214 protein-coding genes, 2 tRNA genes, 1 pseudogene and 1 riboswitch (2 of these 218 running past the window's edge) are annotated in these 230,066 nt (G+C 68.0%); of the genes and pseudogenes, 118 read left to right on the plus strand and 99 right to left on the minus strand.

What is annotated here, in order from left to right:
• Window positions 1–832, plus strand: the 3' portion of a protein-coding gene (locus BW971_RS03880) for a GGDEF domain-containing protein (RefSeq protein WP_076476754.1). The gene continues 167 nt to the left of window position 1, outside the view; the window shows 832 of its 999 coding nt (coding positions 168–999); its start codon lies beyond the left edge, outside the window; it ends in the stop codon at window positions 830–832.
• Window positions 833–875: 43 nt separating this feature from the next.
• The gene (locus BW971_RS03885) at window positions 876–1,874 is read left to right on the plus strand and encodes an enoyl-CoA hydratase/isomerase family protein (RefSeq protein ID WP_076476756.1); all 999 of its coding nucleotides are present in this window, start codon (window positions 876–878) and stop codon (window positions 1,872–1,874) included.
• Window positions 1,875–1,893: 19 nt separating this feature from the next.
• Here the strand turns inward: BW971_RS03885 and BW971_RS03890 are convergent, their stop codons facing one another.
• From BW971_RS03890 to BW971_RS03905, 4 genes are all read right to left on the minus strand, one after another.
• On the minus strand, window positions 1,894–3,516 hold the full coding sequence (locus tag BW971_RS03890; RefSeq protein ID WP_076476758.1) for a peptide chain release factor 3: 1,623 nt from the start codon (window positions 3,514–3,516) through the stop codon (window positions 1,894–1,896).
• Between the two features lie 52 nt (window positions 3,517–3,568).
• A complete protein-coding gene (locus tag BW971_RS03895; RefSeq protein ID WP_076476760.1) occupies window positions 3,569–4,585 on the minus strand; it encodes a beta-ketoacyl-ACP synthase III in 1,017 nt (338 codons plus the stop codon).
• A 183-nt stretch (window positions 4,586–4,768) separates the two neighbouring features.
• The gene (gene pth / locus BW971_RS03900) at window positions 4,769–5,335 is read right to left on the minus strand and encodes an aminoacyl-tRNA hydrolase (protein WP_076476762.1); all 567 of its coding nucleotides are present in this window, start codon (window positions 5,333–5,335) and stop codon (window positions 4,769–4,771) included.
• Window positions 5,336–5,419: 84 nt separating this feature from the next.
• Window positions 5,420–6,070 carry a 50S ribosomal protein L25/general stress protein Ctc gene (locus BW971_RS03905; RefSeq protein WP_076476764.1) on the minus strand — a complete coding sequence of 217 codons (651 nt, stop codon included), beginning with the start codon at window positions 6,068–6,070 and terminating at the stop codon, window positions 5,420–5,422.
• Between the two features lie 205 nt (window positions 6,071–6,275).
• On the opposite strand from BW971_RS03905, the gene BW971_RS03910 reads away from it, so the two are divergent.
• Both BW971_RS03910 and BW971_RS03915 read left to right on the plus strand, forming a co-directional pair.
• Window positions 6,276–6,743, plus strand: a complete 468-nt coding sequence (locus BW971_RS03910; RefSeq protein ID WP_076476766.1) for a limonene-1,2-epoxide hydrolase family protein — start codon at window positions 6,276–6,278, stop codon at window positions 6,741–6,743.
• Window positions 6,712–7,191 carry a limonene-1,2-epoxide hydrolase family protein gene (locus tag BW971_RS03915; protein ID WP_083709254.1) on the plus strand — a complete coding sequence of 160 codons (480 nt, stop codon included), beginning with the start codon at window positions 6,712–6,714 and terminating at the stop codon, window positions 7,189–7,191. The genes BW971_RS03910 and BW971_RS03915 overlap by 32 nt, the downstream gene beginning before the upstream one ends.
• Window positions 7,192–7,213: 22 nt before the next feature.
• Here the strand turns inward: BW971_RS03915 and arsC are convergent, their stop codons facing one another.
• Genes arsC through glmU form a run of 3 tightly spaced genes read right to left on the minus strand, consistent with a single transcriptional unit; the run spans window position 7,214 to window position 10,019 of the window.
• Window positions 7,214–7,558 carry an arsenate reductase (glutaredoxin) gene (arsC, locus tag BW971_RS03920; RefSeq protein ID WP_076476768.1) on the minus strand — a complete coding sequence of 115 codons (345 nt, stop codon included), beginning with the start codon at window positions 7,556–7,558 and terminating at the stop codon, window positions 7,214–7,216.
• A gap of 5 nt (window positions 7,559–7,563) precedes the next feature.
• A complete protein-coding gene (locus BW971_RS03925; RefSeq protein ID WP_076476770.1) occupies window positions 7,564–8,541 on the minus strand; it encodes a ribose-phosphate diphosphokinase in 978 nt (325 codons plus the stop codon).
• Entirely contained in the window at window positions 8,538–10,019 is a 1,482-nt protein-coding gene (glmU, locus tag BW971_RS03930; RefSeq protein ID WP_076476772.1) for a bifunctional UDP-N-acetylglucosamine diphosphorylase/glucosamine-1-phosphate N-acetyltransferase GlmU, read from the minus strand. The genes BW971_RS03925 and glmU overlap by 4 nt, the downstream gene beginning before the upstream one ends.
• A gap of 130 nt (window positions 10,020–10,149) precedes the next feature.
• Between glmU and BW971_RS03935 the strand changes: the two genes are divergently transcribed.
• Complete coding sequence (locus BW971_RS03935; RefSeq protein ID WP_076476774.1) at window positions 10,150–10,905, plus strand: SDR family oxidoreductase; 756 nt, start codon at window positions 10,150–10,152, stop codon at window positions 10,903–10,905.
• Window positions 10,906–10,955: 50 nt separating this feature from the next.
• Here BW971_RS03935 and BW971_RS03940 read toward each other — a convergent pair.
• Window positions 10,956–11,027: transfer RNA gene (locus BW971_RS03940), tRNA-Gln, on the minus strand.
• Between the two features lie 101 nt (window positions 11,028–11,128).
• Here BW971_RS03940 and BW971_RS03945 point away from each other — a divergent pair.
• The gene (locus BW971_RS03945) at window positions 11,129–12,061 is read left to right on the plus strand and encodes a MerR family transcriptional regulator (RefSeq protein ID WP_083709255.1); all 933 of its coding nucleotides are present in this window, start codon (window positions 11,129–11,131) and stop codon (window positions 12,059–12,061) included.
• Between the two features lie 53 nt (window positions 12,062–12,114).
• On the opposite strand, the gene BW971_RS03950 is transcribed toward BW971_RS03945, so the two are convergent.
• The 8 genes from BW971_RS03950 to BW971_RS03985 form a co-directional block, all read right to left on the minus strand.
• Window positions 12,115–13,515, minus strand: a complete 1,401-nt coding sequence (locus tag BW971_RS03950; RefSeq protein WP_083709256.1) for an FAD-binding oxidoreductase — start codon at window positions 13,513–13,515, stop codon at window positions 12,115–12,117.
• A complete protein-coding gene (locus BW971_RS03955) occupies window positions 13,512–13,994 on the minus strand; it encodes a MaoC/PaaZ C-terminal domain-containing protein (RefSeq protein WP_076476776.1) in 483 nt (160 codons plus the stop codon). The genes BW971_RS03950 and BW971_RS03955 overlap by 4 nt, the downstream gene beginning before the upstream one ends.
• Window positions 13,991–14,242, minus strand: a complete 252-nt coding sequence (locus tag BW971_RS03960) for an acyl carrier protein (RefSeq protein WP_076476778.1) — start codon at window positions 14,240–14,242, stop codon at window positions 13,991–13,993. Before BW971_RS03960 ends, BW971_RS03955 begins: the two co-directional genes overlap by 4 nt.
• 63 nt (window positions 14,243–14,305) lie before the next feature.
• Window positions 14,306–15,499 (minus strand): beta-ketoacyl-[acyl-carrier-protein] synthase family protein, encoded by a 1,194-nt coding sequence (locus BW971_RS03965; protein ID WP_083709299.1) that lies wholly within the window; start codon window positions 15,497–15,499, stop codon window positions 14,306–14,308.
• Window positions 15,500–15,578: 79 nt separating this feature from the next.
• Complete coding sequence (locus BW971_RS03970; protein WP_076476782.1) at window positions 15,579–15,818, minus strand: phosphopantetheine-binding protein; 240 nt, start codon at window positions 15,816–15,818, stop codon at window positions 15,579–15,581.
• Window positions 15,819–15,822: 4 nt separating this feature from the next.
• On the minus strand, window positions 15,823–17,442 hold the full coding sequence (locus BW971_RS03975; RefSeq protein WP_076477362.1) for an AMP-binding protein: 1,620 nt from the start codon (window positions 17,440–17,442) through the stop codon (window positions 15,823–15,825).
• A gap of 2 nt (window positions 17,443–17,444) precedes the next feature.
• Window positions 17,445–18,395 (minus strand): ACP S-malonyltransferase, encoded by a 951-nt coding sequence (locus tag BW971_RS03980; protein WP_076476784.1) that lies wholly within the window; start codon window positions 18,393–18,395, stop codon window positions 17,445–17,447.
• A 259-nt stretch (window positions 18,396–18,654) separates the two neighbouring features.
• Entirely contained in the window at window positions 18,655–19,743 is a 1,089-nt protein-coding gene (locus BW971_RS03985) for an ABC transporter permease (protein WP_143690191.1), read from the minus strand.
• A 106-nt stretch (window positions 19,744–19,849) separates the two neighbouring features.
• On the opposite strand from BW971_RS03985, the gene BW971_RS03990 reads away from it, so the two are divergent.
• Window positions 19,850–20,467, plus strand: coding sequence for a TetR/AcrR family transcriptional regulator (locus BW971_RS03990; RefSeq protein WP_076477364.1), 618 nt, complete (start codon window positions 19,850–19,852; stop codon window positions 20,465–20,467).
• Window positions 20,468–20,473: 6 nt separating this feature from the next.
• On the opposite strand, the gene BW971_RS03995 is transcribed toward BW971_RS03990, so the two are convergent.
• Window positions 20,474–21,505 (minus strand): ArsR/SmtB family transcription factor, encoded by a 1,032-nt coding sequence (locus tag BW971_RS03995; protein ID WP_159441827.1) that lies wholly within the window; start codon window positions 21,503–21,505, stop codon window positions 20,474–20,476.
• Between the two features lie 142 nt (window positions 21,506–21,647).
• Here BW971_RS03995 and BW971_RS04000 point away from each other — a divergent pair, with 142 nt between their 5' ends.
• Window positions 21,648–22,253: a TetR/AcrR family transcriptional regulator gene (locus BW971_RS04000; RefSeq protein WP_076477366.1), complete on the plus strand. Its 606-nt coding sequence runs from the start codon at window positions 21,648–21,650 to the stop codon at window positions 22,251–22,253.
• Between the two features lie 36 nt (window positions 22,254–22,289).
• On the opposite strand, the gene BW971_RS04005 is transcribed toward BW971_RS04000, so the two are convergent.
• Window positions 22,290–22,823, minus strand: a complete 534-nt coding sequence (locus tag BW971_RS04005; RefSeq protein ID WP_076477368.1) for a GNAT family N-acetyltransferase — start codon at window positions 22,821–22,823, stop codon at window positions 22,290–22,292.
• A gap of 99 nt (window positions 22,824–22,922) precedes the next feature.
• Here BW971_RS04005 and mfd point away from each other — a divergent pair, with 99 nt between their 5' ends.
• Together mfd and BW971_RS04015 are read left to right on the plus strand one after the other, a co-directional pair.
• Complete coding sequence (gene mfd / locus BW971_RS04010; protein ID WP_234974224.1) at window positions 22,923–26,570, plus strand: transcription-repair coupling factor; 3,648 nt, start codon at window positions 22,923–22,925, stop codon at window positions 26,568–26,570.
• Entirely contained in the window at window positions 26,567–27,241 is a 675-nt protein-coding gene (locus BW971_RS04015) for a nucleoside triphosphate pyrophosphohydrolase (protein ID WP_407701190.1), read from the plus strand. The genes mfd and BW971_RS04015 overlap by 4 nt, the downstream gene beginning before the upstream one ends.
• 26 nt (window positions 27,242–27,267) lie before the next feature.
• On the opposite strand, the gene efeB is transcribed toward BW971_RS04015, so the two are convergent.
• Genes efeB through efeU form a run of 3 tightly spaced genes read right to left on the minus strand, consistent with a single transcriptional unit; the run spans window position 27,268 to window position 31,472 of the window.
• A complete protein-coding gene (gene efeB / locus BW971_RS04020; protein WP_083709260.1) occupies window positions 27,268–28,587 on the minus strand; it encodes an iron uptake transporter deferrochelatase/peroxidase subunit in 1,320 nt (439 codons plus the stop codon).
• Between the two features lie 39 nt (window positions 28,588–28,626).
• The gene (efeO, locus tag BW971_RS04025) at window positions 28,627–29,820 is read right to left on the minus strand and encodes an iron uptake system protein EfeO (RefSeq protein ID WP_076476792.1); all 1,194 of its coding nucleotides are present in this window, start codon (window positions 29,818–29,820) and stop codon (window positions 28,627–28,629) included.
• Window positions 29,817–31,472 carry an iron uptake transporter permease EfeU gene (efeU, locus tag BW971_RS04030; protein ID WP_076476794.1) on the minus strand — a complete coding sequence of 552 codons (1,656 nt, stop codon included), beginning with the start codon at window positions 31,470–31,472 and terminating at the stop codon, window positions 29,817–29,819. The genes efeO and efeU overlap by 4 nt, the downstream gene beginning before the upstream one ends.
• A gap of 161 nt (window positions 31,473–31,633) precedes the next feature.
• Here efeU and BW971_RS04035 point away from each other — a divergent pair, with 161 nt between their 5' ends.
• From BW971_RS04035 to BW971_RS04055, 5 genes are all read left to right on the plus strand, one after another.
• Entirely contained in the window at window positions 31,634–32,380 is a 747-nt protein-coding gene (locus BW971_RS04035) for a lytic transglycosylase domain-containing protein (protein ID WP_076477374.1), read from the plus strand.
• Between the two features lie 167 nt (window positions 32,381–32,547).
• On the plus strand, window positions 32,548–33,834 hold the full coding sequence (gene eno, locus BW971_RS04040) for a phosphopyruvate hydratase (RefSeq protein ID WP_076476796.1): 1,287 nt from the start codon (window positions 32,548–32,550) through the stop codon (window positions 33,832–33,834).
• A gap of 7 nt (window positions 33,835–33,841) precedes the next feature.
• Window positions 33,842–34,270 carry an FtsB family cell division protein gene (locus tag BW971_RS04045; RefSeq protein ID WP_076476798.1) on the plus strand — a complete coding sequence of 143 codons (429 nt, stop codon included), beginning with the start codon at window positions 33,842–33,844 and terminating at the stop codon, window positions 34,268–34,270.
• A gap of 10 nt (window positions 34,271–34,280) precedes the next feature.
• On the plus strand, window positions 34,281–34,802 hold the full coding sequence (locus tag BW971_RS04050; RefSeq protein ID WP_076476800.1) for a DUF501 domain-containing protein: 522 nt from the start codon (window positions 34,281–34,283) through the stop codon (window positions 34,800–34,802).
• The gene (locus tag BW971_RS04055) at window positions 34,799–35,743 is read left to right on the plus strand and encodes a Ppx/GppA phosphatase family protein (RefSeq protein ID WP_076476801.1); all 945 of its coding nucleotides are present in this window, start codon (window positions 34,799–34,801) and stop codon (window positions 35,741–35,743) included. The genes BW971_RS04050 and BW971_RS04055 overlap by 4 nt, the downstream gene beginning before the upstream one ends.
• Before the next feature lie 43 nt (window positions 35,744–35,786).
• Here BW971_RS04055 and BW971_RS04060 read toward each other — a convergent pair whose 3' ends face one another.
• From BW971_RS04060 to BW971_RS04075, 4 genes are all read right to left on the minus strand, one after another.
• Window positions 35,787–36,278, minus strand: a complete 492-nt coding sequence (locus BW971_RS04060; protein ID WP_076476803.1) for a DUF4395 domain-containing protein — start codon at window positions 36,276–36,278, stop codon at window positions 35,787–35,789.
• Between the two features lie 91 nt (window positions 36,279–36,369).
• Window positions 36,370–36,732 (minus strand): hypothetical protein, encoded by a 363-nt coding sequence (locus tag BW971_RS21630; RefSeq protein WP_076476805.1) that lies wholly within the window; start codon window positions 36,730–36,732, stop codon window positions 36,370–36,372.
• Window positions 36,733–36,745: 13 nt separating this feature from the next.
• Window positions 36,746–37,891, minus strand: coding sequence for a fatty acid desaturase family protein (locus BW971_RS04070; protein WP_076477376.1), 1,146 nt, complete (start codon window positions 37,889–37,891; stop codon window positions 36,746–36,748).
• Between the two features lie 165 nt (window positions 37,892–38,056).
• Window positions 38,057–39,151: a ferredoxin reductase gene (locus BW971_RS04075; RefSeq protein WP_076476807.1), complete on the minus strand. Its 1,095-nt coding sequence runs from the start codon at window positions 39,149–39,151 to the stop codon at window positions 38,057–38,059.
• 177 nt (window positions 39,152–39,328) lie between these two features.
• On the opposite strand from BW971_RS04075, the gene BW971_RS04080 reads away from it, so the two are divergent.
• From BW971_RS04080 to BW971_RS04090, 3 genes are read left to right on the plus strand one after another with little or no spacing between them, the layout of a single operon-like run.
• Complete coding sequence (locus BW971_RS04080) at window positions 39,329–40,021, plus strand: TetR family transcriptional regulator (RefSeq protein WP_407701191.1); 693 nt, start codon at window positions 39,329–39,331, stop codon at window positions 40,019–40,021.
• A 7-nt stretch (window positions 40,022–40,028) separates the two neighbouring features.
• A complete protein-coding gene (locus BW971_RS04085; protein ID WP_076476811.1) occupies window positions 40,029–41,663 on the plus strand; it encodes a serine/threonine-protein kinase in 1,635 nt (544 codons plus the stop codon).
• Between the two features lie 12 nt (window positions 41,664–41,675).
• Window positions 41,676–42,587: a serine hydrolase gene (locus BW971_RS04090; RefSeq protein ID WP_076476813.1), complete on the plus strand. Its 912-nt coding sequence runs from the start codon at window positions 41,676–41,678 to the stop codon at window positions 42,585–42,587.
• A gap of 10 nt (window positions 42,588–42,597) precedes the next feature.
• Here the strand turns inward: BW971_RS04090 and BW971_RS04095 are convergent, their stop codons facing one another.
• Complete coding sequence (locus tag BW971_RS04095; RefSeq protein WP_076476815.1) at window positions 42,598–42,807, minus strand: DUF3072 domain-containing protein; 210 nt, start codon at window positions 42,805–42,807, stop codon at window positions 42,598–42,600.
• 119 nt (window positions 42,808–42,926) lie between these two features.
• On the opposite strand from BW971_RS04095, the gene BW971_RS04100 reads away from it, so the two are divergent.
• From BW971_RS04100 to BW971_RS04120, 5 genes are all read left to right on the plus strand, one after another.
• The gene (locus BW971_RS04100; protein ID WP_076476817.1) at window positions 42,927–43,208 is read left to right on the plus strand and encodes a DUF7218 family protein; all 282 of its coding nucleotides are present in this window, start codon (window positions 42,927–42,929) and stop codon (window positions 43,206–43,208) included.
• A 114-nt stretch (window positions 43,209–43,322) separates the two neighbouring features.
• On the plus strand, window positions 43,323–44,126 hold the full coding sequence (stf0, locus tag BW971_RS04105) for a trehalose 2-sulfotransferase (protein WP_076477378.1): 804 nt from the start codon (window positions 43,323–43,325) through the stop codon (window positions 44,124–44,126).
• A gap of 22 nt (window positions 44,127–44,148) precedes the next feature.
• Window positions 44,149–45,099 (plus strand): sulfate adenylyltransferase subunit CysD, encoded by a 951-nt coding sequence (gene cysD / locus BW971_RS04110; protein ID WP_076476819.1) that lies wholly within the window; start codon window positions 44,149–44,151, stop codon window positions 45,097–45,099.
• Window positions 45,099–46,991, plus strand: a complete 1,893-nt coding sequence (gene cysC, locus BW971_RS04115; RefSeq protein ID WP_076476820.1) for an adenylyl-sulfate kinase — start codon at window positions 45,099–45,101, stop codon at window positions 46,989–46,991. Before cysD ends, cysC begins: the two co-directional genes overlap by 1 nt.
• A gap of 38 nt (window positions 46,992–47,029) precedes the next feature.
• On the plus strand, window positions 47,030–48,019 hold the full coding sequence (locus BW971_RS04120; protein ID WP_076476822.1) for a formylglycine-generating enzyme family protein: 990 nt from the start codon (window positions 47,030–47,032) through the stop codon (window positions 48,017–48,019).
• On the opposite strand, the gene BW971_RS04125 is transcribed toward BW971_RS04120, so the two are convergent.
• A complete protein-coding gene (locus BW971_RS04125; RefSeq protein ID WP_083709263.1) occupies window positions 47,993–49,438 on the minus strand; it encodes a sulfatase family protein in 1,446 nt (481 codons plus the stop codon). The two genes, BW971_RS04120 and BW971_RS04125, sit on opposite strands and share 27 nt — an antisense overlap.
• Window positions 49,439–49,628: 190 nt before the next feature.
• Here BW971_RS04125 and BW971_RS04130 point away from each other — a divergent pair, with 190 nt between their 5' ends.
• Together BW971_RS04130 and BW971_RS04135 are read left to right on the plus strand one after the other, a co-directional pair.
• The gene (locus BW971_RS04130) at window positions 49,629–52,070 is read left to right on the plus strand and encodes an EAL domain-containing protein (RefSeq protein ID WP_076476824.1); all 2,442 of its coding nucleotides are present in this window, start codon (window positions 49,629–49,631) and stop codon (window positions 52,068–52,070) included.
• Between the two features lie 39 nt (window positions 52,071–52,109).
• Complete coding sequence (locus tag BW971_RS04135) at window positions 52,110–52,595, plus strand: GAF domain-containing protein (RefSeq protein WP_076476825.1); 486 nt, start codon at window positions 52,110–52,112, stop codon at window positions 52,593–52,595.
• Window positions 52,596–52,662: 67 nt separating this feature from the next.
• Here the strand turns inward: BW971_RS04135 and BW971_RS04140 are convergent, their stop codons facing one another.
• Window positions 52,663–54,021, minus strand: coding sequence for a styrene monooxygenase/indole monooxygenase family protein (locus BW971_RS04140; protein ID WP_076477382.1), 1,359 nt, complete (start codon window positions 54,019–54,021; stop codon window positions 52,663–52,665).
• 110 nt (window positions 54,022–54,131) lie between these two features.
• Between BW971_RS04140 and BW971_RS04145 the strand changes: the two genes are divergently transcribed.
• The 3 genes from BW971_RS04145 to BW971_RS04155 all read left to right on the plus strand — a co-directional run bounded on the left by BW971_RS04145 (window position 54,132) and on the right by BW971_RS04155 (window position 58,013).
• Window positions 54,132–55,370, plus strand: coding sequence for a kynureninase (locus BW971_RS04145; protein ID WP_076476827.1), 1,239 nt, complete (start codon window positions 54,132–54,134; stop codon window positions 55,368–55,370).
• Window positions 55,371–55,402: 32 nt separating this feature from the next.
• Window positions 55,403–56,143, plus strand: coding sequence for an alpha/beta fold hydrolase (locus BW971_RS04150; protein ID WP_234974225.1), 741 nt, complete (start codon window positions 55,403–55,405; stop codon window positions 56,141–56,143).
• Window positions 56,144–56,519: 376 nt separating this feature from the next.
• Window positions 56,520–58,013 carry a DUF222 domain-containing protein gene (locus tag BW971_RS04155; protein ID WP_076476830.1) on the plus strand — a complete coding sequence of 498 codons (1,494 nt, stop codon included), beginning with the start codon at window positions 56,520–56,522 and terminating at the stop codon, window positions 58,011–58,013.
• 28 nt (window positions 58,014–58,041) lie between these two features.
• Here BW971_RS04155 and BW971_RS04160 read toward each other — a convergent pair.
• Window positions 58,042–58,115, minus strand: a tRNA-Leu gene (locus tag BW971_RS04160).
• 203 nt (window positions 58,116–58,318) lie between these two features.
• Between BW971_RS04160 and BW971_RS04165 the strand changes: the two genes are divergently transcribed.
• Window positions 58,319–59,158 carry a Bax inhibitor-1/YccA family protein gene (locus BW971_RS04165; RefSeq protein WP_076476832.1) on the plus strand — a complete coding sequence of 280 codons (840 nt, stop codon included), beginning with the start codon at window positions 58,319–58,321 and terminating at the stop codon, window positions 59,156–59,158.
• A 67-nt stretch (window positions 59,159–59,225) separates the two neighbouring features.
• On the opposite strand, the gene BW971_RS04170 is transcribed toward BW971_RS04165, so the two are convergent.
• Window positions 59,226–60,446, minus strand: a complete 1,221-nt coding sequence (locus BW971_RS04170; RefSeq protein ID WP_076476833.1) for an acetyl-CoA C-acetyltransferase — start codon at window positions 60,444–60,446, stop codon at window positions 59,226–59,228.
• Complete coding sequence (locus tag BW971_RS04175; protein ID WP_083709264.1) at window positions 60,443–61,465, minus strand: SGNH/GDSL hydrolase family protein; 1,023 nt, start codon at window positions 61,463–61,465, stop codon at window positions 60,443–60,445. The genes BW971_RS04170 and BW971_RS04175 overlap by 4 nt, the downstream gene beginning before the upstream one ends.
• A 19-nt stretch (window positions 61,466–61,484) precedes the next feature.
• On the opposite strand from BW971_RS04175, the gene BW971_RS04180 reads away from it, so the two are divergent.
• From BW971_RS04180 to ilvA, 3 genes are read left to right on the plus strand one after another with little or no spacing between them, the layout of a single operon-like run.
• Window positions 61,485–62,873: a cystathionine beta-synthase gene (locus BW971_RS04180; protein ID WP_076476836.1), complete on the plus strand. Its 1,389-nt coding sequence runs from the start codon at window positions 61,485–61,487 to the stop codon at window positions 62,871–62,873.
• A gap of 9 nt (window positions 62,874–62,882) precedes the next feature.
• Entirely contained in the window at window positions 62,883–64,040 is a 1,158-nt protein-coding gene (locus BW971_RS04185) for a cystathionine gamma-synthase (protein ID WP_076476838.1), read from the plus strand.
• Between the two features lie 60 nt (window positions 64,041–64,100).
• A complete protein-coding gene (gene ilvA / locus BW971_RS04190; RefSeq protein WP_076476840.1) occupies window positions 64,101–65,306 on the plus strand; it encodes a threonine ammonia-lyase in 1,206 nt (401 codons plus the stop codon).
• A gap of 25 nt (window positions 65,307–65,331) precedes the next feature.
• On the opposite strand, the gene BW971_RS04195 is transcribed toward ilvA, so the two are convergent.
• The 4 genes from BW971_RS04195 to BW971_RS04210 all read right to left on the minus strand — a co-directional run bounded on the left by BW971_RS04195 (window position 65,332) and on the right by BW971_RS04210 (window position 67,771).
• Window positions 65,332–65,628, minus strand: a complete 297-nt coding sequence (locus BW971_RS04195; protein ID WP_076476842.1) for a Rossmann-fold NAD(P)-binding domain-containing protein — start codon at window positions 65,626–65,628, stop codon at window positions 65,332–65,334.
• Between the two features lie 151 nt (window positions 65,629–65,779).
• On the minus strand, window positions 65,780–66,274 hold the full coding sequence (gene greA, locus BW971_RS04200) for a transcription elongation factor GreA (RefSeq protein ID WP_076476844.1): 495 nt from the start codon (window positions 66,272–66,274) through the stop codon (window positions 65,780–65,782).
• A 167-nt stretch (window positions 66,275–66,441) separates the two neighbouring features.
• Window positions 66,442–67,113, minus strand: a complete 672-nt coding sequence (locus tag BW971_RS04205; protein WP_234974252.1) for a queuosine precursor transporter — start codon at window positions 67,111–67,113, stop codon at window positions 66,442–66,444.
• Window positions 67,114–67,333: 220 nt separating this feature from the next.
• The gene (locus BW971_RS04210) at window positions 67,334–67,771 is read right to left on the minus strand and encodes a DUF4307 domain-containing protein (protein WP_076476846.1); all 438 of its coding nucleotides are present in this window, start codon (window positions 67,769–67,771) and stop codon (window positions 67,334–67,336) included.
• A 68-nt stretch (window positions 67,772–67,839) separates the two neighbouring features.
• Between BW971_RS04210 and mca the strand changes: the two genes are divergently transcribed.
• The 3 genes from mca (at window position 67,840) to BW971_RS04225 (ending at window position 71,102) form a co-directional block, all read left to right on the plus strand.
• Window positions 67,840–68,691 carry a mycothiol conjugate amidase Mca gene (gene mca, locus BW971_RS04215; protein WP_076476866.1) on the plus strand — a complete coding sequence of 284 codons (852 nt, stop codon included), beginning with the start codon at window positions 67,840–67,842 and terminating at the stop codon, window positions 68,689–68,691.
• Window positions 68,688–69,020: a hypothetical protein gene (locus BW971_RS04220; protein ID WP_076476868.1), complete on the plus strand. Its 333-nt coding sequence runs from the start codon at window positions 68,688–68,690 to the stop codon at window positions 69,018–69,020. The genes mca and BW971_RS04220 overlap by 4 nt, the downstream gene beginning before the upstream one ends.
• 66 nt (window positions 69,021–69,086) lie before the next feature.
• Window positions 69,087–71,102: a thioredoxin domain-containing protein gene (locus tag BW971_RS04225; protein ID WP_076476873.1), complete on the plus strand. Its 2,016-nt coding sequence runs from the start codon at window positions 69,087–69,089 to the stop codon at window positions 71,100–71,102.
• Here BW971_RS04225 and rocD read toward each other — a convergent pair.
• On the minus strand, window positions 71,089–73,146 hold the full coding sequence (rocD, locus tag BW971_RS04230; RefSeq protein ID WP_076476875.1) for an ornithine--oxo-acid transaminase: 2,058 nt from the start codon (window positions 73,144–73,146) through the stop codon (window positions 71,089–71,091). The genes BW971_RS04225 and rocD overlap by 14 nt on opposite strands.
• Before the next feature lie 110 nt (window positions 73,147–73,256).
• Between rocD and BW971_RS04235 the strand changes: the two genes are divergently transcribed.
• Window positions 73,257–73,703 (plus strand): Lrp/AsnC family transcriptional regulator, encoded by a 447-nt coding sequence (locus tag BW971_RS04235; protein ID WP_076476877.1) that lies wholly within the window; start codon window positions 73,257–73,259, stop codon window positions 73,701–73,703.
• A 9-nt stretch (window positions 73,704–73,712) separates the two neighbouring features.
• Here BW971_RS04235 and BW971_RS04240 read toward each other — a convergent pair whose 3' ends face one another.
• Complete coding sequence (locus BW971_RS04240) at window positions 73,713–74,042, minus strand: YnfA family protein (RefSeq protein WP_076477386.1); 330 nt, start codon at window positions 74,040–74,042, stop codon at window positions 73,713–73,715.
• Window positions 74,043–74,281: 239 nt separating this feature from the next.
• Between BW971_RS04240 and BW971_RS04245 the strand changes: the two genes are divergently transcribed.
• Window positions 74,282–75,352: a 3-deoxy-7-phosphoheptulonate synthase gene (locus BW971_RS04245; RefSeq protein WP_076476879.1), complete on the plus strand. Its 1,071-nt coding sequence runs from the start codon at window positions 74,282–74,284 to the stop codon at window positions 75,350–75,352.
• Between the two features lie 70 nt (window positions 75,353–75,422).
• On the plus strand, window positions 75,423–75,785 hold the full coding sequence (locus BW971_RS04250) for a helix-turn-helix domain-containing protein (RefSeq protein ID WP_076476881.1): 363 nt from the start codon (window positions 75,423–75,425) through the stop codon (window positions 75,783–75,785).
• A 10-nt stretch (window positions 75,786–75,795) separates the two neighbouring features.
• Here the strand turns inward: BW971_RS04250 and BW971_RS04255 are convergent, their stop codons facing one another.
• The 3 genes from BW971_RS04255 to BW971_RS04265 form a co-directional block, all read right to left on the minus strand.
• Window positions 75,796–76,401: a ClpP family protease gene (locus BW971_RS04255; protein ID WP_076476882.1), complete on the minus strand. Its 606-nt coding sequence runs from the start codon at window positions 76,399–76,401 to the stop codon at window positions 75,796–75,798.
• Window positions 76,398–77,012 carry a ClpP family protease gene (locus tag BW971_RS04260; RefSeq protein WP_076476884.1) on the minus strand — a complete coding sequence of 205 codons (615 nt, stop codon included), beginning with the start codon at window positions 77,010–77,012 and terminating at the stop codon, window positions 76,398–76,400. Before BW971_RS04260 ends, BW971_RS04255 begins: the two co-directional genes overlap by 4 nt.
• A gap of 82 nt (window positions 77,013–77,094) precedes the next feature.
• Window positions 77,095–78,297: a citrate synthase gene (locus BW971_RS04265; RefSeq protein WP_076477388.1), complete on the minus strand. Its 1,203-nt coding sequence runs from the start codon at window positions 78,295–78,297 to the stop codon at window positions 77,095–77,097.
• A 66-nt stretch (window positions 78,298–78,363) separates the two neighbouring features.
• Between BW971_RS04265 and BW971_RS04270 the strand changes: the two genes are divergently transcribed.
• Window positions 78,364–79,557 (plus strand): citrate/2-methylcitrate synthase, encoded by a 1,194-nt coding sequence (locus BW971_RS04270; RefSeq protein WP_076476885.1) that lies wholly within the window; start codon window positions 78,364–78,366, stop codon window positions 79,555–79,557.
• Window positions 79,558–79,708: 151 nt separating this feature from the next.
• On the opposite strand, the gene BW971_RS04275 is transcribed toward BW971_RS04270, so the two are convergent.
• Together BW971_RS04275 and trhA are read right to left on the minus strand one after the other, a co-directional pair.
• Window positions 79,709–81,337, minus strand: a complete 1,629-nt coding sequence (locus tag BW971_RS04275; RefSeq protein WP_076476887.1) for an alkaline phosphatase D family protein — start codon at window positions 81,335–81,337, stop codon at window positions 79,709–79,711.
• Window positions 81,338–81,421: 84 nt separating this feature from the next.
• Entirely contained in the window at window positions 81,422–82,048 is a 627-nt protein-coding gene (trhA, locus tag BW971_RS04280) for a PAQR family membrane homeostasis protein TrhA (RefSeq protein WP_076477391.1), read from the minus strand.
• 172 nt (window positions 82,049–82,220) lie between these two features.
• Between trhA and BW971_RS04285 the strand changes: the two genes are divergently transcribed.
• Window positions 82,221–83,003, plus strand: a complete 783-nt coding sequence (locus BW971_RS04285) for an isoprenyl transferase (protein WP_076476888.1) — start codon at window positions 82,221–82,223, stop codon at window positions 83,001–83,003.
• 137 nt (window positions 83,004–83,140) lie between these two features.
• Here BW971_RS04285 and coaA read toward each other — a convergent pair whose 3' ends face one another.
• A complete protein-coding gene (gene coaA / locus BW971_RS04290) occupies window positions 83,141–84,073 on the minus strand; it encodes a type I pantothenate kinase (protein ID WP_076476890.1) in 933 nt (310 codons plus the stop codon).
• 118 nt (window positions 84,074–84,191) lie between these two features.
• Here coaA and BW971_RS04295 point away from each other — a divergent pair, with 118 nt between their 5' ends.
• From BW971_RS04295 to BW971_RS04315, 5 genes are all read left to right on the plus strand, one after another.
• Window positions 84,192–85,397 carry a DUF2268 domain-containing putative Zn-dependent protease gene (locus BW971_RS04295; protein ID WP_076476891.1) on the plus strand — a complete coding sequence of 402 codons (1,206 nt, stop codon included), beginning with the start codon at window positions 84,192–84,194 and terminating at the stop codon, window positions 85,395–85,397.
• A 10-nt stretch (window positions 85,398–85,407) separates the two neighbouring features.
• A complete protein-coding gene (gene glyA / locus BW971_RS04300) occupies window positions 85,408–86,715 on the plus strand; it encodes a serine hydroxymethyltransferase (RefSeq protein ID WP_076476893.1) in 1,308 nt (435 codons plus the stop codon).
• Between the two features lie 41 nt (window positions 86,716–86,756).
• On the plus strand, window positions 86,757–87,662 hold the full coding sequence (locus tag BW971_RS04305) for an acyl-ACP desaturase (protein WP_234974227.1): 906 nt from the start codon (window positions 86,757–86,759) through the stop codon (window positions 87,660–87,662).
• A gap of 240 nt (window positions 87,663–87,902) precedes the next feature.
• Complete coding sequence (locus tag BW971_RS04310) at window positions 87,903–89,201, plus strand: PhoH family protein (RefSeq protein WP_076476894.1); 1,299 nt, start codon at window positions 87,903–87,905, stop codon at window positions 89,199–89,201.
• A 243-nt stretch (window positions 89,202–89,444) separates the two neighbouring features.
• On the plus strand, window positions 89,445–90,185 hold the full coding sequence (locus BW971_RS04315; protein WP_083709304.1) for a L,D-transpeptidase family protein: 741 nt from the start codon (window positions 89,445–89,447) through the stop codon (window positions 90,183–90,185).
• Window positions 90,186–90,189: 4 nt separating this feature from the next.
• Here BW971_RS04315 and BW971_RS04320 read toward each other — a convergent pair whose 3' ends face one another.
• Window positions 90,190–91,581, minus strand: a complete 1,392-nt coding sequence (locus BW971_RS04320; protein ID WP_076476896.1) for an NAD(P)/FAD-dependent oxidoreductase — start codon at window positions 91,579–91,581, stop codon at window positions 90,190–90,192.
• Window positions 91,582–91,774: 193 nt separating this feature from the next.
• Between BW971_RS04320 and BW971_RS04325 the strand changes: the two genes are divergently transcribed.
• Window positions 91,775–92,812 (plus strand): cellulase family glycosylhydrolase, encoded by a 1,038-nt coding sequence (locus BW971_RS04325; protein ID WP_076477397.1) that lies wholly within the window; start codon window positions 91,775–91,777, stop codon window positions 92,810–92,812.
• A gap of 107 nt (window positions 92,813–92,919) precedes the next feature.
• On the opposite strand, the gene BW971_RS04330 is transcribed toward BW971_RS04325, so the two are convergent.
• A complete protein-coding gene (locus tag BW971_RS04330; protein WP_076477398.1) occupies window positions 92,920–94,320 on the minus strand; it encodes a class II fumarate hydratase in 1,401 nt (466 codons plus the stop codon).
• Window positions 94,321–94,378: 58 nt separating this feature from the next.
• Window positions 94,379–95,386, minus strand: coding sequence for a class II fructose-bisphosphatase (gene glpX, locus BW971_RS04335; RefSeq protein WP_076476897.1), 1,008 nt, complete (start codon window positions 95,384–95,386; stop codon window positions 94,379–94,381).
• 103 nt (window positions 95,387–95,489) lie between these two features.
• Between glpX and BW971_RS04340 the strand changes: the two genes are divergently transcribed.
• Window positions 95,490–96,074: a DUF4245 domain-containing protein gene (locus BW971_RS04340; RefSeq protein ID WP_076476899.1), complete on the plus strand. Its 585-nt coding sequence runs from the start codon at window positions 95,490–95,492 to the stop codon at window positions 96,072–96,074.
• Window positions 96,075–96,092: 18 nt separating this feature from the next.
• Here the strand turns inward: BW971_RS04340 and BW971_RS04345 are convergent, their stop codons facing one another.
• From BW971_RS04345 to BW971_RS04355, 3 genes are all read right to left on the minus strand, one after another.
• Window positions 96,093–96,359, minus strand: a complete 267-nt coding sequence (locus BW971_RS04345; protein WP_076476901.1) for an exodeoxyribonuclease VII small subunit — start codon at window positions 96,357–96,359, stop codon at window positions 96,093–96,095.
• Window positions 96,360–96,369: 10 nt separating this feature from the next.
• Window positions 96,370–97,557, minus strand: a complete 1,188-nt coding sequence (xseA, locus tag BW971_RS04350) for an exodeoxyribonuclease VII large subunit (protein ID WP_407701195.1) — start codon at window positions 97,555–97,557, stop codon at window positions 96,370–96,372.
• Window positions 97,558–97,663: 106 nt separating this feature from the next.
• Window positions 97,664–98,365 (minus strand): lipid droplet-associated protein, encoded by a 702-nt coding sequence (locus BW971_RS04355; RefSeq protein ID WP_076477400.1) that lies wholly within the window; start codon window positions 98,363–98,365, stop codon window positions 97,664–97,666.
• 111 nt (window positions 98,366–98,476) lie between these two features.
• Between BW971_RS04355 and BW971_RS04360 the strand changes: the two genes are divergently transcribed.
• From BW971_RS04360 to BW971_RS04370, 3 genes are all read left to right on the plus strand, one after another.
• Complete coding sequence (locus tag BW971_RS04360) at window positions 98,477–99,427, plus strand: 4-hydroxy-3-methylbut-2-enyl diphosphate reductase (RefSeq protein ID WP_076476905.1); 951 nt, start codon at window positions 98,477–98,479, stop codon at window positions 99,425–99,427.
• A gap of 211 nt (window positions 99,428–99,638) precedes the next feature.
• Complete coding sequence (locus tag BW971_RS04365; RefSeq protein WP_076476907.1) at window positions 99,639–100,550, plus strand: esterase/lipase family protein; 912 nt, start codon at window positions 99,639–99,641, stop codon at window positions 100,548–100,550.
• A gap of 5 nt (window positions 100,551–100,555) precedes the next feature.
• Window positions 100,556–101,572 carry an alpha/beta hydrolase gene (locus BW971_RS04370; protein ID WP_076476909.1) on the plus strand — a complete coding sequence of 339 codons (1,017 nt, stop codon included), beginning with the start codon at window positions 100,556–100,558 and terminating at the stop codon, window positions 101,570–101,572.
• Here the strand turns inward: BW971_RS04370 and BW971_RS04375 are convergent.
• The 3 genes from BW971_RS04375 to eccD are packed head-to-tail and all read right to left on the minus strand — an operon-like array spanning window position 101,562 to window position 105,068.
• On the minus strand, window positions 101,562–102,176 hold the full coding sequence (locus BW971_RS04375) for a class I SAM-dependent methyltransferase (protein ID WP_076476911.1): 615 nt from the start codon (window positions 102,174–102,176) through the stop codon (window positions 101,562–101,564). The two genes, BW971_RS04370 and BW971_RS04375, sit on opposite strands and share 11 nt — an antisense overlap.
• Before the next feature lie 8 nt (window positions 102,177–102,184).
• Entirely contained in the window at window positions 102,185–103,531 is a 1,347-nt protein-coding gene (gene mycP / locus BW971_RS04380; RefSeq protein ID WP_083709306.1) for a type VII secretion-associated serine protease mycosin, read from the minus strand.
• 58 nt (window positions 103,532–103,589) lie between these two features.
• Window positions 103,590–105,068 (minus strand): type VII secretion integral membrane protein EccD, encoded by a 1,479-nt coding sequence (gene eccD, locus BW971_RS04385; RefSeq protein ID WP_076476912.1) that lies wholly within the window; start codon window positions 105,066–105,068, stop codon window positions 103,590–103,592.
• Between the two features lie 178 nt (window positions 105,069–105,246).
• On the opposite strand from eccD, the gene eccCa reads away from it, so the two are divergent.
• Entirely contained in the window at window positions 105,247–109,272 is a 4,026-nt protein-coding gene (gene eccCa / locus BW971_RS04390; protein ID WP_076477403.1) for a type VII secretion protein EccCa, read from the plus strand.
• 8 nt (window positions 109,273–109,280) lie between these two features.
• Window positions 109,281–110,510, plus strand: a complete 1,230-nt coding sequence (locus tag BW971_RS04395) for a type VII secretion-associated protein (RefSeq protein WP_076476914.1) — start codon at window positions 109,281–109,283, stop codon at window positions 110,508–110,510.
• Here the strand turns inward: BW971_RS04395 and BW971_RS04400 are convergent.
• Genes BW971_RS04400 through BW971_RS21835 form a run of 4 tightly spaced genes read right to left on the minus strand, consistent with a single transcriptional unit; the run spans window position 110,432 to window position 115,030 of the window.
• Window positions 110,432–111,862: a condensation domain-containing protein gene (locus BW971_RS04400; RefSeq protein WP_076476916.1), complete on the minus strand. Its 1,431-nt coding sequence runs from the start codon at window positions 111,860–111,862 to the stop codon at window positions 110,432–110,434. The two genes, BW971_RS04395 and BW971_RS04400, sit on opposite strands and share 79 nt — an antisense overlap.
• Entirely contained in the window at window positions 111,853–113,325 is a 1,473-nt protein-coding gene (locus tag BW971_RS04405) for a condensation domain-containing protein (RefSeq protein WP_076476917.1), read from the minus strand. Before BW971_RS04405 ends, BW971_RS04400 begins: the two co-directional genes overlap by 10 nt.
• Entirely contained in the window at window positions 113,322–114,818 is a 1,497-nt protein-coding gene (locus tag BW971_RS04410; RefSeq protein ID WP_076476919.1) for a condensation domain-containing protein, read from the minus strand. Before BW971_RS04410 ends, BW971_RS04405 begins: the two co-directional genes overlap by 4 nt.
• 26 nt (window positions 114,819–114,844) lie before the next feature.
• Window positions 114,845–115,030 (minus strand): hypothetical protein, encoded by a 186-nt coding sequence (locus BW971_RS21835; protein WP_234974229.1) that lies wholly within the window; start codon window positions 115,028–115,030, stop codon window positions 114,845–114,847.
• Between the two features lie 349 nt (window positions 115,031–115,379).
• Here BW971_RS21835 and BW971_RS04415 point away from each other — a divergent pair, with 349 nt between their 5' ends.
• Genes BW971_RS04415 through BW971_RS04425 form a run of 3 tightly spaced genes read left to right on the plus strand, consistent with a single transcriptional unit; the run spans window position 115,380 to window position 118,118 of the window.
• Window positions 115,380–116,339, plus strand: coding sequence for an ATP-binding cassette domain-containing protein (locus BW971_RS04415; protein WP_076477404.1), 960 nt, complete (start codon window positions 115,380–115,382; stop codon window positions 116,337–116,339).
• Window positions 116,336–117,166 (plus strand): ABC transporter permease, encoded by an 831-nt coding sequence (locus BW971_RS04420; protein WP_076476920.1) that lies wholly within the window; start codon window positions 116,336–116,338, stop codon window positions 117,164–117,166. Before BW971_RS04415 ends, BW971_RS04420 begins: the two co-directional genes overlap by 4 nt.
• A gap of 37 nt (window positions 117,167–117,203) precedes the next feature.
• Window positions 117,204–118,118, plus strand: a complete 915-nt coding sequence (locus tag BW971_RS04425) for a glycosyltransferase family 2 protein (RefSeq protein WP_076477406.1) — start codon at window positions 117,204–117,206, stop codon at window positions 118,116–118,118.
• Here the strand turns inward: BW971_RS04425 and BW971_RS04430 are convergent.
• On the minus strand, window positions 118,098–119,381 hold the full coding sequence (locus BW971_RS04430; protein WP_076477408.1) for a glycosyltransferase: 1,284 nt from the start codon (window positions 119,379–119,381) through the stop codon (window positions 118,098–118,100). The two genes, BW971_RS04425 and BW971_RS04430, sit on opposite strands and share 21 nt — an antisense overlap.
• Before the next feature lie 77 nt (window positions 119,382–119,458).
• Between BW971_RS04430 and BW971_RS04435 the strand changes: the two genes are divergently transcribed.
• From BW971_RS04435 to BW971_RS04480, 10 genes are all read left to right on the plus strand, one after another.
• Window positions 119,459–120,847 (plus strand): hypothetical protein, encoded by a 1,389-nt coding sequence (locus tag BW971_RS04435; protein WP_076477410.1) that lies wholly within the window; start codon window positions 119,459–119,461, stop codon window positions 120,845–120,847.
• 19 nt (window positions 120,848–120,866) lie between these two features.
• Window positions 120,867–122,255 (plus strand): hypothetical protein, encoded by a 1,389-nt coding sequence (locus BW971_RS04440; protein ID WP_076476922.1) that lies wholly within the window; start codon window positions 120,867–120,869, stop codon window positions 122,253–122,255.
• 5 nt (window positions 122,256–122,260) lie between these two features.
• Window positions 122,261–123,613 carry a glycosyltransferase gene (locus BW971_RS04445; RefSeq protein WP_076476923.1) on the plus strand — a complete coding sequence of 451 codons (1,353 nt, stop codon included), beginning with the start codon at window positions 122,261–122,263 and terminating at the stop codon, window positions 123,611–123,613.
• Window positions 123,614–123,830: 217 nt separating this feature from the next.
• Window positions 123,831–124,274, plus strand: coding sequence for a 50S ribosomal protein L13 (gene rplM, locus BW971_RS04450; RefSeq protein ID WP_076476925.1), 444 nt, complete (start codon window positions 123,831–123,833; stop codon window positions 124,272–124,274).
• Entirely contained in the window at window positions 124,271–124,795 is a 525-nt protein-coding gene (rpsI, locus tag BW971_RS04455; protein ID WP_076476926.1) for a 30S ribosomal protein S9, read from the plus strand. Before rplM ends, rpsI begins: the two co-directional genes overlap by 4 nt.
• A 98-nt stretch (window positions 124,796–124,893) precedes the next feature.
• Window positions 124,894–126,237 carry a phosphoglucosamine mutase gene (glmM, locus tag BW971_RS04460; protein WP_076476928.1) on the plus strand — a complete coding sequence of 448 codons (1,344 nt, stop codon included), beginning with the start codon at window positions 124,894–124,896 and terminating at the stop codon, window positions 126,235–126,237.
• Window positions 126,234–126,938, plus strand: a complete 705-nt coding sequence (locus BW971_RS04465; RefSeq protein ID WP_076476929.1) for an HAD family hydrolase — start codon at window positions 126,234–126,236, stop codon at window positions 126,936–126,938. Before glmM ends, BW971_RS04465 begins: the two co-directional genes overlap by 4 nt.
• Before the next feature lie 152 nt (window positions 126,939–127,090).
• On the plus strand, window positions 127,091–127,405 hold the full coding sequence (locus tag BW971_RS04470) for a hypothetical protein (protein WP_076476931.1): 315 nt from the start codon (window positions 127,091–127,093) through the stop codon (window positions 127,403–127,405).
• A complete protein-coding gene (locus tag BW971_RS04475) occupies window positions 127,402–128,346 on the plus strand; it encodes a hypothetical protein (RefSeq protein ID WP_076476932.1) in 945 nt (314 codons plus the stop codon). Before BW971_RS04470 ends, BW971_RS04475 begins: the two co-directional genes overlap by 4 nt.
• Window positions 128,343–128,597, plus strand: a complete 255-nt coding sequence (locus BW971_RS04480; protein WP_076476934.1) for a hypothetical protein — start codon at window positions 128,343–128,345, stop codon at window positions 128,595–128,597. The genes BW971_RS04475 and BW971_RS04480 overlap by 4 nt, the downstream gene beginning before the upstream one ends.
• Here BW971_RS04480 and BW971_RS04485 read toward each other — a convergent pair whose 3' ends face one another.
• Complete coding sequence (locus BW971_RS04485; protein WP_076476935.1) at window positions 128,598–129,485, minus strand: dienelactone hydrolase family protein; 888 nt, start codon at window positions 129,483–129,485, stop codon at window positions 128,598–128,600.
• 47 nt (window positions 129,486–129,532) lie between these two features.
• On the opposite strand from BW971_RS04485, the gene BW971_RS04490 reads away from it, so the two are divergent.
• From BW971_RS04490 to tsaD, 9 genes are all read left to right on the plus strand, one after another.
• On the plus strand, window positions 129,533–131,482 hold the full coding sequence (locus tag BW971_RS04490) for an APC family permease (protein ID WP_076476937.1): 1,950 nt from the start codon (window positions 129,533–129,535) through the stop codon (window positions 131,480–131,482).
• Window positions 131,483–131,578: 96 nt separating this feature from the next.
• The gene (gene glmS, locus BW971_RS04495) at window positions 131,579–133,441 is read left to right on the plus strand and encodes a glutamine--fructose-6-phosphate transaminase (isomerizing) (RefSeq protein WP_076476938.1); all 1,863 of its coding nucleotides are present in this window, start codon (window positions 131,579–131,581) and stop codon (window positions 133,439–133,441) included.
• An 89-nt stretch (window positions 133,442–133,530) separates the two neighbouring features.
• On the plus strand, window positions 133,531–134,868 hold the full coding sequence (locus BW971_RS04500) for an NAD(P)H-hydrate dehydratase (RefSeq protein WP_083709308.1): 1,338 nt from the start codon (window positions 133,531–133,533) through the stop codon (window positions 134,866–134,868).
• Window positions 134,869–134,926: 58 nt separating this feature from the next.
• The gene (gene alr / locus BW971_RS04505; protein ID WP_076476942.1) at window positions 134,927–136,123 is read left to right on the plus strand and encodes an alanine racemase; all 1,197 of its coding nucleotides are present in this window, start codon (window positions 134,927–134,929) and stop codon (window positions 136,121–136,123) included.
• A complete protein-coding gene (locus BW971_RS04510; protein WP_076476943.1) occupies window positions 136,120–137,181 on the plus strand; it encodes an alpha/beta fold hydrolase in 1,062 nt (353 codons plus the stop codon). The genes alr and BW971_RS04510 overlap by 4 nt, the downstream gene beginning before the upstream one ends.
• An 83-nt stretch (window positions 137,182–137,264) precedes the next feature.
• Entirely contained in the window at window positions 137,265–137,714 is a 450-nt protein-coding gene (gene tsaE / locus BW971_RS04515) for a tRNA (adenosine(37)-N6)-threonylcarbamoyltransferase complex ATPase subunit type 1 TsaE (RefSeq protein WP_407701192.1), read from the plus strand.
• A gap of 27 nt (window positions 137,715–137,741) precedes the next feature.
• A complete protein-coding gene (gene tsaB, locus BW971_RS04520) occupies window positions 137,742–138,404 on the plus strand; it encodes a tRNA (adenosine(37)-N6)-threonylcarbamoyltransferase complex dimerization subunit type 1 TsaB (RefSeq protein ID WP_076476945.1) in 663 nt (220 codons plus the stop codon).
• Window positions 138,401–138,877, plus strand: a complete 477-nt coding sequence (rimI, locus tag BW971_RS04525; protein WP_076476946.1) for a ribosomal protein S18-alanine N-acetyltransferase — start codon at window positions 138,401–138,403, stop codon at window positions 138,875–138,877. The genes tsaB and rimI overlap by 4 nt, the downstream gene beginning before the upstream one ends.
• Entirely contained in the window at window positions 138,874–139,905 is a 1,032-nt protein-coding gene (gene tsaD / locus BW971_RS04530) for a tRNA (adenosine(37)-N6)-threonylcarbamoyltransferase complex transferase subunit TsaD (RefSeq protein ID WP_076476948.1), read from the plus strand. The genes rimI and tsaD overlap by 4 nt, the downstream gene beginning before the upstream one ends.
• Here the strand turns inward: tsaD and BW971_RS04535 are convergent.
• Window positions 139,892–140,386: a MarR family winged helix-turn-helix transcriptional regulator gene (locus BW971_RS04535; protein ID WP_076477414.1), complete on the minus strand. Its 495-nt coding sequence runs from the start codon at window positions 140,384–140,386 to the stop codon at window positions 139,892–139,894. The genes tsaD and BW971_RS04535 overlap by 14 nt on opposite strands.
• Before the next feature lie 85 nt (window positions 140,387–140,471).
• Between BW971_RS04535 and BW971_RS04540 the strand changes: the two genes are divergently transcribed.
• The 3 genes from BW971_RS04540 (at window position 140,472) to groL (ending at window position 144,235) form a co-directional block, all read left to right on the plus strand.
• Window positions 140,472–141,953, plus strand: coding sequence for an MFS transporter (locus BW971_RS04540; protein ID WP_200799352.1), 1,482 nt, complete (start codon window positions 140,472–140,474; stop codon window positions 141,951–141,953).
• A 171-nt stretch (window positions 141,954–142,124) separates the two neighbouring features.
• Window positions 142,125–142,421: a co-chaperone GroES gene (groES, locus tag BW971_RS04545; protein ID WP_076477416.1), complete on the plus strand. Its 297-nt coding sequence runs from the start codon at window positions 142,125–142,127 to the stop codon at window positions 142,419–142,421.
• 194 nt (window positions 142,422–142,615) lie between these two features.
• On the plus strand, window positions 142,616–144,235 hold the full coding sequence (gene groL, locus BW971_RS04550) for a chaperonin GroEL (protein WP_076476951.1): 1,620 nt from the start codon (window positions 142,616–142,618) through the stop codon (window positions 144,233–144,235).
• Between the two features lie 82 nt (window positions 144,236–144,317).
• Here the strand turns inward: groL and BW971_RS04555 are convergent, their stop codons facing one another.
• Window positions 144,318–144,614, minus strand: a complete 297-nt coding sequence (locus BW971_RS04555) for a WhiB family transcriptional regulator (RefSeq protein WP_076476952.1) — start codon at window positions 144,612–144,614, stop codon at window positions 144,318–144,320.
• A gap of 455 nt (window positions 144,615–145,069) precedes the next feature.
• On the opposite strand from BW971_RS04555, the gene BW971_RS21050 reads away from it, so the two are divergent.
• From BW971_RS21050 to BW971_RS04570, 3 genes are all read left to right on the plus strand, one after another.
• Window positions 145,070–145,855 carry a hypothetical protein gene (locus BW971_RS21050; protein WP_143690194.1) on the plus strand — a complete coding sequence of 262 codons (786 nt, stop codon included), beginning with the start codon at window positions 145,070–145,072 and terminating at the stop codon, window positions 145,853–145,855.
• Window positions 145,856–145,944: 89 nt separating this feature from the next.
• On the plus strand, window positions 145,945–146,520 hold the full coding sequence (locus BW971_RS04565; protein ID WP_076476955.1) for a sigma-70 family RNA polymerase sigma factor: 576 nt from the start codon (window positions 145,945–145,947) through the stop codon (window positions 146,518–146,520).
• Window positions 146,517–147,431, plus strand: coding sequence for an anti-sigma-D factor RsdA (locus tag BW971_RS04570; RefSeq protein WP_159441828.1), 915 nt, complete (start codon window positions 146,517–146,519; stop codon window positions 147,429–147,431). Before BW971_RS04565 ends, BW971_RS04570 begins: the two co-directional genes overlap by 4 nt.
• Before the next feature lie 78 nt (window positions 147,432–147,509).
• On the opposite strand, the gene BW971_RS04575 is transcribed toward BW971_RS04570, so the two are convergent.
• Window positions 147,510–147,899, minus strand: coding sequence for a DUF5319 domain-containing protein (locus BW971_RS04575; RefSeq protein ID WP_076476958.1), 390 nt, complete (start codon window positions 147,897–147,899; stop codon window positions 147,510–147,512).
• A gap of 164 nt (window positions 147,900–148,063) precedes the next feature.
• On the opposite strand from BW971_RS04575, the gene guaB reads away from it, so the two are divergent.
• The 4 genes from guaB (at window position 148,064) to guaA (ending at window position 154,358) form a co-directional block, all read left to right on the plus strand.
• Complete coding sequence (guaB, locus tag BW971_RS04580; RefSeq protein ID WP_076476960.1) at window positions 148,064–149,590, plus strand: IMP dehydrogenase; 1,527 nt, start codon at window positions 148,064–148,066, stop codon at window positions 149,588–149,590.
• Between the two features lie 64 nt (window positions 149,591–149,654).
• Window positions 149,655–150,803, plus strand: coding sequence for a GuaB3 family IMP dehydrogenase-related protein (locus BW971_RS04585; RefSeq protein ID WP_076476962.1), 1,149 nt, complete (start codon window positions 149,655–149,657; stop codon window positions 150,801–150,803).
• Window positions 150,804–150,989: 186 nt separating this feature from the next.
• Entirely contained in the window at window positions 150,990–152,678 is a 1,689-nt protein-coding gene (locus tag BW971_RS04590) for an FAD-dependent oxidoreductase (protein WP_234974253.1), read from the plus strand.
• A gap of 72 nt (window positions 152,679–152,750) precedes the next feature.
• Window positions 152,751–154,358 (plus strand): glutamine-hydrolyzing GMP synthase, encoded by a 1,608-nt coding sequence (gene guaA, locus BW971_RS04595; protein WP_083709310.1) that lies wholly within the window; start codon window positions 152,751–152,753, stop codon window positions 154,356–154,358.
• A gap of 4 nt (window positions 154,359–154,362) precedes the next feature.
• Here the strand turns inward: guaA and BW971_RS04600 are convergent, their stop codons facing one another.
• Complete coding sequence (locus BW971_RS04600; RefSeq protein WP_076476965.1) at window positions 154,363–154,566, minus strand: hypothetical protein; 204 nt, start codon at window positions 154,564–154,566, stop codon at window positions 154,363–154,365.
• Complete coding sequence (locus BW971_RS04605) at window positions 154,563–155,906, minus strand: PspC domain-containing protein (RefSeq protein ID WP_234974230.1); 1,344 nt, start codon at window positions 155,904–155,906, stop codon at window positions 154,563–154,565. The genes BW971_RS04600 and BW971_RS04605 overlap by 4 nt, the downstream gene beginning before the upstream one ends.
• A 111-nt stretch (window positions 155,907–156,017) precedes the next feature.
• Between BW971_RS04605 and BW971_RS04610 the strand changes: the two genes are divergently transcribed.
• Genes BW971_RS04610 through BW971_RS04620 form a run of 3 tightly spaced genes read left to right on the plus strand, consistent with a single transcriptional unit; the run spans window position 156,018 to window position 158,549 of the window.
• Complete coding sequence (locus BW971_RS04610; RefSeq protein WP_076476968.1) at window positions 156,018–157,247, plus strand: ATP-binding protein; 1,230 nt, start codon at window positions 156,018–156,020, stop codon at window positions 157,245–157,247.
• The gene (locus tag BW971_RS04615; RefSeq protein ID WP_076476969.1) at window positions 157,240–157,953 is read left to right on the plus strand and encodes a response regulator; all 714 of its coding nucleotides are present in this window, start codon (window positions 157,240–157,242) and stop codon (window positions 157,951–157,953) included. Before BW971_RS04610 ends, BW971_RS04615 begins: the two co-directional genes overlap by 8 nt.
• A gap of 35 nt (window positions 157,954–157,988) precedes the next feature.
• Window positions 157,989–158,549, plus strand: coding sequence for a hypothetical protein (locus BW971_RS04620; protein WP_076476971.1), 561 nt, complete (start codon window positions 157,989–157,991; stop codon window positions 158,547–158,549).
• Between the two features lie 3 nt (window positions 158,550–158,552).
• Here BW971_RS04620 and BW971_RS04625 read toward each other — a convergent pair whose 3' ends face one another.
• On the minus strand, window positions 158,553–159,710 hold the full coding sequence (locus tag BW971_RS04625) for a serine/threonine-protein kinase (RefSeq protein ID WP_076476973.1): 1,158 nt from the start codon (window positions 159,708–159,710) through the stop codon (window positions 158,553–158,555).
• A 318-nt stretch (window positions 159,711–160,028) separates the two neighbouring features.
• On the opposite strand from BW971_RS04625, the gene BW971_RS04630 reads away from it, so the two are divergent.
• Window positions 160,029–160,697 carry a hypothetical protein gene (locus BW971_RS04630; RefSeq protein WP_143690195.1) on the plus strand — a complete coding sequence of 223 codons (669 nt, stop codon included), beginning with the start codon at window positions 160,029–160,031 and terminating at the stop codon, window positions 160,695–160,697.
• Window positions 160,697–162,265 (plus strand): DNA polymerase Y family protein, encoded by a 1,569-nt coding sequence (locus BW971_RS04635; protein WP_076476975.1) that lies wholly within the window; start codon window positions 160,697–160,699, stop codon window positions 162,263–162,265. The genes BW971_RS04630 and BW971_RS04635 overlap by 1 nt, the downstream gene beginning before the upstream one ends.
• A gap of 5 nt (window positions 162,266–162,270) precedes the next feature.
• On the opposite strand, the gene BW971_RS04640 is transcribed toward BW971_RS04635, so the two are convergent.
• Both BW971_RS04640 and BW971_RS04645 read right to left on the minus strand, forming a co-directional pair.
• Window positions 162,271–163,602, minus strand: a complete 1,332-nt coding sequence (locus BW971_RS04640; protein WP_083709274.1) for a serpin family protein — start codon at window positions 163,600–163,602, stop codon at window positions 162,271–162,273.
• 37 nt (window positions 163,603–163,639) lie between these two features.
• Window positions 163,640–164,722 carry an alanine racemase gene (locus BW971_RS04645; RefSeq protein WP_076476976.1) on the minus strand — a complete coding sequence of 361 codons (1,083 nt, stop codon included), beginning with the start codon at window positions 164,720–164,722 and terminating at the stop codon, window positions 163,640–163,642.
• A 65-nt stretch (window positions 164,723–164,787) separates the two neighbouring features.
• Here BW971_RS04645 and BW971_RS04650 point away from each other — a divergent pair, with 65 nt between their 5' ends.
• Window positions 164,788–165,792 carry an ABC transporter substrate-binding protein gene (locus tag BW971_RS04650; protein WP_083709275.1) on the plus strand — a complete coding sequence of 335 codons (1,005 nt, stop codon included), beginning with the start codon at window positions 164,788–164,790 and terminating at the stop codon, window positions 165,790–165,792.
• 167 nt (window positions 165,793–165,959) lie between these two features.
• On the plus strand, window positions 165,960–166,358 hold the full coding sequence (locus tag BW971_RS04655) for an isochorismatase family protein (protein WP_234974231.1): 399 nt from the start codon (window positions 165,960–165,962) through the stop codon (window positions 166,356–166,358).
• Between the two features lie 5 nt (window positions 166,359–166,363).
• Here BW971_RS04655 and BW971_RS21840 read toward each other — a convergent pair.
• A pseudogene (locus BW971_RS21840) lies at window positions 166,364–167,844 on the minus strand (DUF222 domain-containing protein).
• 253 nt (window positions 167,845–168,097) lie between these two features.
• On the opposite strand from BW971_RS21840, the gene BW971_RS04670 reads away from it, so the two are divergent.
• Complete coding sequence (locus BW971_RS04670) at window positions 168,098–168,799, plus strand: hypothetical protein (protein WP_076476982.1); 702 nt, start codon at window positions 168,098–168,100, stop codon at window positions 168,797–168,799.
• Here the strand turns inward: BW971_RS04670 and BW971_RS04675 are convergent.
• Window positions 168,758–169,375 (minus strand): GNAT family N-acetyltransferase, encoded by a 618-nt coding sequence (locus tag BW971_RS04675; RefSeq protein ID WP_076476984.1) that lies wholly within the window; start codon window positions 169,373–169,375, stop codon window positions 168,758–168,760. The two genes, BW971_RS04670 and BW971_RS04675, sit on opposite strands and share 42 nt — an antisense overlap.
• A gap of 86 nt (window positions 169,376–169,461) precedes the next feature.
• Between BW971_RS04675 and BW971_RS04680 the strand changes: the two genes are divergently transcribed.
• Entirely contained in the window at window positions 169,462–169,851 is a 390-nt protein-coding gene (locus tag BW971_RS04680) for a hypothetical protein (RefSeq protein ID WP_143690196.1), read from the plus strand.
• A gap of 10 nt (window positions 169,852–169,861) precedes the next feature.
• Complete coding sequence (locus tag BW971_RS04685) at window positions 169,862–170,482, plus strand: TetR/AcrR family transcriptional regulator (protein WP_076476988.1); 621 nt, start codon at window positions 169,862–169,864, stop codon at window positions 170,480–170,482.
• 33 nt (window positions 170,483–170,515) lie between these two features.
• Here the strand turns inward: BW971_RS04685 and helR are convergent, their stop codons facing one another.
• From helR to BW971_RS04700, 3 genes are all read right to left on the minus strand, one after another.
• Window positions 170,516–172,660, minus strand: a complete 2,145-nt coding sequence (helR, locus tag BW971_RS04690; RefSeq protein ID WP_234974232.1) for an RNA polymerase recycling motor ATPase HelR — start codon at window positions 172,658–172,660, stop codon at window positions 170,516–170,518.
• A gap of 153 nt (window positions 172,661–172,813) precedes the next feature.
• The gene (locus BW971_RS04695) at window positions 172,814–173,629 is read right to left on the minus strand and encodes an NAD-dependent epimerase/dehydratase family protein (RefSeq protein WP_076476991.1); all 816 of its coding nucleotides are present in this window, start codon (window positions 173,627–173,629) and stop codon (window positions 172,814–172,816) included.
• On the minus strand, window positions 173,626–174,087 hold the full coding sequence (locus tag BW971_RS04700; RefSeq protein ID WP_076476992.1) for a MarR family winged helix-turn-helix transcriptional regulator: 462 nt from the start codon (window positions 174,085–174,087) through the stop codon (window positions 173,626–173,628). The genes BW971_RS04695 and BW971_RS04700 overlap by 4 nt, the downstream gene beginning before the upstream one ends.
• Before the next feature lie 191 nt (window positions 174,088–174,278).
• Here BW971_RS04700 and BW971_RS04705 point away from each other — a divergent pair, with 191 nt between their 5' ends.
• The 3 genes from BW971_RS04705 (at window position 174,279) to BW971_RS04715 (ending at window position 179,625) form a co-directional block, all read left to right on the plus strand.
• Entirely contained in the window at window positions 174,279–174,794 is a 516-nt protein-coding gene (locus BW971_RS04705; RefSeq protein WP_143690197.1) for an LppP/LprE family lipoprotein, read from the plus strand.
• 53 nt (window positions 174,795–174,847) lie between these two features.
• A complete protein-coding gene (locus BW971_RS04710; RefSeq protein WP_076476993.1) occupies window positions 174,848–178,144 on the plus strand; it encodes an error-prone DNA polymerase in 3,297 nt (1,098 codons plus the stop codon).
• A 206-nt stretch (window positions 178,145–178,350) separates the two neighbouring features.
• Window positions 178,351–179,625 (plus strand): reverse transcriptase family protein, encoded by a 1,275-nt coding sequence (locus BW971_RS04715; protein ID WP_076476995.1) that lies wholly within the window; start codon window positions 178,351–178,353, stop codon window positions 179,623–179,625.
• 6 nt (window positions 179,626–179,631) lie between these two features.
• Here the strand turns inward: BW971_RS04715 and BW971_RS04720 are convergent, their stop codons facing one another.
• Both BW971_RS04720 and BW971_RS04725 read right to left on the minus strand, forming a co-directional pair.
• The gene (locus tag BW971_RS04720) at window positions 179,632–180,096 is read right to left on the minus strand and encodes a tRNA (cytidine(34)-2'-O)-methyltransferase (protein WP_076476997.1); all 465 of its coding nucleotides are present in this window, start codon (window positions 180,094–180,096) and stop codon (window positions 179,632–179,634) included.
• Between the two features lie 37 nt (window positions 180,097–180,133).
• Entirely contained in the window at window positions 180,134–181,069 is a 936-nt protein-coding gene (locus BW971_RS04725) for a serine/threonine dehydratase (RefSeq protein ID WP_076476999.1), read from the minus strand.
• A gap of 57 nt (window positions 181,070–181,126) precedes the next feature.
• On the opposite strand from BW971_RS04725, the gene BW971_RS04730 reads away from it, so the two are divergent.
• The 4 genes from BW971_RS04730 to BW971_RS04745 all read left to right on the plus strand — a co-directional run bounded on the left by BW971_RS04730 (window position 181,127) and on the right by BW971_RS04745 (window position 184,751).
• Window positions 181,127–181,738, plus strand: coding sequence for a pentapeptide repeat-containing protein (locus tag BW971_RS04730; RefSeq protein WP_076477424.1), 612 nt, complete (start codon window positions 181,127–181,129; stop codon window positions 181,736–181,738).
• A 46-nt stretch (window positions 181,739–181,784) separates the two neighbouring features.
• Window positions 181,785–182,657 (plus strand): bifunctional methylenetetrahydrofolate dehydrogenase/methenyltetrahydrofolate cyclohydrolase, encoded by an 873-nt coding sequence (locus tag BW971_RS04735; RefSeq protein WP_200799353.1) that lies wholly within the window; start codon window positions 181,785–181,787, stop codon window positions 182,655–182,657.
• The gene (locus tag BW971_RS04740; RefSeq protein WP_407701193.1) at window positions 182,654–182,995 is read left to right on the plus strand and encodes a DUF3017 domain-containing protein; all 342 of its coding nucleotides are present in this window, start codon (window positions 182,654–182,656) and stop codon (window positions 182,993–182,995) included. Before BW971_RS04735 ends, BW971_RS04740 begins: the two co-directional genes overlap by 4 nt.
• A gap of 184 nt (window positions 182,996–183,179) precedes the next feature.
• On the plus strand, window positions 183,180–184,751 hold the full coding sequence (locus BW971_RS04745; RefSeq protein ID WP_143690198.1) for a hypothetical protein: 1,572 nt from the start codon (window positions 183,180–183,182) through the stop codon (window positions 184,749–184,751).
• Here the strand turns inward: BW971_RS04745 and metX are convergent, their stop codons facing one another.
• From metX to BW971_RS04765, 4 genes are all read right to left on the minus strand, one after another.
• Window positions 184,752–185,906, minus strand: coding sequence for a homoserine O-acetyltransferase MetX (metX, locus tag BW971_RS04750; RefSeq protein ID WP_076477001.1), 1,155 nt, complete (start codon window positions 185,904–185,906; stop codon window positions 184,752–184,754).
• A gap of 13 nt (window positions 185,907–185,919) precedes the next feature.
• Window positions 185,920–187,263, minus strand: coding sequence for a bifunctional o-acetylhomoserine/o-acetylserine sulfhydrylase (locus BW971_RS04755; RefSeq protein ID WP_076477003.1), 1,344 nt, complete (start codon window positions 187,261–187,263; stop codon window positions 185,920–185,922).
• Between the two features lie 63 nt (window positions 187,264–187,326).
• Window positions 187,327–187,441: riboswitch (SAM riboswitch) on the minus strand.
• Between the two features lie 128 nt (window positions 187,442–187,569).
• Complete coding sequence (locus BW971_RS04760; protein WP_076477005.1) at window positions 187,570–188,016, minus strand: MarR family winged helix-turn-helix transcriptional regulator; 447 nt, start codon at window positions 188,014–188,016, stop codon at window positions 187,570–187,572.
• Complete coding sequence (locus tag BW971_RS04765; RefSeq protein WP_076477007.1) at window positions 188,009–189,454, minus strand: DHA2 family efflux MFS transporter permease subunit; 1,446 nt, start codon at window positions 189,452–189,454, stop codon at window positions 188,009–188,011. Before BW971_RS04765 ends, BW971_RS04760 begins: the two co-directional genes overlap by 8 nt.
• Before the next feature lie 272 nt (window positions 189,455–189,726).
• On the opposite strand from BW971_RS04765, the gene BW971_RS04770 reads away from it, so the two are divergent.
• Window positions 189,727–190,950: an NADP-dependent isocitrate dehydrogenase gene (locus tag BW971_RS04770; protein WP_076477009.1), complete on the plus strand. Its 1,224-nt coding sequence runs from the start codon at window positions 189,727–189,729 to the stop codon at window positions 190,948–190,950.
• A gap of 148 nt (window positions 190,951–191,098) precedes the next feature.
• Complete coding sequence (locus BW971_RS04775; RefSeq protein ID WP_076477431.1) at window positions 191,099–192,340, plus strand: MFS transporter; 1,242 nt, start codon at window positions 191,099–191,101, stop codon at window positions 192,338–192,340.
• On the opposite strand, the gene bfr is transcribed toward BW971_RS04775, so the two are convergent.
• A complete protein-coding gene (gene bfr, locus BW971_RS04780) occupies window positions 192,333–192,818 on the minus strand; it encodes a bacterioferritin (protein ID WP_076477010.1) in 486 nt (161 codons plus the stop codon). The two genes, BW971_RS04775 and bfr, sit on opposite strands and share 8 nt — an antisense overlap.
• 94 nt (window positions 192,819–192,912) lie before the next feature.
• The gene (locus BW971_RS04785; protein ID WP_076477012.1) at window positions 192,913–193,092 is read right to left on the minus strand and encodes a (2Fe-2S)-binding protein; all 180 of its coding nucleotides are present in this window, start codon (window positions 193,090–193,092) and stop codon (window positions 192,913–192,915) included.
• A gap of 112 nt (window positions 193,093–193,204) precedes the next feature.
• Here BW971_RS04785 and BW971_RS04790 point away from each other — a divergent pair, with 112 nt between their 5' ends.
• The 3 genes from BW971_RS04790 to yhjD are packed head-to-tail and all read left to right on the plus strand — an operon-like array spanning window position 193,205 to window position 196,181.
• Window positions 193,205–194,047, plus strand: a complete 843-nt coding sequence (locus BW971_RS04790) for an exodeoxyribonuclease III (RefSeq protein WP_234974233.1) — start codon at window positions 193,205–193,207, stop codon at window positions 194,045–194,047.
• A 19-nt stretch (window positions 194,048–194,066) separates the two neighbouring features.
• Window positions 194,067–195,098: a tryptophan--tRNA ligase gene (gene trpS / locus BW971_RS04795; RefSeq protein ID WP_076477013.1), complete on the plus strand. Its 1,032-nt coding sequence runs from the start codon at window positions 194,067–194,069 to the stop codon at window positions 195,096–195,098.
• Between the two features lie 36 nt (window positions 195,099–195,134).
• A complete protein-coding gene (gene yhjD / locus BW971_RS04800) occupies window positions 195,135–196,181 on the plus strand; it encodes an inner membrane protein YhjD (RefSeq protein ID WP_076477015.1) in 1,047 nt (348 codons plus the stop codon).
• A 16-nt stretch (window positions 196,182–196,197) separates the two neighbouring features.
• Here yhjD and BW971_RS04805 read toward each other — a convergent pair whose 3' ends face one another.
• The 4 genes from BW971_RS04805 to BW971_RS04820 all read right to left on the minus strand — a co-directional run bounded on the left by BW971_RS04805 (window position 196,198) and on the right by BW971_RS04820 (window position 200,700).
• Window positions 196,198–197,442 carry a D-alanyl-D-alanine carboxypeptidase family protein gene (locus tag BW971_RS04805; RefSeq protein WP_076477017.1) on the minus strand — a complete coding sequence of 415 codons (1,245 nt, stop codon included), beginning with the start codon at window positions 197,440–197,442 and terminating at the stop codon, window positions 196,198–196,200.
• 6 nt (window positions 197,443–197,448) lie between these two features.
• Window positions 197,449–198,777 (minus strand): aspartate aminotransferase family protein, encoded by a 1,329-nt coding sequence (locus BW971_RS04810; RefSeq protein ID WP_076477019.1) that lies wholly within the window; start codon window positions 198,775–198,777, stop codon window positions 197,449–197,451.
• Between the two features lie 82 nt (window positions 198,778–198,859).
• Window positions 198,860–200,242 (minus strand): aspartate aminotransferase family protein, encoded by a 1,383-nt coding sequence (locus BW971_RS04815; protein ID WP_076477021.1) that lies wholly within the window; start codon window positions 200,240–200,242, stop codon window positions 198,860–198,862.
• Window positions 200,239–200,700, minus strand: coding sequence for an Lrp/AsnC family transcriptional regulator (locus BW971_RS04820; RefSeq protein ID WP_076477434.1), 462 nt, complete (start codon window positions 200,698–200,700; stop codon window positions 200,239–200,241). The genes BW971_RS04815 and BW971_RS04820 overlap by 4 nt, the downstream gene beginning before the upstream one ends.
• Window positions 200,701–200,885: 185 nt before the next feature.
• On the opposite strand from BW971_RS04820, the gene BW971_RS04825 reads away from it, so the two are divergent.
• Window positions 200,886–202,388, plus strand: coding sequence for a gamma-aminobutyraldehyde dehydrogenase (locus BW971_RS04825; RefSeq protein ID WP_076477023.1), 1,503 nt, complete (start codon window positions 200,886–200,888; stop codon window positions 202,386–202,388).
• Window positions 202,385–203,806 carry an NAD(P)/FAD-dependent oxidoreductase gene (locus BW971_RS04830; RefSeq protein WP_076477025.1) on the plus strand — a complete coding sequence of 474 codons (1,422 nt, stop codon included), beginning with the start codon at window positions 202,385–202,387 and terminating at the stop codon, window positions 203,804–203,806. The genes BW971_RS04825 and BW971_RS04830 overlap by 4 nt, the downstream gene beginning before the upstream one ends.
• A 16-nt stretch (window positions 203,807–203,822) precedes the next feature.
• Here BW971_RS04830 and BW971_RS04835 read toward each other — a convergent pair whose 3' ends face one another.
• Entirely contained in the window at window positions 203,823–204,719 is an 897-nt protein-coding gene (locus BW971_RS04835) for a universal stress protein (RefSeq protein ID WP_076477027.1), read from the minus strand.
• On the minus strand, window positions 204,709–206,274 hold the full coding sequence (locus tag BW971_RS04840) for an APC family permease (protein ID WP_083709279.1): 1,566 nt from the start codon (window positions 206,272–206,274) through the stop codon (window positions 204,709–204,711). The genes BW971_RS04835 and BW971_RS04840 overlap by 11 nt, the downstream gene beginning before the upstream one ends.
• 185 nt (window positions 206,275–206,459) lie before the next feature.
• Between BW971_RS04840 and BW971_RS04845 the strand changes: the two genes are divergently transcribed.
• On the plus strand, window positions 206,460–207,383 hold the full coding sequence (locus BW971_RS04845; RefSeq protein ID WP_076477029.1) for an HpcH/HpaI aldolase/citrate lyase family protein: 924 nt from the start codon (window positions 206,460–206,462) through the stop codon (window positions 207,381–207,383).
• A 20-nt stretch (window positions 207,384–207,403) separates the two neighbouring features.
• Here the strand turns inward: BW971_RS04845 and BW971_RS04850 are convergent, their stop codons facing one another.
• The gene (locus BW971_RS04850; RefSeq protein ID WP_076477031.1) at window positions 207,404–208,639 is read right to left on the minus strand and encodes a glycoside hydrolase family 27 protein; all 1,236 of its coding nucleotides are present in this window, start codon (window positions 208,637–208,639) and stop codon (window positions 207,404–207,406) included.
• 78 nt (window positions 208,640–208,717) lie between these two features.
• Window positions 208,718–209,566 carry a LuxR C-terminal-related transcriptional regulator gene (locus BW971_RS04855; protein WP_076477033.1) on the minus strand — a complete coding sequence of 283 codons (849 nt, stop codon included), beginning with the start codon at window positions 209,564–209,566 and terminating at the stop codon, window positions 208,718–208,720.
• Between the two features lie 125 nt (window positions 209,567–209,691).
• On the opposite strand from BW971_RS04855, the gene BW971_RS04860 reads away from it, so the two are divergent.
• Window positions 209,692–211,224: an AMP-binding protein gene (locus BW971_RS04860; RefSeq protein ID WP_076477035.1), complete on the plus strand. Its 1,533-nt coding sequence runs from the start codon at window positions 209,692–209,694 to the stop codon at window positions 211,222–211,224.
• 9 nt (window positions 211,225–211,233) lie between these two features.
• Here the strand turns inward: BW971_RS04860 and BW971_RS04865 are convergent, their stop codons facing one another.
• Genes BW971_RS04865 through sdhC form a run of 4 tightly spaced genes read right to left on the minus strand, consistent with a single transcriptional unit; the run spans window position 211,234 to window position 214,721 of the window.
• Window positions 211,234–212,037, minus strand: a complete 804-nt coding sequence (locus BW971_RS04865) for a succinate dehydrogenase iron-sulfur subunit (protein WP_076477037.1) — start codon at window positions 212,035–212,037, stop codon at window positions 211,234–211,236.
• Window positions 212,037–213,797, minus strand: coding sequence for a succinate dehydrogenase flavoprotein subunit (gene sdhA, locus BW971_RS04870; RefSeq protein WP_076477039.1), 1,761 nt, complete (start codon window positions 213,795–213,797; stop codon window positions 212,037–212,039). Before sdhA ends, BW971_RS04865 begins: the two co-directional genes overlap by 1 nt.
• Before the next feature lie 50 nt (window positions 213,798–213,847).
• Window positions 213,848–214,306, minus strand: a complete 459-nt coding sequence (locus BW971_RS04875) for a succinate dehydrogenase hydrophobic membrane anchor subunit (protein WP_076477042.1) — start codon at window positions 214,304–214,306, stop codon at window positions 213,848–213,850.
• A 10-nt stretch (window positions 214,307–214,316) separates the two neighbouring features.
• On the minus strand, window positions 214,317–214,721 hold the full coding sequence (sdhC, locus tag BW971_RS04880; RefSeq protein WP_076477438.1) for a succinate dehydrogenase, cytochrome b556 subunit: 405 nt from the start codon (window positions 214,719–214,721) through the stop codon (window positions 214,317–214,319).
• 224 nt (window positions 214,722–214,945) lie between these two features.
• On the opposite strand from sdhC, the gene BW971_RS04885 reads away from it, so the two are divergent.
• The 3 genes from BW971_RS04885 to BW971_RS04895 are packed head-to-tail and all read left to right on the plus strand — an operon-like array spanning window position 214,946 to window position 217,848.
• A complete protein-coding gene (locus BW971_RS04885) occupies window positions 214,946–215,350 on the plus strand; it encodes a cytidine deaminase (protein ID WP_076477044.1) in 405 nt (134 codons plus the stop codon).
• A 60-nt stretch (window positions 215,351–215,410) separates the two neighbouring features.
• Window positions 215,411–216,733: a thymidine phosphorylase gene (locus BW971_RS04890; RefSeq protein ID WP_076477440.1), complete on the plus strand. Its 1,323-nt coding sequence runs from the start codon at window positions 215,411–215,413 to the stop codon at window positions 216,731–216,733.
• Window positions 216,730–217,848 carry an adenosine deaminase gene (locus BW971_RS04895; RefSeq protein ID WP_076477046.1) on the plus strand — a complete coding sequence of 373 codons (1,119 nt, stop codon included), beginning with the start codon at window positions 216,730–216,732 and terminating at the stop codon, window positions 217,846–217,848. The genes BW971_RS04890 and BW971_RS04895 overlap by 4 nt, the downstream gene beginning before the upstream one ends.
• Before the next feature lie 21 nt (window positions 217,849–217,869).
• Here BW971_RS04895 and BW971_RS04900 read toward each other — a convergent pair whose 3' ends face one another.
• From BW971_RS04900 to BW971_RS04910, 3 genes are all read right to left on the minus strand, one after another.
• The gene (locus BW971_RS04900; protein ID WP_076477048.1) at window positions 217,870–219,183 is read right to left on the minus strand and encodes a primosomal protein; all 1,314 of its coding nucleotides are present in this window, start codon (window positions 219,181–219,183) and stop codon (window positions 217,870–217,872) included.
• A gap of 66 nt (window positions 219,184–219,249) precedes the next feature.
• Window positions 219,250–220,356 (minus strand): C40 family peptidase, encoded by a 1,107-nt coding sequence (locus BW971_RS04905; protein WP_076477050.1) that lies wholly within the window; start codon window positions 220,354–220,356, stop codon window positions 219,250–219,252.
• Window position 220,357: 1 nt separating this feature from the next.
• A complete protein-coding gene (locus BW971_RS04910) occupies window positions 220,358–220,669 on the minus strand; it encodes a type VII secretion target (protein ID WP_076477052.1) in 312 nt (103 codons plus the stop codon).
• 610 nt (window positions 220,670–221,279) lie between these two features.
• Here BW971_RS04910 and upp point away from each other — a divergent pair.
• Window positions 221,280–221,903: a uracil phosphoribosyltransferase gene (gene upp / locus BW971_RS04920; RefSeq protein WP_076477055.1), complete on the plus strand. Its 624-nt coding sequence runs from the start codon at window positions 221,280–221,282 to the stop codon at window positions 221,901–221,903.
• 28 nt (window positions 221,904–221,931) lie between these two features.
• On the opposite strand, the gene BW971_RS04925 is transcribed toward upp, so the two are convergent.
• Genes BW971_RS04925 through BW971_RS04940 form a run of 4 tightly spaced genes read right to left on the minus strand, consistent with a single transcriptional unit; the run spans window position 221,932 to window position 225,848 of the window.
• The gene (locus tag BW971_RS04925; RefSeq protein ID WP_076477057.1) at window positions 221,932–222,714 is read right to left on the minus strand and encodes an ABC transporter ATP-binding protein; all 783 of its coding nucleotides are present in this window, start codon (window positions 222,712–222,714) and stop codon (window positions 221,932–221,934) included.
• On the minus strand, window positions 222,711–223,313 hold the full coding sequence (locus BW971_RS04930; RefSeq protein WP_083709281.1) for a hypothetical protein: 603 nt from the start codon (window positions 223,311–223,313) through the stop codon (window positions 222,711–222,713). The genes BW971_RS04925 and BW971_RS04930 overlap by 4 nt, the downstream gene beginning before the upstream one ends.
• Window positions 223,310–224,995 carry a phospho-sugar mutase gene (locus BW971_RS04935; protein ID WP_076477059.1) on the minus strand — a complete coding sequence of 562 codons (1,686 nt, stop codon included), beginning with the start codon at window positions 224,993–224,995 and terminating at the stop codon, window positions 223,310–223,312. The genes BW971_RS04930 and BW971_RS04935 overlap by 4 nt, the downstream gene beginning before the upstream one ends.
• Window positions 224,996–224,999: 4 nt before the next feature.
• Window positions 225,000–225,848: a purine-nucleoside phosphorylase gene (locus tag BW971_RS04940; protein ID WP_076477061.1), complete on the minus strand. Its 849-nt coding sequence runs from the start codon at window positions 225,846–225,848 to the stop codon at window positions 225,000–225,002.
• A 43-nt stretch (window positions 225,849–225,891) separates the two neighbouring features.
• Between BW971_RS04940 and BW971_RS04945 the strand changes: the two genes are divergently transcribed.
• Together BW971_RS04945 and BW971_RS04950 are read left to right on the plus strand one after the other, a co-directional pair.
• Window positions 225,892–226,590: an enoyl-CoA hydratase/isomerase family protein gene (locus BW971_RS04945; protein WP_076477063.1), complete on the plus strand. Its 699-nt coding sequence runs from the start codon at window positions 225,892–225,894 to the stop codon at window positions 226,588–226,590.
• Window positions 226,590–227,753 carry a M20 family metallopeptidase gene (locus BW971_RS04950; protein WP_076477065.1) on the plus strand — a complete coding sequence of 388 codons (1,164 nt, stop codon included), beginning with the start codon at window positions 226,590–226,592 and terminating at the stop codon, window positions 227,751–227,753. The genes BW971_RS04945 and BW971_RS04950 overlap by 1 nt, the downstream gene beginning before the upstream one ends.
• A gap of 6 nt (window positions 227,754–227,759) precedes the next feature.
• Here the strand turns inward: BW971_RS04950 and BW971_RS04955 are convergent, their stop codons facing one another.
• Window positions 227,760–228,242, minus strand: a complete 483-nt coding sequence (locus BW971_RS04955) for a gamma-glutamylcyclotransferase family protein (RefSeq protein WP_076477067.1) — start codon at window positions 228,240–228,242, stop codon at window positions 227,760–227,762.
• 153 nt (window positions 228,243–228,395) lie between these two features.
• On the opposite strand from BW971_RS04955, the gene BW971_RS04960 reads away from it, so the two are divergent.
• Both BW971_RS04960 and BW971_RS04965 read left to right on the plus strand, forming a co-directional pair.
• Window positions 228,396–229,796: an NAD(P)H-quinone dehydrogenase gene (locus BW971_RS04960; RefSeq protein ID WP_076477069.1), complete on the plus strand. Its 1,401-nt coding sequence runs from the start codon at window positions 228,396–228,398 to the stop codon at window positions 229,794–229,796.
• A gap of 175 nt (window positions 229,797–229,971) precedes the next feature.
• A protein-coding gene (locus BW971_RS04965) for an aminotransferase-like domain-containing protein (RefSeq protein ID WP_076477443.1) crosses the window boundary here: on the plus strand, window positions 229,972–230,066 show its 5' portion. 1,075 nt of this gene lie beyond the right edge of the window; only the first 95 of its 1,170 coding nucleotides appear in the window; it begins with the start codon at window positions 229,972–229,974; its stop codon lies beyond the right edge, outside the window.

Consider the following 230,066-nt stretch of genomic DNA (forward strand, 5'->3'; position numbering starts at 1 on the left):
CTGGCCACAGTTGTTCGCCATCTGGGCGGACGTGGGTACCGCGACCAACATACTCACCCTCGCCGCCTTCTCCGACATGCTCAGCGCCTCGGTACTGTTCGTGGTCACCGGGTCGTTCTTCACCTTCTTCCTGTCCCGTCGGTGGTTACTCGTCCACCTGGTCTTCTCGGCGGTGTTCATCGCCGGGGTGACCGCCGCCGCCGGAATCGTCGGGGAGCAGGGATGGATCGTGCTCATCGGGCAGGCCGACGTGGTACTCGCCGCGGTGGTCGCGCTTCCGCTCACCGTGCAGGTGTACTGGGGACAGCAGACGCGCGCCGCGCAGCTCGCCGAGATCGACGACCTCACCGACGTCCTGAACCGTCGCGGCATCAATGCGCAGAGCGACCTGTTGATGCGGCGGGCTCGCACCGCACGACACCGGATCGCGGTGGCGGTCATCGACCTCGACCGGTTCAAATCGGTCAACGACGACCACGGACATCAGGTCGGCGATCGTGTGCTGGTCGAGGTGGCCGCACGGCTGAACGCCCACCTGTCGCCGTACGGGCCGTTCGGTCGGACGGGCGGTGAGGAGTTCGCGGCCGTGCTCGCGGTCACGGCATCCCACCTGGAACGGATCGTCGCCGACATGCCCACTCGCGTACAGGTCGACGATCTGCCCGCGGTGACGGTGAGCGTGGGTGTCGCCGCCATGGTCTGGCCCGGCTCGGGTCACGTCGAGCGGGAGATGCGCGCGCTGTGGGTGATTGCCGACCAGGCGATGTACCGGGCAAAACGGGCGGGTGGTGAACGCGTGGTGACCCAACTGAACGGGCTCGACGCGCAGTGACCGACCTCGCAAGGCCGAGACGGCACCCGCTACGGTTTGTCGCATGTCCTACATTCGAACCTCCGTGGGCAACGGGGTCGGCGAGATCGTGTTGGATCGGCCCAAGGCGCTCAACGCCCTCGATCAATCGATGATCGACGACATGTACGCGGTGTTGCTGCGGTGGGCCGACGACGCCGAGGTGGAGACCGTGTTGGTCACCTCGGCGGGTGACCGGGCCTTCTGCGCGGGCGGAGACATCCGCGCCATCCGTGACCATGCCCTGGCCGGTGAGACGGACGAGATCACCGGCTATTTCTCCTCGGAGTACACCCTCGACCAACTGGTCGCCGAATACCCCAAGCCTTACGTCGCGCTCGTCGACGGAGCCGCGATGGGCGGTGGTCTGGGCATCAGTGTGCACGGCGAGATCCGGGTGGTCACCGAGCGGTCCGTCATCGCCATGCCGGAGACCGCCATCGGATTCTTCCCCGACATCGGGGCCACCTACTTCCTCCCTCGGCTACCGGTCGGGGTGGGAACGTGGCTCGGTCTGACCGGATCGCGAATCCGGGGAGCGGACGCGCTGGCGGTCGGGTTGGCCACGCATTTCGTGTCGTCGACGGGGATGGATGACCTGGCAGGCGCCATCCGCTCCGGGGTGTCGCTGCGGGATGCCCTGTCCGAACACACCGAACAACCCGAATCGACGGTGCCGCTGGACAAGATCGCCGAGTACTTCGCCGATGCGAACGTGACCGCGATCCTCGGTGGTCTGCGCGGGGCCATCGGTGACGAATGGTGCGCGTCGATGGTGACGGCGCTGGAGGCGGCGTCACCGACCAGTCTGGTGGTCACCGCGGCACTGCTCGAGCTCGGCGCACACACCCCCCTCGACGAGTGCTTCGAGCGGGAACTGCATGCCGCGGAGCGGATCACCCTCACCCCGGACTTCGCGGAGGGGGTGCGTGCGGTGCTGGTCGACAAGGACCGCACGCCGTCGTTCTCACCGGGGCGACTCGACGAGGTCGACATCGACAGGGTCTCGTCGATCATCGCCTGAGATCGGATGGTGAACGGGCTCAGTCCGCCGCCGCGACAAGCGGTTCCAGCGTCAGGGTGGGGTGTTCCTTCTCGATGTACTGCAACCGCCACTTGTCGGAGACCAGGGCGAGCAGTGCGCCGTCGGTGCGGGTGAACACCTCCACGCCACGTTGGCGCCCGAGTTCGTCGGCGCTGTCGGGATCGGTGCGTCGGGCCACCGAGTAGCCGAGTCGCTCGACGGAGGTGTCCACGCCGAACTCGGTCTTCATCCGGGCGGTCACCACCTCGAACTGCATGGGGCCCACCGCAGCGAGCACCGGCGACGCGTCACCACGGAGATCGTTGCGCAACACCTGCACCACGCCCTCGGACACCAACTGGTCCATCGCCTTGCGGAACTGCTTGTACTTGCCGGCGCTGACGGCCCGCAGCACCGAGAAATGTTCGGGCGCGAAGGACGGGATGGGCGGGAACTCCACCGTCGGGTCGACGCAGAGGGTGTCACCGGGGGCGAGCGTCATCGCGTTGACCAAACCCACCACATCGCCGGGATACGCCGTGTCGACGGTCGACCGGTCGCGACCGAACACGGCCTGGGCGTACTTCGTGGCGAACGGTTTTCCGCTCTGGGCGTGCGTGACCACCATGCCGCGCTCGAACTCACCGGACACGATCCGCATGAACGCCAGGCGATCGCGATGTGCGGCGTCCATCCCGGCCTGCACCTTGAACACCACCGCGGAGAAGGGATCGACGACCTCGCGCACGGTGCCGTCGACCGCCTCGCGCGGCCCGGGTGGGGGAGCGAACTCCACCAGGGCCTCCAGCAGTTGTCGCACACCGAAGTTCAGCATCGCGGAGGCGAAGATCATGGGCGAGGTCTGGCCGGCGAGGAACAATTCCTCATCGTGATCCTGGCCCATCTCGGAGAGCAGGTCGCTCTCCTCGACGGACTCGGTCCACGCGTCCCCTTCGGTGGCCTGCGCATCCGACGCCGACAACAACTCCTCGGGGGCGACCGTGGCACCACCGGCGGTCCGGGTGAAACGGATGTAGTCGCCTGTGCGCCGATCGAGCAGCCCGCGGAAGTCACCGGCGATCCCGACCGGGGAGTACAGCGGCGTGGGGGTCAGGCCGATCCGTTCAGTGATCTCATCGATCAGCTCCAACGGGGTCCGACCCGGCCGGTCCCATTTGTTGATCACCGTGATCACCGGGATGCCGCGGTGTCTGCAGACCTGGAACAACTTGAGGGTCTGCGGTTCGAGACCCTTGGCGGCGTCGATGAGCATCACGGCGGCGTCCACCGCGGTCAGCACCCGGTAGGTGTCCTCGGAGAAATCGGCGTGGCCGGGTGTGTCGACGAGGTTGATCACGTTGATCTCGTCGGAACCCTCGGTCACCGCGGCGGCCGAACGGTAATTGAACTGCAGCGCTGTGGAACTGACCGAGATACCGCGGGCCTTCTCCATCTCCATCCAGTCGGAGACCGTCGACTTGCGACCGGCCTTGCCGTGGATCGCCCCCGCCTCGCTGATCATCCGGGCGTGCAGGGCGAGCGCCTCGGTCATCGTCGACTTACCGGCGTCCGGGTGCGAGATGATGGCGAAGGTGCGTCGCCGGTGGACTTCTCGCCGGATGGTGGCAGGGTCGGAACTCACCCGTCGAGGCTACTCAATCCGCAGGTCGCCGGGCAAAAGCGTGACGGGCCGGTCACTCGAAGGGGACGGGTGGCATCTTGACCACCTGTGCCGCGTAGCTCAGTCCCGCGCCGTAGCCGAGGAGCAGGGCGGTGTCGCCCGGCTTCGCCTTGCCGGTGGACAGCAGGTCTTCCATGGCCAGCGGGATCGAGGCCGCCGAGGTGTTGCCGGTGTACTCGATGTCGTTGGCCACCGGGGTTCCCTCACGGAACTTCAGGCTCTTGGCCAGCAGCTCGTTGATACGTGAGTTGGCCTGATGCGGGACGAAGACGTCGATGTCCTCCGCACCGACCTTGGCGGCCTCGAGGGCACGCTGCGCGGCCTTGGTCATCTCGAAAGCGGCCCAGCGGAACACCGATGTGCCCTCCATCCGCAGGTACGGACGTTGCGTGCGATCGCTGTCGAGGAACGTGATCCAGTCGATGTCCTGGCGGATGGCCTTGTACTGCGAGCCGTCGCTGCCCCAGATCACCGGGCCGACCCCTTGGTCGTCGGACGGACCCACAACGACCGCGCCGGCCCCGTCGCCGAAGATGAAACAGTTGCCGCGGTCGGTCATGTCCATGGTCACCGACAGCTGTTCGGCGCCGATGACCAACACGTTGGTCGCACTGCCCGCGCGGATCATGTCTGCGGCCAGCCCCATCGCGTAACCGAAGCCGGCGCAGCCGACGTTCACGTCGAAGGCGGGGATGCCGTTGGCGCCGAGCTGGGTGGCGACCTGGGTGGCGGCGGGCGGCGTGAACAGCAGGTGGGTGCTGGTGGCGACGAGCAGTGCGTCGATGTCGGAACCGGAGAGCAGCGCGTTGGCGATGGCCTTGCGCCCGCTGTCCACCGACAGCGACACGACATCCTCGTCACGCCGGGCGAAACGACGGGTCTTGATGCCGGTGCGGGTGTAGATCCACTCGTCCGAGGAGTCGATCTTCTCGCAGATCTCGTCGTTGGTGACGACCCGCTCGGGGCGATAGGCGCCGATCCCGAGGATCCCCAGGGTGTTCGTCCCGGTACGTTCTGCGAGCTCCGTCATGTTCTTCCCTTCAGCGCGGCGGTGCGCGGGCGACCCGGTCGCCCGGTTCGGCGTCCCGTGGTGTCGGTCATCCGATCACGCGGGCCCCGTCGGGGTGCCCACGTCTCGTGGCCTCACCTTACTGTCGCGCAGATCACCGCCGGCGTTAACCCCGCTCCGGAGAACGCGCGGTCACGATGTCGGTCACCAGGCGTGGACTCGATTCTGAGCGGACTCCAGCCCGTCGGTGACCAGCAGGCTGGTCGCATCCCGTCCGTTCTCGATGAGCAGCGGCAACTCACCGCGCTCGGCGGAGGAGAACGGTTTGAGGACGAACGACGCGGGGTCCTGGCGTCCAGGTGGTCGACCGATGCCCAGCCGGACGCGGTCATAGTCACGGGACCCGACGGCAGTCGTGGTGGACCGCAGCCCGTTGTGCCCGCCCTCGCCGCCACCGCGTTTGAGTCGCACCGCACCGAAGTCGACGTCGAGCTCGTCGTGCAGGACGATCAGGTCGCCGACGGGAACCGAGAAGAACTTCAGCAGCGGTCCGATCTGTCTGCCCGCCTCGTTCATGTAGGTGCGCGGTTTGGCCAGCACCACCGATTCGGTGCCGATCCGCAGGTCGGCGATCTCGGCCCCGGACTTCTTGTGCACCTTCCACCTGCCATCACCGCCTGCGAGCAGGGCGTCGACCACCATCGCGCCCACGTTGTGACGTGTGGTGGCGTACTGCAGACCCGGATTGCCCAGGCCGACGACGAGCTTCACGGATTCACCAGACCTGATCGGCGGGAGTGGCAGACGCAGTCCGGGACCACACCGTCAGGGTGCGGTCCCGGTCGGCGTGGTGGGTCACTCCTCGGTGGCAGCCTCGTCGTCGTCGGCGGCCTTCGTCTCCTCGGCGACGGCTTCTGCGTCCTCCTCGGCCTCGTCCTCCGTCTCCACGGCCTGTGGCTCGAGGATCGACACGACGAGGGTCTCCGGGTCGGAGATCAGGGTGACGCCCTCGGGCAGCGTGACGTCGGCGGCGGTGATGGTGTGGCCGACCTCTGCGCCCTCGACCGACACCACGAACTCCTCGGGGATCGACAGCGCATCCGCCTCGATCTCCAGCGTGCTGGCGTCCTGGGTCGTCAGCGTGCCGGGCGCGGACTCGCCCTCGAGGGTGACGGGCACCTCGACGGTGACCTTCTCGCCGCGGCGGATGACGAGCAGGTCCGCGTGCTCGATGTAGTCGCGGATCGGGTGCACGTCGACCTGCTTGGTCAGCACGAGCTGGGTGTCGCCGCCGATCTGCAGGTCGATGACCGCGTTGAGGCCGCTGTTTCGCAGGATCGCGGCGAACTCGAGTGCCGGGAGGCTGAGATGGCGGGGATCGCTGCCGTGGCCGTAGACGACGGCGGGAACCTTGCCGTCGCGACGGAGGCGACGAGCGGCACCCTTGCCCCGTCCGGTGCGCTCCTCGACGACGAGCTTGTTTGCTGAGTTCTTGGTGGCGGCCATGTTTCTGCTCCTGTGTGTGCTGGTGATCCGTCACGGACGGAGACACCGCACAACCGCAGACCACAGGGGGTGGTGGACCACCTCGCCGTGACAACCGGCCGCGCCGATGACGGTGAACGTTCACCCTCGCCGTGACAACGCCGACCAGCGTAGCGAACGCCCAGGTCCGATGTCACATCCCCACCGACGGTGGCAGGGTGGGACCATGACCGATCCCGCGGTGCGAGTGGTGGAAGAGTTCTTCGCGCAGATGGAGTCCGGGGACTCCGCTGCAGCAGCCGATCTCCTCGCCGACGACGTGGTGTTCACCAACGTCGGGTTCCCGACCATCCGCGGCAAGGCGCGGACCGCTGCGGCGCTGCGAGCACTGGACCGGTCACCGGCGTCGTTCCACATGACGCCGATCACCATCGCCGGTGCCGGCGGTGTGGTGCTGTTCGAACGCGCCGACCTACTGCGGGTCGGTCCCCTCGAGATCGAGTTCTGGGTGTGGGGACGGTTCGAGGTCCGTGACGAGCTGATCACCGTCTGGCGCGACCATTTCGACCTGTTCGACGTCACCAAGGGGCTCGGGCGGGCCATCGGCGTGCTGGCCGCCCGAGGACTACCGAGGTCGCTGCGGCGGCGGCATACTGGTGGACATGACGTCGCAGCCGCCGATCCCCGCCCATGACCCCCCCGCCCCGATCATCGACTCGCAGCACGTCGTATCGCACTTCCTGACGTCGATGGCTGTGGGTGACGTGACTGCGGCGGTGGCGCTGGTCGACGACCACATCGACTACACCAACGTCTCGCTGCCTACACTGCACGGCAAGAAATCCACCGCGGCCGTGCTGGGACTGCTAGCCAAGCCGTGGGCAGGGTTCGGGGTGGTGGTGCACAACATCGTCGGCGAGGGGGATGTGGTGCTGACCGAGCGTACCGACGAGCTGAAGGTCGGTCCGCTCGTCGCGCAATTCTGGGTGTGCGGTCGTTTCGAGGTGCGCGAGGGTCGGATCACCGTCTGGCGGGACTACTTCGACTGGTTCGACGTGACCAAGGGTCTGGTGCGCGGCCTGGTCGCGATCGTGGTGCCACCGCTGCGTCGACGGTTGCCCGCGCCGGAGATCACCGGCTGACTCCACCCACTGCGTCGACCGACTAGAGGATCTCGTCGATGGCCTCGACCGGACGCGCGAGCCGTGTGCCGTTCTCGGTGATCACGAAGGGCCGCTCGATGAGGATCGGGTGGTCGGCCATCGCGTCCAGCAGAGCGTCGTCGTCGGCATCGGCCAGTCCCAGCTCCGCGTACACCGACTCCCGGCGACGCACCGCCTGACGGACGGGTATCCCGGCCGCCGCGATCAGTTCGACGAGTTCGGCGCGGCACGGTGGCGCGTCCAGATACCGGATCACCGTCGGTTCTATCCCGGCGTCCCTGATGCGCTGCAACGCCTTCCGTGACGTGGAGCATCGTGGGTTGTGGAGGATGGTCGCGGTGCTCACGGCGGCTACGCGCTGCCGTCGAACAGGCTCGTGACCGACCCGTTCTCGAACACCTGCTGGATGGTCTGCGCGAGCATGGGTGCGATGGACAGCACGGTGAGGTTGTCGAACTGCTTCTCCGGGCCGATCGGCAGTGTGTTGGTCGCGATGACCTCCTTGGCGCCGCAGCCGGCGAGGCGCTCGGGGGCCGGATCGGAGAACACTCCGTGGGTGGTCGCGATCACGACGTCGGCGGCACCGGCGTCCTTGAGCACGCGGACAGCGCCCGCGATGGTGCCACCGGTGTCGATCATGTCGTCGATCAGCACACAGGTGCGGCCGTCGACGCCGCCGACGACGCGGTTGGACTTGACCTGGTTGGGCACCAACGGGTCGCGGGTCTTGTGGATGAACGCCAGCGGGGCACCGTCAAGAGCGTCGGCCCACTTCTCGGCCACCCGGACACGTCCGGAATCCGGGGAGACCACGGTCACGTGCTCGGTGCCGTAACGCCCACGCACGTAGTCCGCGAGCTGGCCCTGGGCATGCATGTGATCGACCGGCCCGTCGAAGAATCCCTGGATCTGGTCGGTGTGCAGATCGACGGTGATGATCCGATCGGCACCCGCGGTCTTGAGCAGGTCGGCAACGAGCCGCGCCGAGATCGGCTCGCGACCACGGTGCTTCTTGTCCTGCCGCGCGTAGGGGTAGAAGGGCAGGACCGCGGTGATCCGCTTGGCCGAACCGCGCTTGAGCGCGTCGATCATGATCAGCGATTCCATCAGCCACTTGTTCAACGGGGCCGGGCAGCTCTGCAGCACGAAGGCGTCCGAGCCACGGACCGAGTCCTCGAACCGGACGAAGATCTCACCGTTGGCGAAGTCGCGGGCGGTCTGCGGTGTCACCGAGATCGACAGCTCGCGGGCGACCTCCTCGGCGAGTTCCGGATGCGCGCGGCCGGAGAACAACATCAGGTTCTTCTGGTTATCGGTCGTCCAAGTCACTGCGTGTTCGTTCCGTTCTGCTCGCCGGTGCTGCCCGTTGCCCTGGGGTCTGCTGATCTCGCCGCCTCGGCGGACGGCGTGTCGGGGCGCTTGGACTCTACCCAGCCCTCGATGTTCCGCTGCTGCCCGCCCGACACCGCCAGCGCCCCCGGGGGTACATCGTGCCTGATCACGGTACCGGCCCCGGTGTAGGCCCCGTCTCCGACCCGGACCGGGGCGACGAACATGTTGTCCGAACCGGTCCGGCAGTGACTGCCGATGACGGTGTGGTTCTTGTGCACACCGTCGTAGTTCACGAACACGCTGGAGGCGCCGATGTTGGAGTGCTCACCGATGGTCGCGTCCCCGACGTAGGTGAGATGGGGGATCTTCGATCCGGCGCCGATGTCGGCGTTCTTCGTCTCCACGAAGGTGCCGATCTTCGCGTCGACGCCCAACCGGGTACCGGGTCGAAGGTAGGCGAACGGTCCCACCTGGGCGTCGTCGGCGATGGTCGCGTCGCTGCCGTGCGTACGGACGATCTGCGCACCGGTGCCCACGGTCACGTCCGTGAGGGTGGTGTCGGGGCCGATGATCGCGCCGGTCGCGATGGCCGTGGCCCCGTGTAGCTGCGTGTTCGGCTTGATCACCACGTCGGCGTCGAGGGCGACGTCGACATCGATCCAGGTGGTGGCCGGATCGACGATGGTGACGCCGGCCAGCAGGTGGCGACGCAGAGTACGCCGGTTCATCTCGGCGCCGAGATCGGCCAGTTGCACCTTGTCGTTGCACCCCGCGACCAGCGCGGCGTCATCGATGTGGTTGGCCACGACGGACTTTCCCATCGTGCGGGCGATGGCGACCACATCGGTGAGATACATCTCGTGTTGTGCGTTGTCGGTGGACAGTTGACCGAGGGCGGCGGCGAGCACCGCCGCGTCGAAGGCGTACACCCCGGAGTTCACCTCGGTGATGCGCCGCTGCTCGTCGGTGGCGTCCTTCTGTTCCACGATCTCGGTGACGGCGCCGTCCTGGGTCCGCAGCACGCGCCCGTACCCGGTCGGATCGTCGGCGGTGAACGTCATCAGGGTGACCGCGGCGCCGGTGTCGCGGTGTCGATCGACCAGGGCGGACAGTGCCTCACCGGTCAGCAGGGGGATGTCGGCCGCGGTCACCACCACGACCCCGGCGAAGTCGTCGGGTAGCACGGTGAGTCCCGCCTTCACCGCACCACCGGTGCCGTCCTGGACTTCCTGCACAGCGACCGACACGTCGCGCCGCAACCGTTCGGCCTCCCCGGCGCAGGCCTGCGCGACGCGTTCCCGCTGGTGACCGACCACCGCGACGAGGTGCTCAGGGTCGATCTGGGCACCCGCGGCCAGCGAGTGAGCCAAGAGGGTTCGCCCGCCCAACTCGTGGAGGACCTTGGGCGTCGACGACCTCATGCGAGTGCCTGCACCGGCGGCGAGCACGAGAACTGCGGTCGACGCGATCGTCATAGAACGAACTCCTCGGATGGATGATGCGGTTCCGATCGGGGCTGATCCTACGCACTGATAGAACGGACGTGATCGAGGCGTCGAGGGCGCCGGGCGTGGATGTGCTGGACGACGACGAAGGGGTGTGTGCGTGAACGACACGAGGACCGCGATAGTGACCGGTGCGGCACGGGGAATCGGTGCGGCAGTTGCCAAGCGGCTCGCGGCGGATGGGCTGGCCGTCGCGGTGCTGGACCTCGACGAGACCGCCTGCACCGAGGCGGTGACGGCCATCACCGATGCGGGAGGTTCCGCGATCGCCGTCGGTGCCGACGTATCCGACGAGGCGGCCGTGGCCGCGGCGGTGGATCGGGTGGCCACCGAGCTGGGTGCGCCGACCGTGCTGATCAACAACGCGGGCATCCTCCGCGACAATCTGCTGTTCAAGATGTCCGTCGACGACTGGGACAAGGTGCTCGGCGTTCACCTGCGCGGGGCGTTCCTGATGAGCCGTGCCACACAGAAGCACATGGTCGACGCCAGGTGGGGTCGGATCGTGAACCTGTCGAGCACCTCGGCGCTGGGCAACCGCGGGCAGGCCAACTATTCCGCGGCCAAAGCGGGTATGCAGGGTTTCACCAAGACGTTGGCCATCGAACTGGGACCGTTCGGGGTCACCGCCAACGCCATCGCACCCGGGTTCATCGAGACCGATATGACCGCGGCCACCGCGGCGCGGATCGGCGTGCCGTTCGAGGAGTTCATCGCCGCGCGCGCGGCGGAGACGCCGGTGCGCCGTGGCGGCACACCCGCCGACATCGCCAACGCCGCGTCGTTCTTCGTGGGCGAGGCGGCGGGCTTCGTGTCCGGCCAGGTGCTGTACGTGGCCGGGGGGCCCACGGACTAGGGATCAGCGGTGGCGCGGCAACCATCGGCACCGCTGGACTCGAACGCCTGCTCCGCCACCAGGACTCGAACCTAGAATGCCTGAACCAAAATCAGGAGTGTTGCCGATTACACCATGGCGGATGGTGGCCGCGAGTGGCCTGCCGCCGGTGATTCTGCCATATCCCGGTGCAAGGGAAACGATGCAGCTTGGCCCAGTGGCCGGCAAGGGTGATACTGGTCCGATGCCTGCAGACAGCGACCCGCAGACGTCGGTGCCCGGTTCTGGTCACCATCCGCGGGACGCCCAGTCGCACGGTGCGCGCGCGGTCGCCGCGACGATCGACAACCTGCTGCACCAACCCGGCAAGCGGATGGGGCGGCAGACTCGCGAGATCGAGGTCGCCATCACCCAGCTCGTCGACTCGGCGGTGCGGCAAGCACGTTCCGGCAGCGTTGGCACGCCGGTGGAATACCGCATCGACGAACTCGCCCACCGCGCCGGGATGACGACCCGCAACGTACGCTCCTATCGGGAGCGGGGTCTGTTGCCGCGGGCCCGGCGCGTCGGTCGGGTCAGTCTCTACAACGACACCCATCTCGCCCGACTGCGACTGATCGGTTCGATGTTGGAGCGCGGTTACACCACCGCGCACATCGACGAGATGGTCTCCGCGTGGGAGTCCGGGCGTCAACTCGGCGACATCCTGGGGCTCGAGACGGCACTGGCCGAGCCCGGTGGGCCGATCACCGAGAACGTCGCCGACCTGATGGCGACGGTGGGCGACCGCTCGGCGCTCGAACGGTTGGTGGCGTTGGGTGTGGTGAGCGTCGACGGCACCACCGCCACCGTGATCAAGCCCCAGCTCCTGGACGCGGTGATGGCGCTCTCGGAGGGCGGTGTCTCCGTGCACCAGGCGCTGGACGTGACCGAACAGCTCGCCCCGGCCATCGACGACATCGGGCACACGGTGGTCAGCACAGCGACCACCGTCGCCAGCGTCGTCCCGGTGGACGGTGATCAGACACAGGTCGGCGATCACACGCAGGTCGCGGCGCAGGCGGCCGCGGTGGCGCGGATGCGCGCCTTGTCCCTGGCGATGCTGAACGCCACGGTGCAGTCGTCCATCGAGTCGCTTCTCGACGAGCATCTGCGGACACTGTTCGACGATCGGTAGGACGCGCCGAGGGCCGGCCGTCGTGTCTCCGGCCCGCGACGGATGTGCGGGGATCAGTCGGGTTCGATGTTCTGATTGAGATGAAAGCGGTTGTGCGGGTCGAACTGTCGCTTCACGGCGCGCAGCCGCTGGTAGGTCTCCTCACCGAAGCTCGCACGGATGCGATCCTGACCCTCGTCGCCGATGAAGTTCAGATAGGCGCCCTCCGCGGCGAAGGGTTCGAGCCGGTCGTAGGCCTCTCGCGTCCATCGCACGCATCCCGCTGTCGCCTCGGGATCCTCCCACGACGTGATGAGGTGCACCACGTAGGGATGGTGCCGCGCGGTGAACGCCGTCGCACCGGGTTCGCATCGGCTGGCGAACCCGCCCATCCGGATCAGGTGCATCCGACTGACTGCCGACGGCAACGTCGCCGCGATGTCGACGAGGGTGTCGACGACGGCATCCGACACCTCGTCCAGGAACACTGTCTTCCAATAGTTGAGCCGTCCGTGCGGAGCGGTGTGGTCGAGCATGGTCTGCCACATGGCATAAGGGAATTCACGGTGAACGAGTTTGCCCACGGGCGTCACGTCGGGAACGGATTGCAGCTCCCGGGTCGACTGCCCACCCTCGTCCGAGACGTCCGAGTCACATGAGATGAGCGAGACCTGCGTCCGCGTCTCGTCGTCGACGGCGGGGGCGAAGTCGAGGATCGCACCGAGTTGGTCGGGCGCGGAGTCCATGACGTCGCGGTAATGGCGGACCACGGCCACACCATCGGTCAGGTCGAAGGCGGCCACGCCACCGATCACCGTGGACACGTCGTGCAGTTGCAGGGTGATCTCGCTGACGACACCGAAGTTGCCACCGCCACCGCGGATGGCCCAGAACAGTTCCGGGTTCTCGTCCGCCGACGCGGTCAGCACACCGTGGTCCGGAGTGACCACTCGCGCACCGACGACGTTGTCGCAGGTCATCCCGAAACGACGTGACAGCCAGCCGACCCCGCCACCCACGGTGAATCCTGCGACCCCCGTGGTGGATATGACCCCGCCGGGTGTCGCCAGACCCGCGCGCCCGGCCACGAGGTCGAAGTCCTGCCACAACGCGCCGCCCTGGGCGGTCGCGGTGCGCCGCGCCGGATCGACCGAGACCGAGCGCATCTCGGTCAGGTCGATGACGACACCGTCGTCACACACGGAGTGACCCGCCACGCTGTGTCCGCCGCATCGCACGGCGATGTCCACGTCGATCCCGTGGACGCAGGCCACCGCGGCGACGATGTCCTGTTCGGTGCGGCACCGGATGATGACCGCTGGGCGCCTGTCGATCATTCCGTTGAACAGTGCACGCGCGGTGTCGTAATCGCTGTCGGACGGGGTGATGACGCGTCCGTCGAGACGGCCGTCGAGTGCGTCGGTCACCGCTGCGACGACGTCACCGACCGATTGATGCGAGAGGGTGTGGGTCATGGTAGATCCTTCCTGGTCTCGAGCCGCCAGAGCATGTCGAAGTAGCCCACCACAACGGTCACGCCGTCCTGGTTGACCGAACTGACCCGTGTCTGGACCGAGCCGAACTCGTCGAGCCTGCGCAGGTCGGTGATCTCGCCCTCGGCGTGGACGGTGTCGCCGAGAAACGTCGGTCGTTTGAACGTCACACTGTTCATCCGTCGCAGTGCGAGGGCGTGCTCGTGGTCGATGGGCAACAGACCCAGGGTGTAGGAGAGCACCAGCAGCCCGTTCGCGACCCGCCGGCCGTGCAGACTGTGCTCGGCCGCCCAGTGTCGGTCGATGTGCGACGGCAGCATGTCTCCCGTCCAGACCGAGAAATTCACGACGTCGGTCTCGGTGATGGTCCGTCCGCCGGTCCGAAAGGAGTCACCGACCCGCAACTCGTCGAATCCGCGAGAGAAGTGCTCCTGTGGCCGCGCGATCGCCGGCGCGCTCATCCGCGCTTGTCCACGACGATATCGGCCACCTCGCCTGCCGTGCCCGCATGGATGACATCGAACGCGGTCAGGGCGATGTCGAACTTGAACTTGACCGTGTGCACGAGTTCGACGACGTCGAGCGAGTCGAGGTCGAGCTCGGAGAGTTTGCTGTCGGCGGTCACCTCGGCGGCCGCCTGCTCGGCGATGAGTCCGAGGACGATCTCACGGAACTCCTGGTCGGTGGTGTCGATGGTGGTTTCGGTCATGACGGTCTCCTTGCTGATGGGCTGACGAGTGGTGATGGAGGAACGATGTTGCAGAGCAGTCGATCACGCGGCCTGGAGGAGCAGGGTCGCGTTGTGTCCGCCGAGGCCGAAGGAATTGCTGAGTCCGGCGAACGACGTACATCCGGGGTCGAGTGGGGTGGCCACCGAGGGCAGGCAGTGCAGGGACAGTTCCGGGTCGGGTGTCCGCAGTCCCACAGTGGGTGCGACGACACCGCGCCGCAACACCTCGAGGGTCGCGATGGCCTCGATGGCTCCCGCAGCACCCTGTAGGTGTCCGATCGCCGACTTCACCGACGACATCGGGATGTCGTCACCGGACTTGCCGAGCACCGCAGCGAGAGCCGCCGTCTCGATGACGTCGTTGTGTCGGGTTCCGGTGCCGTGTGCGTTGATGTATGCGATGTCCTCGGGTTCGAGTCCGGCGTCGGCCAGTGCGGACGAGACCGTCCGCTCCTGGCCCGACTGGTCCGGCATGGTGAGATGGGTTGCGTCGCTGGCTGATCCGTAACCCAGCACCGAACCCAATACCGGTGCCTGACGTGCCCGGGCCAGTTCGGCATTCTCCAGCACCATGATCGCGGCCCCCTCACCGGGAAGAAAACCGTCCCGGTCGACATCGAACGGCCGGCACCGGCCGGTGGGGGACATCGCGCCCAGATTGCGGTACATGGCACGCACCAGTCGCGCGGAACCGGCGTCCGCCCCGCCGACGACCACCGCATCGGCGTGGCCGGAGCGGATCATCCGCACACCTTGGCCGATCGCCATCGCGCCACCCGCACAGGCGCCCGACATGCCGTAGCACTCACCCTGCAGGCCGAGTGACATGGAGATGAGGACGGCCGTCGAGTCCGGTGCGGACAGCATCACCCGCAGCGCGGCGACGGCCTTCTCACCCTTGTCGTTCAGCATGCTCAGCTCGGTGGCCACGGTGTCGGCGCCGGAGGCGGTGGTCGCCACCACGCATCCGATGCGGTCGCCCGCATACGGCAGCCCCTGTTTCCAACCCGCCTGCGCGGTGGCCTCGTCGCACGCGACCAGGGCCATCTGCGCATATCTGTCGGTGCGACGTATCTGAGACCTGCTGATGACGGCAGCGGGATCGAAGTCGTCGTAGCTGCCACCGGTCTCGCTCAATGCACTCTGACCGGCTGTCCAGGCGTCGACCAGCGTGCCCACACCGCAGCCGAAGGCGGACACCGCCCCGACACCGGTGATGCTGACAGGTGTGTTCATCATGAGAGTCCTTTCCTGCTCGTCCGAGTCGTCTGAACCGTTGGGGCCGTCTGGGCCGTCGGAATCCTTCGGGGTGAGGTCACAGCGGTCGCAGAGACATCAGGTCACCGACGCGGATGAGGCGACTGGCCGAGTCCGGATCGAGGCGGGCGCCGGCGGAGTCCTCCAGCGCCATGAACAACTCGGCGTAATCGACACTGTCGAGTCCGATGTCGGCGAACGCGGAGTCGACGGTGACCCCATCGGTGTCGCGGTTCTTCTCCACCAGTAGTTCGACCACCACGTCGACCACCTGATCCTGGGTGAACACGGTTGCCATCGCCTCAGCCCACCGCGACCCGAGCGAGCAGATTGCCGTCGTCGCCACCGGCGATCGCTCGGCACTTGAAGCGCTGGATCTTGCCGCTCGGACTCTTCGGCAACTGTCCCCGTGGTACGAAGACGCACTCGCTGATCCCGATCCCGGCTTCGGTGGCCGCGGCGGCACGGACCGATCGGGCGGTCGCCGCGAAGTCGATGTCGGCGGCGGCGGGTTCGAGCACGACGATCAACGAGCGGTCCTCGTCGCGCTGTACGTCGACGAGAGCGCAACTACCGGAACGAACTCGCGGATCCGAACCCAGCCGGTTCTCCAGAATCGACGTGTACACGTTGCGCCCGCCGACCGACACCATGTCGTCGTCACGGCCGATCACGTACAGTTCGCCGTCGCGGATGAACCCGCGATCCCCGGTTCGCAACACGCCGGGTGACGGGAACGTCCTGGCCGTGCGCTCCGGGTCGTCGAGATATCCCGTGGCCATGCTGGGGGACCGAACCATGATCTCGCCGATCTCCTCGTCGCCGTCGATCCAGACGTCGGTGCCGGCCATCGGCGGACCGCAGGAGACGATGGCGGCCGCGCGGTCGTTCGTCGCGGCTTCGGCCAGCTCACCCCGGTACAGGGCGTCGAGATCCACCCGGTACGGCCGTGGATCACTGCCGGACACCGTCATCGAGACGGCGAGGGTGGTCTCGGCCATCCCGTAGGCGGGTTGGAACACCGACGATCGCAGGCCGATGTCACCGAGGACGTCCACCGCCTCGTTGATCAATCCGTACTCGATCGGATCGGATCCGATGATCCAGTCGCGCAGCGAGAGCCTTCCCTTCGGTGTGGATCTTCGGGCCGCGCGGAGCGCGATGGACAAACCGAAGCTGGGTCCCACGGTCGTGGTGACACTGCGTTCGACGCACTCCTCCAGCCAGGTGTACGGCGCTCGCAGGAAGCGCGTGGGACTGCTCTGCACCAGCGACTGGCCGCTCGCCCACGGCCACAACAATCCCCCGAACAGGCCCATGTCGTGGGACAGGGGGAGCCACGAGTACACCGCACCGGTGGCCGGGTCGGGCTCGAGTCGTGCGCTGATCAGGTCGAGCTGATTGCCGATGGCGGCCGGGGTGAGACTGCATCCCTTCGGCGCGCTGGTGCTGCCCGACGAGTACTGAACGAAGGCGATCTCGTCGTCACCGGGGAAGTTCTGGGGTACCCGGCGCTGCCTGGGCAGCGACCGGTACCCGATCACGGGAGTATTGCCCGCGTCGACCATGCCGGCGAATTCCTCGTCCAGCACCAGCAATTCGGCCCTGGTGCGACCACACAGCATGCGTAGCTGCGCCAGATAGTCGACGGGGTCGACGCCTCGCGCCGGTGTGGGGAAGGACATCAGAGTGGCGCCGGTCCACCACACGCCGAGCAGGAACGCGGTGGAATCCAGATCGTTGCCCAGCACGCAGCCGACCCGCGAACCTGTGCCGATACCACGGTCGGACAGCCCTGCGGCATAGGTCTCCGCGACATGGACGACGTCCGACCACGGGCGATCGACCAGCCGGTTGCCCTCCGCCGAACTGTAGGTCGAATGTGCGGATGCGGGTTCGGTGAGAGCTTCGAAAAGTTGCATGGTCACGCGCCTTTCTGCAGCGGGGGCATGACGAGCTGCCCGTCATGGAGGTCGTAGATGGATGTGGCGTCGGTGCCGAGAGTGCGCCGGACCAGGCGCGCCAGTACATGTCCGGGACCGCAATCGACGAAGTCGGTGAATCCGCGCTGACGGAGGGCCAGCAGGGACTGTCGGAAGTTGACCGCGCCGACGAGGCTGTCACCGAGTTGAGACGGCACGTCGGTGAACTCCCGCCCGGTGTGGCTCGAGATGACCGGAACCCCGGGGGTGTGCGGGGTGGCGGCATGCACCGCGGAGATGAATTCGTCTTTGATGCAATTCATCTCGGGTGAGTGGAACGCTCCTTCGATGGGAAGAAGCACTGCCTTGTGTCCGTCGGCGAACAACGCGTGTTCCGCGCGTTCCAGGTCGTCGCGTCGACCGGCGAGGACGGTCTGCCCGGGTGCGTTGTCGGTCGCGACGATCAACGAGAGATCGGCGGCGAGGTTCTGGACCGTCTCCGCGGGCGCACCGAGCGCGGCCATCATGCCGCCACCGGGCTGCGCCGCTGCGGCCTCGGCCATCAACTCGCCGCGACGGACCACGATGTGCAGACCGTCGAGGGCGGAGAACGCACCTCCCACGGCGAGCGCCGCCACCTCGCCGAGCGAGTGTCCGAGGATCACATCGGCGGCCGGGATCGCCGGGATCGACGGCGGCGGGTTGCCGGAGTCCCGCAGATCGGCTGCGCAGAGCCAACCGGCGATGCTGGCCAGGTAGATTGCCGGCTGCAGCAACCGGGTGTCGTCGGTGGGGCGCACCATCAGTGGTTCGCCGACGAGTCGGTCGGCGACGTCCAGCAACTCCGGGCACCAAGACGCGACAACCTGTCGCATTCCGGGCACCTGGCTTCCCTGCCCGGGGAACATGTACACCGTTGTGCCGGTGTATGAATCGGGATTCGGTGTGTGCATGCCTGCACGTTATGAGCGGCAGGCGCCAGAACAACACAGATCAGATCTTCGATTGCGCATCAAAGCAATCGGAAACACGAGAGACACCCTACGGTCACCGAAGGATCGTGGGAACGTAACCAATCATGACCATCGTGTGGTCAAAAGTCAAGAGATGCTTAAGAATAACTATCGAGAATGAGTTCTGCAGAAGAACGGACTCCGCATCCCGGCGAAGGGATGCGGAGTCCGGATCTGGTGAGGCGGATCGTCGCCGGTGTCAGGTCGACGGCGCCGCCAGTGCTCGGTCGGGCTGTGCGGCGTCGTGATCGGCCGGTGGATTGCCTCGAGTCGATGATCGGTACGAGACGACGAGGGTGATCAGGACGCCCACGGTGATGTAGGCCACGAGCGTCCAGATGTTCGGGCCGATGGCCGTGCCGGCGAAATAAACCGATTTGCGCACGGCATCCGTTCCGGCTCCATTGGGGATCGCCGAGCTGATCGCGCGCCAGAACGGGGGGAGGAGAGACGCCTGATACGCGCCGCCGGCACTGGGGTTTCCGAGGATCACGAAGATCACGATGGTGATGGCGATCCCGACGATGCCGAAGATCGTCTGCAGTGCGATCGTGGTGGCCGCCGATGCCATCACCGTCAGAGCGCCGATCGCGGTGAGCAGGAGTAGATCACCGTGCAGTGCGCCGAGCACCGGCCCCACCACGACCGCTCCGAGTATCCCCGAGGCGAGTGCGTAGGGCACGAAGACGAGTAGGCGACGGGCCGCAGCTGCCGGCCCGGCGGGTTTGGCACCCTGGAGAACTCCGAGTACCGCGGCAAGTAGGTAGCCTCCGATGATCCAACCCACGACGAGATAGAAACCCGTGAGTCCGTTGCCGTCACCGGATTGCAGCGGAACGGCATCGGTGACACTGACGGTGCGGCCGCGTGCCCGGTCGACGGCGCCGATGGTCTTGGTCAGCGCCGTTCCCACCGAAGTGCCTCCGGCACTGGCGATGAGAAGGGTGTCGGAGTCGGACGTCTGATCGGGCACCAGGACGCCTGACGTTCGCCCGTGACCCAGATCGTCGCGCGCGGCACCGAGATCGGTGGCCGCGACCGCACGGACGGGTGCTCCGTCGAGTCGGTTGAGGTCGCCGGCGATCTTCTGGGCGACGGGTGGTGATCCCACCACCGTCACCGGGATTCTGTGCGGGTGGGGGGCATGGAACGCACCCACGAAGGACAGGATGAAGCCGAGTTGCAGCAGGAGTACGACGACGCACACCAGCCATGTGGGGAGTTTCGGCCGCGGGGGAGTCGAACTGGATGTCTGTGCTGTGTCGGCCTGCGCGTTGTGGGATGGCATCGCGTCACCCGCCTCTCTCGATACCGATGAGTATTGGATACCAGAGAGTATCCGATACTCGCTGGTATTGTCCATGGGGCCGTGACGTGATCGAGAGGTGTACACGATGAGACAGGGCGAGACACGGAAGCGCACTCGCCGTGCTGATGTCCGCGAGGCCATACTCGCTTCGGCGCGTGTGGTTTTCGCTGAGCGCGGTTACGATGGCGCGTCCCTCGACCGGGTGGCACAGCAGGCGGGATTCACCAAGGGTGCCGTCTACTCCAACTTCTCCACCAAGGATGAGCTCTTTCAGGCGTTGATCGAGGCCGAGATCGCGGATCGGGTGACGTCGGTGACCGCGGAGCTGGCCAAGGGCGACGACGACCCGTCGATCCACAAGGACGACTTCCCTCGGATGGTGGGGGATCGGCTGTCGGCTGCCGTTCGAGCCGACCCCCATTGGCAGTTGCTGTTTCTCGAGTTCTGGATCCGAACGGTTCGCCAACCCGACAACGGGAGCGGATTCATCGAGTTCCGTCGGCGACTGCGCCGACGTGTCGAGGACGCGGTGAGTGAGTTCTGGCCCGAGGAGTTGCGTGCGGGTGTCTCGGTATCGGATCTCGCGTTGGCGGCGTTGGCGTTGTCCAACGGTCTGGCCATCGAGCACATGGTGGATCCGGACGCGGTGTCGGACGGGTTGCTCGGCCGGCTTCTCGCGAACATCGTCCGGCAGCCGGCGTGAGCGCGGTCAGGCCGAGGCGACCTTGGCGGAGGACAGGCTCTCGCACATCGTCTGGGCCACCTCACGATTGATGCGCTCGGCGAGTCTGGAGATGTCGTTGCCGAGCATCTGACAGGCTTCGATGGTCGTCGAGTAGACGACGAAACGCCCACTCCGCTCGCCGTGGACCAGGCCGGCGTTCTCCAGTCGCTTCAGCTGCCGCGACACCGGGGCTGCCGTCACGTGCAGCAGCGGGCACAGTTCGGAGGTCGTCCGTGGGCGCTCCAGGCACAGCAGCACTATCTGTAGCCCGTGGTCGCTGCCGAGCGCGCGCAACATCTGCTCGATCCGCTCGATCCGCACCGAGTCGTCGAGGACATCGGGTCCGCAACTGACCGCGAGGCCGATACGGCCGGGGACGTGCGCGGTGGCTGCCGTGCGGCTGACCCAGTACGTCGGCATGATGTCGACGCCGTCGATGTCGCGGCACGACACCATCTCCACACCGCTGCCGCGGGCGACGACCAAGCGGTCGTAGTCCTCGTCGAAGAAGATGCGTGCGGCAACCGATGCGATGGCGCGGACCGAGTTGAAACGCACCCACCGTTCCAGCCGCTGATTGGTCCGCTCGATGTGATCGAGGTCGCCGTTCCAGTGATCGGCGAACCCGGCGTCCAGGAATCCCTTGATGGTCAGCCGCACCAGGTCGGCCAGTGCCGCCGGTTGCAGCGAACTCGACGACTGGTCGAGGGCCAGATCCTCGGCCAGCAGTTCCGGGTCCTGGGTGACCAGGGCCTCCTGAAGCGATCGTGGGTTGGGTGAATCCAACCGGTACATGGTCTGGATCAGCGCCAACGGCCAGCGCGGCAGGTCTCGGTCGAGGCGTTGTCGGGCGGTCTGAGCCCACGACGGCAACGCCTCGCGCAGCGCCACCGCTGCTCGCGACATCTGCTCGTTGTTACCGCGCGATGCCGCCCAGAGGGCGAGGCAGCACTCGACACCGGGGAGTGTTCGTACACGGACTTCGGGTACGGCCGAGACATCCTCGAGAATCAGCATGATTGCTCCGATGTTCAGATGGTTCGCCGAGCGTAACATTCCGATACCAGTTGGTATCGGCAATGCGACGCAGGTTACAGCGCATATCATCGGTGCCGTGGACGACAGGGCGGACAAGATCCGCGGGGCGCCACGCGCCCGGATGACCGGCCCGCAACGACGCCTGCAGCTCATTGATGTGGCACGCGGTCTGTTTGCCGAACGCGGCTTCGACGCGACGTCGGTGGAGGAGATCGCGCAGCGGGCGGCGGTCTCGAAACCCGTTGTTTACGAGCATTTCGGCGGCAAAGAGGGCTTGTACGCGGTGGTTGTCGACCGGGAGATGGAGACATTGCTCGACGTCATCACCTCGTCGCTCACGGAGAACCGTTCCCGGTATCGCGTGCAGCAGGTGGCGCTGGCGTTGCTCACCTACATGGAGGAGCGCACCGACGGGTTCCAGATCCTGATGCGCGGGGTGTCGAGCGGGGGGGAGACCACCTACTCGAGTCTGCTCAACGACGCGGTCAGTCAGGTGGAACACATCCTCGGCGGTGACTTCGAACGCCGTGGTCGTGACCCCGCCTTGGCCCCGCTGTACGCGCAGGCGCTGGTGGGGGCGGTGACCGGTGCGGCGCAATGGTGGCTCGACGTCCGCGAACCGTCCAAGGAGGTGGTCGCGGCCCACCTGGTCAACCTGTGTTGGAACGGGCTGGAGAACCTCGAGATCGCGCCGGACCTGGTCGAGCCGGCGCCCCATCAGGAGTGAAGCCGCGGTGACTGCCGCGCCATGCCGAGTCGTCGCTCAGCCGGGTGCGATGTCCGGGTCGTCGCCGGGGTCGAGATCGAGTTGCATGAAGACACAGTCGACCCAGGTGTCGTGTTTGAATCCGACTCGACGCAGCGTGCCCACCTCGGTGAAACCCGCGCGAGCGTGCAGACGGACCGAGGCGTCGTTGTCGATCACCGCGATCACGGCGATCACCCGGCGCACCGTCTCCGGGCGGGCCGCGGCGATCAGCTCGGTGAGCAGTCGTCGCCCGGTCCCGTGCCCCACGTGGCGAGGATGAAGGTAGATGGTGTCCTCGACGGTCCAGTCGTACGCCTGCTTGGGTCGGAAGTCGTTCAGGTAGGCGAAGCCAACCACCGTGCCGTCGTGCTCGACACCGACCAGGAACGGACGCCCGGCGGTGTCGATGGCCGCGCGCTTGGTCTGCCACTCCCCGACCGAGGGGGATTCGTAGTCGAAGGTGATGACCGAGTGGTCGACGTAGTGCCGGTAGATCTCGGCGATCTGAGCGCAGTCGTCGGGTGCGGCAGGACGGATGGTGACCGACATGGCCACCCACTGTAGCCATCCGATCCGTCGCCTCGGTGATCCGCACGCAGGCCGAGGCGGCGTCACCGACCGATGACCCCGGCGCTTAGACTCCACAGAGTGGATTCAGCTCAATCGGGGCTCGCTCTGGAAGGGCTGGCCCGTGTCGTCTGCGGTGATCGGTCGTTGGCCGGGATCGTGGAGCGGCTCGGGGAGCCGCATCTGTCGATCACCGCGCCCGACGCCGCCCGACCGTTCGTCGCGGCAACCCTCGGCAGCACCGAGACCGGTGGACCTTTGCTGCTGGTCACCGCGAACGGCCGGGAGGCCGACGACCTGACCGTGGAACTCAGGTCGATGATCGGCGACGCGGTGGTGCAGTTTCCGTCCTGGGAGACCCTGCCGCACGAGCGGCTGTCGCCCAGTGCGGACACCGTCGGTCAACGTCTGGCGGTCTTGCATCGACTGCGGCATCCTCTGGACCCGGTTTTCGGTCCGCCACCCGCGGTGGTGGTGACCACCGTCCGCTCGTTGGTGCAGCCGATGGCCCCGGGTCTCGGGGACGTGGAGGCCATCACCCTCCGTGAGGGTCTGGAGACCGATTTCGACCGGTTGATCGAGACGCTCGCCGAGATGGCATACGAGCGGGTGGACATGGTCGGCAAGCGCGGTGAGTTCGCCGTGCGCGGCGGCATCCTCGACCTGTTTCCGACCACCGCCGATCATCCGGTCCGCCTGGAGTTCTGGGGTGACGAGATCACCGAGATGCGCGCCTTCGCGGTGGCCGATCAGCGCAGTCACGACGATCTCGACGTACCGGTGGTACACGTGCACCCGTGCCGCGAGTTGCTGCTGACCCCGCAGGTGCGGGAGCGGGCCGCCGAACTGCTCGCGGAGCAGTCAGCGACCGGGCCGGTCACCGAGATGCTGGCGAAGCTGGCCGAGGGTATCGCGGTGGAGGGTATGGAGGCATTGATCCCGGCTCTGGTTCCCGGGCCGATGCAACTGCTCACCGAGGTGCTGCCGTCGGGAACCCATGTGCTGGTGCTGGACCCCGAGAAGGTACGTACCCGCGCGGCGGACCTGGCCAAGACCGGGGCGGAGTTCCTCGAGGCGTCCTGGACCGCCGCGGCGGTGGGGTCGGACGCACCCATCGACGGTGAGGCCGCCGGGATCGATCTGGCGGCGGGGGCATACCGATCACTCGACGAGGTGCGTGCGGCGACGTCGGACGCGAAGCATCCGTGGTGGACGTTGAGTCCGTTGGAGTCCGGTGATCTCGACGACGACTCCATCGTGCATCTGGATCTGCAACCGGGACCGGCGCCGCGGGGATCAGAGGATGACGTCGGAAAGACCTTCGCGAGTCTGCGGGCCCACGCGGCCGCGGGTGGTCGTGCGGCAATGGTGTTGGCGGGTAAGGGAACGGCCGAGCGCATGGTCGAACGACTGGGTGAGGCGGAGGTCCCCGGGACCATCGCCGAGGCCGGGGCGCAACCGGAACCCGGGGTGGTGACCGTCCTGTGCGGCACCTTGCGCGGGGGACTGATCTGTCCCGACGCCGGACTGGTCGTGGTCACCGAGTCGGACCTCACCGGTATGCGGGTCGCGGGTGGCAACGACGGCAAACGCATGCCTGCCAAACGCCGTAATCAGGTGGACCCGCTGGCGCTGAGCGCCGGTGACATGGTGGTGCACGATCAACACGGCATCGGCCGGTTCGTCGAGATGATCGAGCGCACCGTCGGTGGTGCCCGCCGTGAATACCTGGTCATCGAGTACGCACCCAGCAAGCGTGGTCATCCCGGTGACCGACTCTTCGTACCCATGGACTCGCTGGATCAATTGTCGCGGTACGTGGGTGGTGAACAACCGTCGCTGTCGAAGCTGGGTGGTTCGGATTGGCAGAACACCAAACGTAAGGCGCGCAAAGCGGTTCGTGAGATCGCCGGTGAGTTGGTGCAGTTGTACGCGGCGCGGCACGCCGCCCCCGGACACGCCTTCGCCGCGGACACCCCCTGGCAGCGCGAGATGGAGGACGCGTTCGGCTTCACCGAGACCGTCGATCAGATGACGGTCATCGGCGAGGTGAAGTCCGACATGGAACGCGCGGTACCGATGGATCGCGTCATCGTTGGCGACGTGGGATACGGCAAGACCGAGATCGCCGTGCGAGCGGCGTTCAAGGCCGTGCAGGACGGCAAACAGGTCGCGGTCCTGGTGCCCACAACCATTCTGGCGCAACAACACCTGCAGACGTTCACCGAGCGGATGGCGGGGTTCCCGGTCCGCATCAAGGGTCTCTCCCGATTCACCGACGCCACCGAGTCCCGGGAGACCATCGATGCGATCGCCGCGGGTGAAGCCGACATCGTGGTCGGCACCCACCGCCTGCTGCAGACCGGTGTGCGTTGGAAGGATCTCGGATTGGTGATCGTCGACGAGGAACAGCGATTCGGCGTGGAACACAAGGAGCACATCAAGTCGTTGCGCACCCACGTCGATGTGTTGACCATGTCGGCGACACCGATCCCGCGCACGCTGGAGATGTCGATGGCGGGCATCCGCGAGATGTCGACAATCCTCACCCCGCCCGAGGAACGCCATCCCGTGTTGACCTATGTGGGTGCTTATCAGCCCAAACAGGTCGGCGCGGCCATCCGCCGCGAACTGCTTCGCGACGGCCAGGTGTTCTACGTGCACAACCGAGTGTCGACGATCGATAAGACCGCCAAGCAGATCCAGGACATGGTCCCGGAGGCGCGGGTGGTGGTCGCCCACGGCCAGATGAACGAGGATCAGCTCGAACGCACGGTCGCCGGGTTCTGGAACCGTGAGTACGACGTCTTGGTGTGCACCACCATCATCGAGACCGGCCTCGACATCTCCAACGCCAACACCCTGATCGTGGACCGCGCGGAGGCGCTGGGCCTCTCGCAGTTGCACCAGTTGCGCGGGCGGGTGGGGCGCTCACGCGAGCGCGGTTACGCCTACCTGCTCTACAACTCGGAGAAGCCGCTCACCGAGACCGCCTACGACCGCTTGTCCACCATCGCGCAGAACAACGAACTGGGCGCGGGTATGGCCGTCGCGCTGAAGGACTTGGAGCTCCGCGGTGCCGGAAACGTTCTGGGAGCAGAGCAATCCGGCCACGTCGCCGGAGTGGGCTTCGACCTCTACGTGCGTCTGGTGGGGGAGGCGGTGGAGGCCTACCGCGCAGCCGCCGACGGCACCCCCATCGCGAACGAGGAGAGCAGGGAGGTGCGGATCGACCTCCCCGTCGATGCGCACATCCCCGCCGACTACGTCGACTCCGATCGACTCCGCCTGGAGGCGTACCGCAAGTTGGCGTCGGCGAACGACGACGCCGACGTCCAGTCGGCGGTCGACGAGTTGATCGATCGGTACGGGCCGATCCCGCCGGAGGTGGCCCGGCTGGTGTCCATCGCCAAGCTTCGTCTGCTGTGCCGCGAGTACGGGGTCACCGAGGTCGGTGCCACCGGCACCCAGGTGAAAGTGGCCCCGCTCCATCTGCCCGACAGCAAGCAGGTGCGGCTGGCCCGGTTGTTCCCCGGGTCGAACTACCGTGCTTCGACATCGGTGGTGACCATCCCGATCCCGCGCACCGGCGGCGTGGGCAGCGACCGGGTACGCGACGTCGCACTGGTGCAGGTGGTCGCCGACCTGTTGCTCGCGGTACACGGTGAGAACCCGGGGTCGCGGGACATGCGTGTCCACGTCGCCGAGGCGCCGGGGCGATCGGCGTGACCGACGGCGAACCGACCGCGGCGGATGTGCGCACCGGTGCGGCGCTGCTGGAGGCGGTCGCCCTGATGGACCGGTTGCGACGTACCGGACCGTGGGAGGGGCAGCAGACCCACGACTCGCTGCGGCGCTATCTGCTCGAGGAGACCTACGAACTGCTCGACGCCATCGACTCCGGAGACCCCGACGACGTGCTGGAGGAACTGGCGGATCTGTTGCTCCAGGTGCTCTTCCACGCCAGGATCGCCGCCGACCACCCGGATGCACCCTTCGACATCGACGATGTGGCCACGGCGTTCACCACGAAGATCTCGAGTCGATCCGCGGGCGTGCTCTCCGGTGAGACCGATATCGAAGCACAGATCCGGCAGTGGGAGGATCGCAAGGCCGCCGAGAAGCAGCGGACTTCGGTGCTCGACGGTGTGGCCACCTCGCAACCGGCGCTGGCGCTGGCCCAGAAGGTGTTCGAACGGTTGCTCGCGGCGGGATTCCCCGCCGACCTGTTTCCCGACGATCTCACCACCATCAGGGTCATCCCGGGCGACCGCAGCGTGGAAGACGATGCCAGGCAGCGGGTCTTGGTGTTCATGGCCGCCATCGCCGACGCCGAGGCGCGGGCTCGCGTCGACGGCAGGCGGCTCACCGCACCGGCTGACTGGCGCGACTACCTCTGAGCCGCCCGTCGGTACCCAGCGACCTGTCAGCTCTGATAGCCGAACATCGTCTTGCCGTACCAGTCACCGATCTTCGACAGTCCGGGTGGAATCGCGAAGAGGGAACTGGAGATCGGGGTGATGTACTCGTTCAGTCGGTCCTGGGCCAGGCTGTTCTGGATCCGCGCGAACTGTTCGTGCGCGTTCTTCTGGAACGCGATGAAGAACAGGCCGGCGGCGAGCGTTCCGGTGCGGGTGTCGATGCCGTCGGTGTAGTTGTACCCGCGCCGTAGGATCTGGGCGCCACCGTTGTTGTCGGGGTGGGCGAGGCGGATGTGGGAGAACCGGTTGATCACGGTCGCGCCGTCGCCGGCCTTCTTGGCGAAGTCCAGGGTGTCGAACTCCGCCTCGCCGGTCAGCGGGGCGCCCGAGTCCTTGTAGCGTCCGAAGATCTGCTGTTGGTCGGTGATGTCGTCGGAGTCCCACGCCTCGATGTGCATGCGGATCTTGCGGGTGACCAGGTAGCTGCCGCCCTTCATCCACGCCTGGTCGGTCTCGTCACCGACCCACACCTGCGCGTCGGCGACCTTGGGGTCCTCGGCTTTGATGTTGGCCGTTCCGTCTTTGAAACCCATCAGGTTCCGCGGGGTGGTCTGGGAGTTGGTGGTGGCCGAAGCCCGACCGAAACCCTCCTGCAGCCAGCGCAACGTCACCACGTTGCGACCGATGCGGGCGAAGTTGCGGATGGCGTGGAAGGCGACCTGGGGATCCTCCGAGCATGCCTGCACGCAGAGATCGCCACCGCTGATGGTCGGATCGATCGAGGTGTCGACGGCCAACTGACCGAGCGGTCGCAGGGCCGCAGGCATCTTGTCGGACAACCCGAAACGGTCGTCGAACAGGGTGGTGCCGAAACCGACCGTGACGGTGAGGCGGTGCGCGCCGAGGTCGAAGGCCTCACCGGTGTCCGCGGGTGGTGCACCGCTGCGAGTGGTGACGGGACCGACCGGCTTGCCGACGGCGAGCAGGCTGGCCGCCGCGGCCCAGCGTGCGAGCAGTGCCTGCAGTTGGGCGGTGGTCACCGCGTCCTTCACATCGAATGCGGCGAACACCAGTGAATTCTGCTGGTAGGTGACGATGCCCGCCTGATGCGTTCCATAGAACGGCTCGGTGGCGTGTGCCGTGTCCGGGGACTCGGACGACGCGGCCGAGTAACCGGCGGCGCCGCCGGCGGCGCCGCCGGCGGCGCCGCCGACCACCAGGCCCGCGCCGGCGACGCCCGCGACACCGAGGAAGCCGCGCCTGCCGAACGACGGCATACGTCGTCCGGTCGCAGTGTCCTCGGAGTGCGGGTCGTCGCCGGTCATCAGTTCTTTCTACCTCGTGTCGTCGCTGTGACCGACGCCTCAGCTGGCCGCCGCGATCTTGCCACCCGCCTGGGCGAGCGGGTCCTTCACCGCGACGATGGCCTCGGCCATGTTCTTCTTGTCCTGATCGGACACGCTCGTGAACACCTTGAAGCCGCCCGGCTGGGAGGCGTCACGGAACGAGTCGATGAGACTGTCGACCTTGGCGAATGCGGCGGTGATGGTGCCGGTCAGCTGCGGGTCGATCTCGTTGAGGGCAGGCTTGACGACGGCGAAGGCCTGTTCGGAGCCCTCGATGTTGGCCTGCATGTCCAGGATGTCGATGTGCGAGTACGCCTCTTCCTCACCTGTGAGCTTGGTGGTGGACACCTCGTCGAGGAGGTCACCGGCGCCGTTGACGATGTCGGCCGGGGCGAAACCGAACTTCGGCTCGTTGACCACGGACTTCAGCTGCTGCACGTTCTTCAGCAGCTCGTCTGCAACCGCCTTCATGTTGTCGAGGTTGTTCGCCTGGTAGATCTGCTTCTCCAGAACGTGGAAACCCGCCCACTTGTCACCGGGTCCCACCGCGTCGGGGCGCGCGTCGACGGCGAAGTCGAGGCTGACGGAGGCCTTGTCAGAGCAGTCGGTGGAACCATCGGTGCAGAATGCGCCGGCCACCGGCTCGATGCGCTCGTAGTACGGACGGGCCTTGGGATATGCGTCTTTCGCGGCGGCGAGATTGTTCTGGTCGACCGCCGTGACGAGCGTCTGGGTGTAATCGGCCAGGCTGTTCACCTGGGTGACCACATACTGCTTGTACTCGCTTGACGCCTGTTTGAGCTGGTCGGCGACCGAGCCGGTGGCCTCGGCGGCCTGACCGGAGACGGTGAACGTGGTCTTCTCGTTGGTTGCGCCCGGGCAGTAGAGCTGGTAGCTGCCGCCGTCGAGCTTCTGGGAGAACGAGACCGACGCCATACCCGGTGCGATGTTCTCGCGCTCGGCCAGGATGCGGTTGTCCTTGATGAGTTCGACCTCGCTGACTGCGGCCGCGTTGGTGTTGGTGATCGCGAACGTCACGGGTCCGGCATCCACCTTGTCCGGGGTCGCCTTGCACCCGTCGTTGGTCATCTCGACCTTCACCGTCTTGGTGCCGTTCGACGAGGACGACGAATCCCCGCTGTCGGAACAACCCGCGAGTGCGACCACCGTGATCGCTGCCGCCCCCACGGCAAGCACTGGTCCAGCCCTCATTGACGTATCTCCTTCTTTTCCTCTACCCCAGCACGTTCAGCCCGGTGCTGATCGTCGCGTGAAGACCTGTCCGGCCGCCTGCGCAACGCGGCGACGGCGATCACGATGAACACGGCGCCCAGCACGGTGAGGGTCACCGGTATGTGGAACGCGCGCTGCTCATGTCGCTGCCGCGCGGAATCGGCGGCACGCACCGCATCCGCCTCGGGCTGTGAGGCGGGATGGGTGAGGGTGATGTCTGCGACCTTGCCGAGCACGGTGGCCGCACCTCGACGCGGGGTCGCGGTGGCGGTGACGACGTAACCGATCCGAATGCTCAGCGGACGGTGGAAGTACGGGTCGACCGACGCCGTGACATTGGCGGTGACCGAGTAGACAACCGGCGCCTGATCACCGAAGGTGCTGGTGTTCAAGCCCACCGGGGTGCGCCCGGCGTTCGCGTCGATGATCTGTCGGAGGGTGACCGAGGTCGGGGCCCCGCCGATGAGAGCGGAGACGTCGATGTCTGGACTGGTCGTTCCGCTGTACGTCGGCGCCGACAGCCCCGCCACGGTGACCGGATCGACGGCGGCGAGGCGTGTCAGCGGGGTCGTCACGCCGTCGGTCTGCAGGGTGCCGGTCATCGTGTCGTCACCGGCCTCGCCGATCGTGACCGCGGCGTCACGGGGTGTGACGATCGCGCGGCCGGTGAGGATGCCCGTGGTGGTTCCGGACTCCAGCGTGGACGCGGCCAACCGGCCCGACGGCGGGGAGGGGGAATCCGGTGCGGTGACGTACACCGCCGCGGCTGCGACCAACAGCGCGGCGGCGGCGGTGGCCGACACCCATCCGAGGGCACGTCGCGGCAGCGGTGTCGCGTTGGGCCAGAGGACCAACGCGCCGACCACCACCACGTAGACGAGCCACCCGATCACCTCGATCAGCACCGGCCGCGGTTGGATGCCCAGCACACCGGTCAGCAGCGAGGATTGCAGCGAGCCGGGCCGTACCAGCCAGCTCAGATCGACCACCTGCTGCTGACCGAACTGCACCCAGCCCGCCTCGTGCGCGGTGTGGAACGCGGTCATCACCAGACCCGCGGCCACCAACACCAGCAGCAGACCGGTGGCCCGGAAGAACCGGGCCAGGTTGATGCGCACGCCCCCGCGATAGATGCCGTAACCGAGGGCCACCGCGATGCCGATGCCGAGCAGCGCGCCGAACGTCGCAGGGGCCGGGTTGTTGCTGGCGTTGAACGCGGCGATGAGGAAGACGGCGGTCTCGAGGCCCTCACGCAGCACCGCGAGGAAGGCCATCGAGGCCAGCGCCAGTGCCGAGCCGTTGTGCACGGCCCCCTGTGCCGCGCTCTCGATCTCGCGCTTCAGGCCCGCGGCGTGGGTGCGCATCCACACGATCATGTAGGTGACCATCGCGACCGCGACCACACCGATGACGGTTTCCAGGGCCTCTTGCTCGCGCTGCGGCAGGTCTTTGGCGAAGATCTCCAGGCCGATGGCGACCGCGACGCAGATCGCGACCGCGACCACGACGCCGATCCACATCCACACCAGGGCGTCGCGGCGACCCTGCTTACGCAGGAAGGCAGCGATGATGCCCACGATGAGCGCCGCCTCCAAGCCCTCACGTAGGCCGATGACGAGGGTGGCGAACATGAGGACTCCAAGAACTCTGATCGCGGGGCGGCTAATGGCAGCCTCGCCTTATTCGGCTATCAAACGAGGCAAGGCTACGCTGCGCCGCCGGTCTGCACAAAAAGAACATTCCTCCGGTGCCCGGTGGGTGATCGGACCGTCTCGGGCACCATGGGGTGGTGATGAGACGGTCCGGCGGTGTTGCCGCGTCGGCAGCAGCGGTGGTGTTGTCGTCGGTGGTGATGCTCGCCGGGGGGTGTCTCGACCTACCGTCACGCCCCGAGGTCGACATCCCCCAGGGCATACCGCCGGGTGCCGGTGCCGCGGTACCGTTCTTCGACGTCAACGCGCCCGGCCGCACCGCGGATCTCCTGGATCGTTGGGCGCGACCGCTGGCGTCGAAGACCGGGATCCCCGCCGTGTCCCTCGAGGCGTACGGCAACGCGGCGGAGATCGAACGTCAACAACACCCGGAGTGCGGTCTCGCCTGGACGACCTTGGCCGGCGTCGGTGGGGTGGAGAGCAAACACGGCACGTACCGAGGTGCGCGGGTGGCAGCCAACGGTGACGTCCGGCCACCGATTCGGGGCGTGGTCCTCGACGGGACCGCCGGCAACGCCCGCATCCCCGACTCCGACGGCGGTGCCCTCGACGGCGACGACACACTCGACCGCGCCATGGGTCCGTTCCAGTTCATCCCGGAGACCTGGCGTCGTTACGGGGTCGATGCCAACGGTGACGGGGTGGCCAGCCCGGACAACATCGACGACGCGGCCCTGTCCGCCGCGCGGTATCTGTGTGTCTCCGGTGGGGATCTGACCACCGCGCAGGGGTGGCAGAAGGCGGTGCGCGTCTACAACAACTCGACGCAATACGTTCTGGACGTGCGGGATCACGCGAACGCGTACTCGGTCGGCGAGCCGTATTAGGACCGGATCGTGGGGCGGTGCCGTCAACCGCCGGCGCCCTCCCGGTGAGTCCCGAGGGTCTGGCGTCGGCATTGGCATTAGGCTCTGGAGGCGAGCGCGCCGGTCCGTGCGTGCTACGAGACCGTACGGGCGCACTGCTGGTTCGCCGACGACGTGAGGGGTTAGCCGTGGCCATCATCGAACAGGTCGGAGCACGCGAGATTCTGGACTCTCGGGGAAATCCGACCGTCGAGGTGGAAGTCGTCCTCGACGACGGGACGTTCACCAGGGCCGCGGTGCCGTCGGGCGCCTCGACCGGTGAGCACGAGGCCGTCGAGTTGCGTGACGGCGGCGACCGCTACGGCGGCAAGGGCGTCACCAAGGCCGTCGAGGCGGTGCTGGGCGAGATCGCCCCCGCGGTGATCGGCATAGAGGCCGACGATCAGCGGGTGGTCGACCAGGCGTTGCTCGATCTCGACGGCACCGCGGACAAGTCGCGCCTCGGTGCGAACGCACTGCTGGGAGTGTCGTTGGCCGTGGCCAAGGGCGCGGCCGAGTCGGCAGGCCTGCCGCTGTTCCGTTACGTCGGCGGCCCCAACGCCCACATCCTCCCCGTACCGATGATGAACATCCTCAACGGCGGCGCACATGCCGACACCGGCGTGGACGTGCAGGAGTTCATGGTCGCGCCGATCGGCGCGCCCACCTTCTCCGAGGCGTTGCGCTGGGGTGCCGAGGTGTACCACTCGCTGAAGTCGGTCATCAAGGCGAAGGGGTTGGCCACCGGACTCGGTGACGAAGGTGGATTCGCTCCCGACGCCGCCAACACCACCGCCGCGCTGGAGATGATCGTCGAGGCGGTGAACAAGACCGGCCTGCGTCTCGGCGCCGACGTCGCACTCGCCCTCGACGTCGCCGCGACGGAGTTCTACACCGACGGAACCGGATACGCCTTCGAGGGTTCCACTCAGAGCGTGGACCAGATGGCCGCCTTCTACGAGAAGCTGGTCACCGACTTCCCGCTGGTGTCCATCGAGGACCCGCTGTCGGAGGACGACTGGGACGGTTGGGTCGCGCTCACCGACGCCATCGGCGACAAGGTGCAGTTGGTCGGCGACGACCTCTTCGTCACCAACCCGGAGCGGCTCGAGGACGGCATCAACCGAGGTGCGGCCAACGCCCTGCTGGTCAAGGTGAACCAGATCGGCACGCTGACCGAGACCCTGGATGCGGTCGCGCTGGCCCACAACAACGGCTACAAGACGATGATGAGCCATCGGTCGGGCGAGACCGAGGACACCACCATCGCCGACCTGTCGGTCGCCTGCAGCTGCGGCCAGATCAAGACCGGCGCCCCCGCGCGCAGCGAGCGGGTTGCCAAATACAACCAATTGCTACGTATCGAGGAGGGACTCGGTGACGCCGCGCGGTACGCGGGCGAGCTGGCCTTCCCGCGATTCTCGTACGGGGAGTGACGACTCGGTGAGTGGTGGCGAGACGAACGACCGCAGGCGTGGCTCCGGCCTGGCGCGGCGCTGGGAGGGGTTGAACCCGACCCGTGCGATCGTGCTGGCCGTCGTCGTCAGCGTCATCGCTCTCACCCTCGCCGTCCCGTTGCGCACGTACTTCTCCCAGCGTTCGCAGTTCGAGCAGGTCGAGGCCTCCAACTCACAACTGGAGGAGCAGGTCGCGGATTACCAGCGCAAGGTCCAGAACCAGGACGACCCCGCCTACGTCAAAGCGCAGGCGCGATCTCGGCTGAACTTCGTGATGCCGGGTGACAAGCCGCTGGTGCTCGAGCATCCGCAGCCGCCGACGCCGAGTCCGGACCAGCAGAAGGCCATGCGTGAGGCCGCGAACCCGTGGTACAGCAATCTGTTGCAGTCGATCGCCACGCCCGCGGGCAGCTGACCCGCGCGCGATGGAACCCTCGGTCTCCGAGCACGACCTGGAGGTCGTCGCCGAACAGTTGGGTCGTGTGCCGCGTGGTGTGCTCGCCATCAGTTATCGCACTCCCGACGGGCGTCCCGCGGTGGTGAAGACGGCTCCGCGACTGCCGGACGGTACGCCGTTCCCGACGCTCTACTACCTCACCGACCCGCGACTCACCGCGATGGCCAGTCGGCTGGAGTCGGCGGGCGTGATGCGGCAGATGACGGAGCGATTGGACACCGACCCGGGACTCGCAGCCGCGTACCGCCGTGCACACGAGTCCTATCTGGCCGAACGGGACGCGATCGAGCCGCTGGGCACCGACTTCTCGGGCGGTGGCATGCCGGACCGGGTGAAGTGTCTGCACGTGTTGATCGCGCACTCGTTGGCCGCGGGGCCCGGGGCGAACCCGCTCGGTGACGAGGCCGTCGCGCTTGCGGCGCGGGAGGGATTGCGTGGCATCGCGATCCCTGCCGACTGGCCCGACGTGACCGCCGGGGTGGACGGATGACGAAGGTCGGGGCGGTGGACTGCGGGACCAACTCGATCCGATTGCTGATCGGTGAGGTCGGCGCCAACGGTACGCTGACCGACCTGCACCGGCAGATGCGGATCGTCCGACTGGGACAGGGGGTCGACGCGACGGGGGTGTTTGCCGACGAGGCCATCGAGCGCACCCGGGCGGTGTTGGCCGACTACGTGACGCTGATGAAGATGCTCGGCGTCGACGCGGTGCGGATGGTCGCCACCTCCGCGGCCCGTGACGTCGCCAACCGCGACCAGTTCTTCGCGATGACCGCGGACCTGCTCGGCCAGGTGGTCCCCGGATCCGTCGCCGAGGTGATCGACGGCGACGAGGAGGCCCGGTTGTCCTTCGCAGGCGCCATCGGTGAACTCGACCCGACGGCGGGGCCGTTCGTCGTCACCGACCTCGGTGGCGGGTCGACCGAGGTCGTGCTGGGTGACGAGAGCGGGGTCTCGGCCGCCTATTCCGCCGACATCGGATGCGTCCGGCTGACCGAGCGCGCCCTGCCGTCCGATCCGCCGGGGTCGGCGGAGATCGACGCCGCCACCGCGATCGCAGGCGGGGTGCTGGCCGATGCCTTCGCGGCGGTCCCGGTGGCGCAGGCCAGGACCTGGGTGGGGGTGGCGGGCACGATGACGACACTGTCGGCGATTGCGCAGGGACTCGGTGAGTACGACCCGGAGCGGATCCACCTGTCTCGTATCCCGCTGACGGAACTACGTGAGGTCTGTCGACGGCTGGTGCACATGCCGCGGGCGCGACGCGCGGAACTCGGGCCGATGCATCCCGGTCGTGTCGACGTGATCGGCGGCGGCGCCATCGTGTGCCTGGAGCTGGCCCGGTTCATCTCGTCGGCGTCGGGTGTCGACAGGCTGGTGGTCAGCGAACACGACATCCTCGACGGCATCGCGATGAGCATCGCCTGACGCCCACCCGCATTCGACGGGTCGGCATCGAGTGGGCCGACGTTCAGCTCGCGGCGGGCTGACGCAGGCTGATGTTGTTGCAGGCTTCGCAGACGGAATCGGGGATCACGCCGCGTCGTTGTAGGAAGCCGAAGATCGCACAGCCGAGACAGAAGCCGACGACCGATTCGAGCAGCGCTGCGACCACCACCAGTGCGGCGACGATCTGCGCAGCGAGGCCGAAGCCGAGGACCGACAGGATGAACGCGGCCGTGGTGATGGTCAGCCCGATGGTCTGCGCAAAGCGTTTGGGCGGCCCCGGGACGAGCTTCGCCGGTCCGAACCGCGGTGCGATGACCCGCACCGAGAGTTGTCCGAACGGCGACAGCGTGGGCCCCGACAGCACCCGCAGGGCGAACCCGATGGCCAACACCAGGTACAACGCCCAGTGGTTGACGACGATCGCCACGATCGCGAGCACCACGACCAGGCCGGCGGTGGATCGCGCCGCGTATTCGTTCACGGGATTGGGGAAAGAGAACACCTCAGCCGACACGGCTTCTCACGCTACCCGCAGACGCAGGAACGTCCACGCCTTGTGTTCATGCTGATCACAAGGCGTGGACGTTCCTCGGTGCGGATCCGACCTATGGCCTGGACGGCAGGGCTGTGTCGGGCGACTTGGGCAATGCGGGACGGTCGGCCGACTCCAACTCCTCCCGATCGTCCCGACGCGCGGCGATCTCGTCGTCGGGATCATCGGAGTCGTCGTCGGGTTCGGGCAGGTCGTCGTCCAACTCGTCGCGATGGTGGGTGAACCGGCCGCCGTCGGCCTCGGCCTTCTTCGACGCCTCACGCATCTCGATGCCGTCGGTGATCATCTCGCCGATCTCTCGGGTGATGTCGACGATGGCTGTGGTGATGATCGTCGCGATCCGTCCCACGTGGTTGGCGGTCGACTCGACGGCGTCTTGTACCGAGTCCTTGTTTCGTTCAAATCTGGAGATCATCACCGGATTCCGATCAGGCTGCGTCGGCTTTCTTGCGTTCGACCTTAACACTGAACTCCGGTTCATCCTTGACCAGGAAATTGGGCAGCGACAGCTTGGCGATCTTCTTCCAGGTCGAACCGATCTGATGGAAGAACCCTCCCGTGTTGTAGGGCAGTCCGTGCTTCTCGCAGATCGCGCGAACCTCGGGGGCCATCTCCGGGTACCGGCTGGCGGGTAGGTCGGGGTACAGGTGGTGTTCGATCTGATGTGACAGGTTGCCGCTCATGATGTGGAACAGGCGGCCGCCCTCGATGTTGGCCGAGCCCAGCATCTGGCGCAGGTACCACTGACCCTTGGTCTCGTTCTCGCATTCCTCGGCGGTGAAGGTCTGGCACCCGGACGGGAAGTGCCCGCAGAAGATGATGGAGAAGGTCCACAGGTTGCGGACGATGTTCGCGCTCGTGTTGCCGATCAGAGTGGTGACGAAGAACGGACCGCTCAGCAGCGGGAAGACCACGTAGTCCTTCAGGACCTGGCGGGATGCCTTGCGCCACATCCCCTTGACCAGTCCCTTGATGTCGCTCCACTTGCGCTTGCCCTGGATGACGTTCTCGACCTCGAGATCGTGCAGCATCACACCCCACTCGAAGAACACCATCAGCAGGCTCGCCCACACCAGGTTGCCCAGGTAGTACGGATTCCAGTTCTGGTCGCGGTCCATCCGGAGGATGCCGTAGCCGATGTCGCGGTCCATACCCAGGATGTTGGTGTAGGTGTGGTGCAGGTAGTTGTGGCTGTGACGCCACTGGTCGGCCGGACACACGGTGTCCCACTCGAATTCGCGCGAGTTGATGCTCTGCTCGCGCATCCAGTCGTACTGGCCGTGCATGACGTTGTGCCCGATCTCCATGTTGTCGAGGATCTTGGAGACGCTCAGGGCGGCGACACCACCGATCCACACCGGCGGGATGAAGGGCACGTACATCATGGCTCGCCCGGCGATCTCGAAACCGCGCTGGGCGCGGACGATCTTGTAGAGGTACTCACGGTCGCGGGTGCCGAGGTCGGCGACGACGCGGTTGCGCAGTTCCTCGAGTTCGCGGCCCAGTTCCTCGACCTCCTCGTAGGACAGCACGAGCTCCCGCGTCGCGGAGGCGGACTTGCGGTTGCGCGCCATGCGGTGGTCGTCATCGGGGAGGATGACCTCGGCGTCGAGGGCGCTGGTGTCCCAGTCGTGGTCGCGGTCGTCGTCGGGCGGGGTGATGGGCAGATCGGTGATGGTCATGGTGACTCCTCGGGGTGTCGTGTCGCCTGGTTGTCGGGCAGCGGGTGACGGGGCGTGTCAGATGGCCACGTCGACGTCGCCGACGGGCGCGGAGATGCAGAGCTGGATGTGTTGGTCGTCGTCGGCGTCGAGCTCGCCGGTCAGCACGTTGCGGGTGCAACCGCGGGTCTTGACCGCGGTGCACGAGAAACAGATGCCCATCCGGCACCCGAACTCGGGGGTCAGCCCCGCCGACTCGGCCTGGTCCAGGATCGAACGGCCGTCGTTGTCGACCGCGGTGCCCGCCTGCGAGAAGCTGAGCTGCCCTTCGGCGGCGTCGGGATCGACGGGGGCCGGCGACGGGGCGGTGAACGCCTCCCAGTGCAGGCGGGTGGCCGCACCCGCCGACTCCCAGTGGTCGCGAACGGATTCCATCAGGCTGTTCGGACCGCACAGGAAGGTCTCGTGGTCGGCGTGGTCGGGGACCAAGGCGGTGATCTGCTCGGGACCGAAGTGGTCGCCGTCGGCATCGCGGGTGTACACGTGGTGCACCTCCAGCGACGGGTGCGTAGCGGCGAGCCGGTTCAGCTCCGCGGCGTATGGGGCGTCGGCGCGGGTCGGGCTGTAGTGGATCAACGTCATCGCACCACGGTGTCCGCGGGCGACGAGTGTGCGCACCATTGAGAGAACAGGTGTGATCCCACTTCCACCGCTGATGAACAGCAGCCGGTCCGGCGGTTGTGCGGGCAGGGTGAACTCACCTGCCGCCGGTTCGAGATCCACCACGTCGCCGACCGCGGTGTGGTCACGCAGATGCCGGGAGACGAAACCGCCGTCGTGGGCGGTGATCGTCAGCTCGACCACACCCTCGGGTCCGGTCTCGGCGTTGGCGGGTGAGAAGCATCGGGTGTGCCGCACGCCGTTGATGACGACCCCCACCTGTACGAACTGACCTGCACAAAAGCCTTTCCACTGGCGGGTGGGCTGCAGCGTCAGGGTGACCGTGCGTGGTGAGCGATGCTCGACCTCGATCACCTGGGCGCGCAGTCGTGACCAGGTTGCCATCGGGTCGACGAATTCGAGATAGGTGTCGACCGGATGGGGCGTCAGTGCGGCCTCGACCAGTGACCCGACGAAGGTGTTGATTCTGTCGCCGAGAAGTCGGGATGCCATGGGTGTCCTCCTTGCCGCCGCTGCGGGCCCTGCAATTGAGTGAACATGTGTACACCAGAAAGTGTGGCAGTGAATTCGCAAACCCTCAAGTGTTCCGCGCGGTGACCGCCACCACACGCGGTGCGGCGTGCCGACCGAGCCGGCGCCCGGTGGTCGCGCCCCGCATACACTCGACGGGTGTCCAGGTCGAGACCCCCCGGTTCGGTGCCGCATCGCGGCACCCGCGTTCCGGCGTCCGACGCAGGGGAGTCTCGTTCCGAGCGCAAGAACCGGACTCGCCAGGCGTTGCTCGACGAGACGTTGGGGCTGATGTCGGACCGCAGCTTCGCGAGTCTGAGCCTCCGCGAGGTGGCGAAGGCAGCGGGGATCGTGCCCACCGCCTTCTATCGTCACTTTGCGTCGATGGAGGATCTGGGGGTCACCCTCGTCGAGGAGTCGATGCGGGTGCTGCGACGGATGTTGCGCGAGGGCAGACGAGACCTCGCCGCGCGCCAGGCCCTCCCGACCGCGAAGAACTCGTTGGACACATTGCTGCGGCAGGCCCGTGAGAACGAGGCCAGGTTCCGGTTCCTGATCCGGGAGCAGTACGGCGGAGTCGCCGAGGTCCGGCGCGCCATCGACACCGAGCTCCGGTTGTTCGCCAAGGAACTCGCGATCGACCTGTCACGATTGCCCGAGCTGGTGGAGTGGGATGCCGCCGACCTGGAGATGGCGGCGGATCTGATCGTCACCATCATGCTGCACACGCTGGGTGAGTGGTTCGACTTCGACCGCCGAGATCCCTACGACGAGCGGGAGCTGATCAGGCGGACCGAGCACCAACTGGTGATGGTCTTTTTGGGCATGCGTGCATGGCAACCCCGCTTATGATCCCTGCATGAACGCAGGTGGTCGGCTTGGTGCCCGGTTCGGGCCCTACCGTCTCGACCATCTCATCGGCCGTGGGGGCATGGGTGAGGTCTATCGCGCGCTCGACACGGTCAAGGACCGCGTCGTCGCGCTCAAGTTGCTCACACCCGAGTTCGCTGCCGACCCCGGTTATCAAGAACGGTTCCGTCGAGAATCGCAACTGGCCGCGAGACTGTCCGAACCGCATGTGATCCCGATCCACGACTGGGGTGAGATCGACGGGGTGTTGTTCATCGACATGCGCTTGGTCGAGGGACAGGATCTGCGGGCGGTTCTCCGCGAGAACGGAGCCCTCGAGCCTGCCCGCGCGGTCCGGATCGTCGAACAGGTGGCGGCAGCACTCGATGCCGCCCACCGAGACGGACTCGTCCACCGCGACGTCAAACCGGAGAACATCCTGCTCGACCGCAACGACTTCGCCTACCTCGTCGACTTCGGTATCGCGCAGGCCGACAGCACGGGCCATCTCACGCAGATGGGATTGGCGATCGGGTCGTATGCGTACATGGCCCCCGAACGCTTCGGCGATGGTGACGTGGGGGCGCGGTCGGACGTGTACTCACTGGCCTGTGTGCTGTACGAGGCGCTGACCGGCTCGGCCCCGCATCGCGCCGACACCGTGGGCAGCGCCGTCCGCGCCGTGCTGCTGGACACACCGACGGCGCCCAGCGCTGTCAATCCCGTTCTGCCGCGGCCGCTCGATGCGGTGATCGACACCGGACTGGCCAAGGATCCGGCCCATCGGTACCCGTCGGCGTCGGCATTCATCGGTGCGGCAGCAGCAGCTCTCGGTACCGGGGCGACGGGGAACTCGGCACCTGCGGTGTCGTTGACCAAGCCGGGTTCGGAGATCCCGACGACTGCCGACCCGCTCGCGCGCAACGAATCCCAGCAGTCCGCGGCGAACAAGGCCTGGGGCGACATGCCGCGTGATCCGCACTACTCGCCGACCGTCATCTCCGGGCCGGTCGGCGCCGGTGCGCCCGGATCGGGGGGGTATGGATCCGGACCGTACGTATCCGGCCCGCCTCCGCCGCCGGGTTCGGGACCGGTGCCCTACGGCCCGGCCGCGTCGGGACCCGTAGGGTACGGTCCCTCGCCACAGCCGTATCAGCCGATGTCACCGCCGCCGGGACGTTCCGGCAACCGGACGGTCGTCGGCATTCTGGTGGGGTTGATCGTGGTGTTCGTCGTCGGTCTCGGTGTTCTGGCCGCGGTCCTGTTCATGCGTGATCGCGGCGGAGGCGACACCGCACGACAGGAGGCGGTGACCGTCACTGCCGACGCGCCCGTGACGACGACCCCGGCACCGACCACCACCTCGATGCGGCGGACACCGCCTGCGGGGTCCACCCCGTGCGCGCAGGTGTACGGACAGACCGGTGCGTTCTCGGGGTCTGCCGTCGGCAATGCGATCACCAGCTGTGCATTCGCCGAGGAGGTGCGGTTGGCGTATTCACGCAGCGGTCCGCCCGCGCAACTGCCCCGGTCGATCCCCGTCTACAGCCCGGTCACCGGCTCCACGTATTCGATGTCCTGCATCGACACGGGTGCGGTCACGACGTGCACCGGCGGCAACGACGCCGTCGTCTACGTCTACTGAGAGTCGAAGGGTATGAACACCCCACGTGGGATGGCGACGGCAATCGTTCTCGCGATGATGGCGTTGGTGGTGAGCACCGCCTGCGGGGCCGGCGCACCGCCCCCGGCACCCACCACCGTGACGGTGACCAGGAGCACGGCGGCGCGGATCGAACCATCCGTCACATCGTCGTCCTCGATCCCCGCGCCGGGCACCACGGTGCTGGCCAATCGGTACGCATCACTGGCCAAAGGACTGCCGGGAAAGGTGGGTGTCGCGATCGCGGCCGTGGGCGCAGGCGGGGAGCCGGTGGTCTTGGGTGATCTGACGACGGGGGTCGCGTGGTCGACGATCAAGGTGCCGCTGGCGATCGCGGCGTCACGCCGGGCGGGAACCCGGGTCGCCTCGGCGGTACGTCGAGCGATCGTCGAATCCGACAACGACGCCGCTTATCAATTGTGGAATTCGCTGGGGGCGTCCACGGCGGCGGCCCAGGCAACCCAGGCGGTACTGCGCGAAGCCGGCGACACCGTCACCGTCGTCCAGTCGCAGCAGGTGCGGGGTCCGGATTTCACGCCGTTCGGACAGACCCAGTGGTCATTGGTTCAGCAGGCGCGGTTCGCCGCCGGTCTGCCGTGCATACCCGACAGCGGGATCGTGGTCGGTCTGATGGGCAGAGTGGCCGGTAACCAGCAGTGGGGAGTGGAGACCGCATCGTCACCGGCTCTGGTCGCGACCGCGGTCAAGGGTGGCTGGGGCCCCGGTCCCGACGGTGGTTACCTGGTTCGACAACTGGGCCTGGTCACCACGTCCCGCGGGCTGACAGCGGTCGCCCTGGCCACTCTGCCGGACGCGGGCAGCTTCGAGGCGGGGACCGCGGTGTTGGACACCGTCGGCGGTTGGCTGGCGAAGAACGTCGACGCCCTCCCCGCCGGTAGGTGCTGACGAGCCGGTGTCAGCCCGCTGACCCCCGTCCGGTCTCGGTCTGCAGGCGGTCGATCATCTCCGACGCCTGCGCCTTGGTGAGGTCGTCGGGAATCTGCTCTCCGGCCTCCTGCGCCAGTGTCTCCAGGTAACTGCGCTGCGGACCGGTGGGTGGCTCGTCACCGGTCACCCAGTCCTCGGGGTCCTTCTCGGGGTTCTGGCCGACGTGTTCTTCGCTCATGTGTTCGATGCTACCCGTACGTGTCCGCCGCGTCTACGATTCAGTGATCAGCACGCGGCCATCCGCCGCCATCGGACTGGTCCGCGCCGACGGTGTGGGTGGGTGACAGAGGAGGTTCGATGCCCGAGAACGAGAAGTCACGGGACCCGGGCCCGTCGGTCAAGGACGACGAACTGTACGAGAAATTGCGCGACGAGGGGAACTCGAAGGAGAAGTCTGCGCGTATCGCCAACGCGGCCGCGAACAAGGGTCGCAGTGAAGTGGGCCGCGAGGGCGGGAGGTCGGGATCGTACGAGGACTGGACGGTCGACGAATTGAAGGGTCGCGCAAAGGACATCGGTGTCACCGGATATTCGGATCTGAACAAGGACGAGCTGATCGAGAAACTGCGCGACCACTGACGATCCGTCCACGACGACCGTCGGCCGACGGGGTCGTGTCAAGAAAAAATTCTGGCTGGTTCTGACTTCGTCGGAGTCCGTGTCACCGACGGTCGCCACCGTATGGTCCCCATCATGGACACCCGGCCACGCGCGTATCTCGTCTGTGCGTCGCAACGCAGCGGCAGCACGCTGTTGGTCGAGTCCCTGCGGGCCACCGGTGTCGCGGGCGAGCCCGCCGAGTTCTTCCAATACCTACCGACCACCTCGCTCGCGCCGCAGCCGCGCGAATGGTTCGCCGACCTCGACGACCCGTCCGTACACGAATTGTTGGCGCCGTTGGTGGTGGGTGACCCCGACTCGGAGACGGCCGACGACTGGCGGGTACGCGTGGTCGCATCCGGCAGGACTCCCAACGGTGTCTGGGGCGGAAAGCTGATGTGGAATCAGGTGCCGTTGCTCGTCGGCCGTGCGGTCGCTCTGAGTGACCGTACCGGTACCGATCTGCGGTCGGCCGTTGCCGATCTGCTGGGTGAGGAACCTCTGTACGTCAAGGTGAATCGCGACGAGGTGGTCTCGCAGGCGGTGTCGTTCTGGCGCGCGCTGCAGACGCAGGTCTGGCGAGGGGCCACGCCTCCCGAACTGGACGCGAACGCCGTCTACCACGCCGGAGCGATCGCGTATCTGGTCTCGCTGCTGAGGGCCCAGGATGCCGGATGGCGCGCATGGTTCACCGAATCCGGGGTGGTCCCACTGGAAATCGACTACCGAGACCTGGCCGCGGACAGTGCCGAACAGACCGGTCGGGTGCTCGCCGCGCTCGGTCTCGACCCCGAGCTCGCTCCGCCACCGGCGTTGGAACGGCAGGCCAACGCGCGGTCGCGGGAGTGGGCCGAGCGGTACCGACACGACGCCGAGACCGAGGGCTACCCGCTGTGACGACCAGAGTGAGGAGGAACCGGTGAACGCTGGTCAACGTTCGGATCCGGGCACCACCGACACGATCGACGTGAAGCACGTCGACGAGTTGCGTGCGCTGGAGGCCGAAGCAGTGCACATCATCCGCGAGGTGGTCGCCGAACTGGAACGACCCGTTCTGCTGTTCTCCGCGGGTAAGGACTCGATCGTCCTGCTCCGGTTGGCGGAGAAGGCGTTCCGTCCATCGCCGCTGCCGTTCCCGGTCATGCACGTCGACACCGGACACAACTTTCCCGAGGTGATCGAGTTCCGCGACCGCCGGTTGTCCGAGGAGGGGCACGATCTCATCGTCGCCTCGGTGCAGGAGTCGATCGACAACGGTCGCGCGCAGGAGGTCGGTGGTCCCAACGCCTCGCGTAACCGATTGCAGACCATCACCCTGCTCGACGCCCTCGAGGCGGGCGGATTCGACGCCGCATTCGGTGGCGCGCGGCGCGACGAGGAACGCGCGCGGGCCAAGGAACGCATCCTCAGCTTCCGCGACGAATTCGGGCAATGGGATCCACGGGCCCAGCGTCCGGAACCGTGGTCGCTCTACAACGGTCGGATCCGTCGCGGCGAACAGGTCCGGGTGTTCCCCCTCAGCAACTGGACGGAGGTCGACGTCTGGCGCTACCTCGAACTCGAAGATCTGGCGCTGCCGTCGATCTATTTCGCGCACGAGCGGGAGGTGTTCGAACGCGACGGCATCCTACTGGCGACGTCGGAGTTCACCGCGCCGGCCGAGGGCGAGTCCGCCCGGGTGCGCACCGTGCGGTATCGCACCGTCGGCGACCTGACCATCACCGGTGCCGTCGAATCGACCGCGGCGACCATTCCCGCTGTTGTCGAGGAGATCTCGGCCGCGACGGTCTCCGAACGCGGACAGACCCGTGCCGACGACCGAACCAGCGCCGCAGCCATGGAGGACCGCAAGCGAGAGGGTTATTTCTGATGACCGCGACCCAGCAGCAGCCGCGGCAACTGTTGAGGCTGGCCACCGCGGGATCGGTGGACGACGGCAAGAGCACGCTCATCGGCCGACTGCTCTACGACACCGACAGCTTGCCGTCCGACCACCTCGACGCGGTCACCGACGCCGACGGCCTGCCCGACCTCGCCGCTCTCTCCGATGGTCTGCGCGCGGAACGTGAACAGGGCATCACCATCGACGTCGCCTACCGCTACTTCTCCACGCCCACCCGCAACTACATCTTGGCCGATACTCCTGGTCACGAGCGCTACACCCGCAACATGTTCACCGGAGCGTCCAACGCGCATGTCGGGGTACTCCTCATCGACGCCCGTTCCGGGGTCATCCGGCAGACCCGCAGGCATGCCCGGATCGCGACCCTACTCGGGGTTCCGCACCTGGTCGCCGCCGTCAACAAGATCGACCTGGTCGACTTCGACGAGGGTCGATTCACCGAGGTGCAGGACGAGCTGCGGGTGCTCGCCGACCGATTGGCCATCCCGGAGATCGCCGTGGTGCCGTTGGCCGCGCGGTTCGGCGACAACGTGGTGCATCGGTCCGAGCGGACGCCCTGGTACGCCGGCCCGACCTTGTTGGAGTACCTCCAGGACATCGACCTGGTGGCGCCGCACGCCGAGCGCACCGAACTGCGGCTGCCCGTGCAGTGGGTGTCACGACCCACCAGTGGGCAGCGACGGCGATACACCGGGCGCCTCGCATCGGGGACGCTCGCGGTGGGCGATGAGGTGACCGTGCTGCCGTCCGGGTCGTCGAGTACCGTGACCGCACTCGACACCCTCGACGATCATCGCGACAAAGCCGTTGCGCCGCTGTCGGTCTCTGTGGAACTAGCCGACGACATCGACGTCGGTCGCGGTGATGTGATCGTCAGCAGTGACCGGGATCCGGTGACACCGGTCATCGCCCGAGAGTTGCTGGCCACCGTCTGCTGGTTCTCCGACACACCGTTGGTCGTGGGTGAACGGTTGTCGCTCAAGGCCGGGACCACCACGACCCGGGCGACGGTCCAGCAATTCCACAGCAAGATCGACCCGGAGACCCTGAACGACGAGGCCAATCCGGTGGCGTTGGCTCTCAACGACATCGGGTCGTTGACCCTGCGGACGAGTTCGACCGTGGTGGCCGATCGGTATCTGGACAGTCGCGATCTGGGCTCCTTCATCCTCATCGACGAGAACTCCAACGACACGGTGGGTGCGGGCACCATCACCGAGGCCAGAACGGTCGAACCCGGCAAGCGCACCCGCAACGACATCAAGTGGCATCCGTCGGCGCTCGAACGTACACACCGATGGTCCAAGGTCGGGCAGCGCGGTGCCGTGGTGTGGCTGACCGGCTTGCCTGCGTCGGGGAAGTCGACCGTCGCGGTGGCGTTGGAACGGGCGTTGGTGGAGTCCGGTCGGGTCGCGTACCTGCTGGACGGCGACAACGTCCGGCACGGGTTGTCCGACGACCTCGGGTTCTCGCCGGGCGATCGGGCCGAGAACATCCGTCGCGTGGGACATCTGACCCGGTTATTCGCCGACGCGGGGGTGGTGGCGATCGCATCGTTGGTGTCACCGTTGCGGTCCGATCGTGAGATCCCCCGTGCGCTCGCGGCCGCGGCCGATCTCGCCTTCGTGGAGGTCTACGTGTCGACCCCTATCGAGGAGTGCGAGCGCCGTGATCCCAAGGGGCTGTACGCACGAGCGCGATCGGGGGAGCTTCGCGGACTGACCGGGGTGGACACCCCGTACGAGCCCCCCGAGGACGCCGACCTGGTCATCGACACCACCGGCGCGGACCTCGACGGCCTGGTGTCGCGGGTCCTCGATGCGTTGTCCGTTCAGGAGCACGCCCACGGCGGCGAGTGACCCGCGGACGACCGGTACGCGGGCGTAGCCTGGCCTCGATGACCGATGCACCCGGTGACGCGCACAGCGGCCACTGTTGTACGCCTGCAGCCGCGTCGACGCCACCGCCGCCGATCGTCGAGGTCGTGACGGGACCTCATCGCGTGGAGCAGGTGAAGGTACCCGCCGGAGAGTTCGCGATGGGCGATCACCACGGCGACGGATATCCCGCCGACGGTGAAAAACCTGTTCATCCGGTTCGCCTGTCCGCCTTCCAGATCGATGCGGTGACCGTGACCAACGCGGCGTTCGCCGAATTCGTCGACTCGACGGGATACCGCACCACCGCGGAAGAGGCGGGTGCCTCGGCGGTGTTCCAAGGCCTGGTCGCGGATGACGCGGACGTGGTGGGGCGGTCGTCGGGGGCCTCGTGGTGGGTGGCAGTGCGGGGTGCCGATTGGGCGCATCCCTTCGGTGGGACAGCGAGTCTGGAGGGCCTCGAGGATCATCCGGTGGTCCACGTCAGTTGGTACGACGCGTCCGCGTACTGTCGGTGGGCGAACCGCACGCTACCCACGGAGGCACAATGGGAACGGGCCGCGCGGGGGTCGCTGACGGGAGCCCGCTACCCGTGGGGTGACACGCTTCTCGATCCGGAGGGTCGATGGCGGTGCAACATCTGGCAGGGTGACTTCCCGACCGTCAACACCGTCGACGACGGTTACGCCGGCACCGCACCGGTACGCACCTACGCCCCCAACGACGTGGGGCTCTGGCAACCGACCGGCAACGTGTGGGAATGGTGCGCCGACTTCTTCGACGCTCGCTGGTATCGGAACGCCGACCAGCTGGACCCGATTGGTCCCGTCCGAGGTCGGAGACGGGTTCTGCGCGGCGGGTCGTATCTGTGCCACGACTCGTACTGCAACCGGTACCGGGTGGCCGCGCGGTCGGCCAACACCCCCGAATCCTCCATGGGCAACGCCGGATTCCGTACGGTTGCGGTGTCGCCGACCGGACGGTCAGTGACCGACGGCGCGGGGGTGTAGTTCGCGCTCGTCGCCGCGGGGTCGCCGTGAGGGCAGCGACCGTCCGGCCTCCCTGGCGGCGGCGGAGTTCAACTGCTCACGATGGCGGCGCATGAAATCCCTGGCCACCGCGTTGCCGTGGGCTTCGGACGGAAGAGTGTCGTTCGTCGTCGACCGCCAGCTGTGCAGGCGGTTCGCGAGATCTGCCACCACCTCCGCGTAGGCCGGGTCGTCGACGACGTTGTCGCGTTCGAACGGATCGCGAGTCAGATCGTACAGCTCTCGGGGCGCGCGCGGCAGGTCCTCGGTGCCGTCGAGGGCCTGAGCCGAGAGGCTGTCCCGGATGTCCAACGGCATGCTCAACGCCGGTCGATCGGCGTAGTTCTCGATGTAGCTGTGGGTTCGGGTCCGCACGGCCCGGATGGGATCGAAGTTGTCGTGATAGGTCTTCTCGGTGAAGACCTCTCCGCGTACGGTCGCTGCGTCCACACCCGCGAGGAGTGCCTCGGCGTGTGAATAGCCCTCGATGTCATCGGGTATCGGCGCTCCCAACAGGTCGAGCACGGTGGGGGCGAGGTCCACGCCGCTGAACAGGTCGTCGTACACGTAGGGTGCGACACCGCGTCGGGCGGGCGGGCGGATGATCAACGCCACTCCGGTCCCGGGCGCGTACAGCGTGGATTTCGCGCGGGGAAAGGCGAGCCCGTGGTCGGTGATGAACACGACCCACGTGGTCTCCGCCAGACCCAGTTCTCCCACTGTGTGCAACAGTCGGCCGACCGCCGCGTCGGCTTTCTCGATCGACCCGTGCAAGCCGGCGACGTCCTCGCGGACCGGGCGACTGTCCTCGAGGAAGTCGGGCACGACGACGCGGTCGGGATCGGCATGGTGGTACTGGTCGGCCGGGTAGGGCCGATGCGTCTCGAAGAAGCCCGCCGTCAGGAAGAAGGGCCGGTCGTCCGCCCGTTCGGCGCGATCCCGTAGCCACTGTTGTGACAATGCGACCACGTGGTCGCATTGGGAGTCCGAGACATCCACCTCGTCGAAGCCGATGCTGGTCGGGTCGCTGGACTCGTGCTGCATGCCGAACAACGCGGTCTGATAACCGCGATCTCGCAGCCTCTCGGGCAGCGTGGCGACGTCGTCGTGGTACTCGAACCCGTGGTGTGCCAGACCGGTCAGTCCGTTGCTGTGCGGGTAGCGACCGGTGAACAACGAGCCGCGGGCCGGTGAGCAGAGCGGGGCGGTGGAGTGGGCGTCGGCGCAGCGGATACCCGACGCCGCCAGCGCGTCCATCACCGGACTCGACACGCCGGCCGCACCGTAGCAACCGAGGTGTCGACCCAGATCGTGCCAGTGGATGAACAGGACGTTCTCGGACATCGATCTCCTCGTGGTGTGGACGGCGGCGGCGTCGGGACCCGGCACCAAAGGCTCCATGGTTCACGATCTCCACGACACCGACCACTTTGCGGTCATCGTGGGCGAAAAGGGGTGACGCTCGGCGGGGCGACCGCGACGACTCTGCTCAACACTGCCGCCCGCCGTTGGTTGGGTACTCTGTCACGGACTCGTTCGCACAGGTGTTTACCCGGTATGTTCAGGTGACCGATAACACGGGGAGAGTTCGATGGGAGATGACCGCCGCGCGCCGTACACCGGTACGGATGTCCCACCGGTCGCCCCGGAGGCGGACGCCGCGGCCCTCGCAGAGCGCTACCGACTGCTGCTGGAGTTCAGTCTGGATGCGATCGCCATCCATCAGATGGGCACGATCGTCTACGTCAACGCGGCCGCGGTGCGGTTCGCCGGTGTCGCTGACCAGGCGTCGCTGGTGGGCCGCAAGATCGTGGATTTCGTCCACCCCGACTCCTTACCGGCGATGACCGAGCGTCTCGCGACCCTCGGTCGCGCGGTCAATGCGTCGATCGGGCCTCACGAGGTCACGATGCTCGACGGCCACGGCGTCGCCATCGACATGGACGTCACCTCGGTACGCACGGTATGGGACGGCCGCCCGGCTCATCAGGTGATCCTGCGCGACCTCGCACCGCAGAAGGCCGCGGCCGTACTCCATCAGGCGGCGCTGGTGGACCATGTCAGCGACGCCGTGATCGGGGTGAATTCCGGCAACGTGATCCGGGTCTGGAACTCGGCGGCCCATCGTATGTACGGCATCGCGAGCGCTGACGCCATCGGTCGACCCATCACGGAGGTCGTGGGCGCGGACACCGACGCCGATGCGGTGATCGCTCTCGGCGGGACGTTGGACACCGTGCACCACCGGGCCGACGGCACCCCTCTCACGGTACGGCTGGCGGCCACGGAGATGCCCGACGGCTATCTGTTGGTGGCCAAGAAGGACACCTCGCAGCGACCGTTGTACGAGCGACTGGGGACCATCCTCGCCTCGCTGCAGGAGGCAGTGGTGCTGATCGCCGACTCGGGCACCATAGAGTTGGCCAATCCAGCCGCGTTGCGCATCCTGGACCTGCCGCCGTCGTCGGTGCCGGGGGTCGACATCAGATCATTGTCGCTGAGGTTTCGAACCGCCGGGAGACTCGACGAGGGTGTGGACGACACCGCGACGGATGTCCGCCCGATCCTCGAGGCGCTGGCCAAGGGCGGCGGGTTCAGCGACCGTACGGTCTCACTCCGTCGCGGGGGCGGTACGACCGCCTGGTTGTCCTGCAGTTGTCAGGTAGCAGATCTGGACGGCCCCTCTGCCGCGGCGATCGTGTCGTTCGTCGACATCACCGAGCGTCACCTGACGGCGGCCCGACACGAGTGGGATGCGACCCACGACGCGTTGACCGGACTGATCAACCGGGCGGGAATTCTCGCCCACCTGGATGCTCTGCTCGGCAGCGATACGTCGGAGGGTCGCAGCGCCGTCTACTTCCTCGATCTGGACAACTTCAAGATCGTGAACGACTCGCTCGGGCACAGTGTCGGTGACGTCATGCTGCAGATCGTCGGTGACCGGCTACGGCGAAGCGTCCCCGAGGGCGGGGTGGTCGGCAGGCTGGGTGGCGACGAGTTCGTGGTGGTGGCACCACTGCCCGACGTCGAACCCCAGGCCATCGATGACGAGGTGCGACGCCTCCACGACGCCTTGACACCACCCATCGAGGTCGCGGGCCGCGCCGAGCGCATCTCGGCCAGTATCGGTGTCGCCGCTGTCGAACCCGACGACATCCGGAGCAGCGTGGACCTGCTGCGTGACGCGGACATCGCACTGCTGCAGGCCAAGTCGTCCGACCGGATCTCATACGCGCGTTTCACCGTCGAACTGCGTCAGCACCTACAACGTCGGCAGATCCTCGAGCAGGACATGCGTGCGGCGCTGGCGGACAACAGCGACGAACTGCAGCTGGCCTATCAACCCATCTATGACCTGTCGACCATGCGGCCGGTGGCCGCCGAGGTTCTGATCCGTTGGCAGCACCGCACCCTCGGCGCGGTGTCGCCCGCGGAGTTCATCCCGCTGAGCGAACAGACGGACCTGGTGGATCGCGTCGGTGAGTTCGTGATGCGCAACGCCCTGACCGATCTGGTACGTGACGACTGGATGTACGGACTGCTCTGTGTGAACGTGTCCCGTCGGGAGTTGTCCGACACCGCCGTGTTGACGAGAATTCTGGATCTGCTCGACACCACGGGTTTTCCCGCCGACAGGCTGTGCATCGAGGTCACCGAGAGTGCGGTGACCGATGCGCCGACGACAACCCGCACCGTGCTGAACACTCTGCGTGAGCACGGGATAAAGATCGCGATCGACGACTTCGGGATCGGTTCGTCGTCCCTCAACCAGCTGTACCGGTTGCCGCTGGACATCATCAAGGTGGCACAGCCGTTCGTCGCCGACCTCGGCGAGTCCGATCACGCACGGGCCATCATGTCGGGAATCGTCGGCATGGCGCACGCCACCGGACTGACCGTCATCGCGGAGGGAGTGGAGACCACCGATCAGCTCGCCACCGTGGTGGACCTCGGATGCGATCAAGCGCAGGGTTACTACTTCTGCAGGCCCAGTCCCATCGAGACCCTCACCGAGATCTACCGAGGCTGAACGCTGGATCGCCGATATGCGCCTGGGTAGGCTGGGCTCATGTCGTTCAGCGTCCCCGAACTCGACGGAACCGTTGCCGAGCAATATGCGCAACTGGCGACCTATGCCAAGGCTGTGGTCGACGGTGAACACGACCGAATTGCCAACGCCGCGAACATCTCAGCGATGGTGTACCACTCCCTGCCGAACCTCAATTGGGTCGGCTTCTACTTCTACGATGGTGTCGAGTTGGTTGTCGGACCGTTCCAGGGGCGGCCGGCGTGCGTGCGGATCGCACTGGGGCGCGGCGTATGTGGCACGGCGGCTCGAACAGGGGAGACGCAGCGCGTACCCGACGTGCATGCGGTCGCCGACCACATCGCCTGTGATGCCGAGACCCGGTCGGAGTTGGTGGTGCCGTTGTTCGACGGGGAGGCACTCATCGGGGTGTTCGACCTCGACAGTCCGTTGGCCGATCGATTCACCGCAGATGATCAGAGCGGGTTGGAACAGATCGCCCAGATCTTCCTCGCCTCGTCGAACTGACGAGCAACCGCCGTCACGACATCCCCGCCGACCATCCGGTGTCGGTCGGCGGGGATGTCGAGCGCTGTCAGCCCGCGAGTGCGGTTGACTTGGTCGAGAACTCGCCCGCGGGGACGAACCTGGCCAGCACGTCGTCGGCGGGCTCGCCCGCGACAGCGGTGATGAAGCCGAGCACATCGTCACGGGTCTTCAAGGTGAGCAACGGATTCGGTTCGGACAGCAGCCCGAACAATGCGGACGCGACATCGGTGTTGACCGCGGCGGCGGGGAACGCGAGCTCGAGGTGATCGGCGTAATCCGGGTCACCGAGGAACAGGCGGGTCACCTCAGTGGCTGCGTGTCCTCGTCGCTCCCAGTGCTTCTCGAACTCATCACGCAGCCAGTCTGCGGTGAAGTCTCCATCGTGGGCCGAAGCGGCCTTGACGAGTTCGGCCACCTGGATGAGCGCGTTCTGTGCGCCCTGTCCTGCGACCGGGTCGACGGCGATCGCGGTGTCGCCGATGGCCGCGACGACATGCCCGTTCTCGGTCACACCCACGGCCTCGCGAACGGCAGGGGTCACCGCCCCCTTGATCCAGGAGTGCGGGTCCGACTCGATCGTCTGCAGCTTCTCGACCTCGGCCACGTCGTGCGGGAAGTAGGTGCGGTACAGGTCGAGAAAGGTCTCCCGGGCCGATGCGGCGTCGGTCACCGCTCGGAACTTGTCCGCCCACTCACCGTCTGTCTTCGCGAAGCCGATGAACGACCAGGTCAGTCCCTCGTCCTTGTGCTGGAACGGGCCCAGCCACGCCTCACCGTTCTGCGCGTCGAGGTTGAACAGATCTTGCCGACCGCCGAGTCGATTGCGGTAGTCGAACACGTCGTCGCCCTGGTCGAGTCCCTTGAGGGTGACCTGCAACAACTGGCGCTGTGGGCGGTCGTAGTGGCTGCGTGCGGGGTCGATCGGGAACAGCGAGGAGAGACCGCCCTTTCCGGTGGCGACCAGGGTCAGGTCGTGGTCTGCGGCGATGGCGTCGAGTGCTTGAGCGTCCACCGTGCGGACCTCGAACTTTCCGCCACGATCGAGGAAGCGCCCGATACGGTCGTCGGAGCGCAACCGGACGTCCACCGCCTGGGCCTCGTACCCGAAGTCGGGGTTGAACTGCAGGACGTCGGCACGTTCGTCGCCGTCACCGGAATAGAGGCGGGCGCTGATGCCGGTGGTGTTGCCGTATTGGTAGATGTCCTCGATGATCTGGGCGTCCCATTCGCGTGACTTGCCGAAGAGGACGGCCACCCCGGTGGGGGGCACGTCGTTGCGCAGACTCGCCCGCTCCCGGTCGCTGTAGAGCGTGACGTCGAACCCGGCGTCGAGCAGACCGAGTGCGGCGCTGCTGCCTGCGATTCCGGCGCCGATGACGGCCGCCGAGCGCTGAGATTCGGACATGGTGGTGTTCCTCTCGTTCGAACGCTGGTCGACTGAAGACTGCCGTCGGTCCGCCGGCAGCAGAAGGGTTTGCGGCACGGTGATTCGGACTGCCCGAGTAGCCTGATGCGATGACCGAGGCGGGGAGTGACCGGGCGCGGGTACTCGATGCGGAGGATCCGTTGCACCACCTCGTCGACGAGTTCGTCGCCGGTGGTGATGTGATCGCGTACCTGGACGGCAACTCACTGGGGCGGCCCACGCGGAACACAGCTGGACGGGTACGGGATTTCATCGACGGCGAGTGGGGCGGCCGCCTCATCCGCGGATGGGACGAGTCGTGGTTCGAGCTGCCGCTCACCCTCGGCGACCGGATCGGTGAGGCCGTGGTGGGTGCGGCGCCCGGGCAGACGGTGGTCGGAGACTCCACGACCGTTCTGCTCTACAAGTTGGCGCGGGCCGCATGGGATCTGAACCAGGGACGTACCGAGATCGTCATCGACCGCGACAACTTCCCGACCGATCGCTACCTGATCGAGGGCATCGCCGCGGAGACCGGTGCGACGGTCCGCTGGATCGATGCGGAACCTAGAGGTGGTGTGACCGCCGACGACCTCGACGCCGTGGTGGGGGAGCAGACGGCGTTGGTGGTGCTCAGTCAGGTCGCCTATCGCTCGGGCCATCTGCTGGACGTGCCCGCGGTGGTCGAGGTCTGCCGGCGACACGGTGCGCTGCTGCTCCTCGACATCTGCCACTCCGCCGGGGCGGTGGAGGTGGGTCTGGACGCGTGGGGTGTGGACCTCGCGGTGGGGTGCAGTTACAAGTACCTGAACGGTGGGCCGGGCTCGCCCGCGGTGGCCTACGTGGCCCGGCGTCACCTCGAGCGGATCCGCCCACCGATCTGGGGTTGGATGGGCGCGGCCGCGTCGTTCGAGATGGTGCAGGGCTATACGCCCGCGGCCGGGATTCGTCGCATCCTCAGCGGCACGCCGCCGATCTACGCGATGCTGCCGATGATGGACATGCTCGACCTGATCGAGTCCGCGACGGTGCCGGCGATCCGGGCGAAGTCGGTAACACTGACCGAGTTCGCGATCGATCTGGTCGACGGTCAGCTGGCCGACCTCGGGGTGACGGTGGCGTCGCCGCGGGATCCACGGCGTAGAGGGGGTCACATCACCATCGACCACCCGGCGGCGCAGGCAGCGACCGGTCGGCTGTGGGAGCGAGGGGTGATCCCCGACTTCCGACATCCCAACGGGATCCGCTTGGGGTTCAGCCCGTTGAGTACAACGTTCGGGGAAGTCGCGGTGGGGATCGCCGCGGTGGGTGACGAGTTACGGCGGGCGGCCGAGAGAACGGGAATGTGATGATCAGAGTCACGGTGACCGGCGGTGGGGCGATGACGCTGCGTTCGGTCGTGGTCGGGCATGGCGATCCGACGCGAGTGTGGGTGCACGGCCTGGGTGCTATGGGTGCACCGTATTACTTTGCGGTGCTGCATGAACCACAACTGCGTCACGGTCGGAACATCGTGGTGGATCTCCCGGGCCACGGACTCAGTGACCGGCCCGAGACGTTCGGGTACGAGATCGAGGACCAGGCGGATGCGCTCGCCGAGGTCATCGCCGATGTCGCCGATGGGCCCGTCGAGTTGGTGGCGCACAGCATGGGCGGATCGGTCGCCATCGTGGTCAGCCATCGGCATCCGCACCTCGTACGGTCATTGGTTCTCATCGACCCCAACCTGGACCCGCTCGTCGCGACACGGGGGCACCCCGGCAGCCGTGGTATCGCCGCCTGGACGGAGCGCGATTTCGTCGAGGCATCGGACGGCGAGATCGAGGATCTGGTGGGATCGGCGTGGTGGGCGACGATGCGGCTGGCCTCGAGGGCCGCGTTGCACCGGGCAGCGACGTCGCTCATCCGAGAGCGGGATACATCCTTCCGGTTGCTGCTCGAATGCGTTTCGTGCCCACGGTTACTGGTGTATCCACAGGCCGACGGCGACTACCCGGGAGGTGCGACGCTGACCGACGCCGGCGTCTCGCTGGTCGCGATCCCCGACTGCGGGCATAACGTGATGCTCGACAACCCGTCGGCGCTCGCAGAGGCAGTCGGGGGAGCGCGGTCGTTGGCCTGACACATCACACCGCTGACCGGGTGGGGAGCCAACGGCGCAGCTGAGTGATCGGCGATGAACTGCACGCTCAGCCATCGTCTGTGAGCTGATGTGATTGCTCAACGATGAGGGCTCGACGTCGGGCGGCAAGTGCGGGTTCGAGCACAGCCGAGGGCCCTCCGCCCCGGTGCGTTTGCGCTACTTGTAGAAAGACTTTCGTGGGATGACGTGTTGGCCGCAGATGGTCGAGACGGTTCCACGGGGTCCATCATCAGGTAAGTGGGAGATCACCAGACGCACAACGGGATCAATGGTGGTGTCCTTTGTGTAGAACTGTCACCGATGTCCGGACACATCACACCGGGAATTGTCAGACCCCGTCTCTACGATCGACCTCATGATCGAGAGTCGTTGGGCGGGTGGGTCACCGGCAGCATTCGGGCTGCTCGGTGACGTGTCCGGCGCCCCGGTCAATGATCTGCTTGCGGAGATGGTGCACGCCACGGCGGGGCAGTCGTTTCTGGAGTGGCAGCGGTATCGGGTCGCTGCGGAGTTGGATTCCCAACTGGTGGGCGACGAGGTGCTCACCGACTATCGGATGATTGACTCGACCGCGTTGTGCGCGACTCGTATCGCGACGGTGTTGTCGATCGGTCAGATCGCTGCGGAAGGGTTGTTGGCACGCGCGGTCGCACTCCGGGATCGGTTGCCGCACGTCGCGTTGTGCCTACGCGACGGGAACGTCGCCCCACAGCACATCCGGACGATCGTGTCCCGCACCGACCTGGTTCTCGACGAGGGTGTGGCCGCGACGGTGGACGCCGAGATCGCCGAGTGTCTGCGTCGGAAGGGCTCGTGGTCGGCGAACCGGTTACGCGACATGGTCGACCGGATCGTGTACACCCACGACCCGGATGGTGTGCGCCGACGCCGTGAGGTCGCGAAGGATGCGCGCGCCTTCTGGACGGAGAACGACGCCGACGGCATGGGTGTAGTGGGTGCGTCGATGACTGCGGAGAACACGTTGTTGTTGGCGCAACGGGTGCACGCCGCCGCCGACCACGTCTGCAAGGAAGATCCGCGGACCAAGGCGGCACGCAGGTCGGATGCATTGGTCGCGTTGACCACCGGTATTCCCTGGGAATGTTTGTGTGGTGACCCCGACTGCACCGCCGCCACCGGGTGGGACACCGTCCCCACGGGGCCGGCCACCACGGCGGTGATTCATGTGGTCACCGACCAGTCCACACTCACCTCGGACAAGGATGATCAGCCGGGATTCATGCCCGGGTACGGGGTCATCTCACCCGACCACATCCGTGAATTGACGAAGCGCCCGGACACGATCATCCGACCCGTCCCCACGTGTGCACCGGCGGCCCAGCCCGCAGACCCGTACCGGCCGTCGGCCGCACTCTCACGGTTTCTGTGGATGCGCGATCAGTACTGTGTGTGGCCCGGCTGCGACCAACCCGCCATGCGGTGCGACGCCGATCATGTCACCGAATACGACCATGACAATCCCGAGCAGGGCGGTCAAACCACTCCAGCAGACATGAATTCCAAGTGCCCGTTCCATCATGGGGTGAAAACGTTCACCGAGTTCCTCGACGACCAGACCGTCGCCGAGCACGGGCGCCCGCACACCACGATCACCACCCCCGAAGGGCTCACCGTCGACGGACCCGCCCACACCGGGCACGATCTCCACCCGCAACTCGACCACATCGAGTTCACCGCCCCACCGAACGGGCCACCACCACCGTCACCTGAGGAACCGACCAGACGCCGACCCCGCCTGGCAGACAAACACGCCCGTCGGCGCCACGAACGCGACCGCAACCGTTGCGCACGGGAACATGACGACACGACCGACCCGCCACCGTTCTGATCAGCGCGCTCTACCTGCGCAAACACAGTGCCCCCAGTCGGGCTCGAACCGACACTGGGCGGATTTTAAGTCCGCTGCCTCTGCCAATTGGGCTATGGGGGCCGTACGGGCCCGACCAGAATCTCACGGCACGTCACCGTGCACGACGCCACCTGGGTTGACTCCGCTGTGACGGCCACGCGAGCGCGAAAAGTCAAGAATGGGTAAAGTCGGAACTCGACACGGCCCGCACGCGTTGATGGGTCAGAAGTCCACCACACTGAGTTGAAGGAGCCAACGTGGCCGAGGAGAGAAGTAACCCGGTGATGCGCGGCGTTGTCCGCAGCAACAAGCCGGCCGGTGGCTACGCCGGGTTCGGGAGCGGGATGAACGCTGCCAACCAGGGCGCCGTGTTCAACCAGGCGAATCAGGCCGATCAGTACACCAAGCCGGGTCAGCAGGTCGGCACCCGCCAGCTGACCGTCGACGACGTCGTCGTCAAGACCGCGAGCACCCTGGGTGTGCTCATCGTCTCGGCGATCGTCTCCTACTTCCTGTGCCACCAGAATCTGGCGCTGGCCACCCCGCTGATGATCGTCGGCGCACTGGTCGGCTTCGTGCTGGTGATGGTCGCGTCGTTCGGCCGCAAGCAGGACAACCCGGCCATCGTCCTCGCCTACGCCGTCTTCGAAGGGCTGTTCGTCGGCTCCATCTCGTTCGTGTTCGCGAACCTGATGGTCAAGGACATCTCGGCAGGCATGCTCATCGGCCAGGCGGTACTGGGCACGATCGGTGTGTTCGTGGGCATGCTCGTCGTCTACAAGACCGGCGCCATCCGCGTGACCCCGCGCTTCACCCGCATGATCGTCGCCGGCATCTTCGGCGTCGTGATCCTGGCGCTGGGCAACCTCGTCGTCGGGTTCTTCAACGGCGGTGCGGGCCTGGGCCTGTACAACGGTGGCCCCATCGCGATCATCTTCTCGCTGGTCTGCATCGCGCTGGCGGCGTTCAGCTTCCTGATCGACTTCGACTCGGCGGACCAGCTGATCCGTGCGGGCGCCCCGGCCAAGGCGGCCTGGGGTATCGCCCTCGGCCTGACCGTCACCCTGGTCTGGCTGTACGTGGAGATCCTGCGACTGCTGAGCTACTTCAACAGCAACAACTAGTCCCCGACACACAGCAGCCCCGCACCGGACCGGTGCGGGGCTGCTGTCGTGTCAGGGTCGTATCGACTCAGCTGAGACGTTCGACCACCATCGCCATGCCCTGTCCGCCGCCGACGCACATCGTCTCCAGACCGAACGTCTTGTCGTGGGTCTGCAGATTGTTGAGCAGAGTGGTGGTGATGCGGGCGCCGGTCATGCCGAACGGGTGGCCCAGGGCGATGGCGCCGCCGGACACGTTCAGCTTTTCCTCATCGATGCCGAGTTCGCGGGCCGAGCCCAGGACCTGCACCGCAAACGCCTCGTTGATCTCCACCAGGTCGATGTCCGACAGGCCCAGACCGGTCACGCGCAGCACCTTGCGCACCGCCTCGATCGGACCGAGACCCATGATCTCCGGGGACAATCCGGTCGCCGCGGTCCCGACGATCCGGGCCAGCGGTTGCACACCCAACTCCTTGGCTTTGGTGTCACTCATGATCACCAACGCGGCAGCGCCGTCGTTCAGCGGACAGGCGTTGCCGGCGGTCACGGTGCCGTCGGGGCGGAACACCGGCTTGAGTTGTGACACCTTCTCGTAGGTGGTGCCTGGACGCGGTCCATCGTCGGTGCTGACCTTGGTGCCGTCGGGCAGGGTGATGGGATCGATCTCGCGCTCGTAGAAGCCGGCCTTGATCGCGTCCTCGGCGCGGTTCTGCGACCGCACCGCCCAGTGGTCCTGGTCCTCGCGCGAGATTCCGGTCAGCGAGGCCACGTTCTCCGCGGTCTGACCCATCGGGATGTAGGCGTCGGGCATCAGGTCCCGTTCACGCGGATCGGTCCACGGCGGGGCGCCACCCTCGGTGGCCGCGGCGGTCCGCGCCTGCGCCTCGTCGAACACGGGGTTGTTGGTGCCCGGCCAACCGTCGGCGCTACCGCGGGCGAAGCTGGACACGCTCTCCACACCCGCCGAGATGAACACATCACCCTCGCCGGCCTTGATCGCGTGCAGCGCCATCCGTGTGGTCTGCAGCGACGAGGAGCAGTAGCGGTTCACCGTCACCCCGGGAACGTGGTCGAGCCCGAGCTCGACGGCCACGACGCGCGCGATGTTGAAACCGCCCTCACCTGCGGGCTGGCCGCATCCCAGATGGATGTCCTCGATGTCGCGGACGTCGAGCGCGGGAACCTTGCCCAGCGCGGTCGCGACCATCTGCCGGGCGAGCTCGTCGGGGCGGACGTCGCGCAGCGAGCCCTTCCCGGCTCGGCCGATGGGGGATCGTGCGGTCGCGACGATGACTGCCTCTGTCATGGCTGGGTACTCCTTGCTGGTGCGGATTCGCGGTCGTTGTGGGCGGGGGCGCGGGTGAACCGTTTACGCAGTCGCGTCACCCAGCGGCTGTCGTCGATGAGATCCGAGGTGATCGGAGGCTGGGGTAGTGGTTGCTCTCCCCACGCGCCGATCGCAGCCAGCGTGTCCGGCAACAGGGTGTCGGCCGCGGCCTCGTATCCCACCGCGGAGGGGTGATAATTGTCGGCGCTGAACATCCGCTCGGGAGCGGCCCGGAACTGGTCGGCGAGCAGTTCGGCCAGCGGAACCGGTCGCCCGCCGTGGGTCCGCACCTGCTGTGACTGCGCCGCGGCCAGTCGCAGGCTGTACTGCCGGATCACCGCGCGCAGGGGTTGCGGGATCGCGGTGACCACGCCCAGGTCGGGGCAGGTGCCCACGACCACCGCGCATCCGGCCTCGTGCAGACGGGCGACAGCGTCACCGAGCCTGCGCGCCGACGGGCGGATGTGGTGCAGGGCGGTGACGTCGTTGGCTCCGACCAGGATCAGCGCGACGTCGGGTCGGGGTCCGGCGACGAGCATCGCGTCGACCTGGCCCTCCAGACCGCGGGAGGTTGCTCCGACGATCGCCTTGGTGCTCAGGCGCACCCGCTGCTCGAGGTGGTCGGCGAGCTTGCGTGCCAGCTGAGCTCCGGGCGTGAGCGTGGGGAGATCGACGCCGAGTCCGGCCGCGGTCGAATCGCCGAACACCATGAGGTGGATGTCGGCGGACGTCGTGCGCGAGACCGGTGACGGACCGATACCACCGGGTTCGTAGAGGCCGTCGCCGTTGGGGGCGTTGTCGGTGCGGTGCGGGATGACCGAGCGGGCCGCACGAGCCTGTCCGGTGAGAAAATTCCAGGCAGCCCAGCCCGCTCCGGCCGACCCCGCCGCAGCGGCTGCTCCGGCCACGGCGCCCTGGGCCAGCCGACGACGGGATGCACGCACGACACCAACACTAGTCAACGACCAAACCTGCCCGCGGGAGGTCGCCGACGCCATCGTCTGTGATCATGGAGGTATGCGCATCGCTAATCACGTCGTCGACCTCGTGGGAGACACCCCGCTGGTCAAGATCAACTCCGTGGTGAAGCCGAACAGTGGGTTGCTCGCCGCCAAGATCGAGTACCTCAACCCCGGCGGGAGTTCCAAGGACCGTATCGCGGTGAAGATGGTCGACGCCGCGGAGGCGTCCGGGGCGCTGAAGCCCGGCGGGACCATCGTCGAGCCCACGTCCGGCAACACCGGGGTCGGATTGGCCCTGGTCGCGCAGCAGCGTGGTTACAAGTGCATCTTCGTCTGTCCCGACAAGGTGGGTGAGGAAAAGCGCAACGTACTGCGGGCCTACGGCGCCGAGGTGGTGGTGTGCCCGACGTCGGTCGAACCGGAGAATCCGGCGAGCTATTACAACGTCTCCGATCGTCTGGTCGAGGAGATCGACGGCGGCTGGAAACCCGACCAGTATTCGAACCCCGCCGGTCCGGAGAGTCACTACGAGACCACCGGACCGGAGATCTGGCGCGACACCGAGGGCAAGATCACCCACTTCGTCGCAGGAGTGGGTACCGGCGGCACCATCAGCGGCACCGGCCGCTACCTCAAGGAGGTGTCCGGTGGGCGGGTCAAGGTGATCGGCGCCGACCCCGAGGGTTCGGTCTACTCCGGTGGCACCGGTCGGCCCTACCTGGTGGAAGGCGTGGGTGAGGACTTCTGGCCCACCGCGTACGACCCCGAGGTCGCCGACGAGATCATCGCGGTCTCCGACGCCGACTCCTTCGAGATGACTCGTCGGCTGGCCCGCGAGGAGGGACTACTGGTCGGCGGCTCCTGCGGTATGGCGATGGTGGCCGCGTTGCAGGTCGCCGAACGCGAGGGTCCGGACGCGGTGGTCGTGGTGTTGTTACCCGACGGTGGGCGCGGATACATGGCCAAGATCTTCAACGACGACTGGATGCGGTCGTACGGATTCCTGCGCAGCCCGCTGGACGGCAAGGCGCGGGATGAGCCGTTGGTGGGGGAGGTGCTCCGCGGCAAGTCCGGCGCGCTGCCCGACCTCGTGCACACGCACCCGCAGGAGACGTTGCGCGACGCGATCGAGATCCTGCGTGAGTACGGGGTATCGCAGATGCCGGTGGTCAATGCCGAACCGCCGATCGTGGCCGGTGAGGTAGCGGGTGCGGTCTCCGAACGCGAACTGCTCAGTGCGGTCTTCGAGGGTCGCGCCAACCTCGCCGACCCGGTGTCGGCGCACATGGGTGAACCGTTCCCACTCATCGGATCTCAGGAGCCCATCGATGCGGCCACCAAGGCGCTGGCCGAGACCGACGCGCTGATGGTGGTCGAGGACGGCAAACCCATCGGCGTCATCACCCGCCCCGACCTGCTGGCATTCGTCAGCTCCACATCCTGAGGAGGTCCGATGACCGACGACAGCGACACCACACTCGGATTCGCCACCCGGGCCATCCACGCCGGATATGAGCCCGACCCGCAGACCGGTGCGGTCAACGTCCCGATCTACGCCAGTTCCACCTTTGCCCAGGACGGCGTGGGTGGAATGCGTGACGGATTCGAATACGCCCGCACCGGCAATCCCACCCGCCGGGCGCTCGAGGCCAACCTCGCCGCGATCGAGGGCGGCCGCCATGGGCGTGCCTTCGCCTCGGGTATGGCCGCCACCGATGCGATCCTGCGGGCCGCACTGCGACCGGGTGATCACCTGGTCATCCCCGACGACGCGTACGGCGGCACGTTCCGACTGATCGACAAGGTGTTCACCGCCTGGGGAATCGACTACTCCGTTGCCCCGGTCTCCGACGTCGACGCCGTCCGTGCGGCGATCACCCCGAAGACCAAGCTCCTCTGGGTGGAGACCCCCACCAATCCGCTGCTGAACATCGGTGACATCGCCGCGCTGGCCGAGGTCGCTCACGAGGCGGGGACGAAGCTGTTGGTGGACAACACCTTCGCGTCGCCATATCTGCAACAGCCGTTGGCCCTGGGTGCCGACATCGTGCTGCATTCCACCACCAAGTATCTCGGTGGGCACTCCGACGTCGTCGGCGGCGCATTGATCGTCGACGACGAACAACTCGATGCCGACATCGCCTTCCTGCAGAATGGTGCCGGTGCGGTACCCGGGACCTTCGACGGGTTCCTGACCCTGCGGGGGATCAAGACGCTGGGCGTGCGCATGGACAAGCACAGCGACAACGCCGAGGCGCTGGTCGAGATGCTCACCTCGCACCCGAAAATCGAGTCGGTGCTGTACCCGGGGTTGGCGGGCCATCCGAACCACGAGGTGGCCGCCAGGCAGATGTCCCGATTCGGCGGCATGGTGTCGGTGCTGGTGGCGGGTGGCTTCGAAGCTGCCCGTGACTTCTGCGCACGGACCGAGATCTTCACCCTCGCAGAGTCATTGGGTGGGGTGGAGTCGTTGATCGAGTTGCCCGGCGCGATGACGCACGCCTCCACGGCGGGATCGCTGTTGGAGGTCCCGGCCAACATGGTCCGGTTGTCGGTGGGCATCGAGGACGCCGACGATCTGATCGCCGATCTGAAGAACGCACTCGGCTGAACCATCGGACCGCGTGTCGGTCCTCTGCACCGTGTCCCGTGTTCGGATTACAGTTCGCCCATGGTGATCACCGAGGAGCGCATCGAGCAGGCCCTGCGGACACTGGCTCCGGTGATGCGCCGCACCCCGATGGTCGCGTCGCGGGCGCTGTCCGACAGCTGTGGCCACGACGTGTGGCTGAAATGCGAGAATCTGCAACGCACCGGGTCGTTCAAGCCGCGTGGCGCGTATCTGCGGATCGCGGGCCTGTCCGACGAGCAGCGTGCCCGCGGGGTGGTGGCGGCGAGCGCAGGTAATCACGCGCAGGGCGTGGCCTGGTCGGCCACGACACTCGGTATCGCGTCCCGGGTCTACATGCCCATCGGCGCGTCGTTACCCAAGATCGCGGCGACGCGCGCCTACGGGGCCGAGGTGGTACTCGAGGGTGAGTACATCGACGAAAGCCTCACTGCGGCACATGTATACGCGGAAGAGACCGGCGCCGAGCTGATTCACCCATTCGACCACGAGGACATCGTGACCGGGCAGGCGACGGTGGGAGTGGAGATCTGCGACCAGATGCCCGCCGTGGGGACGGTGCTGGTCCCGCTCGGAGGCGGTGGACTTCTCGCGGGGGTGGCGACCGCGATCAAGCTGCGGCGACCGGAGGTTCGGGTGATCGGTGTGCAGGCGGCGGAGGCAGCAGCCTGGCCGGCCTCGCTGGATGCCGGTGCGCCGGTCAAACTCGCCACGATGAACACGATGGCCGACGGTATCGCGGTCGCGATGCCGGGAGCCGTGCCGTTCGCGCAGGTGAGCGAACTCGTCGACGAGGTGGTCACGGTCAGCGAGGACGCCATCAGCCGAGCCCTGCTGTTGCTGCTCGAACGGGCCAAACTGATCGTCGAACCCGCCGGTGCGACCGCGGTGGCCGCGTTGATGGAGCACACCGATCTACGCCTCGACGGCCAGGTGTGTGCGGTGCTGTCCGGCGGTAACGTCGATCCGTTGTTGTTGACCCACATCACCACTCACGGTCTGCAGGCCGCGGGGCGGTATCTGACGGTGTCGGTGAACGTGCCCGACCGACCGGGTGGACTGTCGGCACTGCTGGAACTGTTGCGTGACCAGGGGGCCAGCGTGGTGGACGTCATCCACTCGCGGGTGGCCGGTGAGCTGCGTCTCGGTGAGGTGCAGGTGACGGTGAGTCTGGAGACCCGTGGCCCCGAACACCAGGTGGCGCTGCGCAGAGCCTTGGTCGACGCCGGTTACCTCGCCGGCGAGTGAGACGCGCTGAGCCTGACGGCGTCCGTCAGGCGGCGGCGAGCGCGGCCGTTGCCCGCAGCAGATTGCCCGGGTCGACGATCATGGCCACGGGTCCGAGGTGATCGCCGACGCGCTCGATGGCCTCGTCGATCTGGGCGTCGTCGGTGGGGTCGACGACGGCAACCCACGTCCGGTGTCGGTGGTGGGCCAACATGGGCACCACGGTCTTCACACTCCTGCCGATCAGGGCAACCGGATGCCCTGCCGCCCAGTACTTCTCGGCTACCCGCCGGGAACGTTCGGTGTCGTCCATCACCACGAGGATCACATCTGTGTTGTTCATGAACCCATCTCACCGTGACGGTCTGTGTCGGCAGTGGACGGTGGCTGTGAGCTTGGTGTGGGTGGTTGCGTCGCAAGCACCGCGCAGAGATGCACCGGCCGCGGACGACGTGATGTCGTCCGCGGCCGGTGCGTGAAACCGTTCGACCGGGTCAGCTGTGATACGGCTCGGCGCTGACCAGCGTGACCTTGATCAGGGCGCCGGACGGCACCGTGTACTCACGGGTGTCGCCGACCTTGGCGTCGATGAGGGCGCTGCCCAGCGGTGAACTCGGGGAGTACACCTCGAGCGTCTCCTCCGACGCGCCCTCTTCTCGGGTCGCGATCAGGAAGGTCTCGGTGTCGCTCTCGTCGCCGTCGTAGTAGACCTTGACCACGGAGCCGGGCAGTGCGACGCCCGACTGGGTGGGTGCCTCGCCGACCTTCGCGTTGTTGAGCAGTTCCTGCAGCTGGCGGATTCGCGCCTCCTGCTGACCCTGTTCTTCGCGGGCCGCGTGATAGCCGCCGTTCTCCTTGAGGTCGCCCTCTTCGCGACGTTCGTTGATCTCGGCGGCGATGACCGGTCGATTGGCGATGAGGGAGTCGAGTTCCCCCTTCAGGCGATCATGAGACTCCTGGGTAAGCCAGGTAACCTGCGTGTCGGTCATCGCGTCACTCCTTCTGGTCGTCCGCGCGTGGGTGAACGGACGGACTGCTAAATACAGCAACACGGCCCCTCGCGGAACCGTGCGTTGGTCCAGAGTAGCAGCACCGGTGAGATCCGGACCACTGAATACATCGGGTACGTCCGTGCCGCATGGTTGGTCGCTGCAGGTCAGGACCGTGCTTCCAGGGCCTCACGATAGGTCGGTTCGGCTCGCTTGAGCCAACCGCAGACGAGATACGTCAACGGCATCACCGCGATCTCCACCAGGCACTTCCAGACGAATCCCACCACCACGTAGTTGGTGAAGTCGCTCGCGGTGCTGATGCCGAGCGCGCTCGCCGCGATGGAGCAGAACACCAGGGTGTCGAAGAACTCGCCGACGACCGTCGAGCCCAGTAGTCGGGCCCAGAGTCGGCGCTCACCGGACCGCGCCTTCATCTTCACCAGGACGAACGAATTGAGGAATTCACCGACGACGTAACCGCCCAGACCTGCGGCCAGGAACTGCGGCACCACACCCGCGACGGCCTTGAAGGCGTCCTGGTTCTCGTAGAAGTCGGCGGCGGGCAGGTGGATGGTCGCCCAGAAGCACAACGAGGCGATCACCAGCACCGCGAACCCGCTGACGATGGTTCGGCGCATCGCTCGGAATCCGTAGACCTCGCTGATCACGTCGCCGAGCACGTAGGCCAATGGGAAGAGATAGAAGGCACCGTCGGTGACCAGACCGTGCACGGAGATCGGACCCAGGTCGAGATCGAGGCTGGGGAACAGCAGGACCCCCTTGGTGCCGGTGATGTTGCTGATCATCATCACGCCGACGAAGAGGGCCACGAGCATGCCGAAGTAGGGGGTGGCGATGGTGGCGAAGGCGGGGCCGCGTACCGCGGCGGGGGAAGGAGTGGATGTCGGGGCCGCTGTGGAGGTCTGCGCCGATCCCGCGGGAGCAACTCCCTGCTGCGAGACCGGCTGCCCAGACCCTGTCGGATCGTTCCGGGTGTTGTTTGTCATGGATGCCCACCCTAGAACCCGATGTGACCGGCGCCGAGGTCAGTGCAGCTCAGGAGCCCTTCAGATAGTCCGGGACGTTCACCGTGCAACCGAACACCTCGCCGACGGCGGGCGGGGCGGACGTGTACACACGCGAACGTGCACCCACCTGCTGGTCGGTGCCCGCGGGGATCAGCACCTCTCGTCGACCGGTTTCCGATCCGTCCTTCGATCGCGCCCGCACGATGCAGGACACCGCCTGATGCGGGTCGTTGCGGGTCACGGTGAACTGCACGTCGACCGTGGAGGAGTCGATGATGTCGTATCCGGTGGCCGAGCCGGACACATCCGGATCCGCGAATTTGGTGTAGCCGACATAGGCGATCAGCACACCGGCGACGAGCACCACCACCGAGGCCAGCAGGAACCATCGGCGGCGGCTCTGCGGCGGACGCTCGTCGGGATAGCGCCCAGCGGGTAGCGAGGCCTCCCGTTTCGCGCTGGTCATGACTTCATACCTACCATGAGGTGGAACACCGGAAAGAAAGCGAGCTATACGTGAGCCGATTGCGCCTCATGGCTGTGCATGCGCACCCCGATGACGAATCGAGCAAGGGCGCGGCCACCATGGCGAAGTACGCGGCCGAGGGCAACGACGTGCTGGTGGTCACGCTGACCGGCGGCGAACGTGGCGACATCCTCAACCCGGCCATGGACCTGCCCGGCATCAAGGAACGGATGCCGGAGGTCCGCGAGGAGGAGATGGCGAAGGCAGCGGCAGCGCTGGGGGTGCAGCAGACGTGGCTCGGCTTCGTCGACTCCGGTCTGCCGGAGGGCGATCCGTTGCCGCCGCTGCCCGCGGGATCGTTTGCGACGGTCCCCCTCGACGAGGCGGTCGAGGCGCTCGTGCGGGTGGTTCGATCGTTTCGGCCGCACGTCATGATCACCTACGACGAGCACGGTGGTTATCCGCATCCCGACCACATCCGCGACCACGAGGTGTCGATGGCCGCTTTCGACGCGGCAGGGGATCCGGAGCGGTTCCCCGACGCCGGCGACCCGTGGACCCCGCTGAAGATCTACTACGTACATGGATTCGTACGCGCCCGCATGCAGTTGCTGGCCGACGAGTTCACCAAGCAGGGGATCGAGAACCCCTACAAGGAGTGGCTGGATCGTTGGAAGGACCGTGATGATCTCATGGCCCGCGTCACCACGCAGATCAGCTGCGGTGAATACTTCCCGCAACGGGACGAGGCGCTACGGGCGCATGCCACCCAGATCGATCCCAACGGTGTGTTCTTCGCGGTACCGATGGAGTGGCAGCAGCGTCTCTGGCCGACCGAGGAGTACGAGTTGGCGAAGACCCGGGTGAAGACGACGTTGCCGGAGCACGATCTGTTCGCCGGTATCGACGGCGACGAATGACGGCCGTGTCCACCGTGACCCTCGCGGCAGGTGAGGTGCTGGCCAAGGACCCGCAGGGGCCCGAGTTCGGCAAGGCGTCGCCACTGGGCCTGCTCATCGTGCTGGTGTTGCTGGCAGGCACCGTGTTCCTCATCTGGTCCATGAACCGGCAGCTGCGCAAACTGCCGAAGACCTTCGATCCGGATCACCCCGGGCCCGACCAGCAGGCCGACGAGGGGACGGACCAGGGTGGGACCGGCGCGGAACCGCACGCATCCGACGATCCCCCCGCATCGGATGCCCGCACACCGGGTGCGCACAAGGCGGGTCCGTCCACACCGGCCGACTGAGCGCGCCCTCCGGGGCGCCGTACGCCGAGCGACCATGCCGCGCCCAGCCCGTGCCACCATGGAGAGATGAGTCGAGTGGGCGCGAACCGACTGGCCGACTCCCGGTCCCCGTACCTGCGCCAGCACGCCGAGAACCCGGTGCACTGGCAGGAATGGAGCCCCGAGGCACTGGCCGAGGCCGTTGATCGGGACGTCCCGATCCTGTTGTCGGTCGGGTACGCCGCCTGTCATTGGTGTCATGTGATGGCGCACGAGTCGTTCGAGGATCCGGCCATCGCCGAGATCATGAACCGCGACTTCGTCTGCATCAAGGTCGACCGTGAGGAACGGCCCGACATCGACGCGATCTACATGACCGCCACCGTCGCCATGACCGGTCAGGGTGGCTGGCCGATGACGTGCCTCCTCACTCCCGCGGGCGAGCCGTTCTACTGCGGCACCTATTTCCCGCCGACTCCGCACGGTGGTATGCCGTCGTTCGGCCAGCTGCTGGCGGCCATCACCGAGACCTGGGCCACCCGCCGCGACGAGGTCGACGAGGTCGGCGCCGCGCTGCGCGACCAGCTCGCCGCCAACGCCAAGGCCCTGCCCGACAGCGGGGTCACCGTCGACGCCGACCTGCTCGACCACGCGGACACGGCGATCCTGGCCGACGAGGACCGCACCGCAGGCGGTTTCGGCGGTGCGCCCAAGTTCCCGCCGTCGGCACTGCTCGAAGGCCTGCTCCGTGGATGGGAGCGCACCGGCGCCGGCGCCGTGCTCGACGCGGTACGCCGCACCTGTTCGGCAATGTCCCGCGGCGGGATCCACGATCAGCTCGGCGGCGGCTTCGCCCGGTACGCCGTGGACAACCGCTGGGTGGTACCGCATTTCGAGAAAATGCTGTACGACAACGCGCAGCTGCTGCGTACGTACGCGCACCTCGCACGAGTCACGGACGACGCCGACGCACTGCGGGTGACCGAGGGGATCGTCGATTTTCTGGTGCGCGACCTACGGGTAGGCGGCGGGTTCGCGTCGTCGTTGGACGCCGACACCGACGGGGTGGAGGGGCTGACCTACGTCTGGACCCCGGATCAGCTCGTCGAGGTGCTGGGGGCCGACGACGGACGCTGGGCTGCCCAGGTGTTCACCGTGACCGAGGACGGGACGTTCGAGCACGGCGCGTCGGTCCTGCAGGTGCTCGCCGACCCCGACGACGCTGAACGCCTGCGATCGGTGACCGAACGACTGTTCACCGCGCGCATGCGGCGGCCGCAACCCGGTCGCGACGACAAGGTGGTCACCGCGTGGAATGCCATGACCATCACCGCGCTCGCCGAGGCGGGCGCCGGGCTGTCCCGACCGGAGTGGATCGAGCTCGCCGCCTGGTGCGCCACCGCCATCCTGGACACCCACCTGGTCGACGGGGTCCTCCGGCGGTCGTCGTTGGGCGGGGTGGTCGGCGAACCGGCCGCGGCCCTCGACGACCACGCCGCCCTGGTCACCGCACTGCTCACCCTGCATCAGGTGACCGGTGCGACCATCTGGCGCCACACCGCACTCGAACTGCTCGACGCCACCGTCGACACATTCGCCGACCCGGACGCGCCCGGGTCCTGGTACGACAGCCCCGTGTCCGATCTCATCGCCCGGCCCCGGGATCCCGTCGACAACGCCACCCCGTCCGGGGCGTCGCTGCTGGCCGAGGCGTTGCTCGTGGCCTCGACGCTCGCGCCCGTGTCCGACGCGGAACGTTACGCCGAACTCGCCGACCTCACGCTGAACCGGTCGGCGGTGGTGTTGGCCCGGTTGGCGCGGTCGGCGGGGCACTGGCTGGCGGTCGCGGAGGCGCGGGTCGCCGGTCCGCTGCAGATCGCGGTGTCGGAGACCGTCGACAGCGACGGCAGCCTTGCCCGGGCGGCTCGCAGGAGCGCACCGGGCGGCACGGTCATCGTCGACGGCGCCGCCGACTCGGTGCCGCTGCTCGACGGCCGCGGAACCGTCGACGGGATGGACGCCGCCTACGTCTGCCGGGGTGCGGTATGCGGGTTGCCGGTCACCGACGACCGCGCGCTCACGTCTACACTCACCTCTCGCTGACGGACGGGCCGCGGCTCACCACGGTCGCCAATCGGTCCACGGCCCAGTCGATCTCGTCGTGGGTGATCACCAGTGGTGGTGCGAATCGCAGCGTGGAGCCGTGGGTGTCCTTCGCCAACACGCCTTCCGCGGCCAACCGTAGGCAGATCTCCTTGCCGGTACCCGCCGACGGGTCCACGTCCACACCGGCCCACAGCCCGAGTCCGCGGACCGCGGTGACCCCGTGGCCGATCAGGCCGCCGAGCCGTTCGTGCAGATGCGCCCCGAGGTCGGCGGCGCGGCGCTGCCACGACCCGTCGGCGAGCATCCCGACCACGGTCTGGCCCACGGCCGCGGCCAACGGGTTCCCGCCGAAGGTGGAGCCGTGTTGACCCGGTTGCAGCACCCCGAGCACCGAGCGGTCGGCCACCACCGCCGACACGGGGATCACTCCGCCACCCAGCGCCTTGCCCAGGGTGATCATGTCGGGCATCACATCCCAGTGCTGTACGGCAAGCGTGTGTCCGGTGCGGCCGAGACCCGACTGGATCTCGTCGCAGATCATCAGTGCACTGTGCGCGTCACAGAGCCGTCGGATCCCGGGCAGGTAACCGTCCGTCGGGACCACGACACCGGCCTCACCCTGGACGGGTTCGACGAGGACGGCGACCACGGTGTCGTCCATGGCGGCGGCGATCGCGTCCACGTCGCCGTAGGGGACCGACCGAAATCCCGGTGTGAACGGGCCGAAACCGTCGCGCGCCTCGGGATCGTCGGAGAAGCTGACGATGCTGATGGTGCGGCCGTGGAAGTTCCCGCCCGCCACGATGATGGTGGCCGCACCGTCGGGAACACCTTTGCGTTCGTACCCCCACTTGCGCGCCACCTTCAGTGCGGACTCCACCGCCTCGGCACCGGTGTTCATCGGCAGCACCATCTGCTTGCCGCACAGCGCGGCGAGATCCGCGCAGAACGGTCTGAGGCGATCGGAGTGGAAGGCGCGACTGGTCAGCGTGAGACGGGACAATTGGTCGGTGACCGCGGCGAGCACGGTCGGGTTCCGGTGACCGAAGTTGACCGCCGAGTACGCGGCGAGGCAGTCGAGGTACCGGTCACCGTCGACGTCGGTGATCCACGCTCCCTCCGCGCTGTGCGCCACCACCGGCAGCGGGGAGTAGTTGTGCGCCACCGGGTCATGGTCCGACCGATCGGTGACGGGTGGAGCGTGTCGCAGTTCGAGCGTGCAGCACTTCACGCCGCCACCACCCTTGAGCAGCTCCGACAGGTCCACCGTGATCGGCCGGAATCCGGCCGCGGCGAGGGACAGTGCGAGATCCGGTGCGGCGTCGGTCATCACCACGTGCAGACCGTCGGAGACGAAGTTCAGTCCCAGCACCGCGGCGTCCTCGGCGCCGACCAGCACCGCATCCGGGAACAGCGCGGCGAGGGCATCCTGCGACGCGGGGGAGAAGGCGGCCGGGTGGTAGGCGATGGTGTCGTCGTCGAGCACGCCGAGGGCGGTGTCGAGATGGTAGAAGACCGGATCGACCAACTCGAGGGTGATCACCTCCATCCCGGTGAGGTGGGCGATCTCGGCGTGGGTGTCGCGGTGTGTCCGGAAACCGGTGCCCGCCAGGATCCGGTCACCCACCACCAGCAGGTCGCCTTCACCTTCGTTGGGCAGCGTGGTGTGCCCCACATCGCGATACCCCTGACCGGTGAACCAGTCGGCGTAGGCCGGACCCTCGGCGGCTCGCTGGGGGTGGGTGAACTGCGCCGCGACCACCGTGTTCTCGGTGACGAGGCCGCCGTTGGCGGCGTAGACCATGTCGGGCAGACCGGGCTGGGGGTCGACGGTCAGCACGGCGTGACCCAGCGAGAGATAGATGTCGCGCAGCGTGTTCCATTGCGCCAGAGCGCGATCGGTGTCCACCGGGACGCCGGGGTGCATCCACGGATTGATCGCGTAGGTCACCGCGAAGTGGGTCGGCGGGGTCATCGCGTACCGGCGTGAGCGTGCGGTCCGGATGGTGTGCGGGGCGGGAGCGGCGTCTGTGATCGTCACGACTCGACGCTAGAGGCGCCTATGCTCGCAATCAATCTCCGGATGTTGCGCATATGATGACGATATGTTGTGCATATATCCGTCAAACCACGAATCGTTGCGTCTTTCCCGTGCGTGACCTCGACGACATCGATCGCGCCGTGGTCGCCGCGCTGACCCGTGACGCGCGACAGACGTACGCCCAGATCGGTGAGCAGGTGGGACTGTCCGCACCGGCGGTCAAGCGCCGGGTGGATCGGTTGATCGCCGAGGGGGTGATCCGTGGTTTCACCACGATCGTCGATCCGACCGCGCTGCAGTGGACGACCGAGGCCTACGTGCAGGTGTTCTGCCGGGGCACCATCGCACCCGCCGAACTGAAACGGTCGTGGGAGGGAATCCCGGAGGTGGTCAGCGCGGCCACCATCACCGGCCAGGCGGATGCCATCCTGCGGGTGATGGCCCGCGACGTACAGCATCTCGAACGGGCGCTCGAACGGGTCCGCGAGGCCGACAACGTCGACCACTCGGAGTCGATCATCGTGTTGTCCCAGCTCATCGACCGTGGGCACCCCTGAGGGCTGCGATCAGCGGGGCGCGTACATGATGACCACGATGCCGACGAGTGCGAGCAGGGCGCCGGCGATGTCGTAACGGTCGGGTCGGAAACCGTCGAACACCATGCCCCACGCCAGCGAACCGACGATGAACACCCCGCCGTACGCCGCCAACACCCGCCCGAAAGTCGCGTCCGGCTGCAGGGTGGCGACGAATCCGTAGACACCCAAGGCGATCACGCCGAAACCGGCCCAGATCCAGCCGCGGTTCTCGCGGACACCCTGCCACACCAACCAGGCACCGCCGATCTCGAACACCGCGGCCAGTACGAACAGCAGCACCGATTTCGTGACCGTCATGCAGGTCATGCTAATGTCGGCGACGTGAGCAGCACCGTCCGCGCCTATTGGCGCTTTATCTCGGCTCCGGGTGGAGCCGGTGATGGAGCGTCGACCTAGGCGACCCGCAGCCACACACCCGGAGCCCGAGCAGTGACCATCCCGGTCGCTGCTTTTTTGTTGTCAGGGCATCGGGAATCAGTGGGCGTGCCCTGAGAAACCAGGTTCCGTGGGAACCGAATCAGGAAGGCACAGCCGACATGAGCGTCAGCTCCTCGACCACCATCGTCACCACCTCCGACCGACGGATCACCGCGTTCCGGGAGATCCCGTCGCCGAGCATCATTCGCAGCGAACTGCCGTTGACGAGTCGCCGGGCGCTGGCCGTACAGCGGGACCGGGACGAGATCGCGGCCATCCTCGCAGGCACCGACGACCGGCTGTTGGTGGTGGTCGGCCCGTGTTCGGTGCACGACCCGATCGCCGCCCTCGACTACGCACGGCGGTTGGCGGCCCTGACCGCCGAGTACGCCGACCGGCTGAAGATCGTGATGCGGGTGTACTTCGAGAAGCCGCGTACCACGGTCGGGTGGAAGGGTTTGATCAACGACCCGGGGATGGACGGCAGCTTCGACGTGGAGCGGGGATTACGGACCGCGCGTTCGTTGTTGCTCGACGTCATCGACCTCGGTCTACCGGTGGGGTGTGAGTTCCTGGAGCCGACGAGTCCGCAGTACATCGCCGACGCGGTGGCCTGGGGAGCGATCGGTGCGCGCACCACCGAGTCGCAGGTGCATCGGCAGTTGGCGTCCGGGCTGTCGATGCCGGTCGGCTTCAAGAACGGCACCGACGGCACCGTGCAGGTCGCGGTCGACGGGGTGAGAGCCGCTGCGGCTCAGCACGTCTTCTTCGGCATCGACGACTTCGGGCACGGTGCACTGGTGGAGTCGGCCGGTAATCCCGACTGCCATGTGATCCTGCGCGGTGGTACTCCCGGCCCCAACCACGATGATGCCTCGGTGCTCGCCGCCGTGGCGGCACTGGACGAGGCGGGGCTCACCGGGCGGGTGATGGTGGACTGCAGCCACGCCAACTCCGGTAAGGACCACGTACGCCAGGCGGCGGTCGCGGGAGAGGTCGCCGCCTCCATCCGGGCTCGCCGAGCCGCCGGACGAGCAGGCGTGATCAGCGGCGTGATGCTGGAGAGTTTCCTGGAGGCGGGTGCGCAGGATGTGGACGCGCGGCCGCTGGTCTACGGAAAGTCCGTGACCGACAAGTGCATGAGCTGGGACACCACCACCGAGGTACTCGCCGACCTCGCCCGTTGCTGACGGTGTGCCCCCCTTCTGCTGACAGCAGAAGGGGGCACGCGGTGTCGCGGTGTCGCCCTACCATCGGCGCATGGACGATCGGGCGGATGTGATGCGGCGACCCACCGGCACGCCGATGGAGCCGTTGCTGCGGGAGGTGACCGGTCGGGTCCTGCGCCGACACCGTCACGACCGCGATGAGCGACTCGTCGAGACCGCGCGGCGGGCCGGGGTCTCGAGTCAATACCTCTCCGAACTCGAACGCGGCCGCAAGGACGCGTCGAGCGAGGTGCTCGCGGCGGTGGCGGGTTCGTTGGATCTGACCCTGCTGGGGTTGACCACCGAGGTCGCGGCCGAACTCGGCCGTCGCGTCGCGCCGCGGCTGCGTTCCGTGCCGGTGGTGCGCGTGAACCCCGCGGGGAGTTCTCGCGGCCCGGTGGCGCTCGCCGCCTGATCCTCGGGCGTCAGCTGCCCGACGCCACGGCACGGTCGTCGATGATCCGGTCGGCGATGCCGTACTCGACGATCTCGGCGGCCCGCAGCACGCGGTCGCGGTCGGTGTCGCGACGCAGGGTCGCCACATCCTGCCCGGTGTGTCGGCTCAGCGCCTGTTCGATCTCCTCACGGGTGCGCAGGATCTCCTCTGCGGCCAGGATGAGATCGGGGATGGTGCCCCGTCCCTGCCCCGACGGTTGGTGCAGCAACACCCGGGCGTGCGGCAACACGCTGCGCCGCCCCGGTTCACCCGCCGCGAGTAACAGAGCCGTCGACGACAAGGCCTGTCCCACACAGGTGGTGGCGATGGGTGCGTGGCAGTACCGCATGGTGTCGTACAGCGCGAACGTCGCCATCACCGATCCGCCGGGCGAGTTGATGTACAGATCGATGGGCATGTCCGGGTTCTCCGAATCCAGGTGCAGCAGTTGGGCGATGAGCGCGTTGGCCACGCCGTCGTCGATCTCGGTGCCCAGGTAGACGATGCGGTCGTCGAGCAGCCGGCTGTAGACGTCCATCACGCGTTCGCCCTGCGGGGTGCGACTGATGACGTTCGGGATGGTGTAGGTGCTCATCGGGTCGCCCCGAATCCTGCGACCGCCGGTGCCACCGGCCGGATCTGCGAGACCGAGTCCACGATGTGGTCGACGAACCCGTAGTCGCGAGCCTCCTCGGCGGTGAACACGTGGTCGCGGAGGGAGTCGGCGAAGACGCGGTCGGTGCTCTGGCCGGTCTGCTCGGCGATGATGCCGAGCACGGTGTCGCGCACGTGCCGGAGGTCGTCGGCCTGCAACTCGATGTCGGGGGCGTATCCGCCGATGCCTGCCGATCCCTGGTGCAGAAGAACTTTGGCATGCGGCAGGATGAAGCGTTTGCCGCGCGTCCCGCAACAGAGCAGGAACTGTCCCGCGCTGTACGCCATCCCGAGGTTCACGGTCACCACGTCGTTGGGGACCAGTGCGATGGTGTCCATGATGGCCAGCATGGCGGGCACCGACCCGCCCACCGAGTTGATCCACAACCCGATGTCGGTCACCGGGTCCTCCGCCGAGAGCATCACCAGCTGGGCGCAGAGCTGGCTACCGATCTCATCGTCCAGTGCCGAGTCCAGCATCAGGATGCGTTGGCTCAACAGACTTTCTGCGGTGCGTCGGGTCAGGGGTGGTGTGCGCGTGTCGTCGCTCATGGCCTCCAGTGTCGGCGCCGACCGGGGGACACCGGCGTCGTGCTGCCGTGAGCAGCGACAATCCGCTGCGGGCAGCGATCAGTCAGGTGCCGGATGGCCGCTTTCCCACGTAGACGCCCTCGGGCCGGAATCGCAACGGGGCCTGTGAGTACTCCTCGAGAGCGTGGGCCACCCAGCCGACGATGCGGGCCAACGCGAAGATGGTCGTCGACGCGTCCGGCACCATCCGGAACCGGGTGGCCACGGCGGCGAGCGCCAGGTCGGAGTTGACGAGACCTCGTCCACGGTCGACGGCCCCGGCCCGAATGGCGTCGATCGCCGCGGGGATGTCGTCGCGCCCACCCTCGGTGGCCAACGCCGACAACAGTGACTCCGCGCGCGGATCGCGTGCGGTGTAGACGATGTGACCGCACCCGGGCAGCCGGTCGCGGCGACCGATGACCGCTGCCGGGTCGGGAGCGCGCAGTACCTCGGAGAGAAATTCCTGCGCGAGGGAGGTGGCACCGCCGTGCAACGGGCCGTCGAACGCCCCGAGTCCTGCCGAGATGACCGCATACGCGCTGCCCCGGGAACTCGCCGCGACCCGTGCCGCGACCGCGCCTGCGGACAGGTCGTGATCGGCCAACAGGACGAGCGCCGCGTTCAGCAGGGCCACCCGCGATGGTGTGGGGGCCATCGGTGACAACCGCGGCCACAGTCGACGTGCCACCGAAGCGTCGGACCGGGTGGAGTCCACACCGATGAGCGGTAAGGAGCCGACGGTCGTCTCGATGACGCGCGCCGCCACCCCGACCACCGCGTCGGGGGTGATGTCGTGACGGTGGGGGTCGCGCGCGCCGAGATGATCGCCGACCGTGCGGATGATGTCGATGCCGCGCCACTGGGCCGGCACCCGCACCGGGGTGGGGTCGACCGTGGGCCAGGGCCGGTCCCAGAGCAGACCGGCGACCTGGCGGAAGTCGCGGCTCCAGGCCAGATCGACCGCCCGTTCACCCCGGTAGTACAACTCGTCGTCGGCGAGCAGGGTCAGCTCGGTCCTGATCCGCTCCACCACCCCGGCGGGCGGGCGGCTCACCGTGCGTCGCGCGAACGCGTCGACCTCGGCGAGTGCGTAGACGCTGCCACGCACACCGGCGATCCGGGTACTGGTGAGCTGTCCCCGACTGACGTAGGCGTACAGGGTCGCGGGGCGGACGCCGAGGACCCGGGCGGTCTGGGCGGTGGTCAGGTAGTCGCGACCGTCGTGGTGGACGGCATCCGGCCATCGTCGCGTGTGGCGTCGCACGGTCACCTCCTGATGTTGATCCGATCAACATTGACGAGTGTGTCGTCCTGGCCGAATCTAGGCCACATGACACTCGTCGACGCAGCTCCCGGCCTATCGGACATCTCCGTCGCGGACACCGAGATCGGTGATGTCCGTGGGAATGAGGGATTCTTCCACTACAACAGGTATTCGGCGATCGACCTCGCACGGTCGTCCTCGTTCGAACGTGTCTGGTTCTTGTTCGTGTACGGCCGACTGCCCGAGCCAGCGGAACTCGACGCCTTCGTCGAGACCGTCCGCCGTCACCGTCACGTCGATCCCGGCCTGCTGGACTTCGCTCGTACGGTGGGTGCGACCGGGCAGACCCATCGGCCGTTGATCGACCTGCGGACGGTGTTGTCGGCGGCTGCGCAGTACACGGGGATGTCGCCGCTGTGGGACACCGACGAGGCGACCCGTCGCGAGAACGGGATCCAGCTGTGCGCGATGGTGCCCACTCTGCTCGCCGCGGTCCATCGTGCGGCGCACGGCCTCGAACCAGTACGACCACGCGACGATCTGGACACCGCCGGCTACTGGCTGCACGCAGTCACCGGGCAGGAGGTCGAGACCGGCGAGATCCGCGCTCTGGAGCAGTATCTCGTCGCGACCGTCGAACACGGTTTCAATGCCTCGACGTTCACCGCCCGTGTCATCGCCTCCACCGGTGCGGATCTGCCGTCAGCGATCTGCGGCGCGATCGGGGCGTTCTCGGGTCCGTTGCACGGTGGCGCGCCGGATCGTGCGTTGGATGCGCTCGACGCCATCGTCGCGCGTGGCGGACCCGAGATGACGGTGGCCACCGTGGGCGAGGTCGCCACCGGGTGGGCCCGCGACGAACTCGCGGCGGGACGACGTCTGATGGGCTTCGGACACGCCGTGTACCGCACCCACGATCCGCGTTCGGAGCTGTTACGCGAGGTGGCACGGGGACTGGGCGGGCGGTTGGCCGAGGTCGCCGTCGAGGTGGAGCGAGCGGTCGTCGCGGTCCTCGCCGAGGCGCGGCCAGACCGTCCTCGGTACGCCAACGTCGAGTTCTACGCCGGGGTGGTGATGGATCGTTGCGGACTGCCCCGCGAGATGTTCACACCCACGTTCACGGTGAGTCGAGTCGTCGGGTGGACCGCCAATGCCCTCGAACAGGCACACGACCGTCACATCATCCGTCCGCGCGCGACCTACGTCGGGCCTGCCGTGACCGATCGGCCCTCGGATGTGGCGCACCCGGAGGTGCGGTAACGGCCCGGTCGACGTGAACGAAGGCACGTTCGATGGGAACAAGGGCACGCTCGACGTGGATGACGGCCCACTCGATGGGTGGGTAGGTCGAGTGGGCCGTTGTCGGCGTCGAGTGGGCCGTCATCCCGCTCGAGTGGGCCGAAGTCACGCCTCAGCTCTGTACCGAGACTTCCGGGCGGCCCTCGGGGATGGTGATCACGGCCCGACGGTGCAGCGGCGCGGTGGGGTCGCCGATGGTGTCGGCGACCCGGAACTCCGACTGCCACTGTTGCGGGCTCAACCGGTTGAGCACGTAGCCGCGCTGGGCGTTGCCGAAGTGCACGTGCGGTGACGCCGCCTTCAGTTGCTGATCGGCGGTGTCACTGTCGGCACCGTCCTTGCCGGATGCGATCGACGTTCCCGCCAGCTCGACGCCGACCACCGGGGAGGGGCGCGTGTAGGTGGACCGCAGATCCGACACCACGTTGCGGTGGATGTCGCCGACGATGGACACCAGGTTGCGCACATTGCGTTGCTGGAGGCCGTCGAGCACGCGGGCTCGCGACGCCTCGTAGCCGCTCCAGCCGTCCATGCTGACCTTGCGCTGACCGTCGACCTGGCGGGCGAGGTCGGCGATGGTCGTCTGGTGGGTCAGCACGTTCCAGCGACGCCCGCTGCCGGCCAGGCTGTCGATGATCCACCGTTCCTGGCGTGCACCGGTGATGGTGCGGCGCGGGTCGGCGGTCTTCGCGTCCTGCGGGTTGTCGGTGTCGCCGTTGACCTGGTCGCTGCGGTACTGCCGGGTGTCGAGCACGGTGAAGCGGGCCAGGTCCCCGAAGTCGAACCGTCGGTAGGCCTGGACGTCGGGGCCGTGCGGACGTTGGGCGGCACGCACGGGGGTGTTCTCCCACCACGCCTTCATCGCCTGTGCCCGGCGGGCCAGGAACTGGGGGATGGGCGCGTTGTCCTCGGAGATCGCGCCCGCCCAGTTGTTCTCCACCTCGTGGTCGTCGAAGACGGTGATGAACGGGCTCACCCGGTGCGCGTGGCGCAGTTGGGGATCGCTCTTGTACAGGGCGTAGCGGTCGCGGTAGGCGTCCAGGGTCGTCATCTCGGTGAATGCCGACTCCGGCAACGCCGTGGTGTGCCTTCGCGCACCGTCTTTAGCGATCCCCTTCTCGTACACGTAGTCGCCGAGGAAGAACACCACGTCCGGCGCATGCGAGGCCAGGTCCTCCCACGCGTTGTAGAAGCCGTCACCCCACGACTGGCACGAGGTGTGGGCGAAGGTGAGCGCGGACGGGCGAGACGATGCCGACGGCGCGGTGCGCGTGCGTCCGACCTCCGACAGATGACCGGCGGTGCGAAACCGGTAGAAGTAGTCGGTGGCCGGAGCCAGACCCCGGACATCGACGTGCACGCTGTGCCCGTTGTCGGCGGTGGCGACTTCCACACCGCGACGGATCACCCGGGTCATCCGCTCGTCGGCGGCCAGCTCCCACTGCACCGGTACCGGCGCGAGACCCATCCCGCCACCCCCGGCCAGCGGGTTGGCCGCCAACCGGGTCCAGAGCACGATGCCGTCGGGTATGGGGTCGCCGGAGGCGACGCCGAGGGTGAACAGATGGTCGCCGCCTGCGGGGGCCGGGGTGGCCTGTGCGTCGGCGGTGAACAGTCCCGGCACCGCGGCGAGGCCGGCGGCGACGCCGGTCCAGGTGACGAACTGCCTACGGGACAGTCCGGAACGCAGGGATTTGTCGGGGCCGACGACGATCTGGGGGGATGTGGTCCGAGGGCTCATGATCGGTCAGCCGATCAGATCGCGCTGGACCGCAGGGGTCGGCCCGGTGACCTGTCGGTGACACCGGTGTGAAGTCCGGACGGCTCATCTCAGAACGAGCAACCAGACCGCGACATAGTGGACGGTGGCGGCGACCACCGTGCAGGCGTGGAACACCTCGTGGTGACCGAAGGTACTCGGCCACGGATTGGGCCACCGGCTGGCGTAGAGGATGCCACCGATGCTGTAGAGCAGCCCGCCGACCGCCAACAGCACCACCACCGCGACCCCACTCGTGGACACCAGCTCTGGTGCGACGACCACGATGGTCCACCCCAGGATCAGGTACAGCGGCACGCCCACCCACCGGGGTGCCGACGGCCACAACATCTTCAGGGTCACCCCTCCGACCGCCCCGACCCAGACGACGCACAAGACGATCCATCGCGCCGGGGCCGGCAGACCCAGCACGCAGAACGGGGTGTAGCTGCCCGCGATGAAGAGAAAGATCATCGAGTGGTCGGCCCGCTTCATCCACACGCGGGCGGCGGGCGTGGCCCAGTTGACCCGGTGGTAGGTCGCACTGACCCCGAACACCCCCACCACGGTCACGGCGTAGAGGGCGCAGGCCGCCGCATCCGCCGCGCCGCGTAACGGCCACACGACCGCGACGAGGACGATGCCGGCGACGATGGCCGCGAAGCCCGAGTAGAGGTGGATCCAGCCGCGCATCCGCGGCTTGAACTCGGCCAGGGTGTCGAGCTCACGCGGTCCGTCGGCGAAGGGTTCATCCAGCAATTCGGACATGAACCTACGGTACCGTAGGTCGTCGTGGTCGTCGCCGCCGTGACGACACGTCCGTGAGGTGTCTTGCCCGTAAGGTGTCTGGGGTGGAGCGACCGTCGTGAAGTTGGTGCCGGATCAGGTCCGGGGACCGATGTACCGGGTGTACGAGAAGCGCCTGGTGCAACTCATGGACCCCGCCCGCAATCCGCGTCACATCGCGTTGATCTGCGACGGCAACCGTCGCTGGGCGCGCGAGGCCGGGTTCGACGACGTCAGCCACGGTCACCGGGTCGGTGCCCGCAAGATCGCCGAGGTGCTGCGCTGGGCCGGCGAGCTGGAGATCGAGACGGTCACCATCTACCTGCTCTCCACCGAGAACCTGAACCGGCCGTCGGACGAACTCGACGCGTTGATGGAGATCGTGCCCGACATCGTCGACGAGATCGCCGGCCCCGACGAACGATCGCGGGTACGGATCGTCGGCAACGTCGACCAGTTGCCCGAGGCGGTCGCGCAGCGGTTGAAGACGGCCGAGGAACGCACGGCGGGACGCAGCGGGATCAACGTCAACGTCGCGGTGGGGTACGGCGGTCGTCAGGAGATCGTGGACGCGGTGCGGTCCCTGTTGTCCGAACGCGCGGCCGCGGGCGCCACGGTCGACGAACTGATCTCCTCGGTCAGCGTCGACGCCATTGATCAGAATCTGTACACCAGAGGTCAGCCCGATCCCGACCTGGTGATCCGGACCTCGGGGGAGCAGCGCCTGTCCGGGTTCTTGCTGTGGCAGAGCGCGTATTCGGAGATCTGGTTCACCGACGCCTACTGGCCGGAGTTCCGGCGGGTGGACTTCCTGCGTGCCATCCGCGACTACGCGGCGCGGTCCCGGCGTTTCGGCGCCTGAGGTTCGGGCGTGGGCGGGGCGGATCTCCCGCAGTTTCGATGATCTCCCGCTGACGCATCAGCAGCGAACCACGAAAACTGCGGGCGAACCGATGTCCCGCAGATTTCGTGCCGGGGCCTGAGCAGGCAGAACGACGCTCAGAGTTTCCGAAGGCGCACCCGGTTGATGGTGTGGTCGGCGTCCTTGCGCAGCACCAGCGTCGCCCGAGGTCGGGTGGGCAGGATGTTCTCCACCAGGTTGGGTCGGTTGATGCCGTTCCAGATGTCGCGGGCGGCCAGCGTGGCCTGTTCGTCGGTGAGCGACGCGTAGTCGTGGAAATGCGACTCGGGATCGGCGAATGCGGTCGACCGCATGGCCAGGAACCGCCGGATGTACCAGTCCTCGATGTCCTCGATGCGGGCGTCGACGTAGATGGAGAAGTCGAAGAGGTCGCTGACCATCAGCCGGGGGCCGGTCTGCAGGACGTTCAAGCCCTCGAGGATGAGGATGTCGGGTTGGCGGACGTGATGTTTGACGTGCCGCACGATGTCATAGGTGAGGTGGGAGTAGACGGGCGCCTCCACGTCGACGGCACCGGACTTGACCTCGGTGACGAACCGCAGCAGGGCGCGACGATCGTAGGACTCGGGGAACCCCTTGCGGTGCATGATGCCGCGGCGCTGCAGTTCTGCGGTGGGGTACAGGAAGCCGTCGGTGGTGACCAGATCGACCGTGGGGTGGGAATCCCAACGGGCGAGCAGCGCACGCAGCACGCGGGCCGTTGTCGACTTGCCGACGGCCACACTCCCGGCGACGCCGATCACGAACGGCACCTGGCGCTGCGGTTGCTGGTCGGACAGGAACGTCGCGGTGGCGGCGAACAGTCGCTGGCGAGCGGCGACCTGTAGATGGATGAGTCGCGACAGCGGTAGGTACACGTCGGCGACCTCGTCGAGGTCGATCTGTTCACCGAGGCCACGGAGTTCGTGTAACTCGCTCTCGGTGAGCACCAACGGCATGGATTGACGCAGGCTGCGCCACTGGGTGCGGTCGAGTTCGATGTACGGGCTCGGCTCGGTCATCCGTGACATGACGTCCCTCTGGCGTTCGCCCGCATATGCCAAGTGTGGCCAATCACCCCGGTTCGCGGGCAGTCGGGGTCGATTAGTGCAGTTCGGGGCGCCGCCGCCTGCGCTACGGTCGGGAGCCATGGCGATCGAACCGGTGGTGGAGGAGTACCTGCGACTGGGTCTGGCCTTCGACCGCATCGAGTCGGGGTTCGTGGACGCCTACACCGGTGATCCGCGACTGCGGCGGGAGGTGGAGAACGCGCCCGCACCCGTTCCGCGGGACCTGGCCGCGCGGGCCGCGGCACTCCGCGCCGAGGTGGCCGCCTCCGGACTCCCCGACGACCGCGCCGGTTTCCTGACCGCCCACGTCACCGCGTTGGAGTGCGCGGCCCGCACCTTCGCCGGTGAGCAGATCGGGTTCGTCGACGAGGTGCACGCCTATTTCGACGTCGACATCGCGATGGGGGACCCCACGCGCTACGAAGAGGCCCACCAGGACCTGGACCAGGTGCTGGCCGGCGACGGACCGTTGGCCGAGCGCTATGCCGGACACCGACGGGGGGACGAGATCCCCGCCGACCGCGTCGACGACTGTGTCCGTGCATTCAGCAGTGCGTTGCGCGAGATCGTCCGGGAACGGTACCCGCTGCCCGACAACGAGATCGTCGACTTCGAGGTGGTCACCGACAAACCGTGGGCCGGCTTCAACTATTACCTCGGCGACCACCGCTCGCGGGTGGCGATCAACGGCGACCTCACCCAGTACATGTCATCGTTGCCCGCGCTGATCGCGCACGAGGCCTACCCGGGTCATCACACCGAACACTGTCGCAAGGAGCGGTTGCTGGTGGCCGACGACGGACGCCACGAGCACGACATCTTCCTGGTCAACACCCCGCAGTGTCTGCTCGCCGAAGGACTGGCCGATCACGCGCTGACCGCTGCGGTGGGTGAGCACTGGGGGTTGTGGGCCCAGGAGATCTACGCCGACCTCGGCCTGCGGTTCGACGGCGCGCGCGCCGAGCGGGTCGGTGCCGCGACCGCGGATCTGCTGTCGGTCCGTCAGGACGCGGCGCTGCTGCTGCACGACCGCGGAGCCGACTCCGACACCGTCGAGCAGTTCCTGCAGACCTGGTTGTTGTCGTCGCCGCAGCGGTCCCGTCAGATGCTGCGGTTGCTGTCGTCGTCGTTGTGGCGCGCCTACGTGTCGACCTATGTCGAGGGTTTCCGGCTGCTGCAGCAGTGGCTGGACGCCGACCCGCACGGGGACCGACTACGGCGGTTCGGCCGGTTGCTGGACGAGCCGCTGACCCCGAGGGCACTGCGGGCGGAAATATCCTCCTAGACTGACCGCCATGACCGGCTTCGACCTCAACTCCGCCAGCCTCGCCGAACTCGACCCGGACATCGCCGCGGCGATGAACGGAGAGTTGAGCCGCCAGCGCGACACGCTCGAGATGATCGCCTCGGAGAACTTCGTGCCGCGGGCGGTGCTGCAGGCCGCGGGGTCGGTGCTGACGAACAAATACGCCGAGGGCTACCCGGGGCGTCGGTACTACGGGGGCTGCGAGTACGTCGACGTCGTCGAGGACATCGCTCGTGACCGCGCGAAGGAGCTGTTCGGCGCCGAGTTCGCCAACGTGCAGCCGCACTCCGGTGCGCAGGCCAACGCCGCGGTGCTGATGGCGCTGCTGAATCCCGGTGACACCATGCTCGGTCTGGATCTGGCCCACGGCGGTCACCTGACCCACGGCATGCGGCTCAACTTCTCCGGCAAGCTCTACGAGGTCGAGTCGTACGGGGTCAGCAAGGAGGACTTCCGCATCGACATGGACGAGGTGCGCCGGGCCGCGCTCGCCGCCCGGCCCAAGGTCATCGTCGCCGGATGGTCCGCCTACCCGCGCACCCTCGACTTCGACGCGTTCCGGTCCATCGCCGACGAGGTCGGTGCCCTGCTGTGGACCGACATGGCCCATTTCGCGGGACTTGTCGCGGCGGGGCTGCACCCGTCACCGGTGCCCGCCTCGGATGTGGTGTCGTCCACGGTGCACAAGACGCTCGGCGGCCCGAGGTCGGGGCTGATCCTGGCCAAGAAGGACTGGGCCAAGAAGCTCAACTCCGCGGTGTTCCCCGGCCAGCAGGGCGGTCCGCTCATGCATGCCGTCGCCGCGAAGGCAGTCGCCTTCAAGATCGCGGCCACCGAGGAGTTCGCAGAGCGGCAACGCCGCACCATCGAGGGCGCGCAGATCCTGGCCGACCGGCTGGGCGGTGAGGACGTCGCCGGTGCCGGGGTGTCGGTGCTGACCGGTGGCACCGATGTGCATCTGGTGCTGGTGGACCTGCGCAACAGCCCCCTCGACGGACAGCAGGCCGAGGATCTGCTGCACGACGTGGGTATCACCGTCAACCGCAATGCGGTGCCGTTCGATCCCCGCCCCCCGATGGTCACCTCCGGCCTGCGTATCGGTACACCTGCGCTGGCCACCCGCGGTTTCGGACCGGAGCAGTTCACCGAGGTGGCCGACATCGTGGCGACCGCGTTGGTCGCGGGCCGAGACGCCGACGTGTCGGCGCTGCGAGGACGTGTGTCGGCCCTGGCTCTCGACTTCCCGCTCTATGAAGGACTCGAGGACTGGGGACTGCTCAGCACGCGTCAGCCCTGAGGGGTTTCCCATCCCGCGGGGGCGTTCTCTAGGATGTGCCGGTGACTTCTTCCGTCAACTCCGAGAGCACCGGTGACACGAGTACGGGTGACCTGAGCGAGGAGGACCTGCTCGCGGCCCTCGACAAGGCGCTGCCCGGCATCGCCGACCAGCACGAGGCGCAGGCGACGGCCTGGAACCCGCACGACTGGGTGCCGTGGGACGAGGGCCGCAACTTCGCCTTCCTCGGCGGTGAGGACTTCGTACCCGACGAGGGGACCGACGACGCCGAACTACGCGCCGCGCTGCTGGCCCTGCTGCTCACCAAGGACAACCTGCCGTCCTTCCACCGCGTCATCGCGCTCTACTTTCCCACGTGGAACGAGTGGAAGAGCCTGGTCGGGGTGTGGACGGCCGAGGACAACCGGCACTCCATCGCATTGCGTGACTACCTGGTGGTGCGTCGCATCATCGACCCGGAGGATGCCGAGCACCGACGTCTGGTGCATGTCACGGCCGGTTACCTGCAGGAGTCGAACGTCAAGAAGACGCTCGGCCCCGTGGACGTGCTGGCCCTGATGGCAGTACACGAACGTCAGTGTGTGCACTTCGTCGATGCGATGATCGGCCACGCGGACGGGCCGCTGACCGAGATCCTGCGCCGCGTCCGCGACGACGACGCGCTGCAGGCCACGACGTTCACCCGGTTCCTCGACGTGGCGTTGAACGTCGACCCGGACGGGACCGTGCGCGCGGTCGAAGGGGCGTTGGCGGCGGCCGAGCCGATCGGCGCCGACATCGTCGATTTCGACGCCGAACGTGCGCTGATCAGCGCCTACGGCGACGAGACGGTGCAGGCGCGGATCGCCGCGGACCTCGCCGCGGCGCTCGCGGTGGAGTCGCTGACCGGTCTCTCCGACCAGGGTGCGGCCGCACGGGATCGGCTGCTGGCACGGGCCGCCGCGTAACCCACTGTTCACCAACACACGGCGCGGCTGACAGGACGACACACCACCGCGGGCGTACGTTGGCGACTGACGGACCGCGGGGAAGTGGTTCGTCCGGGAGGTTCGAATTCGTGGTCTGTTGCAGCAGCGCGAGGGGACCGGCCCCGGTCCCGGTGACGTCGGTCCACACCGTCTGATCATCGAGCCGTCCGGTCGGAGCAACCTCAGTCCGTGCGGGTGCCGCACGGACCTAGGAGCGACGTGACCCATCGCACTTATGTCCTCGACACCTCCGTGTTGCTGTCCGATCCCTGGGCGGTCACCCGATTCGCCGAACACCACGTGGTCCTGCCGTTGGTGGTCATCGGTGAACTCGAGGGCAAGCGTCACCATCACGAGCTCGGCTGGTTCGCCAGGGAGTCGTTGCGAATGCTCGACGATCTGAGACTCGAGTACGGCCGGCTGGATCTGCCGGTTCCGATCGGCGAGTCGGGCGGCACCCTGCAGGTGGAGCTCAACCACACCGATCCCGCGGTCCTGCCGGCGGGCTTCCGTACCGACACCAATGACTCGCGAATTCTGGCCTGCGCGTTGAACCTTCGTGCCGAGGGCAAGGACGTCACGCTGGTGTCCAAGGACACCCCGCTGCGCGTGAAGGCGGGTGCGGTCGGTCTGGCCGCCGACGAGTATCACGCTCAGGACGTGGTCATCTCGGGGTGGAACGGCATGACCGAACTCGACGTGGACTCCGGCGTCATCGACACACTCTTCGCCGAGGGTGCCGTCGACCTCGATGCGGCGCGCGAGCTGCCGTGCCACACCGGCGTGCGGCTGCTGTCGTCGACGTCGAGCGCGTTGGGTCGGGTGAACCCGGACAAGCGGGTGCAACTGGTTCGGGGCGATCGGGAGGCGTTCGGTCTGCACGGACGGTCGGCGGAGCAGCGCGTCGCGCTCGATCTGCTCCTGGACGAGACGGTGGGCATCGTCTCGCTGGGCGGCAAGGCGGGCACCGGGAAGTCGGCGTTGGCACTGTGCGCGGGCCTCGAGGCGGTGCTGGAGCGTCGTACCCACCGCAAGGTGGTGGTTTTCCGGCCGCTGTACGCGGTGGGTGGTCAGCAGTTGGGGTACCTGCCGGGGTCCGAGGCCGACAAGATGGGCCCGTGGGCCCAGGCGGTCTTCGACACCCTCGAGGGGTTGGCCTCCACCGAGGTCATCGAGGAGGTGCTCAGTCGCGGGATGTTGGAAGTGCTGCCGTTGACGCACATCCGCGGTCGGTCGCTGCACGACTCGTTCGTGATCGTCGACGAGGCGCAGTCGTTGGAGCGCAACGTCCTGCTCACCGTGCTGTCGCGGCTCGGCTCCGGGTCGCGGGTGGTACTCACCCACGACGTCGCCCAGCGCGACAACCTGCGTGTCGGCCGACACGACGGCGTCGCCGCGGTGATCGAGAAACTCAAGGGACATCCGCTGTTCGCGCACATCACCCTGACCCGCAGCGAGCGGTCGCCGATCGCCGCCCTGGTCACCGAGATGCTGGAGGAGTTCGCGCCGGGAGCGTAGCGACCGGCCGACAGATGACTCGAGCGCGCCGGGAGCGTAGCGACCGGCCGGCAGATGGCTCGAGCGCGCCGGGTGCGTAGCGACCGGCCGGCAGCGACACCAGACTGTTCCCGCGGTACCGATCGGTGCCGCGGGAACAGTGTTCTGTCGTCTGGGCGAGTGATCGAAGTGTGATGCGGGTGTGATCACCCGGACGTGTGGGTACAGCAGAATGTTGTGGTGCGCATGTTGCTGTTGTGGTCTATGAGGTTTTTCGTGCTGCTCGGGATGGCGGTGTCGTTCGTCGCGTTTCCCGCGATGGCGAACGCCGATCCGGCGTCCACTCAGCTCATCGTCGTCAGTGCCGCCAAGCAGAGCGATCAGACCGCCACGTTGACCGCCTACCAGCGACAGGGCACCACGTGGCGGCCGATCATCGGTCCTGCGCTCGCTCATCTCGGGACGCTGGGCATGGGCGTCCCCGCCGACAACGTCTCCCGCACGCCGATGGGGACGTTCCGGCTCGACCAGGCGTTCGGCAGGCAGGCCAACCCGGGGACCGCGATGCCGTACTTCCGGTCCACCCAGCAGGACTGGTGGGACGAGAACCCGTCCTCGCCGACCTACAACACCCACGTACGGTCGTCGACCAGCCCGGGCGGCGACAGCGAGAACCTCTACGACTCCGGTCCCGTCTACGACTACGCGGTGAACATCGCACACAATCCGACCAGGACACCGGGTCGCGCGTCGGGCATGTTCCTGCACGTGACCGACGGCCAACCGACGCAGGGCTGTGTGGCGACGGACCGCAACACCATGATCGCGCTGTTGCGCTGGCTGGACCCGAAGCAGACACCGACGATCTCGATCGGGGTGAACGTCCCCGCCCCGACGTCCGGGTCGGCCCCGGTGGTGCCCGCCGGTGATCTACCCGGCCGGGATCTGCTCCCGAGTTGGCTGCTGGATCTCATCGCGACCGTGCAGCGGATGCTGCCGGTGTGAGCGGTCACCCCCGTCCGGAGATGCGGTCCGCGATGCGGGCGACGACGTCGGTGCGTGACGACGATCCTCGCAGTTCTCGCCGGTCGGCGGTGCGATAGGCGGCATACATCCCCGCGACCCCGAGGTACCGAAGCGGTTCGGGCTCCCAACGTCGCGGCCGATGACCCACCCAGGGTAGGGAGGTGAGCTCGGTCTCGTGGCCGAGTACCAGGTCGTGCAGGGTCCGGGCGGCCACGTTGGTCGTGGTGAGCCCCGACCCGACGTATCCGGCGGCCGAGCCCATTCCGGTGCGCGGGTCGTAACGGATGCTCGCCGACCAGTCGCGGTGCACGCCGAGGACACCGCACCAGGTGTGGGCTATCGGGACGTCGGCCGCGGCCGGAAAGAGCTCGCGCAGCGCGGTGGTCAGCGCGGTTGCCGTCGGCGGCTGGGTGACACCGTCGTGATCGATCGCGGAGCCGAACCGGTAGGGGATCCCCCGGCCGCCGAGTGCGATGCGTCCATCGGCGGTGCGTTGGGAGTAGGTGTAGGCGTGCGCCATCTCGCCCAGCAACTCACAGTCGCGCCAACCGATCTCGTCCCACACCCGATCGGGGAGAGGCTCGGTGACCACCATGGCCGAGTTCAGCGGCAACAACGATCGGTGCCTCCGGGGCAGCGTGGCGGTGAAACCCTCGACACAGACCAGCACGATCGGCGCCCGCACGGTGCCACGGTCGGTGACCACCCGGCCCGCGTCGACGTCGGCCACCCGCGTTTGTTCGTAGATCTCCACCCCGGACCGTTCCACCGCGTCGGCCACCCCGCGCGACAGCTTGGCGGGCTGCACCCGCGCGCAGTGCGGCGACCAGGCTCCCGCCTGCGCAGCCGACACCCGAAGGCGGGTGTCGAGGTCGGACCGGGAGAGCAGCTGCCAGTCGGTGTCACCCATCTCGGCCTCGTGGTCGAGATGGGCGGCGAGCCGGGATCGTTGGGCGGCACATCGGGCCAGGAACAGCACACCCGAGTGTTCTGCGTCGCAGTCGATGTCCTCGTCGTGGATGCGGGCGAGCACCTCCCGCACACCGGCCTGCATGGTCGCGGTGAGCTGCCGGTTGGCCGCGGCACCGTCCTGACCCCGGCTCCGCGCGATCCGGGCGTACCGGGACCGGTTGCCCGCGACCTCCGCCGACAACCACCCGCCGTTGCGTCCGGATGCGCCGAAACCACAGAACCGCTGTTCGAATACGGCGATGCGCGCGTCGGGTGACGACCGGCGCAGGTAGTACGCCGTCCACAGTCCGGTGAGTCCACCACCCACGATGGCGATGTCGGCGTCCAGGTCGCCGGGCAGCGGCGGTCGCGGCCGCACCGCACCGAGGTCAGCCCACCAGAACGACACGTCACCGTTGCGCATGTCTCGACGGTAATGCCGGATGCGCCGGCGTCGCACCGAGTGATCTTGACCACTAGCGCGCCGCACGAAACCTGTCGGACGCGGGCTGAGCTGCCCGGTCACGACGGGGGGCCGGACCGGTCGGCATCGGAGACCGGTGATGTCCGGCGTGGTTGCGGATGCCGGAACCGCCGCCGGATGTCAAGATCGTCCCATGTCACGAACCCGGCTGATCGCCGTGCTGTTCACCGCAGTCGCGTCCGCGCTCTGCTTCGCGACCCCGGCCGGCGCCGCACCCGCCGCCCCGGCCGCGGGGTACGGCTTCACCGAAGGCTCCGGGATGCTGGACCTCAGCCCCGGCGCCCTGAACCGAGAGCTCGACGCCGTGTCCCGGACCACCGCGACCCGCCTCCGGGTGCTGGTGGACTGGAGCCAGGTGGAACCCACCCGCGGGACGTTCAACTGGTCCGCACCCGACAGGGTGATCAACGCCGCCCGCGCCCACGGGCTCACGGTGCTGGCGGACATCGCCTTCACACCCACCTGGGCGGGTGGCGGAATAGGCCCCGGAAAGACGGCCCCGCCGACGCGAGCAGGCGATTTCGGTGCCTTCGCGGCAACCGTCGCGCAGCGGTACCAGTCCCGGGTGAACGAGTACGAGATCTGGAACGAGCCGAACCTGGCATTCTTCTTCGGTGGTGTGGCGAACAAGCCACAACGGTTCGCCGCGCTGTTGAGAGCCGCCTACCCGGCCATCAAACGCGTGCAACCGAACTCGACGATCGTCAGCGGAGGACTGAGTCGATCGGTCGGGGTGGACTCGCCTCCGTCGTTCCTCGCCGCTGTGTACGCCGCAGGCGGCGGAGGTTCCTTCGACGCGGTCGGGATGCACCCGTACGTGTTTCCGGGCGGCCTGCGCAGCAACCCGGAAAACGCATGGTCCGACGTACGCCGCGTGCACGACCTGATGGCCGCGCACGGTGACGGTGGCAAGAAGATATGGCTCACCGAGTTCGGTGCGCCGACCAACAACCCGCTGCTCGGTGGGGTGTCCCCGCAACAGCAGGCCACCCAGATCGTCGACGTGTTGGCCGCGGCCGCCCGCACCCCCTACGTGGGGCCCGCATACGTCTACAGCATCCGCGACCTGGCCAACGACCCGACGGCACAGGTGAACCGCGAGTTGCAGTTCGGCGCGTTGTTGACCTTCGACTTCAGGCCGAAGCCCGGCGCGGGGTTGCTCGCCCGCTGACCGTCAGGTCGCCGGACGAGTGGACCACCACAGACCGGGGGACGACACGGACCCGATACGCGCAAGGCCCCGCCGACGGCGGGGCCTTGCGCGTGATCGACGCCGTCTCAGCGCTCGCGGTCGAGATTGGCCATCTTGAGCACATCGAGCCGACGGTCGAGTTCGTCCTCGGTCAACGAGCCCGAGATCAACCCCCGATCGACGACCGTCTGCCGGATGGTGGTGCCGTTCTTCAGCGCCTGCTTGGCCACCGCGGCGGCCTCCTCATAGCCGATCGCGCTGTTGAGCGGCGTGACGATGGACGGCGAGCTCTCCGCCAGCGTACGCAACCGTTCCTCGTTGGCCACCAGACCGGAGATGCACCGGTCGGCGAACAGTCGGGACACGTTGGCGAGCAAGGTCAACGACTCCAGCACATTGCGGGCCATCATCGGGATGTAGACATTGAGTTCGAAGGCGCCGTTACCGCCACCCCAGGTGACCGCGGCGTCGTTGCCGATGACCTGCGCCGCCACCTGGGTGACGGCCTCGGGGAGCACCGGGTTGACCTTGCCGGGCATGATCGACGACCCCGGCTGCAGGTCGGGGAGCTGGATCTCGCCGAGCCCGGTCAACGGACCGGACCCCATCCAGCGGACGTCGTTGGCGATCTTGGTCAGCGACACCGCGACCACCTTGAGTGCGCCGGACAGCTCGACGAGCCCGTCGCGCGCGGCCTGGGCCTCGAAGTTGTCGGCGGCCAAGCTGAGTGCGTCGACATTGGTCAGTCGGCGGAGTTCGGCGACGACCTTGGTGCCGAAACCGGAGGGAGCGTTGAGTCCGGTGCCCACGGCGGTGCCGCCGATCGGCAGCTCACCGACCCGCGGCAGGGTCGCGGTCAGTCGCTCGACCCCGGCCTCGATCTGCCTGGTGTATCCGGCGAACTCCTGTCCCAACGTGACCGGCACCGCGTCCATCAGGTGCGTGCGGCCGGACTTGACCACCTCGCGCCACTGATTCGCCTTGTCCAGCAACGCGAGCCGCAGGTGATCCAGAGCCGGGATGAGGCTGGTGACCGTGGCCTCGGTGGCGGCCACGTGGGTGGCCGTGGGGAAGGTGTCGTTCGACGACTGCGACATGTTCACGTCGTCGTTGGGATGTACGTCCACCCCGGCGGCCTTCGCAATGGATGCGATGACCTCGTTGGCGTTCATGTTGGAGCTGGTGCCGGAACCGGTCTGGAACACGTCGATCGGGAACTGGTCGTCGTGTCCGCCGTCGGCGATCTCGGTGGCCGCCGCGATGATCGCGTCGGCCTTGGTCGCGTCGAGCAGGCCGAGGTCCTTGTTGACCTGCGCGCAGGCCGCCTTCAGCAGACCCATGGCGCGAATCTGGGTGCGCTCCAGGGGCCGGTGCGAGATGGGGAAGTTCTCCACCGCACGCTGGGTCTGTGCCCGCCAGAGGGCGTCGCGGGGCACCCGCACCTCACCCATGGTGTCGTGCTCGATGCGGTAGTCCTGCTCGTCGATGCCGGTGGCTTCGTTGCTCATGTGCGTACCCTAACTTTTCGTCCGGATCGCCGAGTTCTCAGCTACCGAAATCGACGGAGGCGAACTCCCGCAGTTTTGCCAGTTGGTGTCGACCCTCGATGTGGCGGATGGTTCCGGACTTGGAGCGCATGACCAGCGACCGGGTGGTCGCGCCGTTACGGCGATAGGTGACCCCACGCAGCATGTCGCCGTTGGTGACACCGGTCGCGCAGAAGAACATGTTCTCGCCACTGACCAGGTCGTCGGTGCTCAGCACCCGCGACAGGTCGTGACCGGCGTCGAGTGCCTTCTGCTTCTCGGCCTCGTCCTTGGGCCACAGCTTGCCCTGGATCTCACCGCCCATGCACTTCATGGCCACCGCGGTGATGATGCCTTCCGGGGTGCCGCCGATACCCATGAGCATGTCCACCGAGCTGTACTCACCGGCCGCGGCGATCGCACCGGCCACGTCACCGTCGGAGATCAGTCGGATCTTGGCACCCGCGGCCCGGATCTGGGCGATCAGGTCGGCGTGCCGGGGACGGTCGAGGACGACCACCGTCATGTCACCGACGTCGATGCTCTTGGCCGCGGCCACCGATTGCACGTTCCATTCCACCGACTTGTCGATGTCGATGGCGCCCGCGGCCTCGGGACCCACGGCGATCTTCTCCATGTAGAACACGGCCGACGGGTCGAACATGGTGCCGCGCTCGGACACCGCGATCACGGCGATGGAGTTGGGGCGACCCTCGGCCATCAGGGTGGTGCCGTCGATCGGGTCGACGGCGACGTCCACCGCGGGGCCCTGCCCGTTGCCCACTTCCTCACCGTTGTAGAGCATCGGCGCCTCGTCCTTCTCGCCTTCGCCGATGACCACCACACCCTGCATCGACACGGTGGAGAGCAGTTCCCGCATCGCGTCGACCGCGGCCTTGTCGCCGCCGTTCTTGTCACCGCGCCCGACCCACCGTCCGGCGGCCAGCGCTGCCGCCTCCGTCACACGTACCAGCTCCATGGCGAGGTTGCGGTCCGGAGCCTGTGGGGTACGTGTGCTGTCGGGCATCGAATCCTCCTGGTAAGGCGATGGTGTCGTTGCCATCTTCCCATGTCGGTTGCGTCCCTCCGGACTCGGACCACCCCGTTGGCGGCGCGATACGCTGGACGCCATGGCCGAGAAACCGCGGATCCTCAACAACAGCCGGGACATGATCTGGTCCCTGGTTCCGCTGTTGTTGATCTGCGGGGTGATCGCGGTGGTGTCGGGCAACTGTTCGGTGGGGCTCTCGGGTACGGCGCGCGACGACAAGACCCCCGCGTACGACGTGAACACCGGTCTGCGTGCGGATGCCCGGACGATGCCGTTTCCGCTGCGTCTGCCCGTCACCCCGGAGGGATGGAAACCGAACTCGGGGAGCACCGATTCGGCGGGTACGGGTACCGCGAGCAACGTCGGGTACGTCACGGCCAGGGGAATCTATCTGCAGCTCACCCAATCCGATGCCGACGAGGGTGATCTGGTCACCAAACTCGGTGGCACCGGGATGACCGGTGCGGGCACCGTGGACGCCGCCGGTCGACAATGGGTCCGCTACAACGAGTCCGAGGGCGACTCCGCCGCGGCGGGCACCGAGAAGGTGTGGATCACGGACCTCGGCGATGTCCGGATCGGTCTGTCGGGCAAGGCGGATGACGACGACTTCACCACCCTGGCGACTGCGGTGCTGGCCGCACAACCGCTCTCGCGCACCTGACGCGCCGGTCGCGTCCGATCAGGCGTCGGGGTCGATGTCGTCGTCGGAGATGTCACCGTCGGCGGAGTCCGCGTTCAGGGTCGCCTCGATACGCGCCCGCGCCCCCTCGAGATGCTCTTCGCACCGTCGGGCCAGCGCCTCGCCCCGCTCCCACAGGTTCAGCGACGAGTCCAGGTCGAGCCCGCCCAGCTCCAACAGACGCACCACCTCGACCAGCTCGTCCCGGGCCTGCTCGTAGCCCAATTCGGCGACCGGTGTCGGTTCGTCGGTGGTGTCCGCGCTCACGTCTGCCCTCTCATTTCTTTCTCACTCCCATCACGGCCGCGTCCACCGCTCCGTCGGCGACCCGTACCCGCAGCTGCGAACCGATCGGCATGTCCGCGACCGAGTCCACGACGTGCGCCTCGGCGCCGGCCACCCGCTGGACGACCGCGTAACCCCTGGCCAGGGTCTGTGCGGGTCCGAGGGTGGCCAGCCGCGCGGCGAGGTGTTCGATCTGGTTGTCGGCCACGTCGACCATCCGCACCGCGTCCCGACGGATGTCCCGCCGCATCCGCTCCACCGCATCGGCCCGATCGTCGAGCATCCGCATCGGGTCAGCCAACACGCGACGTGTGCGCATCGCGGTCAGAGCCGCGCCCTCCCTGGCCACCCAGTTGCGCAGTGCCTGCGCACTACGCGCCCGCAGGTCGTCGAGGAGGGCCAGTTCGGCGACGACGTCGGGCACCACCGCCTTGGCGGCCGCGGTCGGGGTGGGTGCCCGCAGGTCGGCGACGAGATCGAGCAGCGGACTGTCCGGTTCGTGGCCGATCGCGCTGATCACGGGGGTGGTGCAGGCGGCGACGGCCCGACACAGCGCCTCGTCGGAGAAGGGGAGCAGATCCTCCACGCTGCCGCCACCGCGGGCGATGATGATGACATCCACGGCCCGGTCGTGATCCAGTTCGGCCAGCTCCCGCAGGATCTGCGGTACCGCGGTGGGTCCCTGTACAGGGGTGTTGCGGATGTCGAAGCGCACCGCGGGCCACCGGGTGGTCGCCACCGACGTCACGTCGTGTTGGGCGGCGCTGGCCCGCGCGGTGATCAAGCCGACCCGTGCGGGTAGGAACGGCAGCGGCCGTTTCCGGCGCTCGTCGAACAGCCCCTCGGCGGCCAGGAGCCGCCGCAACCGCTCCAGACGGGCCAGCAGTTCCCCGATACCTACGGGTCGGATCTCGGTGACCGCCAACGACAGGGTGCCGCGGCCGGTGTAGAAATTGGGCCGGCCGCACATCACCACCCGGCTGCCCTCCGTCAGCGGGACCTCGCTGCGGTCGAGCACCTCCGGCCGGCAGGTCACCGAGAGCGACATGTCGACCGACGGGTCGCGCAGCACCACGAATGCGGTACGTGGGCGGCGGTTGATCTGGGTGATCTGCCCCTCCACCCACACCTGCCCCAGTCGGTGCAACCAGTCGGCGATCTTGGTGCTGACCGTGCGCACCGGCCATGGGTTCTCCGGACTGGACTTCTCCGGCGCGGACGCGGGACGTCGGTCACCCGGACGGTCGACGGGACCGTTCACCGGGCGCGGTTCGACAGAGGGTCCGTCACTTGTTCGCGGCGGCGGTGATCCGGTTGTCGAGCATCGTCTGGAACGGTGCCCTGCCGCGGTGGGAGCGCTCGTAGTCCGCCAGGTCCTGGAGGTCGTCGATGCCGACCGTGCGGATCTTCGCCCGTAGTTGCGCCAAGGTGAGGGTGTCGTACTCGAGGAATTCCACGATCTCCGGAGCCGGGCCACCGGGGGTCGAGGGGGCCGGGTCGGCTGTCGGGGTGGCACGTCCTGCGCCCACGAGTTCGTCGGGGGCGTTGCTGTAGAGCGCGAACCGGCCGGCGGACGCCGAACCCAACGACACCGGGGTGTCGTCGGCGGGTTGCTCCGCGGGCTCGTCCTGCGGTGTGGTCGCCTCGTCGTGGTTGGGCGAGCTGATGTAGTCGACCGGCTCCGCGTCCGGTGTGTCCCGGACCGGCGGGTGTGCGATCGCGATCTGCGGCGCGTCCTTCGCCTCGTCCTCGTCGAACGTTGCCCATTCGGGCTGTTCCTCGGATCGGTGGAAGATCAGCTCCAACGCACCGTCGCCCTTGATGGCGAGCTCGGCCATGCTCTGCTGCAGCCGCATGGCGGCCTGCAGGGCCTGACTCACCGCGGTCAGGGGGAGGGTCACCGCCGTGCTGGGCAGGCGGCGCGTCTCCTCTATGGCGGTGACGATGAGACCGGTCACAACCCGGGCGGCGAATGGGGGTCGGATCATGCCCTGAGCATGCCTCATCGCACCGACGTCCACCACCAATGGGGCCCGGCGGCAGATGCCGATGCCCCGTCGGGGTCGGAATCGGGCACCGTCGCCCGTACCCTGAGGTGTATGTCTGCCAAACGTGTGCTGCTGGCCGAACCCCGTGGATACTGCGCCGGGGTGGACCGGGCGGTGGAGACGGTCGAACGTGCCCTGGAGACGCAGGGTGCGCCGGTGTACGTGCGCAAGGAGATCGTGCACAACCGGCATGTGGTGCAGACGCTGAGCGAGCGCGGCGCGGTCTTCGTCGACGAGACCGACGAGGTCCCCGAGGGTGAGCTGGTGGTGTTCTCCGCTCACGGCGTGTCACCCGCGGTGCACGCAGGCGCTGCCGAACGACACCTGCGCACCATTGACGCGACGTGTCCGCTGGTCAGCAAGGTGCACCAGGAGGCGAAGCGGTTCGCACGGTCGGATTACGACATCCTGCTCATCGGACACGAGGGCCACGAGGAGGTCGAGGGGACCGCGGGTGAGGCACCCGATCGGATCCAACTCGTCGATGGTCCCGATGCTGTGGACGACGTGCAGGTTCGCGACGAGTCCAAGGTGATCTGGTTGTCGCAGACCACCTTGTCCGTGGACGAGACCATGGCCACCGTCCGCAGGCTGCGTGAGCGCTTTCCGCAGCTGGCGGATCCGCCGAGTGACGACATCTGCTACGCCACCCAGAACCGACAGGTCGCGGTGAAGGCAATGGCACCGCACTGCGACCTGGTGATCGTGGTGGGCTCGCAGAACTCCTCGAATTCGGTCCGGTTGGTCGAGGTGGCGCTGCAGGCCGGCGCCACCGCGTCGCACCTGGTCGACTACGCCCGCGACATCGACCCCGCGTGGCTCGACGGGGTGACCACCGTGGGCGTCACCTCGGGGGCGTCGGTGCCGGAGGTGCTGGTCCGCGGCGTGCTCGACAGGCTCGCGGAACACGAGTTCGAGACCGTCGAGGCGGTCACCACCGCCAACGAGACGATCACCTTCGCGCTGCCCCGTGAGCTTCGGCCCGCGAACACCGCGAGCTGAGGCGTGCGGGCGGCGGTGTCGTCCGATCGAGTGAATGTGGCGGACGAGCCGCTCGCGTCCGTCCCTCGCCGCCCGACTGCCCTAGACTTCGATCCGACGTCCGATCGAGGGCGGTCTGGTTGGCCCGGCTGGGTCGTGAAGCGGGGTTGTCGTGCACATCGTTTGTCGGCCGTGTAGGTGATGGGTGACGGTTCGCCATGCGGTGAGGGCCATGGTCGTGACGCTGGCGGCTGCGGCCGTGTGCGTGGTGGCGAACGCGGTCGTGTACGCGGCACCCGCGCCCGGTGGCGACGACGTCACGTGCCGGCCGGACGCGGCACATCCGCGGCCGGTGGTACTGGTACACGGTGACGGAGCCGGAGTGCAGGCGACGTGGCCCCTACTGCGGGACTCGCTGCGTCGGGACGGTTTCTGTGTGTTCGCCCCCGAATACGGTCGCCACACCGCGGCCGAGACGACGAACCTCCTGGACTTCGCGGGCGGTTCGGACATCCGCACCTCCGCGATCGATGTGGGCACATACCTGCACCGCGTGCGATCGTCGACCGGCGCGCGTCAGATCGATGTGGTCGCCCATTCGATGGGTGCCCTGACGGTTCGGCAGTTCCTACGATTCGACGGCGGTTGGATCGGGGGTGACCCGCCGACGTCGGTGGTGCGCACCCTCGTGAGCGTCGCGGGCCCCAACCACGGCACGACCTTCAACGGCAACCAGGGTCTGCGCGATCGTGCCTCCCGGCTAGGGCTTCCCGCCGACGACGCCATCGCGCTCGGGGTGGGTCCGTCCTACACACAACAGATGGTCGGCTCGTCGCTGCTGACCGAACTCAACGCCGGGGGCGACACCCTGCCGGGAATCCGCTACGTCGCGTTGGCCACTCACGACGACGCGGTGGTCACCCCGCCGGCGTCCGGTTTCCTGGCGGCGGTGCGCGGTGCAGCGGTGCAGAACGTCTGGGTCCAGGACGGCTGTCCGGGCCGGGTCGTGTCGCACAGCCAGATGACCACCGATTCCCGGTCTCGATGGATGATTCGGCAGGCTCTCGACACCGGCGCCGTGAGCATCAGCGCAGGGCCGTGTGCCGCGGACGCGACAGCAACTCCGACGAGAGCAGGACGATGACGCGCATGAACTGGCACGTCCGGGTCCGCACCCTGATCGTGGCCGCGTCCGCGATCGTCGCCATGTCGGTCACGACGGGGCCCGCGAGCGCCGGGCCCGGTGCCGACGCGCCCTCCTCGGACGGGTCCCACCTGGTCAGCCTCACCCGCGGTGAGGGCAGACAGGCGGATGCCATCGTCTACTCGGCAGCCATGGACCGGAACATCGCGCTGAAGTTGCTGATCGCGCCCGGGTCGGCGCCGCGACCCACCATGTACATCCTCGACGGCGTCGGGGGCGGCAAGGGCAACAACCTGATGATGACGTGGGGGCGGGCGCAGCCGTTCCTGTCCGACAAAGACGTCAACGTGGTCGCCACGGTGGGCGGCGACTCGAGTTACTTCACCGACTGGAAGCGCGACGATCCACGACTCGGTCGACAGAAATGGGCCACGTTCCTCACCGAGGAACTGCCACCGATCGTCGACGCCACGCTCAACACGACGCGTCGCAACGCGTTGGTCGGCATATCGATGTCCGGTACGTCCTCCCTGGCGCTGGCCATCCGTAAACCCGGACTGTTCCAGGCTGTCTCATCGATGAGTGGGTGTGCGCAGACCAGTGATCCCCTGGGGCAGGCGTACGTCAACGTCACGGTGTCGGACTTCGGTGGCGATGTCGACAACATGTGGGGAGCGCCCGACGACCCGCTCTGGACCCGGAACGACCCCTACCTGCACGCCGACGCGCTGCGCGGCACCACTCTGTACATCTCCAATGGCAGCGGCCTGCCGGGAAGGTACGACAATTTGCAGGCACCCAACGTGCACGGCGAGGTCGGTCAGCTGATCGCGCAGCTCACCGTCGGCGGCGTGATCGAGGCCGCCACCAACCAGTGCAGTCACAACCTGCAGGCCCGACTGCACTCGCTCGGCATCCCCGCCACCTTCGATCTGCGACCGACCGGCACCCATTCCTGGGATTACTGGGCCGAGGACTTCCGGAAGTCGTACCCGGTTCTCCACGCGGCGATCACCGACTGAGCCGGTCCGGCCTGCGCCACACGATGAGGTACCGCCACATCGGCAGTTGTCGCCACCGAGCGGACGGGAGCTCGGCGTGTACCGCCTGTTCGACCTCGGCGTAGGTGTGGGGTGGCGGCCAGACCATGGGTGCGGTGTGCTCCCAGAAGCCGTGACGCCAGGACAGATAGCGGTGCTGTACCTGACCGCCGAGGTGGAGGAGGACGTCCCGTGGTCGGGAGGTGCGGGCGATGCCGACGATCGCGAGTACCCCGCCGGGTGCCACCAGATCGGCACACCGATGCAGTGCGCCCGTCAGATCGGGAAGGTGATGCAACGTCGCTACCGAGGCGACCACGTCGAACGACCGAGATGCGAGCGGATGGGTGAGCACATCACCCCGGATCCACTCGACCGCGTCCGATTCGAGTCGCGCGGACCGCAGCACAGCGGTGTCGATGTCGATGGCGGTGACCTGGGGGATCGTGCGCGAGAGGTCCGCGGCGAGCAGTCCGTTGCCGGTGCCCACGTCCAGCGCAGTCCGCGCTCCGGGCGGCACCGCGGTCTCGATGAGGCGGTGGTAGTGGATGTTGTGGTTCCAGCGTGTCGAGCCGTCGGGAGCCATCGGACCGCTCAGTACTCGTCGGGACGCAGCTTGCGCAACCTGCGGAACGGGATGCTCAGTGCGATCCCCGCGGCGGTGACCCCCAGGCAGGCGGCCACGGCGATCACCGCGCGATTTCGGGCCCGGTGGTCGGGTGCGGTCTTCGGGGCGGGCGCCGGGATGGCGTGTGCCTGTTGCGGATCCGGGATCGTGCCGGGCAGGGTGGCGGTGAGCGCCGCGACGGGGTCGATGACGCCGTGGCCGATCGCGTTGTCGCGGCCGGTACCGGGCGCGTGTGCGGTGCGGGTGATCCGGTCGATCACCTGCGCGGCGGTGAGCTGTGGGAACCGGGCGCGGATCAAGGCCGCGAGACCGGAGACGTACGGGGCGGCGAAGCTGGTGCCGTCGATACCGATCAGCCCCTTCTGACCCTCCTGTGCATCGACGAGTCGGTCGGAGCCGGCTGTGCTGTCGAGGCTGGTGATGTCGGTGCCCGGCGCGGCGACGCCCAGCCACGGACCGTGCAGGCTGAACGCCGCGGGTGCACCGGTCGCCGAGTCCACGGCCCCGACGGTGAGTACCTGCGGCGCGAACCAGGCCGGTGACGCGATGGTGACCGCGGTGTCCCACCCGTACAACTCCGGTGAGGCCGGCCCGGGGGACGGGTTCTGTGTCTCGCACGACGACCCCTGCGCGAGGTTTCCCGCGGCCACCACGACCACCACGTTGCGGGTGAACGCATAGCGGACCGCGGCGCCGAGGCGGTTGTCGCCCAGCGCACGGTCCGCGGGTCCGCAGGCCACCTCGGAGATGTTGATGACCGTCGCCCCGAGGTCCACCGCATGCACCACGGCGTTGGCCAGGGTCTGCACGGTGCCATAACCGGAGCCGACCTTCGGCGGTCCGTCGCGGTCGCTGCGCTGGTTCTTCGCCTGGTACGCATCACTGGACTGGCGGATCGCGATGATCGTGGAATCCGGCGCGACCCCGGCGAACCCGTCGTCGGGCGACGGCTTGGCGGCGATGAGCCCGGCCACCAACGTTCCGTGGGCGTCGCAGTCGGTGGTGCCGTTCTGGTCGGACACGTAATCGCCGCCGTTGACCACCCTGGCCAACCGCGGGTGCCGGGTGACCCCGGTGTCGATGACCGCCACGCGCTGACCCGCCCCGCGGCTGATACGCCACGCCGCGGGCAGGTCCATCATCCGCTGCGCAGCGGTCGGTTCCGCGTGGTTCACCCCCGGCATCTGCGTCGGCTTTGCGCACAGGGTGCGTTGCTCGGTGGGGTCCGCCGGTGCCACCGGGGCACCGCGGACCAGTGCACCGGGGTCGATCCGGGGCGGGGTGAGCGCCGCAGCGGGCGTCGCCGAGGCCATGGCCAACAGGGCGGACCCGAGCACCGCGATGCCGACGCGCGCACACCGCGCGCAGAGGTCAGAGGTTGCGGAGGACACCGTAGAGATCCATGATCCAGAACCCGAGCGGGACGATGACCGCGATGAGTGCGTACTCGGCGAGTTCAGCGGTCCGGCGCAACACCGGAGAGAATTCCTGATGCGGGGCGACAACCCCGACCAACAGGGCGATCACCGCCGTCGCGGCCAGCACGGCGAAGGCGGCCGGGGCCATGTACGACCGGGTCGCGGCGACCCCGACGAACATCGCCAGCACCGTGACCGCCCCGGCCCCGATCAAAGTGCAGGCCTGGGCCAGGTCGTCGTGGGATCGTCCGCGCAGACACAGGACGATTCCGATGATCAGCGCGAACAGTCCGGCCCGCCAGTCGAACCGCGCACCGGTCAGCACGCAGAGCAACGCACCACCCGACGATGCGACGGCGGCCCCGGCCAGGATGCCGGTGTGGTACTGCGTCGCGGCGTAGGCCCGACGCTCCAGGGCCGCCGCCGACGGCAGGGCCATCGCACCGATGGCGCCGATGCCCTCGATCGCCGGTCGGGGTTCGCGATCGACCGGGTCGATCGGCGCACCTGCCGACGGCACGGGCGGTAGCGGGAGTCGCGCCAACGCGATGGTGAGGCGCGGCGCCAGCGCGATGGTCAGGATGCCCGCGACGGCCAGGCCGGTCCCCACGTCGACCGTTCCCACCGACCAGATCGCCTGCACCAGCGCCGCGACGCCGAACAGCACCATGGTCGTGGCGACGGCCGCGTGTACCAGGGTGCCGGTGGTGGTGATCCGGTACGACAGGACGGCCACCAGCAGCGTGACCGCACATCCGGTGGCCAGATGCGGTGCGCCCAGCGGTCCCGGGGGGATGAGCATGCCGGTGGCGAAGGCCGGCGGCATCGCGCACAACGAGAGGATCGCGGCGGTGACGCGGTCGCGGTACCACCGACTCACGACGGTCGCGGCGGTGACGAAGCCGACGGTCAGTCCGGCCGCGGCGAAGACCGGCCAGACCGCCGAGCCCGGAACCCGACACAGCACCACACCGGCGAGTACGGCGGCGACGACCGCGAACACCAGTCCGACGACACGTGCACCCGCCGCCGTCCAACCGGGGAAGCGGCTGTCGGTGAGTCGGGCGACAGCGTCGATGACGTCGTCGAACAGCACCGGCGACTCCTGCGCGGAGACCGGACGGAGCACCAACAGGTCACCGTCGCGGACCCCGGCCTCGAGCAGTGAACGAGACGGGGCGATCGGCGAACCGCCGATCCGGGCGAGCGTCCAGCGGTCGCGGATCTCCTGCGGTCGGGCGTCCGGATCGGAGTGGTCCGGATCGCGGGACTCGATGAGTGCGACCAGGTCGGGGATCAGTGCGGCAACCGGCACCGACGCGGGCAACCCCACGTCGAGCTGGGTGTGGCCACCCAGGACGGACACCCTGGCCAGCTCCGGCTCCACACCGTCGCCACCGGGGACCTCGTTCAGCAGATCCACTGCGGTCATCGTCCGCCATCCTCGATTCCCTGGTCATTCGATCCCTCGACAACAGGTGCCGTCAAGCCCCGACCAGCCGCTAACATAACGAATCGTTGGCGGGCCTGCGAAGTCGCTGTAGATCGATCGCCTTCCCGGAGCGCAATGACACCGAACACCACTGGATCGAGGAACACCCCGCGTGAGCATCGGAACCACCGAGGGATTCGTCCGCCGTCCGCGGATCAGCCCGCCCCGCACCCCCGGCGGCGAACTGAATGTCCAACCGCCGCCGGAGGTGCCGCGGGTGGTACCCGGCAACATGTTGATGAAGCTGTTGCCGCTGGTCATGGTGGTCGCGGTGGTGGGGATGATCGCGTTGCTGTTCCTCAACGGCGGCCGCAACGTGTTGTCCAATCCGCTGTTCCTGATGTTCCCGTTGATGATGCTCATGTCGATGGTCGGCATGTTCGCGGGCGGTGGGCGTGGCGGAGGTAAGCGGGCAGCGGAACTCAACGAGGAACGAAAAGACTATTTCCGGTATCTCGGACAAATCCGTACCGAGGTCCACGACACCGCAACGGCACAACGCGACGCGCTCAGGTGGAGTCATCCCGAGCCGTCGACCCTGCTCGCGGTGATGGGGACCCGACGGATGTGGGAACGACGGCCCGCGGACAGCGATTTCGGACATGTCCGGGTCGGGGTCGGATCGCAGCGCCTCGCCACCCGGCTCACCCCGCCGGAGACCGGTCCCACCGAGGACATAGAGCCGGTGTCGGCGGTGGCGTTGCGCCGTTTCGTGCGTACCCATTCGGTGGTGCACGGACTGCCCACGGCGATCTCGTTGCGCGGCTTCCCCGCCATCAACGTCGAGGGTGCGCGTCAGGAGACCCGCGACCTCGCTCGGGCGATGGTGATGGAGCTGTGCGCATTCCATGGCCCGGACAACCTGCGGGTCGCCATCGTCACCGCCGATCCCGGTGGTGAGTACTGGGAGTGGGCCAAGTGGTTGCCCAGCGTCGCCCACCCCACGCTGCGCGACGGCATCGGGCCGGCTCGGATGCTGTATCGGTCGCTCGGCGAGCTCGAGGAGTCGCTGAGCTCGGAACTGCTGGACCGGGGACGGTTCTCCCGATCGGCGCCACCCACTCCGGGTCGTCCCCAACTGGTCATCGTCATCGACGACGGTCATGTGGCGGGAGACGAACGGGTCATCGCCGATGCTGGAATGGAAGCGGTTTCGGTGATCGACCTGTCCGCGCCACCCGACGGGCTGGCCGTGCGCCGCGGGTTGCAGCTGGTGGTCCGCGACGGCAAGGTCGGGGCCCGAAGCGCATTCGGGGTGGAGGAGTTCGCCGACATGGACCGGTTGTCGGTGTCCGAGGCCGAGACCATGGCCAGGGTGATGGCGCGGTACCGGCTGGCGACCGGTGCGCAGCTGGCGAATCTCGAGCAGGAGGTCAGCCCGTCCGACCCTGGTCTGATGAGTCTGCTGGGGGTCCGTGACGGTGGTGCGCTCGACCTCGCCACCCTGTGGCGCCCGCGGACACCGCGTGAGCGTCTGCGGGTGCCGATCGGCTATTCGTCCACCGGCGCACCGGTGGAGATCGACATCAAGGAAGCCGCCGAGGGCGGGATGGGTCCGCACGGTTTGTGTATCGGTGCGACGGGGTCCGGCAAGTCGGAGTTCCTGCGCACACTGGTGTCGGCGATGATCACCACCCATTCACCGGAGGCCCTGAACCTCGTCCTGGTGGACTTCAAGGGTGGGGCGACGTTTCTCGGGTTGGAGGCCGCGCCGCACGTGGCCGCGGTGATCACCAACCTCGAGGAAGAGTTGTCGATGGTGGACCGCATGAAAGACGCGTTGTCCGGTGAGATAAACCGTCGCCAGGAGATCCTCCGTGCGGCGGGCAATTTCGCGAACGTGGGTGATTACGAGCGGGCTCGGGCCGCGGGTGCGCCGTTGGATCCGCTGCCCGCGCTGTTCGTGGTGGTCGACGAGTTCTCCGAACTCCTCGCGCAGAAACCGGATTTCGCCGAGCTCTTCGTCGCCATCGGTCGGCTGGGGCGGTCGTTGCACATCCATCTGCTGTTGGCCTCGCAACGCCTCGAAGAGGGCAAACTGCGTGGCCTGGACTCCCACCTCTCGTACCGTATCGGTCTGAAGACATTCTCGGCCAACGAATCCCGTTCGGTGCTCGGTGTTCCCGACGCTTATCACCTGCCCAGTGTCCCGGGGTCGGCGTACCTCAAGTGTGATTCGGCGGACCCGGTGCGGTTCAACACCTGTTACGTCTCCGGGCCGTACGTGCCGCCGGTGGCGGCGAGCTCCGCGGCCACCAGCGAACTCGGACACACCGGGTTGAAGATGTTCACCGCCACCCCGGTCGCGGTGGATCCTCGTCCGGCGAGCCTGCCCGTCGCCCAACCCGAGGTCGACTCGCCCGAACCCGCTCCCAACGCGCCGACGCTGTTGGAGACGGTGGTACGTCAGGTGGTCGGTCAGGGCCCGCCCGCCCACGAGGTGTGGTTGCCGCCGTTGGACGTCTCGCCGACGGTGGACGAGTTGCTTCCGCGCCGCGACTGGCGGATACCCGGTCCGCCCGGAGACCTGCGCCTCCCGGTGGCCGTGGTGGACCGACCCTACGACCAGCGCCGCGATCTGCTGCTCCTCGACGTCGCGGGCGCGGCGGGCAACGTGGCGGTGGTCGGTGGACCGCAGTCCGGCAAGTCGACGACGCTGCGCACGCTGATCATGGCGGCCGCGGCGACCCACACCCCCGAACAGGTGCAGTTCTACTGCCTGGACTTCGGCGGCGGCAGTCTCGCGGGACTGTCCGGACTACCGCACGTCGGGTCGGTGGCCACCCGTGCGGACATGGACGCGGTGCGCCGTACGGTGGCCGAGATCTCCAGCATCGTGCGAGCCCGGGAGAAGCGGTTCGCCGCGTTACGAATCGAGTCCATGCGCGACTTCCGCACCCGGCGGGCGCAACTGGCCGCCGGTACGCTTCCCCCGGATCAGGCTGCTGCGTTGTCCGAAGACGTCTTCGGCGACGTGTTCCTGGTCATCGACGGGTACGGCGTGATGCGCAACGAATTCGACTTCCTCGACGAGCAGATCACCGCGATCGTCGCGCAGGGGCTCTCCTACGGCGTGCACGTGGTGGTCAGTGCGGTGCGCTGGCCGGAGATCCGGCCCGCGGTCAAGGACCTGATCGGTAGTCGGTTGGAATTGCGTCTCGGCGACCCGCTGGATTCGGAGATGAGCCGCAAGGCGGCGGCGCTGGTGCCGATGGGGCGGCCCGGTCGCGGGGTCACCGGCGACGGACTGCACCTGCTGGTCGCGCTGCCGCGGTTGGACTCGGTGCCGGCGTCGGACAGCCTGGCCGAGGGGGTGGTGTGGTCGGTGGACCAACTCGCCATCGCCTACCGCGGTCGGGGTGCGATGCGGGTCCGCAAACTCGACGGTGTGGTGCCTCGTGCCGACGTGATGGCCCAGGTCGCCGCGTCCGGGGTGGCCCTGCGACCGACCGAGGTGGTCATCGGTCTCGGTGAGCGCGAGCTGGCGCCGGTGATCCTGGACTTCGCATCCCAGCCCCACTTCATGGCGTTCGCCGACGTGGAGCACGGGAAGACATCGCTGTTGCGCACCATCATCGCCGGGCTGGTCGAGTCGGGTACCCCCGACCAGACCAAGGTGGTCCTGGTCGACTACCGCCGCACCCTGTTGGGGGTGATCGAGACCGACCACCTCGCGGGGTACGCCACGTCGGAGAAGACGCTGACCCCGATGATGAACGAATTGGCGCGGTACTTCGCGGCCCGGTTGCCACCCGAGGACGTCACCCAGCAACAACTGCGGGACCGCAACTGGTGGAACGGCCCTGAGGTCTACGTGGTGGTCGACGACTACGACATGGTCGCCACCTCCTCCGGCAATCCGCTCAACGCGTTGGTGGACCTGCTCCCGCAGGCCCGCGACATCGGTATGCACCTGATCCTGGTGCGTCGCGCGGGTGGGGCTGGCCGCGCGATGTTCGACTCGGTGATCGGCAGGCTCAAGGACCTGTCCAGCGATGCCCTGTTGATGAGCGGTGACCGTGACGAGGGCTTCCTGCTCGGACGGGTGCGGATGCAGCAACTGGTCCCCGGCCGCGGTGAACTGGTGTCACGCACCCATGGCCAGGAGATGATCCAGGTCTGCTACCTGCCGCCGACGATCTGACCCCGCAGATGTCCGTCGAGCGTCGGATTCCGGAACCGGTGGTGCTCGACATCGCCTATCACACGGTGCAGTCGGACGCCGGGACATGGGATGTCACGGAGTTGATGTCGGCGATCGACGCGCCGTCGGTCCGGGTCGGCGGGGTGGTGCGCGGACCCCGGGAGGCATGGGCTGCGGTGTTCGCCGCGGCGTTGGGCGGCAGCCGGCCGCGTTCGGCGGTGTTGGCCCACCCGACGACGTGGGGAGCGGTGCGATGCGCGGTTCCGCGCGCGGCGGCCGACGCCGCGGTCGACGACCTGCGGATGGTGCCGAGAGCGGTCCTCATCGCCGAGACCCATCTCGAGGTGACCGCGCGTCGGGCCGTGGTGGTCGAAGTGCACTCCGCTCGCGTCGACGCTCACGTCGTGGGCAATGGTCCGGACGGCTGGGACGTGCTGTCCACCACCGTCGTCGACGACGTCCCCGGTCGCCCCGCCCTTGGTGACGACCTCGGCGACGACCCGCCGGATGCGGTGATTGTCGACGGTGCGGACCCCGTGCGGGTAGCGGAGGTGGTCGTCGACACCGAACGCGGGTGTGCGGTGGGGCGGGTGGTTGCCGCCGACCGCACCCTGCTGCACCGATTCGCCGGTGTGCGTCGCCCACCGGTTCCCCAACCGGTGATCCCACAGGCGCCTGCGCCGTCGTCACGGTCCCGGGGACCGCTGGCGCTGCAGGTGGCCGCCGCCGTCGCGGTGGTCGCGGGCATCGCTGCCACCGCCGTTGCCGTGATCGGTGTCGGCGACGGTGGTTCCACCGCGGACACGGAGTACCGGTCGGTGAGCGTGGGGTCGGTATCCATTCAGGTGCCCGCGACCTGGGCGCGGACCGACGCCGAACCCACGCCCGGCCAGGTCCGGACCGTCGTCGCCGACCGCGACCTCGGTCACCGATTGGTGATCGTGACCAACCGGCTGCCCGGTACGGCCACGCAGGCCTCGGTCGCCACCAGCCTGCACAACCGGATCCGGCAGATCGGTGCGGACACCGTCTCCGACTTCGCCGCCGACACCCGCTACGCCGGACGACCGGTGATCGCCTATCGCGAGCTCGCGGGATCCGGCGGCGCCGTCCGATGGCATGTGCTGGTCGAGCGCGCCATCCAGGTCAGCATCGGCTGTCAGGACGCTGCGGGTACCGCGGTGGAACGGGCGTGTCGCCGCGCGGTCGGGTCGGCGACCGTGGTGGTCAACCCCTGAACCGACATCGACAGCGTGTGCTCGATCGACCGCGCCACCGACCCGAGGAAGGTGTCGATGGTCGCACGACCAATGGCGGTGTCGGGGTAACGCGTGCGGATGGCGAGGCCGTGGTCGGTGCGGGAGATCCAGAACTGTGCGTCGTCGGCAGTGGTCACGTTGGAGATGTGGTGCGCGTCGAGTTCGGTGTGCACGTCCCCGCCGGGCAGCACGCGATAGTCGATGTAGGACACCATGAAGATGTCCCGGCGGACCATGTTCATCCCGTTCATCGCGGAGATGACCTGCGGCACCGGCACTTCGGCGAGGCGCATGGCCGATCGCAGGGCCGATCCGGTGCGCCGGACCGAGTCGAGCGCGTCGCGGCCCCCGACCACCTGTAGTGGTGCATTGGTGGTGAACCAGCCGACGGCGTTCTCCCACGGACCGTTGCGCCGGGTGTGCAGCGGGAACAGCAGCGCCAGTTCCGGGCCGCCACCGAGTCGTCGGACGGTGTCGGCCATGGCGGCGAGCACTCCGGCGAGGGGGCTGGCGCCGTTGCGTCGGCACAGGGCGGCAAACCGTTCGGTCGCGGCCTCGTCGAGCAGCGGGCGCACGTCGGTGCGTTGTGGTGCCGTCTGTCCTGGGGCGACACCGAGATCGAGCGGGAACGACGGTGGGGTGCCGTCACGTTCGTCGAAGAATCGCAACCAGGACAGCAGACGGGGATCCGACGGTCGGATCGGTGTCGCCGCGGACTCCTCGGCGCAGTAGTCCACGAAGTTGCCGCTCATCGGCAGCAGTTCGGCGCTGAACGTCTCGAGTGCGTCGCGGTGACCGCGGTACAGCCGGTGCAGGTCGTTGACGATGATCGAGATCGAGTACGCGTCCACATGCGAGTGATCGAAACCGCACACGATGGTCGAGGCGTCCGGACGGTCGATCGCGGCCAGGAAGTAGGCAGGGAAGCCGAACGGGTGGCAGGCCGCGTCCAGGGCCTTCCAGATGGCCTGTCGGGTGGTCTGCGGCGACGTGGCCCTGACACCCGGGTTGGGCCGGAGGGTCAGCGTCCGGGCGTCGTACTCTTCGCGGACGAACACGTCTCCGTCCCGCCGGAAGGCGCTGTGCAGGGTGCCGTGTCGCGTGATCAGCGCGTGGTAGGCGCGGTGCAGGGCGGTCCGGTCGATCGGCCCGTCGACGGTGAACGCCGCGGCCAACCACACACTGTGCTCACCGGCGCTCGCGAGGTGGACGGTCTGGTTGAACGACGGGGGGACCGCAGAGACCCGTGGGGCACTGCGGGACACGTCGACCGCCCACGAGAGGATCTCGCCGCTCGCGGTGTCGAATCTGTCGATGGTGGTCACCCGCATGAGGCAGCTCCGGTCGCGTATGTGGTCAGCGGACGATCGTCGGGTGTGGTGACGAGGTGGTCGCCGGTGGCGGCGACGGCCTGCACCACGGCGCAGAACCGATCGAGGTAGCGGGCCACCTGCTGCTGCGCGTAGGGCGTGTCCGGCGTCTGACTCCCGAGGTAGAGGCTGTCGTGGTCTCGGTTGATCCACAGCGACGCGTTACCCGTTCGCCCCTCCCCGGTGAACAGGATGCCGCGGTCGTACGCACCGGCGGCGTCGGCCGGGAACCAGCGGAAGTCTATGTACGAGAGAAGATTCGGTGCGGTGACCACCGCATCCTGAGAGGCGCCTGCCGCGACCATCGCGGCCAGTGCCGCCTGCACCGGGACCGCCGCCAGCTCTTTGGTCCGCGCGACGGCGGCGTGCGCGATCGCGACGACATCGGTGAAGGCCCGTGCCCCCGCCAGCGGGATCTCCACCGGCGAGAACGCGCAGAACCAGCCCTGGGCGGTGGTGAACTGCGGTGCCGCACCACGACTGTTGAGCACCGTCATCCCGTAGTACTCGTCGGCACCGGTGAGTTCACGGGCGGCGATGGCCAACGCCGCGTAGACGCCGGAGAACACCGAGCCACCCGCCGCCTTGCACGCGATGTCGAAGTCGGTCACCCCGGCCCGGTCCAGAATCGGCATCTCGATCGGGCGGACCGGGGCGGTCTCGCCCGGAGCCAGACCCAGATCGAGGGGAAAACCAGGCATCCGGAGATCGTGACGGGTGAAGGTGTCCTGCCAGGCCCGGAACTGCGGGCTGCCCGCCATGTGGTGCTCGGCGGCCGCGATCTCGAGGGATACGTAGTCGAAGTACCCTCCGCCCTCACCCGTCGGGGGGACCGGCTCATCCGCGCGCGACGCCAGGTAGAGCTCCGCGATCTCGGCCAGGGCCAGGGCTTGTGACGCACCGTCGCTCAATGCGTGATCGCAGCCGAGGTACATCGAGAACCCGCCGGTGCGCCTGATCGCGCCGAAGGCGAGACCGGGGAAGACGTCGGTGGTGGTCTCGGTGCCGAGGCGATGTCGCAACAGCGACTGCAGGCTGTCACTGGACGTGACGGGTCCGTCGGAGTGCACCTCGAACGCGACCGCCGCCGGATCCACCACGTGGGTGGCGACCGCACCGTCTCCGCCGCTCTCGAACCAGCTGCGCAGGATCGGGTGCCTGCCCACGAACGCCTCCAGGGCGCGGGTCAACGCATCGAGGTCGAGATCGCCGTCGAGTTCGGTGGCCGAGCCGAGGTAGGAGGTGTGGGCCAGACACTGAGCGTGTGCGGCGTGTGATCGCCGGATGTCGTTCTCGGTCAGAAAGCTCAGCGGCGCGTCGCGCACCGGTGCGGCCCCCGCGGCGGCGCGGCAGCGTGGCGTCGGCAGCCAGCGGAGGGCTTCACCGGGCGCCGGCTGCCAGGCACCCATGGCGGTGATCCTCACGCGAGCAACCGTTCGACACCGGTGTCGGCATCGTCGATGAGGCCGGCCCCGCGGACGGTCGATGGGACCTCCATCCGGGCACCGTGCAGCACCGCGTCGTCGAGGATGGCACAGGCGGTGGCCACCAGCCGGCGGACATTCGTGTCGGCCACCGCGGTGTCGGGGTAGCGGCTGGAGACGGTGACGCCGGCGGGCGTCCGCGCGACCCAGAGGTACACCTCGTTGTCGGAGCGTGCCTCGCTGCGCAGCGTGCGCGCCTCCCACTCGGGCCAGTCCGCGGCCCCCGGGACGAATCGGAGGTCGAGGTAGGACAACACGAAACGCGGTTCGGAGTCCGAACCGAGCAGCTGGGCGATCGGCGGATAGGGGAGCCGGGACAGTCGCTTGGCCTCGACGATCCCGGCCGAGGTGGCGGCCAGGGCGTCGGTGAAGGTCTCGGTGAGGGTGAGGTCGATGTCGAGCGGACCGATACCGACGTACCAACCGACCGACTCGAGGAAGCGCGGTTCGGTGCGGGTGTGCATCGGCATCGTCGCGCGCATCCGCGGTCGGCCGGTGAGCTGGGCCAGCGCGAGGGCGATCGACGCGATGACGGCCGTCTGGGTGGTGTGGCCCTCGGCCCGGCACAGGTCGGTGAGTGCGTTCATCTGCTCGCTGGTCGCCACGAAGTCCGCCCGCCCGCGCTGTGGTCGACCGTGGTCGGCCGTCCCATGGTCGTCGACGAGAGGTAACCCGAGAGCAGGGAAGTCCCCGTCGGATTCGGCCAGGAAGCGGGACCACCGATCGACGGCGGGATGATCGACGGTGAGGTCGGCGCCGACACCGCGGTGCACGGCACTGAAGTCCGCGTGGCTGCCGATCTCGGCCAAGCCGGCCTCGGTACCGTCCACCGCGGCCAGGTAGAGTTGGCGGATCTCGTTGATGGACAGCAGCATCGAGTATGCATCCATCACCGAGTGATCGGCGCCGAAGACCACGATCACCCGCGGCCGGTGGGTGTCAGGGGCGTCCGGATCGGCGATGGTCGCGACCATACAGTGTGGCCACTGCAGCGGTGACAGTCGTTCGGTGAACTGGGTGGTCAACCGGGTGGTGATGTCGTCACCGGCGAGTCGACCCACGGTGTGGCGGTCGAGCGACACGTCGGCTCCGGTTACCGTGCGTCGCGAGGTGTGGATGGCGGCAGCGGATTCCCCGTCCAGCGGAGCACCGGTGACGCTCGCGGTGGTGAGGAACGCCTCGTGTCTGCGGATCCAACCGAGCAGCGCATGGTGCATGGCACCGGTGTCCAGACCGCGTTCGATGATGAACGTGGCCCCGAGCCAGGATGATTGACCCGAGGCCGACGACGCGCGCCGGATGTGGGACTCGTGGTCGTAGGTCAGTGGGCGAGAGTCGGCATCCCACCGAGACGGTTCACGTTCGGCCCGCGGCATCCATTCGGTGAGCACGCCGCCGGGTAGATCGTGTCCCGAGAGCTCGGTGAATTTCATAGGTGGAGACGACCTTTCAGATTGATTCAGGTCCAAGACACCACGGCGCGCAACGGGTCGAGCGTCTGGTCCGCGGAACCGTCCGGAGCGTTCTCGTCGCCGGCGAACCATCCCCCGAGCCGGCGCTCTGCAGTATCGAGAATCGCGTCTTCGAGAATCATATGACCGTGCCATCCCGCCTGGCACGTCAGGGAGCCGGTGGGCTTCATCACATCGGGAGAATCCAATCCTGCTACATCACAACCAGTTTCGGTGCAGCGACTGTATGAACCGCCGGAACTGCGACCATATGTTGCAGGCACGTGAACGGCACAACACGGGCGCCACCCAATGCGAAATAGCGGGCGACCCGGACATCGGGAGGATCGGGCTGTTGGGATGTGATCTGCGTCCGGGTTGCCGGTGCCACGGTTGCCGCGGCGCTACGGTCCACCTAGCCTTGGTTCATCGGGGTGGGGGTCTCGCACATGCACACGCAACGCGCCGTGGCGCGGTGAGTCGATGCGTCACGATCAATCGTCGGCCGAAGTCGTCACCGGCCGAATACGTTGGGAGAGAAGTATCTCGGAGCATACGCCCGCCATCGACGCGCGAGGGCTGACCAAGAGATTCGGCGGCCGTCTGGCCGTGGACCGCGTGGATCTGCAGGTGCCCGTCGGGGGGGTCCATGCGGTGCTGGGCAGCAACGGTGCAGGCAAGACGACCATGGTCCGAATGCTGGCCACCTTGATGCGTCCCGATGCGGGGTCGGCGCGAATTCTCGGGCGCGACCTGCGCACTCAAGCGGGAGCCGTACGACGACTCATCGGGGTCACGGGACAATACGCATCGGTCGACGAGGACCTGACCGCGACCGAGAACCTGGTGATCTTCGGTCGCCTGGTCGGATCACCCACCCGTACCGCGCGCCGACGGGCGTCGGAACTGCTGGAGGAGTTCGGGTTGACCGAATCCGCGGCGCGTCCCGTCGGACAGTTCTCCGGGGGGATGCGCAGGCGGCTCGATCTCGCGGCATCCCTCATCACCCGACCTCAACTGATCTTTCTCGACGAACCGACCACCGGTCTCGATCCGCGCACGCGACTGCAGTTGTGGGACACGGTGCGCCGCCTGGTCGCCGAGGGTTCGACCGTGCTGCTCACCACGCAATACCTCGAGGAGGCGGATCAGTTGGCGTCACGTATCTCGGTGATGGACCACGGTCGGGTGGTCGCCGAGGGCACCACCGACGAGCTCAAGTCCCGGGTGGGGCAGAAGTACGTGAAAGTGTCGTTGATCGACGGTCGGCACTGTGGACGCGCGCGCGAACTCTGCGCATCGTATGCGGGTGGCAAACCGGTCGGATCGGAGACGGACCGGGAGATCGCGGTCCCGATGCCAGACGTCGATCGCCTCCCGGAGTTGCTGATCACATTGCGGGAGCAGGGGATCGCCGTCGAGGCGGTGAACGTGCAGCGACCGACCCTCGACGAGGTGTTCATGGCGATGACCGGCAGCGCACGGAGGGAGGAGGTGGCATGACCGCGGTGATGGCCGAGAACCGGGTGCGGGAACACGAACCGGAGACGGTGGACGACGACGGACGGGTGGGCGTCCGGGTCGCCGTCGGCCAGTCGCTGACCATGGCGCACCGCGGTCTGCTGAAGATCAGACACAATCCGCAACAACTGTTCGACGTGATCGTGCTGCCCATCGTGTTCACGGTGATGTTCTCCACCATCTTCGGCGGGGCCATCGTCGGAAACGTGCACGCCTACCTTCCGCTGTTGATCCCCGGTGTGCTGGTCCAGACGTCGGTGGCGGCGTCGGTGATCACCGGGGTGCAACTACGCGAGGACCTCGACCGCGGGGTGTTCGACCGGTTCAAGTCGCTGCCGATCGCGCGGATCGCACCCCTGGGGGGCGCATTGCTGGCCAATGCAGTCCGCTACGTGGTCGCCACCGCGATCACCGTCGCGGTGGGCATGGTGATGGGATACCGGCCGGGAAGCCTGTTCGGTCTGGTCACGGCCTGTGTCCTCATCGTGGTGGTCGCGTTCACCCTCAGCTGGATCTTCGCGTTGGTCGGCGTGTTGATGGACAAGGCATCCACCGTGCAAGGCGTGTCGATGCTGGTGCTGATGCCGATCACCTTCGTCTCGAACGCCCTGGTGCCGATCAGCACCATGCCCGGGTGGATGCAGGCCTGCGCCTCCGCGAACCCGGTGTCGCATCTGGTCTCCGCCGCCCGCGCCCTGGCTTCAGACGGGCAAGCCGGTGTCCAGGTCGTCTACACGCTCGCCGGTGCCGCCGCAGTGCTGGCGATCTTCGTGCCCGTGACCCTGCGGACCTACATGCGAAGGACCTGATGTGAACACCACCGAACTGAGCCCCGCCGAATCCGATGTGGCACGACCGAACAGCGCCGGGTCAACCGTCGCATCGGCGACCACGTTCCCCACCTTCTCGGTGGTCATCCCGATCTACAACGAAGAGGTGGCGATCCGGCACTGTCTGGACCGGTTGACGGCGCAGATCGACGACATCACCGAGATCGTGGTGGTGGACAACAACTCCACCGATGACGGAATGTCGGTGGTCGCGGAGTTCCGGGCGAGGTTCCCGCAGATCCGCGTGGTGACCGCGACCGAGCAGGGGCTCGTGCACGCCCGCAACGTCGGGCTCGACGCGGCCGCCGGTGACCTCATCGCCCGCATCGACGCTGACACCAGGGTCCCCGAGCAATGGGCGCGCACCATCATCGACTTCTTCGTCGCCGACGGTGCCGGGGAGTGGGCGTCGATGTGTGGTCGCGGTGAGGCCTACGGTCTGCCGTTCGCCGGTCGCTTCGACCGTTGGAAGATCGCCATCCACCCGCTGAGCAAACGCCGCGCGCACCGGACGGTCACCGAACTGCCGGTGCTGTACGGCTCCAACATGGTGCTGCGCAGAGAGACCTGGCACCGGATCCGTGACCGGGTGAGCATGCGGCGCGACATCTTCGAGGACGTCGACATGGGGCTCTGCGTCACCGAGACCGGCGGCCGCAACGCGTTTCTCGCCGACCTCACCGTCGGGGTGTCACCGCGGCGGATGGAATCACCGATGGGTGAGTTCGTCCGCTACATGAGTTTCCTGCCGCGTACCTTCGCGCTGCATCGTCGGTACGGCTTCACCGTCGGGTCGGCGTCGGTGTACCTACCCGCGCTGGTGGTCATGCATGCGGGCCGCCTGATGATGTTCCGCCTCTACGATCCGGAGGTCGAGCGATTCACCGTGCGTAAGCTGTTCACCGCCCGCTCAGGCCGGGTGCTCCCGTGAGCGCACGACTCGTTCGACCATCTGCACCGCGGTGTGCACGGCGTGTTCGGGGCTGATCATCCGGTCGTGCAGGACCTCGGCCCGACGCCGACTGCCGTCCGCGAAAGTGGTCTGCAGCGCCGCGGTGAGCCGCTGGGGGTCCACCCGCGACATCGGCAGCGACGCCCCGGCGCGGGCCGTCACGACCGCACGACCCCACATCGGCTGGTCGGCACCGACCCACACCACCGTGGTCGGAAGTCCGGCGCGCAGTCCGGCGGCCAACGACCCGGCACCGCCGTGGTGGACGGCGGCACCGCACCGCGGGAGCACGGCGTCGTGATCGACGTGACCAATCACCCGGATCGTCGGATCGTCTACGTCGGCCATGAAGCCGCTCCACCCGCCGGCCACCAGCAGTCGGCGACCGAGCCGGTCGGCGGCGATCCGCAACGCCGATGCCAGGCCCGCCGGGTTGTTGGGCAGCATGCTGCCGAACCCCACGTAGATCGGGGGATCGCCGGCACGCAGCCAGGCATCGAGGTCGCCGTCCACGCCGTGGTCCCCGACGGCGGAGCGGACCTCGGCGGGCAGGTTGAGGAATCCGACGAGCGGACGACTCGTACCCCACTCGGCGGCAAGCGAGCCGAACAATGCGGGGTCGTACGCCTGCAATTCCGGTACGCCGCGCGCCGCGATCTCGGTGGCGTACGGCCGGCGCAACGCGGCCAGTCCGAGTTCGCCGCGCAGGGTGCTCTCGGCACTGCGGGATCCCCACCACAACAGTTGTTGTGCCAGCCGCCACCCGAGGTCGATGACCGGTCCGGGCATGGACATCGGAACGGGGATCGGCGGCGGCACCGAACGATTGCGTCGGATCGGGCAGTAGTGCACCGGGATGTGTGGTATCCCACGCACCTCGGCGACGTTGTGGGCGCGTTCCTGGCCGACACTGGTCGCGATGATCGCATCGACACCCGCCGAATGGTCCAGCAGCTGTTCCTGCATGATACGGCCACCGCGAACGGTGATCTCGCTGATCGCAGCCAACCTGGTCCGCGGGTCGCGCGACTTCATTCGCTCCCGGGACAACTCGGAATCGAGTATCTCCCTGGTGTTCTCGCCGTACGGTTCGGTGCGGAGACCGGCCGACCGGCCGAACGACACCAGGTCGGGAGGCGTCATGAGCGTCACCGCGTGCCCACGGGACCGCAGGGCCAGGCCCAGTGCGACAAGGGGCTGCACATCCCCCCGACTACCGCTTGCCGCGATGGCGAATTCCACACCCACTCCCTTGACCGGACAGACGCCAGTGTAGGGGGACCGACCTCGCGACGGGTGTGGGCGGACAGGAGGATCCGATGACGACCGGCACGCCGACCCCGTCCCGATCCACGACCGAACCGGGTCTCGCCAGTCGGCGCCTCGCCGATGAGGACTCGACGTTCTGGTTCCTGCGACGCGCCCTCGGCTGGGATGTGGTGTTGCAGACCGTCTGGGTCTTCGACGGCGCGATACCCGACAGCGCACTGCGCCGGATGCACGCCGGGCTCGAGTGCGGTCGTCTGCACCGCACGCTGGTGGCGTCACGCATTCCCGGTGCCCGACCCCGCTGGGTGGGCGCCGGTGTGGCCGCCCCGCTGGTCGTGGACACGGAAACCGTCTCGACCACCGGGGTGGAGACTTGGGCGGCGACCGAGATGGCCACGGTCGACCTCGATCCGGAGCAGGGGCGCTGCTGGCGGTTGCGGGCCGCACCGATGGGCGACGGCTGCACGGTGGTGTCGCTGTGTGCGCTGCACCAGGTCACCGACGGTCGTCTGATGGTGCAGTCGGCGGCCACCGCGATGACGGCGGATCCGTCGCCTGCCGACGGTCGCGTCCGGTCCGCACCGGTGACACCGGTGGTGGTCGGCGATGTAGTGGACGCGGCAGGCCGCGTGCTGGCCGTCGGTCGGGGGGTGGTGCGCGCGGTCGTCGCGGGGTGGCGACCGGGTGGGGACCCCGTTCGCGACGACATCGAACGTCCGGTTCGGCCCGAAGCCGCCCGCCGGTCACCGCGCGCCACGGGTGCGCTGGCCACCGTCAGTGTCCCGACGCATCGGTGGGATTCGGTCGCCGCCGCGCACGGTGGGACCCCGAACGCGCTCTTCGTCGCGGTCGTCACGGGACTGTTGCGCTCCGGTGGTCATGCCCCGGTGGGAGTACCGATCAAGGTGGGGCTGCCGGTCGATCGCCGACGCGGTGACACGGATCTCCGCGCCAACGCGACCGCGGGGGTGTCGATCACGCTGACCGACGACCCGGTGTCCGGCGGCGACCTGGGGTCCATCCGGGCGCTGTGCAAGGCCGCATACCAGCGACTCGAGGCGGGGCAGCGCGCCGCCACCGTGCACCTGCAACCGTTGGTGTGGTTGCTGCCGGCGTCGTGGCTCATCGGTGCGGCGACCGCCGGCTCGGGGATGCCGGATGCGATGGTGTCCAATCTGGGTGACGTCCCCGCCGGCGCGCAGCGTCTCGGCGGATGTCGGGCCCGGCGGATCACCTTCCGTGGGATGGCCCAGAACGTCGATCCCGACCTGCCCTACCGCTTCGGCGACGGTGCACAGGCCTGGCTGTTGCGCACCGACGATCAGGTCACGTTCACCGTGTGGGGTTTCGACGAGACCCTCTTCGTCGATGAGAGCGACCTGGGGCGCCAACTCGGAGCCGAACTGTCCGCCTGGGACCTGCCGTACGAACTCTGGTGAAACTACCGAAGGAGAGACGATGACGACCATCGCCGCCGGGACGGCACGAACGGGGACGGCTCCGCGGGTGACCGGTGCCGACGAGTCGTACCTGCTGGCCCAGGATCTCTTCGGGGTCAGCGCCCCCATCCAATTCCTCTACGACTTCCACGTCGACCCGGGGGCCGACGCGGTGGCCGCGTTGCGCGCCGCGTTGGCCCAGGGGTCGTTGCACCGGGCGGTCTCCCGGACCCGGGTACCGGGCGCACGGCACCGGTGGGTGCGATCCGACCGAGCCCCCGCGGGTTCCGACGACGAGGTCATCGCCGACGACGAGGTGGGCCGGTGGTGCGACGCGTGTCTGCGCGGCCACCGGGTCGACCCGATCGGCGGCGCGGGGTGGCGGCTGGATTCCGCGGCCACCGAAGGCGGCGGTCGCGCGGTGTCGCTGCTGGTGTCGCACATGGTCGCCGACGGTCAGGCGGTGTACCGCGCGTTGGCAGAGGCGGCCGCGGGGACCGGGACCGCGCTGCCCGCCGCGGCGAGCGTCGGCGGGATCCGTGGCTTGCGAGCCGACGTCGGCGACGCGATCGGACAGGTCGGCGCCGCCGCGAATTCGGTACGGGTGCTGGTGCGTGAGGCGGTCCGGAACCGCCGAGCGACGTCGACCGGCACCGCGGCGTCGAGCCCGACGACCGGCAACGACCCCGCGCGCACGTTTCTGCCGCCGATGGTGGGCGACGAGCCGGAACCCACGTTGCTGACGGTGGACGTCGACGCGACCCGGTGGAAGCAGCGGGCGGCCGAGTTCGACGGCACACCGAACAGCCTGTTCACCGCGGTGCTGTCCGGTGTCGTCGGTCGGTCGGGACTGCCGATCAGCGGGGAACTCAAGGTCTGTGTCGCGGTGAGCAGACGCGACGACGAGAGTGACGATCGCGCGAATGCCTCCGGCGGGGTGTGGATCCGATTACCGAAACCCATCGAACCGGGCGCAGATCTCGGCGCGGTACGGGCGATGAGCAAGCGTGCCTTCGTCGACTACGCCGAGTCGGGTGCCGACGCCGTGGCCGACAATCTACAGCCGGTGGTGCGGCTGCTGCCGCGGCGCATCGTCGGGAGGTTGATGCGGTCCATCGCCGGACCCGACGTCACGGTGTCGAATCTCGGTGTGGCACCGCGCAACAGTCTGCGTATCGGCGGCCGGGACGCCGCGGGATTCGGCATCCGCGCGATCATGCAGGGGACTCCCGCGGAGCAGCGCCGCAAGCAGGGTCCTGCGGTGGCCGCCTGGGCGGTGCAACACGGTGACACCGTGACGATGACCTTCTTCGGTATCCACCCTGATCATTTCGGTGATGTCACCGTGGTGCGCAAGCTGATCGACGACGAACTCGACGCCTGGGGCCTCGCCCGCAGGTTCTGGTGAGATCGATGACCGGACCAGTACAGACCAGACCAGCGCAGACCAGATCGGGCCATGTGGCGATCCTGTTGTACGGCAGTCGCGGCGACATCCAACCCGGACTGTGTCTCGCCCTGGAACTGCAGGACCGTGGCGACCGGGTGAGCGTCGCCGTTCCACCCAACCTGGTGTCGATGGCGCTGGCGGTGGGGGTCGACGATGTCCGGCCGCTGGGTATGGATTCGGACTCGGCGTGGACCTCGGAGCATGCGCTGTCGCAACAGCGCAGCCGGAACCCGTTGCGTCGCATGCGTCTCGCGATCGCCAACGTGCGTGCGGGGTTCCGGGCCATGGACGACGCCCTGATCGAGGCCTTCGTCGTGGACGGCGCACCGCTGGCCGGCGCGGACGTGGTGGTGGTCGCCCCGCTGTGTCAGGACCGCGGGTTGGCGCTGGCGCAGGTCCTGGACATCCCACTGGTGACACTGCGGTTCGGTCCGATGTCGGAGAACGGGGTGGTGGGGTCGATCCCCGGTGTCGGACAGACCTGGAGTGCGGCCTGGCGCCGACGATCGTGGCGTCTCGCGGACCGGGTGACGTGGTGGGCCACCGGCTGGAACGAGAACCGGTTCCGTCGGCGGGTGGGTCTGACCTCGGCTCGTGGCCCGCTGCCGGCACGGCTGCGCCGGTTGGGGATTGCCCAGATCCAGGCCTACGACCCGGCGCTGTTCCCGGGTCTGGCCGACGAGTGGGGGGATGACCGCCCACTGGTCGGATTCCTCGACCTGCCGGCACACGCGCGCGCCCGCATCGATGGGGGCGATGCCGACCCGGCGGACGCGAGCCTGTGGCGGTGGCTGGACGCCGGTCCGCCGCCGTTGTTCGTCACCTTCGGCAGCATGCCGCTGCCCGACCGCGACACCGTGATGGCCACGATCGAGGGAGCCGCGGACCGGGTGGGCCTGCGCTGCCTGTTCGTGATGAGTGGGGAGCGGGAGCCGTGGGACGACCGTTCCGCGCAGCGGAGCCACGTCGTCAGCGCGGTCAATCATGCCGCGGTCCTACCCCGGTGCGCCGCCGCCGTCCACCACGGCGGCGCCGGCACCACGGCGGCGGTGCTGCGGGCGGGACTGCCCGCGGTGGTGTGCGCGGTGACCGCCGATCAGCCCGTCTGGGGCGACCGTCTGCGTGCCCTGGGGGTCGGCGACTGGTGTCGCACCTCGGCGCTGACCACCGACGGGGTGACCACGGCCCTCACCACCGCGGTGGCGTCCCGTGCCGCCGCCGGGTCGTTGTCGGCGCGGATGGTGGATGCCGAGAGCGCGGTGGCCGCCGCGGCGGATCGGGTGCAACGGTGCTTCGCGTCGGCCGCACACCTCTGACCGGGGCTTTTCCTCCTCCGTCGACCTCGGCCGGCGTTTTGACCGGTGGCCGGGCACTCGCGTAGCCTGATCGGTTGGTGCGCGGCCCCGTCGAGTTCTCGACTCGGTGGGACAGCGGGTCCCGGGTCCAGGTCGGTCGCCGGAGCAGCCCGGCCGCGTCATCGGACCGACACCCACCGACTCCACGGAGTCACCCGAGAAGACTGTGAGGACATCTGTGCCCACCTACACCCCGAAGGCCGGTGACATCACGCGTACGTGGCATGTCATCGATGCCAACGACGTGGTGCTCGGCCGTCTCGCCGTGCAGGCCGCCAACCTGCTGCGCGGCAAGCACAAGCCGACCTACGCACCGCACCTGGACGGCGGCGACTTCGTCGTCATCATCAACGCCGAGAAGGTCACGCTGACCAGCAACAAGGCCGAGCGCAAGCTCAACTACCGGCACTCCGGTCACCCGGGTGGACTGTCGTCGCGGACCACCGCCGAACTGCTGGAGACGCACCCCGAGCGCGTCGTGGAGAAGGCCATCGTCGGCATGCTCCCCAAGACCAAGCTCGGTCGGGCCATGAGCAGCAAGCTCAAGGTCTACGCAGGCCCGAACCATCCGCACGCGGCCCAGCGCCCCGTCCCCTTCGAGATCAAGCAGGTGGCCCAGTGACCTCTCCGAACGACGAGAACGTGACCGAGGACGTCGTCGAAGCCGTCGAGGTGGCTCCCGACGACTACGTGGTGGAGGACGTGGACGTCGACATCGACGTCACCGACGAGGCCCCGGCGGCCCCGATCGCCATCGACCGTCCGGTGCAGACCGTGGGTCGCCGCAAGGAGGCCATCGTCCGCGTCCGGCTGACCCCGGGCAGTGGCGGGTTCGAGCTGAACGGCCGCACCCTCGAGGCGTACTTCCCCAACAAGGTGCACCAGCAGCTGATCAAGGCGCCGCTGGTCACCGTCGAGCGCACCGAGTCCTTCGACATCCACGCCAAGCTCGTCGGTGGCGGCCCGTCGGGTCAGGCAGGCGCCCTGCGTCTGGCCATCGCCCGCGCCCTCATCGAGGTCACCCCGGAGGACCGTCCCGCACTGAAGAAGGCAGGCTTCCTCACCCGTGACCCGCGCGCCGTGGAGCGCAAGAAGTACGGCCTGAAGAAGGCCCGTAAGGCGTCGCAGTACAGCAAGCGCTGACCTGCTGCGATCCTCACCACGAGCAGGCACCCGAGCGTTGGGTGCCTGCTCGTGTGCGTCACGCGGCTCGACTCACACAGCAAGGGCAGGAATTCTCGATGGGACGGTTGTTCGGTACCGACGGAGTACGTGGACGGGCGAATGCGGATCTGACACCCGCGCTGGCGATGTCGTTGGCCGCCGCCGCGGCGCGCGTGTTGGCCCCGGCCGGATCGGTACCGCGACCGCAGGTCGTCGTCGGCCGTGACCCGCGTGCCTCGGGCGAGATGTTGGAGGCCGCGGTCTGCGCGGGGCTGACGTCCGCGGGTGTGGACGCCGTCCGCGTCGGGGTGGTGCCCACCCCGGCCGTGGCCCACCTCACCGCCGAACGTGACGCGGCCTTCGGTGTGATGATCTCGGCCTCGCACAATCCGATGCCCGACAACGGGATCAAGCTGTTCGCCAAGGGCGGCCACAAACTCGCCGATGACCTCGAGGACGAGATCGAGGCCGCGATGGCCCACGACACCGCCGACCGGCCCACCGGTGCCGACGTGGGTCGCACCCTCGACGCACCCGACGCCGTCGACGCGTATCTCGCTCACCTCGGCACCGTGGTGGGCCGGGGCAGTCTGGACGGCCTGACCGTGGTGGTGGACTGCGCCAACGGTGCCGCCTCGGTGGTTGCACCGCGTGCCTACGCGGCCGCGGGTGCCACCGTGATCGCCATCCACGACACGCCGGACGGGTTGAACATCAACGCCGACTGCGGTTCCACCCACCTCGACCGTGTCCAGGCCGCGGTGCGTGAGCACGGCGCCGACCTCGGTCTCGCCCATGACGGGGACGCCGACCGCTGTCTGGCGGTGGACGCCGCGGGTGACGTCGTCGACGGTGACGGGATCATGGCGATCCTGGCCACCGGGATGCGCGAACAGGGTGTGCTCACCGACGAGGTGCTGGTCACCACGGTGATGAGCAACCTGGGACTGCACAAGGCGATGCGTGCGGCGGGAATCGCCCTGCGCACCACCGGGGTCGGGGACCGTTACGTGCTCGACGAACTGCGCACCGGCGGCTACGCCCTCGGTGGTGAACAGTCCGGTCACATCGTGATGCCCGCGGCCAGCACCACCGGCGACGGAGTGCTCACCGGACTGTCGCTGATGGCAAGGATGGCCGCGACCGGTCGGAGCCTGGCCGAACTCGCCGGCGTGATGACCACCCTCCCGCAGGTGTTGATCAACGTCTCGGTGACCGACCGGGAACGGGTCGCCGGCGATCACAGTGTCACGGCCGCCGTCCGGGAGGCCGAACAGGTCCTGGGTGAGGACGGGCGGATCCTGCTGCGGCCGTCGGGTACCGAGCAACTGGTGCGCGTGATGGTCGAGGCCACCACCGAGGACGACGCCCGTCGGGTGGCCGAGCAGGTCGCCGGGGTGGTCTCGGCGGCCTGCCGATGACGGCCGCGCCTCCCCGCGCGGTCCTGTTCGACTTCTCCGGCACGCTGTTCCGGTTCACCGAACAGCCCGAGTGGTTCGCCGAGTTGCACGACGTGCACGGAAACCCGATCGACCTCCACCTGCAGGCCGAACTGATCCGTCGGATGACCGCACCCACCGGCGTGCCGGTCGACCTCGGCCCCGAGGACCGGCACGCCTGGGAGAACCGCGACCTCGACCCCGACCTGCACCGACGCGCCTACCTCGCGGTGTTGCGGGCGTCCGGGTTGAGCGTGCCCGGCCACGCCGAGTCGCTCTACGGCCGGGTCATCGATCCGCACTCGTGGACGCCGTACCCCGACACCATCGCCGCGTTGCGGACGGTCCGGGATGCGGGGGTACCGGTGGGCATCGTGAGCAACATCGCCTTCGACCTGCGTCCGGTGTTCGCCCTCGCCGGCGTCGATGACCTCGTCGACACCCTCGTGTTGTCCTACGAGGTCGGTCTGGTCAAACCCGACCCGGGTATCTTCACGCTCGCATTCGATCGTCTCGGCGTACCCGCCCAGCGGGGCCTGATGGTCGGTGACAGCGCGATCGCCGACGGCGCCGCGGCCGGCGTCGGTGCCGCATTCGCCGAGGTGGAGCCGGCGCCGGTCGCCGACCGACCCGACGCGTTGTTGACCGCGCTGGCCGACCACGGATTCGCTGCCTCGGGTTAGTCTGGGGGTCCGCGACCGGTCGGCTGTGAATGAGGCCAAGGCAGGGATCGGGGATCGGTTCGCGGAACCGGAGTGGGCGTACACCCGTCTCATCTCCGGACGAGACACCCCACTGGGCTCCGTATCCGGGCCCGCGAGCGCGAGTGAGACCCATGACTGACCGGACCGAGTTCGACCCCGAGCTGATGGACCGTGTCGGGAGGCGGATGACCGGGGCGCGAGAACCGTTGCGCAACGCCGCGACGATCGTGACCGGCACCGGCTTCGGGCCCCACGCGCTGGGCGAGGACCTCGGCGAGCACGGCACCCGGTATCGACAGGGTATGGCCGCCGTGGCCGCCGCGCTGCACCGGCTGGCCGACGAGACCGAGGAGCTGGGCGGTCGGGTGGTCGCGGCCCGGGCGGCGACCCTGGATGCCGACGAGGAGGCCGCCCACGCCTTCCGCTCCCACGGGACCGACCGATGAACCCGACGGAGCTCGCGGCCCTGCGGGTGGTCGCCGAGGCGGGTGTGCAGTTCCTCGTCGACGTGACACCGGCGGCGCGACAGGCGGGTATCGCCGGATTCGACGACGCGCACCGCTTTCGCGCCCAGTTCGACGCCACCGAGAGCATCGACATCGCCGGATTGCACGCCGACTCCGAGGTGGTGGCCGACGCCGAACGGGTACTCCGGGATCTCGACCCGGACGACGACCAGATCTCGCAGGGGTGGAGTGGTCGCGCGGGAGACGCCATGGGTGCCGCGGTGTCCGGACACCTGCGGCAGGTCGCCGCGGTGCTGACCGCCCTGCGCGACAGCGGGGCCGCGCTGGGCGTGATCGGTGACTCGTTGACCGCAGTGTTGGCCGCGAAGTACCGCGCGGTCGGTGCGGTGGCCGGCGCACTGCCGACCGCGGAGTCGCTGAGCACGGCGTACGGTGCGCTGGACCTCACGTCGCGGGTGACGTTGTTCGACCAGGCCACCGCGACCGCGCACGCGGCCGTGGACCAGATGTTCGGTGCGCTCACCACATCGTTGTCGGCCGTGGACTCCGACAGTGCCACCGCCTTCGGTGCAGGGTCGGACCCCGGAGATCCGTCGTCACATCCGTCGGGGACCCAGGCCCCGATGCCCGAGTCCCCGATGCCCGAGTCGCAGTCGCCGCACGTGTCCGCACCCGAATCCCCCGAACCCGAACCCCCTGTGGCGCAACCGCAGCCACCGACGGCCGAGTTCCCGGCCGACCCTGAGTCGACGGCACCGCAACCCGCACCGGTGGTGCCGGACGCGGCTGCGGACTCACCTGCTCAGCCGGACGGCACACATGCCGACGGGTCTCATCGCGAAGTGGATGTGCCGTTACGCCTCGGTGCCACATCGGGCACCGGAGACGGGGTGCGCCTCGCGTTGCTGGGCGACGAATGAGACCTGCCGATCAGATCGAGGCGGCCGCGGCGGCGGCGGTCCGCGGGATCACCGACGCGGAACGGGCCTTTCACGCGGAGCAGCGACGCATCGCCGCACTCGCGCAGGGTCCCGGCGACACGTTCGGCGCGCCCATCTTCGAACGGTTGCAACGCGAGGCCGACATCGCCGCCGTCACCCCGCAGGTGCTTCTGCCGGTGGACGAGATGGGTGCCAGTCCGCATTCGCGAACCGCGGATCCGGAACGCTGATCAGCGCGACAACAACCGGGTGAGGGGATCGGTCTCGTCGGCGACCGTGGTGGGGTCCAGTGGGACGATCTTGCCCAGAGCGGTGTCCGGGTCGGAGAAGTCCGCGTACTTCTTGTCGCCGGTCAGCTGATGCAGCAGGAACCCGGTCAGGACCGCGCGCGTCATTCGCTGCGTCGTGCGGTCGTTCGCACCGTCACCGAGGAATCCGCGGACGCTGAACCCCTCGGCGAACCCGCGGGCGGTGGACTTCTCGACCACTCGCAACGACACGGGGTTCTCCTCGGCGCCCTTGGCCAGCGCATCCGGCGACAGGTCGTGATGCAACGCGTTGCGCAGCGGCAGCGCGTTGGAGGTGATGCTGTCCAGGTCGTCGGGCGCGGTGAGGATCATCGCCGGGACCCGTGCATTGTGTGCCGCGGGCAACACGGCGTCACTGGTGGGTGCCGGGTACAGCAGGCCGGCGGCTCGCACGGTCACCGGGGAGCTGTCGGCGGCGGCGAGCACCGCGGCCGACGCCCCGAACCCGTGACCGACCAACCCGAGCCGTCGGCTGTGGACGGTGATGTCGCCGACACCGAGACGGACCTCGCTGATGATCTGCAGCGTGGTGACCAGGTCCGACGCCAACGCGCGTTCGGAGCCCAGCGGACCCCGCTCGGTGTCGGGTGCGGCGGCGACGATCCCCCAGGAGGCGAGGTGGCTGAGGGTCTTGCGATACTGCCGCGACCCCGTCATCCAGCCGTGCCCGAGGGCTATACCGGGCAGATCGGTTCCGCTCCGGGGCGTGTACACCGCCCCGGGGACACCCGCGATCGCGAGATCGCCGCGCAGCACCTTGTGCGGGCCGCGACGGGTCAGTTCCGAGATGAGCTTCTTCACACTGGCCACTCGGGTGACTCTACCGGTCCGAACGGCCGCTGAGGTGGCACCATTCGATGGTGCTGCACGAGCTGATCCCGAGACCCGCCATCCGATGGCTACTTGCGGACATCACCCCGGAGCCGTCCGGCCATCAGGGACCGCACCGCGCGCCCACCGCCGAGGAACACACCCACCCGTGGTGGAAGGTGATGTGCCTGACCGGTGTCGACTACTTCTCCACCCTCGGCTATCAACCCGGGATCGCCGCGCTGGCCGCGGGCACCATCGCCCCGATCGCGACGGTGGTGTTGATCCTGCTGACTCTCTTCGGGGCGCTGCCCGTGTACCGACTGATCGCCAGGGAGTCGCCGCGGGGCGAGGGGTCGATCGCCCTGCTCGAGCATCTGCTCCCGCGGTGGGGTGGAAAGCTGTTCGTGCTGGTCCTGCTCGGATTCGCCGCCACCGACTTCCTGATCACGATGACGCTGTCGGCCGCCGACGCCACCGCGCACTTCGTCGAGAACCCCCTCATCCCGCACGGTTTCGGCCACTACCCGGTGCTCATCACCGTCGTGTTCCTCGCCCTGCTCGCGGCCATCTTCCTGCGCGGGTTCACCGAGGCCATCACCGTCGCGGTGGGGCTGGTCGGGCTGTATCTGACCCTCAACCTCGTCGTCGTGGTGGACGGCATCATCCGGATCGCCACCTCGCCGCATCTGGTGATCGACTGGACACATGCGATGACCGCCGAACACGGCAACGTGTTCCTGATGATCGGCGTGGCGCTGCTGGTGTTCCCCAAACTGGCGCTCGGCTTGTCCGGCTTCGAGACCGGCGTGGCGGTGATGCCGCAGATCAAGGGTTCGCCGGACGACGACCCGATGACCCCGCAGACCCGGATCGCCGGTGCCCGCAAACTGCTCACCACGGCAGCGATGGTGATGAGCGCCTTCCTGATCTCGAGCAGCCTGGTCTGCACCATCCTGATACCCGAGAAGGAGTTCAAGAGCGGCGGTGGTGCCAACGGCCGGGCGCTGGCGTATCTCGCCCACGAGAACCTCGGCTCGGTGTTCGGCACCGTCTACGACCTCAGCACCATCACGATCCTCTGGTTCGCCGGCGCGTCGGCGATGGCCGGTCTGCTCAATCTGGTGCCTCGGTATCTACCGCGCTATGGCATGGCCCCCGAGTGGACCCGTGCCACCCGGCCGTTGGTGTTGGTGTTCGCGGTCATCGCGTTCGTGGTCACCGCGTGGTTCAGCGCCAGCGTCGACCAACAGAGCTCCGCCTACGCGACCGGTGTGCTGGTGTTGATCACCTCGGCGTCGTGGGCGGCGGTGCTCTCGGCAAGACGCCGCGGCCGATACCGGCTGATGTGGGGATTCGCGATCGCCGTGCTGGTGTTCGCCTACACCACGGTGGCCAACATCATCGAACGTCCCGACGGTGTGAAGGTGGCCGGATTCTTCATCGTCGTGATCGTGCTGGTCTCGCTGGCGTCCCGAGTGGATCGTGCCTTCGAATTACGCGCCACGGGCGTCACCTTCGACGAGACCGCCCAACAGATCATCGACGAGGCAGCGGCCGCCGGGTCCATCCAGATCGTCACCCACGACTGTGACGAGCGGTCGTTGCACGAATACCACGAGAAGGAACTCCAGCAACGGGCCGAGAGTCACATCCCCGACACCGAACAGATCATCTTCTTCGAGGTCAACGTCACCGACTCCTCGGAGTTCAAGACCGATCTGGTGGTCCGGGGCCGCATCCGCGACGACGAGTTCCGGATCCTGTGGGTGAACGCGGCCGCCATCCCCAACACGATCGCCGCGGTGCTGCTGTACATCCGGGACACCACCGGGCTGATACCCAACGTCTACTTCGAGTGGAGCGAGGGCAACCCGGTGAAGAATCTGCTGCGGTTCCTGTTCATCGGCGTCGGGGAGGTGGCTCCGGTCACCCGCGAGGTGTTGCGCAGGGCCGAACCCGACGTCGGGCGCAGGCCGTTCGTGCACGTGGGGTGACCGCGGGCCGTCCCCACCCGCCGGGGACACACCCGTCGTGACCCGCCACCTGCGGATTGCGGGGGAGTGCCTGGTCGGGCGGTACTCTGTGACCCTATGTGTGGAATCGTCGGCTACGTCGGGCACGGTGACGCCCTGGAGATCGTCGTCGAGGCGCTCCGCCGGATGGAATACCGCGGATACGACTCCGCCGGGGTCGCCATCCTCGACGGCGCCGGTGGTATGGCGGTGGAGAAGAAGGCCGGTCGGCTGGAGAACCTGGACAAGGAACTCGCGACCGTGGGTCGCGAGCATTTCGCAGGCAGCACCGGGATGGGGCACACCCGGTGGGCGACCCACGGGCGCCCGACCGACCGCAATGCGCATCCGCAGGTCAGCACGGACGGCAAGATCGCCGTGGTGCACAACGGCATCATCGAGAACTTCGCCGGGCTGCGCGACGAGGTCGAGGCCGCGGGCATCGAGTTCTCCTCCGACACCGACACCGAGACCGCGGTGCACCTGCTGTATCTGGAGTACACGTCAGGCGAACACGCAGGCGACTTCGAGGCCAGCGCCTACGCGGTGCTGCAGCGGCTGGAGGGGGCGTTCACCCTGGTGTTCGTCCATGCCGACCATCCCGACAAGATCATCGCCGCCCGTCGGTCGACCCCGCTGGTCGTCGGTGTCGGGACCGACGCGATGTTCGTGGCCAGCGACGTGGCCGCCTTCATCGAGCACACCCGCGACGCGGTGGAACTCGGACAGGATCAGGTGGTGGTGATCACCGCCGACACCTACCGGATCACCGACTTCGACGGTAACGAGGAGCAGGGCACCCCGTTCCACATCAACTGGGACCTCGCCGCCGCCGAGAAGGGCGGTCACGACTTCTTCATGCTCAAGGAGATCGCCGAACAACCGCAGGCGTTGGCCGACACCCTGCTCGGGCATTTCGAGAACGGCCGGGTGGTCCTCGACGAGCAGCGCATCTCCGACCAGGACCTGCGCGACGTGGACAAGGTGTTCGTGGTCGCCTGCGGCACGGCGTATCACGCCGGACTGATCGCCAAGTACGCCATCGAGCACTGGACCCGACTGCCCGTCGAGGTGGAGTTGGCCAGCGAATTCCGCTACCGCGACCCGGTGCTGGACCGCTCGACGCTGGTGGTGGCCATCTCGCAGTCGGGCGAGACGGCCGACACCCTGGAGGCCGTGCGGCACGCCAAGGAACAGAAGGCGCGGGTGCTGGCGATCTGCAACACCAATGGTGCGCAGATCCCGCGGGAGTCCGACGCGGTACTCTACACCCACGCGGGCCCGGAGATCGGTGTGGCGTCGACCAAGTGTTTCCTCGCCCAGATCGTCGCGACCTACCTGGTCGGACTCGCGCTGGCCCAGGCCCGCGGCACCAAGTACTCCGACGAGGTGGCCCGCGAGTATCTCGCGCTGGAGCAGATGACCGACGCCGTCGCCCAGGTACTGGAGACCGTGGAACCGGTGCGTGCGCTGGCCAGGGATCTCTCGTCCACCGACACGGTGCTGTTCCTGGGTCGGCATGTCGGTTACCCGGTGGCCCTGGAGGGTGCGCTCAAACTCAAGGAACTCGCCTACATCCACGCCGAGGGCTTCGCCGCGGGTGAGCTCAAACACGGTCCGATCGCGCTCATCGAGGACGGGGTCCCGGTGATCGTGGTGATGCCGTCCCCGGTGGGACGCGCGGTGCTGCACTCCAAGATGGTCAGCAACATCCGCGAGATCCAGGCGCGTGGGGCCACCACCATCGTCATCGCCGAGGACGGGGACATCGCGGCCGCCGCCCTGGCCGATCACCTGATCGTCATCCCGCGGGTGCCGACGCTGCTGCAGCCGTTGGTGTCGACGGTGCCGCTGCAGGCCTTCGCCGCGGCGGTCGCCCAGGCCCGCGGTTACGACGTCGACAAACCGCGCAACCTGGCCAAGTCCGTCACCGTCGAATAGGGCACCCACCCATCAAGCGCTACTTCGCCGCCGAGCAGATCCGGGTCGCCGAGGAGGCGACCGGTCGGTTGCTGGCGGACGGGGTGCTCATGCGCCGCGCCGCCTCCGGGTTGGCCGGTGCGGTCGCCGCGGAACTCCGCAGCCGACACGGCGCGGTCTACGGACGTGCGGTGACCCTGGTGATCGGTTCCGGCGACAACGGCGGGGATGCCCTGTTCGCCGGGGCGGTGCTGCGCAGGCGCGGGGTCGCGGTGTCCGCGGTGCTCACCGCCCCCGACCGTGCGCACGCGGCCGGACTGGCCGCGTTCCGCTCGGCGGGTGGCCGCGTCGTCGATGGGGTGCCGGACACCGCAGAACTGGTGGTCGACGGTGTGGTCGGACTGCGGGGCACGGGTCCGTTGCGGGAGGCCGCGGCCGCGGTGTTCGCGCAGGTCCGAGTGCCCGTTGTCGCGGTCGACGTGCCCTCGGGGGTGGACGCGGACACCGGTGTGGTGCACGACCCGTCGGTGCGTGCCGAGATCACCGTCACCTTCGGCGCGCGCCGGATCGCGCATGCGCTGGCGCCCGCGGCCTGTGGGCGGGTGGAGGTCGTGGACATCGGGATCGATGCCGACGGAGCGCGCGTGGAGATGCTGTCGGATCGCGACGTCGCCGAGGGGTGGCCGTTGCCGGGTCCCGCCAGCACCAAGTACACCCAGGGTGTGGTGGGGGTGATCGCCGGGTCGGACCGCTACCCCGGCGCGGGCATCCTGTGTTCGGCGGGCGCGGTGGCCGCCACCTCGGGCATGGTGCGCTACGTGGGGTCGGCGGCGGCGACCGTGGTCGACCACTTCCCGGAGGTGGTCGTCGCCCCCGACCTCGACGGCGCCGGTCGGGTGCAGGCCTGGGTGGTCGGGCCGGGCGCCGGTACCGACGACGCCGCGCTGGAACTGTTGCGCCGGGTGTTGGCCACCGATGTGCCGGTGCTGGTGGACGCGGACGGTCTGACCGTGCTCGCCCACCATCCCGAGCTGGTGGTCGAGCGGCACCATCCGACTCTGCTGACCCCGCACGACGGCGAGTTCGAGCGTCTCGCCGGTCGATCGCCCGGCCACGACCGGTTGTCCGCGGTGCGCGGTCTGGCCTCCGCATTGGGGGCGACGGTGCTGCTCAAGGGAAAGGTCACCCTGGTCGCCGATCCCGGGGGCGAGGTGCTGGTGAACGATGCGGGGAACTCGTGGGCGGCCACCGCGGGTGCGGGCGACGTGCTGTCCGGGATCGCCGGGGCTCTGCTCGCGGCCGGGTTGTCGCCGCGCGTCGCGGGCGCTGCCGCGGCCCGGGTGCATGCGCTGGCGGCCGACCTGGCCGCCGATGGCGCACCGATCGGTGCCTCGGAACTCGCCCGCGCCGTCCGACCTGCAGTCCGGAGTCTGCGTGCGGTCCGCTGACGATTCGCGTCTGCCGGGACCCGGTCCGCAGAACCCTGGTCTGAGATACTGAATCGCGATGACCACACCCCTGCTCACCGCGACCATCGATCTCGCGGCCGTCGCCCACAACGTGGGTGTGTTGCGCGAGTCGTCGGGCACCGACGTGATGGCCGTGGTCAAGGCTGACGGCTACGGCCACGGAGCCGAGGCGGTCGGACGGGCCGCGCTCGCCGCGGGGGCCACCGCGCTCGGAACCGCGCAGCTGACGGAGGCCCTCGATCTGCGGGCCGCGGGTGTCGACGCGCCGCTGACCGCCTGGCTGCTCACCCAGACCTCCGATTTCGCCGCGGGTATCGCCGCCGACGTCGATCTGGCCGTGTCGTCGCCGCGGGCCCTCGCCGCGGTGGTCGACGCCGCACGCCGCACCGGCCGGCAGGCGACCGTGACGCTCAAGGTGGATACCGGCCTGGGTCGCAATGGCATCGCCGCCGACGAATGGCAGGCCACCGCCATCGCCACGGCCAAGGCGATCGCCGACCAGTCCGTCCGGCTGCGGGCGGTGATGTGTCATCTGGCCCGCGGTGACGAACCCGACCACCCGCTGAACTCCGAACAGGCCGAGCGCCTCGATCGGTGTGTCGCCGACCTGCGTCGGTTGTCGGTCGCTCCCGAGGTGGTGCACATCGCCAACTCGCCCGCGGCGTTGACCCGACGCGACCTCGCCCGCGACCTGGTGCGCCCCGGGATCGCGGTGTACGGCCGCACACCGGTCCCGGACATCTCCGATTTCGGGCTGATCCCGGCCATGACGCTGACCGCCCAGGTGGTGTTGGTGAAACGGATCTCGGCCGGGGACGGGGTGTCCTACGGACACACGTGGGTCGCCGACCGGGACACCACGATCGCGATACTGCCTGCCGGGTACGCCGACGGGGTCCCGCGGCTGCTGTCCAATCAACTGGAGGTCTCGGTCAACGGTCGTCGGTTCCGCAACGTCGGGCGGATCTGTATGGACCAGTTCGTGATCGACCTGGGACCGGACGGTGGGGGTGTGCGCGAGGGTGACACCGCCGTGCTGTTCGGCACGGGTGCCGGCGGTGAACCGACCGCACTGGACTGGGCCCGGATGGTCGGCACCATCGACTACGAGATCGTGTCCGGCATCCGCGGACGGCGGGTGCGGCGGTACGTCGGCGCTGGTGCGGACCACAGCGGGGTCGCCGATCAGCGCGGGAGCGATGCCGACCTCCGAGCCGGGGGCACGACGGGATGACCGAGCGGGCGCAGCGACTCGAGATTCTGGCCGGGGTGGCCGGTTTCGCGGCGCTCGGCGCCGTCGCGGTGGGCGGAGCCGCCCGCAACCTGACGCGCCAACGGGTGGGGCGGCTCGATCCCAACTCCATCGAGAACTTCGGTGCGATCTACGACGACCGCGCGAGCATCGTCGTGGCCGACGATGGTGTCCCGCTGGCCGTCCGCGAGGTCGGTCCGCCCACCGCGCCGTTGACCGTGGTCTTCGTGCACGGGTTCGCGCTCCGGATGTCGTCGTGGCACTTCCAGCGTCAGGCCCTGGCGGAGGTCTGGGGTGACTCGGTCCGACTGGTGTTCTTCGACCACCGCGGACACGGCGAGTCCGGGGATGCTCCCGCCGACACCTGCGACTTCCCGCAGCTCGCTGCCGACATCGACGCGGTGCTGCGGGCGGTGGTCCCCGACGGTCCGGTGGTGCTGGTGGGACATTCGATGGGTGGGATGGCGCTGATGGCACTGGCTCGGCGTTCTCCGGAGCTGTTCGCCCATCGCGTGATCGCCGTCGGGTTGATCGCCACCGCGGCCAGAGGGATCGCGGAGACGGGTCTGGGGAAGGGGTTGCAGAACCCGGTGGTCGACGCGTTCCGGGTGTCGGTGCGATGGGTGCCCTGGGTGGTCGAGGCCGGCCGCGGGGTCAGCCGCCAACTGGTCGCGCCGGTGCTCAGCGCGGCCAGCTTCGGGTCCGAGTTCCGCAGTCCTTCCCTCGGCCAATTCGTGGAGTCCATGATCCAGCACACCCCCATCGAGACGGTGGTCAACTTCCTGCGGGCGCTGGAGGACCACGACGAGTCTGCGGCGTTGCCGGTGCTGGCGACGGTGCCGACGATGGTGGCCTGCGGTTTCCAGGATCGGGTGACCCCGTTGGCGAATACGGTGGAGATGCACGCCGCCCTGGGTGACTGCGACCTGGTCGGGGTGCCCGACTCCGGACATCTGGTGCTCTTGGAGCACCCCGACGAGATCAATCTCGCCATCATGCGCCTGGTCGCGGGTGCGAGCCGATCGGGCCGGGGCCGGTGATCGGATCACCCCGGTCGGGGTCTCCGCGATCCGGATCGTCCCCACACGGTCTGTCATCCTCCGGAAACCGCCGACTACCGACGGTGGCCGACACCGAGGCGTTCGGTGCCGACCTGGCCGGGAGCCTGACCGTGGGCGACCTGGTCATCCTGGACGGTCCGTTGGGGGCGGGTAAGACCGCGGTGGCGCGTGGTATCGGCGCCGGTCTCGGCGTGACCGGGCGCATCACATCGCCGACGTTCATCATCGCGCGCAGGCACCCGGCCGGCCACGACGACGGATTCGCGATGGTGCATGTGGACGCCTATCGGCTCCGCGGCGGCGACCCGGACGGCGGTGCGGGGTTCGTGGGTTCGGTTCTCGACGACCTCGACGCCCTCGACCTCGACGCCGATCTGACCACCGCGGTGGTGGTGGTGGAGTGGGGCGGCGGCCTCGCCGAGCGACTGACCGAACAGCACGTGCTGGTGCGGATGCGGCGGGAGCCCGACAGCGACGTGCGCACAGTGGAATGGAGCAGGCAGCCGGGCTGACCGGCCGGGCGGGTAGCCTGGACGATCGTGCTCGTACTGGTCCTGGACACCTCCACCCCCGCGGTGACCGCCGGGGTGGTCGAGCTGACCGAGGCGGTCACCGGCGACGCGGCGGTGGCGGTCCGAGCCGAGCGGGTGATCCCCGACGCCCGTGCGCACGCCGAGATCCTCACCACGCTCGTCCTGGACTGCCTCACCGCCTCGGGGGCGTCGCGTGGCGACCTCGACGCGGTGGTGGTGGGGTGCGGCCCCGGACCGTTCACCGGACTGCGGGTGGGGATGGCCACCGCCGCCGCCTTCGCCGACGCCCTCGATCTGCCGCTGTACGGCGTCTGCTCCCTCGATGCCATCGCCGTGGGCACCGACGCCGGGGTCCTGGTGGTCACCGACGCCCGACGCCGTGAGGTGTACTGGGCACGCTATGTCGACGGCGCCCGCGTCGAGGGGCCACGGGTGCTCGCCCCCGCCGCACTGGCCGACCACCTCGCCGACATCCCGATCTCGACGGTCCTCGGTTCGTCAGCGCACACCGCCCTCTTCGACCTGCCCGCTGGCGGGCCCGAGACCCCGCCGGTCGCCGGACTGGCCGCGGTGGCCGGACCCGCATTGCTCGCCGGGACCGCACCCACGCCGCCCGTGCCGCTGTATCTGCGACGTCCCGACGCGGTGCCGTTGGCGGAACGTCGATGACCGCGATCCTCACCGCTCTGCACCCCACCGATGCCCCTCGGTGCGCCGAGATCGAGACCGCGGTGTTCGGCGGGGACTCGCCCTGGCCCGCCGCCGCGTTCCGCGCCGAGATCGCCGAACCGCACAACCGGTACGTCGCCTTGCGTTCGGACGATCGGCTCATCGGCTACGCGGGCATCTCGGTTCTCGGCCCGGTGGGGGAGCGCGAGTGCGAGATCCACACCATCGCGGTCGACGCCGACCACCGTGGGCGCGGCCACGGCCACACCCTGCTGCGCGCGCTGCTCGACGTGGCGGACGCCGAGCACGCCGACGTGTTCCTCGAGGTGCGCACCGACAACGACGCCGCCATCGCCCTCTACGACCACCACGGCTTCACACGGATGGGACTGCGCCGCAACTACTATCAGCCCAGCGGTGCGGATGCCTACACCATGCGCCGGCCAGCCGGGGGGGACGGGGGACGGACATGATCGTGATGGGTGTCGAGAGCTCCTGCGACGAGACCGGTGTGGGCATCGTGCGGTGGAACGACGACGGGACCACCACACTGCTCGCCGACGAGGTCGCCTCCAGCGTGGACGAGCACGCACGTTACGGCGGGGTGGTGCCCGAGGTGGCGTCTCGTGCCCATCTGGAGGCGATCGTGCCCACGATGCGGCGCGCACGCGCCGCGGCAGGCATCGACCGCCCGGACGCGGTGGCCGTCACCATCGGACCCGGACTGGCCGGGGCGCTGCTGGTGGGGGTGGCCGCGGCCAAGGCGTATGCCGCGGCCTGGGACCTGCCGTTCTATGCGGTCAACCATCTCGGGGGGCACGTCGCGGTGGACACGCTCGAACACGGCCCGATGCCGCCGTGTGTGGCTCTGCTGGTCTCGGGTGGACACACCCACCTGCTGTCCGTCCCGGACCTGGGCGCACCGATCGTGGAGTTGGGCACCACCGTCGACGACGCGGCAGGCGAGGCGTTCGACAAGGTCGCCCGGTTGCTGGGGCTGGGCTTTCCCGGTGGACCCGCCCTCGATGTCGCGGCTGCGCAGGGCGACCCGACGGCGATCGCGTTCCCGCGAGGGATGACCGGGCCGCGCGACGCCCGCCACGACTTCTCGTTCAGTGGCCTGAAGACCGCGGTCGCGCGGCATGTGGAACGGTGCGAACGCGAGGGCGTCCCGGTGAACGTCGCCGACGTCGCGGCGTCGTTTCAGGAGGCGGTCGCCGATGTGCTCACGATGAAGGCCGTGCGGGCCTGCGGAGACACCGGCGTGGACACCCTGGTCCTCGGTGGGGGTGCGACGGCGAACTCCCGGATCCGCGCGCTCGCCGAGGAACGCTGCGCCGCCGCGGACATCACCCTCCGGGTGCCGAGGCCGCGGCTGTGCACCGACAACGGGGTGATGATCGCGACGCTGGCGGCTCATCTCATCGCCGCCGGGGCACCCCCGTCGGAGCTGACCGTGGCCACCGACCCGGGTATGTCGGTGCAGGTCAGTTCGTACTGACCGGTTCACCCGCGGTGCGCGCGGGTCCGCGGTCGGCGAGGGCGGCGGTGCCGCACAGTCCGCCACCTGCGGCGACCTCGGTCCGCAGGATCTGCCGTTGCGTCGGACGGGCCTCGACGTACTTGGCCGCGCCGTCCGGGGTGAGCGCCGCGAACACCGAGCGGCGGTCGTTGTCACACATGGTGCGCTGGGCCAGACCGTCCTTCTCCAGGCCCGCGACCAGCCTGGACAACGCGCTCTGGCTCAGATGCACCTGACCCGACAGCTCACTCATCCGCAGCTTGCACTGGTCCACACCCGACAGCCGCTCCAACACCTCGAACTCGCTGGCGCTGATCTGGTGTTTGTGCTGCAACACCCGGTCGATCTCGCACTGCAACCGGTGGTAGCGAACGGTGAGGGTGTGCCAGGCGCCGGCGAGATCGTCGTCACCGGTGCCGTCGGGGCACTGCAGCTCACCACGTTGTGACTCGTCGGACATGACCGGATCATAGCACATGCGCGCGCATCAATTGCAGCGGAATTATATGTAGACACATTGGATGCAACTGCATATAGTTCCCGCCATGACCGTAGAACTCGGTAGAGACACCGATACGTCAACACCTGCCCACCAATCCATCGACACACGGGGCGACCACGAGGTCGTCACCACCTCGTCGGGCTGGACCGGCCGCATCTGGTTGCTGCTGGTCGTGCTCGCGGGGGCCCTCTTCCTCGACGGCCTCGACGTCTCGATGGTCGGGGTCGCGCTGCCGTCCATGGGTGGCGACCTGCACATGGATCAGTCACAACTCCAATGGATCGTCAGCGGTTATGTCCTCGGTTACGGCGGACTGCTGCTGCTCGGCGGTCGGGCCAGTGACCTCTTCGGTCGGCGTCGCGTCTTCCTCGCCGCGCTGGCGGTGTTCGGCGTGGCGTCGGTCGCCACGGCGGTCGTCGACGTGAACCTCGCGATCATCGCGTTGCGGTTCGTCAAGGGTGTGGCCGCCGCGTTCACCGTCCCGGCGGGGTTGTCCATCATCACCACCACGTTCGCCGAGGGGCCTGCGCGCAACCGCGCGCTGAGCATCTACACCGTCTGCGGGGCCAGTGGCTTCTCGTTGGGTCTGGTGTTCGGGGGCTTGCTGACCGAACTCTCCTGGCGCGCGACGCTGCTCTTCCCCGGCCCGGTGGCGTTGTTGCTGCTGGTCGTCGGCTGGAAGGTGATCCCGCGGGTCGCGACCGGCCGGGTCTCGTTGGCGCATTTCGATGCCGCGGGTGCGGTGACCTCGACCGGAGCGCTGTTGGTCCTCGTCTATGCCGTGGTCTCTGCACCGAACGCGGGCTGGACCTCGGCGACGACGCTGATCCTGTTCGCCGCGGCCATCGCGCTCGCCATCGCCTTCGTGGTCGTCGAGACCCGGCATCGGCACCCGCTGATCCGCCTGGGCATCCTGCGATCGGTGTCGGTGATCCACGCCAACGTCTCGGCCTTCGTGATGTTCGGCGCCTACGTCTCCTTCCAGTTCGTGGTGACGCTGTACCTGCAGGACTCGCTGGGGTGGTCACCGATCGCGATGGCGCTGGGATTCCTGCCCGCGGGCCTGCTGGTGGTGGCGAGCGCGGTGAAGATGGACCGCGTACTCGACCGCGTGCCCACGGCCCTGCTCATCGCGGCGGGCCTGATCGCCTTCCTCGGCGGGTATCTGTGGTTCCTGCGGGCGCAGCCGGGTATGCCCTACGTGGAGTTCCTGCTGCCGACCATCCTGTTGCTCGGCCTCGGGTTCGCGCTGTGCTTCCCGGCGGTCAACGCCCAGGCCACGTCGGGAGTCCGCGACGACGAGCAGGGGCTGGCGTCGGGTCTGGTCAACACCAGCATCCAGATCGGCGGCGCCATCATGATGGCCGTGGTCACCGCGATCCTGAGCAGCACGCACGGCTCGGTCCGGCCGGGGCAGATGATGCCCGGCGGCAGCACCGCGGTGCTGGTCATCTCGGTCCTCACCGCCGTGGGTGTCGCTGGGACCGGTGCCCTGGTGCTGCGGCGTCGTCGGCGGGCGGCCTGACTCGCACACGTACCTCTTGAGTGCTGGCACTCGCATGTATAGAGTGCTAGGCGGCACCGCAGGTCCCGGCACCCGCGACGACGGGATCTTCCACGGCGCCACATACGTTGCAAGACTCACTCGCAGGGGCCTCGCGGCCTCGTAGACCCGAAGAAAGTGGAGGCTCACATCGTGGCGAGCGTGAACATCAAGCCGCTTGAGGACAAGATCCTCGTCCAGGCCGTCGAAGCCGAGACGACCACCGCGTCCGGACTGGTCATCCCCGACACCGCCAAGGAGAAGCCGCAGGAGGGCACCGTGGTTGCCGTCGGACCCGGCCGGTGGGAGGACGACAAGCGCATCCCCGTCGATGTCGCCGAGGGTGACACCGTGATCTACAGCAAGTACGGCGGCACCGAGATCAAGTACGGCGGCGAGGAGTACCTGATCCTCTCCGCACGGGACGTGCTGGCCGTCGTGAACAAGTAACGCTGTCAACACGTAAGTCCGTCACCACGTAAGACGGCTGGCTCCAGCAACACCAGTTCCGCCCCGGCACGTCGTCTTCGGCGCTCGTGCCGGGGCGGTTCGCATGGTCCCCGTCTTCTCTGCGCGCACCGTCTCACCCCATCAACCCCATCGACACAGCTGACTCACCACAGACTCAGGAGGGCCGACGACACATGGCCAAACAGCTCGAATTCAACGACACGGCTCGCCGTTCACTCGAACGCGGCGTGGACAAGCTCGCCGACGCGGTCAAGGTCACTCTCGGGCCGCGCGGACGACATGTGGTGCTGGCCAAGGCCTTCGGTGGTCCCAGCGTCACCAACGACGGTGTCACCATCGCCAGGGAGATCGACCTCGAGGACCCCTTCGAGGACCTCGGCGCCCAGCTCGTGAAGTCCGTCGCCACCAAGACCAACGACGTCGCCGGCGACGGCACCACCACCGCGACCGTCCTGGCCCAGGCGATCGTCAAGGCCGGTCTGCGCAACGTCGCCGCCGGGGCCAACCCGATGGCGCTCGGCGTCGGCATCGGCAAGGCTGCCGACGTCATCTCCGAGACCCTGCTCGCCTCGGCCACCCCGGTGGACAGCGAGACCGCGATCGCCCAGGTCGCGACGGTGTCGTCACGCGACCCGGAGATCGGTGAGATGGTCGGCAAGGCGATGACCCGGGTCGGCGCCGACGGTGTGGTCACCGTCGAGGAGAGCTCCGGACTGCACACCGATCTCGAGGTCACCGAGGGCGTGCAGTTCGACAAGGGCTATCTGTCGCCGTATTTCGTCACCGATCCCGACGCGCAGGAAGCGGTCCTGGAGGACGCGCTCGTCCTGCTCTACCGCGACAAGATCAGCGCGCTGCCGGACTTCCTGCCGCTGTTGGAGAAGATCGCGCAATCCGGCAAGCCGGTGCTGATCATCGCCGAGGACGTCGAGGGCGAGCCGCTGTCGACGCTCGTGGTCAACTCGTTGCGCAAGGCGCTGCGCGGGGTCGCGGTGAAGGCACCGTACTTCGGCGATCGCCGCAAGGCGTTCCTGGACGACCTGGCCGTGGTCACCGGTGCCACCGTCATCTCCTCCGACATCGGTCTGACCCTCGCCGACGCCGAGCTCGACCTGTTGGGCAGCGTCCGGCGTGTGGTGGTCACCAAGGACAGCACCACCATCGTCGACGGCGCCGGTACCAGCGAGGCCATCGCCGACCGCGCCGCCCAGCTGCGTCGCGAGATCGAGAACACCGACTCCGACTGGGACCGGGAGAAGTTGGCCGAACGGCTGGCCAAGCTCGCCGGTGGGGTCGCAGTGATACGGGTCGGTGCGGCCACCGAGACCGCTCTCAAGGAACGCAAGCACCGCGTCGAGGATGCGGTCGCCGCGGCCAAGGCCGCCGTCGAGGAGGGCATCATCGCCGGTGGTGGATCGGCGATCGTGCAGGCTGCGACGTCTCTCGACGCGCTGTCCGCACAGCTCACCGGTGACGAGGCACTCGGTGTCGCGGTACTGCGCAAGGCGCTCGATGCCCCGCTGTACTGGATCGCCGAGAACGCCGGCGTGGACGGTGCGGTCGTGGTGGCCCGGGTCGCCGACCTGCCGACCGGTGAGGGGTACAACGCCGCCACCCTGCGCTTCGGTGATCTGTTGGCCGAGGGGATCGTCGATCCGGTCAAGGTGACCCGGTCGGCGGTGGTGAACGCGGCATCGGTGGGACGCATGGTCCTCACCACGGAGAGCGCTGTCACCGACAAGCCTGCCGACGACGAGGCGGACGCGCACGCCGGTCATGGGCACGCCCACTGAGCACATCTGGAACAGCAGAAGGGGCGCACCGATCTCGGTGCGCCCCTTCTGCGTGGTCTCTGGTTCTCGTCCGGCCCGGTTCTCAGCCGGCGAGGCGCCTGCCGACCCCGCGCTTCATCAGGACCCCACGCTCCGATTCCGAGAGCCCGCCCCAGATGCCGTAGGGCTCGGCGACGGCCAGTGCATGCTCGCGGCACTGCGCGACGACCGGGCACTGGTGGCACAGCTCCTTGGCTCGACGCTCGCGTTGCGCCCTGGCCCGACCTCGTTCACCGTCGGGGTGGAAGAACATCGCCGAGTCGACGCCGCGGCACAGGCCCTTCATCTGCCAGTCCCAGATGTCGGCATTGGGGCCGGGAAGGTGGTTCGGCTGAGGCATTACAGCTCCTTGCAACGTGCCAGCTTGGTCTCGAACTGGTCAAATGAGCCGGATCACGCTGTCTGCGAGTCCGTTTCAACAGTCGCCTACGACGATGTTTGCTGCGACATCGCAACAGTATGCAAACGGTGGAAATGCAGTCAACAAGCACTGGTGGGTGCCGAAAACGCGCAAAGATTCCGGAAATGTTAACCGCGTGTTGAAATGACGATGGTTCTCGTCGGGCTCCGTACGAACTCGTCAGGGTGGTCGATCGCGGGGGTGAAACTGCTGGTGAAGGATGGTTTGGTGGCGAATCGGCAGGCGGCGCACCGGCCCCGATCGGAGCGGCGGCGCGAGTCGGGGTCCACCCGTGTGGTCATCGATAGGCAATCTATTGTTCGCTTTTCGGAAACATTTGCGCGGACGGCGGTCCGCATTGCCTTCGTTAAATTCTCGCTAATTCGGAGTTGTGGATGGAAACGTGGCTGATGGATGCGGCATTCGGTGTCGATCCGCGCGGCGATGTGCGACGACCGGGGCCGGGCGCCCCCGGCCTCGACGTCTGGCTGTGGGCGGTGTGGATGGGTGGTCGGGGCGGTCGGCAGGCCGCGCAGACCGAGTTGAGTGCGTTGGGCGCGCATCGCGACCCACTCATCCGGTCGCTGGCCTGGTCGACCTCGGCCTCGCTGATCCGCCAGCGCGGACGGCATGCCGCTGCCGCGCCGCTGGACGGGTGGGCGATCGCCGTCGCCGACCCCGGACGGGTCCGGGGTGACCCGGGGCGGATGGAGGCGGCCGAGGTGGACGCGCTGGTCGGGCTGGCCGCCGACCACCTGGGCCTCGGACGGGTGGACGTCGCGTTGCGGCTGATCGACACCGCTGCCGCGAGGGCCGACGGGTGGGGACCACGGGAATGGGTCTGGGGTGACCGGGTTCGACTGCGGGTGCAATGGGTGTTGGCGGAGTGCGGTCTGTACGGTGACGACGCCGCGTCGGCGGCCCGGCACGCCGAGAGGGCGCGGGAACTGGCGTCGGAGTGTCCGTCGGTACGGCATGTGATCAAGACCGAGATGATCTGGGCTGCGGCGCGGGCGGCCGCCGGGGATCCGGCAACCGCGCTGGCCACGGCCGCCTCGGCACGCGACGACGCCGCGCGTTGCGGTCTGCGCCCGCTGGCCGCAGCATGTGGACAGCTGCTCGACGGGCTCGCGCGTGACGCACGGGGTGCCGCACGGGACCGCGCGCGGTCGCTAAGCTGACATACGGACTTTCACGCCTCAATGACCACATGCGGGCAATTCGGAGAAATTTGCCTGACGACCTGTAACGCGGGGATCTGCAGCTGACGATGATACTGACAGGTGAAGAGCTTGATCAGGCCGTCGCTGCGGCAACGCATGGCGACCGCACTGCTCTCTCCGATGTACTCGAAAGTGTGCGGCCCCTGGTCCTGCGATATTGCCGGGCCAGGGTGGGGGCGGGTGAACGGCACTCGCACTCGGCTGACGACGTTGCCCAGGAGGTGTGTATGGCGGTCATGACTGCGTTGCCGCGATACACCAACCAGGGGCGACCGTTCATGGCCTTCGTGTACGGCATCGCCGCGCACAAGGTCGCCGACGCGCACCGGGGGGCGGCGCGAGTGAAGTCCGATCCCGTGGACGAGATGCCCGAGGGTGTCGACGTCTACGACGGTCCGGAGCAGATGGCACTCGACGCCGACTCCACACGTCAGATGAGAGAACTGCTCGACACCCTTCCCGAGAAACAACGGGAGGTCTTGGTCCTGCGGTTGATCGTGGGACTGAGTGCGGAAGAGACCGCGGAAACGGTCGGGAGTACTCCAGGAGCGGTGAGGGTGGCCCAACACCGGGCGCTGAACAAGTTGAAGGCCGAGATGACGAGAGGGGGATGGGTCCGATGACAGATGACGACAAGCGTCGTGACGGCGATCCGTTCGCCGATCGTCAGCGCGGTGATCGACCCGAGAATTCGACGCCGCTCGATCTCGACGCGATCCGGGCCGACGACGAGCTGCTCGACGCGATCGCCCGTAACGAAGGTGTGCGGGTCGGCAGCGACGTCGACTACGAGCTGACCTCGCTGTTGGCCGGCTGGCGACACGACGTGCTGGCACCCGGTGACACCGGCGTCCCCACCCTCGAACAGGTGGAGGAGGCGATCGCCGCCGAGCAGCGTGTGGGCCAGCGGCACCGTTCGCTGCGCACCCTGCGGATCGTCGGTGCGGCCGCCGCGCTGATCATCGTGGCCTTCGGGGGTCTCACCGTGATGTCGCGCGACGCCAACCCCGGCGACCCGCTGTGGGGGATCAAACAGACCGTCTTCGGCGCCGACGCCAGCGCGACCGTGGCCAGCCAGAGCGCCCAGTCCAATCTGGAGAAGGCGCAGCGGGCGATGGCCGAGGGCAAGAAGGCCGAGGCCCTGAGCTACCTGCAGTCGGCCAAACAGACGGTCACCGATGTCCGCGAGGCCGACGGTCGCGACGACATGCAGACCCGCATCGATCAGTTGTTGGCGCAGGTGCAGACGCAGACCTCGGCCGTACCCACCACTGTTCCGCAGTTGCCGTCGAATGTGATCCCCACCGAGATCACCGACCTGCAGAACCAGTTGTTGCCGCAGAACAACGGTGGATCGGGCAGTGAGTCGCAGGCACCGGCAGATCCGGGCACGGGTGCCGACCAGCAGGACAAAGACAAGACCTTGCTCAGGCGACAGTTGCAGCAGGCGGTGCCCACACCGCCGTCGACGCCGAATCTGCCGACCAGTCTGCCGATTCCGACCACCACCACGACGACGACCACACCCAACTGACCGACAGACGTCGAGGCGCTCCCCAGACCTGGGGAGCGCCTCGACGTGTGTGCGGGTGGCGGAAGGTGCGGTGGAGCGTCAGTCGTCCTCGACGACGTTCATCATCGCGTCGGCATAGCCGCGGCAGTATTCCCAGGTGACGTAGGCATCGGGGGAGGGGTCGACGGCGGGTTCGTGTGGTCGGACGGTGCCCTCGACCAGCAGCTGCAGCAGGTTCGCCCGGAGCATGTCCCAGTCGTGGTAGTGGTCCTGCTGGCAGTCGTCGCAGACCACCACCAGGCCACGGACACCGCGGCGGGCCAACAGCGCTTCGTAGACGGCGAGATCGGCGAGATCCTCCTCGACCGCGAGTCGCTCAGCCGCGTCCAGCGGTTGCGCGGGCTCGATCGAATCCAGTGCGGCCGAGGGATCGCTGGGATCGTCGGCGAACGGGTCGGGCGGGAGCCCGGGCGGCAGATGGTCTCGCACACGACCACCGTAGTCAGCGGTGCCCGATCCGCGCCACTCTGCGCGCGGGTGTCGTGCACGGGGTGGGTGGGCGCCCAACGTGTCGGGCCCCGGTCCTGCGGGTTCTCCCGCTGCTCGACGCGGCTTATACGATGGATCAAAACCATGTCTGGAGGCCCTCGGCGATGACTGACGTGAACCCCGGTGGCGTACGCACCGGTGGCGACGACCCCAACAAGGTGGCCATGCTCGGCCTCACCTTCGATGACGTGTTGCTGCTGCCCGCGGCATCCGAGGTCATCCCCAGTGAGGTCGACACCTCGTCGCAGCTGACCCGGGAGATCCGCCTGCGGGTTCCACTGGTCAGTTCGGCGATGGACACGGTCACCGAGGCTCGTATGGCGATCGCGATGGCTCGTGCGGGCGGTATGGGTGTGCTGCACCGCAATCTGTCCATCGAGGCGCAGGCCGGACAGGTGGAGACCGTGAAGCGGTCCGAGGCAGGCATGGTGACGGACCCGGTCACCTGCAAGCCCACCGACACCCTTGCCGAGGTGGACGCGATGTGCGCCCGGTTCCGCATCTCCGGGCTGCCGGTCACGGATGAGAACGACGAACTCGTCGGCATCATCACCAACCGCGACATGCGGTTCGAGGTGGACCAGCAGCGACCGGTGTCCGAGGTGATGACCAAGGCCCCGCTGATCACCGCACAGGAGGGTGTGTCGGCCGAGGCCGCTCTGGGTCTTCTGCGCAGGCACAAGATCGAGAAACTGCCCATCGTCGACGGCCACGGCAAGCTGACGGGTCTGATCACGGTCAAGGACTTCGTGAAGACCGAGCAGCACCCGTTGGCCACCAAGGACTCCGACGGCCGATTGCTGGTCGGCGCGGCCGTGGGCACCGGCAGCGATCAGTGGACCCGTGCGATGGCCCTCGCCGACGCCGGTGCGGACGTGATCATCGTCGACACCGCCCACGCCCACAACCGGTTGGTGTTGGACACGGTGAGCAAGCTCAAAGCTGAGGTGGGAGACCGGGTCCAGGTGGTGGGCGGCAACGTCGCCACCCGCGCGGCGGCCGCCGCTCTGGTGGAGGCCGGTGCCGACGCGGTGAAGGTCGGGGTCGGTCCCGGGTCGATCTGCACCACCCGCGTGGTCGCCGGGGTGGGCGCACCGCAGATCACCGCGGTGATGGAGGCGGTCGCGGTCTGCAAACCCGCGGGTGTGCCGGTCATCGCCGACGGCGGTCTGCAGTTCTCCGGTGACATCGCCAAGGCGCTCGCCGCCGGGGCGTCCACGGCCATGCTGGGATCCCTGCTCGCGGGCACCGCGGAGGCGCCGGGTGAGCTGATCCTGGTCGGTGGCAAGCAATTCAAGAGCTATCGGGGTATGGGCTCGCTGGGGGCGATGCAGGGCCGCGGTCAGGCCAAGTCGTATTCCAAGGACCGCTACTTCCAGGACGACGTGCTGTCGGAGGAGAAGCTGGTTCCCGAGGGGATCGAGGGTCGGGTGCCCTTCCGCGGGCCGCTCGGTCAGGTCATCCACCAGCTCGGCGGGGGGCTGCGAGCGGCGATGGGGTACACGGGCTCGGCCACCATCTCCGACCTGCAGGAGGCGCAGTTCGTGCAGATCACCGCGGCGGGACTCAAGGAGAGCCACCCGCACGACATCACCATGACCGTCGAGGCCCCGAACTACGTGGCCCGCTGACCGGTGGGGCACACTCCGGCGGGTAACGGTTCTCGATCAACAGTTCTCTGCGAAAGGCGCATCGGTGCGTGATCTGGTGGAAATCGGGATGGGTCGGACGGCCCGTCGCACCTTTCAACTCGAGGACGTGAGCATCGTCCCGTCCCGGCGCACCCGTTCGTCCAAAGAGGTCAGCACGGCCTGGCAACTGGACGCGTATCGCTTCGACACCCCGATCATCACGCACCCGACCGATGCGCTGGTATCCCCGGAGACCGCCATCGAGCTGGCCCGTCACGGCGCCCTCGGCGTCGTCAACGCCGAGGGACTGTGGGCGCGGCACCGCGACGTCGACGCCAAGATCGCCGAGGTCGTCGGGATCGCCGAGAACGATCCCGATCCCTCCGCACCGATCCGCGCCCTGCAGGAACTGCACGCCGCTCCGCTGGACACCGGGCTACTGGCCGAGGCGCTGACCCGGGTGCGGGAAGCCGGGGTGACGTTGGCCGCGCGGGTCAGCCCCCAGCACGCGCTCGAACTCACCCCGACCCTCCTGAGCGCCGGGGTGGAGTTGTTGGTGGTGCACGGGACCATCATCTCGGCCGAACACGTCAGCCATGATGCGTCGGAGGTCAAGGAGCCGCTGAACCTCACCACGTTCATCGCCGAGTTGGACGTCCCGGTGGTGGCGGGCGGGGTGCACGACCACCGCACCGCGCTGCATCTGATGCGGACCGGCGCCGCGGGGGTCATCGTCGGTTACGGCTCGGCCGAGGGCGCCACCACCACCGGTGAGGTGCTCGGTATAGGGGTCCCGATGGCCACCGCCATCGCCGACGCCGCAGCCGCCCGCCGCGACTACCTCGACGAGACCGGTGGTCGGTACGTGCACGTCATCGCCGACGGCGACGTGCACTCGTCGGGCGAATTGGCCAAGGCCATCGCCTGCGGCGCAGACGCTGTCATGCTCGGTACCCCCCTCGCCGCGGCCGCCGAGGCGCCCGGCCACGGTTGGTACTGGCCACCCGCGGCCGCACACCCGTCGATGCCGCGCGGCGCCCTGCTCGAGGTCGCGCTCGACGCGCAGCGTCCGAGTCTGGAGCGGGTCCTGCACGGTCCGTCCGACGATCCGTTCGGGCAGCTCAACCTTGTCGGTGGCCTGCGTCGATCGATGGCCAAGTCCGGCTACTCCGACCTCAAGGAGTTCCAGAAGGTGGGGCTCACCGTCTCCTGATCGGGAGGTGGTGTCCGACACATCCGTTTGGTGAACTCACTGTGACGCTGGGTTACAGTGATGTGGACTTCCATCACAGCCCGATGTCAGGAGTTCCCCGTGTCCGCTCGTGCCCGTCGCCCCCGAACCGAGTCCGATTTCGACGTCCTGATCATCGGATCCGGGTTCGGCGGCAGTGTGAGTGCGATGCGGCTGGTGGAGAAGGGCTACCGCGTCGGCGTGGTCGAGGCGGGAAGGCGTTTCGAGGACGACGACTTCGCCAAGACCAGCTGGCGGGTCAACAAGTTCCTCTGGGCACCCAAACTCGGACTGTTCGGTGTGCAGCGCATCCACGCGGTACGTGACTCACTGATCCTGGCCGGCGCCGGTGTCGGCGGAGGGTCGCTGAACTACGCCAACACCCTGTACAAGCCGACCAAGCCGTTCTTCGTCGACCCGCAGTGGGGCCACATCACCAACTGGGAGGACGAGCTCGACCCGCACTACGACCAGGCTCGTCGCATGCTCGGGGTGGTCACCAACCCCACGTACACCAACTCCGACCGGGTGATCGAGGAGATCGCCGAGGAGATGGGTGTCGCCGACACCTTCGGCCCCACCCCGGTCGGCGTGTTCTTCGGTGCCAAGACGGGCGGTGTGGGGGCACCGGGAGAGACCGTGCCAGACCCGTTCTTCGGCGGAGCCGGCCCCGATCGCACCGCCTGTACCGAGTGCGGGGCGTGTATGACCGGTTGTCGCGTGGGTGCCAAGAACACGTTGTTGAAGAACTACCTGGGGCTGGCCGAGCGCAACGGCGCCACCGTGCTGGACCGGACCACCGTCACCGGTCTGCACCCGCAGGCCGACGGCAGCTGGCAGGTCGACACCCAGCGCAGCGGTGCCTGGACTCGGCTGGGAGCACGACGTCGCACCCTGACCGCACGGCAGGTCATCGTCGCCGCGGGGACCTACAACTCGCAGAAGCTGCTGCACATGGCCAAGTCGGACGGGTCCCTGCCGGAGCTGTCGGATGCATTGGGTTCCCTGACCCGCACCAACTCCGAGTCGATCCTCGGGGCCATGCGCCGCCAGTACGACCCCGCCGACGACTTCAGCGAGGGAGTGGCGATCACCTCGTCCATCCACCCGGCGTCGGACACCCATATCGAGCCCGTTCGGTACGGCAAGGGTTCCAACGCCATGGGGTTGTTGCAGACCCTGTTGACCGACGGTGAACCAGGCCGCAGCCGGTTCCTGAAGTTCCTGGCCGCGCTGGTGCAGCGTCCGCTCGACCTACCGTTGTTGTTCAACGTGCGCCATTGGTCGCAGCGCACGGTGATCCTGTTGGTGATGCAGAACAAGAACAACTCGCTGACCACGTTCGTGCAGCGGTTCGGGCCGTTCCGCTTCGTCAACAGCAGGCAGGGACACGGGGAGCCCAACCCCACCTGGATCCCCGCGGGCAACGAGGCCGCGCAGCGAGCCGCCGCGAAACTCGGCGGCCCGGCCGGGGGTACCTGGGGCGATGTGTTCAACATGCCGATGACCGCGCATTACCTGGGGGGATGTGCCATCTCCGACAAACCCGCCACCGGGGTCATCGACCCGTACCACCGGGTGTGGAACTACCCGACCCTGCATGTCACCGACGGATCGGCGATCAGCGCGAACCTCGGGGTGAACCCGTCGTTGTCGATCAGTGCGCAGGCCGAGCGAGCGACGTCGCTGTGGCCGAACAAGGGGGAGACCGATCTGCGCCCCGAACAGGGCGCGCCCTACGAGCGGCTCACCCCGGTGGCACCGCGGTCGCCGATCGTGCCGGAGTCGGCACCCGGTGCGCTGCGACTGCCGATCGTCGCGGTGAACCACGCCCACCGGCCGCCGGTCACCGCCTGAGGCACCTTCTAGACTCGGTGGGTGCCTGCCGACAAGCCCGCCGCCGAATCCGCTGATCTCGAACCCACCGAGATCGATCGAGCCGACGGGAGCACGGGGACCGCTCCGATCGACGCCGCGGCACCGCGTCCGGTCCTGGTCGTCGACTTCGGTGCACAGTACGCACAGCTCATCGCCCGACGGGTCCGGGAGTCGCGTGTCTACTCCGAGGTGATCCCGCACACCGCGACCATCGATGAGGTGCAGGCCAAGAATCCCGTGGCCTTGGTGCTGTCCGGCGGGCCGGCCTCGGTGTACGCCGACGACGCGCCCGGGCTCGACCCGGCGCTGCTCGACCTCGGCGTCCCGGTGTTCGGCATCTGCTACGGCTACCAGGCCATGGCCGCCGCACTCGGCGGCGACGTGGCCAACACCGGTGGCCGCGAGTTCGGCCGCACCACGCTCACGACCACCGAGACCGGCGTCCTGCACGGCGGGTTGCCGGCGAGCCAACCGGTGTGGATGAGCCACAACGACGCGGTCCAGCGCGCCCCCGATGGGTTCACCGTCACCGCATCGACTCCCGGCGCACCGGTCGCCGCATTCGAGGACACCGCGCGCGCGATGGCCGGGGTCCAGTACCACCCGGAGGTGCAGCACAGCCCGCACGGTCAGCAGGTGCTCAGTCGTTTCCTGCACGAGGTGGCCGGTCTGGAGCCCACCTGGACCGCCGCCAACATCGCCGACACCCTGATCGAACAGATCCGTGAGCAGGTCGGTGACGGTCGGGCGATCTGCGGTTTGTCCGGTGGAGTGGACTCCGCGGTAGCGGCGGCGCTGGTCCAACGCGCCATCGGCGACCGGTTGACCTGCGTGTTCATCGACCATGGGTTGTTGCGGGCCGGTGAGCGGGAACAGGTGCAGCAGGACTTCGTGGCCGCGACCGGTGCCCGCCTGGTGACCGTCGACGCCGCCGACACCTTCCTCGACGAGCTCGCCGGTGTGTCCGACCCGGAGACCAAGCGCAAGATCATCGGCCGCGAGTTCATCCGCTCGTTCGAGGGTGCGGTCACCGACGTCCTCGGCGACACCGCCGCACACGGGGAGACGATCGACTTCCTGGTCCAGGGCACCCTCTACCCCGACGTGGTGGAATCCGGCGGCGGCAGCGGCACCGCGAACATCAAGAGCCACCACAACGTCGGCGGACTGCCCGACGATCTCGAGTTCACCCTGGTGGAGCCGCTGCGACTGTTGTTCAAGGACGAGGTCCGCGCCGTCGGGCGCGAGCTCGGCCTGCCCGAGGAGATCGTCGGCCGCCAGCCGTTCCCCGGGCCCGGTCTGGCCATCCGCATCGTCGGTGCGGTCGACGCCGACCGCCTGGCCACGCTGCGCGCCGCCGACCTCATCGCCCGCGAGGAACTCACCGCCGCCGGTCTCGACGACACCATCTGGCAGTGTCCGGTGGTGTTGCTGGCCGACGTCCGCAGCGTCGGGGTCCAGGGCGACGGACGTACCTATGGGCACCCGATCGTGCTGCGTCCGGTCTCGAGCGAGGACGCGATGACCGCCGACTGGACCCGCATCCCCTACGAGGTGCTCGAACAGATCTCCACCCGGATCACCAACGAGGTGGCCGAGGTGAATCGTGTGGTGCTGGACGTCACCAGCAAACCGCCGGGCACCATCGAGTGGGAGTGAGCCGCTAGCGACGGCTGCGGCTGCCGGTGAGGATCAGTGTCACACCGATCCCCACCGCGATGGCCACCGCGATCCAGCGGGCGATGTCCAGGTCGCCCAGCGACGGACCGCCGAGCAGACCCCAGACCGCCACCAGTACCGCGACCAGTCCGACGACCGCCATCACCGGTGACACACGTCGGGGTGCGGCGGGTGTCTGTTCGCTCATGATCCTGCTCCGTTCCGGATGATCTGTATCTGACCGACGTCGGTCGAGGCGTCCACGTGCAACACCGGTCCGCCGACACCGTCACGGCCGGGGTCGATGCCGTCCGGACACTCCTGGTCACCGACCCCGGTGGAGCAGTTCGCCTGGACGTCGAGACCGTCGGGAACCAGGATCTTGATCTCACCGGCCCCGAGGTCGATGGCGACGTGATGGTCACGAGTGAGCGGCACCGAGCGCAGATCAAGCGTCGCCGAACCCACGGTCAGACCGTAGGTGTCACGAAGATCGTTCTCCGACAGTGGCTTCCACATCCGTTCACCCACGCCGCCGGACGGCGGTCGGTGCAACCCAGCCAGCGTCGACAGCCCGATGACGGCCAGCACACCGATCAGCGCGACCGGGACCAGGACGGTGCCGCGACGCGTCCCGACACCCCGGCCCACCGAACCGATGAGCAGACCGACACCGACCACCAGCAGGGCCACCGACACCACCCGTGCGGGGGTGAAGAACCCCACCCCGGTGAAGGCGGCAGCCGTGGCGGCGGCGGCGAGCACCACCGCCGCGCCGACGACGATCGGGGCAAGGGCGCGACTGCCCGCCGGTGCCTGCGGTTCCGCAGGGGTCGGTTCGGGCAGATCCCAGGCGAACGGTGCCACCCCCAGCGGATCCCACGCGGGCGGCTGCGGTGTCGTCGGATCGCTCGGTGGGGTGTTCGTGGCCGTCGCATCCGAGACACCGCTCTTGTGCAGGTCCACCCCCGCCGCGACGGTGCCGAGCGGTGCGGTGACCGACTCGGCTGCCTGCCCCACGGTGTCCGCGCCGGTACCCGCCGCCGCCTCCGGTGTCCGCTGGTACAGCAGGTACCAGCCGAAAAGCATCAACGCCGCGCCCACCAGCAACCCGCCGCTCCAGGCCACGTTGGGGGTGAACGCACTGGTCACGATGATGATCAGCACCACCATCACGAGGGTGGGCGGGTGCCCGTGATTCCAGTGACGGCCACCGGAGCGGTGGAACTCCCGGCGTGCGGCACGGTACTGGCTGCGCCACTGCGGGTCGTTCCGGCGCGAACGGAAGCGGTCCCGGATCTCCCGATACTCGTCACGCCGGGACAGCCCGTCCGGTCCGTCGACCTGCGGACAGGTCAGCCAGGCCGCGATGTACAGCAGCACCCCGCTGCCGCCGAAGACGGTGGCCACGATGAACGCCACCTTCACCAGCGTCGGGTCCACGCGATACCGCGCGCCGACACCGGCGCACACGCCGGCCACGGTGGACCCGGTACGCGGCCGGGCCGGCCGGGTCCGCCACATGTTCTCCAGTTGCTGCTGGTTCATGCCAGTCATCGTGGACCGTCGCGGCGCCCGACCACATCGGGGCAGACCCTGATCTTTCACCGCCTGTGACCCTGATGTGCCGGTGGCGGTGATCGTGCCAGTATCGATCGCGTGAGCAGTCCGGAACGCATCCACCGCCGTGACGGCGGTCGGGTCATCGGTGGTGTCGCCGGTGGCGTGGCCGACCATCTCGGCGTCGACGTGTTCCGGGTGCGGGTGGTGTTCGTGGTGCTCAGTGCCCTCGCCGGGGCGGGGGTCTGCGCGTACGGACTGCTGTGGTTCCTGTGTCCGCCCGGTGACGACACCGACCCGCCGCCACCGGGGGAGCGACGACAGGCCTACGGGCTCGCGATCGTCGGTGTGGTCGCCGTGGTGGTGGTCGGCTTTCTCGCCTCCGGTACCCCCGCCCGGTTCCTGGTGCCCCTGGTGGTGGTCGCCGTCGGGGCGTCGTTGGTATGGCGGGAGTTCGACACCTCCAGGCGCACGGTGCGCACTCCGGTGCTCACCTGGACCCGGGTGATCGGTGGGGTACTGCTGGTGATCACCGGCCTGGTGGTGGTGGTGATGGCGGGTAATCGGTCGGTGGGTGGGCTGAACTCCACCCTGCTGGCCGTCGGGGCCACCTTGCTGGGTGTGTTGCTGTTGACCGTGCCGCTGTGGATGCGGATGTGGCGGACCCTGAACGCGGAACGTGCCGCCCGCATCCGCAACGAGGAGCGCGAGGAGATCGCCTCACATCTGCACGACTCGGTGCTGCAGACGTTGGCGCTGATCCAGAAGCAGGCGGCCGACCCCGACAACGTGCTGCGACTGGCCCGCGGTCAGGAACGCGAACTGCGGCGCTGGTTGTTCAGCGGCACCGACGTGCGTGGTGACACCCTGGTCGCCGCCCTGACCGACGTGGCCGCGGCCGTCGAGGACACCTATGGCGTGGAGGTGGACGTGGTGACGGTCGGTGACCTCGCCCTCGACACCGACGATCGTCGCTGGCCCGCGTTGCTGGGGGCCGCGCGGGAGGCGGTCATCAACGCGGCCAAGCACAGCGGGGAACGTCGGATCGACGTCTACCTCGAGGTGGAACCCGAACGGGTGACGCTGTTCGTCCGTGATCGCGGGGCCGGTTTCGACCCCGACGACATCCCCGACGACCGGCACGGTGTGCAGAACTCGATCCGGGCCAGGGTGGAGCGGCGTGGTGGCGCCGTGCGGGTGAAGTCGGAGCCCGGACGCGGCACCGACATCCGGATCACCATGCCCCGGGCGGATGTCGACGGTCTCGCGGGGGCCGCCGAGGAGAGGGCCGCGGACACGACGGAGAAGGAGATCTCGCACGATGGCTGAACCGCACGGTGTCCCCGCGGTACCGACGCGGGTGTTCCTCGTCGACGACCACGCCGTCTTCCGGTCGGGGGTGCGGGCCGAACTGGCTCGCGAAACGGGGCTCGAGGTGGTCGGCGAGGCAGGTTCGGTGTCCGAGGCGGTGGCCGGGATCACCCGTAGCGCACCGGATGTGGTGCTGTTGGACGTGCACATGCCCGGTGGGGGTGGGGTCGCGGTGCTCACCGGTGTCACCTCCGGCGCGCCGACCCCGCCGACCCCGACCCCGACCGGGGTGCGTTCCGCCCCGGTCTTCCTGGCGTTGTCGGTGTCCGATGCCGCCGAGGACGTGATCGCGACGATCCGGGCCGGGGCCCGCGGATACGTCACCAAGACCATCCGCGGTGACGAACTCGCCGACGCCATCCGCCGGGTCGCCGACGGTGACGCCGTGTTCAGCCCTCGGTTGGCGGGGTTCGTGCTCGACTCGTTCACCGGGCGATCGCCGGTTCCGGAGCCGGCGCTGGACCCGGAACTCGACTCGCTCACCCGACGCGAACTCGAGGTGTTGCGACTGTTGGCCCGTGGCTACACCTACCGTGAGATCGCCGAGGACCTGGTCATCTCCGTCAAGACCGTCGAGACCCATGCGTCGAACGTCTTGCGCAAGACCCAGCAGTCCAACCGCAACGCGTTGACCCGGTGGGCTGCCACCCGCCATCTGGACTGACCTGTCGGGAACCATGGACGGTGAGAAGGGGCGGTATGGGCACCACTGCTGATCCGGGTCCGGTCGGACGTGCGCCGTCGATCGGCGCGATGATCGGGGCCGTCGCGGCGGTGGCGTGGGGGATCTGGGGTACCCGAGCCCTGTCCGGGACGACCGGTGTCGTTGTCCTGGCAGTCGTCGTCGCGGTGTCGGTCGTCGTACTGACCGGCGCGGTCCGGGCGGTGCGTCACGCTACCGGCGGGGCCGGTCCGTCCATGTTCCGCTCACGCTTCTACCGCCTGACCGTGGCCGCGGAGATCGCCGCCATCGCCGCAGGTGTCGCGATCCTCGACCGCGTCGATGGCGGCGGACACTACGTCGCCATGTGGATCGCGGCGGTGGTGGCGGTGCACTTCGCCGTCTTCGGGGTGAGGTTGTCCACGTACTTCCATCGGCTCGCGGCCGCGCTCGCCGTGGTGGTCGTCGCCGCGATCATCGTCGAGACGGTGGCGGGTGGATCGACGGGCACCGCGGTGACCGGTGTCGGTGCCGCGGTCGTGTTCGACGCGGCGGCGTTGCTGACCGTGCGTCGGCATCACGTGCGACGTCAGGACTGACGCTCAGCGCAGTACCGCGATCAGGACCAGTGCGATCACGGCGAGGACCAGGAATCCGAGGAACACCGCCGACGCCACCGGCACCGCCGACCGCGATGGCTGCGGCGGATGCCCGGACAGCGGGTAAGGGTGGGATGGGTAGGGCTGGTGGGGTCCGGGGTGATGTGGTCCGGGTACGGCAGTTCGGTCGTAGGACCCGAGTGCGCCCGGTTGGGGGGTGGCGGTCCGTCGCACCCAGGTGGGCGTGCCGCCGTCGATCTTGGTGACGCGGCCGCTGAGCACCTGTTCGCTGCTGACACCGTCACCCGCGGCCAGCCGGGCCAGGGTGTCCCGCGCCTCGGCCATCGTCGGCCGGTTGGCGGGTGAGGGTTCGAGCATGCGCAGCAGGATCGGCGCCAACGCGCCGGCGCAGATGGGTGGGTTGATGACCCCGCGGGCCACCCGGTCCAGCAACACCAGCGAGTTCTCGTCGACACCGAAAGGCGGTTGTCCCTCCACCATCGTGTACAGGGTCGCGCCGAGTGAGTACACATCCGACGCCGCCGACGGGTCGGTGCCGCGGGCCACCTCCGGCGCGAAATAGGCCGGGGTGCCGGTGATCACCCCGCTCTGGGTGACCTGTACCTCGTCGTCGACGCGGGAGATCCCGAAGTCGGTGATCTTGACCAGGCCTGCGCTGCGACCGCTGTTGGCTATCAGGATGTTGCCGGGTTTGATGTCGCGGTGCACGATGCCCTCGTCGTGGGCCTCGGCCATCGCGTCGGCGACCTGGGCGCCGATCTGGGCCACCTGCTCGGCGGGCAGGGTGCCTGCGGCGTGCAGGATCTGCGCGACGCTACGCGACGGGAGGTACTCCATGACCAGCCAGGGTTCGCCGTCCTCCACCGCGACGTCGTGCATCGCGATGGCGTTGCGGTGGCCCAGTCGCGCCGCGATCCGGCCCTCCCGCATCGCCCGTTGCCGCGTCTCGTCGGCGGTGGTGTGGGTCATCCCCTCGGTGGACACCACCTGCTTGACCGCGACCTCGCGGTCGAGGAGTTGGTCGTGGGCCAGCCAGACCGCCCCCATCCCGCCGCCGCCGACCTTGGACCGCAGCCGGTACCGCCCGGCGACGAGGAAACCGGGGCCGGCCACTCTCCGGGGATGGTCAGGGGTCGTCACGCCGGTCAGTTTAGTTCGCGATTGACGGCTGTCGGACCACCGTCCTACGATCGTTACTCGAAAACATGTTCGATCCACAGTCGTGATCGCCGCATCTTCCCGGTGTCGATCTTCCCCTCGGCTGCCACGTGTACGGGAGGAATGATGACCTCAACAGAGGTGTCGGAAGCGCCGGTGTCGGACGGCGCCGGAGTGGCGGACAAGGTGGCGGACCTGCGACGACGACTCGCGGTCATGTCTCGTACGAGGAACCCGGATTCTGTTGTGCACCAGGCTGTTGTGCCCCGGTCCGTGGAACCGGGCCGCGGGAGCGGATCGGTGGCCCCGGCGTCGGAGCAACCGGACCGTGAGGTGATCGGCGTACCCGAGGTGTTGTCGTCGTTGCTGGTCGACGGTGGTCTCACCAGGGGCACGGTGGTCTCGGTGGCCGGGGCCCGATCGGTGGTGACGGCGCTGGTCGCCCGGGTGACCGCGGACGGTGGTCATGTGGCGGTGGTCGGGGCTTCGCAGCTGAGCCTGCTCGCCGCTGCGGAGATGGGGGCCGATCTGTCGCGGATCGCCACGATCGACGATCCCGGTGCCGACCGGGTGGAGATCGCCGCGGTGCTGCTCGACGGGTTGGATCTGGTGGTGCTGGGTCTGGGCGGGCTCTCGGTGGTGCCGTCCCGGGCTCGGGTGGTGATGGCCCGCGCCCGGGCCAAGGGATCGGTGTTGATGGTCCTCGACGGCACCTGGCCGGGGGTGCAGACCCACATCACCGCCGAGGTCACCGACTACCGGCACGCGCCGGTACGGCGAAGCGGGTACGGACGGATCGCGGGGTTCTCCTTACGGGTCCGTGCCCGGGGGCGAGGGCGCGGGCGGCCCGGTGACGAGCTCAGGGTGGACGTGATCCAGCGCGACGGTGTGGTGGGGCTCGTCGGTCGCGATGTCGGGGAAACGGTTGGCGAGCAGCGTGTTCGGCCGGATCTGCGGGTGGCCAACTGATGGCCAGGGCGCTGGGGTTGTGGTGCCCCGACTGGCCGGCGGCCGCTGCGGCGGCCACCGCCGACTCCGCACCGGAACGACCGGTCGCGGTCTTCTCCGCCAATCGGGTGGTCGCCTGCTCCGCCCCGGCACGGGCAGTGGGGATCAGGCGGGGTATGCGCAGGCGTGAGGCCCAGGCGATCTGTCCGGAACTGGTGGTGGCTGCCGACGATCCCGGCCGTGACGGACGGCTCTTCGAACCGGTGGTGGCAGAGGTCGCGGAGCTGGTCCCGGCGGTCGAGGTGTTGCGGCCGGGACTGATGGTGTTGCCGGTGGCGGGTGCGACGAGGTGTTTCGGCGGCGAGGAGTCGGCCGCCGAGAAGCTCATCGATGTGGTGTCGGCCTGTGGGGTGGAGTCGCAGACCGGTATCGCCGATCACCTGGCCACGGCGGTCATCGCCGCCCGGCACGGGGTGGTGGTCGCACCGGGGGCCGGGGCCGACTATCTGGCCCCGCTGCCCGTCGGCGAGCTGGCTGTCGAGCCGAGCCTGTGCCGGGAGGATCGCAGCGAACTGGTCGACCTGTTGTGGCGGATGGGAATTCGCACGGTCGGGGCTTTCGCGGGGCTCTCCGCCACCGACGTGGCGACCCGGTTCGGTGCGGATGCGGTGTACGCCCACCGAACCGCGCGAGATCTCCCGGACCGTCCACCCTCGGGGGTGCCACCGGGGGCGGACCTGATGGTCGAGCACCACTGCGATCCGCCGGTCGATCGGGTGGACGCCGCCGCCTTCGTCGGTCGACGGCTCGCCGAGGAACTGCATCGGGTGTTGATGGCCGCGGCGGTGGCCTGCACCCGACTGACGGTGCACGCCGTCACCACCGGCGGCCAGGAGCATTCCCGCACCTGGCGATGCGCGGCCCCGCTGACCCCGGAGGCCACCGCGGACCGGATCCGGTGGCAGTTGGAGGGGTGGTTGACCGGCCGCGGGACCGATGACCGGCCGGATGGCCCGATCGGGGTGCTGCGGTTGGAACCGGTGGAGCTAGTCCGGGCGGGGGAGTTGCAGTACGAGCTCAGCGGGGCGGGACTCCCGGGCAGTCGGGACCTGGACGAGCGGGTGCATCGCTCACTGGTACGGGTGCAGGGCCTGCTCGGTGGCGAGTCGGTGCGGATCCCGGTGCGCAGCGGGGGTCGGGGGCCGCAGGAGCAGATCAGCCTGATCCCGCTGGGTGACGAGCCCACCCCCGCGGCCGACCCGACGGCCCCGTGGCCCGGCCGGATGCCGGAACCCACCCCCACGGTGTTGATGAGCGCTCCGGTGGAGATGCGCGATTGCGCCGACGACCCGGTGCGGGTGACCTCCCGCGGAGGATTCAGCGCCGAACCGACCACCCTGCGCTGGGGTCGGCGCAGCTGGGAGCTGTGCTGGTGGGCGGGTCCCTGGATGGCCGACGAACAATGGTGGGCCGCGGCCGACTCCGCCATCGTGGCCCGCGCTCAGGTGTTGCTCGACGATTCCCGGGCACTGCTGTTGCGCTACCGGCACGACGACCGGCAGTGGCTGGTGGAAGGGGTGTACGAGTGAACGCCTCAGCGGGTGGTCGGATCGTCGACGGTACCGACGAACAGCGGCAATCCGGTGGCCACGTCGATGATCTGGTAGGCGAACGGGCGATCCACCACGAACGGCTCGCCCAGGGGTACCGAGGTCGGCATCAGGTCGATCTGGGTGGCCGCGGCCGCCACCGTGCCCTTCTCGCCGACGGTGATGGTGCCGCTCTGGGCAGCCGCGCTCACAGTCAACCGCGGACCGATCGCCTCCAGGTCGGCACGGTCGGTGAACAGTTGCCGCACGCCGAGTTTCTGCAGCGTGGGGATCAGATTCATCTTGGTGTCCGTCTGCCAACGCGGCAGCGACAACTGAACCGGGGAGGGTGTCGCCGCCCGCAACCGCGACGCCACGTCGCCGAGAACATCCGCGGTGACGGCCTGCGCGGGTGCGATACCCGGTCGATCGGGCAGGATGACCTGCATCGCGAGTCCGCTGTCGGTCGAACCGGCTCCATACGGCAGTTCCACCGCACGCCAGGTGTCACCCTCGACCACCCGAACCCTGGGGGTGGCGTGCATCATCTCGGCCTGCACCACCTCCCCGTCGGTCCTGGTGAACGCCGACTGCATGGTGCTGCCCGGGGAGAACGGGGTCTGCCACGCCGCGGCCAGGTAGACGGTGCTCAGCAGACTCATCACGGTGTCGGGGTTGTAGGGCACCGGCGGCGTGGTGATCTGGTCACCGGTGTTCACCGACAACCACTCCGCGATGGTCGCCGCCGACCTCTTCGAGGCGAACTCGACGGGGTAGTAACCGCTGTTGAAGTAGCGCCCCAGTGCGGTCAGGTAATCGGGGCGGACCCGCAACGACTTGTCGACGAACACGCCGTTGCCCTGGTGATAGACGGGGTCGTCGGGTGGGTTGTCGGGGTCGACCCGACCGGGGTCGCCTTCCGCGGACGACAGCTGACCGGCCAGAGCGGCCAGCGCGTGAGGGTCGTAGCCGCCGAGGACGGTGTCGAGCTCGGCGGCGGTCCGGCCACCGGCCCCGGCTCGCACCATGGCCAGCGCGGTCTGAGCGCTCCAGGGGGAGACGACCATGTTGCCCGTGCCGTCGGCACCGGCGCGGATCAGGTCCCAGCCGAGACCGCGCGCGGCTCGAACGGTGGCGTCGGCACCGTCGCGCACCTCGTCGATGCCGATCTGCGCGAACGTCACCCCCGACGCCTTGCTGAGCTGCGCGGTGCTCGGTGGGTTCGGAGATCCGGCGCAGGCGGACAGCCCGACAATCATCGCCAGCCCCACGGTGGCCAGCGCCGACGGCCGCAGCGGTGTGCGCGAGGACGGATGACGTGACGGCGGAGGGGACATCCGGGCCGATGCTACCGACGACCGGGGTTGATCCGGATCAATTCCGGCCGCGCGCGCTCACCGGCCATCGCGCGACCGCAGAACCGTCCCGGACCACCACCAGATCATCGACGAGATTGACCGCCGTGCAGACGTGGTTGGGTGCGACCCGCACCCGTGCGCCGAGGTCCGGTGCGCGTTCCGTCGAGAAGTCCACGGTGGCATGGTGTTCGGACAGAGCAACGATACGCGCGGCCGGATGGTCTGGCAGTCGTCCGTGCCCGGTGGCCCAGGACGGGCGGTCTGCGCCGAGGATCTTGCTGCCGGTGTCGAGCACCGCGGTGTGCTCGGTACGGTGCACCACCGTACCGACCGCGACCAGGGCGACGTCGGCCAGATCGCAGGTGCCCAGTTCCACCTGCTGGGCGTCGTTGAACGGGTACACGCCGGGGCGGATCTCGGTGAGCACACCCGCGTCGGCGGCAGCGACGGTCGGGGTGGATCCGCCACTGATCACCCGGGGCGCCATTCCGTGCTCGGTCAATCGGCGGGTGGCGTCGGCCAGGGCGGCGCCCTCGTCGTCGGCGGCCTGCGCCCGCAGGCCGGGTCCGTAACCGTGACCGGGAAAGGTGAACACCCCGGCCACGTCGAGACCCATCGCGATCGCCGACCGTGCCACCGCCACCACCTCCTCGGGTGAGGTCCCTGTGCGGTGTTGACCGCTGTCGACCTCGACGAGAACCTCGGCGCCGGTGCCGGTCAGCGCCTGCGCCAATTGCTCCACACCGGGAATCGAATCCGCACCGACCCGCAACCGGGTGGCCGAGGCCAGCGCGTGGAGCCGTCGAACCTTGTTCGGGCTCAACCACAGTGGATAGGCGATGAACAGGTCGTCGAATCCGGCGGCCGCGAACACCTCGGCCTCCCCGATCGTGGCCACGGTCAAACCGACCGCCCCAGCGGCGACTTGACGACGGGCGATGTCGATCGACTTGTGGGTCTTGGCGTGCGGGCGCAGGTCCAGCCCGAGGTGGTCGGCCCGGGCCGACATCGCGGACAGATTCGCGTCGAGCAGCGTCGAGTCGACCACCAGGTACGGGGTGTCAGGATGCGGGTTCTGACTGTCTGACGTCGTGGTCACGCACCGAACCTACGTGCGGTGTGAGAGCTTGGCACCGGCAACCCGCTCTCGCTAGCATCGCCAGCGTGAACTCGAGCAACGGTGCCCTCACCCGCAGCCGGTGGTATGCGGCGATGACGTTGATGATGTGTTCCATCGCGGTGGCCGCATGCTCGCCACCGGCCGAGGACGAGGACCGTGGTGATGCGGACACGCGGACCATCGCCCATGAGTACGGCGAGACCGTGGTGAACGGTGTGCCGAAGCGGGTGGCCTCGGTGGGGTTGCGTGAGCACGACACCCTGTTGGCGTTGGGTGTCAAGCCGGTGATGATCCACCAGTGGTATGAGGAGTACGGGTCCGGTGTGGGGCCGTGGGCCGTGCCGCTGCTGGGTGATGACAAGCCGGTGATCATCCCGTCCTCGGCGTCCGATCTCAACATCGGTGAGATCGCCGCTCAGAAGCCCGACCTCATCGTCGGTACCTATGCGGCGATCGACAAGGGGGTCTACGACAACCTGTCCAAGATCGCGCCGACGATCGTGCGTCCCCGGGACGCCGAGGACTTCGCCGTGTCGTACGCGCAGGAGGCCACGATGATCGGCGAGGCCGTCGACAAGAAGGCCGAGGCGCAGCAGTTGGTCAGCAAGGCCGATGCGGCCTTCGCCACCGCGGCCGGAGAGCACCCGGAGTTCAAGGGGAAAACTGCAGCAGTGGGATGTCCGCTGAAAGGTGGTGGTTTCGGTATCTACACCAGCAAGGATCCCCGCGGTCAGTTCCTCACGAAGCTCGGTTTCACGGTTCCCAGGGAGATCGACGATGCTGCAGGCGGTAAGTACTACGCCGAGATCAGTGGGGAGCAGCTCGATATGGTCAACGACTACGACGAGCTGGTGATCATCGACGATTGTGGTGAGTCGACGGTACAGCTGGATGAGCACCCGATCTTCAAGACCCTCGACATCGCCAAGCGCAAGAACTTCGTCTACCCCGCACCGGCGTCGGACGCGGTGTCACACAATGACGTGTTGAGCATCCCCTACGCGCTGGAACGGCTGGTGCCGGCCATCGCGCGGACAGTGCGCGAGTAGGAGCCTCGAGCCATGAACGGTCTGCGTCGTCCGGCGCTGGTGATCGTCGATGTGCAGGTCGGCTTCTTCGACGGTGACTTCTGGGGTTCGCGGAACAACCCCGACTGTGAATCGAACATCGCTGTGCTGTGGGGTACTGGCGCAGTCAGGAGTGGCCGGTCGTCTTCGTGCGGCATGACTCCGACAACCCGACATCACCCCTGTTCAGGTCCGGACCGGGCAATCGTTTCCAGGACGTCATCACCGGTTCGCCGGATCTCTTGGTTCGCAAGAGTGTCAACTCCAGCTTTCACGGCACCCCCGATCTGCGCGCATGGTTGGTGGGCGAAGGCATCGAGCAGGTCGCGATCTGCGGTATCACCACCAATCACTGTTGTGAGACCACCGCTCGAGTCTCTGGAAACCTGGGCTTCGAGACGTTTTTCGTGATCGACGCTACGCACTCCTTCGACCGCCGATCGCCGGACGGTGAGCTGGTGCCGGCCGCGGTGCTCTCATCGGTGACCGCGACCAATCTGCACTGTGAGTTCGCGACGGTGGTACGGACCGCCGACGTGGTGGGGTGAGTCGTTCAGGCGGCCAGGGGTCGGTCGTCGGGTGGTTCTCCGAGGGGTATGAGGTGGAGGTCGTGTTCCCAGCGGTGGCCTTCGGCGAGGTGGGCGCGTGTGAGCGTGAGTTGGTCCCGCAAGGTGTCGCGGAAGTGTTGGGCGATGCGGGCCTGACCGGATTCTGACATCAAGCGTTGGCGATTGGCTGACGCGCGGGCAGCGGTGGTGCGATCCTGCCGCAGGACGGGGTTTTTCCATTCGGTGACGTGGTGGACGGCGGCGCGGGTGGCGGGTTGATCACACCCGGGTCGGGTGCACCCCCGTTGGGAGGCGATCAACGCCATCCGCTGATCCGACCAAGCCAGGCGTCGTTGCCGACCAAAAAACAGGGGCCGGTCCGCATCGTCCAGCAGGGCGAGGAACGGGCGGCTGGTCCCGGCCAACGCGAGTGCGTCGCGGACGGGCAGGGTGCCGCCGGAGGCGGTGGTCGCTATCCCCGTCTCCGCCTCCAACTCCTCCAGCGTCATGACCACGATGACCTGCGCGGGTAAACCTCGGTGGTGACCCAACACCCCCGACTCGGCGATCGTTCGGAGCATCAGGGTGAACGCGTCGTGGTTGCGTTGCGCGGTGGTGCGGTGATCGCGCTTCGCCGCCGCAGCGAGAACGTCGGCGTTGGCCTTGTCCGCATCTCCCACCGGTGAGTCGGGGTCGTCGGGGTTGTTCATCCCGGGTCGGGCCCATTTCTCTGCGAGCACATCCCACAACGCCCGGGTCACCGGATCCAACTCACCACGGATCCCGGACATGTAGTCCGCACCCTGACGACCCAGGGTCAACCCCGCCGGCGTTTCCTATCCCGGTCGTCGTCATCGACCCCGTCGGGATCGAGGTAGGCCAGCAAACGTTGCACCGCTTTGGTCAACTGATCCGGATCCAACACCGCCGCCAACTCACCCACCTGCTGTTCGGCGGCCTCCCACATCGGTCGGTCGTCCCGGACCGCGGACGGGAACTTCGCGATCACCGACCGCATCACCCGCACATGCGCCGTCCCGATCACCCCGTCACGCAGCAGTGCGGCCATGGTCGGCGCGTACGGCGGCAGGGTCTCCCCGGTCAACCCCACCAACGGGGCACAAAGCTCGGTGGTGGCCACCCGGGCAGCGGCTTCGGAACCACTCAACCCCAACACCTCCCGCAGGAACGCGTGACGCCGCAACCCTCGTTTCGTCGGTAGCCCCCGCTCCAACATCTGCGTGGTCAACGCCACCTGCACCGCTTCATCCCGTCGGGTCTGCCGCTGCAACCGCCGCGCCGCAGCCACCACCTGCTCGTCATCCACCTCCACAAACGACTGGTCGACCAACCTGTCAGACAGCGCCTCTCGAACGGACAACAACTCGTCGGTGTCGAAATCATCGAGCGCCGCCAAGACCGACCCGAGGTCAGGCTCGGTCGCTGAACCCTCAGAGGGTAGGGCAACCGTGCTTCGACTGGACATGGATGACGGTCTCAGTAGTAGGAACGGAAGTGTCTCAACGATTCCCGCGTCATCTTGGTGCTGGCGCCAACATACACGGCTGGTCCGACAAGGAGGCTCGCGCGAGAGAACTCGCCGGGGGGTACACACCTACCGCGCCTTCTTGAATCGAAGGAGCTGATCATTCCTGTGTACCGTGAGCGCTCCGATGAGGTTGAACTCGGAGCGAGAAAGCAGGTGCTGGACCTGTGCGCAGTGTGTTCTCATCGAGACCATGATCTCGGCACCCACAGCCACCCAGTTCCGTCGACTTGCACAGTCGTCACCATGGCTGTGGAAGACCATCGAATTCGACTGGGAATCATCAGGAGCGGCGGTGCGGCATGCGTGGATCACGCGCCCTGACACGGTCCGGATCGCCGACGAGACGGGCAAGACTCTCTTCCACCGGCGCGCCGACCGACCATTCGACGGGACACGCGTACGGACCGGCAACGGACCCTGGAGGGCGTGCCCCGGTATCTGGCCATCCCAAGCATCACCACCATGCGTTGACACCGACGGGCTCGTCATCTCCCGCCCCTCCGACTCCGACATCGACTACGGACATGGCACCTTCTACGAGAACTACTACTGGGTGGCCATGCTCGACCCCGCCGAGATCGCCGGCAGCGTATGGGGCAACTCCGATGGACACGACCGCCCGGGGGTTGATCTCACCGACATCAGCACCATGAACCACCATGGCCGTCTCGCATGGCAAGCCACAGCGCAACCGACACCCCACTACGAACCGCGATGCGCTTGCTGCGCCCTGCTCGACACCGGCCACACAACCGCAGACCAGGACACCACCGAACCCGACACGCGGTTCATCATCCGGCTCGACGAAACCACCGGGATGTGCGTGTACGTCGCACGACAAGCGCTCACATCACGACCGCTGCTCGACGTCACCATCACCACATCTGGGTGAGCTCGTCGGCACCCAGTACCGCCGCAACGGCTCACCGAATCCGTTCGTGATCGCATAGTCGTCCGGTTCGCGGATGTCCTGTAGTGCACCGCCGGACTTCTCGATGGTACGACGAGATCCGAGGTTGCCGTCATCGCAGGTGATCATCACCTCGCGCAGGCCGAGACGACCGGCGATCCGCAACATCTCGGCCACCGCGACAACGGCCAGTCCTCGCCGGCGTGCTCGCGGCCGCACGGAGTAGCCGATGTGGCCACCGAGTTCCGCGAGCATGGGTGTCAACGTGTGCCGGAGATTGATAGCGCCGCAATACTCCACCGTGTCACCGTCCTCGACGCAGATCCAGCGCTGGGTTGCCCGCACCATCCCGCTCGGAACCGGGGTGTCGGGGTTCTCCAACTCCGTGAGTATCCCCACCCACCGCCGGAAGTCCGCAGGCTGTGCCAGGTCCAGTCCGAGCCGCGTGGCCGTCGCCATGTTCGTACCGGGCTGCGGTGTCTCGCGCCCCCATTCATGCCACGCGTCGAGCCAGGACGCGTGCAGCTCTGACGTGGGGACCATCAGCGTCGTGGGCATCGTCCGCTGATTCTGCGGGTCCGCTGGGGTGGCTGTCCACAGAAAAGACCTTGCAAATTGACTGCCTGGTCAATAATGTTGACCGCATGGTCAACAAAGTAGCGGCGCCCGCGGGCCGGATGGTCCTGATCTCCCGACTCGTCTACTCCTACGTCGCAATCACAGCCGCGACGATCGTGACCCTGGTCGTCCTGACCGTCGTCGCCTCGTCGCAGGCGACCGACGATGCGTGGGTACACGCCGTCATCGTCGCGGTCTTCGCGGTGCTCCTGCCGTTGCGGCTCCGTGGTGCCCGTCGCGGTGATCACCGGGCGTCCACGGCGCTGGGCATCATCGCCGGTGTCCTCCTGGTGGTGAACATCGTGGAAGCGCTCATCCCCGGGATGTTCCCGATGTGGATGCGTGTGGAGACGGTCGTCGTCGCTGCGATCATGGGGGCGGTCGTGGTGCTGACCCTGCGCGCCAGACGAAACTGAGGAGATCCCGATGCCGACATCGTCGACCCGGCCCCGACAGCGACTCAGCGCCGAGCAACGGCGAGAACAGATCGTCTCGGCAACGGTCAGCGTGTTGGCCGAACACGGTTTCCGGGGCACCAGTGTCGACGCGATCGCGCAGCGGGCGGGCGTGTCGAAAGGCCTGATGTGGCACTACTTCGAGGATCGGGACGATCTGATGGTGCGCACCGCCGAACATGCTCTCCTCGAGCTGCGCCACGCGGTGGCGGCTCGCATCGACCTCACCGCTCCGGCACCGGATGTGATCCGCGCGGCCATCCACGGCGCCGCGCACACGCGAGACACCCACGGCGCCCAGAGACGAGCGTTGGATGAGATCGTCAACAACCTCCGCACCGCAGAAGGCTCCGCACGGTTCACGCTGCGCGACTACGAGGACATGTACCTCGCGCAGGAACGGATCTTCCGACGCGGACAGGATGACGGCGACTTCCGCGCGGCGCTGAATCCGCGCGCACTCGCCGTCACCTACCAGGGCGCCGTCGACGCGATGCTCGGTTATCTCGACGCGCATCCCGATGTGGATGCCGACGGTTACGCCGCTACCGTGGCCGACATCCTGCTCGACGGCATCGTGCGATCGCGATGACCTCAGTTCGCTGACCCAAGTGCATGCGACCGCTCATGACAGGATCACCAACTCCTGCGTCGCACGCGTCATCGCCACATACCGGTCGACCGCACCGGTCACCCCGTCGCCGAAGGTGGCCGGATCGACCAGCACCACCAGGTCGAATTCGAGACCCTTCGCCGACTCCGGTGTGAGGATCCGAACGCGGTCCGAAACGGTTGTCGACGTCGGCGCGAGCGGGTCCATGGTGATCACACAGGCGACGCCCTCGTGGTTGTCGGTGAGCCACTGTTTCAGGATCTCGTCGAGTGCACTCATCGGCGCGTATCGCACCGGTGACTTGCCGCGCCGAATCGACGTGGGCACCCCGGCATCCGGGAGGGCGCGACGGATCATGGGTGCGGCGGTGTCCATGATCTCGGCAGGCGTTCGGTAGTTGATGGTCAGCGGTGACACCCGCGACGGGATCAACCCGGTCCTCGCGGTGCGCGCATCCCAGGATTCGGTGAACAGATGGCGCGACTGGGCACGATCTCCGACGATCGTGAAACTCTTCGTGGGACAACGGCGTAGTAGCATCTGCCATTCCGCATCGGTGAGCTCCTGCGCCTCGTCCACCACGATGTGCGCGAACGGCCCGTCCCGCCGATCGCGGGCGACGGTGGTGATCGCGCTGGTGTCCACCAGCACGTCGTGGAGGTGTCCTCCTCTCAGCATGGTGATCAATCCCTCGCCGTCGTCGGCGGCCACCAGGTCGTCGATCACCGACTCGCGGTGTGCCCGCTGCGCCCGGGCCTCGGCCTGGAGGCGTCGTGTGCGGTCGTCGGCCCCGGCATCACCGAGACGAAGGCGCGCGGCGTCGAGGATCGGAAGGTCGGCCACCGTCCAGGCGTGCGGGTCGTGCCGTTGCACCACGGCGATCTCGGCGTCGGTCAGTTCCGGTGCACACCGGCGGAGATAGGCCGGGACGGTCCACAGATCCCCGACGATGTCGGTGGCATCGAGCATCGGCCAGCTGTGGTACAGGGTCCGTCGCAGTTCGACGCTCTGCGCGAGGTCGGTGGCCACCGCGTCCCGGGGGACATCGCCGGATTGCTTGTCCACCAGGATCTCGACGAGTGCATCTCGCACGATCGTCCGCGCCTCGTTGTGCGGCGTCCCACGCTCGGGTGCCGCCATCGCCGCCGCCCAGTCGTCGGGGGTGACCCGGACGTCGACCCAGTCGGTCTCGATGGTCGAACAGGTGCGCGGTGGATCCTCGTAGAACGCCACCGCCCGATCGATGACCGTCTCCCAGTCGACGCGTCCCTTGATCGCCGCGACATCCGATGCGGATTCCGCGATGGCCGTGGTCCCCTCGTCGACGAGGTCGCGGATGGTGGTCATGGCGACACCGTCTTCACCGAGAGCCGGGAGGACGTCCTGCACGTACGACAGGAAGTGTTCATTCGGTCCGACCACCAGCACGCCGCCGCGATGTGCGGCGAGGCGGGAGTCCGCGTAGAGCAGATACGCCACCCGGTGCAGCGCGACAACGGTTTTACCGGTCCCGGGACCGCCGTCGACGACCAGCGTTCCCGCGGAGTCGGCGCGGATGATCGCGTCCTGGTCGGCGGCCAGCGTGCCCAGCACGTCGCGCATCCGACCGGTTCGGCTCGCGTCCAACTCGTCGAGCACGGAAGCGAAACCCTCTGTGCCGAAACCTTCTGCGGTGAAGGCGTCCGCGCCGAACGACTCGTCCCAATAGTCGACGACCTTGCCGTGACTCCACCGGTACCGACGACGCCGGACGACCCCCATGCGGTGCGCATGCGTCGCGGCGAAGAACGGCTCCGCGGCCGCCGACCGCCAGTCGACCACCAGCTGACGGCCATCGTCATCGGTGAGACCGATCCGGCCCACGTACACCGGGTCGGACCCGTCGACGACGAAGTGTCCCAGGCAGAGATCACGATCGAAGCGGCTCAGGTGACGCAGTTGCGCCGTCACCCGGTGGATCTCCAGGTCCCTGTCCATGGCGGCCTGCCCCGCACCACCCGGGGCACGACGAAGCGAGTCCAATCGGTCCGTCAGTTCGGTGACCCGCTGATGGAGTCGGGCCGAGACGGCCGCGAAATGCACGTCGTCGGCGGCGATCCCGGCCGGATCGGAGCGCGAGGACCGGGCAGAGGAGAGGTGGAAAGTACTGGTGGGCACCGGCGACGCCTTCACTGTGTCGGCAGGACGAGCAGGACGATCAGCGATTGTGAAGGATGCACCGGGTCTTGCCGCAAGACCCGGGGTCGGCTATAGATTGATAGTGGAAGGACGACTTCCTTCGGCCATGGTCAGGCCACACCTCCCCGCAGATCAGAGCAGGGCTTCCCGTTGGGCCTGGTAGACGCTGGACACCGTGGGCCGGAATCCGAGACGTCGGGCCAACGACACGTCCGCATGCCCCAGCCACGGGTCGGTGAGCGGTTCGTTCGACGACTCGTATGTCGCGTGGACGACGTCGGCGATCTCGTAGACGGTGAGTGGCGAATCGTCGGCGACGTTGACGATGCGGCCGTCCATGACCCCGTCCAACGCCATCCCGATCGCTGTGGCGACGTCGCGGTGATGGATCACACTGAGCTTCCGAGCCGGGTGCCAGCCCATGCTCGCCACCTGTTCCGGTGCGGCCTCCAGGTGCCCGTCACCGTCCCCGTAGACGAAGGGCAGCCGGAGGATGACCCAGTTGAGACCGCTGGCGCGCACGTCCTTCTCGGCTTCGATCTTGCTCGCGGGGTAGGCGTGGGTGGCCGTCGTCTCGTCGCTCTCCCGACCGGGGTGGCCCAGCCCCGGGCCGTACACGTTGGAGGTGCTGGCCATCACCAGGCGTGCTCGGGGCGCGTGTTCGTGCACCGCGGCGATCACGTTGCGCGTGCCGTCGCGATTGACCCTCCAGATCTGCTCCACGTCCGCTGTGCGGAACAACGCCGCGAGGTGCAGCACGGTGGTCACACCCTCGAGGGCGGCACCCAGGGTGGCGGGCTCGAGAATGTCACCCTCCACCCGCTCCACTCCTGTGGGGACCTCCCTGCCCTGGCGGACCAGTGCACGACACTCGAGGCCTTGGGCTGCGAGTCGCTTCAGCAACCGCGATCCGACGAGACCTGTTCCGCCGGTGACGAGAATGGTCATGAGAGAGCCTCTTTCCTGTAGTCGTTGAGCCGTTGTGTCGCGTGGCGAAGCACCCGATGGGCCGTGTCGATGTCCGCGTGATCCATCCCGTCGAAGGCGACTGTGGTGATGAGTTCGATCGGGTCGGGAACGGTCCTCAGCAGAGCGGTCCCGGCAGTCGTCAGATGCAGCACCTTCTGCCGCTTGTCGTGGGTGTCCGCGACCTGCTCGACCAGCTCTTTCCTGGTCAGTGCGCCGACGATCCCGCTGAGGGTCGCGCGTTCCAGTTCGAGCATCGATGTCAGCTCACGTTGCCCCAGCGGCCCGTTGGCCTCCAGCAGGGTGAGTACGTACCACTGCATGCCCCCCAACCCGTACGGGCGCAGCACCGCCTCCATCAGTACCCGGCTGGCCACGGTGTACTTCTTCGCCCAGGAGCCTGCGGCTTCCAGATCGGGCGCACGATGTTTGTCAGGCACCTAACCAATATTGTCAGGCGCCTGACAACTGCGCAACCCCTGCGACGTGAGTCCGGCCGGGGACCACCGGGACATCACGAAGACATGACAAACCGTTGTGTCGGCTAACCACTCGTCGCGGCGGAGCGACAGCCCTGATGTATACGCAGTTTCCGAGGAACCCGTCCCGGGTGTGAGGAGAAGACGTTCAGATGGTGTCGACGACATTGATTCGCAACGTGATCACGGCGACGGCTGTCGCCGCGGGGCTCGCCGCCGGCCCTGCCGCCGCACATGGCGCAGCGCCGAACGGTAGTGGACACGGCTTGTGTTTCGACCTGAACTCGAGTCTGGCGACCGACTCGATCGCCGCGCTCGCCCCACCCGCCGGCGGCGGCAGCTGGCAACCGGTGGGTGCCAGCAACAACCCTCTCAGCGGCGGCTGCAACCTCGACGCCATGCTCGTCACCGACGACGGTATCGGCGACGCCACCGCGGTGTCGCGGACCCTGTTGTTCCACGACGGCCGCTTCATGGGCACCGTCGATGACAAGCCGTACTCGTACACCACCGTGGCACACACGTCCAAGGACGCTGTCACCGTGAGTTACCGATGGCTTGGCGATGACGACCCGTTCTGCTGCCCCTCCGGCGGGCCCACCACGGTGACCGTCACCATGCACGACGGGCAGCTGACACGGACCGGTGCTCTGCCGCCCAGCTCGTGAGCGGGTGAACCCACACCCACTCGATACGAACGTATGTTCGATACACTGGGTCGATGGGTTGGGAACAGGGACCGTCGAGCTGGTCGGAGATGGAGCGGGTGCTCTCCGGCCGCCCCGCGCGCGAGGGCGGGTTCGATGGCGCGGCCCATCCCGGTGATGGTGGAGACAGTCCGGCCTGGTCCCGCACCCGCGGTAGCTATCATGCCGGTGACCTGCGGCGCGGGCAGTCGGCCGTCCCGTACGCCGAACTGCACGCGCACACCGGCTACAGCTTCCTCGACGGCGCCTCGGCCCCCGAGGAGATGGTCGAAGAGGCCCATCGGCTGGGTCTGGAGGCGGTGGCGATCACCGACCACAACGGCTTCTACGGGGTGGTCCGGTTCGCCGAGGCGGCCCGCGAATGGGGGCTGCCGACCGTCTTCGGTGCGGAACTCTCCCTGCAGCACGACACCGCTCGCACCGGCACCCCGGATCCCGAGGGTTCGCATCTGCTGGTGTTGGCTCGCGGAAAGGAAGGTTATCGACGGCTCTCCCGCCAACTGGCCACCGCTCACATGGATGCCGGCGAGAAGGGGTTGCTGCGTCACGACCTCGACCGGCTCGCCGACGCCGCGGACGACGAATGGTTGATCCTCACCGGATGCCGCAAGGGTTCAGTGCGACAGGCACTCGCGACCGGTGGCCCGGAGGCGGCGACGGTCGCCCTGCGTGGTCTGCTCGACCGTTTCGGCCGCGACAACGTCGCCGTCGAGCTCACCGCGCACGGCATCCCCGCCGACGACGAACGCAACGCCGCACTGGCCGACCTCGCCGCCGCGCACCGGGTGATGACCGTGGCCACCACCGGTGCACATTTCGCCACCCCCGATCGTCGGCGGCTGGCCATGGCGATGGCCGCGGCGCGGTCGCGTCGCAGTCTCGACGAGATGGCTGGCTGGCTGCCCGGACTCGGTGGTGCGCATCTGCGTGGTGGCGACGAGATGGCACGACTGCTGGCCGCTCACCCGGAGGCCATCGACAACGCGGTGCAGCTGGGGCGGGACTGCGCATTCGAGTTGAAGCTGGTCGCCCCGGAGCTACCGCCGTTCGACGTGCCCGCCGGGCACACCGAGATCAGCTGGCTGCGCCGGCTCACCGCAGACGGGGCGGCTCGTCGGTACGGTTCCGAGGAGCGGAATACTGCTGCCTACAAGCAGATCGAACACGAGCTCGCCGTCATCACCACCATGGACTTCCCCGGGTACTTCCTGGTGGTGCACGACATCGTCACGTTCTGCAGGGACAACGACATCCTCTGTCAGGGGCGGGGGAGTGCCGCGAACTCCGCGGTCTGTTACGCCCTGGGTATCACCAACGTCGATCCGATCGCCAACGATCTGCTCTTCGAGCGTTTCCTGTCCCCGGAACGTGACGGCCCGCCCGACATCGACGTCGACATCGAATCGGACCGCCGGGAGGAGGCGATCCAGCACGTCTACACGAAGTACGGGCGAGATCGCAGCGCACAGGTGGCCAATGTGATCACCTACCGCGGTCGGTCAGCGGTCCGGGACATGGCCCGCGCCCTGGGTTATTCGATGGGGCAGCAGGATGCCTGGAGCAAACAGGTGGATCGGTGGGACGGGTCGATCCCGGCCGGTGTGGACCACCAGATCCCGGATCAGGTTCTCGAACTCGCGGATCAGATCCGCGACATGCCAAGGCATCTGGGTATCCACTCGGGTGGCATGGTGATCTGCGACCGACCCATCGCCGACGTCTGTCCCACCGAGTGGGCGCGGATGGAGAACCGCAGCGTGCTGCAGTGGGACAAGGACGACTGCGCGGCGATGAACCTGGTGAAGTTCGACCTGCTGGGGCTGGGCATGTTGTCGGCACTGCACTACGCCATCGACCTGGTCGCCGAACACAAGAACCTGCACGTCGATCTGGCCAAGCTCGATCTCGGCGAAGCCGCCGTCTACGAGATGCTCTGCCGTGCCGACTCGGTGGGCGTGTTCCAGGTGGAGTCCCGCGCCCAGATGGCCACCCTGCCCCGGCTGCGGCCGAAGCGCTTCTACGACCTGGTGGTCGAGGTCGCCCTGATCCGCCCCGGACCCATCCAGGGTGGTTCGGTGCATCCCTACATCCGCAGGCGCAAGAAACAGGAGTCGTCCCGATGCGAACACCCGGCCATGGAGCCGGCGCTCGAACGCACCCTGGGGGTGCCATTGTTCCAGGAGCAACTCATGCAGCTGGCCGTCGACGTCGCCGGATTCGACGCCGCCGAGGCCGATCAGCTGCGGCGGGCGATGGGGTCCAAGCGGTCGCCCGCGAAGATGGCGCTGCTCCGGGAACGTTTCTACCAGGGCATGCGGGACACCCACGGCATCACCGGTGAGCTGGCCGACCGGATCTTCGAGAAGATGGCGGCATTCGCGAATTTTGGTTTCCCGGAGAGCCATTCGCAGAGTTTCGCATCGCTGGTGTTCTACTCGTCGTGGTTCAAGCTGCACCATCCCGCCGCGTTCTGTGCGGCGTTGCTGCGCGCCCAACCGATGGGGTTCTACTCACCGCAGTCGCTCGTCGCCGATGCCCGACGGCACGGGGTGACCGTGCACGGCCCCGACGTCAACCGCTCGCTGGCGTACCCGAACCTCGAGGAACGGGGCACGCAGGTGCGGATGGCCCTGGGATCGGTGCGCACCATCGGCGACGATCTGGCCCAGCGGATCGTCGACGAACGGGACCGCGGGGGCGAGTACACCGACACCGCCGACCTGTCCAGGCGGGCGGAGTTGACCACCCGTCAGCTCGAGGCGTTGGCCACTGCCGGGGCCTTGAACTGCTTCGGGATCAGTCGTCGGCAGGCGCTGTGGGATGCCGGTGCCGCCTCGGCCGAACGAGTCGACCGGTTGCCGTTGCTCGGCGCGAGCGCCGCGCCGACGTTGCCGGGGTTCACCGACGTGGAACTCTCCGCCGCGGACGCCTGGGCCACCGGGGTGACGCCGAGTCTGTATCCCACCCAGTTCCTGCGGCCACGGCTCGACGCGCTGGGTGTGGTGCTCGCCGACAAGCTGCTCACCGTGCCGGACGGTTCGCGGGTGCTGGTGGCCGGGGCGGTCACCCACCGGCAACGCCCGGCCACCGCATCCGGTGTCACCTTCGTCAATCTCGAGGACGAGACCGGGATGGTCAACGTGGTCTGCTCGGTGGGGGTGTGGAGTCGGTATCGGCGCGCCGCGCAGGGGGCGACGGCCCTGCTCATCCGCGGTCGCGTGCAGAACGCCGAGGGTGCGGTCACCGTGGTCGCCGAACGGCTGCAGCATCTGGATCTGCGGGTCGGCAGCCGGTCACGCGACTGGCGTTAGCATCGGGTCATGGGTGGCGGCTGCGGTGAGAGTGGATCGTCACGATCCGTCTCAGGGGTAACCCCTGGGTGCACCTCACAGTTGGTCCCTGCGTCCGACGCCGGCCGGCACGCTGCGCGTGCACCACGGCGCCGCGAGAACGAGTTCTGGGTCACCGCACCCGCCGCCCATCCCACCGGCAGCGTCCATCCGACCCTTCGTGCGCCGTGGCCGCCCCGGTACTGACCGTCGCGGAGGCGGCCGAGGCCGCGGCCGACTTCTCCCGCGGCTACGGCGGGTGGACCTGGCCCGAGGTGCTGCGGGCCGCAGGCGCGGTGCTGCCCGAGGGCATCGCCGAGGACGCGGTGGAGCGGTTGTTCGCGGCAAACCCCCGCGAACCACGCCATCCGGCCCAAGCGTTCACCGAGGCCCTGCAACCGTGGACGCTGCCGACGCCTGCCCCACCCCGGGTGATCGAACTGTCGGACCCGGTTCCGGTCGGCCCCATGCCCTACGGTCTGCCCGATCTCTACGACGTCGAACTGCTGGCGCAGTGGTTCGGTCTCACCGTCGGCGAGCTCGAGTGGTTCGCCGACCGCGGTCGATGGTTGCGAAACGCGCGTCCGCCGCTGCGGCACTACCGGATCTGGCGACGGCACAAACGCGACGGGGTACGGGTGATCGAGGCACCCAAGCCGTGGATGCGCGAGACCCAGCGGCGCCTGTTGCGCAGGGTGGTCGAGCGGATGCCTGCTCACCCGGCCGCCCGGGGCTTCGTCGCCGGTTCGTCCACCGCGGCCTTCGCGTGGCCGCACACCGATCGCCCCACCGTCGTACGCGTGGACCTGCGGCACTGCTTCGAGAGCATCACGGTCGGTCGGGTACGTCGAGTGTTCGCCGACATCGGCGGCTATCGCGCACCGATCGCCCGGGTCCTGGCCGACCTGTGTACCACCGCAACGCCTGTCGACGAGCTGACCGGCGTCGAGTACGGACACGCCGCCCTCTTGCGGGACCGACACCTGCCCCAGGGCGCACCCACGTCACCGCATCTGGCCAACCTGGTGATGCGATCTCTGGATCGTCGGCTGGCCGGTTATGCCCGTCGTAACGGGTTGCGCTACACGCGATACGGCGACGATCTGGCCGTATCCGGGGACGGCATCGATGCGGATCGCGTGCTCTGGGTGGTGATGCGGATCGTCGCGGCCGAAGGCTTCGTTGTCCACCCCGAGAAGGTCCGCATCATGCACCGTCACCAGCGTCAGCAACTCGCCGGGCTGGTGGTCAACGACCGTCCCCAGGTCGCCCGCGACGACTACGACAACCTGCGGGCTTTGCTGCACAATGCCATTCGCGACGGTGCGGCCACACAGAACCGGGACGGTCACGACGATTTCCGCGCCCACGTATACGGTCTGATCGCCTGGGTGGGTGCCACCTCGCCGGCACGCCGGCAGCGGCTGCTGGAGATGGCCCGACAGGTGGACTGGGCCAGGTGACGCCAACTAGACGGCACCCTCGAAACCCTGTTGCCGCCACGCCTCGTACATGGCGATGCTCGCGGCGTTGGCGAGGTTCAGCGATCGCCGCTCGGGCAACATGGGGATCCGCAGCCGATCGGTGACATGAGGGTCGGCGAGGATCTCCTCGCTCAACCCCGTCGGCTCGGGGCCGAAGAGCAACACGTCTCCTGGCTCATAGGCGACGTCGGTGTGGAACCGGCGGGCGTGTGCGGTGAAGGCGAACACCCGACTCGGGGCCAGCGCCGCCCAGGCCGCCTGCAGGTCGGGATGAACGGTCACCGAGGCCATCTCGTGGTAGTCCAAACCCGCACGTCTGACCTTGGCTGCGTCCAGATCGAATCCGAGCGGCTCCACCAGATGCAACTCGCATCCGGTGTTGGCGGCCAGACGGATGGCGTTACCCGTGTTCGGCGGGATGCGCGGGGAGAAGAACAGCAGTCGGAACACCCGAACAGCATGCCGTATCCGTGGATCTGGGCCGGGGTCAACCCGACACGGTGTTCGCCCCGCACAACACCACCACCAGGTGGTGCCCGATGGACGGCGTCAGTACACCGCTGAGCACGGGGGCCAGTGCGGCGGCGGTTCCGTGTTCGACCACGATGCGGAAGCGGTCCCACAGCAGCGCGCGGGCAGCGACGATCTCGTCGTCGGTGACCAGCAGACTGGTCACCGGTCGCCGGGTGACCGTCGCCCAACAGATGGCACCGACCCGAGTGGCGCCCAACGAGTCGGCCGCGACCCCGGAGACGTCGACATCCACCGGAGCCCCGGCGTCCAGGGCCGCATGCAGGGTCGGCGCGCGTTCGGGCTCCACCGCAACGAGGGTGTCGTCGGCGCCCGCGGCGGTGGCGATCCCGGACAGCAGTCCGCCACCGCCGACGCACACCGACACGGTCAGCGGGCCTGCGACCTGGGCGCGCAGCTCCAGGCCGAGCGTGCCCGCCCCGGCAACGATGTCGGGCAGGTCGTAGGCGTGCAATCGCAGCGCCCCGGTCGTCTGCGCCAGGTCTTCGGCAGCGTGCGCGGCCTCGGCGTAGCGGTCACCCACCTGGTGCACGACGGCCCCGAGCGCTCGCAGGGCGGCGACCTTCACCGTGGGTGCGGTCTCCGGAACCACCACCGTGCACGGGACGTCGACCAGCTTCGCCGCGTGCGCGGCTCCGATCGCGGCGTTGCCACCGGAGGCGACCACCACCCCGGCCGAACCCAACGTCCCGTGTTCCCGTGCGGACAGTACCGCGTTGGCGCTCCCGCGGAACTTGAACGTGCCACCGCGCTGCAGGTATTCGAGCTTGAACACCACCGGCACCTCGCCGGCCGGGGTGGGAACGGTGGTCGCGAGAACCGGGGTGTGCCGTACGACGCCGGCTGTCCGGACGGCCGCGGCGGACACGTCGGCGAGGGAGGGACTGTTCATCACCGACCGAGTCTAGGGAGCCGGGGACCGGGGAGCGGTGGTGGCAGCATGGGCGTGGTGACGCAGAGTGCGGGTCCCACCCGGTACGAGAACGAACGTTTCGACGACGAGGACCTCGCCGAGGTCGAGCGGTCCGACGACGAGTTCGTCGGCTGTTCCTTCCGCGACGCCGACCTCAGCGAGATGCGTACCCGTCGGGTGACGTTCACCGAATGTGATCTCACCGGGGTGAACCTGGGCCGCAGCGTCCACCGCTCCAGCGCGTTCCGCAACTGCACCATCCAGCGGGCGCAGCTGTCCGGCATCGACCTCGAGGACTGTTCGCTGCTCGGTTCGGTGATCTCGGATTCGGTGCTCACGGCAGTGCGCATGGTCGACTGCGACCTCACCCTGACCTCGCTCGGTGGGCTGCGGATGCATCGCGCGCAATTGCACGGCTCTCGGCTCACGGAAGCCAACCTGTCCGGAACCGACCTCGCGCATGCGGACCTCACCGGCGCGGATCTGCGCGGGGCCCGCGCGGTCGGGGCGGTGCTGGCCGATGCCGATCTCCGAGGTGCTCGCTGCGACGTCGCGCTCTGGCTGCAGGCCAAGACCGCCGGTGCGCTCATCGACCCCGCTCACGCGCTCGAGTACGCGCGAGCGCACGGTTTGCGTTTCGACGAGTGATCGACCTGGAACACCGATGAGCAATCGACCTGGAACACTGTCGGGTGTGACGGCGACTGCACTGGACGGCAAGAAGACCCGCGACGAGATCTTCGCCGACCTCACCGGCCGGATCGCGGCGCTGGCCGAGGCCGGCATCACGCCCGGTCTGGGGACGGTGCTGGTCGGTGACGACCCCGGTTCACACGCCTACGTCCGCGGCAAACACGCCGACTGTGCCAAGGTCGGCATCGCATCGCTGCGCCGCGACCTGCCCGCCGACGTCAGTGCCGACACGCTCGCCGCGACGATCGACGAGCTCAACGCCGACCCCGCGTGTACCGGTTACATAGTGCAGCTGCCGCTGCCGCGGCACCTGGACGAGTTCGCGGCCCTGGAGCGTATCGACCCGGCCAAGGACGCCGACGGGCTGCACCCGACCAGCTTGGGGCGACTGGTGCTGGGTGAGCCGGGACCGTTGCCGTGCACCCCACACGGGATCATCCACTTGCTGCGGCGCTACGACATCCCGATCGACGGTGCGCGGGTGACTGTGGTCGGTCGAGGGGTCACCATCGGTCGCACCATCGGTCTCCTGTTGACCCGCAGGTCGGAGAACGCAACCGTGACGCTGTGTCACACGGGCACCCGCGACCTCGCCGCCGAGGTGTCGCGTGCCGACATCGTCGTCGCCGCGGCGGGGGTCCCGCACCTGATCACCGCCGACATGGTCCGACCCGGTGCCGCGGTGATCGACGTCGGCGTCAGCCGCACCGACACCGGGCTGGTGGGTGACGTGGCCCCCGACGTCTGGGACGTCGCCGGACACGTTTCCCCCAATCCGGGTGGAGTGGGACCGCTGACCAGAGCCTTCCTGTTGGTCAACGTGGTCGAGGCCGCCGAGCGGCAGCTCGTGGGACGACGCGCCGCAGAGTTGTGACTCGAATCACCGCACGAGGCCTCCCGCGGCCGCAGACCCCGGCCCGGATCCGGCACGCTCGTCGACTGCGGGCCCTCCTCGTTCAACTGCCGTTTCTGCTGGTCATAGTGCTGGTCGCGATCGCGGCCGTGTTCTTGATGGTGGAGCGGTGGCGGCGAGGCGCGGTCATCCTCGGCTCGGCGGCCCTGGTGGCGTCGCTGCTGCGCGCTCTGCTGCCCAGCTCCCGAGTGGGATTACTGCAGGTCAGAACGAGGATGACCGACGTCGTGATGACCGCGGCGGTCGGCATCACCATCTTGTGGCTCGCCACGTCGATCGACCCGCTGGGTACCAAATGACTGGACTCGTGACGCCAAGTGTACGAAAATGATGCGTAACCGTTAGTAAGGACCGCGGCGAGACGCGAGCCCCCCGCCTGGTGGGCTCGCTCGCCGGACAACCGCGCCCGCCCGGTAACCACGCGGGCCGGCGAAACGATAGACCATGCGGGGATGGTCCTGAGCAAGGGGTGATCACGTACTGATGTCGACCGTTCTGGGAGTGTCCGCGGGTAGTGGGATGATCCACTACGCGCTGCTCACTGTGGACGATTCCGATCATCGGAGCACGCTCACCAGGGTCATCGACGTCGACGCGACGGACGGTCTCGACCCCACCGGTCGGTTGAACTCCGGCATCGACGTGATGTTGGCGGCGGCCCGGGACCGCTCACAGCGCATCGGCGCCATCGCCGTCACCGGGAAGTCGCACCACGAGAGCAGTAGCCCGTTGCGCCTCCGGAGAGACCGCTTCGGTGGACGCGTGGTCGGCACCCGCGGAGTGGGACCACGTAGGCAGGTCCGCCTCGTCGGTGAGAAGCAGTCGGTCATCGAGGCGTTGACCGCCAGCGGCGAGATAGAGAGGTTCTCGTCGGTGCTGATCGCCGACGCCGGTGACAGCGGACTGCGGACCTATTCCGTCAACCCGGCGGATCGGTCGTCGTCGGACGTCACCACCTCGAAGGTGCTGACCGGCACCCGACTCGACCGCGCTCTCGCGGAGACAGTGGCGCGCCGTCTCGGCAGCGGCGGACGCGTCGACCGTGGGGTCATCTCCGGGTGCAGAACCGCCAAGGAAGACCTCAGCACCGGAGCGGCGGCCACCGTCGCCCCGGGTGACGGTCGGGGCCGCATCGAGGTGCCCGCCGAACTGCTGACCGAGGCCGCGCGTCCCATGGTCGACGCGGCCGCTGAATTCATCGTCGAGCAGGTGCGTGGCGCCGAGGCCGTCGTCCTGATCGGTGGTCTGGGAAATCTGCCGATGCTGCAACACGCGGTGGCCGAGCGGCTCGGTGACACCGATGCCGTGTCGGCGGGTGCGGAACTGATCGTGCCCGACGAGCCGGAATCGGTCGCCGCGACCGGGGCGGCCCTGCTGGCCCTGAACGACGGTGCCGCCGCGCGAGGGGTCACCTTCATCGGCGGCCGTCGTCAGCGAGAGCTGCTGTCCGCGGTCCCGTTGTCGATCATCGGGGTGCTGTTGGCCGCCACGATGATGACCGCATACGCGATCAGTTCCACGCTCACCGGCAATGGCCAGTCGTTGCCCGCGGTGTCGATGACGTCCGTCGCCGACACCGCGTCCACCACCACCTCGAAGCAGCCGACGAGCGCGCCCACGCGGCCCACAGCCTCGTCACCGACCCGGGTGACGAGCGGTCGCGATCAGCTGGTCGTGCCGACGGCGTTGCCCACCGAGGGACGCGATCTGCCGGACCAGACAGCGGGTGAGCCGTCCTGGGCGACCATCACTCTGCCGACGTCGATCGTCTCGACGGCGCCCACGTCGACCATCACCGCACCGTCGCCCACGGTTCCGACGTCTCAGCAGAACCTGTTCCAGCAGTTCCCGTGGCTGACGCAGATCCCAGGCGTGCCGACCACCCTGTTCCCGCCGACGCAGACGGCGCCGACGACCCCGGTGGCGCCGCAGACGTCTCCGCCGACCAAGACGATCTCCGGTGCCGATCCGCAGTCGGGGAACACGTCGACCGCGACGGAGCCCACCCTCCCGCCGACGGTCGACGCACCGACGGCCACCACAAAGGCACCCTGATCAGCGACGGGCCAGTGCCAGGGTCTGTTCGAGCAGGTCGGCGATGGCGTCGGCGTCGGTGAGGAATCCGTCGTGGCCGTTGGCCGAGTGGATGACCTGCAGTCCGCCGACGCAGTTGCCCAGATGATCGGCGATCTCTTGTTGCAAGCGCAACGGATACAGCCGGTCGGAGTCGATACCACCGACGATCGTCGGCACCTCGCATCCGCGTAGAGCAGCTTCCACACCACCTCGATTGCGCCCCACGTCATGGTGGTTGAGCACTTCGCTGAGCACCACGTAGCTACCCGCGTCGAAGCGGTTCACCAGCTTCTCCGCTTGGTGTTCGAGGTAGCTCTCGATCGCGTAGCGCCCTCCGTCGATCGGGTTCTCTTGCCGCTGCGGACGATTGGCGAAGCGGTTGTCGAGCTCTTCCTCACTGCGGTAGGTCAGGTGGGCGATACGCCGGGCGACGCTGAGACCGGCCGCCGGGGTCACCCCGGTGCCGTGATAATCGCCACCACGCCAGTTCGGGTCGGCTTCGATGGCCGCGACCTGGGTGCTCTGCGTACCGATCTGATCGGCGGTGGCCCGGGCCCCGACGGCGAGCACGAGTGCGCTGCGGACCCGGTCGGGGTATTCGACGATCCATTCCAGGGCGCGGGCTCCACCCATCGAACCGCCGAAGACCGCAGCGACCTGTGGGATGTCCAGAGCGTCGAGCAGAGCGGACTCGGCGTGAACCTGGTCGAGCACGGTGATGCCGGGGAACCGTGAACCCCACACCCGGCCGTCGGCGGCGGTGGACGACGGGCCGGTCGAGCCACCGCACCCACCCAACACGTTCGCCGAGATCACGCACCACTCGTCGGTGTCCACCGGGGCGCCGGGCCCGATCAGTCCGTCCCACCAGCCGGCGGAGGGCTGACCGGGTCCGGCGGGGCCGGTCACGTGTGAGTCACCGGTGAGCGCGTGCAGCGTCAACACCACGTTGTCCCGATCGGGGGACAGCCGACCCCAGCGTTGGAACGCCATCGTCACCTCGTCGAGGTGGACACCGTTCTCCAGCTCCAACGAACCCACCGACGCCGTGGTCAACTCGCCGTCGGGCAGGTTCTCCCAACCGGGAACCGTCTCCGGCGTCGGCGGGCTCGTCGTCGCTGTTCTGGCCGCCACTAGCTCGTCACCGTCATCTGGCTGCCGTGAACCCTTTCTCCAGATCCGCGAGGATGTCGTCGATGTTCTCGATACCGACCGCGAGCCTGACCAGCCCCGGGGTGACACCCGCGGTCAACTGCTCCTGCGGGGTCAGTTGCGAGTGGGTCGTCGATGCCGGATGGATCACCAGCGAACGGACGTCACCGATGTTCGCGACGTGGCTGTGCAGCGTCAACGCCTCGACGAATCGCTTGCCCGCGTCGACACCCCCCACGATCTCGAAGCCGATGATCGCGCCCTGTCCCTTCGGCAGCAGCTTCTGCGCACGGTCGTACCACGGTGAGGACGGCAGACCGGCGTAGGCCACCGACTCCACCTGCGCGTGGTCGGCGAGGAACTCGGCCACTCGCTGGGCGTTGGAGACGTGCCGCTCCAGACGCAGGCTCAGGGTCTCGAGTCCCTGGGCGAACAGGAAGGCGTTGAACGGTGCGACCGCGGCGCCGATGTCGCGGAGCAACTGCACGCGCGCCTTGAGGGCGTAGGCAGGTGCACCGAGGTCGGCGAACACCGCGCCGTGGTAGCTCGGGTCCGGGGTGGTGAATCCGGGGAACAGGTCCTGGCCGTCGCGCTGCGCCCGCCAGTCGAACGTCCCGCCGTCGACGATGACGCCACCGATGGCGGTGCCGTGCCCACCGATGTACTTGGTGGCCGAGTGCACGACGATGTCGGCGCCGTGCTTCAGCGGGTTCAGCAGGTACGGGGTCGCGACGGTGTTGTCGACGATCAGCGGCACCTGGTTCTCGTGAGCGACCCCGCCGACGCCCTCGATGTCGAGGATCTCGTTGTCGGGGTTGGAGATCGTCTCGGCGTAGAGCGCACGGGTCTCCGGGCGGATCGCAGCCCGCCAGGAGTCGAGGTCCTCGGGATCCTCGACGAAGCTGACCTCGATACCCAGCTTGGGCAGTGTGTAGTGGAACAGGTTGTAGGTACCGCCGTAGAGCCGCGGGCTGGACACGACGTGCCCGCCGTTCTCCACGATGTTGAGGATGGCGTAGGTCTCGGCTGCCTGCCCCGACGCCAGCAACAGTGCCGCGACCCCGCCTTCGAGCGCGGCGATGCGTTGCTCGACGACGTCCTGCGTGGGGTTCATGATCCGCGTGTAGATGTTGCCCGGCTCCACGAGGCCGAAGAGGTCGGAGGCGTGCTGGGTGTCGCGGAAGGTGTAGGAGGTGGTCTGGTAGATGGGCAGCGCCCTGGAGCTCGTCGCCGTGTCGGCGTGCTGTCCGGCGTGAACCTGCTTGGTCTCGAATCTCCAGTCAGCCGTGGGGTCGTCGATCGCGTCCACTGCTTCTCCGGATGTGGCTTCTTCGGACATATGTGAGGTGTCCCCTCTCGGTCGGTGGGGTGGCGAGCCACCCCGAGATGGGTCCGACCTTCGGACCCGCGCTTGCCGTGGTGTGTGCCACCACAACCCGGTCATCACCCGGAGCACCCCACCGCGGTTGGAGGGTTGCCGATCAGCTAGCCGGGGCTTGTCGCTGACACTCATGACCTGGCGCCAAGGGTATAACACGCGTCTCATCGGACGAACACCGTCTCGTTCACCGTGGTCGCAACGGTGCGCGGCGGCAGCTACACCCGAGCCCGGGCACCACCGTGCCCGTATGTCGGATGGCTCGACTCACCCCTCGGTGATGCGGGTCAGCAGGCGTCGTAGGTGTTCGAGATCGGCGTCGTCCAGATTGCGGAGTCCCGGGGGTGGGGGATCGTCGACCTCGGCGACGGTGGACAGGACGGCACGGCCGGCGTCGGTGATGGTCACCTGTTTGCATCGGCGGTCCCCGTCCACCTGCTCGCGACGGACCAACCCCGCGTCCTCCAGGTCGGTCACCGCGACCGAGGTGGCCGGGGCGTCCATCCCGGTGATCGCGGCCAACTCCTTGAGTGGCATCGCCCGGTCCGCCACCCGTCGCAGGATGCGGATACGGCTGAACGGGAGTCCGGTCGCCGCGGCGACCGATCGGCGCCAGTCGTCGCGCCGGTCGAACACCAATGCCACCATCGACCGCCACACGGCGGCGGTGGGCTGATCCCGTGCGGGGGCGACCTCGTGTTCGGGCTCAGGCATGGACGGGCTCCGGATCGATCAACCGCCGCGCGACGCCGTCAGAACTGCGTCGGGCCCATGCCGTCGACGACGCGACGCCGAGAGTCAGGATGAGCAGGCTCAGCGCGCACACCGTCCACCACATCGGGTGCATCACCGTCACGAGATCACGGGGGAGAGCCGACGAGGTGCTGACCCCGGTGATGGTGCCGGCCAGCGCCACACCGATGCTCACCCCGATCTGCCTGCTGGTCGAGGCCACCGCCGACGCGGCACCCGCCCGGTGGCGTGGCATTCCGCTGACCGCGGCGTTGGTGATCGGCGCGTTCACCACGCCGAAGCCGATGCCGAACAGGGCGAACGCCACCAGCAAGGTGGTCACACTCAGGTCCGACAACGTGGCCATCATCGTCGTACACACGATCAGCGTGACACCCGAGACGACCAGCGACGGCCGCGTCCCGTACCGCCCCACCAGACGTCCGGACAGCGGCGAGCAGATCAGGGTCGCCGCGGCCAGTGGCAGGAACATCACGCCGGTCATCACCGCCGACAGTCCGCGCACCTCCTGCAGGTAGATCGACATCAGGAACAGGAATGCCCCATAACCGGCGAACGCCGCCACCGCGATCACCGTCGCCGAGGAGAACGGCACGCTGCGGAAGAATCGCAGGTCGATGAACGGGTCGGGATGCGATCGTTCCCAGCCGACGAACACCGAACCCGCGACGACCGCGACCGCGAAGATGACGATGGTCGACGCCGACGACCAGCCCAGCCCTGGTCCCTCGATGAGACCGAACACCAGCGACGCCAACGCCACGATGGCCAAGGCCTGACCCACCGGATCGAGGGTGCGCATCACCGGCGACTTGGACTCCGGCACGAAGATCGCCGCCAGTGTGCAGGTGACCAGGCAGATGGGCAGGTTGATCCAGAACACGCCACGCCAGCCGACCGAGTCGATGAGCACGCCACCGACGATAGGGCCGACGGCCATCGAGATCCCCACCACCGCACCCCAGAGTCCGATGGCGCGGGCGCGTTCACGCTGTTCGGTGAACACCTGGGTGATGATCGACATCGCCACCGGGTTGAGCATCGACCCGCCGATCGCCTGCAGGGCGCGGGCGGCGATGAGCACCCCGACGGTCGGGGCCAGGCTGCAGGCCAGTGAGCCGGCGGCGAAGACCACCAGACCGATCTGGAACACGCGACGGCGACCGTAGCGGTCGGCCATCGCCCCCGAGATCATCAGCAGCGACGCCAATACCAGGGTGTAGACGTCGATGACCCACTGCAGCCCGGACACCGACGCGCCGAGTTCCTCGCGGATCGACGGCAGCGCCACGTTCACGATGGTGGCGTCCATCGAGACGATCAGCAGGCTCATACAGCAGGTCACCAGGATGATCGTCTTGCGTCGGGGCGTCAGCCCGTCGGCGATGGTTGTACTCATACAACCATTGTATTTATACAAGCTCATTGCGCAATCCGGATGCAGCCACTCCTCGTTCCCGGCCGGCGCGCGGGGCGTACGGTGAGTGGTAACAGTACGTCCGTAATGTTTGCCAATCGTTCCGCTGTTGCGGCGAGCGGAGCACCATCGGTGCGTACTAGTTTGAGAAGATCTGCTGATACTCGCACCGAGTTTCGGTCGGTGGCCGTGCGTGCTCACGAGGCGTCACGCGGCACGAGCCGACAACACCGCCAAGGAGGACGCGTAGGCACATGGGAAAGATCAAGGTAGAGGGCACCGTCGTCGAGCTCGACGGTGACGAGATGACCAGGATCATCTGGCAGTTCATCAAAGAGAAATTGATCCATCCCTACCTCGATGTGAACCTGGAGTACTACGACCTCGGCATCGAGTACCGCGACAAGACCGACGACCAGGTGACGGTGGACGCCGCGCACGCCATCCAGAAGCACGGCGTGGGCGTGAAGTGCGCGACCATCACCCCCGACGAGGCGCGCGTCGAGGAATTCGACCTGAAGAAGATGTGGCGTTCGCCGAACGGCACCATCCGCAACATCCTCGGCGGCACCATCTTCCGTGCGCCGATCATCATCTCCAACGTCCCGCGACTGGTGCCCGGATGGACGAAACCCATCGTCATCGGTCGTCACGCCTTCGGCGACCAGTACCGTGCCACCGACTTCAAGGTTCCCGGACCGGGCACCGTGACGGTCAGCTACACCCCCGAGGACGGCAGCGAGCCGGTGGTCCACGAGGTGGTGACGATGCCCGAGGCCGGCGGCGTGGTGCAGACCCAGTACAACTTCCGCAAGTCGATCGAGGACTTCGCGCGGGCGTCGCTGAACTACGGTCTGCAGCGCAACTACCCGGTGTACCTCTCCACCAAGAACACCATCCTCAAGGCCTACGACGGCATGTTCAAGGATGTGTTCCAGGAGGTGTTCGACTCCGAGTTCAAGCAGGAGTTCGACGCCGCCGGGTTGCACTACGAGCACCGGCTGATCGACGACATGGTCGCCTCCTGCTTGAAATGGGAGGGCGGTTACGTCTGGGCCTGTAAGAACTACGACGGTGACGTGCAGTCCGACACCGTCGCGCAGGGCTTCGGATCGTTGGGGTTGATGACCTCCGTGCTGATGACCCCGGACGGCTCGGTGTGCGAGGCCGAGGCCGCGCACGGCACGGTGACCCGCCACTTCCGCCAGCACCAGCAGGGCAAGCCCACCTCGACCAACCCCATCGCGTCGATCTTCGCGTGGACGCGCGGGTTGGAGCACCGGGGCAAGCTCGACAACACCCCCGAGGTCATCGAGTTCGCGCACCAACTCGAGGACGTGGTGGTCAACACCGTGGAGAGCGGGAAGATGACCAAAGACCTCGCGCTGCTGGTCGGTGGCGATCAGGAGTATCAGACCACCGAGGAGTTCCTCGGGTCGATCGACGAGAACCTCGAGCAGGCCCGCAACGCCCACTGATTCCGCACGCTCTTCTCGGCCGCCGCATCGGGTGTGAACGACTTCACCCGGTGCGGCGGAATCATTGTTCCCGGTGCTGCCGTTGGCACTCCGCGTGGCGTTGTCGCACGCCCCGCCCCCGTACGCCGCATCCCGAGAGGAGTCACCCGTGTCCGCTGTGCTGCACCAGACCGAGTCGACCGGGCGGACCGCCCCCTCGGCGCGACGGCTCGCGATTCCGGCACTGGCGCTCGGTGGCTTCGGCATCGGGACCACCGAGTTCGTGTCGATGGGGCTGCTGCCCAACATCGCCGGGGCGCTGCACGTCGGTGAGCCGACCGCCGGCCACGTCGTCTCCGCCTACGCACTCGGCGTGGTCGTCGGTGCGCCGTTGATCGCCGCCCTGACCGCGCGGATGTCACGCCGCGCCCTGCTCATCGGCCTGATGGTCGCGTTCACCGTCGGTAATCTCGCCACGGTCTTCGCGCCGAGTTACGAGACGCTGATGGCCGCCCGGTTCGTCGCCGGTCTGCCGCACGGTGCCTACTTTGGTGTCGCGGGCCTGGTGGCCGCGCACCTCGCCGAGCCGGGTAAACGGGCCAAGGCGATCGGCCAGGTGATGCTCGGGCTGTCGGTGGCCAACGTGATCGGGGTACCCGCGGCCACCTGGCTCGGCGACACCTTCGGATGGCGCACCGCCTTCGGTGTCGTCGCGTTCATCGGGGTGGCCACCGTGACCGCGCTCGTCCGCCTGCTGCCGCGACTCGACGACATGACGGTGACCAACCCGATGACCGAGCTCGGCGCGCTGACCCGGGCGCAGGTCTGGTTCACCCTGCTGGTCGGCATCGTCGGCTTCGGTGGGATGTTCGCCTTCTACACGTACGTGCGCACCACGCTCACCGACGTGTCGGGAGTCTCCACCGGACTGGTGCCGATAGCGCTGATGCTGTTCGGGCTCGGCATGGTGCTCGGCAACATCCTCGGCGGGTGGCTGGCCGACCGCGATGTGGTCCGTGGCATCGCCATCGGACTGGTGCTGCTGGTGGTGGTGCTCTCGACGTTCGCGCTGGTCGCCGGGTCCATGTGGCTCGCGTTGGTGCTGGTCTTCGCGACCGGGGTATCGGGCTCGGTGCTGGTGCCCGCGCTGCAGACCCGTCTGATGGACGTCGCCGACGACGCGCAGACGCTGGCCGCCGCGCTGAACCACTCGGCCCTCAACATCGCCAACGCCGGGGGTGCCTGGCTCGGCGGGGTGGTCATCACCGCCGGTCTGGGCTACCGCAGCCCGTCGGTGCTGGGTGCGGGGCTGGCCGTCGCCGGACTGGTGGTGCTGGGTCTGGCGTTGCTGTACGCCCGGGCACGGCACCCCCGATCCGGTGCCGTGCCCGTGGCGTCCGGGGTCAGCTGACCGTCGGCGGGGTGTCGATGACCTTCGTCAGGTAGAGCTGTTCGCCGAGTTGGTCGAGCAGCCCGAGCTGGGTTTCGAGGTAGTCGATGTGGTGCTCCTCGTCGCGCAGGATGTCCTCCAGCAGCTTCGACGAGGTGATGTCGCCCTTGCTGCGGCACAGTGCCGCGCCCGGCCGTAGCCGCTCGACGACCTCGAGCTCGATGGCCAGATCGGATTCGAACTGTTCGCGCAGGGTTTGGCCGATGCGCAGCGGCAGCAACTTCTGGTAGTTCGGCAGCCCCTCGAGGAACAGGATGCGGTCGGTGAGGATCTCCGCGTGCTGCATCTCCTCGATGGACTCCGCACGCGTCTTCTCGGCCAGTTTGGTGAAGCCCCAGTTGCCCTGCATCTTGGCGTGCAGGAAGTACTGATTGATAGCAGTGAGCTCACTGGTCAGCTGCTCGTTAAGCAGAGCAATGACCTCGTCGTCGCCGCGCATGACAATCTCCGTTCACCCGTAGTTGATGGGCGAACGGTAGCATCGTGGCAAGCATTACCGCAGGTAAGGGTGCCTTCAGATGTGATTGTGGGCGTCAGGCGGCGGTGGTCTCCATTCGTTCTCCGCGCAGGATCGCGTTGATGCGTTCGACGCAGGAGCCGCAGCCCCAACCGGCACCGCAGCGCTCACCGATGTCGTCGGCGCAACGGGCACCCTCGGTGCAATGCTGCTGCACCTCGGACTCGGTGACCGCCTTGCAGATACACACGAACATCGTTGACTCCTCGACCCTGCTGACTTAGGCAAGGATTACATTCCACGCCCGTGTTTGGCAAGGTTTGCCTTCGTCTCAGCGGTGTCGGTGGGTGCGGATACCGTGACCGACCGTGACGGACTCCGGGACGACAGGCGATCTGACCATCACCACCGTGAACGTGAACGGCATCCGCGCGGCGGTGAAGCAACGCAACGACCGCAACCACGGCTTCCTGCGCTGGCTGCGCGAGACGTCGTCGGACGTCGTGCTGCTGCAGGAGGTGCGGGCCACGGCCGAGCAGGCCCACGAGGCGCTCGCGCCCGCCCTGGAGTCGGGGCGGTGGCACCTGACCACCACCGAATCGACGGTGAAGGGGCATGCCGGGGTCGGGGTGTTGAGCCGTCGGCCGCCCATTGCCACCCGGGTGGGATTCGGCTCCGATGAGTTCGACGGCACCGGGCGGTATCTCGAGGTCGACTGGGCGGGCGATCGGCCGCTGACCGCGGCGTCGGTCTACGTACCCAAGGGGGCGGCCGACGGTGAGAAGCGCGATGACAAGTTCCGCTTCCTCGCCGGTTTCGCCGAGTACCTGTCGGCGCTGAACCGCCGCCGTCGCGACGTGGTGGTGGCAGGCGACTGGAACATCGCACCCGCCGAACTGGACATCAAGAACTGGAAGGGCAACCTGAAGAGCCCCGGTTTCCTCCCGGAGGAGCGGGCTTGGGTGGCCGAGTTGCTCGCGTCGGGCTGGCGCGATGTGGCCAGGGAGCTGACCGGGGACGAGTCCGGTCCCTACAGTTGGTGGTCCTGGCGGGGCAAGGCCTTCGACAACGACTCCGGGTGGCGGATCGACTATCACCTGGCCAACCGCCGGTTGGGCGAGCGGGCGATCGCGACCTCCGTCGACCGTGCCGCCGCCTACGATCTGCGCTGGTCCGACCATGCGCCGGTCACCGTGCGGTACGCGCCATGACGGGTGCGAGAATCAGGGCATGACCACCGATCCGACCACCGACCGGCGACCCCGGGTGCTCTCCGGCATCCAGCCGACCAGCGACTCCTTCCACCTGGGCAACTACCTCGGTGCGCTGAAACAGTGGGTGGAACTGCAGGACGACTTCGACGCCTTCTACTTCATCCCGGACATGCACGCGATCACCGTGCCGTATGAGCCGGCGCACCTGCGCGAGCGCACCCGGGTCGCGGTGGCGCAGCTGTTGGCCATCGGGGTGGACCCCGCACGCGCGACGATCTACGCGCAGTCGCACGTGCCGGAGATCTCGCAGCTGACCTGGGTGCTGTCGAGCATCACCGGATTCGGCGAGGCCTCCCGGATGACGCAGTTCAAGGACAAGTCGGCTCGTCACGGTGAGGATTCGGCGGGGGTGGGACTGTTCACCTACCCGATCCTGATGGCCGCCGACATCCTGGCCTTCGAGGTGGATCGGGTACCGGTGGGAGAGGATCAGCGTCAGCACCTGGAACTGACCCGGAATCTGGCGCAGCGGTTCAACTCCCGGTTCGGGACGGTGTTCCGGGTGCCGGAGCCGCACATCGTCGCGGAGGTCGCCAAGATCTACGACTTGCAGAACCCCGGGGCCAAGATGAGCAAGTCGGCGGAGTCCGACTCCGGCCTGATCAACCTGCTCGACGACCCCAAGCGGTCGGCCAAGAAGATCCGCTCCGCGGTCACCGACAACGAGCGGGAGATCCGGTTCGATCGCGCGGCCAAGGCGGGGGTGTCCAACCTGCTCACCATCCAGTCGGCCCTACGTGGGGTGCCCGTCGACGAACTCGTCGTGCACTACCGCGACAAGGGATACGGTGACCTCAAAGTGGAGACCGCGACCGTGTTGACGGACTTCGTCACGCCGGTGCGTGATCGGGTGTCGGAGTTGATGGCCGCACCCGATCAGATCGACGCGATCCTGGCCGAGGGGGCGATCCGGGCGCGTCGCGTCGCTGCCGCGACGTTGGCAGACGTCTATGACAAGGTGGGTTTCCTGGCACCGGCGGGCAGCTGACGAGAACCGACATCTCTCAACACGAGGACGGCATACATGGCGCAAACCCCCATCTCCGACGAGGTGGAGTCGAAGAAACCATCCTTCCTCGACAAGCAGCGTGCCCAACGCCCCTGGTTCGACCATCTGATGGGGGCCGCCAACCGCTACCAGGACCGCAACGGTGACTACTTCGCCGCGGGTGCGACGTACTTCAGTGTATTGGCCCTATTCCCGATCCTGATGGTGGCTTTCGCCGCCCTCGGATTCGTTCTCGCCAACAACCCCGATCTGCTCAACGAGGTCCGCGACCGGATCACCGACAAGGCGCAGGGGGGTATGGGTGACACGCTCAAGAACCTCGTCGACCAGGCCATTGCCTCGCGCACGACCATCGGTGTGATCGGTCTGCTCGGCGCTCTCTACTCCGGCCTCGGCTGGATGGCCAACCTGCGCAACGCATTGACCGTGCAGTGGGGCAGCGAGCCCGAGGGAGGGAACTTCCTCAAGACGAAATTGTCGGATCTCGCCGCGCTCATCGGTCTGTTCTTGGCGTTGGTGGTGTCGTTCGCGCTGTCGGCGTTGGCGGGCAGCTCGTTGACCACCAAGATCCTCGACGCCATCGGTCTCGGCGACGTGCCCGGGGTGGGGGTGGCGGTGCGCATCGTCTCGGTCATCATCTCCATCGGTGCGTCGTGGGTGTTGTTCACCTGGGTGATCGCCAAACTGCCGCGGGTCAAACTCCCGGTCCGCAACGCCATGCGTGCGGGTCTGCTGACCGCGGTGGTGTTCGAGATCTTCAAGTACATCGCCACCTTCTACCTGGCCAAGGTGACCAGCGGGCCCGCGGGTGCCACCTTCGGCCCCATCATCGGCATCATGGTGTTCGGGTTCATCACCACCCGCATCGTGTTGTTCGCGACCGCCTGGGCCGCAACCGATCCGCGCAATGCGGAATACGAGCCGGCACCCGTGCCGGATCCGGTGATCATCAGCCCACGGGTCGCGGTGCGGGAGACGCCGTCGCCGGTGGGAGTCCTCGCGGCGGTCGCCGCCGGTGCGCTCGCGGCGGTCGGGTTGTCGTCGGCCCGGCGGCGGAAATAGTCCCCGGCGGTCTCGTTCAGCGGCGCGACCGGCGGATCACGATCAGGCCGGCTGCGACCAACGTCAGCGCGACCACCGCGCCGATCACCCCCAGCGTCACGCGCGACGTCGACGACGAGGCGGACCGCGGCTGTGCCGCGGGTCGACGCTCGCCCGCGGTGGTGGGTTCCTCGCTGCGTTGCGGTCGGGGCGGACCGGTGACCAACGTGCCGACCGACGCACCTGTCCGCGCCGCGAAGCCGTGGTCGAACAGGGCCGTCGTCTGGCCCCAGTACGAATCGTCGGCCAGATTCACGCCGTACATCTGCGCGAGCACCAGTCGACGGCCGTTGCGTTCCACCACGCCCACGTAGGTCTTCAGCGCATCGTCGGTGTACCCCGTCTTACCGCCGAGCGCGCCCGGGTACCCGTCGGCGACCAGCCGGTTCTGGGTGAACATGGGGTAGGCGGGGTGATCGGTGTCCTCCGGCGTCACCTTGGGGTGGCCGGGGAACTGCGCCGTCGTCTGCGCGACGATGCCCCGGAACTCCGGGTTGGTCATCGCGGCTGCGAAGATCACCGCGAGGTCGTAGGGGGAGGTGCTCATCCCCGGGGCGTCCAGCCCCGACGGCGACGCGACCCGGGTGTCCTGCGCGCCCAATGTCGCGGCCTTCTCGTTCATCAGTCCCACCGCGACCTCGTAACCACCGAGGGTGCGGGCCAGCGCGTTGGCACAGTCGTTGCCCGACACCATCAACAGTCCCTGCAGCAGTTGATGCACGGTGTACACCGCACCCGGTCCGACTCCGCAGGCGTCGCCCTCCATCTGATAGTCCGCGTCGGTCGCGGTGACCGGCATGGACAACGACAACCGGTCCAGCACCACCAGTGCCAACAGCACCTTGATGGTGCTCGCCGGCCGGTAGCGTCCGTGCGGATCCTTGGCCACGATGACCTGCCGGCTGTCGAGGTCGGCGACAATCCACCCGGCAGAGGTGATCCCGGCGGGCAGCGGCGCGTCGCCGTCGGGCTGGATCACCCCGCAGGCCGACAGCTTCTCACCGCCGACCGCGGGCGAGGGCACCGGTAGTGGCGCGGGGGCAGCCTGTCCGGCGGGGACCACCTCGGAGGCGTCCACCGGCGCGGCGGGATGGACCCGGTACGGGCAGGCGGAGGTGTCGGGTGTGGTCGGCGGCACCGGTGGCGGGTCCGCCCACGCCGATGCGGGGGCGGCGAACAGGCAGATCACCGTGGCAACCGTGGCGACGACGCGTCGTGACATGGACGCTCAGACCACCGACAGTGCGTCGTCGAGGATCTGCAGCGCCTCCTTGGTGTCCGCGGCGTCGACCGTGCACGGCGGACAGAGGTGGAAGCGGTTCATGTTCTGGAAGAGCAGCAGTCCGTCCGCCTTCGCGCGCGCGGCGATGGCCGCCATCTCCGGTGACGACGCGCCATAGGGGGCCAACGGCTCCCGGGTGGTCGGGTCTGCCACCAGTTCCAGCGCCCAGAAGACCCCGAGACCGCGGACCTCGCCGATCACCGGGTGACGGCGCGCGAGGTCGGCAAGGCCGGGACCGAGCACGTCGGCACCGATCGCCGCCGCGTTCTCCACGATGCCCTCGTCCTGCATCGTCTCGATGGTCGCGACCGCGGTGGCACAGGCTAGCGGATGTCCGGAATAGGTCAGCCCACCCGGGTACGGAGTGGTGGCGAAGCTCTCGGCGATGGCGTCGGAGATGATGACCCCGCCGAGAGGGATGTACCCGGAGGTGACCCCCTTGGCGAAGGTGATCAGATCGGGCTGGACGCCGAAGTTGTCCAATGCCAACCATCTCCCGGTCCGGCCGAACCCCGCCATCACCTCGTCGAGGATCATCACGATGCCGTAGCGGTCGCACAGTGCGCGCACCCCGTCCAGGTAGCCCGGCGGCGGCACCATGATGCCCGCCGTCCCCGGTATCGACTCCAGGATGATCGCGGCGAACGCGTCCGGTCCCTCGAAGGCGATCAGCGACTCCAGGTGCGCCAATGCGCGCTCACATTCCTGCGCCTCGGTCTCGGCGTGGAACTGGCTGCGGTACAGGAACGGTGCGAAGAAGTGCACCGACCCTGCCGTGCCGTAGTCGTTGGGCCAGCGCCGGGGGTCACCGGTCAGGTTGACCGCCTCGGCGGTACCGCCGTGGTAGCCGCGGAACGCCGACAACGTCTTGTATCGGCCGGTGTGCAGCCGGGCCATCCGGATCGCGTGTTCCACCGCATCCGCTCCGGCGTTGGTGAAGAACACCTTCTCGAAACCGTCGGGCGCTAGTTCGGTGATCAGTTCGGCGGCGCGGGCGCGCGCTTCGTTGGCATGGCTCGGGGCGATGGTGCACAACCGTTGCGCCTGTTCGGCGATCGCCGCGACCACTCGCGGGTGCTGGTGCCCGATGTTGGTGAAGACCAGTTGCGACGAGAAGTCGAGATAGCTCCGACCGTCACCGTCGACCACCCGGGAGCCCCGCGCGTCGGTGATGACCAGCGGATCCACCGCCGCCTGCGCGGACCAGGAGTGGAAGACCCGCGATCGCTCCAGGTCGTAGATCTTCCGGGCGGCGGGGTTCTCGGGTGCGGGCACAGATGGCTCCTGTCGTGTGGCTTGGGTCCATGGTGCCCGCCCCGCCGCCGACGTGGGCGGTGTGCGATCAGATCGTGGGGTGTCAGATCCTGGTGTACGCCTCGGTCAGCACCCCGCGCAGGATCTGTTCGATCTCGTCGAATTCGGACTGGCCGCAGATCAGCGGCGGCGCCAACTGCACCACCGGGTCACCGCGGTCGTCGGCCCGACAGTACAGCCCCGCGTCGAACAGGGCGGTCGACAGGAATCCCCGCAGCACCCGCTCGGCCTCGTCGGGGGTGAACGTCTCCTTGGTGGCCTTGTCCTTGACCAGTTCGATGCCGTAGAAGTAGCCCTCGCCGCGCACGTCGCCGACGATGGGGAGGTCGTACAGTTTCTCCAGCGTGGACCGGAACGCCGGGGCGTTCTGTTTGACGCGATCGTTGAGTCCTTCGCGCTCGAACAGGTCGAGGTTGGCCAATGCGACCGCCGCCGACACCGGATGCCCACCGAAGGTGTAGCCGTGCGCGAAAGCGGTCCGGCCGTCGTCGAAGGGCTCGAACAGGCGGTCGCTGGCGATCATGGCGCCGATGGGGGAGTAGCCCGACGTCATCCCCTTGGCGCAGGTGATGATGTCGGGGACGTACCCGAAGTCGCTGCACGCGAACATCGACCCGATCCGACCGAACGCGCAGATGACCTCGTCGGACACCAGCAGCACGTCGTACTCGTCGCAGATCTGACGAACCCGCTCGAAGTACCCCGGCGGGGGAGGGAAGCAACCGCCCGCATTCTGCACCGGTTCCAGGAACACCGCGGCCACGGTGTCGGGCCCCTCGAACTCGATGGCCTCGGCGATGCGGTCGGCGGCCCAGCGGCCGAACGCCTTCGGGTCGTCACCGTGTCCCTCGGGTGCGCGGTAGATGTTGGTGTTGGGGACCCGGAACGCGCCGGGGGTGAGCGGCTCGAAATCCTGTTTCAGTTCGGGGATGCCGGTGATGGCCAACGCGCCCTGGGGCGTGCCGTGATAGGCGACGGATCGTGAGATCACCTTGTGCTTGGCGGGCTTGCCGGTGAGCTTGTAGTACTGCTTGGCCAGTTTCCAGGCGCTCTCCACCGCCTCGCCGCCACCGGTGGTGAAGAACACCCGGTTGAGGTCACCCGGGGCGTGGACCGCCAACCGTTCGGCGAGCTCGATCGCGGGCGGGGTTGCGTAGGACCAGAGCGGGAAGAAGGCCAGGGTGCTCGCCTGAGCGGCGGCGGCCGCGGCGAGCTCGTCGCGGCCGTGCCCGGCCTGCACCACGAACAACCCGGACAGACCGTCGAGGTAGCTGCGTCCCCGGTCGTCGAAGATGCGCACACCTTCGCCGCGCGCGATTACCGGGGCCACGATGCCCGCCCCGTGTCGGGAGAAGTGTCCCCACAGGTGTCGGGTGGTGCGCCCGTCGGACGACGAGGTGGCGGGGCGGGTATCCGTCGACGTCATGTTGTTCCCCAGTTGTACTGCTGCTTCACGAGTTTCAGGTAGACCATGGTCTCGGTGGTGGTCACTCCGGGTTGCGCACGCACCTTCTTGTTCAGCAGGTCGAGCAGCTCACCGTCGTCCGCGCAGACCACCTCGATGACGATGTCGAACGACCCCGCCGTGAGCACCACGTAGTCGATCTCGTCGATGGCGGCGAGTCTCTCGGCGAGTTCGGCCGAGTCGCCGGTGCATCGGATGCCGATCATCGCCTGGCGCGCGAAGCCGAGCTGTAACGGATCGGTGACCGCCACGATCTGCAGGATGCCGGCCTCGCTGAGGCGCTGGACCCGGTTGCGCACCGCCGCCTCGGACAAGCCGACGGCCTTGCCGACCGAGGCGTAGGACCGGCGTCCGTCGGTCTGTAGTGCCTCGATGATCCCCTTGGAGACCTCGTCGAGCGCGAAGGGTTGGTCGGTCATCTCACCTCCCTCGTCGGGTCTGCTGTTCGGTTGGAACGATTGCCTCATCGTGACGGAATCCGAAGAAGATGGCAACAAATGCAACTGAATCGGTTGTCAGAACCGTCTTTGGGTCGCGAAAGCGTCGAATGGACCGCTACACTCGTCGCTGTTCTGACCGTCGCGACCCGACAGGGTGATAACCGATGACGCTTGCCGACACCACACAGGCGACCGTCGCCACCGGATGGGTGGAGGGTGCCGAGTTCCGCGGGTCCGGGCCGCTGCACCGCGTCATCGCACCGGCCACCGACGAGGTGGTCGCGACCATGTCGTTGGCGACTGCGGCGGATGTGGACACCGCGGTGGCCGCGGCTCGTCGCGCCCTACCTGCCTGGTCGGGTGCCACACCCGCGCAACGCTCGACGGTCCTGCTCGACTTCGCCCGCGTCCTGGACCGGGAGGCACACGCCCTGGCAGTGCAGGAGGTGTCGCACACGGGTAAGACCATCCGGCTGGCGAGCGAGTTCGACGTCCCCGGGTCCATCGACAACGTCACCTTCTTCGCCGGTGTCGCACGCGATCTGGTCGGCAAGGCCACCGCCGAGTATTCCCCCGACCACACCTCCTCGATCCGGCGGGAGGCCGTCGGCGTGGTCGGGTCGATCACCCCGTGGAACTACCCGATCCAAATGGCTGTCTGGAAGGCATTGCCCGCCATCGCGGCCGGTTGCACGCTGGTTCTCAAACCCGCGGAGATCACCCCGTTGACCACCATCACCCTGGCCCGCCTGGCGTCGGAGGCAGGGTTGCCCGACGGGGTGTTCAACGTGCTCACCGGTACCGGTGCCGAGGTGGGCGCCGCGCTGGCCGGACATCCCGGGGTGGACCTGGTGACCTTCACCGGCTCCACCGGAGTGGGCAGACAGGTGATGGCGCAGGCCGCCGTTCACGGCACGCGTGTGCAGCTCGAATTGGGTGGTAAGGCACCGTTCGTGGTGTTCGACGACGCCGATCTCGAGGCCGCGGTGCACGGTGCGGTGGCCGGATCGCTGATCAATGCCGGTCAGGACTGCACTGCTGCGACGAGGGCCATCGTCGCGCCGGCACTCTACGACGACTTCGTGTCCGGTGTGGCCGAGCTGATGGCCGGCGTGCGGGTGGGCGATCCCACCGACCCGGCCACCGACATGGGATCGCTGAGTTCTCGACACCACCGCGAGAAGGTGGCGGCCATGGTCGATCGCGCACGGGATACGGGGATCCGGGTGGTCACCGGCGGTCACGTCCCCGACGGGCCGGGGGCCTTCTACCCACCGACTCTGCTCGCCGACGTGGGGGAGGGCGCCGAGGTGTATCGCGACGAGATCTTCGGCCCGGTGCTCACCGTCAGTTCGTTCACCGACGACGACGACGCGCTGCGCCGGGCGGGCGACACCGTCTACGGGTTGGCCGCATCGGCCTGGACCCGCGACGTGTACCGCGCGCAACGCGCGAGCCGGGAGATCCGTGCGGGATGCGTCTGGATCAACGACCACATCCCGATCGTCAGCGAGATGCCGCACGGCGGGCTGCGGGCGTCCGGTTTCGGCAAGGACATGTCCACCTATTCGATGGACGAATACCTGACCGTCGAACATGTGATGAGCGACATCACCGGAATCGCCCGGAAAGACTGGCATCGCACCGTGTTCGGTGACCGGTCATGAACGATCGCTGGGCCGAACACCCGACGGAGCGCGGCATCGCCATGGTGGCGCACGCCCGACCCGCGCCGTATTGGTTGGACCGCCCCGACCGTCCCGCCGCGCGTGATCGTCTGGTCGGTGATCACGACACCGATCTGCTGGTGGTGGGCGGCGGGTTCACCGGTCTGTGGACCGCGGTCCACGCGGCTGAACGGGACCCGGGCCGACGCGTCGTGCTGGTGGAGGGCGGCCGCATCGCCGACGGGGCGTCGGGCCGCAACGGCGGGTTCTGCTCGGCCAGCCTGACGCATGGGTTGGGCAATGGCCTCGATCGCTATCCCGACGAGATGCCCGAGCTGCTGGCCATGGGTCGCGAGACCCTGACCGCCATCGCCACGACGATGCGGCGGCTGGGTATCGACGCCGACCTCGAGCACACCGGTGAACTGAATCTGGCAAACTTCGACTGGCAGACCGACGGTCTGGCGGAGATGGTCACCGACGGGTTGTTGGTGGGTCAGTCGCTCGAACTGCTCGACGCCGACGCGGCGCGCACCCGGGTGCAGTCACCGATGGTCCGGGGCGCCTATCACGATCCCGACACCATGCTCGTCGATCCCGCCAAGCTGGCGTGGGGTCTTGCGGACGCGGCGGAGCGGCTCGGGGTGCGCGTGTACGAACACACGGCGGTGACCGAGCTGCGGCGCTCTGGGGACGCGGTGCGCGCCCGCACCGGATACGGATCCGTCCGGGCCGACCGCGTGGTGTTGGCGACCGCCGCGTCGACGCCGTTGCTGCGCAGACTGCGTCACCTGATCGTGCCGGTGTGGGACTACGTCTTGGTGACCGAGCCGCTGACCGAGGCGCAGCTCGACGCCCTCGGTTGGTCGGGTCGGGAGGGACTGGCCGATGCGGGCAACCGCTTTCACTACTTCCGGCTCACCGCGGACAACCGGATCCTGTTCGGCGGGTACGACGCGTTCTATTTCTACGGCTCGGACACCGACCCACGACACGAACAACGGCCACAGGAGTTCGCGCTGCTCGCCGAACATCTGTTGCAGATATTCCCGCAGCTCGAGGGCATCCGGGCGTCGCACACCTGGGGCGGTGTCATCGACACCTGCTCGCGATTCAATGCGTTCTGGGACGTCGCGATGGGAGGTCGGGTGGTGTCGGTACTGGGTTTCACCGGATTGGGTGTCGGTGCATCGCATTTCGGTGCGGCCACCGCCCTGGATCTGGCGGACGGCGTGGACACGCCGCGCACCCGCCTGGCGATGGTGCGCAGCAAGCCGCTCCCGTTTCCACCGGAGCCGGTCCGGTGGGCTGGTATCACCCTGACGCGCAGAGAACTCGGCCGAGCCGATCGCAGACAGGGCAGGCGTGGTGTCTGGCTGCGGACGCTGGACGCGATCGGTCTCGGTTTCGACTCCTGATTCGGCGGCGACCCGGTCAGGACTTGGGCACCACCACGATCGGCGCGGTCGTCACCTTGAGGATGCGCGCGGCTGTCGAGCCGAGGAAGACCCGACGTTCGGCGCCCAGCCGACCGGAGCCGAGCGCGAGCAGGTCGCCGGGACCCCATCGCAGCGACGCCATCGCCTCCTCGAGGGTGTCGCCGTCGGCGACCACCGACTCGATCTCGGGGCTCTCGACCTCCGCGGACAACGCATCCGTCGCCCGCTCCAGGTTGGTCCGTGCGGCGGAGACGTGTCGGGCGCGGACCTCCTTCGCCGAGTCATGGTCGGTCGGGTGGTCGTCGAGGGAGACCAGCGACACCAGCCGCAGCGACGCCCCGCCGTGCCCGGCAAGACCCAGCGCGAACGAGAGAGGGTTGTCGGACCGTGCGGTGGTGGGAACCGCGACGGTGACGGTGGTCAGACCCGGCCGAGGATCGGTGTAACCGCGTGGGGCCAACGCCACCGGCACCGGTGAGCAGTGCACCAGCTCGGAGCTGATGCTCCCGAGGGTGTGTCGGCCCAACAGTCCGTCGCTGGTGCCCCCGACCACGATGACCCGAGCGTCATGGGTGGTCGCGAAGTCGATCAACCCCTCGGCGAACGACTCGGCGATCGGCACATGGGTGGCCACCTCCACGTCGTCGGGCACCCGTTCGGCACCGGAACGCAGCCACTCCTCGGCGCGAGAGATCAGCAACTCCTGATAGCCGCCCCGTCCGGGATTGCCGTCGGGTTCCTCTTCGCGGACCACACACACCAGGTCGAGCGCGGCGCCGGTGGCCCGGGCCAGGGTGACTCCGAGTTCCACACCGTCGGCCCCGGTCGTGGTGGCCAGGTAACCGACGGTGATGCGCTGCGTCGGCAGGGGTGGCGACGTTTCAGTAGACATCGGGGACCTTCACCTCGGTGGATGCGTTCAGGGTCTTTCCGCGGAAGAAGTCCTTGCCGCCGGCGACGCACAGCAGCATGAGCGGCACGCCCAGCACCAGCATCCCGACGCCGAGGATGAACACCCCACCGACGCCGCCCACCGACGTGCTGCCGTAGGAGGGATCGAACATGTCGGTGGCGCTCTTCACGAATGCCCACGTCATCGCGATGCCGCCGAGGAGCGGGAGCAGGCCGCGCATGAGGAAGTTGCGCGCCGAGGCGAACAGCGAACGACGGAAATACCAGACGCACGAGTACGCGGTGATGCCGTAGTAGAACGCGACCGCCAACCCCAACGACGAGATGGAGTCCGACAGGGTGCTCTGACTGACCAGCGACAACACCAGGTAGAACGCCAACGCGGCGCCTCCCATCACAGCCGTACCGAAGGCCGGGGTCATGTACTTGGGGTGCACGCTGGCGAAGCGGCGGGGGATGGCCTCGTAGACCGCCATGGACAAGGTGCCGCGCGCGGTGGGCAGGATCGTCGACTGCGTGGACGACAGCGCCGACACCGACACCGTCAACAGCAGCAACGACGCCAGCACCGGGCCGGCCACCGGCTCGCCGAGGATGGTGAAGGCATCGTCGGCGTTGTCCGGGTTGTTCAATCCGAGTCCGGTGTCGCCGAACCCGGCGAACGACTGCACTGCGTAGGCGACCAACACATAGGTGCAGACCAGGATCAGGGTGGTGAGCACCGCGGCCCGGCCGGGCGTCTTGGCCGCGTCCTTGGTCTCCTCACCGACGGCGAGGCAGGCGTCCCACCCCCAGTAGATGAAGATGCAGAGGATGATCCCCGCGGCGATCTCCGACGACGACAGGCCGCCCGGCCACAGCCAATCCCAGCGCGGCATCACCGCCTGCGGTCCCGCGTGCGACGTCCCGACCTTGATCAGCGCGATGATGCTGGCCACCACCATCACCCCGAACTGGATGACGATGAGGACGTTCTGCATGCGTTCGCTGATCAGGATGCCGCGGATGCTGACCCACGTCATCATCACGATGAGCACCGATCCGAGGATCACCTTGACGGCAAGATTCTCCGCCCACGAGTCGAGGTGCAGAAAGCGCAACAGATAGACCCCGGCGACCTCGGCGACGTTCGCCAACACGATGATGGCCGAGACCGCCAGACCCCACCCTCCGATCCAACCGACCCACGGTCCGAAGGCCTTGGTGCCCCAGGTGAACGTGGTGCCGCAGTCGGGGGTGTCCTCACCGAGCTCGCGGTACGCGAAGGCGATGAGCAGCATGGGAATGAACGCGAGGATGAACATGGCGGGTGCCTTGGCGTGCACGGCGGCAACGACCAGTCCGAGGGTCGCCGCGAGACTGTAGGCAGGCGCCACCGCGGACAATCCGATGACCACGTTGCCGAACAGGCCGAGAGCACCGGCACGCAGACCCTTGTCGGTGACCCCACCCGTCGGTGCGGATGCGGTGACGGTGACGGCCGCATCGGTCGGGGTCGGCGTCCGGTGATCGGGCGGCGGTTCGGAGAGGGTCATGGCGACTCCAGGGACGGCTAACGTGGTCGGACCAGAATAAGGAATCGGTTGCCGTTGCGCTCAACAACGACTGAAAACCTTGTGTTAACTCGAAGTGGCGACGAAATCGGTCGTGAACTGCATTCCCGCCGACCTTTCCCGCCCCGGTGTGGTCTCCGGGCTCCCGATGGGCGACGATTGTCCGCGTGACGTCCGCACATGACACCGACCCCGCCCTCGACCCCGACGACATCGGATCGCGGCTCGATCCCGTGCTGGCGCGGAGTTGGCTGCTGGTCAACGGTGCGCAGCCGACCCGGTTCCAGCAGGCCGCACATTCGCGCGCCGACATCGTGGTCCTCGACATCGAGGACGCGGTTGCGCCCAAGGACAAGAACGTGGCCCGGGAGAACGTACGGTCCTGGCTCGCCGACGGCAACAACGATGAATGGGTCCGCATCAACGGGTTCGGCACCCAATGGTGGGCCGACGACCTCGAGGTGCTGTCGACGGTCCCGTTGGGTGGCATCATGCTGGCGATGGTCGAGAGCGTCGATCACGTCACCGAGACCGCGAAGCGCCTTCCTGGGGTGCCGATCGTGGCGCTCGTGGAGACCGCACGGGGGCTGGAGCGGATCGGCGAGATCGCGTCGGCGAAGGGCACGTTCCGCCTGGCGTTCGGTATCGGCGATTTCCGTCGGGACACCGGGTTCGGCGAGAACCCCACCACGCTGGCCTACGCCCGGTCCCGGTTCACCATCGCCGCCAAGGCCGCGCATCTGCCCAGCGCCATCGACGGTCCGACGGTCGGGTCCACCGCACTGAAGCTGACCGAGGCGACCGCGGTCAGCGTCGAATTCGGGATGACCGGCAAGATCTGCCTCACCCCCGACCAGTGTCGAGCGGTCAACGAGGGACTCTCACCCACTCATGAGCAGATCTCCTGGGCGAGGGAGTTCTTCGCCGAGTTCGAGCGCGACGGCGGTGAGATCCGCAACGGTTCCGACCTGCCGCGTATCTCCCGGGCCACCAAGATCCTGGAACTGGCCCGCGCCTACGGCATCCACCTCGACGCCGAGTACGACGACCCGGACCACATGCCCGCACCGTCGGACACGTACCACTACTGATCGTCCCGCCACCGATCGTCTCAGCGGGTCCGCAACAGTAGGGTGTCGCCTGCGGCGATGTCGGTGTCGACGCGACCATCGGTGACCGTCACCATGCGACCCGTCCACACGTCGGTGACGGTGGCGTCGCGCAGCCCGAGCGCACCGAGGTCGACGGGTGCGGTACGGGTCGCCGTGGTCGGGTTGACCACGGCGATGGCCTGCCCACCATCGGCCAGCTTGCGGGTCCAGATGTCCGGGTCGGTGCTACTGCGTGACGCCGCGCTCACCAGGGGGTCCTGATCGATGGCGATGACCCCGGGATTGGTCAACACCTGTCGGGTGGTGCTGTCCATCGTGGTCAGGTCGTTGCCCGCGATGAGCGGCGCGGCCATCATCGCCCACAGCGCCAGATGACTGCGCTGCTGCGCCGCGGTGAGCGCTCCGCCCACCCCGATCTCCAGCATGTCGGGATCGATGAAGCGACCGGGACCGGCACGCTGTGTCATCGGGGCGGCCGCACGCACGATGTCGTAGACACCCTGATAGCCGTCCGCGCCCTGACCCGACGTCCACGTCGCGCTGATGTCGTTGGTGATCCGGCTCATCGTCGCGACCGATCCCCAGTCGTCGCGGGCACCCGGCAGGACCGTGCCGCGACCACTGTTGGCGTTGATGCTGTAGACGATCGACCGACCGGTGGCCCGCAGGGCATCGCGCATCGCGGTGAACCGCGACTCCTGCTGGTCCCCGGAGGTCGAACACCAGTCGTACTTCAGATAGTCGACCCCCCACGAGGCGAAGGTCTGCGCATCTGTGGTCTCGTGGCCCGCACTGCCGGTGGTTCCGGGGTAGGTGCCTGCCAGCTGAGCGCAGGTCCGGTCGCTGGCGCCGGCATAGATCCCGAACAGCAACCCGCGGCTGTGCAGGTAGGCGCCGAGGGCGGCCATGCCGGAGGGGAATCGGGTGGGATCGGCTTGCAGCCGCCCATTGCTGTCCCGCGCAGGCGTGTACCAGCAGTCGTCGACCACCACATAGCGGTATCCGGCCGCCGCCATCCCCGACGACACCAGGGCATCGGCCTGTGCGCGGATCATCGACTCGTTGATGCCGCAGCCGAAGGAATTCCAACTGTTCCAGCCCATGGGTGGAGTGGACGGCAGCCCGGGGACGGCGACGCCGGTGCCACCCAGGTGGCGGGGATCGTCGACGCCGTCGCAGCCGACCACGGACACGAGGATCAGGACGGTCGCGGTGAGAGTGGTGAGGAATCGCATCGGCCGCGAGTGTAGGAAGCGTGACTGTGTATCACCTGTCGAGCGGTGACACATCGGCTGGTGACGTGGGCGCGCCCGTCAGACCAACTGGCCGGCCCGCCGCGCCGACACCACTGCCTGGGCGCGGGTGCGGGCCCCCAGCTTCTGCATCGCCGATTTCAGATAGCTCTTCACGGTGTCGACGCTGAGTCCCAGTGCGGTTCCCAGCTCGGCGTTGCCGTAGCCGAGGGCAACCAGCGACAAGACGTCCCGTTCGCGCCGGGTCAGCTGCACCGCGGCGCCGGCGACGTGCGCGGATTCGTCGCGTGTCGCCGACAGGGATTCGGTGACGTCGAGCAATGTCGCACGTAACCGCGGGTCGTCGACCCGCGACGCGAGGACCCGGAGGTCGGCATAGGCCTGCGACACGGCATCGCGGAGCCGTTCGTGTCCGATCACCGCCGTGCGTTCGGCAGTCGACCGTCGGGCCGCCGACACCGCGAGCTGCTGTTCCAGTGCACGGACCTCGTCGGTCAGCAGGTCGAGTATCCGAGCGCCCACCGACTGCCCGTTCCGCAGCGCCCCGTAGACCACCGCGACCGGTCGTCGTTGCACGATGACCGGCACCGCGACCATGGCGTGCAGCCCTTCGGCCGCGATGATCCGGTCATACCGGTGCGAGATGACGTCGGTGCGCAGATAGTCGTCCACCGCGACGACCCGGTTCGTCCGGATCACCTTGCCGCCCAGGCCCTGGCCGACCCCGACCGCGACATCGGCAAGCGCACCGACGGTCGGTCCGTCGAAGTGCCGCAGCACCACCTGCTCCACGGAGCCGACCACACCGCCGAAGGCCAGCGACACCCCGGACCGCGAACGGATACGCGCCAACGCTGGCGGCAGCTCGCGATCGAGGTCGTCACGATCGAGCAGGTGGTCGGCGATCATCGTCTCCTCCTGTCCGTCCGGCGGTCATACCCACTTTCGGGGGTACTGCGCTGGTCATCGCCCGGGCAAGATCTCCGTCGATGAACACTGTGACCTGGCATACACCTCGAGTCTAGGACGGACCCGTGACCGAGACACTCACCCTCACCATCGAGGACCTGTTGGCCCGCTACGACAGGCCCGATGCCGACGTCGCGGCCCTGCTCTGCGACGACCACGACCCGGACGCGATCGCGTTCACCGTTGTCGATGTCGACCTGTCATCCCGGGCACTGACCTTCCGTGAGCTGGCCGACCGGTCCCGCAGGTTCGCCACGGGACTGGCCCGTTGCGGGGTGGGCCGCGGTGAAGCGGTCGGCGTACTCATGGGTAAGAGCAGCGACCTGGTGGTGGCCCTGCTGGGCATCTGGCGACTGGGTGCGGTGCAGGTGCCGCTGTTCACCGCATTCGCCACCCCGGCCATCGAACTGCGGGTCCGTGCGAGCGGTGCGCAGGTGGTTATCGCCGACGCCGATCAGGCCGTCAAACTCGATCCGTTCGACGACCTCACCGTCATCCGCGGCGGCACCGAATTCGCCGGTCTGATTGCCGACAACGAGCCCTATGAGGCCTCCGTCGCCGTGGGTGGTGACGGGACGATGGTCCAGTTGTTCACCAGCGGCACCACCGGCACTCCCAAAGGTGTCCCGGTCCCGGTGCGGGCCATCGCCGCGTTCCACGCGTACATGATCTATGCCCTCGACGTTTCCGACGAGGACGTGTTCTGGAATGCCGCCGACCCGGGTTGGGCCTACGGTCTGTACTACGGGTTGATCGGTCCGATGGCCATCGGACGGCCCAATCTGCTGCTGCGCGCGGGCTTTTCGCCGCACCTCACCCTCGATGTGATGCAGCGGTTCGGGGTGACGAACTTCGCGGGTGCCCCGACGGTATACCGGTCACTGAGCAAGGATCCGGCGATCTCCGGGGTGACGCTGCGCCGCGCGTCGTCGGCGGGTGAGCCCCTGACCCCCGACGTGCTGACCTGGTCGGCCCGCGCACTGGGGGTCGAGGTGCGCGATCACTACGGACAGACCGAACTCGGCATGCTCATCGTGAACGCCTGGCACGACGCCGTGCGGCAGCCGGTGGTCCCCGGTTCGATGGGCACACCGCTGCCGGGGTTCTCCGCGGAACTACGTGACGGGCAGATCGCCATCGCCGCCGACAGCCCGCTGTTCTGGTTCGACGGGTACGTCGACGCCCCGGAGAAGACCGCCGAGCGGTTCAGCGAGGACCGAACCTGGTACCTCACCGGCGACACCGCGAAGGTCGACGACGAGGGACGGTTCTTCTTCACCGCCCGCGACGACGACGTGATCATCATGGCCGGCTACCGGATCGGCCCGTTCGACGTGGAGAGCGTGCTGGTCACCCACCCGCAGGTCATCGATGTGGCGGTGGTCGGCACACCCGACGAGTTGCGTGGTGAGGTGCTCGAGGCCTACGTGGTGCTCGCCGACGGCGTCGACGGCACCGCCGAACTGGAGGCCGAGCTGCAGCGACTGGTCAAGACCCAGTTCGCCGCGCACGCCTACCCGCGCAGGGTGCACTTCGTCGACGGACTGCCCAAGACACCAAGCGGCAAGGTCCAGAGATTCCTGCTGCGTCAGCGATGACGCCCGGGGTCAGCGCGTGAACATCAACGCGCGCTTGACCTCCTGGATCGCCTGGGTCACCTGGATGCCGCGAGGGCAGGCGTCGGTGCAGTTGAAGGTGGTGCGGCAGCGCCAGACACCGTCCTTGTCGTTGAGGATGTCGAGCCGCTCGGCCGCACCCTCGTCACGGCTGTCGAAGATGAACCGGTGGGCGTTGACGATCGCCGCGGGCCCGAAGTAACTGCCCTCGTTCCAGAACACCGGGCAGCTGGTGGTACAGCACGCACACAGGATGCACTTGGTGGTGTCGTCGAACCGTGCACGGTCGGTCTGGCTCTGAATGCGCTCGCGGGTCGGTTCGTTACCGCTGGTCATCAGGAACGGCTTCACGGCCTTGTACGCGTCGAAGAACGGCTCCATGTCCACCACGAGGTCCTTCTCCACCGGCAGTCCACGGATGGGCTCGACGGTGATGGTGACCTCCTTCGCCTTCTCGCCGTCCTTGGTGGCGGGCAGCATGTCCTTCATCAGCAGCTTGCAGGCGAGGCGGTTCACCCCGTTGATCCGCATGGCGTCGGAGCCGCACACGCCGTGCGCACAGCTGCGCCGGAACGTCAGGGTGCCGTCGAGGTAACCCTTGACGTAGAGCAGCAGGTTCAGCATCCGGTCGGTGGGCAACGCCGGTACCCGGAAACTCTCCCAACCCTGCTCGTCGGGGTTCTCCGGATTGAACCGCATGATCTTGAGGGTGACCATCGTCGCCTCGTCCGGTACCGGGGGCAGCGGCGGGTCGTCGGTACGCGGGGTGTCGGCGACGTCGGGGGTGATGGTCATCAGTACTTGCGCTCCATCGGTTCGTAACGGGTCTGCACGACGGGCTTCCAGTCCAACACGATCTCCGACAGCAGGGTGTCACCCTCTTTGTAGGCCATCGTGTGACGCATGTAGTTGGTGTCGTCGCGGTCGGGATAGTCCTCACGGGCGTGACCGCCGCGCGACTCCTTACGGTTGAGCGCGCCCACCACCGTCACCTCGGCGAGTTCCAGCAGGAAGCCGAGTTCGATGGCCTCCAGCAGGTCGGAGTTGAAGCGGGTTCCCTTGTCCTGCACGCGGATGTGGTCGTAACGCTCCTTGAGCGCGTGGATATCGGTGAGGGCCTGCTTCAGGGTCTCCTCGGTGCGGAACACCGACGCGTTGTTGTCCATCGACGTCTGCAGTTCGCTGCGGATGTCGGCGACACGCTCGTGTCCGTGTTCGGAGAGGATGTTCTGCAGCCAGCCGTCGACCATCTCGGTGGGACTGTCCGGCAGCGCGACGAACTCGGTGGAGTCGGCGTAGTCGGCGGCGGCGATGCCCGCCCGACGGCCGAACACGTTGATGTCCAGCAGGGAGTTGGTGCCGAGTCGGTTGGCACCGTGTACCGAGACGCAGGCACACTCACCGGCGGCGTACAGACCGCGGACCACGTCCTTGGGATCGGCGCCGTAGAGCACCCGGCCGTTGTGGTCGGTGGGGATACCGCCCATCACGTAGTGACAGGTGGGGTACACCGGCACGTACTCGTTCACCGGGTCCACACCGAGGTAGGTGCGGGCGAATTCGGTGATGTCGGGGAGTTTCTCGTTGAGAACGTCCTCGCCGAGGTGGGTGACGTCGATGTAGACGTAGTCCTTGTTGGGACCCGCGCCGCGGCCTTCGAGCACCTCGAGCACCATCGATCGCGCCACGATGTCGCGCGGCGCGAGGTCCTTGATCGTCGGCGCGTAGCGCTCCATGAAGCGCTCGCCGTCGGCGTTGCGCAGGATTCCGCCCTCGCCGCGGACCGCTTCGGAGATGAGGATGCCCAGTCCGGCCAGACCGGTCGGATGGAACTGGTGGAACTCCATGTCCTCCAACGGCAGTCCCTTGCGGAACACGATCCCCATACCGTCACCGGTCAGGGTCAGCGCGTTGGAGGTGGTCTTGTACATCCGGCCCGAGCCGCCGGTCGCGAAGACGATCGACTTGGCGTGGAAGACGTGGACCTCACCGGTGGCCAACTCGTAGGCGACCACACCGGTGGCGACCTTCTCGCCGAGTTCGTTCTCCGACATGCAGATGTCGAGGGCGTAGAACTCGTTGAAGAATTCGACGTCCTGTTTGACGCAGTTCTGGTAAAGGGTCTGCAGGATCATGTGGCCGGTGCGGTCGGCGGCGTAACAGGCGCGGCGCACAGGGCTCTTGCCGTGATCGCGGGTGTGTCCGCCGAAGCGTCGTTGGTCGATCTTGCCCTCGGGGGTGCGGTTGAACGGCAACCCCATCTTCTCCAGATCCAGGACCGCGTCGATGGCTTCTTTGGCCATGATCTCCACCGCGTCCTGGTCGGCGAGGTAGTCACCACCCTTGACCGTGTCGAAGGTGTGCCACTCCCAGTTGTCCTCCTCGACGTTGGCCAGGGCGGCACACATACCGCCCTGGGCAGCGCCCGTGTGGCTACGTGTGGGGTAGAGCTTGGTCAACACCGCGGTGCGTGCTCGGGGGGCGGACTCGATGGCCGCGCGCATACCCGCGCCACCGGCGCCGACGATGACGACGTCGTAACGGTGTTCCTGCATCTGGTTCTCGCTCTCTGCAAACGCGGGGGAGGGGCTGTCGGCGGACCGGGTCAGCTGACGCTGTTGACGTCGAAGGTGAGGATGGCGTAGGTGCCGAGGCCGACGGTCAGGATCATCGACAGCACCAGCAGCACGTTCAGCCAGAACCGGGTGGAGTCCTTACGCGAGTAGTCGGCGATGACCGTGCGCACGCCGTTGCCGCCGTGCAACTGCGCCAGCCACAGCATCGCGAGGTCCCACACCTGCCAGAACGGCTGACGCCAGCGTTCGGCGACGAACGAGGCGTCGATTCGGTGTACACCCTCGGAGTCCCAGGCCAGCATGATGAACATGTGACCGATGGTCAGGAAGATGAGAGCGATACCGGAGAAACGCATGAACAGCCATGCGTTTTTCTCGAAGTTGCTGGTGCTCGCGCGGCGCGGAGCACGCGGGTTGTCCAGGCTGGCCGGCCGATCGTGATCGGTCTCGAGTGTCTTGGCCACACGGGGGGTCGAAGCAGAAGTCATCGTCGGCGTCCTAGAGGTGGTCGATCATGATCATCAGGAGGCGTACCGCCATCGCACCGAAAGCGATGACGAAGACCCCGAGGATCGTCCAGAGCATGGGGCGTTGGTACTTGGGCCCCTTGGACCAGAAGTCGATCAGGATGATCCGGACGCCGTTGAAGGCATGGAAGAACACACATGCCACCAGGCCGATCTCCATCAGACCGATGATCGGGTTCTTGTAGGTCTCGATGATCTCCGAGTACTTGTTCGGGTCGACCCGGATCATCGCGGTGTCGAGCACGTGTACGAAGAGGAAGAAGAAGATCGACACACCGGTGATCCGGTGCAGAACCCAGGACCACATACCCGGATCACCCCGGTACAGGGAGCGCTTACGCACCGGCTCCGGTGCGACCTCGCTGGTCGTGCTCATGGCGAACTTGGCCTCCAACATCGTCGATGGATGCGTCGAGTCCGCCGCTCGCGGCTCAACCGTGGACCCACTGCCACGACTCTAAACCTATGCTCAGACGTGGTGAAAACAGCCCGATTGCCAACAGCGCGTAAAGAAACCGAATTTAGGATTGGCTAACCAATGACCCTTTGGTATAAGCCTCGGCCCACCGGCCGGGCGGCGTGCGGCCCAGGGGCGTGTCGATGACTGCGGACATTGACTGGAAAAGCCTGCGGGACAAGGCACAAGGAGCGATGGCGAGCGCCTATGCGCCCTATTCACGATTCCCGGTGGGCGCGGCGGCGCTGGTCGACGACGGCCGCGTGGTCGTCGGATGCAATGTGGAGAATGTCTCATACGGTCTCGGTCTGTGCGCGGAGTGCGTGCTGGTGGGAAACCTGCACACCAGTGGCGGCGGCAGGCTGCTCGCGCTCAGCTGTTGCGACAGCCGCGGCGTGGTGCTCATGCCGTGTGGGCGGTGTCGGCAGGTGTTGCTCGAACACGGTGGTACGGCGATGTACATCGACCATGCCGCCGGGCCGCGTCCGCTGGCCGCGTTGCTGCCGGAGTCCTTCGGCCCCGACGACCTGGTCGCGGGGCAGACCTGAGCGGTGGAGACCGACCACGGACGACGACATCCCGGCGACGGAGCGGTACGAGGAGGAACCATGGGCGACACACAGGACGACGAGGTCTACGACGCGGTCTCGGTGATCGCGACCAAGCGCGATGGTCATCGGCTCGGTGATGGCCAGATCGATTGGGTGGTCGACGCGTACACCCGCGGTGAGGTGGCCGACGAGCAGATGTCGTCGCTCGCCATGGCAATCCTGCTGCGCGGCATGGATCGCGCCGAGGTGGCCCGGTGGACTTCCGCGATGATCGCGTCCGGGGAACGGATGGATTTCTCCGGTCTGCGCCGAGACGGGGAGCTCCTGGCGACGGTGGACAAACACTCCACCGGCGGGGTGGGGGACAAGATCACCCTGCCGCTCGCACCGCTGGTCGCGTCCTACGGCGTGGCGGTGCCGCAGCTGTCCGGCCGCGGACTCGGGCACACCGGCGGCACCCTGGACAAACTCGAGTCCATTCCCGGTTGGCGTGCCGATCTCGACAACGCCGAGATCCACCGGCTGTTGGAGTCGGTGGGTGCGGTGGTCTGTGCCGCGGGCGCCGGGCTCGCGCCCGCCGACAAGAAGCTCTACGCACTGCGCGACGTCACCGGGACCGTCGAGTCCATCCCACTGATCGCCAGTTCCATCATGAGCAAGAAGATCGCCGAGGGCACCGGAGCGCTGGTTCTCGACGTCAAGGTGGGTTCGGGTGCCTTCATGAAGACCGAGGAGGATGCCCGTGAACTCGCCCGCACGATGGTCGCGCTCGGTTCGGATTCGGGTGTGACCACCACGGCGCTGCTGACCTCGATGTCGGCCCCGCTCGGGCGCGCAGCGGGCAACGCCCTCGAGGTGGCCGAGTCCCTGGACGTGCTGGCCGGTGGCGGCCCCGACGACATCGTGCAACTCACCGTGGCACTCGCCGCCGAGATGCTCGCCGCCGCGGGGATCGACGACGTCGACCCGGCCGAACACCTGCGCAACGGGCGGGCGATGGACGTCTGGCGGTCGATGATTGCCGGCCAGGGCGGTGACCCCGACGCCCCGTTGCCGGTCGCGGCACACACCGAGGTCGTCCGGGCCGACCGCGCGGGTGTCGTCGAATCCGTCGACGCCATGAGGGTCGGGGTCGCGGCCTGGCGTCTCGGGGCCGGTCGCGCGCGCCAGGGCGAGGCCGTCCAGGCGGAGGCCGGGGTGGAGACCCTGGTCCGGATCGGCGACGAGGTGTCGGCAGGTCAACCGCTGTTCACTCTGCACACCGCAACCCCGCAACGGTTCGGGGCGGGGATCGCGGCGCTGCGGGAGGCCGTGACCATCGGGTCGTCCGCGACCGCGCCCGGACCACTCATCATCGACCGTATTACCGTCGATTCATGACCACTGCGCTGCCGTTGGACATGGCCGGTATCCGTGTCGCCCCCAAGGTGTTGCTGCACGATCATCTCGACGGGGGTCTGCGACCGTCGACGGTGCTGGAACTGGCGCAGCAGGTGGGGTACCCGGATCTACCGGCGTCCGACACCGAGTCGCTGGCCCGGTGGTTCCGCACGGCCGCGGACTCGGGTTCGCTGGAGCAGTATCTGGAGACCTTCGCGCACACCGTGGCGGTCATGCAGACCGCTGCCGCGCTGGAACGGGTCGCGCGCGAGTGTGCGGAGGACCTCGCAGCCGACGGGGTGGTCTACGCCGAGGTGCGCTTCGCCCCGGAGCAACATCTGCAGGCCGGGCTGGACCTCGACGAGGTCGTCGAGGCGGTGTTGCGCGGCTTCACCGAAGGTGAGCAGAACGCGGCGCAGGCGGGCAAGCGCATCAAGGTGCGATGTCTGGTCACCGCGATGCGACACGCCGCACGTTCCCTCGAGATCGCCGAACTGGCCGTCCGGTTCCGGGCCCGCGGGGTGGTCGGCTTCGACATCGCCGGCGCCGAGGCCGGATTCCCGCCGAGCCGCCACCTCGACGCGTTCGAGTACATGCGTGCCCACAACGCCCCGTTCACCATCCACGCGGGGGAGGCGTTCGGCCTGCCGTCCATCCACGAGGCGATCAGCTTCTGTGGCACCGACCGTCTCGGACATGGCGTGCGGGTCATCGACGACATCGAACTCCCACCGGGCACCGACCCGGCGGCCACCACCTTTCCCGACGTCACGCTGGGCGACATCGCGAACTACGTGCGTGACAAACGCATCCCGTTGGAGTTGTGTCCCAGTTCCAACGTGCAGACCGGTGCGGTCACCGACATCGCGTCGCATCCGTTCAACGTGCTCGCCCGACTACGGTTCCGGGTGACGGTCAACACCGACAACCGGTTGATGAGTGACACCACGATGAGTCGGGAGTTCAAGAAACTCGCCGACCAGTTCGGCTACGGGTGGAGCGATCTCGAACGATTCACGGTGAACGCGATGAAGTCGGCGTTCATCCACTTCGACGAGCGGCTCGAACTCATCGATGAGGTGATCAAACCCGGATACGCGGTCCTCATCGAGTGATCGCGCCGATCGGCCGGGCGCTCACTTCTTGGTGAGCCGGGCCTCGAAATCGTGTTCCAGTGCCTGCCACGCCTCGGCCTCGTTCTCGAACGGCGGACTCGGGGCGAGCCGCTTCGGGTCGGGGTGGGTGGTGTAGTCGACGAACCACCCCAGCGGGGTGGTCGACCCCAGAGCCTCGGTCACCGAGTCGTCGTCGGCGAAATCCGCTGCGTCGGTGAGGAGTTCGACGGCGAGCTCGAGCTGCTTGCGGTCCATCCGGCGCGGCCCGTCGGCGATGTCCTCGTCGATGCCGGGCAGCACGTAGACGTTCTCGTCGTAGACGTCGATCTCGAGTGAACCGTCGGTGGCCGCGACCTGCACCTCATCGAAGGTGCTGACCTCACCGAGCTCGTGGTCCGAGTTCTCGGCGACGAATCGGGTCAGCGCCCGGGCGGAGGTGAACACGAAGATCTTGCCCTCGTCGCCGAGAAACACCGGATCGTCGTCGAGGTAGCACCGCAGGGTCAGGTATTCACCGTCGGTGGTGACGATCTTGATGGGGTCGATGCCGACCGACGACCAGAAGTCCTCGTCGTCGTGTTCGTCGTCCGCGTCGTCGCTGTCGGCGGAGGTACCGATGGCGACGGCCGCTACGCCCGCCCCCGCGGCGCCGGCGGACGCGCCCTCGACGTCGTCATCTACGTCGTCGTCCCCGATGTCGTCATCACTGTCCGGTTCGTCCTCGTCCTCCGCGCTGGCCGCGGCCTCCAGCTCCTCCTCGGCGACCTCGGTGGCGTTCTTGTCGACCGCCGGGGTGGTGATGACGTCGTCCACCGCGTCGACCACGTCGTCCCAGTGCTTGGCGATGAGTCGTCCGATCCGGACCCAGAAGTCCTGGCCGTCGCGTCCCTCGAAGTTGCGGGTGCCGGTGGTCACCGCGCCCAGGATCGGGTTGCCGTTGAAGAATTTGGTGATCGTGACGATCTCGCAGACCTCACCGATGATCCGGACGATCTCCAGCACGTCCTCGAGTTCGGCGACGACCTCCGGGCTGGGGTCCTCGGAGGCGAGTTCGGGGACGCCGATCAGGTCGTAACTGCGCTCCGGTGCGGGGATCAGCTCGGCGGCGGCCAGGCCGGTCACGGTCTTCCAGGCCGGGTGGTCGGCCAAGTCGTTGTCGTCGTCGGTTCGCACGAAGCCCACCAGCTCGGCGACGGACGGGAAGGCGTAGAGATCCTCGTCCAGTCCGAGGAACGCCTCCCACTCGTCGTCACCGTCGCGCCAGCGTGGCGCCCACAGCGTGAATGCGTTCCCGTCGGTGATCCCGAGTTCGATCGGGACGATGTCTCCGGCCATGAGTCGACAGCCTATCGACCGGTGGGCGGTGTTCACCACGAGGGACGGTCAGGGCCGTTCGGCGGATCAGGAGACCCGGTAGAAGCCCTGGAACGTCTGGCCGGCGTTGGAGGTGCGCAACGGACTGACGCTGACGGGGTCGCCTGCCTCCACCAGTTGATTGTTGCCCACGTACATGGCCACATGGCCCGACCAGACGGCCAGGTCACCGGGAAGCAGGTTCGACTGCGACACCGCGTGTCCGGCGGACCCCTGGTCCTGGGCAAGGCGGGGCAGCTCCACCCCGGACTGGCGGTAGGCCCACTGGGTCAATCCGCTGCAGTCCAGGCCCTTCCCCGGCGTGGTCCCGCCCCAGACGTAGGGCACGCCGCGTTGGCTCAACGCCGCGCGCACCGCGGTTGCCGCTCGTTGGTTGGGTGCATAGGCGGTGGATCCGTCGGGTAGCTGCACGGCAACCCCGCCGGGGGTCGGGGCGGACGACAATCCGGCCGTCTCCGTACCCGCGGGGGGCGCCGAGGGTACGGCGGCCGCAGATTGCGTCGAGGCGGCGTCGGTGCCGGTCGGCGGTTGTGGATCAACCGGCCCGAAGGCGGCGTCGCGGAGGTTGCCGAGCTCCCGGCCCGCCCGTTCGAGCTGGGCGCGGGCATCGACGTCGGACACCTCCCCCGGGGCCTGACGCTCACCCAGCTCACGCAGTGCGTCCATCTGCGGGTGCAGCTCTGTCTGCACCCGCGCCACCACCGCGAGACCGCGCTGCAGGTGCGCGACAGCCACGGGGACGATCGCGGCGATGCCTGCCGGGGTGAACAGCGCGGGCCCCAGCGCGTTGGCGGTGTGCAGGAACGACTCGCAGATCGCCTCGAGCTCCACGGCTCCGCGCCGGACCACCTCGGCGGCGCGTTCGGTGATATCCGCGATCTCACCGCCGTCGGTGGTCAACTGCGCGGTGACCGAGTGCAGGCTGTCCAGACTCGCCGACGCGGCCTCGTGACCCTGGCCCGACCACCCGGCCGACAGGGCCTGCGTCGAGCGGGTGGACGAGGCACGGGCATCGTCGAGAGCGGTCGACGTGGAGCGCAGATGGTTGGTGGGACCCGGTTGGGGCAGCACACCGGTGCCCAGGGCGGCCACCAGTCCACGCAGCGGGATGATGAGCAGCTCGATGGGTGGCATCTCACAACCTCAGCGTGCGGTCGGCGGCCAGATCGTGCGCGCCTCGTGCGTCGCTCGCACGATAGTCCTCGCCGGAGGTGTCCGCGGCGCCTGCGAGCGTTCGGTACTGCTGCGCGACCTCGCCGATCACCGCGTCACGATGTGCGCACGTCGCGGCGAGCACGGCCAGGAATTCGCTGCCGACGATGCCGAAGGTGGGCATCAGCGTGGCCACGTCGACGCCGCCCGCGGTTCCGGCGACGGACTCGGCGACGGTGCGTTCGGCGACGCCGAACGCACCCAGGGTGTCGGGGTCGACCTTCACGGGTTGCACGTGAGTCCTCCTCGCTCGGGTTCGGTTCGGCGATATGACGATCCCACGTCGCCATTGGTTCCGCGTACCGCGTAGCTCAGACTTCGGTCTCCCGCAACGAATGATGATCGCGACCGGTGTTGGCCTCGCCTTGACAGCAACGAGAAGTCACCAGATGCCACCGTACGACCCGCGGGGCATACCACCCCACGGGTCCTTGTCACCGATGTTCAGAGCTTTCCAGTGGTACGCGTCGGAGTAATGGTGGTGCCATTGGGGCCACTCCATGAATTCATCGCCCGCCCGGCGCCGATAGCGCCGATACTGGCGACGAGCCGTGAGGGTGACGGTCTCTTGTGCATCGAGCGCGGCCCGACGCGCACAGCGAATCGCTCTGTCGGTCTGTGACCGAGACAGCGCGTCCACACGGCGATCTCGAAAGATGTCATTCCTTCGCCGAAGTCGCATCGCACACCTCGATGGTTCATCAGACGTTGGCCGCTGGACTACGAAGCCCGTCCTTCGACGATACCTCGATGTCGAGATCTGCTCTGGTCGCCCGTGAGCGGGTCAGGTCTATCCGTGCGCTGCTGCCATCAGAACCTGCGCCATCACCATTAGGGTTGCAGCCATGCAGACGACGGTGGTGGAGCACCCACTGGCAGCGGTCCGACTCACCCAGATGCGCGACGAGCGCACGTCGAATGCGGGGTTCCGGGCGGCACTGTCCGACCTGACCCGCATCCTCGTCTACGAGGCGCTGCGCGACGCACCGATCGCCGACGAACCGATCACCACCCCGGTCACCGCGACCGTGGGTGCGCGGCTGGCCGACCCGCCGCTGCTGGTCCCGGTACTGCGCGCGGGGCTCGGGATGGTCGATCAGGCGCACGCGATGGTGCCGGAGACCCTGGTCGGCTTCGTCGGCATCGCCCGCGACGAGACCACCCATCAGCCGGTGCCGTATCTGGAGTCACTCCCGGATGACCTGTCGCAGACCTCGGTGTTCGTGCTCGATCCCATGCTCGCGACCGGCGGGTCGATGCTGTACACGATCGAGTTGCTGGTGGCGCGCAACGTGCGCGACGTGACCGCCATCTGTGTGGTCGCCGCCCCCGAGGGGGTCGAGGCGCTCGCCGGATCGGGATACCCGGTGCGGCTGGTCACCGCGACCGTCGATGCCGGGCTCAACGACGACGCATACATCGTTCCGGGTCTCGGTGATGCCGGTGATCGCCAGTTCGGACCCCGCTGACCCACACCGCGACGACGTCCCAGGGATCTCAGCCCGACATCGCCGACCACCGACCGCCGCGCCGATGCACCGTGACCGGGTGGTCGAAGGTCGCGGAGATGGTCGTCGACGTGAGCGACTCGTCGACCGGCCCGGACGCCACCGCCTGTCCGTCGCGCAGCAGGAACGCGTGGGTGGTGCTCGCGGGCAGGTCCTCGAGGTGGTGGGTGACCAGCACGCTGGCCATGTCGGCCACCTCCGTGCGCAACTGATCGACCGCGGTCAGCAATTGTTCGCGGGCGGCCAGGTCTAGGCCGGTGGCCGGCTCGTCCAACAGCAAGAGGGCCGGCCGCGCGGTCAGCGCACGGGCGATCAGCGTTCGACCCCGCTCACCCTGGCTCATCGTGGTCCAGGTCAGTGTCCGACGGGCGCCCATCCCGAGCAGGTCGAGCAGTTGGTCGGCGTGGTCGTGTTCGGCACGGGTGTAGTCACGGCGCGGATCCAGTTCGGGTGTGTTGGTCAGGCCGGTGAGCACCACATCGTGTGCGGTCAAGGGCAGGTCGAGGCGGTGCCGGGGATCGACGTGGCCGATGTGCGTGCGCAGTTCGCGCATGTCGACGCGACCGAGTCGGGACCCCAGGACCTCGACGGTTCCGTGGGTCGGATGGCCGAACGCACCGAGGATGGTCAGCAAGGTCGACTTGCCCGCGCCGTTGGGGCCCAACAGTGCCCAGTGTTCACCCGCGGTGACGCGGAAGTCGACGTCGCGCAGCAGATATCGGCCACCACGGACGACATCCACCCCGGTCGCTGCGAGTACGGGCGGGGTCATGAACTCCAGTACTCCAGCATCGGTTCGACCGCCAGGACGCTGCCGGCCTCGGAGATCACCAGTGTGGCCGGGGAGATGTCGTAGGTCACGCCGTTGTTCTGCGCGGTGAAACCGGTCGCCGTGCGAGCCGGGAACTCGATCTCCACGGAACCCCCGTCGGCGAGTCCCTTGTAGTAGAGGCCACCTGCCACCCCCACCTGACAGATGACGATCCGGGACCGCGCGGTCCGCGCGACCATCACCACCCCGTCGGTCACGGTGTTGCAGCGTGGACCGCCGTCGAGGAAGCCCGACCCGTCGGTGTTGCTGACATCCGGCGACGGGCGTCGGGTGGGGGCGCCGCTCGCCGGGATGGTGGGCAATACCGGGGTGACGGTGACGGTCTTGCCCGGGGCCGTGGTGGTGACGATCGGCGGCAGGGTGCCGCCGGTCGCGGCGGTCGCGGACGCCGACGCGGTGTCGCCATGGTCGTCGTGGCGGGGGATGAACAGCAATCCGAGCACCACCGCGAGCGCGAGCACCACCAAGCCGACCACGGCAGCCGCCGCGACCAGGGGACTGGTCCACGGCGAGCGGCGGTCATTCTGTGGACGCGTCATCGTGATGCACCCCCGGCTTCCCGCAGCATCGACTCGACGTCGTCGCCCACCGCCTCCAGGAGGGCTCCGCATCGCGCGATCACGTCCGTCAGCGAGTCGGCATCGTCCACCGGTCCGACGATCTGCAGGTAGCTCTTGAGTTTGGGTTCGGTGCCCGACGGTCTGACGACCACACGCAGGCGTCTGCTCGCCTCGTCCTCACCGGTCAGCGCCACCGCGTCGGTGCGGAGATGGTCGGTCCGTTCGGCGAAGTCGTCGAGGCGGAGCGCGACCCCGGCAACCGACCGTGGAGGTCGTGCGCGCAGCGACGACATCATCGCGGTGATCTGGTCGAGGTGATCCACCCGGATGGCACGTTGCGTGCTGAGATGCGCCCCGTGCTCCCGGAACAACTCGTGCAGAACACCGATGAGGCCGGTACCGGCGCCCGGCGCACCAAGGGTCGTGGCCTGGTGGGCCAGCACCGCCAGACACACCGCCGCGCTGAGCCCGTCCTTGTCACGGACCGCGTCGGGGTCGACGCAGTGTCCGATCGCCTCCTCGTACACGTACAGCAGGGGTTCACCCGCCCGCACCAGCCACTTGAACCCGGTGAGGGTCTGCACGTGGCGGGCCCCGGCAGCCGCGGCGACGGCGGGCAGCAGTGTTCCCGAGACGATGGTGTTGGCGACCACCGGCACGGAGTCGCCGAACGGTGCGGCCTCGTCGAGGAGGAAGGCGCCGAGCAGACCGCCGGTCTCGTCACCGGTGAGCATTCGCCATCGCCCGTCGACCGCGGCACCCACCGCGCACCGGTCCGCATCGGGGTCCAGCGCGATGGCGATGTCTGCGTCCACGTCCCGGGCAAGGGCGAGTAGTCGATCGGCGGCCCCGGGTTCTTCCGGATTCGGGAACGCGACGGTCGGGAAGTCGGGATCTGGCGCGAACTGCTCGGCGACGACGTGCAGGTCGTCGAAACCGGCCTGTCGGAGGGCCTCCACCGCAATGGTCCCACCCACGCCGTGCATCGGGGTCAGCGCGATGCGCAGGGTCGACGACCGACTGCCGAACCGGTCCAACAGTCGGCGCAGGTAGCGGTCGCGCACCTGGTCGGCACGCGGATCGTCGGACACCGGCGTCCGCGGCACCTCGTCCGCCCGTCCGACCTCGGACATGAGTTCCTCGATCCGGCTGTCGGCGGGCGGGATCAGCTGGGCGCCTTGTTCCAGGTACACCTTGTAGCCGTTGTCGGCTGCCGGGTTGTGCGACGCGGTGACCTGTATCGCGGCCACCGCGCGCAGATCGCGGGCGGCGAAGGCGACCAGTGGCGTGGGGGTGGCACCCGGTAATGCGACCACCTCGAAACCGGCCGCGGCAGCCACCTCGGCGGCGGCCGTCGCGAACTCGACAGACCCGTGTCGGGCGTCCCGGCCGACCACGACGGTCCCGCCGGAGTGCCCCGATTCGTGCAACCACCTCGTCAGCGCGGCGGTGGCGGTGGTGACCACGGCGACGTTCATCCCCGACGGCCCGCCCCGCACCGGACCGCGCAGTCCCGCCGTGCCGAACCGCAGCGGCTCGTCGAACCGTTCACGCAGGTCGTCGGGCGACAGGGCGCGAAGTTCGGCACGGGTGTCGGGGTCGGGGTCGGCGTCGACCCAGCGATCGATGACGTCGATGTGTGCGGTGTCCGGGACGGTCATCGGATCAGATCGCCGCGATGACCTTGGCGAGCAGTTCACCCATGCGTTCGGCCGACTCACGGCCGGCGGCGAGGACCTCCTCGTGGTTCAGCGACTCACCGGTGATCCCGGCGGCGAGGTTGCTGACCAGCGACACCGCCAACACTTCCATCCCCGCCGCGCGGGCGGCGATGGTCTCGTGCACGGTCGACATCCCCACCAGGTCGGCCCCCAGCGTGCGCAGCATACGGATCTCGGCAGGTGTCTCGTAGTGCGGGCCCGGCAGACCGGCGTAGACCCCCTCGACCAACGACGGCTGCACGCGGTGTGCGAGGGCACGCAACCGCGGTGAATACGCATCGACGAGATCGACGAACTGCGCGCCGATCAGCGGTGAGCGCGCGGTGAGGTTCAGGTGGTCGGATATCAGCACCGGTTGCCCGACCGCGAGGTCCTCGCGGACACCCCCGGCAGCGTTGGTCAACACCACGGACCCGCACCCGGCCGCGGCCGCGGTACGCACGGCGTGCACGACCCGACCCAGATGATGGCCCTCGTAGGCGTGGGTGCGGCCGAGCAGCACCAGCACCCGACGATCGCCGAGCCGCAGCGATCGAATGGTGCCGGTGTGCCCCAACGCACTCGGTGGGGTGAAACCGGGTATGTCGGCCATCGAGATGTCGGCGACCGACTCGCCCAACGAGTCCGCCGCGACGGCCCAGCCGGACCCCAGGACCACCGCGACGTCGTGGGCGGGGACGTCGGTCGCCTCGGCGATGGCGGCGGCGGCGAGGCCGGCCGCCGTGTCCGGATCGACGCCGGGGTCGACGTGCTCCGTGTCGGCCGTGATGTGGGCAGTGTCTCCACTGGTCATGGTCCAACCTTAAAGCGATCGGTGAGGCTATAGGGTTCACCCCATGCCTTATCTGATCCGCAGCGATGAGATCTGGGAGCTGCAGCTGGGCACCGAGGGTGTCGAACTGGACGAACAGAATCCCGACAACCGGTTCTCCGACGTGTGGTTGAGCACGATCACCGAGCTGCTCGAGGTGATCGTCGCCGAACGGCCGTCAGGGGTGGTCCTCACCGCCACCGGGAAGTTCTTCAGCAACGGACTCGACGTCGAGTTCATCGCCGCCAACGCGAACGCGCTGCCCGCGTATCTGGACCGGGTACACGCGGTGTACCGCGCGGTGCTCACCCTGCCGGTCCCGACCGTCGCGGCGATCAACGGGCACGCCTTCGGCGCCGGTGCGATGCTCGCGCTGTGCACCGATCACCGGGTGATGCGTACCGAGCGCGGATACTTCTCCCTTCCCGAGGTGCTGCTCGGGATGCCGTTCACCCGGGGAATGGCCTCGTTGTTGCGTACGCGCCTCACCGATTCGACCGCCTCGGAGGCAATGTTCACGGGACGTCGATACGGCGCGCAGGAGGCGTGGGACGCGGGCATCGTGCACGCGACCGCCGACGTGGCCGATCTCGTGGACTCGGCGCGTGCCGTGGCGACCGAGCGTGCGGCGACCGCGGGATCGCCGCTGGGCGTGATCAAGGCCGGGCTGTACGCACCGCTGCTGGCGGATCTGGCCGTGGCCACACCGCCGTCGCTGGTGTGATGGATCCCGCTCAGGTCTGGTTGGACACCGACGGGTCCGACCTCATCCGATGGCGTAGGCATCTGCACGCGCATCCGGAACTCTCGCGCCACGAGGTGCAGACGACGGCGTTCGTCGCCGACGAACTCGCGGCGTCCGGGATCGCGGCACGCCCGCTGCCGGAGGGCACCGGACTGGTCTGTGACCTGGGGCCGTCGGATGGCACCCGCATCGGGCTCCGCGCCGACATGGATGCGTTGCCGATCACCGAGCAGACGGGACTGCCGTTCTCATCGCTTGTCGACGGGGTGTCGCATGCCTGCGGCCACGACGCGCACACCACCATCCTCCTGGGGGTCGCGAAAGTTCTCGCCTCGATGCCGGAACTGCCGATCGGCGTACGACTCGTCTTCCAGCCCGCCGAAGAGGTGATGCCAGGCGGCGCCATCGACGCGGTACGCGCTGGTGTCACCGATGGCGTTTCCAAATTCTTTGCGCTGCACTGTGATCCCAAGTTGGAAGTGGGGCGTGTGGGGTTGCGGACCGGCCCCATCACGTCGGCGGCCGACCACGTTCGGTTGACCCTCACCTCGCCAGGTGGGCACACGTCGAGGCCGCATCTCACCACCGACCTGGTCTACGGCATGGGAACCGTCATCACCGGACTACCCGGTGTGCTGTCGCGGCGGGTCGACCCGCGCAGCGGCACGGTGATGGTGTGGGGTGCGGCGCATGCGGGTAACGCCCCCAACGCGATCCCGCAACAGGGTGAGCTGCGCGGAACGGTGCGCACCGGTGATCACGACACCTGGGACCTGTTGGAGCCGCTCATCCGCACGACCATCGGCGAGCTGCTCGCCCCGCTGCGCGTCGATTACGACCTGGCGTATCAGCGCGGCGTGCCGCCGGTGGTCAACGATCTGGCGAGTACGGAGATCCTGCACACCGCGGCCGCTGCAATGGGACCCGAGGTGGTCGCCGACACACCCCAGTCCGGTGGCGGCGAGGACTTCTCCTGGTACCTCGAGAAGGTGCCCGGCGCGATGTGTCGGCTCGGCGTCTGGGACGGGGTGTCGCCACAGGTGGATCTCCATCAGCCCAATTTCGTCATCGACGAACGCGCGCTGGCCATCGGGGTCAGGACCCTGGTCGGTGCGGTGTTGGCGGCGGCGGCCGTCGGATAGTCGACGTCAGTCGGCGGTGGGGCCCGGCCCCGGTCCGACATTGCGTGCATCGCGCACCCGCAGGGCACGGACGTAGCTCTGCGGCGCGCCGGCGATCTCGGCCGCATCGGCCATCACCCCGAGATAGCGCGCGGACGGCAGGCCGCCCTCGAAGGCGTCCAGGACATAGAGCCAGGCCAGGATCGGGCCCTCGGCGGTGTCGATTCGCCCGCGGATCTTGCGGTGGATCTCGAGTTCCGAGCCCTCCCAACGGTCGAGGGCCGCCTCGTCCTCCGGTGTCACGTCGTACAGGACGACGAACACCCGCGCGTCGGGGTTGTCACGATCCTCGGCGACGGTGGCCAGAGCGCCTTCCCAACCGATGTCCCCGCCGCCGAAGGTCAACCGCCACCCGTTCAGCCACCCGGTTCCGGCCATGGGGGAGTGCGGTGCCCGTTCGGCCATCTGATCGGGATGCATGTTGGACCCGTAGGCGGCATAGATCGGCACGGCGAAAGCCTAGATGTTCGTCGGCCGGACCGAAAGCACGGACCCCGTGTGCCCGAGGTGGCATCGATTAGGTTTGGCCGTGGGTACGTTCTCGAAACGCACCGCACGCAGACGACGCAACACATACGGACAACGCAGGGAGTGGTTCGCGCAATGACCAGGATCGTGATCATCGGCGGCGGACCGGCCGGCTACGAGGCGGCACTCGTCGGTGCGGCGTACGGCGCCGACGTCACTCTGGTCGACTCCGACGGTGTCGGCGGCGCATGCGTGCTGTGGGACTGCGTGCCGTCCAAGACCTTCATCGCCTCCACCGGCATCCGCACCGAGGTACGCCGGGCCGTCGACCTGGGCATCAACCTCAAGGTCGAAGGGGCGCTGGTGTCGCTACCGCAGATCCATCAGCGCGTCCGTGACCTCGCATTCGCGCAGTCGGCCGACATCCGTTCCCGCCTGGAGAGCGAGGGCGTGCGCCTGGTCGCCGGCCACGGACGGTTCGTCGACGGGGGGGTGGGCGCCGGTCACCGGGTGCAGGTCACCACGGCCGAGGGTGGGGACGACGTCCTCGACGCCGACGTCGTGCTCATCGGCACCGGTGCGTCACCGCGGGTGTTGCCCGACGCGCAGCCCGACGGCGAACGGATCCTCACCTGGCGCCAACTCTACGACCTCGACGCGCTCCCCGAGCATCTTGTCGTGGTCGGCTCCGGCGTGACCGGAGCCGAATTCGTGCACGCCTACACCGAACTCGGCGTGCAGGTCACCATGGTGTCCAGCCGCGACCGGGTGTTGCCCGGTGAGGACGAGGATGCCGCGCTGGTCCTCGAGGACGCGTTGGCCGAACGCGGCGTGACCCTGGTCAAACATGCTCGTGCCGACAGTGTGGACCGCACCGAGGACGGGGTGGTCGTACATCTCGCCGACGGCCGTACCGTCGCGGGTTCCCACGCGTTGATGACCGTCGGTTCGGTCCCCAACACCGGTGGCCTCGGGCTCGAGGCGGTGGGACTGGACACCGACCGCGGCGGGTACCTGCGGGTCGACCGCGTGTCGCGGACCGCGGTCGCGGGCATCTACGCCGCCGGTGACTGCACCGGGTTGCTCCCGCTCGCCTCGGTGGCCGCGATGCAGGGCAGGATCGCCATGTACCACGCCCTCGGTGAGGGAGTCAGCCCCATCAAACTGAAGACCGTGGCCTCCGCCATCTTCACGCGCCCCGAGATCGCCACCGTCGGGGTGAGTCAACAGGCCATCGACAACGGTGAGTACCCGGCCCGCACGGTGATGCTGCCGCTGTCGACCAATCCACGAGCCAAGATGAGCGGCCTGCGACGCGGTTTTGTGAAGATCTTCTGTCGCCCGGCCACCGGTGTGGTGATCGGCGGGGTGGTCGTCGCACCCACCGCGTCGGAGTTGATCCTGCCCATCGCCATCGCGGTGCAGAACAAGCTGACCGTGGACGACCTGGCCAGGACATTCTCGGTCTACCCGTCGCTGACCGGGTCGATCACCGAGGCCGCCCGTCAGCTGGTGCGACACGACGACCTGGACTGACGCGCGCCCGGGCACTGCGTGTTCCCATCTGCTGGGAACTCGGTTTCATATTCTGGTCAGTGCGACCTAGCATGGCCCACACGGGGCGATCTGCACCCCGGTGTCCCGGTGACCACACGCATCACCGCTTGTCTCTGTCGTGTTGTCATCAGGAGTCGCCGTGTCCTCCCCGTCGTTGTCGTCGTCGACCGTCCGCCCGTCGCGGGCACTGTCCAGCATCCGTGGTTCGGCCATCCGCGATCTGTTGCGGGTCACCGAGCGCCCGGATGT

Origin of the sequence: Williamsia sterculiae, from assembly GCF_900156495.1 — a bacterium.
GTDB classification, from domain to species: Bacteria; Actinomycetota; Actinomycetes; order Mycobacteriales; family Mycobacteriaceae; genus Williamsia_B; species Williamsia_B sterculiae.

Coding starts and splice junctions, on each gene's coding strand:
- BW971_RS03895 (WP_076476760.1), bottom strand. CDS start 4,585: ATGACGGAGCTCGCAGAACGTACCGGGACGAACACCCTGGGGATCCTC.
- BW971_RS04885 (WP_076477044.1), top strand. CDS start 214,946: ATGACTGCGGACATTGACTGGAAAAGCCTGCGGGACAAGGCACAAGGA.
- BW971_RS04070 (WP_076477376.1), bottom strand. CDS start 37,891: ATGGCGCGCAACCGCAAGTCCGCCTCCGCGACGCGGGAGCTCGTGCTG.
- ilvA (WP_076476840.1), top strand. CDS start 64,101: ATGGTGATCACCGAGGAGCGCATCGAGCAGGCCCTGCGGACACTGGCT.
- guaB (WP_076476960.1), top strand. CDS start 148,064: ATGACTGACGTGAACCCCGGTGGCGTACGCACCGGTGGCGACGACCCC.
- efeB (WP_083709260.1), bottom strand. CDS start 28,587: ATGACCGGCGACGACCCGCACTCCGAGGACACTGCGACCGGACGACGT.
- BW971_RS04180 (WP_076476836.1), top strand. CDS start 61,485: ATGCGCATCGCTAATCACGTCGTCGACCTCGTGGGAGACACCCCGCTG.
- BW971_RS04090 (WP_076476813.1), top strand. CDS start 41,676: ATGAACACCCCACGTGGGATGGCGACGGCAATCGTTCTCGCGATGATG.
- BW971_RS04905 (WP_076477050.1), bottom strand. CDS start 220,356: ATGCCACCCATCGAGCTGCTCATCATCCCGCTGCGTGGACTGGTGGCC.
- BW971_RS04570 (WP_159441828.1), top strand. CDS start 146,517: ATGACAGATGACGACAAGCGTCGTGACGGCGATCCGTTCGCCGATCGT.
- BW971_RS04120 (WP_076476822.1), top strand. CDS start 47,030: ATGACCGATGCACCCGGTGACGCGCACAGCGGCCACTGTTGTACGCCT.
- BW971_RS04000 (WP_076477366.1), top strand. CDS start 21,648: ATGACCGGCCCGCAACGACGCCTGCAGCTCATTGATGTGGCACGCGGT.
- sdhC (WP_076477438.1), bottom strand. CDS start 214,721: ATGAGCACGACCAGCGAGGTCGCACCGGAGCCGGTGCGTAAGCGCTCC.
- BW971_RS04035 (WP_076477374.1), top strand. CDS start 31,634: ATGAGACGGTCCGGCGGTGTTGCCGCGTCGGCAGCAGCGGTGGTGTTG.
- BW971_RS04470 (WP_076476931.1), top strand. CDS start 127,091: ATGACTGACCGGACCGAGTTCGACCCCGAGCTGATGGACCGTGTCGGG.
- BW971_RS04270 (WP_076476885.1), top strand. CDS start 78,364: ATGACACTCGTCGACGCAGCTCCCGGCCTATCGGACATCTCCGTCGCG.
- BW971_RS04205 (WP_234974252.1), bottom strand. CDS start 67,113: ATGCTCGTGGCCCTCTTCGTCGGCGTGATGATGATCAGCAACATCACC.
- BW971_RS03905 (WP_076476764.1), bottom strand. CDS start 6,070: ATGGCCGCCACCAAGAACTCAGCAAACAAGCTCGTCGTCGAGGAGCGC.
- sdhA (WP_076477039.1), bottom strand. CDS start 213,797: ATGCAGGAACACCGTTACGACGTCGTCATCGTCGGCGCCGGTGGCGCG.
- BW971_RS04435 (WP_076477410.1), top strand. CDS start 119,459: ATGACGACCGGCACGCCGACCCCGTCCCGATCCACGACCGAACCGGGT.
- stf0 (WP_076477378.1), top strand. CDS start 43,323: ATGGACACCCGGCCACGCGCGTATCTCGTCTGTGCGTCGCAACGCAGC.
- BW971_RS04755 (WP_076477003.1), bottom strand. CDS start 187,263: ATGTCCGAAGAAGCCACATCCGGAGAAGCAGTGGACGCGATCGACGAC.
- BW971_RS04615 (WP_076476969.1), top strand. CDS start 157,240: ATGGCTGAACCGCACGGTGTCCCCGCGGTACCGACGCGGGTGTTCCTC.
- BW971_RS04165 (WP_076476832.1), top strand. CDS start 58,319: ATGCGCGGCGTTGTCCGCAGCAACAAGCCGGCCGGTGGCTACGCCGGG.
- BW971_RS04725 (WP_076476999.1), bottom strand. CDS start 181,069: ATGAACAGTCCCTCCCTCGCCGACGTGTCCGCCGCGGCCGTCCGGACA.
- BW971_RS04685 (WP_076476988.1), top strand. CDS start 169,862: ATGCCGACATCGTCGACCCGGCCCCGACAGCGACTCAGCGCCGAGCAA.
- BW971_RS04445 (WP_076476923.1), top strand. CDS start 122,261: ATGACCGGACCAGTACAGACCAGACCAGCGCAGACCAGATCGGGCCAT.
- BW971_RS04815 (WP_076477021.1), bottom strand. CDS start 200,242: ATGACGTCGACGGATACCCGCCCCGCCACCTCGTCGTCCGACGGGCGC.
- BW971_RS04480 (WP_076476934.1), top strand. CDS start 128,343: ATGAGACCTGCCGATCAGATCGAGGCGGCCGCGGCGGCGGCGGTCCGC.
- BW971_RS04680 (WP_143690196.1), top strand. CDS start 169,462: ATGGTCAACAAAGTAGCGGCGCCCGCGGGCCGGATGGTCCTGATCTCC.
- BW971_RS04770 (WP_076477009.1), top strand. CDS start 189,727: ATGGGAAAGATCAAGGTAGAGGGCACCGTCGTCGAGCTCGACGGTGAC.
- BW971_RS04315 (WP_083709304.1), top strand. CDS start 89,445: ATGAGGTTTTTCGTGCTGCTCGGGATGGCGGTGTCGTTCGTCGCGTTT.
- BW971_RS04360 (WP_076476905.1), top strand. CDS start 98,477: ATGTCTGCCAAACGTGTGCTGCTGGCCGAACCCCGTGGATACTGCGCC.
- BW971_RS04895 (WP_076477046.1), top strand. CDS start 216,730: ATGACCACTGCGCTGCCGTTGGACATGGCCGGTATCCGTGTCGCCCCC.
- BW971_RS04855 (WP_076477033.1), bottom strand. CDS start 209,566: ATGATCGCCGACCACCTGCTCGATCGTGACGACCTCGATCGCGAGCTG.
- efeU (WP_076476794.1), bottom strand. CDS start 31,472: ATGTTCGCCACCCTCGTCATCGGCCTACGTGAGGGCTTGGAGGCGGCG.
- BW971_RS04675 (WP_076476984.1), bottom strand. CDS start 169,375: ATGCCCACGACGCTGATGGTCCCCACGTCAGAGCTGCACGCGTCCTGG.
- BW971_RS04635 (WP_076476975.1), top strand. CDS start 160,697: ATGGCCAGGGCGCTGGGGTTGTGGTGCCCCGACTGGCCGGCGGCCGCT.
- BW971_RS04325 (WP_076477397.1), top strand. CDS start 91,775: ATGTCACGAACCCGGCTGATCGCCGTGCTGTTCACCGCAGTCGCGTCC.
- mycP (WP_083709306.1), bottom strand. CDS start 103,531: ATGGCCTCGGCGACGCCCGCTGCGGCGCTCACCCCGCCCCGGATCGAC.
- BW971_RS03945 (WP_083709255.1), top strand. CDS start 11,129: ATGCCTGCAGACAGCGACCCGCAGACGTCGGTGCCCGGTTCTGGTCAC.
- BW971_RS04185 (WP_076476838.1), top strand. CDS start 62,883: ATGACCGACGACAGCGACACCACACTCGGATTCGCCACCCGGGCCATC.
- coaA (WP_076476890.1), bottom strand. CDS start 84,073: ATGTCACGGATGACCGAGCCGAGCCCGTACATCGAACTCGACCGCACC.
- BW971_RS04705 (WP_143690197.1), top strand. CDS start 174,279: ATGGTGTCGACGACATTGATTCGCAACGTGATCACGGCGACGGCTGTC.
- BW971_RS04145 (WP_076476827.1), top strand. CDS start 54,132: ATGACCGAGGCGGGGAGTGACCGGGCGCGGGTACTCGATGCGGAGGAT.
- BW971_RS03990 (WP_076477364.1), top strand. CDS start 19,850: ATGAGACAGGGCGAGACACGGAAGCGCACTCGCCGTGCTGATGTCCGC.
- BW971_RS03970 (WP_076476782.1), bottom strand. CDS start 15,818: ATGGCAACCGTGTTCACCCAGGATCAGGTGGTCGACGTGGTGGTCGAA.
- BW971_RS04055 (WP_076476801.1), top strand. CDS start 34,799: ATGACGAAGGTCGGGGCGGTGGACTGCGGGACCAACTCGATCCGATTG.
- BW971_RS04540 (WP_200799352.1), top strand. CDS start 140,472: ATGACCGTAGAACTCGGTAGAGACACCGATACGTCAACACCTGCCCAC.
- BW971_RS04840 (WP_083709279.1), bottom strand. CDS start 206,274: ATGACCCTCTCCGAACCGCCGCCCGATCACCGGACGCCGACCCCGACC.
- BW971_RS04555 (WP_076476952.1), bottom strand. CDS start 144,614: ATGCCTCAGCCGAACCACCTTCCCGGCCCCAATGCCGACATCTGGGAC.
- BW971_RS04050 (WP_076476800.1), top strand. CDS start 34,281: ATGGAACCCTCGGTCTCCGAGCACGACCTGGAGGTCGTCGCCGAACAG.
- BW971_RS04245 (WP_076476879.1), top strand. CDS start 74,282: ATGAGCGTCAGCTCCTCGACCACCATCGTCACCACCTCCGACCGACGG.
- BW971_RS04850 (WP_076477031.1), bottom strand. CDS start 208,639: ATGCGATTCCTCACCACTCTCACCGCGACCGTCCTGATCCTCGTGTCC.
- BW971_RS04130 (WP_076476824.1), top strand. CDS start 49,629: ATGGGAGATGACCGCCGCGCGCCGTACACCGGTACGGATGTCCCACCG.
- BW971_RS04490 (WP_076476937.1), top strand. CDS start 129,533: ATGGTGCTGCACGAGCTGATCCCGAGACCCGCCATCCGATGGCTACTT.
- BW971_RS04275 (WP_076476887.1), bottom strand. CDS start 81,337: ATGAGCCCTCGGACCACATCCCCCCAGATCGTCGTCGGCCCCGACAAA.
- BW971_RS03995 (WP_159441827.1), bottom strand. CDS start 21,505: ATGCTGATTCTCGAGGATGTCTCGGCCGTACCCGAAGTCCGTGTACGA.
- BW971_RS03950 (WP_083709256.1), bottom strand. CDS start 13,515: ATGACCCACACCCTCTCGCATCAATCGGTCGGTGACGTCGTCGCAGCG.
- BW971_RS04875 (WP_076477042.1), bottom strand. CDS start 214,306: ATGACTTCTGCTTCGACCCCCCGTGTGGCCAAGACACTCGAGACCGAT.
- BW971_RS03975 (WP_076477362.1), bottom strand. CDS start 17,442: ATGCAACTTTTCGAAGCTCTCACCGAACCCGCATCCGCACATTCGACC.
- BW971_RS04805 (WP_076477017.1), bottom strand. CDS start 197,442: ATGTCACGACGCGTCGTCGCCACGGTTGCCACGGTGATCTGCCTGTTC.
- BW971_RS04420 (WP_076476920.1), top strand. CDS start 116,336: ATGACCGCGGTGATGGCCGAGAACCGGGTGCGGGAACACGAACCGGAG.
- BW971_RS04925 (WP_076477057.1), bottom strand. CDS start 222,714: ATGACCCCGCCCGTACTCGCAGCGACCGGGGTGGATGTCGTCCGTGGT.
- BW971_RS04175 (WP_083709264.1), bottom strand. CDS start 61,465: ATGGCGTCGGCGACCTCCCGCGGGCAGGTTTGGTCGTTGACTAGTGTT.
- BW971_RS04225 (WP_076476873.1), top strand. CDS start 69,087: ATGAGTCGAGTGGGCGCGAACCGACTGGCCGACTCCCGGTCCCCGTAC.
- BW971_RS04250 (WP_076476881.1), top strand. CDS start 75,423: ATGGACGATCGGGCGGATGTGATGCGGCGACCCACCGGCACGCCGATG.
- BW971_RS04370 (WP_076476909.1), top strand. CDS start 100,556: ATGAACTGGCACGTCCGGGTCCGCACCCTGATCGTGGCCGCGTCCGCG.
- BW971_RS04535 (WP_076477414.1), bottom strand. CDS start 140,386: ATGTCCGACGAGTCACAACGTGGTGAGCTGCAGTGCCCCGACGGCACC.
- BW971_RS03985 (WP_143690191.1), bottom strand. CDS start 19,743: ATGCCATCCCACAACGCGCAGGCCGACACAGCACAGACATCCAGTTCG.
- BW971_RS04605 (WP_234974230.1), bottom strand. CDS start 155,906: ATGAACCAGCAGCAACTGGAGAACATGTGGCGGACCCGGCCGGCCCGG.
- BW971_RS04765 (WP_076477007.1), bottom strand. CDS start 189,454: ATGAGTACAACCATCGCCGACGGGCTGACGCCCCGACGCAAGACGATC.
- efeO (WP_076476792.1), bottom strand. CDS start 29,820: ATGAGGGCTGGACCAGTGCTTGCCGTGGGGGCGGCAGCGATCACGGTG.
- BW971_RS04375 (WP_076476911.1), bottom strand. CDS start 102,176: ATGGCTCCCGACGGCTCGACACGCTGGAACCACAACATCCACTACCAC.
- tsaD (WP_076476948.1), top strand. CDS start 138,874: ATGATCGTGATGGGTGTCGAGAGCTCCTGCGACGAGACCGGTGTGGGC.
- BW971_RS04830 (WP_076477025.1), top strand. CDS start 202,385: ATGAACGATCGCTGGGCCGAACACCCGACGGAGCGCGGCATCGCCATG.
- BW971_RS04865 (WP_076477037.1), bottom strand. CDS start 212,037: ATGACCATCACCCCCGACGTCGCCGACACCCCGCGTACCGACGACCCG.
- BW971_RS04365 (WP_076476907.1), top strand. CDS start 99,639: ATGGTCGTGACGCTGGCGGCTGCGGCCGTGTGCGTGGTGGCGAACGCG.
- BW971_RS04465 (WP_076476929.1), top strand. CDS start 126,234: ATGACGGCCGCGCCTCCCCGCGCGGTCCTGTTCGACTTCTCCGGCACG.
- BW971_RS04835 (WP_076477027.1), bottom strand. CDS start 204,719: ATGTCTACTGAAACGTCGCCACCCCTGCCGACGCAGCGCATCACCGTC.
- trhA (WP_076477391.1), bottom strand. CDS start 82,048: ATGCGCGGCTGGATCCACCTCTACTCGGGCTTCGCGGCCATCGTCGCC.
- BW971_RS04095 (WP_076476815.1), bottom strand. CDS start 42,807: ATGAGCGAAGAACACGTCGGCCAGAACCCCGAGAAGGACCCCGAGGAC.
- BW971_RS04155 (WP_076476830.1), top strand. CDS start 56,520: ATGATCGAGAGTCGTTGGGCGGGTGGGTCACCGGCAGCATTCGGGCTG.
- BW971_RS04620 (WP_076476971.1), top strand. CDS start 157,989: ATGGGCACCACTGCTGATCCGGGTCCGGTCGGACGTGCGCCGTCGATC.
- glmU (WP_076476772.1), bottom strand. CDS start 10,019: ATGACGATCGCGTCGACCGCAGTTCTCGTGCTCGCCGCCGGTGCAGGC.
- BW971_RS04590 (WP_234974253.1), top strand. CDS start 150,990: ATGCGGCTGGTGGAGAAGGGCTACCGCGTCGGCGTGGTCGAGGCGGGA.
- BW971_RS04170 (WP_076476833.1), bottom strand. CDS start 60,446: ATGACAGAGGCAGTCATCGTCGCGACCGCACGATCCCCCATCGGCCGA.
- BW971_RS04760 (WP_076477005.1), bottom strand. CDS start 188,016: ATGCCTGAGCCCGAACACGAGGTCGCCCCCGCACGGGATCAGCCCACC.
- BW971_RS04930 (WP_083709281.1), bottom strand. CDS start 223,313: ATGACGCGTCCACAGAATGACCGCCGCTCGCCGTGGACCAGTCCCCTG.
- rimI (WP_076476946.1), top strand. CDS start 138,401: ATGACCGCGATCCTCACCGCTCTGCACCCCACCGATGCCCCTCGGTGC.
- BW971_RS04945 (WP_076477063.1), top strand. CDS start 225,892: ATGCCTTATCTGATCCGCAGCGATGAGATCTGGGAGCTGCAGCTGGGC.
- BW971_RS04255 (WP_076476882.1), bottom strand. CDS start 76,401: ATGAGCACCTACACCATCCCGAACGTCATCAGTCGCACCCCGCAGGGC.
- BW971_RS04210 (WP_076476846.1), bottom strand. CDS start 67,771: ATGACCAGCGCGAAACGGGAGGCCTCGCTACCCGCTGGGCGCTATCCC.
- BW971_RS04400 (WP_076476916.1), bottom strand. CDS start 111,862: ATGCGGGTGACCACCATCGACAGATTCGACACCGCGAGCGGCGAGATC.
- glmS (WP_076476938.1), top strand. CDS start 131,579: ATGTGTGGAATCGTCGGCTACGTCGGGCACGGTGACGCCCTGGAGATC.
- BW971_RS04005 (WP_076477368.1), bottom strand. CDS start 22,823: ATGTCGGTCACCATCCGTCCTGCCGCACCCGACGACTGCGCTCAGATC.
- BW971_RS04785 (WP_076477012.1), bottom strand. CDS start 193,092: ATGTTCGTGTGTATCTGCAAGGCGGTCACCGAGTCCGAGGTGCAGCAG.
- BW971_RS04820 (WP_076477434.1), bottom strand. CDS start 200,700: ATGACCGACCAACCCTTCGCGCTCGACGAGGTCTCCAAGGGGATCATC.
- alr (WP_076476942.1), top strand. CDS start 134,927: ATGACCACACCCCTGCTCACCGCGACCATCGATCTCGCGGCCGTCGCC.
- BW971_RS04640 (WP_083709274.1), bottom strand. CDS start 163,602: ATGTCCCCTCCGCCGTCACGTCATCCGTCCTCGCGCACACCGCTGCGG.
- BW971_RS04710 (WP_076476993.1), top strand. CDS start 174,848: ATGGGTTGGGAACAGGGACCGTCGAGCTGGTCGGAGATGGAGCGGGTG.
- BW971_RS04135 (WP_076476825.1), top strand. CDS start 52,110: ATGTCGTTCAGCGTCCCCGAACTCGACGGAACCGTTGCCGAGCAATAT.
- BW971_RS04825 (WP_076477023.1), top strand. CDS start 200,886: ATGACGCTTGCCGACACCACACAGGCGACCGTCGCCACCGGATGGGTG.
- BW971_RS04150 (WP_234974225.1), top strand. CDS start 55,403: ATGACGCTGCGTTCGGTCGTGGTCGGGCATGGCGATCCGACGCGAGTG.
- BW971_RS04085 (WP_076476811.1), top strand. CDS start 40,029: ATGAACGCAGGTGGTCGGCTTGGTGCCCGGTTCGGGCCCTACCGTCTC.
- BW971_RS04260 (WP_076476884.1), bottom strand. CDS start 77,012: ATGAGCGACGACACGCGCACACCACCCCTGACCCGACGCACCGCAGAA.
- BW971_RS04500 (WP_083709308.1), top strand. CDS start 133,531: ATGCGCCGCGCCGCCTCCGGGTTGGCCGGTGCGGTCGCCGCGGAACTC.
- BW971_RS04960 (WP_076477069.1), top strand. CDS start 228,396: ATGACCAGGATCGTGATCATCGGCGGCGGACCGGCCGGCTACGAGGCG.
- BW971_RS03960 (WP_076476778.1), bottom strand. CDS start 14,242: ATGACCGAAACCACCATCGACACCACCGACCAGGAGTTCCGTGAGATC.
- cysC (WP_076476820.1), top strand. CDS start 45,099: ATGACCGCGACCCAGCAGCAGCCGCGGCAACTGTTGAGGCTGGCCACC.
- BW971_RS04475 (WP_076476932.1), top strand. CDS start 127,402: ATGAACCCGACGGAGCTCGCGGCCCTGCGGGTGGTCGCCGAGGCGGGT.
- groL (WP_076476951.1), top strand. CDS start 142,616: ATGGCCAAACAGCTCGAATTCAACGACACGGCTCGCCGTTCACTCGAA.
- trpS (WP_076477013.1), top strand. CDS start 194,067: ATGACCACCGATCCGACCACCGACCGGCGACCCCGGGTGCTCTCCGGC.
- upp (WP_076477055.1), top strand. CDS start 221,280: ATGCAGACGACGGTGGTGGAGCACCCACTGGCAGCGGTCCGACTCACC.
- BW971_RS04510 (WP_076476943.1), top strand. CDS start 136,120: ATGACCGAGCGGGCGCAGCGACTCGAGATTCTGGCCGGGGTGGCCGGT.
- BW971_RS03980 (WP_076476784.1), bottom strand. CDS start 18,395: ATGCACACACCGAATCCCGATTCATACACCGGCACAACGGTGTACATG.
- BW971_RS04950 (WP_076477065.1), top strand. CDS start 226,590: ATGGATCCCGCTCAGGTCTGGTTGGACACCGACGGGTCCGACCTCATC.
- BW971_RS04600 (WP_076476965.1), bottom strand. CDS start 154,566: ATGAGCGAACAGACACCCGCCGCACCCCGACGTGTGTCACCGGTGATG.
- BW971_RS04410 (WP_076476919.1), bottom strand. CDS start 114,818: ATGAAATTCACCGAGCTCTCGGGACACGATCTACCCGGCGGCGTGCTC.
- BW971_RS04125 (WP_083709263.1), bottom strand. CDS start 49,438: ATGGAGCCTTTGGTGCCGGGTCCCGACGCCGCCGCCGTCCACACCACG.
- greA (WP_076476844.1), bottom strand. CDS start 66,274: ATGACCGACACGCAGGTTACCTGGCTTACCCAGGAGTCTCATGATCGC.
- BW971_RS04745 (WP_143690198.1), top strand. CDS start 183,180: ATGTCGACCGTTCTGGGAGTGTCCGCGGGTAGTGGGATGATCCACTAC.
- glpX (WP_076476897.1), bottom strand. CDS start 95,386: ATGCCCGACAGCACACGTACCCCACAGGCTCCGGACCGCAACCTCGCC.
- BW971_RS04695 (WP_076476991.1), bottom strand. CDS start 173,629: ATGACCATTCTCGTCACCGGCGGAACAGGTCTCGTCGGATCGCGGTTG.
- BW971_RS04935 (WP_076477059.1), bottom strand. CDS start 224,995: ATGACCGTCCCGGACACCGCACACATCGACGTCATCGATCGCTGGGTC.
- BW971_RS04890 (WP_076477440.1), top strand. CDS start 215,411: ATGGGCGACACACAGGACGACGAGGTCTACGACGCGGTCTCGGTGATC.
- BW971_RS04900 (WP_076477048.1), bottom strand. CDS start 219,183: ATGGCCGGAGACATCGTCCCGATCGAACTCGGGATCACCGACGGGAAC.
- BW971_RS21630 (WP_076476805.1), bottom strand. CDS start 36,732: ATGATCTCCAGATTTGAACGAAACAAGGACTCGGTACAAGACGCCGTC.
- BW971_RS03910 (WP_076476766.1), top strand. CDS start 6,276: ATGACCGATCCCGCGGTGCGAGTGGTGGAAGAGTTCTTCGCGCAGATG.
- BW971_RS03885 (WP_076476756.1), top strand. CDS start 876: ATGTCCTACATTCGAACCTCCGTGGGCAACGGGGTCGGCGAGATCGTG.
- BW971_RS04440 (WP_076476922.1), top strand. CDS start 120,867: ATGACGACCATCGCCGCCGGGACGGCACGAACGGGGACGGCTCCGCGG.
- glmM (WP_076476928.1), top strand. CDS start 124,894: ATGGGACGGTTGTTCGGTACCGACGGAGTACGTGGACGGGCGAATGCG.
- BW971_RS04295 (WP_076476891.1), top strand. CDS start 84,192: ATGGCGATCGAACCGGTGGTGGAGGAGTACCTGCGACTGGGTCTGGCC.
- BW971_RS04100 (WP_076476817.1), top strand. CDS start 42,927: ATGCCCGAGAACGAGAAGTCACGGGACCCGGGCCCGTCGGTCAAGGAC.
- BW971_RS04565 (WP_076476955.1), top strand. CDS start 145,945: ATGATACTGACAGGTGAAGAGCTTGATCAGGCCGTCGCTGCGGCAACG.
- BW971_RS03955 (WP_076476776.1), bottom strand. CDS start 13,994: ATGAGCGCGCCGGCGATCGCGCGGCCACAGGAGCACTTCTCTCGCGGA.
- glyA (WP_076476893.1), top strand. CDS start 85,408: ATGACCGGCTTCGACCTCAACTCCGCCAGCCTCGCCGAACTCGACCCG.
- yhjD (WP_076477015.1), top strand. CDS start 195,135: ATGGCGCAAACCCCCATCTCCGACGAGGTGGAGTCGAAGAAACCATCC.
- BW971_RS03965 (WP_083709299.1), bottom strand. CDS start 15,499: ATGAACACACCTGTCAGCATCACCGGTGTCGGGGCGGTGTCCGCCTTC.
- BW971_RS03915 (WP_083709254.1), top strand. CDS start 6,712: ATGACGTCGCAGCCGCCGATCCCCGCCCATGACCCCCCCGCCCCGATC.
- BW971_RS04320 (WP_076476896.1), bottom strand. CDS start 91,581: ATGCGCAACGGTGACGTGTCGTTCTGGTGGGCTGACCTCGGTGCGGTG.
- eccD (WP_076476912.1), bottom strand. CDS start 105,068: ATGACCGCAGTGGATCTGCTGAACGAGGTCCCCGGTGGCGACGGTGTG.
- BW971_RS04195 (WP_076476842.1), bottom strand. CDS start 65,628: ATGAACAACACAGATGTGATCCTCGTGGTGATGGACGACACCGAACGT.
- BW971_RS04075 (WP_076476807.1), bottom strand. CDS start 39,151: ATGGCATCCCGACTTCTCGGCGACAGAATCAACACCTTCGTCGGGTCA.
- BW971_RS04220 (WP_076476868.1), top strand. CDS start 68,688: ATGACGGCCGTGTCCACCGTGACCCTCGCGGCAGGTGAGGTGCTGGCC.
- BW971_RS04340 (WP_076476899.1), top strand. CDS start 95,490: ATGGCCGAGAAACCGCGGATCCTCAACAACAGCCGGGACATGATCTGG.
- BW971_RS04670 (WP_076476982.1), top strand. CDS start 168,098: ATGATCTCGGCACCCACAGCCACCCAGTTCCGTCGACTTGCACAGTCG.
- BW971_RS04240 (WP_076477386.1), bottom strand. CDS start 74,042: ATGACGGTCACGAAATCGGTGCTGCTGTTCGTACTGGCCGCGGTGTTC.
- BW971_RS04140 (WP_076477382.1), bottom strand. CDS start 54,021: ATGTCCGAATCTCAGCGCTCGGCGGCCGTCATCGGCGCCGGAATCGCA.
- BW971_RS04940 (WP_076477061.1), bottom strand. CDS start 225,848: ATGACCAGTGGAGACACTGCCCACATCACGGCCGACACGGAGCACGTC.
- BW971_RS04355 (WP_076477400.1), bottom strand. CDS start 98,365: ATGATCCGACCCCCATTCGCCGCCCGGGTTGTGACCGGTCTCATCGTC.
- BW971_RS04395 (WP_076476914.1), top strand. CDS start 109,281: ATGTCCGTCGAGCGTCGGATTCCGGAACCGGTGGTGCTCGACATCGCC.
- bfr (WP_076477010.1), bottom strand. CDS start 192,818: ATGCGCGGCGACGACGAGGTCATTGCTCTGCTTAACGAGCAGCTGACC.
- BW971_RS21050 (WP_143690194.1), top strand. CDS start 145,070: ATGGAAACGTGGCTGATGGATGCGGCATTCGGTGTCGATCCGCGCGGC.
- mca (WP_076476866.1), top strand. CDS start 67,840: ATGGCTGTGCATGCGCACCCCGATGACGAATCGAGCAAGGGCGCGGCC.